The following is a 193,415-nucleotide window of genomic DNA, read 5'->3' as shown; positions in this document are numbered from 1 at the left end:
CATCGCCTGATTCGCCAGGCACGCTACCTGCACATCCAGCAACGCCATATCGATGTGCTGACCAGCCCCTCCCTGATCACGATGCGCCAGGGCAGCGAGAATCGCAGAAGTCGAATACAGCCCGGTCAGAATATCCGTCAGCGCTACGCCGACCTTAACCGGTCCCGCGCCATCTTCCCCTTCGGGACGGCCTGTAAGGCTCATTAGCCCACCAAGCCCCTGGATCATGAAGTCGTAACCTGCGCGCTTGGCGTAGGGCCCCGTCTGACCGAACCCGGTAATAGAGCAATAGATGAGCCTGGGGTTTTCCACCTGCAGTGATTCGTAATCCAGACCGTAGGCCTTTAACCCGCCAACCTTGAAGTTCTCGATAACGATATCGGACTTCGCCGCCAGCTCCCGAACCAGCTTCTGACCTTCAGGCCGAGTGAAGTCTATGGTGACGGACTGTTTGTTACGGTTGGCGGAGAGGTAGTACGCAGCTTCAGACGTGCTTTCTCCGCGCGGATCCTTCAGAAAAGGCGGGCCCCATGCGCGCGTGTCGTCGCCATTGCCCGGGCGCTCGATCTTGATCACCTCCGCACCCAGGTCGGCCAGGATCTGACCTGCCCACGGGCCGGCAAGCACCCTAGACAAGTCCAGCACACGCAAATGCGATAACGCGCCCATTGCAGGCTCCTTAATAGAAGGCCTGGATGCCGGTCTGCGCGCGCCCCAGGATGAGCGCATGAACGTCGTGCGTACCTTCGTAGGTATTGACCACTTCGAGGTTGACCAGATGCCTGGCGATACCGAACTCATCAGAAATGCCGTTACCACCCAGCATGTCACGCGCCATACGCGCGATGTCCAGCGACTTGCCGCAGGAGTTGCGCTTCATGATGGAGGTGATTTCGACCGCTGCGGTGCCCTCGTCTTTCATGCGGCCAAGACGCAGGCAGCCTTGGAGCGCCAGGGTGATCTCGGTCTGCATGTCGGCGAGCTTTTTCTGGATCAGTTGATTGGCAGCGAGGGGACGGCCGAACTGTTGGCGGTCCAGCGTGTATTGACGGGCGGTGTGCCAGCAAAACTCGGCAGCCCCCAAGGCGCCCCACGAGATTCCGTAGCGGGCGGAGTTCAGGCACGTGAAAGGCCCTTTGAGGCCACGGACGTCCGGGAAGATGTTCTCTTCCGGCACAAACACGTTGTCCATCACGATCTCGCCGGTGATTGAAGCGCGAAGGCCGACCTTGCCGTGAATCGCTGGAGCAGTGAGGCCCTGCCAGCCCTTCTCCAACACGAAGCCGCGGATATCGCCTGCGTCGTCTTTGCCCCAGACGACGAAGACGTCGGCGATCGGGCTGTTGGTGATCCACATTTTGCTGCCGGTCAAGCGGTAGCCGCCTTCGACGCTCCGCGCACGGGTGATCATCGCGCCCGGATCCGAGCCATGATTGGGTTCGGTAAGGCCGAAGCAACCAATCCATTCACCGGACGCGAGTTTTGGCAGGTACTTCTGTTTTTGCGCTTCAGTGCCAAATTCGTTGATAGGCACCATAACCAGGGAAGATTGCACGCTCATCATCGAGCGGTAACCGGAATCCACGCGCTCGACTTCGCGAGCGATCAAGCCGTAACACACATAGTTAAGGCCACTGCCACCGTACTGCTCCGGGATCGTGGCGCCGAGGAGACCTATCTCACCCATCTCGCGGAAGATGGCCGGATCCGTCTTTTCATGGCGGAAGGCTTCAAGCACCCGCGGCGCCAGCTTGTCCCTGGCGAACTGCTCGGCGCTGTCGCGGACCATGCGCTCTTCTTCGGTGAGCTGCTGATCCAGCAATAGGGGGTCGATCCAACTGAAACTTGCCTTGCCGCTCATGATTCTCTCCTCACCGAATGCGCTTCCGGACCTGCCGGAAAAGTAATGAAACGAGCCTAGGCCTGAACCCTCACCGGAGCAAACGACGATTTCGCATCATCTTGTGCTAATTTCTCACTCCGAAACACGCAAGGGAGCAGTCGGCCCACCCTTTAAAGTGAGGCAAAGGTACATGCGTCGTAAAATCCCAAGCACCGCTGCGCTGGTGAGCTTCGAGGCGGCCGCGCGGCACGAGAGCTTCACCAAGGCGGCCGAGGAGCTTTCACTGACCCAAAGCGCCATCTGCCGACAGATCGCGAGCCTGGAAGAGTTCTTGAATGTCGGCCTTTTCCGACGTTCACGACGGGGTGTGAAGCTGACAGAGGCGGGCCTTTCCTACAGCCGGCGCATTGCAACGCAACTTGACGCCGTTGAACGCGACACGCTGTTAGTGATGGGTCATCAGGGCGTCAATGTGATTGAACTGGCGGTGGTGCCTACATTCGGCACGCAATGGCTACTGCCGCGCCTGAAGGATTTTCAGAAAAAACACCCTGACGTCACCATCAACCTGACCAACCGCACGCGGCCCTTTTTGTTCGCAGATACCGAATTCGACGCAGCGATCTACTTTGGCGATGCCGATTGGTCCGGTACCGAATCCCACAGACTGATGGGCGAAAACCCGATGCCAGTCTGCAGTCCTGCGCTGCTTGGAGCACGGCACAGCATCAGCGCTCAAGACCTGGCCGAGATGCCGCTGCTCCAACAGACCACTCGGCCCTACGCATGGCGGCAGTGGTTCAATTCGCTGGACATGTCCGTGGCCCGTGACATGACAGGTCCGCGTTACGAGCTATTCTCCATGCTCGCGCAGGCAGCCATGCACGACATGGGTGTGGCGCTGATCCCGCCATTTCTTATTCAGCATGAACTGGCCGAAAAGCGCCTGGTGATTGCCAACCCTCACCAGCTCTCAAGCACAAAGGCGTATTACCTGATGATTCCGGAGCGCAAAACGGAATCAGCGTCACTTAAAGCGTTTCGCGACTGGCTGATTCACGAAGCCGGGACCTACTCGCTGCCCTGAACTCCCACCCGCAGCGCGAAGAGTCTCATGTAGTGCCGCTCTCAAGAAACCTACATATATCTTCATTTGTCGCATTTAGGACACACCCTTCTTTAGTGACCAATACATCCCAATAGTCATACAAATAGCGCTCTCCAGCCTGATTCGAGGTTATTTTCAATCCTGATCGTCAGAGCGTCTTCAAGCACTGAATATCGAGATAATCTCATATAGATCAATGTCATAACCGATTTGGTGCGTCAATCGGTCACAGGGTGACTTGTAGTACATTTTTCGTTCAGTTACAGAAACCCTTGAAGGCCTCTGGCATCCCCTGCAAAATGCCGCGCCCGGCTGTTTTAACGGGCGTAGTGATCTCAATCCCAGCCCTCGGGCCGTAGCGCGCTGGCCTAATTAAAGACAATAAGATCACGCAGGAGATTTGACGTGCACATTGGAGTCCCCCTCGAAACCCAGCTTGGTGAAACCCGGGTCGCCGCCACTCCCGAAACCATCAAAAAGCTCATCGCCCAAGGCCACACCGTGACGGTGCAAAAAGGCGCGGGCATTGCGGCGAGTGTGACCGACAGTGCTTATGAAACCGCAGGCGCATTGATCGGGAGCGCCGTCGATGTATTTGGCGCCGAGCTCATCCTCAAGGTTTCTGCCCCCAACGACGCTGAGCTCCTGCTGGTCAAAAACGGTGCAGTGGTTGTCGGGATGCTCAACCCTTTCAATAACGACACGATCACCAAGCTGGCTGAGCGCGGGATCACCGCCTTTGCCCTCGAAGCGGCACCACGTACCTCTCGGGCGCAAAGCCTCGACGTGCTGTCTTCCCAGGCCAACATCGCCGGCTATAAGGCTGTGCTGTTGGCGGCGCATCACTACCCGCGCTTCATGCCCATGCTGATGACCGCGGCCGGTACGGTGAAAGCAGCGCGCGTGCTGATTCTCGGAGCGGGCGTTGCGGGGCTGCAGGCCATCGCCACTGCCAAACGTCTGGGTGCGGTCATCGAGGCTTCGGACGTACGTCCGGCCGTCAAGGAACAGATCGAGTCGCTAGGGGCCAAGTTCGTTGACGTGCCGTACGAGACTGACGAGGAGCGCGAGGCCGCTGTGGGCGTCGGCGGTTACGCCCGCCCGATGCCAGCCAGTTGGATGCAGCGTCAGGCGGTGGCCGTTCATGAGCGCGCCAGCCAGGCGGACATCGTGATTACCACGGCGCTGATCCCCGGCCGCAAAGCGCCGGTGCTGTTGAGCGCTGAAACAGTCGCGCAGATGAAGCCCGGTTCGGTAGTGATCGATCTGGCCGCTGCGCAAGGCGGTAACTGTCCTTTGACCGTCGCAGACCAGGTGGTGATCGAGCATGGCGTGACCATCGTCGGCCACACGAACCTGCCCGCCATGGTGGCGGCCGATGCGTCTGCTCTTTATGCCCGCAACCTGCTGGACTTCATGAAGCTGCTCTTCAACCAGGAAGGACAGTTCCAGATCAACCTCGAAGACGACATCGTTGCCGCGTGCCTTATGTGCCGCGATGGCCAAGTTATCCGCAAGAACGGCTGAGGATAAAAATAATGGAAGAGTTCATCTCGCCCGGTATCTACAACCTGATCATTTTCGTGCTGGCCATTTACGTCGGCTACCACGTGGTCTGGAACGTGACGCCTGCGCTGCACACGCCTCTGATGGCAGTCACGAATGCCATCTCGGCCATCGTCATCGTCGGCGCCATGCTTGCCGCCGCGCTGACAGTGACGCCACTGGGCAAAACCATGGGCACCCTCGCCGTCGCGCTGGCGGCCGTTAACGTCTTCGGCGGATTTCTGGTCACCCGGCGCATGCTTGAGATGTTTAAGAAGAAAGCGCCCAAGGCAAAAGACGAGGTAGCCAAGTAATGAGCATGAACCTCGTCACCTTGCTGTACCTCGTCTCGGCGATCTGCTTCATCCAGGCGCTGAAGGGCTTGTCTCACCCGACCACATCGCGTCGAGGCAACCTGTTCGGCATGCTCGGCATGGGCCTGGCGGTTCTGACCACAATCGGCCTGGTGTTCAAACTGGCTGCGTTGTCCACGGACGGTGCCACCGCAGGCATTGGCTATATCCTCATCGGTTTGCTCGTCGGCGGCACTGCCGGCTCGATCATGGCCAAGCGCGTCGAAATGACCAAGATGCCGGAGCTGGTCGCCTTCATGCACAGCATGATTGGCCTGGCAGCCGTGTTCATCGCCATCGCTGCAGTGGTCGAGCCACAGTCGCTGGGCATTGTTCACCACTTGGGCGATCCAATTCCTGCGGGCAACCGGCTGGAGTTGTTCCTTGGCGCGGCGATCGGGGCGATCACGTTCTCCGGTTCGGTCATCGCCTTCGGCAAGTTGTCTGGCAAGTACAAGTTCCGCTTGTTCCAGGGCGCACCGGTGCAGTTTGCCGGTCAGCACAAACTCAATCTGATTCTGGGTCTGGCGACGCTACTGTTCGGCATCACGTTCATGCTGACGGGTAGCCTGTTCGCGTTCAGCCTCATGCTGATCCTGGCGTTCGTGATTGGCGTGCTGCTGATTATCCCGATTGGTGGCGCAGACATGCCTGTCGTCGTGTCGATGCTTAACAGTTACTCAGGCTGGGCAGCGGCGGGTATTGGCTTCTCGCTGAACAACTCGATGCTGATCATCGCCGGCTCCCTGGTCGGCTCTTCCGGCGCGATTCTGTCGTACATCATGTGCAAGGCGATGAACCGCTCGTTCTTCAACGTGATCGGTGGCGGCTTCGGTGGTGCAGTGGATGCCGGTGCTGCGAGCGGCACCAAGGAAGCCCGGCCGGTCAAATCGGGATCGGCTGACGACGCGACCTTTCTGCTGACCAACGCCGACACCGTGATCATCGTGCCGGGCTATGGCTTGGCGGTCGCTCGAGCACAGCACGCGCTTAAAGAGCTGACCGAAAAGCTGACCCACGCAGGCGTCACGGTGAAGTACGCGATCCACCCGGTGGCTGGCCGGATGCCCGGGCACATGAACGTACTGCTGGCGGAGGCCGAAGTGCCTTACGACCAAGTGTTCGAGATGGAGGACATCAACTCCGAGTTCGGTCAGGCGGACGTCGTTCTTGTGCTTGGCGCCAATGATGTGGTCAATCCGGCGGCCAAGAACGATCCAAAGTCGCCGATTGCCGGCATGCCGATCCTCGAGGCGTACAAGGCCAAGACCATCATCGTTAACAAGCGCTCCATGGCCAGCGGCTATGCGGGCCTGGATAACGAGCTGTTCTATCTGGACAAAACCATGATGGTCTTTGGTGACGCCAAAAAGGTCATCGAGGACATGGTCAAAGCGATCGAATAGCGGCTGCAACTCGCGACAAAACAACCCTCGGCGCAGGTCATGGCCGAGGGTTTTTTACAGCCTGGGTAAAAGTGTTTCTCGCGTAGAGGCGCTAATTAGAGCCTTTATTGCGACCTTGGTAGCGGGACGAACAAACTTCAAATCTCTAGACTTCGCTCACGCACCTTTGTCATGAGATTAAACAACATGCACCGTGAACGAATCCGTCTGCCCTCGCTGATGAACAAGATAATGAGCGCGGCCGACGCTGCTTCCTTGATCAAGGACGGCATGACCGTCGGCATGAGCGGCTTCACCCGCGCCGGCGAAGCCAAGGCCGTGCCCCAGGCGCTGGCTGAACGTGCCAAGACAGTTCCGCTGAAGATCAGCCTGATGACGGGCGCCAGCCTGGGCAACGATCTGGACAAGCAACTGACCGAAGCGGGCGTGCTCTCCCGGCGCATGCCGTTTCAGGTCGACAGCACCCTGCGCAAGGCCATCAACGACGGCACCGTGATGTTCATAGATCAGCATCTGTCGGACACCGTCGAGCAGCTGCGCAATCGCCAGATCAAGGCCGTGGATATCGCCGTGATTGAATGCGTGGCGATCACCGAAGAAGGGCATCTGGTGCTCAGCACGTCCGTTGGCAACTCGGCGAGCTTCGCCATTCTTGCTGAACACGTGATCATCGAGATCAACCTCGCCCAGCCCCTGGAGCTGGAAGGGCTGCACGACATCTATATACCGACCTACCGGCCGACGCGCCTGCCGATCCCGGTGCTCAAGACGGATACCCGAATCGGCAGCCAGGCCGTAAAGATCGATCCGGCCAAGATCGTCGGCATCGTGATCAGCAATCAACCTGACTCGCCATCGACGGTATTGCCTGCAGACACCGACACTCAGGCCATCGCGGGCCACCTGGTCGAGTTCTTCAAGAACGAAGTGCGGCTGAACCGCCTGACCAATCAACTGATGCCGCTGCAGGCAGGAGTGGGCACAATTGCCAATGCCGTCATGACAGGGCTGATCGATTCACCCTTTCACGGCATGACGATGTATTCGGAAGTGCTGCAGGATTCGACGTTCGATCTGTTCGAGGCGGGCAAGCTGGATTTCGCGTCGGGCTGCTCCATGACGCTGTCAGAGCGCAAGCACGCCGCAGTCTATGACAACCTCGAGCAGTACAGATCAAGACTGTTATTGCGCCCTCAGGAAATCTCGAACCATCCGGAGGTCGTTCGCCGCCTGGGCATCATTGGTATCAACACCGCCCTGGAGTTCGACCTGTACGGAAACGTCAATTCCACTCACGTGGGAGGTACGCGGATGATGAACGGGATAGGCGGGTCGGGAGACTTCGCTCGGAATGCCCACCTCGCCATTTTCGTGACCAAGTCCATTGCCAAAGCCGGGGCCATTTCAAGTGTGGTGCCGATGGTCAGCCATGTGGACCACACCGAACACGACGTGGACATCCTGGTGACAGAGATCGGACTGGCAGACCTGCGAGGCCTGGCGCCCCGCGAACGCGCCCGGGTCATCATCGACAACTGCGTGCACCCGGCCTATCGCGAGGCGCTGAATGACTACTTCCGCCGCGCCTGCGCAATCGGCGGTCACACCCCACATGTTCTGCGAGATGCACTCAGTTGGCACCTTAACCTGGAAGAAACGGGCCGCATGTTGGCGATCTGAAAATACAGTTTGTGCGTGGCGGCGACCTTTCGTCGTCACAGTTCACAGGCTGAACGTAAATTCTGCAAAAACTGTACTTCTGTACTGGTGATTTGGCTTAGGTAAAACCCTAAATTACGCTGCCAACCATCCAAAAAGCACACTTCTGGTGCAGACCCGTACAGTTGCTCCACTTCCGAACAAAACAGTGGTGTTTAACAGTTAACTGGAGCAGCACAATACAAATGAACTGTGTCTAGAGAGAGACGGGCAATGAGAGGAATATTGTCACCAATCAAGTCACTCTCTAATCCCGCCACAAGCGGAAGGAAGAAGCATCATGGAACGCACCGTCAGTTCCGAACTGTTCTACGAAGACACCGCTAAAACCGCACAAGCCTCGTTGCCGCTGCGCATGTTCGCCAACCTGATGCTCTGGCAGCGTCGTCTGTCCAGCCGCCATCAACTGGCTCGTCTGGATGCACGTTTGCTGGCTGACGCCGGTATCAGCGAATCCCAGCGTTACGAAGAGCTGAGCAAGCCGTTCTGGCGCTAATGTAGCGTCTGCTGGTCCCAGGCCACGTGCCTCTCACCAGCAACCCGAATTGTTCAAACAAAACCCGTCAGCAGTTTACTGCTGACGGGTTTTGTCGTTTCCAGCGAATGAAAGTCCGAAAAAGCTAAACCGGTACAGTTTTAGATTTATCTTTTTTTAACAATACAGCCCAACGAATTCGGGCACCCGCATCGGGTATTGGATTGCCGGTGCAGGACTGGCGTGATGCCGGGATGGTTCACGCGACACCTTATAGGCTAATCTTTCGCCACCTTGACCATGCACTCGCGAGACAGCTAGCGCTGAGCTTTCCGATTTATGCGTCTGTGGTTTTCGAATCCCGTTATTTTGGAGTGCCTGTATGCCTCGCGTTCGCCTGTTGAGTGCCGCTTTCCTGATCGTTGCTGCCACCGGGGCCCAGGCTTCTAGCTTCGTTGTTACAACTGACACCATCGTCCGTGCGCTGGATGCTTCGTCCAATGCCACGTCGAAAATCTCCTCCTCCTTCCATGACGACAAGATCGTCCTGGCCGCCCGCGATGACGCAGCAAGCTTCGTTGCCAGCGAAGGCGAGATCCGTGGCGTGAAGCTCCAGGGCGCCTTGCAACACATCCGCGAAGTCGCACCGGGCCTGCAAGCGTCGGACGCGCAACTCGCGCAAGCGATTCTTGCCATCTGATTCAGTATCGCGACAGGTTTTTCCGGCGCAGGCCCGGGCCTTTTCACTAGCTCTGGCCCGGGTGTTGCGCTAGCCTTGCGACTCGTATCGCAGAACCTGAACAGCCCTGAATAGCCATGCAGTCGTTGTCTCGCCTCGTGCTTGCCGTCACCGCCACCTTGAGTATTTCCACTCAGGTTATGGCGTTCGACGTGACCACACAAAGCCTGGTCAAAACCGGATACGCCACCAGTCAGGTGACGACCGGTCCTTTCGATAGCAAGTTGATAATTGCCGCCCAGGATGACGCTGCAGTGTTTGTTGCCAGTGACGGCCAACTGCGAGGAGCACGGCTGGAATCGGCGCTGGCATACCTTCGTCAAACCCGTCCAAAACTTCATGCAAGCGACCTTGAACTGGCGCAGGCAATCCTCGTCCAATAGTCACTTTTTTGTAACTTCCGTATTTTGGAGACGTTCCATGCGTACCCCGTTGATCGCTGCCGCCCTCGGCCTGCTCTTGCTGACTGACATGGCACAGGCACAAACCCTGAAGGCCACCAGTAACATCGTCGTTCGCGCCCTCGGCCGCAGCATCGATTTCACCTCCGACACCACCTCATCCGTGCGCAACTGGAAACTGGTGCTCGAAGCGCGCGACGATGCCGCCAGCTATGTCGCCACCAACGGCGATATCCACGGCGCACTGCTCGACGCAGCCTTCATCACACTGCGCGATCGCCTGCCTGAAGCGCGTAACGCCAGTGATCAGGACCTCGCCGAGGCCATCCTCGCACTGTGAAACGCCTCGCTGTCTGGCTGCTGACATCGGCGCTCTCGCTGATTTGCACGAGCGCCTTCGCCGACCTCAGCCTGTCGCTGCATACCGACGGGCTCAGTCCTGCGCAACAAAAGGCCAGCCAGACATTGCTCGACGAAGCCATGGCGCACCTGCCGCCATTGTTCGTCAGCAAGCTTGATCGCCAGATTGAAGTGCATTGGACTGACGACATGCCGTCCAATGCCTACGGTCGTGCAGACGGTCCTTACCGGCTGGACCTGAATCAGCACCTGCTCGCGGGCCTGACCGACGGCACCGCCGCAACGACCCGAACCAACCGTCCTCACGGCACCGTACGCGAGGAAATGCTCGCCACGGTTCTGCATGAACTGACCCACATTTATGATCACGCGCAGCTCTGGTCCCCTGAAGACCGCAAGCTGATCGTTGCATGTGCCCGGCAGGGCAAAAGCGTGGGCAAGGTTGGCCTGCGTGACAGCTGCCGGGGGCAGACCGACCGACGCTTTACCCTGAGTGATGATCCGCGCCTCCTGGATCTCGCCGGCTGGCCGCAATACGTCGGCCGCCGCGGTGACAGGGAAGAGCGCAACGGCCAGGTCGCGCGCAGTCCGGACATCTACGAAATCAGCAGCCCGCTGGAATTCGTTGCGGTGAACATGGAGTACTTTCTCCTCGACCCGGCCTACGCCTGCCGCCGTCCGGCGCTGTACGACTATTACAAGGCTCGGTTCGACTGGGCGCCCGCGACGAAGGATCAGTGCCCGACGTCCTATCCTTATCTCAACGCCGGTAACGACTTTGCCCGAGAGCCGCTGGGCAAGCTCGACCCCGAACGCGTGTACGAAGTCGATTACCTGCTGGCCGAGGCTAACCAGAATCTGGCGAGCCGTTGGGGTCACAGCATGCTGCGTCTGGTCATCTGCAAGCCCGGTCGCCCACGTGGCCCCGACTGCCGGCTGGACCTGGATCAGCACCTGGTGCTGTCCTATCGCGCCTTCGTCAACGACCTGCAGCTGTCCAGTTGGAGCGGCTTGACCGGCAAGTATCCGTCGCGCCTGTTTGTCCTGCCGCTGGGTCAGGTGATCGATGAGTACACCAAGACCGAATTGCGCGGCCTGGCCTCGGTCCCGCTGAAACTGTCCCGTGAGGAGATCAACGGTCTGGTTCAGCACTCTGCCGAGATGCACTGGGCATACGACGGGGATTACTGGTTCCTGTCCAATAACTGCGCGGTGGAAAACCTGAAGCTGCTGCGCAGTGGCACTAACGATCCACGGCTTGTCGGGCTGGACAGCATCATGCCCAACGGGCTGCTGGAAGTCCTGAAGGGTAGGGGGCTGGCGGACACCAGCGTGCTGGACGATCCGAAGAAAGCGCTGCGCATGGGCTACCGCTTCGACTCGTACCGCGACCGTTATCAGGCGATGTTCGATGTGCTGCGCAAGACCACCAGCGTCAAGCAAACCACGGTGGAAGACTGGCTGGCATTGACCCCGCAGGAGCGGCGCCCGTATTTCGCTCAGGCCGATCTACGCACCAGCGCGGCAATGCTGCTGCTGGAACAGGCCGGGCTGCGTCGTCAGTTATTGCTGGCGCAGGATGAGGTCAAGCAGCGCTACCTCAGCGCCGTGGAGCAGAAGGATAACGGCGTCTCCAGAGCGACCGGCACGCTGCAGGACATTCTGGCTAACAGCGGATTCCTGAGTCGCCCGGCAGAATTGCTGGGCAGCGGCGGGTACGGTCTGCCGCAGGAAGGCGAGTGGCAGCGGCTGGAAAACGAGAGCAGTCAGCGGCAGAAACAGCTGCAGCGGCTCAGCGGCGATCTGGATAAAGAGGTGAGGGCGCTGCTCGATCCCGACCGCGCCGCCGAAATCGCCTCGACCGAAGACAATCTCAAGCAGGTCGGCGAACACCTGCGTGCGCTGCACAAAGCAGCCGGCGGTCTGGAGCTGCCTTGATCGTCGCGCAGCTACACGGCCCGCAATGATTCAGGCAGTTTCCCCGGGCTCACCCGGCAGATGCTCGTCGAGGTGCAGCCAAGGCAGGCGGCTGTCGGTCCAGATGTGTCGATCGGCAGGCGTCAGCTCCGGGTGATCAAGGGTGGCGATGGTCACGTCCATCGTCTCAGGGGTGTTGCGGCTGAACAGCGCGACCTGCGCCCCGCAGTTATTGCAGAAATACCGTACGCACGTCGGCCCTGAATCATAGGCGGTCGGGCTTCCCGCCAGCCATTTGAACGCATCGACAGGGACGCTGGTCCACGTCACCACGATGCCGCCTGACGTGCGCCGACAAATCGAACAGTGGCAGTGGGCAACGTCATCCACGAGCCCGTCGAGCTGGTAACGCAGATTGCCGCAATGGCATCCGCCCGTATGCAATTCACTCATGAGCATTCTCCCGGTTATGTAGGGGTCTGACCGCATCACGGGGTCGATAACTCAAACTCCCGCTCGTCAAGTTAAGAAGTGCAACGAAAGCTGGCTGAAAGCTTCCCCGTTTAGCATCACCTCACCGCCGGCGAAAGACCGGTCGGCCAGGACGAACGCGCTTGACGTTCTCCGGCCCATCTACAACAACAATTAGGTGATTCCCGATGCTTGCATGTGCCCTGCAGTACCCCCTCCGTAATCCCCGACTCCACGCGCCGCTCGTTTTGAGCTGATCGATTCGTCTCGTCCGTTCCCACGCCGCGTAACGCTGGAGTATTGCTATGTTGACCTTCCTCGGCTTCGCCATGGTCGTCGCCTTCATGTACCTGATCATGAGCAAGCGCCTGTCAGCGCTGATTGCCTTGATCATCGTTCCTATCGTGTTTGCCTTGTTCGGTGGCTTCGCCTCCGAGATAGGCCCGATGATGCTTGCGGGCATCACCAAGCTTGCGCCAACAGGCGTGATGCTGATGTTTGCCATCCTTTATTTCGCACTGATGATCGACTCCGGGCTGTTCGACCCGGCCGTGCGCAAGATCCTCAAGCTGGTGAAAGGCGACCCGGTCAAAGTGTCGGTCGGCACAGCGGTGCTGGCGCTGGTTGTCTCGCTGGACGGTGACGGCGCCACGACATACATGATCTGCGTAGCCGCCATGCTGCCGCTGTACAGCCGCCTGGGCATGAGCCCGCGCATCATGGCCGGCTTGATCATCCTGGCCGGCGGCGTGATGAACATGACCCCATGGGGCGGCCCGACCGCGCGTGCCGCAAGCGCCCTGCATGTCGATCCATCCGACATCTTCGTGCCCATGATTCCGGCAATGCTGGCAGGCGTCGTGGCGATTCTGGTGATCGCCTACTTCTACGGCAAACGTGAACGCGCCCGCCTGGGTGAGCTGCACCTGCCCGGTGACGAAGTCGATAACAGTGACATCAGCGTTTCGCAGTTTCCCGACGCCCGTCGTCCCAAGCTGATCTGGTTCAACGGTGCTCTGACACTGGCGCTGATGGTCGCGTTGATCATGGGCCTGTTGCCGCTGCCAGTGCTGTTCATGATTGCGTTCAGTATCGCCATGATCGTCAACTACCCGTGCCTGCAAGCGCAGAAAGACCGCGTCGCTGCCCACGCCGGCAGCGTGCTGGCAGTGGTCGGACTGATTTTTGCTGCGGGGATCTTTACCGGTATCCTGTCCGGCACCGGAATGGTCGACGCGATGTCGAAGAGCCTGCTGGCCGTAATCCCTGACGCGATGGGCCCTTATCTGGCCGTGATCACTGCGGTGGTCAGCATGCCGTTCACCTTCTTCATGTCCAACGATGCGTTCTACTACGGCGTGCTGCCGGTACTGGCCGAGGCCGCTGCGCATTACGGCATCAGCCCGGTGGAAATGGCACGTGCCTCGATCGTCGGCCAGCCCGTCCACCTGTTGAGTCCGTTGGTGCCGTCGACGTATCTGCTAGTGGCACTGGCGGGCATCGAGTTTGGTGATCACCAGCGCTTCACCCTCAAATGGGCCGTGCTGGTGTGCATGTGCATCCTGATCGCCGCGCTACTGATGGGGATCTTCCCGTTCTTCAGCAGTTTGTAACGCAACTCAACGCTCCCTCTGGTGCAGCCGCGCCAGAGGGAAAACGAACGCTCAAAGGAATACGTAATGGAATGGCTGACCAACCCTGAGATCTGGGTTGCTTTCTTCACGCTGACTGCCCTGGAAATCGTACTGGGCATCGACAACATCATCATGATCTCGATCCTGGTCAGCCGCATGCCCAAGGCGATGCAGCCGCGGACCCGTATCTTCGGCCTGGCGCTGGCAATGGTGACGCGGATTCTGCTGCTGCTGTCGATCACCTGGGTCATGCGCCTCACCGAAGACCTGTTCGTGGTCCTCGGCCAAGGCATTTCCGGACGCGACCTGATTCTGTTCTTTGGTGGTCTGTTTCTGTTGTGGAAGAGCTCGCAAGAGATTTACCACGGCATGGAAGGCGAGGAAGAGACGCTTGACGAGCCGAAAGGCAAGGGCGGCATGTTCCTGTACACCATCCTTCAGATTGCAATCATCGACATCGTATTCTCGCTGGACTCGGTCATCACCGCAGTCGGCATGGTTTCTTACGTACCGGTGATGGTTGCGGCGATCATCGTCGCAGTGCTGATCATGATGCTGTGCGCGGGCGTTATCAGCGACTTCATCGAGAAGCACCCCTCGTTGAAGATGCTGGCGCTGTCGTTCCTGATCGTCGTCGGTACCGTGCTGATTGCCGAGTCGTTCGATGTGCATGTGCCCAAGGGCTACGTTTACTTCGCCATGGCGTTCTCGCTGGCGGTTGAGGCGATCAACATCAAGATGCGCACGTCGATGGCGAAGAAGCGCAAGATGCAGGACCCGGTGAAACTTCACAAGGACGTACCGGGTCAATAACGTCCGCCGCACAGACGTCAAAACAACGGGGCTGTGAATGCCCCGTTTTTTATTGGCAGGGCGCAAAGGGGTGGCTTTCAAACACCTGATTTATGACAGATTTGTTTCAAGAAGTAATTCGCTGTGCCATGCTGGCATTAAGGCCACAGGCCGACTAAAGCTTTAGTTGAGGGCGCTGTTCGATACCCCTCAAGCGCCTACGCTCGCTACACGCTGGACCTTTTAACTTTGCCCGATGGGCAACCTACAGGGGGCTCTCCATATGCTGACCCTGCTCGATTTGCTTTCCGCCGTCGCGCTGTTGATCTGGGGCACACACATCGTTCGAACCGGCATTCTGCGTGTCTATGGTTCGCAGCTGCGCCGGGTCATTGGCCAGAACATGTCCAAGCGCCCGCTGGCATTTGTCGCGGGGATCCTGGTCACCGCAGTGGTGCAAAGCAGTAATGCCACGGCGATGCTGGTGACGTCCTTTGTCGGCCAGGGTTTGATGGGCCTGACGCCAGCGCTGGCCATCATGCTCGGCGCCGACGTCGGTACGGCCGTGATGTCGCGCATCCTGACGTTCGACCTGTCGTGGCTGTCACCACTGCTGATCTTTCTGGGCGTGATCTTCTTTCTGTCGCGCAAACAAACCCGCGTCGGCCAACTGGGCCGTGTCGGCATTGGGCTGGGCTTGATCATTCTCGCCTTGCAGCTGATTGTCACTGCCGCTGCACCCATCACCCAGGCGGCCGGGGTGAAGGTGCTGTTTGCGTCACTGACGGGCGATCTTCTGCTCGACGCATTGGTCGGCGCCATGTTCGCGCTGATCTCCTACTCAAGCCTTGCGGCCGTGCTGCTGACGGCGACCCTGGCGGGCGCGGAGATCATCAGCCTGCCGGTGGCGATCGGTCTGGTGATCGGCGCCAACATCGGCAGCGGCCTGTTGGCGTTCCTCAGCACCAGCATGCAAAACGTGGCCGGTCGACAAGTGGCGCTGGGCAGCCTGCTCTACAAACTGATCGGCCTGTTGCTGATCACCCCGGTGCTGACGCCGCTGGTGGCCTGGATGGATACGCTGAATGTCAGCCCCTCGAGCCTGGTCATCAGCTTTCACGTTATTTACAACTCCCTGCGTTGCCTGATCATGCTGCCGACGGTGGGACCAATGGGGCGCCTGTGCGCGTCGATTCTGCCGCAGCAGGCCGAGATCAACGGCCAGACCAAGCCTCGCCATCTGGACCTGACCGCACTCGCCACGCCGAGCCTGGCGCTGGCCAATGCCGTGCGCGAAACCCTGCGCATGGGCGATCTGATCGACAGCATGCTCAATGCCATGCAAGAGGTGCTGCGTGGCAACCAGACGGCGGTTACTCAGGAGGTGCGCCGGCTCAACGACGATGTCGAGGTGCTCTACAACGCCATCAAGTTGTACCTGGCGCAGATGCCCCGCGACGACCTCAGCGATCAGGACAATCGCCGCTGGGCCGAGATCATCGAACTGGCTATCAATCTGGAGCTGGCCAGCGGTTTGATCGAGCGCATGCTGCGCAAGGTCCAGCAGCAGAAGACGTCACAGCGGCGGTCGTTTTCCGACGTTGGTCTGGAAGAACTTTCCGGGCTGCACGAGCAACTGATGGCGAATCTGCGCCTGGGCCTGTCGGTCTTCCTCAGCGGCGACCCGGAAAGCGCGCGCCAGTTGTTGCGCGAGAAACGTCGTTTTCGGGCACAGGAGCGGCGCCTGGCACACGCCCATGTCAGCAGGCTGCAACGTAAGATCGTCCAGAGTATCGAGACCAGTTCCCTGCACCTCGAGCTGATTTCCGACATGAAACGCTTGAACTCCCTGTTCTGCAGCAGCGCTTACGCGGTCCTTGAAACCACCGACACAGGCGCCTTGTCCAGCGAGGGCAATGCGGATTAATCGTGGTGAACGCAGGGGCGGCTGCGAAGTCTGTTACACATACCGGCCCGCAAGGAAGCCCGTTTTTATGCGTTGCCTGCTGTTCGTTTGTCTGGTTCTGACATCCCTTTCTTCCATGGCCCTCGACCGGTTTCAGGTCGAGGGCTACGTGCTGCCCAACGGTTTGCAGTTGCTGCTCAAGCCTGCGGACAAGGGGCACGTCGCTATCCGGCTGGTCGTGGGTATTGGCTTCGATGACTTTAAATGCGAAGACAAAGAGCTGCCGCACTTGCTTGAGCACCTGCTCTTCAGCGGGATCGACAACAGCGGTGAGGGCGGCCTTGAGCAGCAGATGCAGGCGTTGGGCGGGGAGTGGAACGCGTTCACCAGCAACACCGACACCACCTTCGTCATCGAGGCGCCAGCGCAGAATCAGCGCAAGGTGCTCGACCTGCTGCTCAATCTGCTAACCCACACGCAAATCAATCAAGCCAATCTGGACACCGCCAAGCGCATTGTCACCCGTGAAGACGGCGGCCATTATTCGCATCTGCAACGCTGGCTGGACAAGCGCGATCTGGGCCACAGCGCCGGCAGCCAGCTTGCTGTGGAGCTGGGCCTCAAGTGCGCGGAGCGGCCTGAGGTCGATCACTTGACGCTGGAGCAGATCGAGAACATCCACGACAACTGGTACGCCTCCAACAACATGACGCTGATCATCGTGGGCGACCTCGACAAGTTGCTGCCGGCCTACCTGGAGCGCACCTTCGGCCAACTCAATGCGGTCGATCCGACGGAACATCCGCCGCTCCGCTCGATGACCGAAAAGGCCGACCCTGAACGCACGTTGGTGCGCGGCTCATTGGGCGACGGCGCGAAGCTGCATCTTTTGTTCCCCGAGCCGGACATGGGCGAGCAGCACGATGAAACCTGGGATCTGGTGAAGGCTTACCTGGACTGGGCGCTGTACAGCGAACTGCGTCTGGACAAGGGTTACTCCTACGGGCCATGGGCCGATCGCGAAGCGTTTGGGGACACCGGTTTTCTCAGCCTGAATGCCGATCTGAACCGCGAAGACGTCGATTCGGCCACGGCGGCGGTGCGCTCTATGCTCCAGCGGCTGCGAAAGGAAGGCATGGACCCGGCCACCTTTGCACGACTGCAACAGGCCTCCATCGCCAAGCAGGCCTGGACCGTTCAAGGCAATAGCGCTTTGGCCGACTATTACTGGGGTGCGCTGAATGATTACGACGATGGTCGCTTTCAGGACCCGGCCAAGCGCACCCGTGGCGTGAGCCTGGATCTGGCCAATCAGGCGATGCGTCAATTGCTGGCGCAACCCGGGTATCTTCGCGTTGAGGAACCACTGCTCAGCTACGACGAGCTGTACGCCATCGGATGCCTGCTGACAGTGCTGGTGGCGTCGCTGATTCTCTGGCGGTGGCGGGTTTACAAGAAGCGGCCGTTGTAAGCGAAGCGCTAGGCTCTGTACGATTTCGTCGAAGTGGGCGGAGTCCGATTTTGGTTATTTTCTATACACCTCGACCTATACCTGAGAGCGACGCCCCAAGATGCCCGACATTAACGCAATCATTCATCACTCGCTGGTACAGCGCGTGCTGGAGTTCATCAAGCGCTACCCCGGGCTGATTGCGTTCTTCGGGTTCTGCTCAGGCATCGGCAGCTTCATTCTGGTGGATCGCCAAGCCAAGCTGGCGACCTGGATTGCGGTCATTCTGCTGGTGAGCTGGATCTGGCTGATGGTGGAAAACAGCGCGGTCGCCCTGTTCGCGAAGCTGTTCAAGCGCGAGATCCCGCAGCCGCTGTTGCGCTACGGCACCCAGATGATCCATCAGGAAAGCCTGTTCTTCGTACTGCCGTTCTTTTTCGTGACCACCACGTGGTACAGCGGCCAGCTGGCGTTCACCGGGCTGCTCGGGGCGGCAGGCCTGATTTCGATCATCGACCCGCTGTACTACAAATGGCTGGCGCCGCGCCGCTGGCTGTTCATGGCTCTGCACACGCTGACGCTGTTCGCCGCATTGCTCACGGCGCTGCCGATCATCGTTCACCTGACCACGGCCGAGAGCTACAAGCTGGCGCTGGGCATTGCGATGCTGCTGTCGTTCCCGAGCCTGGCGTCGGGCTATCCGATCAACAACTGGAAACGCGGCGTCGGCGTGGTAGCCATGACACTGGCCATCGGCGGTGCGGGCTGGATGGCGCGATTCTGGGTGCCGCCGGCGACGCTCTGGCTGACCGAGGCTGCAATCAGCACGCGCTTCGACAACCAGAATCGGACCCCCGGCGAGAGCGTTCAGGAGATCGGCGTCAACCAGCTGCGCAGCGCAGGGCTCTACGCCTATACGTCAATAAACGCCCCGCGCGGCCTCAACGAACGGATTTATCACGTGTGGCGCCATAATGGCGAGGAAATAGAGCGTATCGCTCTAGACATTAAGGGCGGTCGTGAGGAAGGCTATCGGGCCTGGACGCACAAGCAGAATTTCCCGCCGGACGTGCTCGGCAAATGGCAGGTGAGGGTGCTCACTGAGGACGGGCAGATGATCGGTGTGCTGCGGTTTGACGTCACTGAGCGCGATCAACCGGCCGTCACTCGCAACAAGATCAAGCCGGCAGGCCTGAAGCCAGGCACCGACGCTGTAGATCCGGATGATTCCGAGGCTAAAAAACCTGCGGACAGTGCACCAGCCGAGAACGCTTCTGCCCCGGCCAAAACCAACTAAGCTCGTCGCCATGACCCCACTGACCACGCAGGCTTCCTCCGCGCCCAAGACTCCAGGGCGCGTCTTGATGGACACTTCGAACAATCCGGTGCAGCTGCGGATTGCCGGAGACTGGACGCTCGCCCATTACCGCGAACTCAAGCGCCAGACCGATGCATTGAGCGCCGGATTCGCTCCAACTGCCCTCGTGGATATGGAAGAGCTCGGCGCGCTCGATACCGCCGGTGCGTCGTTGCTGGTAGAGCTGCTCGGCGTGCAACGTCTGCGTTTGCTGGCCGTGCAAGCGCCCAATCTGCCGGAGTCCAGCCGCGCGCTGATGCAGACCATCCAAAGCGCATTGGCTGACTATTGCCGGCCAGTCCGAGAGCCTGAAGCGGCCGTGGGCATGCAACTGCTGGCGCGAATTGGCTCGGCGGTGGACGTGATCTGGAAGGACACGTTGCAGTTACTGGGCTTTATCGGGCTCATCCTCCAGACGTTTGCGTCCACGCTGTTGCGGCCCAAACGCTGGCGCACCACTTCCGTCATCGCCCACATCGAGCAAATCGGCCTGGACGCCGCGCCCATCGTGGCGCTGCTGACGTTCATGGTGGGCGCCGTGGTGGCCTTTCTCGGCGCCACGGTCCTAAAGGCCTTTGGCGCGACGATTTTCACCGTTGACCTGATCGGCTTCTCGTTCCTGCGGGAATTCGCCGTGCTGTTGACCGCCATTCTGTTGGCCGGTCGCACGGCCAGCGCTTTCACCGCGCAGATCGGCTCAATGAAAGCCAACGAGGAACTGGATGCGCTGCAAACCCTGGGGCTGAGTCCTACAGAGCTGCTGGTATTGCCCCGCGTGATCGCGTTGCTCATCTCACTGCCCATGCTGACCTTTCTCGCAATGATCTGCGGCATTGTCGGTGGCGGCGTGGTCTGCGCTGTGTCGCTGGGCATCTCGCCGGCAATGTTTCTGTCGTTGATGCAGGCCGACATTGGGGTGCAGCATTTTCTCGTCGGCATCGCCAAGGCGCCGATCTTTGCATTCTTCATCGCCGCCATTGGCTGCCTGGAAGGCTTCAAGGTCGAGGGCAGCGCTGAGTCCGTTGGGGCTCACACGACGTCGAGCGTGGTGCAGTCCATTTTCGTGGTCATCGTACTGGACGCACTGGTGGCGATGTTTTGCATGGAGATAGGCTGGTGACCCGCCGTTGCGTACAACCCGTTGAAAAGGTGATCGAGGTTCGCGGCCTGAGCAATCGCTTCGGCCCGCAAGTGGTGCACGAGAACCTCGATCTGGACCTGTATCGCGGGGAGATCCTCGGCGTGGTCGGCGGCTCCGGCGCAGGCAAGTCGGTCTTGCTGCGCAGCATTGTCGGGCTGCAAAGACCTGCCTCGGGCAGTGTCCGCGTATTGGGTCAGGACTTGCTGAATCTGCCCGACAAAGCACGCTCTCAGGTTGAACGACGTTTCGGTGTCCTGTTTCAGAAAGGCGCGCTGTTCTCGTCGCTGACCATTACGGAGAACGTCGCGTTGCCGCTGATTGAACACGCCGGACTGAGCCGCGAGGAGGCCGAGCATCTGGCCGGGATCAAAATGGCGTTGGCCGGACTGCCGCTGTCGGCGGCGCACAAATACCCCGCGTCGCTCTCGGGCGGCATGATCAAGCGCGCGGCGCTGGCAAGGGCGCTGGCGCTGGACCCGGACATTCTGTTTCTGGACGAACCCACCGCCGGGCTCGATCCGATTGGCGCCGGCGCGTTTGATCAGTTGATCCTGACCCTGCGCGACGCCTTGGGGTTGAGCGTGTTCATGGTCACCCACGACCTCGACACGCTTTATACAATCACCGACCGCGTCGCCGTGCTGGCGCAGAAGCGCGTGTTGGTCGCGGACAGCATCGACAAGGTGTCCGCGACCAAGGACGCCTGGATTCACGAATACTTTCATGGCCCGCGCGGCCGCTCGGCCTATTCGGCGGCCACCCACCCACACGAGGTCTCATGATGGAAACCCGCGCCCACCACGTTCTGATCGGCCTGTTCACGGTCATCGTGGTCGCCGCCGCGCTGCTGTTCGGCTTGTGGCTGGCAAAATCCAGCGTCGACACGGCGTTCAAGGATTACCAGGTTGTCTTCAACGAGGCGGTCACCGGTTTGTCTCGGGGCAGCCCGGTGCAGTACAGCGGCATCAAAGTCGGTGACGTGGTGCAACTGCGCCTTGACCCTCAAGACCCGCGCCGCGTGCTGGCGCAGATTCGCGTTGCGGGTGAAACCCCGATCAAGCGCGACACCTTCGCAAAACTGGCATTGGCCGGCATTACCGGTACATCGCTCATTCAGCTCAGTGGCGGCACACCGCAAAGCGAGGCGCTGAAGGGCGAGGCCGGCAACCTGCCGGTGATCATCGCCTCACCGTCGCCCATCTCGCGGCTGCTGAACGACAGCGACGACTTGCTCAGCGGCACCAATGCACTGCTGCACAATGCCAACGCGATGTTTTCTTCGAACAACGTGGACACGCTGTCGCGCACGCTGCAACATCTGGAGCAAACCACCGGTGCGATCTCCGATCAGCGCGACGACATTCGTCAGGCGTTGAAGCAGATGACGCTGCTGAGCAAGCAGGCCGGCGCGACCCTGGAGCAAACGTCGATGCTGATGCGCAATGCCAACCAGCTGCTGACCAGCGATGGCAGGCAAACCATCGCCAGCGCGCAGCAGGCGATGAAGTCCCTTGAACAGAGCAGCCAGACCATCAACACGCTGCTCAAGAACAATCAGAATTCGGTAAACGACGGGCTGCAAGGGCTGGGCGAACTGGGCCCGGCGATTCGCGAGCTGCGTGAAACCCTCAGCTCATTGAAAACCATCTCGCGCAGCCTGAATGCCAACCCGAGCGGCTACCTGCTGGGCAGCGAGAAGAATAAGGAGTTCGAGCCATGAGGCTTGTCGGTCAGTCCATCACTCGACTGTTGTTGACGGCAACCCTGTTGTCCCTCGGCGCCTGTTCGATCCTCCCGGAGCAGGCGCCGTCTGACGTCTACCGCTTGCCGACGGCATCACCCGCCGGCAAAGGGACGTCGCCCGTGTCGTGGTCGTTGCGGGTGGTGCGGCCCAAATCCAGCGAGACACTGGACAGCCCGCGCATCGCCGTCATCCCCCAGGGCAATCTCATCAGCAGCTACAAAGGCGCGCGCTGGAGTGATCCAGCGCCGGTCCTGCTGCGCAACAGCTTGACCGATGCGTTCTACCGCGATGGACGAATCCAGTCGATCAGCACCGACGACAGTAATCTGCAGGCCGATTTTGAGTTGGGCGGGGAGCTGCTGGCGTTTCAGAGCGAGTATCGCGGGGCTGCCATTGACGTGGTGATTCGCCTTGATGCGCGGCTGGCCGACGATCGCCAGCGGATAGTCGCTAGCCGGCGCTTTGAAGTGCATCAGCCGGTGGCCGACAAGCAGGTGCCGGCGGTGGTCTCGGCGTTTGGTCAGGCCAGCGATGCACTGGCCGCCCAAGTGTTGCAATGGACCGTCGAGCAGGGCGAGAAGCGTTACACCGCCGAGCCGAAGAACCAATAGCAGACGGAGATCGCTGCGACGACTCCGGCAAATTCCGCCAGCAGCGCGCAACCCACGGCGTGTCGCGCTCGCTGAATACCCACGGCGCCGAAATACACCGCCAGTACATAGAACGTGGTTTCGGTGCTGCCTTGAATCGTCGCCGCGACGAGGGCCGGAAAGCTGTCGACGCCTTGGGTTTTCATGGTCTCGATCAGCATCGCCCGCGCCGCACTGCCTGAGAACGGCTTGACCAGTGCGGTCGGCAGCGCATCGACGAAGCGGGCGTCCAGGCCCAGCCACTGAATGCCGTGTCGAATACCTTCAAGGATCAGATCCAGCGCGCCCGATGCGCGCAGCACGCCGACGGCGCAGAGCATCGCAACCAGATACGGCAGCAGATTCTTGGCGACGTCAAAGCCTTCTTTCGCGCCCTCAACGAACGTCTCGTACACCTTCACTTTGCGCAGCGCGCCGATCACCAGGAACAGCATGATGATGCCGAACAGCGTCACATTGCCCAGCACCGAAGACAGGCTCGACAGCGCAGCGGCGGACAGCCCGGCCAGTAACGCCATGAACCCGCCCAGCAGCAGCGCGCCCGGAATCAGGTAAGCGAGCACCACCGGGTCCCACAACTTGAGGCGCTGCATGAACGCCACTGACAGCAGACCGACCAGCGTCGAGGCGCTGGTGGCGAGCAGGATCGGCAAGAACACCATGGTGGGGTCGGCGGCGCCTTGCTGGGCGCGGTACATGAAGATGGTCACAGGCAGCAGCGTCAGCGAGGAAGCGTTGAGCACCAGAAAGAGGATCTGCGCGTTGCTGGCGACGGTCTTACTGGGATTGAGCTCTTGTAGCGAGCGCATGGCCTTGAGGCCGATGGGTGTGGCGGCGTTGTCCAGGCCGAGCGCGTTGGCGGCAAAGTTGAGGGTGATCAGGCCCAGTGCCGGGTGGCCGCGCGGCACTTCGGGCATCAGGCGATGAAACAGCGGCGCCAGGACTTTGCCCAGCCAGTCAACGATTCCGGCCTTCTCGGCGATGTTAAGAAAGCCCAACCAGAGGGTCAGGGTGCCGAACAACAGCACCATGACTTCCACCGACAGCTTGGCCATGGCGAAGATGCTCTCGACCATGGCGGCAAAAACGCCGGAATTGCCCCCGACCAGCCACTGCGCCAGCGCAGAAATCGCCGCGACCACAAAAAACCCAAGCCATAGGCCGTTCAGCATACAAATCCCCTCGCAAGATGCGGCGATGATAACGGCGGGGGCAGAAACAACAAACCCTGGCCGGGGCCAGGGTTTGATGATTCACGCCAGACAGTGATTACTCGACCGTCGATTGGCCCGCCGGCAGAGGGTCCTTGCCACGCCAGTGCGGCAGGGAATTCCAGTAGCGCTCGCCCTTGGCATCGTCGTACATGCCTTCCCAGCGCGAGATCACCAACACAGCGAGTGCGTTGCCGATCACGTTCAGCGCCGTGCGCGCCATGTCCATGATGCGGTCGACGCCGGCGATGAACGCCAGGCCTTCAAGCGGGATGCCCACGCTGCCCAGAGTTGCCAGGAGCACGACAAACGACACGCCCGGCACACCGGCAATGCCTTTAGAGGTCACCATCAGGGTCAGGACCAGCATCAACTGCTGGCCGATCGACAGATCAATGCCGTACAGCTGCGCAATGAACAGCGCCGCGATGCTTTGATACAGCGTCGAACCATCGAGGTTGAACGAGTAACCGGTCGGCACCACGAAGCTGCTGATGGCCTTCGGCGCGCCGTACGCTTCCATCTTCTCGATCACGCGCGGCAGCACGGTTTCGGAACTGGCGGTGGAGTAGGCCAGCACCAGTTCGTCCTTGAAGATGCGCATCAGCTTGAGCACCGAGAAGCCGAACAGGCGCGCAATCAGGCCCAGCACCACGAAGGCAAAGAAGGCGATGGCGACGTACACCAGAATCACCAGCTTGGCCAACGGCAGCAGCGAGGCGAATCCGAAGTTGGCAACGGTCACGGCGATCAGTGCGAACACGCCAATCGGCGCGTAGTTCATGATCATGTGGGTGACCTTGAACATGGTCTCCGAAACGCCCTGGAATACCTTCACCAGCGGATCACGCACTTCCGCGTTCAGGCTCGACAGGCCCAGTCCGAAAAACACCGAGAAGAAGATAATCGGCAGCATGTCGCCACGAGCAACCGCCGCGAAGATATTCGACGGGATGAGGTTTAGGATCGTGGCGACAAAGGCATGATCATGCTGCACTTCAGCGGTGGTCTTCTGGTACTGCGAGATGTCCACCGTGCCCAGCGTGCTCATATCGATGCCGGTGCCGGGATGGAAGACGTTGGCCAGCAGCAGGCCCACGACGATGGCAATCGTCGTGACGATTTCAAAATAGAGGATAGTCTTCAGGCCGATACGGCCGAGCTTCTTGGCGTCGCCAACGCCGGCGATGCCCACGACCAGGGAAGAGATCACAATCGGGATAACGATCATTTTGATCAGGCGGATAAAGATGTCGCCCGCTGGCTGCAGGATATTGCTGATCCACCAGGCTTTCTCGGTGCTGAAATGGTTCAGGACGGCGCCGATGGCGATACCCAGGACCAGGCCGATGAGGATCTGCCAGGCGAGGCTCAGTTTTGCCTTCTTCATGTCATTACCTTGTTGTCATTGCCGAGGCATCCCCCAACCACACGTTCATCATTGCGCTTGCCAGCAAGCGCGACGCCGCGCTCGCCGTCAGGACTGTCTCGTAAGTGGCCGCAGGCGAGCATCCGAGCTCTGAGCAGGCGAAAAAGGCGCAACTATTCCCACGGTGACTGCCACCGTCTAATGCCGTAAATGACTACCCCATGCCGAATCGGCATGATGCAAATCAATCACTTACGCATGGATGCGCTAAAAGAGGGCGGATTTACTCGACGTGGGAATGCTGAGAAGTGGCTAAAACGTCGCCTGTAGCGGATTTGTGCGACGCGGGGTGGCAATGTGACGGATTGGTCACAGACGGCCGACAAGCCATTGAAGCGGGGGATTTTTGGCGATATACGGTCGTAGGACGTGTGGAAGGCGCTATTTAGGACTCATGAGGACCAAAGAGCCTGAAGGGAATAGAGGATATTTGCGCTTCACAAGTCCACTGTCGGATAACGGCTAAACCGTATCGAACGATGGACTTGCGTTGCGGCTTGCCTGACCCGGCCCACGTGTGGGAGTACTCCTTGTACACCTAGGCCGCTTCGATCACTCCCTTGATCGCAACGCCCCGGCCCCTTGGTCATACGCGCACCGTCTTCGGGCTGCGCGCCTATCAGGCAGATCTGTCAGGGACAGGTCTGCCATCATTCAGATCAGTACCAGTTCGGATCTTTCTTGAGCTGCTCTTTCAGAAGGCCTTGCATGCCTTCATCTGGTTTGCCCAAAAACCGGTAATCCGCATGACGCGTCGGTGATTTGTCTGCGGGAAGTCCCGATGGCACTTCGACCAACAGGGCGTACGCATGGGACTTGTTCAGACTAAACGCCACAATGAGGCGCTTATTGCGGCAAGTGTCCTGGGTTTCGCAGAGCGGCCCTACCAGGTACTTGTCGCCGTCTTCGGTGACGGCATTCATCTGCTCAGCGGCACCAGAAAGATTGATCACCCAATCGGGCAGTCGCTCTTCCTTCTTTACCACGCTTGACCACGTCTCACGGTATTCGGGGTCAGAGCTCAACAGCTCGTTCGCCCGAGACTGACCGTCGTTGGCCGCCATGGCTGTAACGCTGGCGCTCGCAAGGAGCGCCAATGTCAGTGCATGGAAATGCTTGAAGCCCATATTCAGCCTCGGCCGCGACGGCCAAAGAAGAACGACACCACGAACATGACCAGGAAGACCACGAACAGGATCTTGGCGATGCCGGTAGCAGTACCTGCGATACCACCAAAACCAAGGACGGCTGCAACGATAGCGATGATCAGAAATGTGATTGCCCAGCTCAACATGGTGACTCTCCTTACTGTTTATTGATTTTTTGCTACGTCGAGGCGTCGGGATGACCCTCGGGGTAGATCGCGTCTTTGACCCAAAGGATCAGAAAACCCAGCTTTGCTGACGCGGCGCTTCAACATCAGTAGCGGCCGCATCATCAACTTGCATGCTCAGGGCGACGTCCGAGGCTTTCAGCGCAGCTGCCTTGGCAAACGGTGCGGTGTGGGCATGGGAGTAGTGAACCTGAGTCACTTCCTGATTCTGATTCCAGTGATTGAATTGCTGAACCGCAATGAGCGTGATCATCAGCGCCAGACTGGCAAACAAAACCTGCTGCACATGCAGAGGTGAGATACGCAGTTTGTTGGCGAGATGTTGAGCGTTCATTCAGCGGACTCCTGGCAATCTTGTCGGCCGTCTGTTCGGGCCTTTGTTACCAAGGATATTGCACGCTGTGTGCCAGCTTTTTGAGAACGAATTAATCCTTTTAAATCAATAGGTTGCGTGTCCTGCTCGGAAGCGTCGTACGCGCAAGCTGCACGATTGAACATTTGCCATCGTGCGGAATGCACGAATGGCCTGACACCACCGCTGCGGCCGAATTCATTCCGGGTGCGAATTCAGTTCTGACACCCTTGTTCCGACCGCCGCGTAACGCTCTAGCCTGCGCTGCGCGCTGTAACGCGCAAGGTGTCGGCATCGACGCCTTTGACCCCCCGAATATTGCGCGCGATCTCGACCGCTAATTCTTTCTCGGCATAGTTGGCCACCACACCGTCCAGCGTCACCACACCGTCTTTGGTCTGGACCTTGATGTTCAAACCGTCGAGCGTACGGCTATATATAAGGCTGGATTTCACCTTACTGGTGATCCACACATCACTGAATTCCTCGCGGACGGCATCGGCCTGGAGTTCGTTCTGCTCTTTGATTGCCTGTGTGTCTCGCGCACTAACGCTGATGAGGTTGTTCACCTCCGTCACGCCGTCCGTGTTGGTGGCCAGGCTTCCGGCCAACTGCTTGGCATCCGCGTCTTTCGCCTGGCCCTTGAGGGTGACAACACCCTGAGCAGCGTTGACATCGATGTTCAACGCCTCAGTCACGCTGTTCCACAGCAACTTGGACTTGATGGTTGCCGTCAGCGTAGCGTCGTCAAAACGCTGGGCCATGGCGGCTTTGGTGCTCGGATCGGCGGCGACCTGCGGATCGATCTCAAGCTGGTTATCGACCTTGTTGATCCCCTGAATGTCGCCGGCTATCTGCGCCGCCAGATCCTTGTCGACCTGGTTCTCGACCTTGCCCTTGAGGATCGCAGTGCCTTGCTCCACGTCCACGCTGATCTTGAACGGGCTCAAATGCCGGTTCAGGGCAAAGGCGGTCCAGATCGAACCCTCCTGGCGCGCTTCGGCCAGCTGGGTCTGCAGATCGGCGGCTGCGGCGTGGGCGATGACGGGCGTCAGTCCGAGCAGGCTGGCAGTGGTGATGGCCAGGGCGATCTTCTTCAACGGGGGCATGGGAATCTCCAGACAATTGCAAAAAGGTACCTCTGGACAGACTGGTCTTTTGCCCAGATGTTCGGCGCGTCCTGATTTTGCCTGCATGGGGGTTCGAGCCGGCGGTTAATGGGCGTGACCTGCCATGGATCAGCGCTTGACGGCTTTTTTCAGAAGATCGCTACCATGCAGCGTAAAGAATCAATCAGAATGAACCATGCAACTTGCCCGATTTTTCCGGGACTAACACAGACTATTCATAAAGGAGCGTAGGAAAAATGGAAGCAGCCGCTGAGAATCAGGGCCGTATTCTGCTCGTGGATGATGAATCCGCCATCCTTCGCACCTTCCGTTATTGCCTGGAAGATGAGGGCTACAACGTAGCCACCGCCAACAGTGCGGCGCAGGCAGAGGCGCTGTTACAGCGTCAGGTATTCGACGTGTGTTTCCTCGACCTGCGTCTGGGTGAGGACAACGGGCTGGATGTTCTGGCGCAAATGCGCGTGCAGGCGCCCTGGATGCGCGTGGTGATTGTCACCGCGCATTCGGCCGTCGACACTGCCGTGGACGCGATCCAGGCCGGCGCTGCCGATTACCTGGTCAAGCCCTGCAGCCCGGATCAACTGCGCCTCGCCACCGCCAAGCAGCTCGAAGTCCGCCAGTTGTCCGCGCGACTCGAAGCCCTGGAAGGCGAAGTTCGCAAACCAAAGGACGGCCTCGATTCCCACAGCCCGTCGATGATGGCGATCCTCGAAACCGCCCGGCAGGTCGCCAACACCGACGCCAACATCCTTATCCTCGGTGAATCCGGTACGGGTAAGGGTGAATTGGCGCGGGCGATTCATGGCTGGAGCAAGCGCGCCAAGAAGGCCTGCGTGACCATCAACTGTCCGTCGCTCACTGCCGAGTTGATGGAAAGCGAACTGTTCGGCCATAGCCGTGGCGCCTTCACCGGTGCCAGCGAAAGCACGCTCGGTCGGGTGAATCAGGCAGACGGCGGTACCTTGTTCCTCGATGAAATCGGCGACTTCCCGCTCACGCTTCAGCCAAAACTGCTGCGCTTCATTCAGGACAAGGAATACGAGCGCGTCGGTGACCCGGTCACCCGTCGCGCCGACGTGCGCATTCTGGCGGCGACTAATCTGAACCTCGAAGACATGGTCCGCGAAGGGCGTTTTCGCGAGGACCTGCTGTATCGCCTGAACGTGATCACCCTGAACCTGCCCCCTCTGCGCGAGCGAAGCGAAGACATCCTTACGCTGGCGGACCGCTTCCTTGCACGCTTCGTCAAGGAATACAGCCGCCCGGCGCGGGGCTTCAGCGAACAGGCGCGCAGTGCGCTGCTCAACTACCGGTGGCCCGGCAACATTCGCGAGCTGCGAAATGTGATTGAGCGGGCGAGCATTATCTGCCCGCAGGAAAAAGTCGAAATCACGCATCTGGGCATGGCCGAACAACCGGTCAACAATGCCCCGCGCGTGGGCGCAGCGTTGAGCCTGGATGAGCTGGAGAAAGCTCACATCGGCGCGGTGCTGGCCACCAGCGATACGCTGGATCAGGCCGCACGCACGTTGGGCATCGACGCCTCGACGCTGTACCGAAAACGCAAGCAGTACAACCTGTGACAGGGCGCCGATGATGTTTGCGATGAAGTTGCGCACCCGACTTTTCCTGAGTATTTCCGCCCTCATCACCGTTGCCCTGCTGGGCTTGGTGCTGGGGCTCGTCAGCGTCATGCAGATGGCCAAATCTCAGGAATCGTCGATTCGGCACAACTTCATCACCCTCGATATCGGTTTGAAGCTGCGACAGAACCTGGGCGACCAATTGGTCATGATGCTTAAGGACAGCCCCGATCAGGCGTCGATCAAGCGCAATCAGGAACAGTTCCAGAATCTGCTCGATCAGGGCATCGAACATGATCAGCAAACCGGCGTTCCCAGCGGCTTCGAAACGGCCCGGGTGAACTACGCCCGCTTCGTCAAAACCATCGAACAATCCAGCGAGCGTGGTGACGCGATCCGCGACAATGAGGCCGTGACCGATGCGTTCAACACGTTGCGCGATGGCCTGCTCGACGCCCACCGCCAAGCGCTGGTGAACATCAGCCAGGCAGAAAGCGCCTCAAGGTCGCGAGCGCTGTGGGTTTCGGCGCTGCTGGGGCTGGTGGGACTGGCGGTGCTGGTTATCGGCTTCGTCACCGCCCACGGCATTGCCCGGCGTTTCGGCGGCCCCATCGAGCAGTTGGCCAAGGCGGCGGACCGGATTGCCCAGGGGGATTTCGACGTCACGCTGCCCACGTCCTCATCGGACGAAATGAATCTGCTGACCCACCGTTTCGGCATGATGGCCGATGCGCTGCGCCAGCATCAGAAAACCAATGTCGATGAGCTGCTCGCCGGCCAGCAGCGTTTGCAGGCGGTGCTGGACAGCATCGACGACGGCTTGCTGATGATTGATCGCCAAGGGCGACTTGAACACCTGAACCCGGTCGCGCAACGGCAGTTGGGCTGGGAAGAAAGTCGGCTGGGCCAGGGTCTCGGCGACGCATTGCAACGCCCGGAACTCGACGAACAGCTGTATCTGGTATTGCGTGGCGGCACGCTGGAGCGGGCGCCCGATGATCTTTCCATCGAGATCGACGGCGAAGTCCGTCTGCTCACCTACAGCCTCACGCCGGTCAGCCATACCAAGGGGCACATCGTTGGCGCCGTTATGGTGCTGCACGACGTCACTGAGCAGCGGGCGTTCGAACGCGTGCGCAGCGAGTTCGTGCTGCGCGCTTCCCACGAGCTGCGAACCCCCGTCACCGGCATGCACATGGCCTTCGGCCTGCTTCAGGAGCGTGTGCATTTCCCGCCGGACTCGCGTGAGAAAGACCTGCTCGACACCGTCAACGAAGAAATGCAGCGTCTGATGCAGTTGATCAACGACCTGCTCAACTTCTCGCGCTATCAGAACGGCCTGCAAAAGCTGACGCTGGAGCCCTGTGATATCGGCGAATTGCTCGAAGGGGCGCGTCAGCGCTTTGCCGACACCGCCCACGATCAGGACATCATGGTGCTGCTGGAAACCCAGGAGCCACTGCCACGGGTACAGGCGGACAAGGCGCAGCTGGACCGAGTGCTCGACAACCTGCTCGATAACGCCCTGCGCCATACCCCGAAATCAGGTGTGATCCGCTTGCAGGCGCGGCGTCATGGCGAGCGCTTGATCATCAGCGTGGAAGACAACGGCGAGGGCATTGCTTACGGCCAGCAGGCGCGGATCTTCGAGCCGTTCGTGCAAGTTGGACGCAAGAAAGGCGGCGCAGGCCTGGGGCTGGCCTTGTGCAAGGAGATCGTTCAACTGCACGGCGGGCGAATGGGCGTCTATTCACGACCGGGGCAGAGCACACAGTTTTATATGGCACTGCCACTGTAGAAAGGTCTCGCTGCGCTACGCCACATCATCCGCACGCCGCCCGCCGCTGCGTCTGCCGCCGGTCACCAGCTCACTGAACTTGGTCGCGCTCAGGGGCCGGGCGAAGAGCCAGCCCTGGCCGTAAATCACCCCTTCGCTTTTCAGCAGCGTTGCCTGCGATTCAAACTCGATGCCTTCAGCGATCACCCGCAACTGCAGCGCATGGGCCATGCGAATGATGTGCGGCGCCACACCACTGCTCGCCGCATCGTGACCGAGGGCGTCAATAAAGGCCTTGTCGATTTTCAGACAGTCCACGGGCAACGTCTGCAGGTAAGCCAGGCTGCAATAACCGGTGCCAAAGTCATCGATCAACACCTGATGCCCCCGATCGCGCAGCGCTTGAAGATGATTGCGCGCGACCACGACATCGACCAGGCCGCGCTCGGTGACCTCGAATGCAATCTGCCGAGGCGCCACTCGGTGCAACGCCAGCAGCTTTGCCGTCACTCGACCAATGCGCGGGGCCATGACATCGCAAGCGGCCAGATTGACCGACACGTACAGGTGCGGATTGGCGCGCAACAAATGCCCCAGTTGCTCAAGCAGCTGCTGAAGCACGAAGTCGGTGATCTGTCGGATCTGCCCGGTGTTCTCCGCGAGCGGGATAAAGAGGTCAGGGCTGGTCAGCGTGCCGTCCGGTCGTCGCCAGCGCACCAGGGCCTCAGCGCCCACGCACAGCCGCGTGTTGAGGTCAAAAATCGGCTGATACAAAACCTTCAACTCGCCCCGCCGTAGCGCCCCGTGCAGCTCGCCGCCCAGCGACTGACGCTGACGGACCAGTTGCAGCACAAGAATGCCAATGAACAACGAAATCAACAGGCTGGCCGGGACCAGCAGCCACCACGCCCCGGTGACCTTCTGTTGCAAGGCACTGCGCGGCGTAATCAGGACCAGTTGATATTCCGGGCTCTGGGTCGGCATCCGGTAGACGAGTTTGTCCTGGGTGGTCATCAGCGTTTCGGTTGAGGTCGGCGACCAGTCGGGGGTGGGCGGCCATGTCTGAGGCGGGCCTAGCACCGGAACTGCTTTGGACCCGCGATCGAGCACCACCACCAGACTGCCGCCCGCCGGCAGGTCGACGACATCCGTCAGGTGACCGCGGGAGGTAGAAACACGAAACTCCCCGCGCCCGAGCATCAGTGAAGCCAGGTTATCGTCGGGCTGGGTGGAGGTGTTGAGCCAGTAATCGTAGGTGGGGCCGCGAATGTCCGGCGGCCTGGGCTTGCCGATCAGGCTTTGACGCGTCCAGCTGGAGCAGAACTGGCTTTCGCTGACGTACGCCACTTCGTAGATAAAGCGGTAGCGCGAGTTCACCTGACGCAGTTGCTCGATCATCTCGGGGCTGCAGCCGCGGGACGGCTGCGCTTCAAGCTGATCGAGCCCGGCCCTCAACTGGCCGAACAATTGCTCCAGCCGCACCAGAAAGCGCTCGCCCTGTGCATTCATTTGCGCACGTTCTTCCTGCCGGGCCTGATGCATCGCCAGCCCGAAGCTGCCCGCCAGCAAGACCGCCGCGCTTAACAGCGCGGCCAGTAATGCCAGAAGCCAGGGACGGTAAAGGAAAGAGCGCAGTCGCGGCGTCGCCGTGAACATCGACAGTCATCCAGAGGGTGGGATTTGCATAACCACTGAGGTATAGCAACAAGCGCAGAAATAGCCCGGAAATACCGACAACCAGGGGAATTTAGTGCCTGAAGTTAAGTACTTGCAGCATAGCCGCACTTTGTAGATCCGGTTCACCGTCAAATTTTTGTGGTCGGTAATGCATCTGGAAGGCCGCCAGGGTGTGACGTGTTGCGATGTCCAGCTCTCCGGTCTGCGGCGTCGGGTAACCCAGCAGCGCCAATTGCTGCTGGAACCACACGATATTCGGCACGACGCCCATCAGCTGAGTCTGACGCTGTGCGACCTGCTGCTCATCCGGCCAGATTCCCAACCCTTCCTGGGCGAGCCGCTTCCACGGGAACAACGGCCCCGGATCGAGCTTGCGCAGGGGTGCAATGTCACTGTGGCCAATGACATGGCGCGGTTCGATGTGATTGCGTTTGACGATGTCTTTAAGCAGCACGATCAGCGCTTGAATCTGCGCCTCGCTGTAGGGATACCAGAGCCGGCCGGTAGGCGTGTCGCGGTAGCCCGGATTGACTATCTCGATGCCAATGCTGCTTGAGTTGAGCCAGGTGCGCCCGTCCCATTCGCTTTCACCGGCATGCCACGCGCGCTGGGATTCGTCGACCAACTTGTAGGTGGTGGCTGGACCGTCGCCGATCAGGTAATGCGCGCTGACCTCACCGTGGGTCAGCAATGCCAACGAACGCTCAAGGGAGGCAGAAGTGTAATGAACCACCACAAACTGCACGCGGCTGTCGAAATTGACGGAAGGGTGGCTGGTGTCGATTTTCGGACCGCTGCTGCAAGCGGTCAGCAGCAACAGCAGAATTAGGGCGTAAATAGACTTCATGGCGGCACGACGTGTGGGCAAATAATGCAACAGTGTAACGTAACGTCGGCAGCGCATTCAAAAATGCATCGTGCCCCCATAGCTAACCAGACGAACCGTTCAGCCCTGCTCGATCCGGTTGCGCCCCTCATGCTTGGCGCGGTATAGCGCCTCATCCGCACGTTTGAGTACAACATCGCTGCGCTCACCCGGAGTGAACAACGTGATGCCCATGGACACCGTGACCGTCACCCGCTCGCCCTTGAAGTGAAACGGGCACTGTTCGATGCCCTCGCGCAGACGCTCCAACAGCGCCAACCCTTCATCCATCGGCGTGGTTGGCAGGAGGATCACGAATTCTTCCCCGCCAAAACGCGCAATGAAGTCCGAAGCCCGCAACCGCTTTCTCAACTGACCGGCGATGATCTTCAAGACCTTGTCGCCTGCCAGATGGCCGTAACCGTCGTTGATGCGCTTGAAGTGGTCCAGGTCGAGAATGCCGAGCAGCAGGCTTGAGCGTTTCCTCTGCAACTGGTCGATCTCATGCTCCAGTCGTTCGTTCCACGCCGCGCGGTTCGGCAAGCCTGTCAGCGTGTCGATAAGCGCCTTCTGCCGTTGCTCTTCCAGGTGAACCCGGAAACCCAGCGCTTCCTGCTCCATCGTGGCCACGCGGCTGGAGAGTGCTTGCAGGCGGGTGGCGACTTCCTGCTCGCGCTGATCGCGTTGCTGCTGATGATGATCCATGGTGCCAATCAGGCCTTCGAGGCGGCTCTCCAGCACGTGCTTCAAGCTGTCCAGATCGGCCGCTTGCTGAACGCTGGTTTGCAGGTCATCGACGTGCTCGCGCAATTGATGGTCCAGCTGCCGCGACGCCGATTGCTGATCGGCATGGTCTTCGCTGGCAGCCAGCAAGCCGCTCTGAAACGACTCCAGGCGCTCGTTGAGCTGTTTGAGGTAGGCCTCGAATTCATGCTGGCCGCTGTCGGTGATGGCGAGCATCAGCACAGCAAGATCGTCGAGGATCGGCAGCAATTCGTACCAGTTAAGCCCATGTTCAAGCCGGGCACGCATGGCTTCGGCTTGTGGACGATGGTGTTCTGGCAGCGTCAGTTCGTCGAGCAGGCCCAGCAGCGTTTCTTCGATGTGGGCAGCGACGGAGCTGTAACTCGGCTCGGGCGAGGAGGGCAGCGCGTAGGGGCCGTCTTCTTCGGCGGCGGCGGCGGCGGTATCGTCTGGCTCTTCGTCTTCAGCGACGATTTCGCTATCGTCGGCAACAACGCTGGCCTCGACGGGGTCTTCGGGCTCTTCCGGATCCGGGGAGGGCTCTTCAGCTACCCGCTCGGCTGCTTCGTCGTATGGGGCCTCATCGGCGGAGGGCTGCGGGAGGTCAGCGGTTTGGGGCGATGCCTCGGGCTCTTCGTCAGTCGTGGCAGCCCGATCGGGCTCGGGCTCGGGTGTGACCGGCTCGACTGCCACTTCCGGGTGAGGCTCCGGGATGGAGGGCTCCGGCTCTTTGGTAACTGGCTGAGTAACCGTGATGACAGCGCTGCGCAGCTCAGCCTCAAGTGCCGTATTTTCTGGAGCAGCTTGCGACACCACGACCGATGACTGCGACGCATCGTCAGAGGCTGGCGGCGTGGATCTGACGGGTTCGGGGGCCGCGCGTGGAAACTCAGCCGGCTCCTCACCCTCGCCGCCAACCTCACGGTGACTGCCGAACAATCGCTGCAGAAAACCCGGACGGGACGCCTCATCCGGGTGTTCGATCTGTGACAGCGCTTGTCCCTGGAGACCGCTCAACTCACTCAATATCAGCGGCAGCTCACGGGCTTGGGTGATGCGATCTTCCAGACTTTTGGCAAATCGCTTGAGCGGCTTGCTGACGTCCTTCGGCAACGGCAACGCCTGCAACTGCGCGACCAATGACGTCAACGCCGTGCCCATTTGCTCGACGCGCTGCTCGCGACGCTGTTCGGAGTCCAGCACCGCCTTTTCGAGGCGCGGAATCAAGGCGGCCAGGCCTGCGTCCATGTCGTCCTTGCGAACGATCTCGCGCATTTCCTTCATGCACTCATCTACGGCCTTGTCGGCACCTTCGGCCGCCAGGCTGCTGCGCACAAGGCCTCGACGCAGCAAGTCGAGCCGCGCATTCCAGCGCCGCTCCAGTTTGTCTTGCTGCTCGATGCCCTTGAGGTACTTTTCTTTCCAGCGCTGCGCTTCGTCGGTCATTCCACAGGTCCGCGAGGAGATGTGCTTGTTATCGGCAGCGAGTCACCGATTAATGAGGCCGGCAAGCGAATCTCCACCGCGACGGGCAGATGATCGGAAATGGGCTGCGCCAGCACCTGCACTTTTTCAAGGGTCAGGGTCGGGCTCAGAAGAATGTGGTCCAGGCAGCGCTGCGGCCGCCAGCTCGGAAACGTCGCCTCGATCTGCGGCGCAAGCAGGCCAAGATCGCGCAGTGGCGAGTTTTGCAGCAGGTCGTTGGCGTGGGTGTTCATGTCGCCCATCAGTATCTGATGGCGATAGCCGCCAATCAGTTCGCGAATGTACGCGAGCTGCCGCGTGCGGGTCCGCGCGCCCAGTGCCAGGTGCATGACCACCACGACCAGCGCATCGGGACCTTCGCCGAAACGAACGAGAATGGCGCCACGCCCGGCAGGGCCTGGCAGCGGATGGTCTTCGATGTCCCACGGGCGCAGGCGGCTCAGCACGCCGTTGCTGTGCTGAGCGAGCCGCCCGAGGTTGCGATTGAGTTGCTGGTGCCAGTACGGAAACGAACCGAGCTGGGCGAGGTGTTCGACCTGATTGATGTAGCCCGAACGCATGCTGCCGCCATCGGCCTCCTGCAACGCGACCAGATCGTAGTCACGCAGCAGATCGCCGATCTTCTGCAGGTTACCGGCTCGACCGTTATGGGGCAGCAGATGCTGCCAACCCCGGGTCAGGTAGTGCCGGTAGCGTTCGGTGCTGTTGCCGACCTGGATATTGAAACTGAGCAGGCGAAGCCGACCGTCAGCCGGCAAGCCTGTTTCGTGAAGATGATGCTCGTTGACCTTCGGCATGTGCCGGGCAACGACCCGTTCAGTAGTTCCCCAGCGCGCCATGGTCAGCCCTTACTTGGCGGTCAGCGTCGCGCGTTCTTTGGCGATCAGCTGATCGGCCACTTGCAGCGCCTGCTCGGGACCACCGGCGGTGCCGAGATCAAAGCGGTACTTGCCGTTGACGATCATGGTCGGAACGCCCGTGATTTCGTACTTCTTGGCCAGTTCCTTGTATTGGGCGATCTTGCCCTTCACGGCGAACGAGTTGAAAGTTTCGAGGAACTTGGTCTTGTCGACGCCCTGGGTGGCAACGAACTCGGCCATGTCGTTCGGGTCGGTCAGACGCTTGCCGCCTTTCTGAATCGCGTCGAAGACAGCGGTGTGGACTTTTTTCTCCACGCCCATGGTGTCGAGGGTAATGAATAGCTGGCCGTGAGCATCCCAAGGGCCGCCAAACATGGCGGGAACGCGGATGAAGTGGACGTCAGCGGGAAGTTTTTCGACCCATGGATTGATGACCGGCTCGAAGGCGTAACAGTGCGGGCAGCCGTACCAGAACATTTCGACGACTTCGATCTTGCCTGGCTCGGAAACAGGGACAGCGCTTTTCAGCTCGACGTATTGCTTGCCGGCTTCGATGGGCTCTGCTGCTTGAGCGGTCAGACCGAACAGGCTGGTAAAAATCAGAGCGGCGCTGAGAATCAGATTACGCATGCTTAACTCCTGGGCATGGAAGGTCACTTCGGTGGCCGCAGTTCGACCGGCCGAGGTGATATGAGTTCGCAAGTGTAACGCCTGCGGCCATAAAAAAGGGCAGCCGTTCGCTACCCTGTTTGGCCCGTCCGGGCAGGTCTGGCGCCCATTTGTTTTACCAACCGTGTCAGTGGAGACCTCGCGCCTAAAGCTCAATGCAGCCCTTGAATGTACGCTGCCAGCGCGTCGATATCGGAATTGCTCAGCTTCGCAGCGATGGTGCGCATGACCAGGGTGTCGCCGTCATTGGTGCGCTCACCTTCGCGGAACGCTGTGAGCTGTTTCTTGATGTAATCGGCGTGCTGCCCGCCCACGTGTGGAAAGCCTGCCGCAGCAAGGCCTGCGCCGTTTGGTGAATGGCAGCCGGTGCAGGCCGGTATGCCCTGATCGAGCTTGCCGCCGCGAAACAATGCTTCGCCACCGGCGACCAGATTAGGATCAGCAGCGCCCACGCTGCCTTTCTGACCGGCGTAGTAGGCGGCGATGTCGGCCAGGTCCTGATCCGTGAGCGGGTTGAGCAGACCGGTCATCTCCATCACGACCCGCTTCCCGTCTTTGATGTCGTGCATTTGCTTGAGCAGATAGCGCTCACCCTGGCCGGCGAGCTTCGGGAATATGGGCACCAGGCTGTTGCCGTCAGGCCCATGGCAAGCGCCGCAGACCGCTGTTTTCGCTTGGCCGGCGACCGGATCGCCCACTGGCGATTCAGCGGCCTGCACGACGCCGTTCAGGCTCAGGATCAATAGCAGGCTCGAAAAAAATGCGTTCATGGGCTGATCCGATGCGGCTGAAAGTGCCGTCTTCAGAACTCACTGTCCTGAGGGGGAGCGGCCTGTTTGGTACGTATGAGGCTACGCGCCACGTGGGTTTCGCCTAGGCAATACCCTTGCGGGGGTCGGACAAGGCACACATGAAATCTGCGGCATTATATACTCGCGCCCATTGAACGGAAAAAGACACCTCGTTGCCGCGCACGCCGCAACGCCCTCACCGGATATCCCATGCAACTCAAAAACCCAATTCTCGGCCTGTGCCAACAAGCCAAGTTCATGCTCAGCGCTGCCAAAGTCGACCAATGCCCGGACGACGAAGGCTTTGAAGTCGCGTTCGCCGGCCGCTCCAACGCTGGCAAATCGAGCGCGCTGAATACGCTGACTCACGCCAGCCTGGCGCGTACGTCGAAAACCCCCGGCCGTACCCAGCTACTGAACTTCTTCAGCCTGGATGACGACCGCCGTCTGGTCGACTTGCCCGGCTACGGTTACGCGAAGGTGCCTATTCCGCTCAAGCTGCACTGGCAACGCCACCTCGAGGCCTATCTGGGCGGCCGTGAAAGTCTGAAGGGGTTGATCCTGATGATGGACATCCGCCACCCGATGACTGACTTCGACCTACTGATGCTCGACTGGGCCATCGCCAGCGGCATGCCGATGCACATTCTGCTGACCAAAGCCGACAAGCTGACCTTCGGCGCGGCGAAAAACACGCTGCTCAAGGTCCAGTCGGAAATACATCGCGGTTGGGGTGACGCCATCACCATCCAGCTGTTCTCGGCACCCAAGCGCATGGGCCTGGAAGAGGCTTACACCGTGCTGGCGGACTGGATGGAACTGGAAGACAAGGCACCGGCGGCCTGAATCGCAGGCAAAAAAAACCCCGGACTTCATGTGGGGAGGGGAAGTTCGGGGTCCAAGTCCAGACCTCTCGGAAGGGGTCCGGATATCTGCCAACACTTAACACAACATAGGAGCATGAATGGCTACGTCAGCCATTCGCAAAATCAGACCGGGGTTTGTCCGCCGAAGTTCAAAAACGGCGGAAATTTAATGGATGGCGCGGTTCCGACTCCGAGCAGAATCGAAACAACAAGGCAGTATCAATGCGCCTCGTCCCAGTTATTCCCCACACCCACTTCGACCAACAGCGGAACATCCAGATCGGCCGCGCCGCTCATGTGCACGCGGATGTCCTTGCTGATCTGCTCGACCAGATCCTCACGCACTTCCAGCACCAGTTCATCGTGAACCTGCAAGATGACGCGAGCATCCAGACCTGACGCGTCCAGCCAGCCGTTCACCGCCACCATCGCCCGCTTGATGATGTCAGCCGCCGTGCCTTGCATCGGTGCGTTGATCGCCATGCGTTCGGCGCCTTTGCGCAACGCCTGATTCTTCGCGTTGATGTCCGGCAGGTACAGGCGACGACCGAAAATGGTCTCGACGTACCCTTGTTCCGCCGCCTGAGCACGGGTGCGCTCCATGTAATCGAGCACGCCCGGATAGCGCGCGAAATAGCGGTCCACATACGCCTGGGATTGCTTGCGATCAACACCAATCTGCTTGGCCAGCCCGAACGCGCTCATGCCGTAGATCAAACCGAAGTTGATCGCCTTGGCGCTGCGGCGCATGTCGTTGGTCACGTCCGGCAGTTCGACACCGAACACCTCGCCCGCCGTTGCACGGTGGACGTCCAGGTCGTTGCGGAAGGCGTGCAACAAGCCTTCGTCCTTGGCCAGATGCGCCATGATCCGCAGTTCGATTTGCGAGTAGTCCGCCGCCAGCAGCTTGTAGCCTTTGGGAGCGACAAACGCCTGACGAATGCGACGACCCTCGGCGGTCCGGATGGGAATGTTCTGCAGGTTCGGGTCACTGGAGGACAGACGCCCAGTCACCGCCACCGCCTGATGGTAGGAAGTGTGGATTCGCCCGGTGCGCGGGTTGATCTGCTCCGGCAGGCGATCGGTGTACGTGCTTTTCAGCTTGCTCATCGAGCGGTACTGCATCAGCACCTTCGGCAGCGGATATTCCTGCTCGGCCAGTTCGGCGAGCACCGCTTCTGCCGTGGACGGCTGGCCGGTGGCGGTCTTGCTGATGATCGGCATGCCGAGCTTTTCGTAGAGAATCACCCCGAGCTGCTTGGGCGAGCCGAGATTGAATTCTTCACCGGCGATAGCGAACGCTTCGCGCTCAAGCTCGGTCATTTTGTTGCCCAGCTCGACACTCTGATTGCCCAGCAGTTTGGCATCGACCAGTGCGCCTTGACGCTCGATGCGGGCCAATACGGGCATGAGCGGCATTTCGATGTCGTTCAGCACCGGCGCCAGACTCGGCGTCTTGGCCAGTCTGTCCTGCAACACCTCGTGCAAGCGCAGCGTCAAGTCGGCCTCTTCAGCCGCATAGGTGCCGGCCTGCTCCAGCGCGATCTGGTCGAAACTCAGCTGTTTTGCGCCTTTGCCCGCGATGTCCTGGAAATTGACCGGTGTGTGATCCAGGTACTTGGCAACAAGGCTGTCACGGTCATGACGCGTCGCGGTGGAGTCGAGCACGTAGGATTCGAGCATCGTGTCAAACTTGACGCCCTGCACGTCGATGCCCTGGCTCTGGTCACCAGCAATGGCGCAGTTGGCCAGCAGGTTGATCGCAAACTTGGCGTGCTGGCCGACCTTGATTTTGCTCGCGTCCTCCAGCATGGGCTTGAGCGCTTTCAATACCGCGTCGCGATCCAGTTGCTGCTGCACGCCCATATAGGAATGGGTCAGCGGGATGTAACAGGCTTCGTGAGTCTTGATCGCAAAGGACAGACCCACAATCTGCGCGCGCTGGGCGTCGGTGCCATTGCTCTGCACCACGAAGGCGAACAACTGCGCGGCGTTGAGCTTCTTCAGCCAGTCGTCGAATTGGGTTTGCTCAAGAATGAGTTCGTACGTGGCCTCGATGATCGGCGCTGGCTCGGCAGCAGGGACAACTTCCGCGCCTTCCTGGCGGGCGTCACGCTGCAAATCGGTAATCCAGCTCTTGAATTCCAGCTCGGTGTACAGCGCCATCAGCGCTTCACGATCAGGCTCACCGCAGTGCAGGGCGTCGAGCTCGATGTCCAGCGGCACGTCGATCTTGATGGTCGCCAGCTCGTAGGACAGGAAGGCCATTTCCTTGTGCTCTTCGAGCTTGGCCGGCAGGGATTTAGCGCCCCGAAGCGGCAGCGCTGCCAGTTTGTCGAGGTTTGCGTAAAGCTCTTTCAGGCCACCGTTGATGCCCACCAGCAGGCCCGCGGCGGTTTTCTCGCCAACGCCGGGCACGCCGGGGATGTTGTCGACTTTGTCGCCCATCAGCGCTAGGTAATCGATGATGTGTTCCGGGCCGACGCCAAACTTTTCTTTCACGCCGGCGACGTCCAGCACACTGCCGGTCATGGTATTGACCAGCGTGATGTGGCCATCGACCAACTGCGCCATGTCCTTGTCACCGGTGGAGATGACCACCGGACGATCAGCGGCCGCGCTGCTGCGTGCCAATGTGCCGATCACGTCATCAGCCTCCACGCCTTCGACGCACAACAGCGGGTAGCCGAGGCCTCGCACGCAGTTGTGCAGGAAGTCGATCTGCACGCGCATGTCGTCCGGCATGCTTGGGCGGTTGGCTTTGTATTCGCCGTACAGCGCGTCGCGGAACGTTCCGCCCTTGGCGTCGAAAACCACGGCAAACGGGCTTTCGGGATATTGCCTGCGCAGGCTTTTGAGCATGTTCAGCACGCCCTTGACCGCACCGGTGGGCAGGCCTTTGGAGGTCATGAGCGGCGGCAGCGCATGGAACGCGCGGTAGAGATAAGAAGAACCGTCCACCAGGACGAGGGGCGCAAGACTCATGTGCAAGATCAACCTTTTCGGCGGGGTCGGCGCTAGAATGCGCGGACCGTTGACGACAAAGGCACAAGGTTATCATGCGCGCGCTGAATCGCCTGTTACTGCTCGGCGGGTTGCTTGCCTGTCCGTGGCTGGCGGTCGCAGCGGATGACGAAGCGCCCTCGGCGGAGCCTGATGTGACGATTCGTCAGGACAGCGACGGCTTCATCAAGGAGTACCGCGCGAACGGATTCGTCTACGCGGTGAAGATCACGCCCAAACACGGCAAGCCTTATTATCTGGTGCGCGCCGACGGCACAAGTGGTCAATTCATACGTTCGGATCAACCGGACATGCTGATACCTCAATGGGTACTATTCAGCTGGTAACGCCCTACATTCACTCTTTTGCTGGCAGTCTTCTATGTCCGTTTTTACTCCCCTGGCTCGGCCCGAGCTGGAAGCTTTTCTCGCCCCGTACGGGCTTGGCGCCCTGCGTGATTTTCAGGGCATTGCCGCTGGAAGTGAAAACACCAATTTCTTCATCAGCCTGGAGCAGGGTGAATTCGTGCTGACTCTGGTCGAGCGCGGTCCGGTTCAGGAAATGCCGTTCTTTATCGAGCTGCTGGATGTTCTCCACGACGCCAACCTGCCCGTGCCCTACGCGCTGCGCACCACTGACGGTCTGGCCTTGCGCGAGCTGAAAGGCAAACCGGCGCTGCTTCAACCGCGTCTGTCCGGCAAGCATCCGGCCCAGCCCAACACCCAGCATTGCGTGCAGATTGGCGAGTTCATGGCGCACATGCACATGGCCACTCGCAGCCAGACCATCGAACGCAAAACCGACCGTGGTCTGGACTGGATGCTGGAGGAGGGCGGTAATTTCATCTCTCACCTGGACGACGCGCAGGGCGCGCTGCTGACCAAAGCTGTCGAGGAAATCCAGCATCGCAAGGCGGCCATCATGGCGCTGCCGCGGGCCAATCTGCACGCCGATCTGTTTCGCGATAACACGCTGTTTGAAGGCACCCACCTGACGGGGGTGATCGACTTCTACAACGCCTGTTCCGGCCCGATGCTGTACGACGTGGCAATTGCCGTGAATGACTGGTGCTCGTTTGAGAACGGCACCATTGATGCGCCGCGAGCCCGGGCGTTTCTGGGTGCCTACGCCGCGCTTAGGCCGTTTACCGCCGCCGAAGCCGAGCTGTGGTCGACAATGCTGCGTGTCGGTTGCGTGCGCTTCTGGCTGTCACGCCTGATCGCCGCCGAAAGCTTCGCCGGGCAGGACGTGTTGATCCATGACCCGGACGAATTCCGTAAACGCCTGGAACAGCGTCAGGAGACGCATATTCCGTTGCCGTTTGCGTTGTAGACCTCATAAAAGCTTCGTGAGCAAGCTCACTCCCACAGGGACCGTGTTTCAACTGTAGGAGTGAGCTTGCTCGCGAAGGCGTTGGCGCAGGAGTTAAAGACTCTCCAGACACCCCGCCAGATCATCCGCCAGTTTGCTTAGCAATTGCTCGTAACCTTGGGCTGTGGCAGGTGTGTAGCCACCCAATCCGTCCAGTTCAGCCAGTTTGACCGGCAAACCGGCACTGAGCGTGTCGGCCAGACGCGGGCGGAGGGGTGGCTCGCTGAACACGCAGGTCTTGCCGAACTCCGTCAGTCGTGCGCGCATGGCGGCAACGTGCTGGGCACCGGGCTGAACCTCGCTGCTGACGGCAAATACGCCCGCATGCTTGAGCCCGTAAGCCTCTTCGAAATAATCAAACGCCTCGTGGAACACGAAATACTGCTTGCCTGAAATGCCGGCGACCCGCTGTTTGATTTGAGCGTCCAGCGCGTCAAGGCGCGCGTCGAAGGCCTTCACATTGCTCTCATAGCGCGCCGCATTGGCCGGATCGGCCTGACTCAAGTCAGCGGCCATCTTTGCCGCAATCACCCTCGCATTGACTGACGACAGCCACAAATGCGCATCGACGCTGCCCGGCCGGTGATCGTGATCATGCTCATCTTCGTCATCATCGTGGTGCTCGGTGCTGGCGGTGAAATGGCGCAGGTGCATGCCCGGCAACGACTCGACCGGCACCGACGCTTTGCTGCGCCCGGACAGCACGCGAGGCAGGAAGGTCTCCATGTCCGGGCCAATCCAGTAGAGCAAATCGGCTTGCTGCACGCGCCGTACGTCGGACGGGCGCAGCGCATAGTTATGAGGGGATGCGCCTGGCGGAAGCAGGACTTCCGGCACCGCGATTCCGTCCTGCACAGCCGCGGCGATCAGCTGCAGCGGCTTGATGCTGGTGAGTACGCGGACGCTGGCTTCGGCGGCAGTGATGGTTGAAAAACCGCTGATAAATACGACAAAAAGTAAAAAAAGTCGGGACACGATAACCACTCATGGGGGCAGGAACGGGTAACATAATAACGTCTCTCTCAAAGGCCGTCGCCGCTCATGTCTAAAACACCCCTGGCCAGTCGCCCCCACGATCACTCCCACTGCGTGCACAGTGCACTCACTGAAGCCGACACGCTGTGCGCGGGCAAAGGCTTGCGGCTGACGGCCCTGCGTCGTCGCGTGCTGGAGCTGGTCTGGCAGAGCCACAAGCCGCTGGGCGCCTACGACATCCTCGCCGTGCTCAGCGAAGAAGACGGCCGTCGCGCCGCACCGCCTACGGTGTACCGCGCGCTGGACTTCCTGCTGGAAAACGGCCTGGTGCACCGCATCGCGTCGCTGAACGCCTTCGCCGGCTGCAACCACCCGACCCACGCGCATCAGGGCCAGTTCCTGATCTGCCGCGAGTGCCACGCTGCCATCGAGTTGCAGCACGGCAGCATCAGCTCGGCCATCGTCGACGCGGCCAACGAGGTGGGTTTTGATGTCGAAGGCCAGACCGTCGAAGTCGTCGGTGTGTGTGCCGGGTGCAAGGCCGCCTGATGAGCGATGCACTGATCCGCCTGAAGGACGTCAGCGTGACGCGCGCAGGCCAGAGCGTGCTGGAAAACATCCAGCTGAGCGTCAGTTCGGGCGAGATCGTCACCCTGATCGGCCCCAACGGCGCGGGCAAGACCACCTTGGTGCGCGCCGTTCTGGGGCTGCTCACGGCTGATTCGGGCGAAATCTGGCGCAAGCCGAAACTGCGCGTAGGTTACATGCCGCAGAAGCTGCACATCGACGCCACGCTGCCGCTGTCGGTCTTGCGTTTCCTGCGCCTGGTCCCCGGCGTTGATCGCGATACCGCGCGGGCGGCGCTGATCGAGGTCGGCGCTGAGAAGGTCATCGACAGCCCGCTGCAAGGGATTTCCGGTGGCGAGATGCAGCGCGTGCTGCTGGCGCGAGCGCTGTTGCGCAAGCCGGAGCTGCTGGTGCTCGACGAGCCGGTGCAAGGCGTTGATGTCGCCGGGCAGGCCGAGCTGTACGCGCTGATCACTCAGCTGCGCAACCGGCATCAATGTGGCGTGCTGATGGTTTCCCATGACCTGCATCTGGTCATGAGCACCACCGATCAAGTGGTCTGTCTCAATCGCCACGTGTGCTGCTCCGGCCACCCCGAGCAGGTCAGTAACGATCCCGCGTTCGTCGAGCTGTTCGGCCTGAACGCGCCGAGCCTGGCGATCTATCACCATCGTCACGATCACGCGCACGATCTGCATGGCGAAGTCTGCCAACCCGTGCCCATCCACGATCACGTCCATACCCACAATCACGACCACGGGGACAGCTGCAAGCATGGCTGATTTTCTTCTTTACGCCTTGCTCGCAGGCCTCGCGTTAGCGGTAGTCGCAGGCCCTCTGGGGTCTTTCGTGGTGTGGCGGCGCATGGCTTATTTTGGCGATACGCTGTCACATGCCGCGTTGCTCGGCGTGGCGCTGGGCTTTTTGCTGGACATCAGCCCGACGATCGCCGTGACCGTGGGCTGCCTGCTGCTGGCGGTCTTGCTGGTGACTCTGCAGCAGCGCCAACCGCTGGCCTCTGACACGTTGCTGGGCATTCTGGCGCCAAGTACCTTGTCCCTCGGGCTGGTGGTGTTGAGCTTCATGCGCGATGTGCGCATCGACCTGATGGGCTATCTGTTCGGCGACCTGCTGGCCATCAGCCCGAACGATCTGGCCTGGATTCTCGCGGGCAGTGCGTTGGTGCTGGTGCTGATCTGTGCGCTGTGGCGGCCGCTGCTGGCGATCACTGTTCATGAAGAGCTCGCGACGGTCGAAGGTCTGCCGGTGGCAACGCTGCGCATGACGTTGATGCTGCTGATTGCCGTGGTCATCGCGGTGGCCATGAAAATCGTCGGCGTGTTGCTGATTACCTCGCTGCTGATCATTCCCGCCGCTGCGGCACAACGTCACGCCCGTTCGCCGGAGCAAATGGCCCTGGGGGCGAGCATCATTGGCGTCATTGCGGTGTGCGCGGGTCTGGCGCTGTCCTGGTTCAAGGACACCCCGGCAGGCCCGTCTATCGTGGTCTCGGCGGCGGCGCTGTTTCTGCTCAGCTTCCTTTTGCCCAAGCGGTAGAACCTTGGCTGGCGGGTTGAGTCATACTCCGCAATAATCCAATGGCGGCAATGTGCAATGACTCCTTGCGCGCCCACCGATAGTGATCAGTTATTTTCGGTGCAAGTCAGTTGTGTGTAGACTTGCTCGTTTTTTGCGCAAATAGAGAATCGCAGGAATGAAGCCGTTCGCATCCCGTTATCTGCTGCTTGCTGCATTTTCCGTCCTGTTGAGCGCTTGCCAAAGCAAGCCCATCGAGCAACCCGCGCCTGTTGCGCCGCCCGATGCGTATCAGCAGCTGGAACAGAACATCGCCAGCAGCGAGCTGGCGACCGCCGAGGATCAATTGGCCGCGCTGCAAAGCAAATCCCCGGACGATCCCCGACTCGAGCAATACCAGCGTCAGCTGGCTGAGGCGTACCTGAGTCGCAGCCAGATCGTCCTGCAAAAGGGCGACATGAACGCCGCGGCCACCGCGCTCAGCCGCGCCCGCGCCTTGATGCCTAAAGCCCCGGCGCTGACCAGTGGCGTAAACGGTGCCATCGCCCACGCTCGTAAAGCGGAGCTGGAGAAGGCGGAAGCGGATCTGCGCGCTGCTGAAGCCAAACGCAAGGCCAAGGTGATCGACCCGAGTGCCGAGAGCACGACCATTGAATTGAAGCTCAGCGACATGAAGCAGCTGCGCCGTCAGTTGAGTGACATCGCTGAAGACGTCACAGCCTTCAATTGCGACGTCACTGTGCAGGTGCCGCGCACGGACGACTACCCTTGGCTGGCGACATTGCTGACCAAGCGCGTGACGAAGATCAACCCGGATTTCGAGTTGCAGCTGCAGCGTGAAATCGAGCGCACTGAGCCTGCGAAGATCGTGTTGAAACCCGCTCAGCCCTGATCGGTTTTTGATCAAAAGAAAAGGCGTTGCCCTCGCGGGTAACGCCTTTTTTGCGCTTGCTTGCCTCCCTTCCCACGGGAAAGTCGCGGGATCGACTGCGCAAGAAGTTGCGCAGTCGATTGTGAGTTCCAGGGTGCTTTCTGCGCTGTAAGCCACGTCTTCTGTGGCCTGCAGACGAGTGCGCAAGAAGTTGCGCAGGGGTGCGCAACTTCTTGCGCACTTTCTCTTTGTTATTAGGGTTGGCGTTCGCTAAAACCCGTCATTTTTCTTCTTAAACTATTGATTTTTCTCGGCTAATTCATAACTGGCACAAGCCTTGATATCTCCGTAGCCCCCGGATTGGCATTCACGCCTTTTCCGATGGTTTTTTGAGCACGGAGAGCATCCTTGGCAACCCCCTTAAATCTTCCCGTTGGTGGCGATAAACGCGAACCTCAGGTCGCGATTGTTCCGCTTGATCAAATTCAGGTTGAAGACGTTGGTCTTGGTGCGGCGAATGTTGATGCCTGGCTGCAGGAGATCAGCGGCGGGGTTGTCACGCTTGAGCGGATCAAAGCCGTAGCCGGCGGGCTGCCGGTGGTGGGCAATATCATGGCGCTGGTCGATGCGCTGAATGACATCGTTCGGCTTTCTACAAGCTCGGAGCGAGACCCGCTGGACTGGGTCAGTTTGGGCATCAACCTGATTGGGATGGTGCCGATTCCGCCGGGCATGGCGGCGGCGCGGATGAGCCTCCGGCCAATGCTGTTTCTGGTGCGTCAGGAGATGCGGCAGGCCGGCAAGATGGTGCTGGGCGATGCACTGATCGAGATTCTGATCGGGCACCTTAATGCCACCATCGTCGGGACCCTTGATGACTTTGTGACTCAGGCGCACGGGAAGCTTCCCGGGATTCTTGAGGATGCGGGGAGCCTGGGTGAAGGCGTACTGCATCAGATCGCTGCTGGCTTGGAGAGCTTGGTAGACCCAAAACTGAACGCCAAGGCCGATTTGCTTGAGGCGGGGCAGTTGGCTCATGCCGCAGGCGATCTTTGGGCCTACGACCCTCAGGCCGCGATTGGCAATATCTTCGTCGCGGCTGCAGATATTTGTGTTGCTGCGGGTAAGGGTGCGGTGAATGGTGCTGCTGAATACCTCGTGCCTGAAGCGGTTAAAAAAGAGGTGGGCAGGCAGGCCAAGTTATTGCGTGATCTGGCTCCTCAGCTTCGCACGCAGATCACAGGGTTGGGTAATCCCGAAGCTCAGCATTCTATCGCGGCGTTGCTGGTTACTTTGGAGGGTGCGGTCGTCAGCTGGCGGTCGCGCAATGGCCATGGGCAGGCTTTCAACATCAAGCCCGGGGTGGTTAATAAGGCCAAGCGCCAGGCGGGTGAAGGCAAGCTGGAGACTGTTCAGTTCGAGAAGCCTGCAAAGGGCCGGGCGAACAAGCGGAAGAACTGCAAGTGTGCGTGTCCTTGTGAATGTGCCTGCGGGTCGACGGCGAGGAGCATCAGCTTTGCGACGGGCTCGGAGTCGGTCAGCCATACCGATTTCAGTCTGCCGGGGCCGTTTCCGATTGAGTGGACGCGCACTTACTGTTCCAGTCTGGATGCGTTCGATGAGGATGTCATTGGTGCGCGGTGGATCACGCCGTTTACTACACGCTTTGATCTCGTCGGCGACGGTCTGGTCTTCCATGACGCCGATGGCCGCAGCCATGAATTCCCTCTGCCCAAGGTCAAGCTGTTCCATTTCAATGCCATCGAAAATCTGACCGTTATTCGACTCAGCAAGGATCGGCTGTTGCTGATGCGAGGGCTTGAGCATAGGGAAACCTATGTTCGGCGGGGACAGCGCTTTGTTCTGATCAACAAGGTTTTGCCCAATGCAGCCGGGGTCATGCTCCATTATGAGCATCGCCATGATGGGCAGTTGGTGCTCTCTGAGTTGGTCACTTATCGGGAAAAGGACGCCAGTAAAGTCCACTTGCGCTTGGGCACTTTGATTGATGATCAGGGCCGTCTGACCGGCCTGTGGGAAGTTCGTGATGGCGACGTCAAACGCCAACTGTGCGCGTATCAGTACGATTATGCTGGCGATCTTGTTCTGGCTCAGGACGAAAACGGCGCTGCCTGGCACTACCAGTATCAAAACCACCTAATTACTCGCTACACCGACCGTACCCATCGTGGGCTGAACCTGCAGTGGCAGGGATCCGGCCCCGACGCGAAAGCCATCCGAGAATGGGCTGACGACGGCAGTTTTGATACCCGGCTGGCGTGGGATGAAAACATCCGTCTCACCTACGTCACCGATGCGCTCGGTCACCAAATCCGGCATTACTACGACAGCCTCGGCTACACCTATCGCATCTGTCATGCCGATGGGCGTTCCGAGTGGTTCTTCCGCGATGCGGCGAAGAACATCATTCGCCACGTACACACCGACGGCAGTACCGACCGGTATCGTTACGACAAGCTCAGCAATCTCACCGAGCACACTCGCGCTGATCACAGCGTGATGAATTACGCGTACGACGACAAAAGCCACCTGATCAAGATCAGCGATGGCGAGGGCGGGTTGTGGAAACGGAACTACGACCTTCGCGGAAATCTGATCGAGGTGATCGACCCGCTAGAGAACGTTACCGAATACGCCTACAACGGCTTCGGTCTTCCTACAGCGGTCAAGGACGCCAACGGCAATACGAAGGAGCTGGCCTACAACGACGCCGGACAACTCGTTAAGTACACCGACTGCTCGGGCAAGGTCAGCATCTGGGAATACGACGAGCGCGGCCAGATGATCCGCTTTACCGATCCGGCCGGGCCCAGCACGACCTACGAGTACAAGTTAGGCCAGTTAGTGCTGATCAAGCACCCGGACAAGACCGAAGAACGCTTCAGCCGCGATGCAGAAGGACGACTGCTAGCTCACTCCGATGGTTTGGAGCGCTGCACCACTTGGCGCTACACCGCTGCAGGCTTCATCGCCGAACGCGTCGACGCCGCCGAGCAAACCCTGCGTTATCGATGGGACAAACTCGGCCGCCTCGTCGCGCTGGAAAACGAAAACGAACGCAGCGCGCATTTTCACTACGACCCGGTTGGGCGCCTGCTGGAAGAGCGCGGCTTCGACAATCGCTCGACCCGCTATCAGTACGATCCCGAGACGGGGCGCCTTGCCCAAACCCTCAACGGCCAACGCACGATCGCATTGACCTTCGACCCGATGGGCCGCCTGACCGAACGCCGCGCCACCCTCGGCGAACAGTCCCAGAGCGAAACCTTTGCCTACGACGGCAATGGCCATCTGGTCATGGCGACCAACGCCGTCAGCAAGCTGCAATGGTTTCACGACCCGGCCGGCAATCTGCTGCGCGAGCACCAGCATTACTCGAATCTGGACAAGCCACTGGTTGCCGTTTGGCAGCACGAGTACGACGCGCTGAATAACCGCGTCGCCACTGTTCGCCCGGATGGACACCGCGTCAGTTGGCTCACCTACGGCAGCGGTCATCTGCTCGGCCTGAAGCTCGATGAGCATGAACTGCTCAGCTATGAACGCGATGATCTGCACCGCGAAATCAGCCGGCATCAAGGCAATAACCTGCTACAAACCCAGCAATGGGACCCGGCGGGGCGCCTCCAAGAACAACTACTGGGCCGAGCAGACGACAAAACCACCCTGATCAAACGCTCCTACACCTACGATGCTGCTGGCCAGCTCACCGACATCAACGACAGCCGTCGTGGGGTCCTAGCTTATAAATACGACCCGGTCAGCCGCCTCCTTAGCGCCACCAGCCGCCAGGGCTTGGAAACCTTCGCCTTCGACCCGGCCAGCAACCTGCTCGACGACACCGCCGCGCCCGTCCGCCGCCCGTTAGATCGGGAGCCTGTCCGCCACAAACTGATCGACAACCTGCTGCGCGACTACGCCGGCAACCACTACGAATACGACGAACGCGGCAACCAGACCGAACGCTGGACCAACGGCCTGCGCAGCGAACTGCACTGGGATCTATTCGATCGCTTGGTTCACTTCCGCGATCCGCGCCTGACCGTCGACTTCGGCTACGACCCCCTCGGACGCCGCCTCTACAAATTCTCGAAAGCGCACTACAGGCCACGTCCCGAAGCCGGCACAGGCTGGAACGAAAACGAACACGCCCGCAAAGAGCGCGAGCTCGGCTGCGGCTTCACCCTCTACGGCTGGGACGGAGACAACCTCGCCTGGGAAAGCAGCCCCCCGCCATACGCCGGAGCCCTCGGCCGCACCGTCCACTACATCCACGAACCCGGCGCCTTCGTCCCGGTGGCCCAAGCCATCCGCCACGAAACGATCCGCTTGGTAAGCCAACCGACCTATCAGGGCCGCTACAACTTCAAAGAAGATCCGCTCTGGACCTACAAGCCAGTCGCGCTGCCGATTGACGCACTCGCCTGGTACCAGTGCGACCACCTCGGCACGCCCCAGGAAATCACCGACCAAAACGGCAACACCGCCTGGACCGCCCAATACAAAGCGTGGGGCGAGGCGCAAGAACAGCGCTCAGAGTTCGCCCAACAAGTCGGCCTGACCAACCCGATCCGATTCCAGGGGCAGTACCACGACCACGAAACCGGCCTGCACTACAACCGGCATCGGTACTATGATTCGAGGGTCGGGCGATTCATCAGCAGGGATCCGATTGGCTACAGTGGTGGGCTAAACCTCTATCAATACGTACCGAATCCGACGGATTGGATCGACCCGCTGGGACTTGCCCGTCTAAAGGGGATTACACCAAATAACAGAGGCACTCGCTCCACCGGTGACGACGGGCCAATCCCAATACCGGAGGTTGGTTACAGCAAGCGAGCCGGTGGCGCTGGCGCAGAGCACCCCGTTGTGAGGGACCTCTACGCTTCGGTTCCGTCCGACAAACGTACTGAGTTGTTTCATGGGGACTGCGGAGAAGCTGACCTACTTAGCAAGATCGCGCGCAATCACGACGCGCAGAGCGTTCCCCAGTTACAGCAACTAGTTGAAGGTGCCACCTTTACGACCGTACGCAACGATGGCAAACCGATGCCTTTTTGTCCTTCCTGTTCCCAAGTGATGGGAGCTCTCGGTATCAAAGACGGAGTTTTACAATGATAAGTGATCAACTTGCCCAAGAGATTGATATTCTTGAAGAAGCACTGGTTTTACAGGGAGTGTCGATAGATGGTTTGAGGCGTCATTACGCTAAGTTTTTACTCCAGCTGATAAGTGATGGCAGCTTTAGCGACATTCCTGAGGGAATAATGGAGAAAGTTGTTTCTTGTCTTAATGTGGCGGCGGCGCACGAAAGAATAAATAAAGAAGATTGCATGATGAAAACGCTGATCTCTGAATTGTGGGAGATCGAAGAGCTAAGAACGGAGAGCGACGCAGCTAGTTCCAAGCTGGCAAGATGCGTGATTATGTGCTTTGGAACAGAGGAAGGCTGGCTAGAGATGGACTCCGGCGAACCTACACCTTTAGACTATTACCTGTTTAGCTTGATAAGGTGCCGTCCGCAGATTTCGCAGCGATATATGATTTTCTTTAGAAAGCTCTTAAATTCGAGGGTTGAACTGGGCGAGCCCCATCAGCTTTGATGCAACCAATACGGGCATAGGCGAGCAGCCAGACGTGACGCCCCCCCTTTAACTCTAGAGCATCCACTAACAGCCTGGTAACGAAGTTAAAGGGGGCGGACCCCTTCAGCTATGGTAAGCCATTGCCATTTTGCGACTTCTGTTTACATGTTATGAACCGGCTTGGGATAAGGGACGGGATTTCAGATGATTGAACATCTAGTTTAAGGGGACAGTTTAAGGGGACGGACCCCTTTAGCTCTGTTTTTGACGAGCGAACGCCAAATCTTGTTCCTCATCTAAAAAAGCGGTCGCTTGTCGAAAAATAGATCGACGCGACCCAGCAATAATAAAACTGATGCATGAACTTTGGGTTTTGCACGACCAGCAATGTGGACCAAACGCCGCCCTTTCAAATCTTGCTAGGTGTGTAATCGTCTGCTATGGAACTCAAGAGGAATGGGAAGAAGGAGACTCAACTGAGCCAACAGCGGTATATCTCTACTTGGTCTACTTGAAGAAAGTCATTCCCGGAATCCCCCCGCTTCTAATTGAGTTCTTTACCAAGGATTAGGCTTTAAATAGCGGCCTCTTTCTTCTCTGTGATTTCCTAAAAGGGCTGGCCTCGGGTTTTTTGCTGATTCGAGGTGGACAGCCTCCCTAGGTACTAGAGCTCGGTTCTGTTTAATCAAAGTCTGAGGATGGGAAAAAGAAAGCGGCTCATACAGCCAGTATCGCTCAACCGCCTTGAGTAATTTTGGAAATAAATTATGGATCTCGAACATTTTAAAAAATATAGTATCAACTCAATAGTTCGACCTGCCGGGGACTCTAATGCGCTTAAGCATCAGCTTACGTTCTTTGTCAGCGTTTTAGACGCATTGGATATTCATTTTTCAAATCCCGAAAACGATCCGACGCAGTTAGTTAGGGACTACATCGAAGACAAGATCCCTGTTGAGACACTTGCTGCTAAAGCCTCAATTTGGTGGTCAATAATTGGGGATTCAGCAGCGGTGCGTGAATTCCGAGACCGCAATATATTAATGGCAAGACTTGCTATCTGTCTTCTCTACTGGGATGAGACCAAACGCTCGGACCTAGGAGATAACCTGTCATGGTTTCTCGAGCTGCTACACGCTTTGAACGTCGACAGGAACCTACCAACTGAAATGATGATAAAGTATTTTGAATATCGATAAAAATAGCCAGTAAGTTAAAGGCGCGGACCATTATGGTTTGCTGCGCTTATGCCCTGAAGTCTCAGAAGAGTTCTTTGCCTTTTTTCAACGTGCTAATTGCAGCGCAGTGGGAGGAGGCTCGTTGTGATTGGTCACGCACTGACAGCGCCTAACGAAGATCAACCCCGATTTCGAGTTGCAGATGCAGCGTGAAATCGAGCGGACCGAGCCTGCGAAGATTGTGTTGAAACCCGCTCAGCTCTGATCGATTTTTGATCAAAAGAAAAGGCGTTGCCCTCGCGGGCAACGCCTTTTTTGTTACGGCTAGCCCCGCAAATTACGCAGGAATCGCCTTCGCTTTAGGCTCACGAGCCCAGACGCGGTGCTGCTGGATCGCATCGAAGAATGCCTTGAAGGAGGCTTTGTCCGAAACGGCCAGCAAGCCGGCATCGGCTTCCAAGCGCAGCAGGTCGATCAATTTCTGTGCATCACCTGCATAAGCAATGGCTTTGAGGTGCTTGTACGCCTCAAGCACATAGTGCAGTGCCACGCCGTCGCCGCTCAGTGCCTTGATGGAGGCATCGCCGCCCGGGATGAACACGGCATCGAACGCGACCGATGGCAAACCTTCCATCGAAGCATCAACTGCCAGGGACGCACCGCTCGCGGTTTTGACCGGCGCGGAGGTAGGACCCAGCACCTTGGCGTGTGCGCCTTCGGCTTCCAGCGCCGCTTTCATCGCCGCGACGGCTTTGTCGTCGACGCCATTGGCAACCAGGATGGCCACTTTGCGCGAAGCAATGTCGGCAGGCAGCAGGTTCGCCTGGCTCAGCAGCGGCGACTTGTCGACAGTCAACTTGCCGTTGCTTTGGGCCTGGACAGTCGGGGCGGTCGGCGCGGGCAAGCCAAGGTTTTCAGCCACACGTTTGGCCAGTGTGAGGTCGATATTCGCGAGAATCTCATTCACCTGACGTGCGCGGATGTGCTCACGCTCAACCTTGCCCAGCTCGAAGCTGTAGGCCGCGATAATGTGCTCTTTCTCGTGCTCGCTCATGCTGTTGAAGAACAGCGTGGCTTGGGAGAAGTGATCGCCAAACGACGGGCTGCGTTCACGCACTTTGTGCGCTTCGATGCGTTCTGGATACGTCTCGAAGCCGCCATCCTCCGGACCTGCAGGGGTTTCTTTCGGCCAGCCGCCGTCGATCGAGTTTGGCTCGTAGGAAGCACGACCCTTGTCGATGGTGGTGCGGTGTTGAGCATCACGCTGGTTGTTGTGGTTCGGCGAGACCGGACGGTTGATCGGGATCTCGTGGAAGTTCGGCCCGCCCAGTCGGCTGATCTGCGTGTCGGTGTAGGAAAACAGTCGACCTTGCAGCAGCGGATCGTTGGAGAAGTCGATACCCGGCACGACGTGGCCTGGGCAGAACGCAACCTGCTCGGTCTCGGCGAAGTAGTTGTCCGGATTGCGGTTGAGCACCATTTTGCCCAGCGGCGTTACCGGCACCAGCTCTTCCGGGATGATTTTGGTCGGGTCCAGAATGTCGAAGTCGAACTTGTGCTCGTCTTCTTCTGCGATGATCTGAACGCCCAGTTCCCATTCCGGGTAGTCGCCCATCTCGATGGACTCCCACAGGTCGCGGCGATGGAAGTCAGTGTCCTTGCCCGCAAGCTTCTGCGCTTCGTCCCACACCAGAGAGCAAGTACCGTACTTGGGCTTCCAGTGGAATTTGACGAACGTGGATTTACCCTCGGTGTTGATCATGCGGAACGTGTGAATGCCGAAGCCTTGCATCGACCGCAGGCTTTTCGGGATCGCACGGTCGGACATGGTCCACAGCACCATGTGCGCGGATTCCGGCACCAGTGAAACGAAGTCCCAGAAGGTGTCGTGTGCCGAGCCGCCCGTAGGGATTTCGTTATGAGGCTCTGGCTTCACCGCGTGTACGAAATCGGGAAACTTGATGGCGTCCTGGATGAAGAACACCGGCATGTTGTTGCCGACCAGGTCGTAGTTGCCTTCGCCGGTATAGAACTTGACCGCGAAACCGCGTACGTCACGGACGGTATCGCCGGAGCCACGTGGGCCCTGGACCGTGGAAAAGCGTGTAAAGACCGGGGTTTTCTTGCCCGGGTCGCGCAGGAATTCGGCTTTTGACAGCGCCGAATGGTTCTCGTAGGTCTGGAAGTAACCATGAGCCGCGGTACCGCGCGCATGGACGATGCGCTCCGGGATGCGTTCATGGTCAAAGTGGGTGATCTTCTCGCGCATGATGAAGTCTTCGAGCAGCGAGGGGCCGCGCGATCCGACTTTCAGCGTGTTCTGATTGTCGGAGATCTTCACGCCCTGATTGGTGCGCAAAGCCTCGCCGGTAGCGTCGGAGCGGAACGTTTCAAGGCTTTCAACCTTGGCGTTGGTATTGCCACGGTCCAGCGTGTCAGTGCCAGCCAGTTCACTGTTGGCTTTGGGGCTAACAGGTGGATTGGTGTTCTTACTCATCAGACAAAACTCCTCGGTTCAGACGGCTCCTTTTTCGGCATTCCATGGTGTGGAGGCAGCAGGAGCTCGTAGGCGGAAATGCCTGACACGAAGTCAGGCATTATTCAGGCGCTAAGTAAGTGACTGACGATGAAAACAGCCGTTCCGTTTGTTTTTCCGATTCTTCGATTTCCATCGCCGGACTGACAGCCGGCCATCCATATGACCGTTCGGCAGGTCCAGTGCGAAATAAATGCTAAGAATGCTGGGCCCAACCTGGATTCGACAGGCTAAAATGCGCGCCCGGTTTACCCAGCCGAAGCCGAAATGGCATCGCTCAGCAGCGTGATGAAGGCATGAGCCCCACGCTGATCTTTCAACGCGCCCCACAAGGTTCGCTCCGTGATCGAGTTCCAAAACGTCCACAAAACCTATCGGGTTGCCGACCGGGAAATTCCCGCGCTGCACCCCACCAGCCTGCGCATCGAAAACGGCCAGGTGTTTGGTCTGATCGGCCATTCCGGCGCCGGCAAAAGCACCATGCTGCGCCTGATCAACCGCCTTGAGGCACCGAGCGGCGGCAAGATTCTGGTCGATGACGTTGATGTCACCGCACTGGACGCCGATGGTCTGCGCGGCTTCCGCCGTCAGGTCGGCATGATTTTCCAGCACTTCAATCTGCTGTCGTCAAAGACGGTGGCCGACAACGTCGCCATGCCGCTGACGCTGGCCGGGGACATGTCCCGCGCGCAGATTGATCAGCGCGTGGCCGAGCTGCTCGCCCGCGTGGGTCTTTCCGACCACGCCAGGAAATACCCGGCGCAATTGTCAGGCGGTCAGAAGCAACGCGTCGGCATCGCCCGCGCGCTGGCGACCAAGCCAAAGATTCTGCTGTGCGACGAGGCCACCAGCGCCCTTGACCCGCAAACCACGGCGTCGGTGTTGCAGCTGCTGGCCGAGATCAATCGCGAACTAAACCTGACCATCGTGTTGATCACCCACGAAATGGACGTGATCCGTCGCGTCTGCGATCAGGTGGCGGTCATGGATGCGGGCATCATCGTCGAGCAGGGCGCTGTGGCCGATGTGTTTCTGCACCCCAAGCACCCGACCACTCGCCGTTTTGTGCAGGAAGACGAGGAGGTCGACGAAAACCAGCTGAACCTCGATTTCGCCCATGTTCAGGGTCGCATCGTGCGCCTGACGTTTCAGGGCGAAGCGACCTACGCGCCATTGCTGGGCACGGTCGCGCGGGAAACCGGTGTGGACTACAGCATTCTGGCCGGCCGTATCGACCGCATCAAAGACACGCCTTACGGGCAACTGACGCTGGCCATCACCGGTGGTGACATGGATGCCGCGTTTGCCCGCTTCACCGCAGCCGACGTTCACATGGAGGTCCTGCGCTGATGGACACCTTTCTCAACCTGTTTTCCAACGTCGACTGGTACGAAATCTGGCTGGCGACAGGCGACACCCTGATCATGCTCGGCGTGTCGCTTGCCTTCACCGTCCTGCTGGGCTTGCCGCTTGGCGTGCTGATGTTCCTGACCTCTCCGCGTCAGTTGCTTGAGAACAAGCCGCTCTACACCACCGTCGGCCTGATCGTGAACATGCTGCGAGCGCTGCCGTTCATCATCCTGCTGATCGTGATGATGCCGCTGACGGAAATCATCACCGGCACCTCGCTGGGCATTCTCGGCACGCTGCCGCCGTTGATCGCAGGCGCCACGCCGTTCTTTGCACGCCTGGTGGAAACCGCGCTGCGGGAAGTGGATCGCGGGATCATCGAGGCCACTCAGGCCATGGGCGCGACGACCCGGCAGGTCGTGATCAAGGCGCTGTTGCCTGAAGCACGCCCGGGCATTCTCGCCGCAATCACCGTCACCGCGATTGCACTGGTGTCGTTCACGGCCATGGCCGGTGCGGTCGGCGCCGGCGGCCTGGGCGATCTGGCGATTCGCTACGGTTATCAACGCTTTCAGAACGATGTGATGTTTGTAACGGTCGTATTGCTGCTGGTGCTGGTGCAGATCCTGCAAACCGTTGGCGACAGACTGGTCGCGCACTTTTCACACCGTTAACCGAATTCGCCGGTCACTGACCGGCAGATGCACGCCACTGCGCGTGCATTTCAGGAGTAGTAGAAATGAAGAAGTTGTTGGCTGTATTTGCGGCGGTGGCGGCCCTGTCTGCCCATGCTGATGAGACCTTGACCGTTGCGGCTTCCGCCGTGCCCCACGCCGAGATTCTCGAGTTCGTGAAGCCGATGCTGGCGAAGGAAGGTGTAACGCTGAACGTGAAGGTGTTCAACGATTACATTCAGCCCAACGTGCAGGTGGACCAGAACCGCATGGACGCCAACTTCTTCCAGCACCAGCCGTATCTCGATGAGTTCAACAAGGGCAAGGGCACGCATCTGGTGAGCGTGGCCAAGGTTCACATTGAGCCGTTTGGCGCGTACTCGGACAAGCTCAAAAGTCTGGCCGAGCTGCCGGATGGCGCTAACGTGGCCATCCCGAATGACGCCACCAACGAGGGCCGCGCGCTGTTGCTGCTGGTCAAGGCCGGCCTGATCACCCTGAAGGATCCGACCAGCATCACCGCCAAGCCAAGCGACGTTCAGCAGAACCCGAAGAACCTGAAATTCCGCGAGCTGGAAGCCGCGACTCTGCCACGCGTACTGACGCAGGTGGATCTGGCGCTGATCAACACCAACTACGCCCTGACGGCCAAGCTTGATCCCACCAAGGATGCGCTGATCATCGAAGGATCGGAGTCGCCTTACGCGAACATCCTGGTGACCCGCGAAGACAACAAGGATGCCCCGGCCATCCAGAAACTGGTCGCCGCGCTGCACAGCCCGGAAACCAAGGCGTTCATCGTTGAGAAATACAAAGGCGCCGTGGTTCCGGCGTTCTGATCAAGGTATTAGGCGGGTGACGTCGTGGGAGCCGGCTTGCTGGCGAATGCGTTGTTTCAGAGATTAGGATCGCAGCTGGCAAACCGCGTTCGCCAGTTCAAGCCGGCTCACAGATATTGCGCACGCTCGGATTGATCATCCGCTACCACCCCCGTGTAGGAGCGCGCTTGCCCGCGAAATGGTCGGTACAGCCGATATATCTCTAGCGTCCGTGCCTCAGCCATCGCGGGCAAGCGCGCTCCTACAGAGGCCGTCGTTAGGCATCAAGCGCTCCTGCAATTATCACGGCGCGACGCCGAGATCATTTGTCTTCACTTCCTCTCAACCAGCCCCGGCAACTGCGCCACCAGCTTCTGGCTGTTCAGCGGCGCGCGGATGAAGCCGCGCTGCGTGCCGTCGGGACCGAGGAGGGCGAGGTTACCGCTGTGGTCGACCGTGTAGTTCGGCTTGCTGGTGTCCGCCGGGATGTACGGGATGCTCACGGCATTCGCCAACTTCTGCAGCGTATCGACTGGCGCCGCCAGACCGACGAACTGCTTGTCGAAATAACCCAGGTATTGCTTGAGCTGTTGCGGGGTGTCGCGATCGGGGTCGACGCTGACCAGCACGATGCGCAGTTTTTCGACGACGTCCTTAGGCAACTCGCTTTTAATCTGACGTAGCTGGGCGAGGGTGGTCGGGCAGATGTCCGGGCAGAAGGTGTAGCCGAAGAATAGCACCGTCCATTTGCCCTTCAATTGGCTCAATGAAACGGATTGGCCGTCCTGATCGGTGAGCGAGAGATCCGGCACGTTGCGGCTCTGCGGGAGAAGGATAATCCCTGCGTCGATAAGGGCTGTCTGGTCGCCTTGATCCGGTCCGGACAGCACACGGTAAACGGTCAGGCCAAGCACCAGCGCCACGATGGCCATAAAGATGAAAACGGTTTTCTGGGTTCGGGTCATGAGTTCAGCCCATAAGTGGTCCACGAGCGCGCGATTATGCACATAACCATGAAGCTGTTATGACAATTACGTCTTAGCGTCATTTGTGGGCAAGCTAAGGTATGGACTTCCCTATAATGACCGCTTGGTTTCACTGCCTATGGAGCATCCATGAACACCGCCGCATTGCGCGAGCAGATCACCCGAGCTCAGGAACACGAAAACCAATCCGGGCAGCTATCGCGCCAGTTGGAGTCGCAACTTCCTCATCTGCACCCTTCCATTCACCTGCCTGACGTAGACGCGCGAGGCGTGCTGACGCGATTCGTCGTTGCCTACATCGGTCAGGTGCCGGACCTGCTGGACGCCGCCCACGACGTCGCGTTGCAGGCGGGCATTGAAAGCCAGATCAGGCCGGTCCTCAGAATCGCCGAGCAATTCTTCAGCGCGCCGCCCGCCATCATGGCGGGCCACGAAGGGCTCGACGGGCTGTTGGATGAGGCGTATCTGGCCCACCGTCTGGTAGAAGAAGTGAATGATCTGTACATCAAGCATTTCGGCCAACCGCTGATACCGATGAACACCACCGTGGCCAGTGTCATCGCCCACCAACTGATCGGCGAATCGTTCGCCAACCAGCTGGATGAAGTGGTGCATCACGCTATCGACGAAATGCTCAACGACGAAAGCTTCTCCCTGGAGTCGGTGGAAGCCTACCGCGATCGCCTCGCCAGCCCGGACACCGATGCGGCCTGGAAACGCTGGCCCAGCCTGTCACGTCAGCTGGGCGTGGGTCTGGAGCTGGAATGCGGGAAAGACTGATCCCGCACGCCCCCTCACGCGGACCTTAATGCAGCGCTGCGCCTCCGATCGACGTGCGGATCCTTCCCTCCACGCGACGCTTGAGCAGCCGTTGCTCCAACAGTAAACGCGAGCCCTGTGCGGCATTGGCCCGACCCCATTCCTCCAGCAACTCCAGGCAGGAATGGTCGATATACCTCAGATTGCCCAACGGCACATGCAGCGTGGTGCCGGGCGGCACGGTTTCCAGTGTCTGCGTCAGGGCCGGCACTTTGAGGAACGTAGCCGAACCATTGAGGCGCAGCTCCATTTCACCCTCGGCCGGCAGGTCGACCAGATTGATCTTCAACCGCGATGCATTCAGCGCCAGCTTCACCAGGGTCAGGCCAAAGCCGATCAACACACCCGTCAGCAGGTCCGTCAGGACAATCGCGCTGGCGGTCGCGCCATAGATGAACATCGGCATGCGGCCGTAGCGTCCCAGCCCCTTGAGCGCCTGAATGTTCACCAGCTTCACGCCGGTGTAGACCAGCACGCCGGCGAGGCTCGCCACAGGAATGCTCTGCAGCACGCTCGACAGCAACAGCACGAACGCCAGCAGCCACAGCCCGTGGAACATCGCCGACAGTCGCGTCTTTGCACCCGCCTGCACGTTGGCCGAACTGCGCACGATCACGCCGGTCATCGGCAACGCGCCAACCAGACCGCACAACATGTTGCCTACGCCCTGGGCGCTGAGCTCTTTGTCGAAGTCCGAACGCGGGCCGTCGTGCATCCGATCCACCGCCGCTGCCGACAACAGGGTTTCGGCGCTGGCAATGAAGGCCACGGCAATCGCCGCGATCAGGATGGCAGGATCCGCCAGGTTCAGCAGGTCTGCGGGGCGCAGCCAGTCGATGGCCTCAGCAAGGTTGGCCGGAACCTCGACGCGCTTGACCTGCAAGCTCATCACCAGGCTCACCACCGTTGCGATGCCGACGCCGAGCAATGCGCCCGGCACAAACCGCAGCGCATGGGGCCGACGCTTTTCCCACAGCCACATCACGGCGATGGTGCCCAGCCCGAGAAGACCGGCCTGCATGGCGCTGCCCATCCCCATCGCACTGACAACGGTCTGCGGGAACGCCACCAGATTATCCAGCCCGGAAGGCTTGGGCCCGCTGTCGAACATGACGTGGACCTGGGAAAGCACGATCAGCACACCAATGCCCGCGAGCATGCCGTACACCACCGCCGGCGCCGTGACGCGAAACCAGCAACCGAGCTTCAAGCGACCGGCCAGCAATTGCAGCGCCCCGGCGAGCAGCAAAATCGGCCCGAGCATGGCCATGCCATGTTCACGGACCAGCTCGAACACCAGCACCGCCAGACCTGCCGCCGGGCCGCTGACCTGTAGCGGCGAACCGGCCAGCCAGCCCACCACCAGACCGCCAATGATGCCGGTGATCAAACCTTTGGACGGCGGCATGCCGGAAGCGATGGCAATGCCCATGCACAGCGGCAGGGCCACCAGAAAAACCACCACGGAAGCCAGCAGCTCCCGTGGTAACAACGCTTTCAGATCAGTAGTAGCCATGACGACTCTCCGGAATTCAGACGTGACAACGCCCGGCGGCACGCGCTATGCGCGGCCGCTACGAGCTTGTATGAGGGTGGAAGCGTCAGGGCCGACGCCGCTGCGCTCAGGCGCAGCGGGTCAGCCGGCGATCAATATCGCCCGCGGGGGATCGACGCCATGGGCACCGGATGGTCGCCATCCAGCGGCAGGAAGCAATCCTGCTCGGCATCGTAAGCGCGGATTTCGCTGGTTTCGATGTCGTAGACCCAGCCATGGATGAACAACTGACCACTGGCCAGCTTGGACGCCACGGAAGGGTGCGTGCGCAGATGTTGCAGCTGTGCGATGACGTTTTCTTCAGTGAGCACGTGCATGGTTTCGTGCTCACTGCTGCAGCTGCAGTTGTCCTGCACAACGGTCTTGGCGACCTCGGCGTGACGCAGCCAGGCTTTGACCGTCGGCATTTTTTCGAGGGTGTCGGGGTTGAGAACGGCGCGCATGGCCCCGCAATCAGAGTGGCCACACACGATGATGTGCTGCACGCCCAAGGCCAGGACGGCGTATTCAATAGCGGTCGAAACGCCGCCATTCATAGGGCCATAAGGCGGGACGACGTTACCCACGTTACGGGTGACGAACAGGTCGCCTGGCGAGCTTTGGGTGATGAGTTCCGGGACGATGCGCGAGTCGGCGCAGGTGATGAACATGGCCCGGGGATGTTGGGCGGTGGCGAGTTTCTTGAACAGTTCTTCCTGCTGAGGGAAGACGTCATGGCGGAATTGCTTGAAGCCATCAACGATCTGCTTCAGCGCCATTTCGGCAGTTTCCACCTGGGGCGTTACGCCTGTCGTCGCAGCCTGAGGCTGCTTATCCTGGTCACTCATGTTTCATCCTCTCTGACGGATTTAAGTGGATTTTCCGGCGAATCCTGTGGATGACCCACTTTTTTCTGGTCTTCTTGCGTAACTTTTCTTACAAGACCAATCGGTCACTTCCGACTCACCTTAACGGCGCAAACTTAATTGAAACTGAATGCGTGGCTCTAGATCGCGGGTCTTGCGTTAGAAAATCTAAACCGCAAGCTCGCGCCGAAAGCTGTAGGAGCGCGCTTGCCCGCGAACGCTTGCTGTCTGTTGCCATTTTTTATACTGAAAGACCGCAATCGCGGGCAAGCGCGCTCCTACAAGGACAACGCGTCTCACGCCGCAAGATCAGCAATCTCGCGCTGTAAGACGCCACCCGAGTCACAACAGCGACATCTGACCGCCATGCGGGCAAAACGCGCTGCAGTCCAGCTGAAAACTCTCCCGCCGGTTCAAGCCGTGCTTCTTGATGGCGAGGCTGTAACGCTGCGCCAGCAGTTCTGCAAATACTCCCTCGCCGCGCATTCGCGAGCCAAAGCGGCTGTCGTACACCTCACCGCCGCGGCTCTGCCTTACCAGGCTCATCACATGCTCGGCCCTCTGCGGATAATGCGCCTGGAGCCACTCTTCGAACAACGGGGCAACCTCCAGCGGCAGACGGAGCATCACATAGCTCGCACTCAATGCGCCGGCTGCCTTGGCCTCGGCCATCAGCTTCTCCAGCTCCATGTCATTGATCATCGGAATCATCGGCGCCAGCAAAACGCCCACCGGCACACCGGCATCGCGCAAGACCCGGATTGCCCGTAGCCTGGCCTTGGGCGCGGCAGCCCGGGGTTCAAGGATGCGCTTGAGCTCATCGTCCAGCGTCGTGAGGCTGATGAACACCGACACCAGCCGCAACTTCGCCAGCTCGGCCAGCAGATCCAGATCCCGGAGAATCAGCGAGCCCTTGGTGATGATCGTCACCGGATGGCGATAGCGCAGCAGCACTTGCAGCGTCGCCCGGCTCAATTTGTATTCGCGCTCGATGGGCTGATAGGGATCAGTGTTCGCGCCCAGGGTGATCGGCGCGACGCTGTAGCCTGGCTTGGACAACTGCTGCTCCAACAGGGCAGCAGCATTGGTTTTGGCGATCAGTCTGGTTTCGAAGTCCAGCCCGGGCGACATGTCCCAATAAGCGTGGCTTGGTCTGGCGTAGCAATAAATACAGCCGTGCTCGCATCCGCGGTACGGATTGATCGAGCGGTCGAAAGGAATATCCGGCGACGAGTTGCGCGCGATGATGCTCTTGGCGGTTTCCAGCGTGACCGTGGTGCCCTGGGTCAGCGGCACTTCCTGGTACCAGCCGTCGTCCTCGGCCACGGATCGGTTGGGCGCAAAGCGGTTATGCGGATTGGTCGCGGTGCCGCGCCCACGCGGGGGCAACTGAATGGGCATGACGGCTCCTTGGTAACTGGTTATGCATACAGTATCGCGAAACGCACATGCCCTTTACGTCAAAACCCGGAAAAACATCCCGCCGCCGATCAACGGCTTTCACTAACTTTTGACACGCGCCTCACAGCGCCTTGACCCTGCACAGCGAAAACTTGCCCCATCGATAAACAGCTGATTTCCACGGTACGTTTTCCATGCGCCTTCGCCCGCTCGCTGCCCAACTCCTCCTGCTGCTGGCCGTTTCATCTGCCTCTCTCGCTCAGGCCGAGAATGTTTCACCGGTGCAATCGTCACGCCCGGCGCAGTGGGCGCAACTCATCGACCCCCACTACAACCTCTACCAGATCACGCCGACGCTTTACCGCAGTCGCCAGCCGGACGCTGCAGCGCAGCCGCTTCTGCAGCAGCTTGGCGTGCACACAGTGATCAACTTCCTCAAGGAAAGTGATAGCAAATGGCTGTCCGACACCTCCGTGGCGCAGGTGCAGATTCCGCTGCAGGTGGTGCACATCGACGACGCCGATGTGATTGAAAGCCTTCGGGCTATCCAGACCGCCCAGCAAAACGGGCCGGTGCTGATCCACTGCAAGCACGGCCTGGACCGGACCGGCCTGGTGGCAGCGATGTACCGCATCGTTGCCCAGGGCTGGAGCAAACAGGCAGCGCTGGATGAGATGGAACATGGCGGGTATGGCGACGAAGACAGCCTCAAGCGCGGGATTGCCTACATCAACACTGTCGATTTGGCGGCGCTGAAGTCAGCAATGGACAGCGGTGCGTGCAGCACTAGCGTGTTTGCCCTTTGTGCGATCAAAGGCTTGTCGCGCAAAGCAGGCATGATCAATTAGCGCTATGCATGAGCACCGTTGGCAACCCACGGTATCTAACAGCGCTCATCAACTTTGCATCTTGCAATACAACTGAACAGCGTGAGGTTTGCAATCACGCAAAACATAACTATTACTCAGCACATGCCAATAACGGCATGGAGCCATCCAACGTTTACCAGAAACACCCTATCGAAAAGGATTTCGACAATGACATTCAATTACCCGGCGTGTGCGCTGGCGACGCTCTTTAGCCTCGGCACGCTCAACGCCTACGCGACGACGCTCGATTCGCGAGATAAACCCTTCAATGAATACAGTTGGGTCACCTCCCACAATTCCTATGAAAAGATCAATCAAAACCTGAAGGAAATGCCGGCCCAGCTCAATGATGGCGTCCGGGGTTTCATGCTTGATCTTTATGTCGAAGCTTCAAACCCTCGCCCTGAAGAACGTATCAAAGTGTGCCATAAGCAAATAGCCTGCTATGGATCGTTATCCACTCACTTGAAAAAAGAATTTCTGCCTTTCCTGCAAAGCAATCCCCGTGAGGTTGTGACGCTGTTCCTTGAAACCTACGTCAAGCGGGAACACCTTCAGGAGGTATTCAATACCTTGCCAGAGCTGGCGAGTGTTTCATTCGACCCGGCAAACTTCGCTGCGGATCGGTGGCCGACGCTCAACCAGATGGCAGCACGAAATAACCGCCTGATCCTGTTCACAGACAAACGCGAGGTCGCAGGCGACTACTGGGTCCAGGGCAGAAAGATCACGGTTATGTTTGATCAGGATTGGATTGTGCAGAACAAGTGGGACACTCTGGGGAACATTGCCAGCAGCATTGAAAGCACACACGACTGGTCTTGCCCCACGCGCTGGGGCAGTTTACCCCTCAACACTGAGAAGGTTGCCGGCTCGACGGGCAAGCAATGGAAACGGCTGTTCCTGATGAACCAGTTTCACCCGGGCACTTCCACTGTCTTCGACTCAGCCAGCTACGACAACAACCTGACTTACCTCAAGCGCCGCGAAGACAACTGTGCTGTTACACCCAACTACGTTGGCATCAACAACTACAAGAGCGGCGAAACCCAGCGATATACGGCTGCGCTCAACAATGGCGGGATCTTCCTGCATGAAGGCCGAAATGCGACCCGGTCTCAAGACATTGTCTGCGTGATTCCTGCGCGTCCCGGGGTGGTTAATCGCAAGGACAACGGCTGTGAAAATGATGAGGCGAGGTCGATGTCTTTATCGGGTGTTGCCAGCGGAACTCGTCTTCAGTTGTTCGACAGTGGCAGCGGCAGTACTCAGGACGATCACATCACCATCGATGTGAAACGCAACATTGGAATTCGCGAGCGTGTGGTCATCCCGAGTTTCGAGTCCGACGCGAGCAACAGCGATTACCAGGCCGTTTATAACCACAACAACGGGCTTGATGGCAAGACGTCGCGCATTGTCATCAGCCGGACACCCACCGACTTTTCCGATGCATCGGTGGCGTTCTACGAGGGCACCCATGCCAGTCAGAACCTGGATTGCGTGATTCCTTTCAGCTCCAGTTACAACATGAAGATGAAGAGCAACAGCTTTGGCTGCTCCAACGATGAAATCCAGTCTGCCAGAATCATCAAGGCCAAAGCGGGCACGTCTTTCACGCTCACGGGCCATCCCCAAGGTGATTTCAACGAGGGGCGGACGACTGTGGAGGTTCTGCGCGACATTACCCTTCCCGTCGTCATCCCGAGCTTCAACAGCAGCTATTCAAACAGCGACGTTAAAGTGACGAATTACACCAAGGCCATCGGTGGCAAAATCTCTTTCGGTTATATCGGCGGCGCACGGTAATCCACAAACGCTATAAAAAAGGGATACCCACGACGGGTATCCCTTTTTTTATCCAAGATCACGTCAACTCGGATCAACCGGTTTCTTCAGCTTCGGATTCGGGAAAAACTGCACGCCCTGGACCTTGGGATCAGCCGGCTTCACCACAGGCTTGTTCACCCGTGTGCCGAGTTCTTTGGGGATCGATTGCCCCTGCGCATTGAGGGTGTCGGAATAACCGCAGTGCACGCATTCACGGTGCGGCACGTCGTCTTCGTTCCACATCATCAACTTATCAGGCTCGCTGCACGCCGGGCAGACGGCCCCGGCGATGAAGCGTTTCTTGGTAATCACCTGCGGTGTTTCGGTCATGCTGCCGCTTCCTCACTCAACCCCGAATGGCGCAAGAGTGCGTCAATCGACGGCTCGCGTCCGCGGAAGTCGACGAACAGCACCATCGGTGCCTGGGACCCGCCGCGCGCCAGAATGGCCTCACGGAACGCCCGGCCCGTCTGCTCGTTGAACACACCTTCTTCCTCGAACTTCGAGAACGCATCGGCGGACAGCACTTCGGCCCACTTGTAGCTGTAGTAGCCCGCCGCATAACCGCCGGCAAAGATGTGGGCGAAGCTGTTCGGGAAGCGGTTGTACGCCGGCGGACGCATCACCGACACCTCGTCACGCACGCCTTCGAGCACTTGCAGCGTGGTGCGGCCGTCCCCATGGGTGGCGTGCAGTTCAAAGTCGAACAGCGAAAATTCCAGCTGGCGGACCATCATCAGGCCGGACTGGAAGTTCTTCGCCGCCAGCATTTTCTCCAGGAGGTCCTGAGGCAGCGGCTCACCGGTTTCGTAATGGCCGGAAATCAGGGCCAGGCCTTCGGGCTCCCAGCACCAGTTTTCCATGAACTGACTTGGCAGCTCGACCGCATCCCAAGCCACGCCATTGATGCCTGACGCGCCCGCGTGTTCGACGCGGGTCAGCAGGTGGTGCAGGCCGTGGCCGAATTCATGGAACAGAGTGGTGACTTCATCGTGGGTGAGCAGCGCGGGCTTGCCGCTGACCGCCGGGGTGAAGTTACAGACCAGGTTGGCGACCGGGCTTTGCAATGTGCCTTCAGCGGTGCGACGACGATCGCGGGCGCCGTCCATCCAGGCGCCGCCACGCTTGTTGGCGCGAGCGTAGAGATCAAAGAAGAAGCGGCCGACGTGCTGGCCGTTTTCCTTGATTTCGAACAGGCGAACGTCCGGGTGCCAAGTATCGAAGCCCTTCTGCTCGGCGATTTCGATGCCGTACAGTTTTTGTACGATCGCGAACAGGCCGGTCAGCACTTTGTCGACCGGGAAGTAGGCGCGCAGGGCTTCCTGGGAAACGCTGTAGCGTTGTTCGCGCAGCTTCTCGCCATAGAAACCGCTGTCCCAGCTTTGCAGGTCCGGGCAGCCTTGTTCGGCGGCATAGGCTTTCAACTGCTGCAGATCCTGAACGGCAAACGGCTTGCTGCGCTTGGCCAGATCACGGAGGAAGCTGAGAACGTGATCGCTGGACTCGGCCATTTTGGTAGCCAGGCTCAGCTCGGAGAAGCTGGCGAAACCCAGCAGTTTGGCCAGTTCCTGACGCAGATCGAGAATCTGTTCCATGATCGGGCCGTTGTCGTTCTTGCCAGCGTTCGGACCCTGGTCAGACGCGCGGGTGCAATACGCCGCGTAGACCTCTTCACGCAGCGCGCGGTCTTCGGCATAGGTCATCACGGCGTAGTAGCTCGGGAACTCGAGCGTAATCAGGTAGCCTTCCAGGTCTTTCGCCTGGGCAGCGGCCGCCATCTGCGCCTTGGCCGAATCGGTCAGGCCGGCGAGGGCGGCCTCATCTGTGACGTGCTTGCTCCAGGCTTGGGTCGCGTCAAGCAACTGGTTGGAGAACTGACTGCCCAGTTCGGACAGCTTGCTCTGCACTTCGGCGTAGCGTTTTTGCTGGTCCGGCGGCAGGTCGATGCCCGACAAACGGAAGTCGCGCAGCGATTGCTCAAGAATGGTCTTCTGTGCGACGTCGAAATTCACTGCTTCCGAGCTATTGGCCAGGGCTTCGAAGGCCTGGAACAGCTCACGGTTCTGGCCCATCTCGGTCGAGTAGGCGCTCAGTGCTGGCAGGCAAGACTCATAGGCTTCGCGCAGTTCCGCGCTATTGCATACGGCGTTCAGGTGACTGACCGGGCTCCAGGCGGCGCCCAGGCGATCATTGAGTTCGTCCATCGCCAGCACCAGGCCAGCCCATGTAGGCTGCGAACCTTGTTTGGTGAGTATGTCGGCAATCGCGAAGCGGTTGTCGGCGAGAATCTGTTCGATGGCAGGTTTTACATGCTCGGCGCGAATCGCCGAGAAAGGTGGCAGGTCGTAGGATTGCAACAGAGGGTTGTTCGCGCTCACGGTTTGGCACCTTGGCTAAAAGAAACACCCACGCATCTTAATTAGAATCGGCGCCGACCGCAGCTATCGGCGCCAGAGAAGGAGCCTATCGTGGCCATTCGCACGTTCCAGAACCACACCCCAACCCTTGGCGAGCGGGCGTTTGTCGATCATTCGGCGGTTGTGATCGGCGATGTCGAAATCGGCGCCGACAGTTCGGTCTGGCCGCTGACGGTCATTCGGGGCGACATGCACCGCATCCGCATCGGCGCGCGGACCAGCGTGCAGGACGGCAGTGTGCTGCACATCACCCACGCCGGGCCGTTCAACCCCGACGGTTTTCCGCTGTTGATCGGCGATGAGGTCACTATCGGCCACAAGGTCATGCTGCACGGCTGCGCCGTCGGCAATCGCATTCTGATCGGCATGGGCACCACGATCATGGACGGCGCGGTGGTGGAGGACGAGGTGATCATCGGCGCGGGCAGTCTGGTCCCGCCCGGCAAGCGCCTGGAGAGCGGGTTTCTCTACGTCGGGCGTCCGGTGAAGCAGATGCGCCCGCTGACCGAAAAAGAGATCGCCTTCTTCCCCTACAGCGCGACCAATTACGTGAAGCTGAAAGACCAGCACCTGGCCGAAGGCTTCGACAAACCCTGCTGAGAGCACACATGCATTACCAGAATATCCTGTTCGACCTGGACGGCACCCTGACCGACCCGCGCGAAGGCATCACCCGTTCCATCCAGTTTGCCTTGAGCAAGCTGGGCATCGACGAACCCGACATCACCCGGCTCGAGCACTTCATCGGGCCGCCGCTGCTGCAGCAATTCATGCGCGCCTACGACTTCGACGAAGCGAAGGCCTGGGAAGCGGTGGGCTTTTACCGGGAGCGCTTCAAGGTCACGGGCCTTTACGAGAATCTGGTGTTCGACGGGATTTTCGAACTGCTGGACATGCTCTCGGATCAGGGCCGCACGCTGTTCATCGCGACCTCTAAACCCTGGGTGTTCGCCCATGAAATCGCCCGGCATTTCGACTTCGCGCGCCATTTCAAACTGATCTATGGCAGCGAGCTGGACGGCACCCGCACTGACAAGGTCGAGCTGATCCGGCACTTGCTGCATGAAGAGCAACTCGATCCGAAACAGACGCTGATGATTGGCGACCGCAAACACGACCTGATCGGCGGCAAGCGCAACGGGTTGGACGTGGCGGCGGTGGGGTACGGATTCGGCAGCCGCGAGGAGTTGCAGGCCGAGGCGCCGACGTATCATTTTGATTCAGTGAGCGCGCTGCAGCGGGCGTTTCTCAAAAGCTGAGAGCACTCAATCTGTAGGAACGATCACAACAGTGCCGACATCAGGTGGATTTTTGGGCCAGCCGCTCCAGCACCGCCTTGCGTTCGTCCTTAGGCAATCCGCCCAGCTTTTCCACCGCCGAATAGAACGCGGGCCAATCGCCGTTCACCTGCCTGAACAGCGCTTCAAACGCCGGCACCCACTGATCGTACAAACCAATGGGCAGCAGGCGTGCGTTGTTCATCGGTGAATACACCCAGCCGTCGAAACGCTTGTCGCCGCCCCACTGGCTGTCGCGCAACTGCCGATACTCGCTGCGAAAACGTTCGAACTCAGCCGCCTTGCGTTCGCGCATGACCTGCGGACTCAGCGGCTCGGCGTACAACGCCTTTAGCCGCTCGCGGGTGTCGAGGGCCAGCTGGGTAAGTTGATCGCGTCGCCGCGCTTCCGAAGACCCACCTTCGGCAGGCAGACCACGCGCCGTGCGCCACTGACGTGTGCCTTCCTGCTCCACAAAGCTGGCGTAGGACTCGTTGAACTCGCTGTCGTCCTTCACGTAAAACCGCTGGTGCGCCAGCTCGTGGAAGATCAGCGTGGCCAGTCGCTCATCGCCCCAGTTCATCATCGAGCTGATGATCGGGTCATCGAACCAGCCGAGCGTCGAATACGCCTCCACGCCGCTGACATACACGTCCTTGCCCGCAAGCTTCTGCACAGCCGCGTCCCCGCGGGCGGCGCCCTGGGTGTAATAGCCGCGGTAGGCCACGCACCCGGCGATGGGGAAGCAATGGGTGACAGGATCCAGGGAAAATTCGCCCGTCGCGAAGACGTTCCAGACGACAAACGGGCGATGGATGTCGGCATAAAGGCGGTAGCTGCGGTTATCCGGCAAATGCAGATGCTCGGTCGCAAACGCACGGGCCTGTTGCGATTTGAGCAGATGATCCCGCAGCTTGGGGTCGCGATTCGGGTCGGCGATGACGTCGGCGACCGGCTCGCGCGCACGCAACAGGGCCAATTGGCCGCTGGCCAGTTGCGAGTAATAGGAAAGGCTGGAACAGCCGCTGAGGAGTAAAGTCGCCAGCATCGGCAGGCTACGTTGCAGCCAGGCCTTTTTCGATCGAATCATGCAGCAGCCTTAGCGTCGATATTCATGAAGTCCACACATCAGCGTTATGCCGGACAGCCCGTCTCTGACGCAACCCCCATCGCCATTTGCCCACCTGCGGAGTTCGTCATGCGCTTGCTTCTGACCATCGTTGCCCTGAGTCTTCTGGGCGGTTGCGCGGGGCCGCTGCCTGCGGTTGATCCCCAACAGGCATGGGTTGACCTGCATACCTTCACCGGCAAAACCCTGATGGCCGACAAGCTCGACGGCGTGCGCACCTACGACGGTCGCTTCTTCCAGGTGACGCCCGGCAAACACACCCTCGAAGTGCGTTATGACTACGACTACGCGCCCGGCGCGATGGGTTTATCGATGGACATCTACAACGAGCGAACCTGCTACGTGACGATCAACTACGACCGCTTCGAGGCCGGCCACCGCTATCGTCTGGATGTGCGCAATATCACCAACAGCATCGACGCACAGTTGCGGGACGAGCAACGCAACGTGCTCGCGGAGGAGGGGGATATCTTCTGTATCCCGTGAGGCTTCTGTATCCCGTGACGCATGATCGCAACGTCAGCGCGCGCGAGCTCGCTCACCCAAGGCTCATTGAAAACTTCAGCTCACGCCCGGACTAGCGGCCGTTATTCTGGTAGATGATTTTTTTTGTGTCGTTTTCGCAAGTACCGACGACCATGCTCTGATCGGTGACATCTTTATTGGCCACGATCTCCAACGTATATGAGCTGACGCTCTGAGACTGAATCTTCGTTTCGATTTCAGCTTTAAGCTCTTCACATGGCTTGGGCGCAGCGAAGGCACTGGTGGTCAGCGCCCCGAGAATCAGGATTGCGGCGATACGTTTCATGTTCGACTCCTTCGACACCGTGCGATACGCATCGGCCTTGCATGTGACCGTGGGGGCGCACGCCGGTTCTCACGCGTCCATAACGAAGATGGCCCGCAATTGCGGGCCATCAAGCGCAGCAGTGACGCTAAATCAGCTCAGCAGTGTGGCATCGAGCGTGATCTTGGCGTTCAGCAGCTTCGAAACCGGGCAGCCTTCTTTGGCCATACCGGTCAGTTTCTCGAATTGCTCTTGGGTCGCGCCCGGCACTTTGGCCTTGAGGATGAGGTGCACAGCGCTGATTTCAAAGCCACCTTCGACCTGATCAAGGGTCACTTCAGCGTGGGTATCGATGCTCTCAGCGGTCAGATTTTCCCCACCGAGGATCATCGACAGCGCCATGGAGAAGCAGCCGGCATGTGCCGCGCCGATCAGTTCTTCCGGGTTGGTGCCCTTGCCGCCTTCAAAACGGGCCTTGAAGCCGTACGGCGCTTCGCGCAGCACGCCAGTTTCAGTAGAGATGCTGCCGATACCCGACTTCAGGTCACCTTCCCAGTGGGCGGATGCTTTCTTGACGATGCTCATGGTGTCTCCTCATGAAAAAGTGCGATTTCGCTCGCACGCGGACCAAAGTTCTGAGGAGTGTAGGCGGGACTTAGTTCAACGCTTATGCCGCATGTGCTTTTTGCGGACGGGCGCAACGTTAAATCCGACCAAATTAGTAGGAAATTTCGCATTGCCCATTGCAACTCAGAAATCCGGCCTTATCCTATGGCTTAACGCAAATATTTAGTCTTAATGCCGGTTTGCTCGCGTGATGTCCCCGACGGATGCGCCGATTCAAGCCTCAAGAGGATCAACAACGGCCTATGAAACGATTAGCTGATGTGAAGATTTCCACCCTCGATCTGGTGCCCGTCCGCGAAGACAAAGGCCCGGCGGAATCACTGCGTAATGCGCTGGATCTGGCGCAACACGTCGAGAAATGGGGCTACAACCGTTTCTGGGTGGCCGAGCACCACAACATGGACGGCATCGCCAGTTCGGCGACCTCTGTTCTGTTGGCGTATCTGGCCGGTGGTACATCGACCATCAGGGTCGGGTCGGGCGGAATCATGCTGCCCAACCACGCACCGTTGGTGATCGCCGAGCAGTTCGGCACGCTTGAAAGCTTGTTCCCGGGCCGTATCGATCTGGGCCTCGGCCGCGCGCCGGGTTCCGATCAGATGACCGCTCGCGCCCTGCGTCGCGAACGCTCCGGCAGCTCCGATGACTTCCCGGATGACGTGACTGAACTGGTCAACTACCTCGGGCCGCGTCAGCCTCATCAGCGAGTTCTCGCTGTGCCCGGCACCAATACCAATGTGCCAATCTGGCTGCTGGGTTCGAGCCTGTTCAGTGCCCAGCTGGCCGGTGAGCGGGGCCTGCCGTATGCATTCGCATCGCACTTTGCGCCGCGTTTCATGCACGAAGCGATTCGCGTCTACCGCAGCCACTTCAAGCCTTCCGAGGTCCTTGACAAGCCCTACGTGATGCTCGGCGTCCCGCTGGCCGCCGCAGAGACCGACGAGCAAGCCGAGTACCTGGTGACGTCGGTGTATCAACGTATCTTGAGCCTGATGCGTGGGCAGAGCCTGATGCAGAAGCCGCCCGTCGAGAGCATGAATGGATTGTGGCTGCCCCATGAGCGTGACGCTGTGATGGATTTCCTGGGACTGGCGGTCGTCGGTGGACCGGAGAAGATTCGCGCGAAGCTGGACGTGCTGCTTGAGCAGACCGACGCGGATGAGCTGATCTTCACCTGCGACATGTACGAACACGCCGATCGCCTGCGCTCTTACGAGATCCTGGCGCAAGCCGCGAGGGGCTGATTCGGGTTACGCGCAGAAACTAGCCCGCCACAAACAAAAAAACCGACGCCAGATGCGTCGGTTTTTTTGTATCAGCGGGCCGGAATCAGCCGCGCTTGTAAACGATTTCCATGCTGCCGCCTTCGCAGGTGCCGACGACTTTGCCGTCTGCCGAGCTGCCTTTTTCAACAGCTTCCAGCGTGTAGGAGGAAACGCCCTTGGCTTTAATTTTCGCGTCGATGTCGGCTTTCACGTCATCGCACGATTTGCCAGCGGCCATGGTAGTGCCCGCAATGCTCAACAAGCCTATCGCCAACAGAACTTTTTTCATCGGTACATCCCCTCGTCAGGCGCAATTTTAGGATCAACGAGGCCGCTCCAGTCGGGCGGCCTGACTACATGAACCTGCGTCATGAACCTTGGTGGGAGTCACGACTGCGCGGTATGTATAGCGAAGGTTGTGGCACTCGGCCACTCCAAAAGTTCAGCGACTCAGCTGTTGTCGATGCGGAAACCAACCTTGATGGTCACCTGGAAGTGGCCGACTTTACCGTCTTCGATGTGGCCGCGAGTTTCCAGCACTTCGAACCATTCCATCAGTTTCACGGACTTGGCAGCCTGGGCAATCGCGTTCTGAATTGCGTCGTCGGTGCCCACGGTCGATGACCCGACCAGCTCCAGCATTTTGTAGGTGTGATGATCAGACATGGCAGTTCTCCTGAAAGGTGTTGCGCGGTGGCAGCGCCGCATTGATTGTGTTCACTATCTCTGTGCCGAAATGCGGCCTAAAAGTTCAGAAGAAACGGTACTTCGCATCACGCACTGCACTTTCTCGAAACCCTGTAGTCGGAAACAACACACGCCACTCATCACAGCAGGAGAGTCAAACCATGGCATTCACGTCATCCCGTAAAGCGTCGTTGCAAAGCATGGAAGCCGAGATCGAGAGTCTGCTCAAGTCGCTGGAAGGCTTGAAGTCCGACGCTTCCGACGAGTCGCGCAAGACCCTGAAAAACCTTAAAGCCAACGCTGAAAGCGCGCTGAGCCACTCGCGCAGCCTGTTGAGCGATGTCTACGAAGACGTCAAAGTCAAAACCCGCGAAACCAGCGTTGCGACCCGTGATTACGCCCAAGAGCACCCTTGGACCACCGCAGGCGTCGCTGTTGGCGCAATCGGCCTGCTGGCCGCTTATCTGCTGTGCAAGCGCGGCTGATCAAGCCCGCCCCGATCGCTCGAGTTCCTGCTTGAGCCATCGAGCCAGGTGCTGAGCGCGTCCATCTGCGGCGCGCTTTGGCACCCACAACGCGAGCTGCGCCGGGGTTTCACTGAAGCCCCATGGCGCAGCCAGGCGTCCGGCTTTCAAGTCGTCAGCCACCAACGGCTCCGGCGCGATTGCCACGCCCAGGCCTGCGACGGCCGCCTCCAGTAAATAGTACAAATGCTCGAAATCCTGTCCGTAGCTCAGTGCCTCGGGTTCGATGCCGTTTTGCGTTGCCCATGCTGGCCAGGCTTGCAGGCGAGATGTGGTCTGCAGCAAGGGCTCGCCCAGCAGGGCCTGGACGGGGGCGTGCCGCAGCGCCTCGAACCGCGCGAATCGAGGACTCATCACCGGACCTATACGCTCGCTGGCAAGCTCGAAGACCTGCATGTCCGAGGGCCAGGGCGGTTCGGCGAATATCAGCAGCGCGTCCAGCCCGGGCCGTCGCGGATCAAGGTCTCCTTCTCCCGCAGATAAGTGAAGCCGCAGGTCGGGAAGGTCCGCGTTCAACCGCCCCAGCCGCGGAATGAACCAGCGTGCCAGCAAGCTTCCGGAACAACCCAGTACGAACGGCGCATCTGCGCTGCCTTGGCTAAGCTCGGAACAGACGGTGCGCAGACGATCAAACGCTTCAGCGCTCGCATCGCGCAGACGAATCCCTGCATCTGTGAGTTTCAGGCCACGTCCGTCCTTGATGAAGAGGCCAACGCCCAAGTGCTCTTCAAGCACTTTCAGCTGACGGCTGACGGCACCATGGGTAACGTGCAACTGCGTGGCCGCCAGGCTGACACTGTTAAGTCGGGCAGTGGCTTCAAATGCACGCAATGCGTTGAGGGGCGGAAGGTATCGGCTCATGAGATAGGTGAGTTTTCCTGACAGGTTGCGCCGATCTTATCGGTTTTCATCGTCGCTGGCGCTGGTTAGAGTGTGCTCACTGCCTGACGGCTCATCCTATTCGCATCCCCGGAGGTCCACATGACCCAGACACAGACTCAGAGTGATTACAGCAGCGGCCCGGACGACCGTGGCATGTTCGGCGGGTTCGGCGGCCGTTATGTCGCTGAAACGCTGATGCCGCTGATTCTTGATCTGAACCGCGAGTATGAAATCGCCAAGACAGACCCTTCATTCCTGAACGATATCGCCTACTTCCAGCGCGATTACGTGGGCCGTCCAAACCCGCTTTATTTCGCTGAGCGCCTGACCGAGTACTGTGGCGGCGCGAAGATTTACCTAAAACGCGAAGAGCTCAACCATACGGGCGCGCATAAGATCAACAACTGCATCGGCCAGATCCTGCTGGCGCGGCGCATGGGCAAAAAGCGCATCATCGCCGAGACCGGTGCCGGCATGCACGGCGTTGCAACGGCCACGGTCGCCGCGCGCTTCGGGCTGGAATGCGTCATCTACATGGGCACCACTGACATCGAACGTCAGCAGGCCAACGTATTTCGCATGAAGCTGCTGGGCGCCACGATCATTCCAGTGGTCTCCGGCACCGGCACGCTGAAAGACGCCATGAATGAGGCGCTGCGTGACTGGGTCACCAATGTCGAAAGCACCTTCTATCTGATCGGCACCGTCGCCGGCCCGCATCCTTACCCGGCGATGGTCCGCGATTTCCAGGCCGTCATCGGCAAGGAAACACGTGTACAGATGCAAGAGCACGAAGGGCGTCTGCCGGACAGTCTGGTGGCGTGCGTTGGCGGTGGCTCCAATGCCATGGGCCTGTTTTACCCGTTTCTGGATGACAAGAGCGTGCGCATCATCGGTGTGGAAGCTGCGGGTCACGGCATCGAAACCGGCAAGCATGCCGCCAGCCTGAATGGCGGCGTTCCGGGCGTGCTGCATGGCAACCGTACCTTCCTGCTGCAGGACGACGATGGCCAGATCACCGACGCCCACTCGATTTCAGCCGGCCTCGATTATCCAGGCATTGGTCCTGAGCACGCCTGGTTGCACGACGTTGGCCGGGTCGAATACACCTCGGTCACTGATGATGAAGCGCTGGCTGCCTTCCACAGATGCTGCCGCCTTGAAGGCATCATCCCGGCGCTGGAAACCGCTCACGCCCTGGCTGAAGTCTTCAAACGCGCTCCAAACCTGCCGAAGGATCACCTGATGGTGGTCAACCTGTCCGGTCGTGGCGACAAGGACATGCAAACCGTGATGCACCACCTGGATATGTCCCAGCAGGAGAAACACTGATGAGCCGCCTGCAAACACGTTTCGCCGAACTGAAAGAACAAAATCGCGCCGCCCTGGTGACCTTCGTCACCGCAGGCGACCCGGGCTATGACATCTCACTGGCTATTCTCAAGGGATTGCCGAAGGCGGGTGCCGATGTGATCGAACTGGGCATGCCGTTCACTGACCCGATGGCCGACGGCCCGGTGATTCAGCTGGCCAACATTCGCGCACTCAACGCCAAGCAAAACCTCGCGAAAACGCTGCAGATGGTTCGTGAGTTCCGCGAAGAAGACAGCACAACGCCGCTGGTGCTGATGGGTTACTACAACCCGATCCACAATTACGGGATTGAGCGCTTCATCTCTGAAGCTCATGCCTCGGGCGTTGACGGCCTGATTGTTGTGGACCTGCCGCCGGAGCATAACGCCGAGCTGTGCGACCCAGCGCAGGAAGCCGGCCTGGACTTCATTCGCCTGACCACGCCGACCACCGATGACGTTCGTTTGCCTACGGTGCTTAACGGCAGCTCCGGGTTCGTTTACTACGTATCCGTAGCAGGCGTGACGGGTGCAGGCTCGGCAACGATTGATCACGTCAAGAATGCAGTGCAACGCCTTCGCCGCCATACCGATCTGCCGATCAGTGTCGGCTTCGGGATTCGCACGGCTGAACAAGCAGCAGCCATCGCCCGCGTGGCCGATGGTGTCGTCGTCGGCTCGGCATTGATTGATCAGATCGCCAGCGCGTCTTCGCCAGAACACGCGGTCAGCGGTGTGCTGGGATTGTGTGCGCAGTTATCGGAAGGCGTGCGTAAAGCTCGCGTAGCCGAAGGTAAAGTTTCTGATACAGAGGAATCTCAGTCCCTGGCAGCACACTAAGCCGTACAGCGAAGGGGTTCAGGACCACGTCCTGAACCCCTTTTTGCTGCCCGAATTTGCTCAGGAGCGCGCTACATGAAAGTCTCGAATCGTTTGATCGCCGGGTTGGGCGTGTTGATGCTCAGCGCCAGCGCGCTGGTTCAGGCTGCACCGCCGGATCAACGCGGCGGCGATGACAACGGCCCGGGCCAGCATCAGGACAACGGCCAGCAAGGCGGTCCGCAGGGCGATCGCGGCAATGGCAACGGGAATAACAACGGCAACGACCATCGCAACGAACCGCGCGCCGACAACCGTGGCAATAATCAACGTGGCGGGCGTCCTCCTGCCGACTTCGGCGACGTGCGCCGGACCATTACTGAACACCGGGAAGTCATCGGTCGCGGTCAGCCGCTGCCCCCTGGCGTCCACATCGTCAAAGGCCACCCGCTGCCACGCGGTTATGGCCGTCGACTGGACCAACGCTCGCTGCAATACCTGCCGCAATACGATGGCTACGAATGGCGCCGCCTGGGCCCGGACGTTGTGCTGATCGCAATCGGCAGCGGGATTGTTTATGAAATCCTGGATGGCGTGCTGAACTAAGGGATTTCAAAAATGGCGTCCATCCAAGCGTTGTGAGACGGACGCCACATTTGTAGGAGCGCGCTTGCCCGAGAAATGCAGTCGCCCTGACAGATAAGTGTCTGCTGGCAAACCGCATTCGCGGGCAAGCGCGCTCCTACAAGTTCCCAATGCCAACTGCTAAACCGCAATCGACGGCAGCGCCTTGCCCGTCAACAAATCCCCGCTCAACGCCTGCTCACTTCTTAACCAGTCCACGAATCGCTGCACGATCTGCACGCGCCGTTTGCGTTGCGGCAGGACGATGTAATAGCCGTATCCGGAGACGGCGCTGGCTTCGATAGGGCGGCACAACAAACCCTGCTCCAGCAAATCATCCACCAGATGTCGCCAGCCGATGGCCACACCCTGGCCGCCAATCGCCGCCTGAATCATCAATGTGTAGTTGTCGAACCTCAACTGCCCCGGCGCGGGTGCCTGAGGGATATTCAGGGCGCGGAACACACCGCCCCAGTCAAACCAGTTGTTGCCGCCTTCGCCGCGAAGGTGCAGCAGCGCGAAGTCTTTCAACGCTTCGGTGGGCAAGGGCAGGTCGCGCCCCTTCAGCAATTGTGGGCTGCAGACCGGGAACACTTCCTCGCTGAATAACCAGTGGCTTTCTCCCTGCTTGAATCGCCCGTCACCGAACAACACGGCCACATCGATATCCGCACGCAGCATGCTGTGACTACGCTCGCTGGTGACCAGGCTGACGTCGACGTCGGGGTTTTCCTTGTGGAAACGGTGCAGGCGCGGCATCAGCCAATAGGCGGCGAAGGCGAAGTCGGTCGCCACTTGCAGCACCTCATGTTGATGATGCTCGGTGATTGCGCTCAGGCCGGCGTCCATCGACTCCAGCCCGGTCTGTACGTGATTGAAGAGAATCAACCCGGCGTCCGTCAGTTCGATGCCGCGATAGATGCGATCAAACAGCCGAGTCGCCAGTTGCTCTTCCAGTCGCTTGATTTGCTGGCTGATGGCCGGTTGAGTGGTGCCGAGCTCAATGGCCGCTGCGGTAAAACTGCGCAAACGTGCTGCGGCCTCAAAACCGCGCAGCAAATCCAGCGAAATGGCACCAAGGGCTTCAAACATAAGCTGCACTTATCCTAGGCATTGCCCGTCATGGACTTTACCGCGAATGGCATGGGCACCATCCTCGGTCGGAGCACTTTCGCATAAATAATGACTATGGGATGCCGCGAATACATGAAGCGCAAAAACATTCTTTTCATCATGGCCGATCAGATGGCCGCGCCCATGTTGCCGATGTACGCCACTTCTCCCATCAAGATGCCTAACTTGAGTCGCCTCGCCGCCGAAGGCGTGGTGTTCGACGCCGCTTATTGCAACAGCCCGCTGTGTGCACCGTCGCGCTTCACCCTGGTCAGCGGTCAGTTGCCGAGCAAGATCGGCGCTTATGACAACGCTGCTGATTTCCCCGCCGATGTGCCGACTTACGCCCACTACCTGCGTCGTCTTGGCTATCGCACGGCACTGGCCGGCAAGATGCATTTCTGCGGCCCCGATCAATTGCACGGCTACGAAGAGCGCCTGACCAGCGACATCTACCCGGCCGACTACGGCTGGGCCGTGAACTGGGACGAACCGGACGTGCGCCCGACCTGGTACCACAACATGGCCTCGGTGCTGCAAGCCGGACCGTGCGTGCGCACCAACCAGCTCGATTTCGACGAAGAAGTGGTGTTCAAGGCTCAGCAGTATCTGTTCGATCATGTGCGCGAAGACGGCGATCAGCCGTTTTGCCTGACGGTGTCGATGACCCATCCCCACGATCCTTACACCATTCCCAAGTCTTACTGGAATCTGTACAGCGAAGACGAAATCCCGATGCCCGACGCGCCGCTGGCCCAGGCCGAACTGGACCCGCATTCCCAGCGCCTGCTGAAGGTCTATGACCTGTGGGACAAGCCGCTGCCGGAGCAAAAGATTCGCGATGCGCGCCGCGCCTATTTCGGCGCCTGCAGCTACATTGATGACAACGTCGGCAAGCTGCTGAAAACCCTAGAGGAAACCGGCCTGGCTGACGACACGATCATTGTGTTCTCCGGCGACCATGGCGACATGCTGGGTGAGCGCGGGCTCTGGTACAAAATGCACTGGTTCGAGATGTCGGCGCGGGTGCCGCTGCTGGTCTACGCTCCGGGGCAGTTCAAGGCCGGGCGCGTGCAGGCCGCGGTGTCCACCGCTGACTTGTTGCCGACTTTTGTGGCGTTGGCGGACGGTCAGCTGGATGCCGGTTTGCCGCTCGATGGCCGTTCACTGTTGCCGCATCTGCAAGGTGAGGGCGGTCACGACGAGGTGTTTGGCGAATACATGGCCGAGGGCACCAACAGTCCGCTGATGATGATTCGTCGCGGCGCGTACAAATTCATTTATTCGGAACGCGACCCCTGTCTGCTGTATGACGTGCGCAACGATCCGAAGGAGCAGGAAGAGCTGAGTCAGTCAGAGGCTCATAGCGACCTGTTCGCTGCCTTCCTGGCCGAAGCAAAGGCCAAGTGGGACATTCCGGCGATACACCACCAGGTGCTCGCCAGCCAGCGCCGTCGGCGTTTCGTCGCCGAGTCGCTGGCCATTGGCAAGCTGAAGAGTTGGGATCACCAGCCGCTGGTCGACGCCAGTCAGCAGTACATGCGCAACCATATCGATCTCGACGACCTGGAGCGCAAGGCCCGTTATCCGCAACCTTGAACCCTGCCAACACCTAGAAAACCAAAAAAGGGGCACACCATGAATAAGCTGTTCACCACACTGGCGGTTGGGGTCTTGAGCTTGAGCAGCGTCGTGGCCTATGCCGCCGACGCTAGCTGCAGCACCGTGCGGATGGCCGATCCGGGCTGGAGCGATATCGCCGCGACCAACGCCACCGCAGGTTTCTTGCTTGATGGCATGGGCTACAAAACCAAGATCGACACCCTGGCGGTGCCGATCGCCTACGGCGGCCTCAAGGACGGTCAACTCGACGTTTTCCTGGGCAACTGGATGCCGGCGCAACAGGGCTTCTACGACAAATTCATCGCCACCGGTGACGTGACGCAATACGCGAAGAATCTGGAAGGCACCGAGTTCACCCTCGCGGTTCCGGATTATGTCTATGACGCGGGCGTTCACGACTTCGCCGACCTGAACAAATTCGCCGACAAGTTCCACAAGAAGATCTACGGCATCGGCTCGGGCGCTCCGGCCAACGCGTCGATTCAGGAGATCATCAAAAAGAACGAGTTCGATCTGGGCGACTGGAAGCTGGTTGAATCCAGCGAACAGGCGATGCTGGCTGAAGTGCAGCGCAACGTGAAGAAGAAGGAATTCGTGGTGTTCCTCGGCTGGACGCCGCACCCGATGAACGTGCAGATCAAAGGCATGCACTACCTCAAAGGCGGCGAGAAGTACTTCGGTGATACCGGCAGCGTCTACACCGTGACCCGCAAAGGTTACGCCGACGCCTGCCCGAACGTCGCCAAGCTGCTTTCCAACCTGGCGTTCACCCAGGACATGGAAAACTCGATCATGCAAACCGTGGTGGATAAGAAAGCCAGCAACACCGAGGCGGTGAAAGCGTGGTTGAAGGCTAACCCAGCGGTGCTGGACAAATGGCTAGACGGCGTGAAAACCGTTGATGACAAGGATGCGCTGCCAGCGGTGAAAGCCAAGTTGTAAGGCCTTGCAATTGTAGGAGCGCGCTTGCCCCGAAATGCAGTGAGTCATTGCCAGGTGCATCGACTGACACAATGTCTTCGCGGGCAAGCGCGCTCCTACGGTACATCGCCGGCCATAGAAGCCGGTCAGCCGTGCGCTATGAGCCGCCGCAATTCTGCCAGCACCGGTGCTGATTCCGGGCGCACACCGCGCCATAGGTAGAACGCCTCGGCGGCCTGCTCGACCAACATCCCCAGACCATCCACTGCTTGCCCGGCGCTGTGTTCCGAGGCCCAGCGGCAGAACGCGGTCGGTTCTTTGGCGTACATCATGTCGTAGCAGAAGGTCACGCCCGGCTGAATGAGGCTGGGCGCAATCGGTGGCACCTCGCCCGATAGACTGGCCGACGTGGCATTGATGATGATGTCCACCGGTTCCTCCAGCCAGTCATAGCCTGCGGGCAGCACTGGGCCGATGTCGGCAAACTCCTGGGCCAGTCGCTCGGCCTTTTCCACCGTGCGATTGGCAACCACCAGCACATAGGGATCTTCCGCCAACAAGGGCTCAAGCGCGCCACGTACCGCACCCCCAGCCCCTAGCACGAGGATGCGTTTGTCCTTTAGGGTGACCCCGTGATTCACCTTCAAGTCCCGAACCAGACCTGCCCCGTCAGTGTTATCGCCCAGCAGAGTGCCGTCCGCCTGGAGAGCCAGGGTATTCACCGCGCCGGCACGACGGCCGCGCTCGGTCAGCTGATCGGCCAGCCGGTACGCGTCTTCCTTGAACGGCACGGTGACATTGGCGCCACGGCCTGTCTGGAAAAACGCCTTGGCGAAGGTGGTGAAACCGTCCACCGGCGCCAGCGAGGTCTGGTAGTCCAGCGCCTGACCGGTTTGCTCGGCGAACAGGCGGTGGATCAGCGGGGATTTGCTGTGGGCGATGGGGTTGCCGAAAACAACGTACTGGTCGGTCATCACTGTGCCGCCTCAGCCAGCCAGTCGCGATCCTGAAGAAAATACTCCGTCAGGCGTGCTTCCTCGCTGCCCGGCTCGGCTTTCCAGTCATAGCCCCAGCGCACTTGCGGCGGCAGCGACATCAGGATCGATTCAGTGCGGCCACCCGATTGCAGCCCGAACAAGGTGCCGCGGTCGTACACCAGATTGAATTCCACGTAACGACCACGACGGAACTCCTGAAATTCCCGCTGCTGCGGCGTGTAGGGCGTGTCTTTACGACGTTGGACGATGGGCAAGTAGGCGTCGACGAACGCGTCGCCGATGGCGCGGATGAAGGCGAAGCAGGTGTCGAAATCCCAATCATTAAGGTCATCGAAAAACAGTCCGCCCACGCCGCGCGGCTCATTGCGGTGCTTGATATGGAAGTAGCGATCGCACCACGCCTTGTACCGAGGATAGACGTCGGCGCCGAACGGCGCGCAGGCCTGCTCGGCGACGCGGTGCCAATGAACGCAGTCTTCTTCGACGCCATAGTAAGGGGTCAGGTCGAAGCCGCCGCCGAACCACCACACCGGTTCTTCGCCTTCTTTTTCTGCGATGAAGAACCGCACATTGGCGTGGGCAGTCGGCACATGGGGATTGTGCGGGTGCATCACCAGCGACACGCCGAGGGCTTCGAAACCACGCCCGGCAAGCTCTGGCCGGTGGGCGCTGGCTGATGGGGGGAGGCCGGCGCCGAAGACGTGGGAAAAATTGACCCCGCCCTTTTCGAGGATGTGGCCGTTCTCGATCACGCGGGTTCGTCCGCCACCGCCCGCAGGACGTTCCCAAGCGTCTTCGGCGAAACGGGCGCTGCCATCTTCGGTTTCCAGCGCGGCGCAAATGCGGTCCTGAAGATCGAGCAAGTAGGCTTTGACGGCATCGGTGCGAAAGGACATGGCGGTACCTGAATAAACTGAAACGTGCGTCGGGGGCGGGATTCGACCGGTCTTGGCGTTGACAGCACGCCAGGCTGAGCAAATCCCGTCGGCGAAATTCGGCGAGTAGCATATCACCGGCTTGGCGGCTGCCGCAGTTGACGCAGCGCCAACGAAGGAGTCCGATAGAGCCCTTTCGCATCGACAGTCATACCCTGCAAGTCCGATCCATGACGGAGAAAGCAAATGGCAAAACGTATCCAGTTCAAGGCTTATGGCGGTCCCGAAGTGCTCGAGTACGTGGACTTCGAACCCCCGGCGCCAGGCCCGAACGACGTGCTCGTGCGCAACAAGGCAATTGGCGTCAACTTCATCGAGACCTACTTTCGCAGCGGCCTGTACCCGGCGCCTTCGTTCCCGTCGGGTCTAGGTAACGAAGGCGCGGGCCTGGTTGAAGCAGTCGGCAGCGAAGTCACCCACGTCAAAGTCGGCGACCGGGTGGTGTACGGCACAGGCCCGCTGGGTGCGTACGGCGACGTTCACCTAACGCCGGCCGCTAACATTGCCAAACTGCCTGACGGCATCAGCTTCGAGCAGGGCGCCGCCGTCATGCTCAAGGGCCTGACCGTGCAGTACCTGTTTCGCCAGACCTACGAGATCCGTCCTGAAGAAACCATCCTGTTCCATGCCGCTGCCGGCGGCGTCGGATCGATCGCCTGCCAGTGGGCCAACGCCTTGGGCGTCAAGCTCATCGGCACGGTCAGCTCGGCGGAGAAGGCTGCGCACGCCAGGGCGCTTGGCGCGTGGGAAGTCATCGATTACAGCAGGGAAGACGTCGTTCAGCGTGTACTGGAATTGACCAACGGCAAGAAGGTCCCGGTGGTCTACGACGGCGTGGGCAAAGACACGTGGGAAACGTCCCTGAGTTGCCTGGAATTGCGCGGCCTGCTGGTCAGCTTCGGCAACGCGTCAGGCGCAGTGACCGGCGTGAACCTGGGGGTTCTCGCTCAGAAAGGCTCGCTCTACGTCACACGTCCGACATTGGGCTCTTACGCGAATACCCCGCAAGCGTTGCAGGCGATGGCTGACGAAGTGTTCGAAATGGTTGCCAGCGGCAAGGTGAAGGTCGACGACATCCAGAAGTTTGCCCTCAAGGATGCCGCGAAAGCGCATACCGAACTGTCCGGCCGCAGAACGGTCGGGTCGATCATTCTGGTGCCTTGATCCCGCATTTGACGTTGTAGGAGCGCGCTTGCCCGCGAATGCGTTGTGTCAGTCGCTCAACGCGTAACAGACATATCTCATTCGCGGGCAAGCGCGCTTCTACACGTTCCGCCGCCTAGGCAACTCGCGGTCAGACAAGGGGCCATCCAAAAGCAGGCTGCAGAATACCTAGCCGGCCCTTAACACCTCAGCCGTCACCAGATCCCGGATCACACTCGGGTTGCGGCGCCCGCCAAGACTGCCACCCAGAACCATGTCCAGCTGCTCATGGAAATACTGCTCGACACGCAACCGCGAACGGGCAGCGGGGCGGCCAGTCGGGTTTGCGGAAGTCGATACCAGCGGGCCGGTCAAGGCGCACAACTCGCGAACAATGGGGTGATCGCTGACCCGAAGGGCTACGGTGTCATGCTTTCCGGTGATCCAGTCCGGCAACAGGCCTTGATGGGGCACCAGCCAGGTATTTGGTCCCGGCCAGGTGCTGGCCATGCGATCGATCCACAGCTCAGGGAAGTCCTCGAAGAGAAAATCGAATTGACGGATGTTGTCTGCGATCAGGATCAAGCCCTTATCAACAGGCCGCGCCTTGATTGCCAGCAGGCGATACACCGCCTCCGCATCCCAAGGGTCACAGCCCAACCCCCACACCGCTTCGGTTGGATAGGCAATCACCGCCCCGGCCCGAATTTCTCGTGCCGCTTGCTGCACTCGCCAACTGCTGACCATCGTCCGTTCTCCCAAATTACGCTGGCGGGCAGTTTAACCTCAGCGCGCCCGGGCAAACCATCGCCCGGCTTCACAGGCCACGCTGCTGTCGAGTTCAAGCTCGGTCAGCGCCGCCAGGACTTTGGGCAAAGGCCAACCGCTATTATGGGCCAGCGCCTCACCGGTTTGAGGCGCTGCATGCAACAGCGCCAGGAGCGGGTGCAGCGGCGTCGACGGCTTATCAACGACGTCAGGACTCGGCGCGATGTTTTTCCAGCCCTGCAGCGCTTCAAGAATATGGTCGATGGTTTCCACCAGCACCGCGCCTTCACGGATCAACTGGTGACAGCCTCTGGCGCCCGGATGATGGATCGAGCCCGGAATCGCATACACCTCACGGCCCTGCTCGGCGGCAAGACGTGCCGTGATCAGCGATCCGCTGGCAACGCTGGCCTCGACCACCAGCACCCCGAGTGACAAACCGCTGATGATTCGATTGCGTCGGGGAAAGTTGCTGGCGTGGGGTCCTGCGTCCAGTGGCAGCTCGGAAATCACTGCGCCGCCATCGGCCACCATGCGCGCCGCAAGCTGACGATGCCGCTGTGGATAAAGTTTTTCGATGCCGGTGCCAAGCACGCCGATTGTCCCGCCTTTTACGTCCAGCGCGCCCTGATGAGCGGCGCCGTCGATACCCAGCGCCAACCCGCTGGTGATGACAAAACCGGCACCTGCCAGGCTCCGCGCGAACGCCGCAGCGGTGTCGAGTCCAGGCTTGGACGCACGTCGACTGCCCACCATTCCCAACTGCGGACGATCAAGCAAAGCGCGGTTTCCGGCGATGAAAAGCAGGGGCGGCGGATCAGGAATTTCTGCCAATAACGCGGGGTAGTCAGGGTCGTCCCACATCAGTAAATGCTGGCCGGGACGCTCTAACCAAGCCAGTGCAGCACTCGCGCCGTCGCGCACTTCTGCACTGCGGCGAGCCTCGGCACTGGCCGCCGGCAGTCGTAAAGATCGCCACGCGGAAGCAGGCGCACTCAACGCAGCTGAGGCGCTGCCGAACGCATCGATGAGGGTGTGGAAACGTTTTGGGCCGACTTCCGGCAGCCGGTGTATACGCAGGCGGGCTTCCAGCTCGGCCGGTGACTGATCGGCCTTTTCGAACAACGGCATGAGATCTTCCTTGATCCATGGCCCACCCTAATCGGTGAGCCAACCTGTGGATAAGTCTGTTAACAACAATTTGATAAGTGAAGCATGCCGGTGGAGAAAAGTGATTTGGAGCTGATACATAGCATTACGGATTGCGTACTTTGTCCTGCACCGCCAGAGATCGGGTTGCGTGCAGCACCATGCCGTAGCTCAGTCGCTCGTACGTACGGAAGACCATCAACAGCCCTGAACGCTCGTCGGGAATTTTGACTTGATCACCATTGACCCGGTCGCGCACCGTCTCACCGGTCTTGTAGATCGCCAATACGTTGCCTTCGGCCAAGCCATCAAGCCGGCCACGGTCGATGGTCACCACGTCGAACTCGCCGATCTGTGTCACGCCCCGCGGTACGTCGATGATGGTGCCGTAGATCGGTTGTTGGGGTTCACTGGGCACAAAGGTGGAATTGATTCCGCGCTCCTCGCTGACGAAGAGCCGATCGCCAAGGCGCACCTCCTGGGTCGAGCGCTGCAGTTGCAGCGTCGCGACGTCACCTTCACTGGAAACGATTTCGCCGCTGCCGATGTCGTCGGCATTGATGCCCAGCACCACGCCGCTCACTGGATCGACGTAGGTCTTGCCCTTGCGATAGATGCCGTACGACACATGGCTCGTTTCGAACTGTCCGCGCGCATAGATGCGATCACCCGCGCCACTGAGCACCCGCTCGCCGGGGCCGGCCACGACATGGGGCGCGACTTCGAACTGGCTGGCGTTATCGATGATTCGGTTGTTCAGCAGAAACGCATTGATTGCGCCCAGCGGAATAGTCGGAATGGCCTCGGCAATCGGCGTACTGCGCACACGCGGGGACAGTTTGATAGTGCCCCGGGACTCGCCGCGGTTGACCACGATTCGCGGCTGACCATCGACGTAAATCAGGTTGAGGGTATCGCCGGGGTAGATCAGATCAGGGTCGTGAACCTGGGGATTGGCGCGCCAGAGCTCTGGCCACTTCCAGGGCTGGTTAAGAAATTTCCCGGAAATGTCCCAAAGTGTGTCACCGGCGACGACGGTGTAACTCTGTGGATGGCCATCCCTGAGCTGTACTTGCGCCTGGACAAGGCCGGTCGCGGCCAACAGCAGCAGGGCGAGTAGTGATTTCCTCATGCGGTGAATCCCTTTATCATGTTGGCTTCGCGTGAAACGCTGAGTCTTGCGAGACTTCCGTTTTTACTAGGGCTGCAGCTTGTGACGTCCCAAGCCTAGCAGCCGATTTTGACTTTACCCTACAGTGCATCCCTTACGTATATGGCCATTTTAAACATCCTCGAATTTCCCGATTCGCGCCTGCGCACCATCGCCAAGCCGGTGGCTGAAGTGGACGACGGCATTCGCCAGTTGGTCGACGACATGTTTGAAACCATGTACGAAGCACCTGGCATCGGTCTGGCCGCGTCGCAGGTTAACGTACACAAGCGCGTGGTGGTGATGGATCTCTCCGAAGATCGCAGCGAGCCGCGGGTGTTCATCAACCCCGAGATCGAGCCGCTGACCGACGAGATGGACCAGTACCAGGAAGGCTGCCTTTCCGTTCCGGGTTTCTACGAGAACGTGGATCGCCCGCAACGGGTCAAGGTCAAGGCGCTGGACCGTGACGGCAAGCCCTATGAATTCATCGCCGAGGGCCTGCTCGCCGTGTGCATCCAGCACGAATGCGACCACCTGAACGGCAAGCTCTTCGTTGATTATCTGTCCAATCTCAAGCGCGACCGGATCAAGAAGAAGCTGGAAAAACTCCACAAGCAAAACGCCTGATCCAGCCATCCTCCTTTCTACTCCAGGAGCACGATTGCCCGCGACTGCGACCTGTCCTCTGATGCATTCGTCGGCTGACACCACGCTATCTGCGGGCACTCGCGCTTCTATCGTCATACCTCACAGAGAAGCCCATGACTGAGCCACTGCGCATCGTGTTCGCCGGCACCCCGGAATTTGCCGCCGAGCATTTGAAAGCCCTGCTCGACAGTCCACACGACGTCATTGCGGTGTACACCCAGCCAGATCGCCCGGCCGGTCGTGGTCAGAAGCTGATGCCGAGCCCGGTCAAGCAGCTTGCCCTCCAGCACAACATTCCTGTCATGCAGCCGCCTACATTGCGCGCACCCGAAGCCCAGGCCGAGCTGGCCGCGTTGCGGCCGGACCTGCTGGTGGTGGTCGCCTATGGCCTGATCCTGCCGCAGACCGTGTTGGATGTTCCGCGTCTCGGCTGCATCAACAGCCATGCCTCGTTGCTGCCACGCTGGCGCGGTGCTGCGCCGATTCAGCGCGCGGTGCAGGCGGGCGATGCCGAAACCGGGGTGACGGTCATGCGCATGGAAGCGGGCCTGGACACCGGCCCGATGCTGCTCAAGGTGACGACCCCTATCACGGCCGACGACACCGGCGGTAAGCTGCACGATCGTCTTGCCGAGCTCGGCCCGACTGCTGTGATTCAAGCCATCGCCGGGCTGGCTGATGGCACGCTGGTTGGCGAAGTACAAGACGACAGTCTCGCCACCTATGCGCACAAACTGAACAAAGATGAAGCACGCATTGACTGGACCCGCCCGGCGGTTGAGCTGGAGCGACTGGTACGCGCCTTCAACCCATGGCCGATTTGCCACACCACGCTCAACGGCGAAGCGCTGAAAGTGCTGGCCGCGCAGATCGCCGACGGGGAGGGCACGCCCGGCAGCATCATCGACGCGAGCAAAGAAGGCCTCCTGGTCGCGTGCGGGGACGGCGCACTGCGTCTGACCCGTCTGCAACTCCCGGGCGGCAAACCTCTGGGCTTCGCTGACCTGTTCAACAGCCGCCGCGAAAAATTCGCCGTCGGTACCGTTCTTGGTCAAGCGGTGGAGGCGCAATGAACCCGCGTCTGGCCGCAGCCAAGGCGCTGGCTGCCGTACTGAGTGGCAAGGCATCGCTGAACAGCTCCTTGCCCACGCAACTGGACAAGGTTGAAGACCGCGACCGCGGCCTGACTCAGGACCTGGCATTTGGCACTGCGCGCTGGGAACCAAGGCTGTCCGCGCTGGCGGCCAAGCTGCTGCAGAAGCCTTTCAAAACCGCTGATAACGACGTGCAGGCTTTATTGCTGGTGGGTCTGTATCAACTGTTCTATTCACGCATCCCCGCCCATGCCGCTATTGGCGAGACCGTAGGCTGCGCCGATAAGCTGAAAAAGCCGTGGGCAAAAGCGTTGCTCAATGCCGTGCTGCGTCGAGCCCAACGGGAAGGCAAGGCATTGCTGACGGAGCTGGAACACGATCCGGTGGTGCGCACTGCTCATCCACGCTGGCTGCAAAAAGCGCTGAAAGCCGCGTGGCCTGAGCATTGGGAAGCGATTTGTGCGGCGAACAACGCCCACCCGCCGATGATTTTGCGGGTCAACCGCCGGCACAAAACCCGCGAGCAGTACCTTCAGCTGTTGCTGGACGCAGGCATCGCCGCGACGCCTTGCACGTTCAGCCAGGACGGCATCGTTCTCACGGAACCGGGCGATGTTCGTTCGCTGCCGGGGTTCGCCGATGGCTGGATCAGCGTTCAGGATGAGGCAGCGCAACTGGCCGCCGACTTGCTGGAGTTGGCGCCGGGTCAGCGTGTGCTGGACGCCTGTTGCGCGCCGGGCGGCAAGACCTGCCATCTGCTGGAAGTAGAGCCGGGCCTGGCGGGCGTGGTTGCGGTGGATCTCGAAGCCAAGCGAATGGTGCGCGTCAAAGAGAACCTCGATCGCCTGGGCCTGAGTGCCGAACTCATCGCCGCTGACGCCCGCGCCACCGATCTATGGTGGGACGGCAAACCGTTCCAGCGCATTCTGCTCGACGCGCCTTGCTCGGCGACTGGCGTGATTCGTCGCCACCCCGACATCAAGCTGACACGTCAGGCAGATGACATTCCCGCCCTCGCCGCGCTGCAAGGGGAATTGCTCGACGCGCTGTGGCCGACGCTGCAGGTCGGCGGGATGTTGCTGTACGCCACATGCTCGACGCTGCAGACTGAAAACACCGAAGTCATCGCGGCATTCCTGGCGCGTACGTCGGGTGCTCGGGAGCTGGACATTGCCGGTCAGCAAGGCAACCCGCCTCCCGGTCTGAAGCAGCCCCATGGCCGTCAGTTGCTGGCGCAGGAAGGCGGGCATGACGGGTTTTACTACGCCAAACTGATCAAGATTGCTGCGGCGGTCTGATGCCTGTCTCCGGTGGGAGCCGGCTTGCTGGCGAATGGGGCAGATCAGTCATCTCGCTACGGGCTGATCTGGCGGGGTCGCCAGCAAGCCGGCTTCTAAGGTCCGTAAACGCCGCAGGCACTCAGCACACGCAGCTGACCCGATCATCATTTCAAGGAGAGACTGATTGAAGATCATCATTCTCGGCGCAGGGCAGGTCGGCGGCACGCTGGCCGAGCACCTGGCCAGCGAAGCGAACGACATCACCGTCGTGGACACCGACCAGGATCGTCTGCGGGCGTTGGGTGATCGCCTCGATATCCGTACCGTCCATGGTCGCGGCTCATTTCCGACCGTGCTGCGTCAGGCCGGCGCCGACGACGCCGACATGCTGGTGGCCGTAACCAGCAGCGACGAGACCAACATGGTCGCCTGCCAAGTCGCTTACACGCTGTTTCAGACCCCGACCAAGATTGCCCGTGTTCGCGAGTCGGCGTACCTGACCCGCTCAGGCCTGTTCGCCAACGGCGCCATTCCCGTGGACGTGCTGATCAGCCCTGAGCAAGTGGTCACCCATTACATCAAACGTCTCATCGAATACCCCAGCGCCCTGCAAGTCATCGACTTCGCCGGGGGCAAGGTCCAGATGGTGGCGGTCAAGGCTTACTACGGCGGGCCTCTGGTGGGGCAGCAACTGCGCCAGTTGCGTACGCACATGCCGAATGTGGACACCCGCGTTGCGGCCATTTTCCGTCGCGACCGTCCGATCATTCCTCAGGGCGATACGGTCATCGAGGCGGACGACGAGGTCTTTTTCATCGCTGCCAAGGCGGATATTCGCGCCGTCATGGGCGAGATGCGTCGCCTGGATGAAAGCTACAAGCGCATCGTGATTGCTGGCGGCGGGCAAATCGGCGAGCGGCTGGCGGAAGCCATCGAGAACCGCTATCAGGTCAAGATCATCGAGATGAACCCCGCCCGATGCCGTCATCTCTCTGACACGCTCAACAACACGTTGATCCTGCAAGGCAGCTCTTCGGATCGCGACCTGCTCGTGGAAGAGAACATCGACAACGCCGACCTCTTTCTGGCGCTGACCAACGACGATGAGGCGAACATCATGTCGTCGTTGCTGGCCAAACGTCTCGGCGCGAAGAAGGTGATGACGATCATCAACAACCCGGCGTATGTCGATCTGGTGCAAGGGGGAGAGATTGATGTCGCCGTCAGCCCTCAGCTCGCCACCATCGGTACGTTGCTGGCCCACGTGCGGCGCGGCGATATCGTCAGCGTGCATTCATTGCGTCGAGGGGCGGCGGAAGCCATCGAGATCGTCGCCCATGGCGATGCCAAATCCAGCAAGGTAATTGGCAAAGCCATCATGGACATCAACTTGCCGCCCGGCACGACCATCGGCGCCATTACCCGCGCCGACCAAGTGATCATCGCCCACGACAACACGGTAATCGAATCGGGCGATCACGTGGTCATGTTCCTTGTGGATAAAAAGTACATCCGCGACGTGGAACGGTTGTTTCAGGTGGGATTGAGCTTTTTCTGACTCTGGGCAGACGCCTTTAACGTAGGAGCGCGCTTGCCCGCGAAAAATGGTAGGCCTGACATAGCGGTGTCGGATGTACCTATTTTTCGCGGGCAAGCGCGCTCCTACAGGTGATCGCTGGCCTGCTGGGCTCAGCGTTTGATCAATACCAGCGCTTCTCGCCTTCGGGGCGTTTCTTGAAGCGCTTCATGGTCCACATGTATTGGCTTGGATAGGCCCGCACGTACTTTTCAACCACCTTGCTCATGGCCGCTGCCGACGTTGCGGTGTCGGTGCTGTACATGTCGTCCGGCGCGGCTTCGAGTACGACTTTGTAGCCAGAGCCATCCTCCAGACGCATCGCGTGAAGAAACACACCTACGGCTTTGCCGCCCGCCAGCATGTTCGGCACGAACTTGCTGGTCAGCGCCATCGTCCCGCAAAAAGGAACGAATATCCCTGCCGACTCAGCAGGTTCCGGGTCCGCCGGAATGCCGACCGAGCCACCTTTGCGCACTTCCTTGATGACGCTGAGAATGCCTTCCTTGGTGGACGCGGCCACGCGATTACCCAACTGCACGCGCTGCTTGCGCAGCAGATCGTCCACGGCCTTGAGCTTGGGCGGCCGGTAGAAAATGATCGGTTTGCACTGGCTGCAATAAAAGTGGTTAAGCACTTCCCAGTTGCCCAGATGGCTGGTGATACCGACCACGCCCTTGCCCGATGCCAGGGCGTCTTTCAGCACCTGAAGCCCTTCGACTTCGCGAACCAGATTGATCGACTTCTGCGCCGGCCAGATCCACGCGCAGGCGCTTTCGGTCAGGGTCTTGCCGATGTCCATCAGGCTGCGGCCGACCAGTGCTTCGAGTTCTTCAGGGCTCAGTTCGGGGAAACACTTGGACAGGTTGATGCGCGCGACGTCGCGGGACCGGTTAGGCAACTTCCACATCAGCCAACCAATGCAGGTGCCGACCCATTGCACTGCGCGCCACGGCAACAGGGCGAACAGGCGCAATGCCCCCACCATCAAGGCGCCTTTAAACTTATCCACAGATCACTCCCGAATACATGAGGCGGCCATTGTAACCATTCATGCGAGCCGTTCACTCACATCACCCACCAGCTCGGCGTATCGATCGCAGTCAACCGTATGGTCCATCACCATTCCGGTTGCCTGCATGTAGGCGTAACAGATGGTCGGGCCGACGAAGGTGAAGCCGGCTTTCTTCAGCGCTTTGCTCATCGCTTCGGCCTCTGGCGTAATGGCCGGGACTTCGCTGCGGTCGTTGAAGTGATTGACCTTCGGCTCGCCACCGACGAAGGACCAGACAAACGCAACCGGATCCTCCAGCCGCAACCAGGCCAGGGCGTTCTTGCGCGCAGCATTGAGTTTGAGGCGGTTACGCACAATGCCGGGCTCCAGCATCAGCGCTTCGATTTCAGCATCGGTCATCGCGGCGATACGCTGGACGTCGAAGCCAAACATGACTTCGCGGTAGCGCTCACGCTTTTTCAGGATGGTGATCCACGACAGTCCGGCCTGGAACCCTTCGAGCAACAGGAACTCGAACAGCATCTGCGCATCGCGCAACGGCACACCCCACTCTTGATCGTGGTAGTCCATATAAAGCGGATCTTCGTTGCACCAAAAGCAGCGTGGCATAGGGCTCCCAAGGGTGGAGGCGCGGCCGAATCGGGTATACTCCCGCTCTTTAAATCGCAGCCCCCCAGTACAGGTGAATTTCGTGAGCCAGCCTACGCCAGCCGTGCGTACCTTCCAAGACTTGATCCTCGCCCTCCAGCAATACTGGGCTGAGCAAGGTTGTGTGGTACTTCAGCCCTACGATATGGAAGTGGGCGCCGGCACTTTCCACACCGCTACGTTTCTGCGCGCCATCGGCCCGGAAACCTGGAACGCCGCCTACGTACAACCGAGCCGTCGTCCTACCGATGGCCGTTATGGCGAGAACCCGAATCGCCTGCAGCACTACTATCAATTCCAAGTCGTCCTCAAGCCCAACCCGGACAATTTCCAGGAGCTGTACCTTGGCTCGCTGAAGCACGTGGGTCTTGACCCGCTCGTGCACGACGTCCGCTTTGTCGAAGACAACTGGGAATCACCCACCCTCGGCGCCTGGGGCCTGGGTTGGGAGATCTGGCTGAACGGCATGGAAGTGTCGCAATTCACCTATTTCCAACAAGTCGGCGGTATCGAGTGCTACCCGGTCACGGGCGAAATCACCTACGGCCTCGAGCGTCTGGCGATGTACCTGCAAGGCGTCGAGTCGGTCTACGACCTGGTCTGGACTGACGGCCCGTTCGGCAAAGTCACCTACGGCGATGTGTTCCATCAGAACGAAGTGGAGCAATCGACCTACAACTTTGAGCACGCCAACGTCGACAAGCTGTTCGAGCTGTTCGATTTCTATGAAAGCGAAGCCGTGCGCCTGATCGAGGTCGAGCTGCCATTGCCGAGCTACGAAATGGTCCTCAAGGCCTCTCACACCTTTAACTTGCTGGATGCCCGCCGCGCGATTTCCGTGACGGCGCGTCAGCAGTACATTCTGCGCGTCCGCACCCTGGCTCGCTCCGTGGCCCAGGCGTACCTGATGGCCCGGGCCAAGCTCGGCTTCCCGATGGCCGCGCCCGATATTCGCGATGAAGTGTTGGCCAAGCTGGAGGCTGCGCAATGAGTGCTCAAGATTTTCTGGTTGAACTGGGCACTGAAGAACTGCCACCCAAAGCATTGAATACCCTGGCCGATGCGTTCATGGCCGGTATCGAAAAAGGCCTGCAAGCTGCCGGTCTGACTTACAGCGCCAAGCAGGTCTATGCCGCGCCACGCCGTCTGGCTGTGCTGATTACTCAGCTCGCCAACGAGCAGCCGGATCGCAGCGTCAACCTGGATGGTCCGCCACGTCAGGCGGCGTTCGATGCCGAGGGCAATCCGACCCAGGCTGCCTTGGGCTTTGCCAAGAAGTGCGGCGTGGACCTGAGCGAAATCGATCAGAGCGGCCCGAAGTTGCGCTACAGCCAGAGCATCCCTGGCAAGCCAACGTTGAGTCTGCTGCCGACCATCGTCGAAGACTCGCTGAACGACCTGCCGATCCCGAAGCGCATGCGCTGGGGTGCTCGCAAGGAAGAGTTCGTACGTCCAACTCAATGGCTGGTCATGCTGTTTGGCGATCAAGTCGTCGACTGCACCATTCTTGCCCAGACGTCTGGCCGTGAATCCCGTGGTCATCGCTTCCATCATCCGGACAACGTGCGCATTTCGGCGCCGGCCAATTACGCCAGCGACTTGCGCGCGGCCCACGTGCTCGCGGATTTCAACGAGCGTCGTCAGTTGATCAGCAAGCGCGTCGAAGAGCTCGCTACGCAACACGAAGGCACCGCCATCGTGCCGCCGGCATTGCTTGACGAAGTGACTGCGCTGGTCGAGTGGCCAGTGCCGCTGGTGTGCTCGTTCGAGGAACGTTTCCTTGAAGTGCCGCAGGAAGCCCTCATCACCACGATGCAGGACAACCAGAAGTACTTCTGCTTGCTGGATGCCGAAGGCAAGCTGCTGCCGCGTTTCATTACTGTCGCGAACATCGACAGCAAGGACCCCTCCCAGATCGTCCACGGTAACGAGAAAGTGGTTCGCCCGCGTCTGACCGACGCCGAGTTCTTCTTCAAGCAGGACAAGAAGCAAAAGCTGGAGACGTTCAACCAACGCCTGCAGAACGTGGTGTTCCAGGCGCAACTGGGCACGGTGTTTGACAAGGCTGAGCGCGTTTCCAAGCTGGCTGCGTTCATCGCGCCACGCATTGGCGGCGATGCTCAACGCGCTGCACGTGCAGGCCTGCTGTCCAAGTGCGACCTGGCGACCGAGATGGTCGGCGAGTTCCCCGAGATGCAGGGCGTTGCAGGCTACTACTACGCCCTGGCCGACGGCGAACCCGAAGACGTCGCACTGGCGTTGAATGAGCAGTACATGCCGCGCGGCGCTGGGGCTGAATTGCCAGGCACGTTGACCGGCGCCGCAGTCGCCATCGCCGACAAGCTAGACACACTCGTGGGCATCTTCGGCATCGGCATGCTGCCGACCGGTAGCAAAGACCCGTACGCATTGCGCCGCGCCGCGCTCGGCATCCTGCGCATCCTGATCGAGAAGAAGCTGGATCTGGACCTGGTCAAAACCGTGCAGTTTGCCGTCGCTCAGTTCGGTGTGAAGATCAAGCCTGCCGGTCTGCCGGAGCAAGTGCTCGAATTCATCTTTGATCGTCTGCGCGCGCGTTATGAAGACGAAGGCGTCGACGTTTCTGTCTACCTGTCGGTGCGCGCGTTGCAGCCCGCTTCGGCACTGGACTTCGATCAACGTGTTCAGGCGGTTCAAGCATTCCGCAAACTGCCTGAAGCTGCTGCATTGGCTGCCGTGAACAAACGGGTTTCCAATCTGCTGAGCAAGGCGGATGGCAACATGGCCCAGACCGTCGAGCCGAAGTACTTCGATAACGCCAACGAGTTCTCGCTGTACTCGGCCATTCAGCAGGCAGATCAGGCGGTAGCGCCGATGTCCGCCAGCCGTCAGTACAACGAAGCGCTGACGCGTCTTGCGGCGCTTCGCGAGCCTGTGGATGCGTTTTTCGAGGCAGTGATGGTCAACGCGGAAGACGTCAGCGTGCGTGCTAACCGTTACGCCTTGCTCGCCCGCCTGCGCAATCTGTTCCTCGGCGTTGCCGACATCTCCTTGTTGAGCTGACGGCGGAGCATATGCCAGTGAAGTTGCTGATTCTCGATCGGGACGGGGTGATCAACCAGGACTCCGACGCGTACATCAAGTCGGTGGACGAATGGGTTCCAATTCCCGGCTCCATCGAGGCCATTGCGCAACTGAGTAAAGCCGGCTGGACGGTGGCAGTCGCCACTAACCAGTCCGGCATCGCTCGCGGTTACTACGATCTCGCGACCCTTGATGCCATGCACGCACGCTTGCGTGAACTCGTGGCGGAGGAGGGTGGAGAGGTCGGACTGGTCGTTTATTGCCCCCACGGCCCGGACGCCGGCTGCGATTGCCGCAAGCCAAAGCCAGGCATGCTGATGACCATTGCTCGCCATTACACCGCCGATTTACGCGGCGTGTGGTTTGTGGGCGACAGCAAGGGTGACCTGGAGGCGGCGGTGGCCGTCGATTCACAACCTGTTCTGGTCATGACCGGCAAAGGTCAGAAGACGCGAAGCGGTGCATTACCCGCAGGCACGTTGGTTTTTGACGATCTGGCGGCGGTTGCCGCAGAACTTATCCACAACAGCGCTCCGTTGAACGGCTAAGAGCTATTCAACGGCTCGCTTAATTTCGGGCAATTGTCCCCGTAACGGTAAAAGCAGCTATGTCGATTGTGCAGGCCATCAGGATTTTCTTCTTTTACCTGCTGCTGGGCACTACCGCCCTGCTGTGGTGTTCGCTGAGTTTCTTCATTGCACCTTTCCTGCCGTTCCGCCTACGTTATCGCTTCATCAATGTTTACTGGTGCCGCTGCGCGTTATGGCTGACCCGCGTGTTCCTCAACATCAAGGTCAACATCACAGGCCAGGAAAACATCCCCGAGACTCCGTGCGTGATCGTCTCCAATCACCAGAGCACGTGGGAAACGTTTTTTCTCTCGGCCCATTTTCAGCCTTTGAGCCAAGTGCTCAAGCGGGAATTGCTTTACGTGCCGTTCTTCGGCTGGGCCATGGCGATGCTGCGTCCGATCGCCATCGATCGCAACAATCCCAAAGCGGCGCTGAAGGTCGTGGCGAAGAAGGGTAATGAGTTGCTCAAAGATCGCGTCTGGGTGCTGATCTTCCCTGAAGGCACGCGCGTACCCTACGGGCAGATTGGAAAGTTCTCGCGCAGCGGTTCAGCACTGGCGGTTAACGCGGATTTGCCCGTCCTACCCATTTCCCACAATGCCGGCCGCTATTGGCCGAAAGAGGGCTGGGGTAAAAAGTCGGGCACGATCGAAGTGGTCATTGGCAAACCGATGTACGCAGAGGGCACCGGCCCTCGCGCAATCGCTGCGCTGAACGACCGGGTTTCGGCCTGGAACGAGCAAACTCAGCGCGACTTGGGATCGCCGGCAATGCCTGCGCCGGCTCCCGAGAAATCACCGGCGTGAATTGTGGATAACCTGTGCACGAATAAATTTAAATTCGAAAAAATAGCGGCTAACTCGTTAATTTAAATGCTTATTTCTTCCGACGCTTACGGCGTCTAAAACGTGCATAAGTTTTTTGCCATCGCCTGCCGATGACCTGAAAAGACCGGTCTTGAGCCTCTGCAGCCAAGACCGAGGTATGGATCAAGCCGTCCTGGCCGGCGCGGATATTCACCGATTGCACAGCGCCCCCATACTGACCAATACAATCCCTCCGCACGCTGCTGCGACAAATCCCATGGCGGGGGAAACGCTGTCGATCGCGAATCCCACAATGGGCGCGGACAGCGTCTGGCCTATTCGGTAAGCCGAATCGTGCAGCCCCATCACTTCACCTCTCACGCTGGAAGGCGCCAGCTTGGCAACCGCTTCCGAACCTGCAGCCAGCGTCGGCGTGCACAGCAGATTGGTGGGCAACAGCGCGAGCATCAACCACCACCAGACGTCATCAAAGAACACCACGGGCAGCAACAGCAGGCTCATTGCCAAGGCGAGTTTCATCTGCGACCACGACCTGTGGACAACACCGTGGACATACCCGCCCACGATAGACGCAATGGACATGGCGGCGATGACATATCCAGTGAAGGCGAGTTGATCACTGGCGCGCAGCACGGCAATCAGTGCCAACTCGGTGCCGTACAGCACGAACAGGGCACCGGCGCTGACAAACATGACGGCCAGCAGACGGCCGCTCATCCAGGTGCGGAGTTTGGGTCGCACCCGATCCGGATTCGCTGCGACCTCGTCCAGATTGCGCGTCGGCCAGTTCAACACATAGAGCACGACATAGGAGAGCGCACGCCAGAGCCCGATGCCCGCCAGAGTGGCAGTCGCCGAATAAGTGGTTATCAACAGGATGCCGGTTGCGGGCCCAATGACGAATGAGAGCTCCATGAGCATCATGTTGAGCGAGTACGCAGGCCGGCGCTGATCCTCCGGCACCAGACTGGCGACGAACTGTCTGGCGAGTGAACCCGTCGGCACCGTAAAGAGGCCGGCCACAAAAGCCAGAAGGACATAGAGCCAGTAGCTCACCATCGGCAGAAGGATCCAGGCGATGGTTGACAGTGTCCCGCACACGGCCACCACAGGGCGTAGGCCGTGACGGTCAATCATTCGGCCGAGGAGGGGAGAGCCAACGGCAAAACCCAAGGCGGTCGCTGTCCCCACCACGCCCGCATCAAAATAACTGCCGCCCATTTCGTTGAGTACGTGCAGGCTCAGCGTGAGCCCCATGATGGTCAGTGGTAGACCTGCAACAAACATGAACGACGTAGCAGGCAACACCCTGGGGATGGCCAGCACTCTCTGGTATTTGCGAATCGACATATGACTGAGGCTCCTTGGTCTTAGATCTGTCCTGATGCAACGTTGCAATCGGCGGGTGTCAAAGCGCTCTCTCAAGGTCATCGGCCAATCCAGGCGCAACGAAACACTCACGCCTATCAAAAACTATCGTTCGGGTTTCAGGGCCAAATTATTGGCTGACAAAGCACGCAGGTTATCCGCAGTCCGATTAGAGATGCCAATTAGACGCGTAGCACACCCAGCGTATCGTTCAACCTCAAAACCATTTTCAACCCTCTCGATATTGCGCGTCCTCGACGGCGTGAGCGTCACAGCGGTGAATGGACCGAACCGATATGACCCTGATCCCTTGCGGAGGCAGTATGAATACGTTGGGTGACCTGGCGTCCAGACGAAACAACAACTTCAACCTGATCAGAATGATTGGCGCCACCGCAGTACTGATCTCCCACAGTTATCCTCTTGCACTCGGCCTTGACGCGGTCGAGCCACTGTCTAACTGGATCGGCCTGTCCCTTGGTGAACTGGCGGTGATCACGTTCTTCTGCGTCTCTGGCTTTTTTGTCTCCCTTAGCCGTGATCGCGCAGGTAGCACGCTGGATTTTTTCACCGCTCGGTTTTTGCGAATCTACCCTGGACTGACCCTAGTGCTGCTGCTCAGCGTATTGCTGATCGGACCCTTGTTTACGACACTGAGTGCGTCGGAATATTTCCGCTCAGGTGAAACATACTGTTATTTAACCCACAATTTGACGCTGTTCAGCATGAGGTTCCACCTGCCTGGCGTGTTCGAGAGCAACCCTTGGCCAGGCATCAACGGATCGCTATGGACGCTCTTTTTTGAGGTGGCCCTCTACGTCCTGGTCAGCGCGCTTGGCGCATCCGCTTTCTACAGTAAAGGGCGTCAATTTGCCGGCTTTCTAGTGTTTTACGCGACGCTGTACGTCGCCTTCAAAGCCTTGATGTTGAACAGCGCTCTGTTCAATGACTTTTACGGCGTCGAGTCTTTCTTCACGTGGAGCTTGCCGTTTGTGCTGGGCATGTCCTTCTACCGATATCGTGAGCACATCCAGCATCGATTTATCGGCTTCCTGCCTTTCGCCGCGTTAGCCGCCTGCACATGGCGCACCCCCTATTTCTTCGAGTGCTTCGTGCTGGCCTGGACGTATCTGATTTTCTACCTTGGGTTTGCAACCCACCCCGCGATCGACCGTTACAACCAGCTGGGTGATTACTCGTACGGCGTTTATATCTATGCCTTCCCGATTCAGGAAATCCTCGCCAACCTGTTCAAAGGCATCGGCCCTGTCAGCATGATGCTGCTCGCCTTCCCACTAGTGCTACTGGCAGCAACCTTCTCTTGGCATGTCATCGAGAAGCCAGCCATGGCCTGGCGCCGTGGACTTGCCGGGTTTTTACGCAGTCGCCTGAACATCAAAGACCGTCGGACCAGCACCGGGAGAGGTGCCGCATGACGACCTGCGCACCCGAGGACCTAAACGCGTCCGGCATGGATTCAACAGGGAGTTTGCTATGAAGAGATTTCAAGTGCTGGACGGCTTCCGAGGCATCTGCGCACTAAGCGTTGCGGTCTATCACATCCACATTCCACAGAGCTTCGGTGAATGGGCGTTCTTCAGGAATGCCCATTATCTGGTGAGCTTTTTCTTTGTCCTGAGCGGCTTTGTCATGGTCCATACCTACGGACAGCGTTTGGCAACGACGGATCAGTTCAAGCAGTTCTTCATCACACGCACCTTCCGGCTGTATCCGCTGCACATCTTTGTGCTTCTGCTCGCCATCGCATTGGAGGTGATGAAGCTTGGGGCTGAGCATGCCGGCATCGCGTTCAATCAGCCCAGCTTCACCGGACAGCGCGCGCCCCAGGAAATCATCCCCAACCTGATGCTGTTGCAATCCTGGTGGCCGGGATTCAATCCCCAATCGTTCAACTTTCCAGCGTGGAGCATCAGTGTCGAGTACTACATCTACATGATCTTCGCGGGGATTCTCTTGTGTACACCGCGCATTGCCACTCCAATATTTTTGATGATTTCGTCGATGGCTACGGCGTGCTTGTCCTTGGGATTTGGCTATCTGATGGAGCCCGCATTGCAGGGCTTGTCCTGCTTCTTTGCCGGGGTGATCACCTATCACCTCTATCAGGTTATCCACAACAAGAGCATTGCGCACTGGCTGCACACAGTCCTGGAAGTCGTCGGGATTTGCCTAACCGTGGGTTTGCTGGTGAGTAACATCGATCACAAGCAGATCATTCTGATGTTGGGCTTCTGCGCGCTCATGTTGATTTTCTCCTTTGAAGGAGGGGTTATCTCCACTTTGCTGAAGGCTCGCCCGTTCGAGAAGCTGGGCACGCTGTCCTACTCGATCTACATGACCCATGCGATGGTTCTATTCGCCTTCACCCTCGCCATGCTTCTTGTAGGGAAAGTCACCGGCTACACCATCGTCACTTATGCTGCTGCGGCACCAGGCCCGATGCTTTCCTTTCATAACGGAGTGGCTGACAACTTCCTGCTGGTCGGTCTGTTGATCATCATTGTGGGTATATCTGTGGCCAGCCATCGACTCATTGAACAGCGCGGTATCGAATGGGGTAAACGTCTGAGCAGGAGAGGGCGGGCCACATCGCCGATCAGTCCGATTAAAACAGTGAGCTGAATCCCTAAACGAAAACAGCCCCAATCGATTCGCATCGTTGGGGCTGTTTTGTTAGCGGGTGAACCTTAGAAATCCAGGTTTGATACCGCCAGTGCGTTGGCTTCAATGAAGTCGCGGCGCGGTTCTACTGCATCACCCATCAAGGTGTTGAAGATCTGATCAGCGCCGATGGCGTCTTCGATCGTAACCTTGAGCATGCGTCGCACGCTCGGGTCCATTGTGGTTTCCCACAACTGATCCGGGTTCATCTCACCGAGACCTTTGTAGCGCTGAATCGTGTGACGCTTAGTGCTCTCTGCCATCAACCAGGCCAGTGCTTCCTTGAACTCGTTGACCGCTTTCTTGCGTTCGCCACGTTGAACGTAAGCGCCTTCTTCGAGCAGCGTGCTGATCTGAGCACCCAGCGCAGTGACTGTTTTATAGTCATTGCTGCCGAAGAAATCGCGGTTGAACGTCACGTAGTTGGACAGACCATGTGAGATCAGCTCGACCTCTGGCAGCCACACGTTACGCTCGCGGTCTTCACGCAAGCTGGCCTTGTAGACCAGGCCGGACTTCTCACCCACGCGCAGGCGTTCATCAAACTTCGCCAGCCACTCTTGCATGGCCGCATGATCCGATAGCTGTTCCATAGGCACAGCGGGCAGATAGACGAAGTGCTCGGTCAGCTCTTGCGGGTATAGACGGGACAGACGTTTCAGGGTCTTCATGACCATGCGGAAGTCGTGAACCAGTTTCTCCAGCGCTGCGCCGGAAATGCCAGGCGCCGATTCGTTCAGGTGCAGGCTCGCATCTTCAAGGGCCGACTGGGTCATGTACTCTTCCATGGCCTCGTCGTCTTTGATGTACTGCTCTTGCTTGCCTTTCTTCACCTTATACAACGGCGGCTGGGCAATGTAGATGTAGCCAAGCTCGACCAGCTCTGGCAACTGACGGAAGAAGAAGGTCAGCAACAAGGTACGGATGTGCGAACCGTCGACGTCAGCATCGGTCATGATGATGATGTTGTGATAGCGCAGCTTTTCGATGTTGTACTCGTCACGGCCAATCCCGCAGCCCAGCGCCGTGATCAACGTGCCCACTTCCTGGGACGAGATCATCTTGTCGAAGCGCGCCTTCTCCACGTTCAGGATCTTGCCCTTGAGTGGCAGGATGGCCTGAGTCTTACGGTTGCGTCCCTGCTTGGCGGAACCGCCAGCAGAGTCACCTTCCACAAGGTACAGTTCGGATAGGGCTGGGTCCTTCTCCTGGCAGTCAGCCAGTTTGCCCGGCAGGCCTGCGATATCAAGTGCACCTTTGCGACGAGTCATCTCACGTGCTTTACGCGCAGCTTCACGAGCACGCGCTGCATCAATCATCTTGCCGACAACCGCTTTCGCTTCGTTCGGATGCTCGAGCAGGAAGTCGGAGAAGTGTTTGCCCATTTCCTGCTCAACTGCGGTCTTCACTTCTGAAGACACCAGTTTGTCTTTCGTCTGCGAGCTGAACTTCGGATCAGGGACCTTGACGGAGATGATCGCTGTAAGGCCTTCACGCGCATCGTCGCCGGTGGTGGCAACCTTGTGCTTCTTCGCCAGACCTTCCTGCTCAATGTAGTTGTTCAGGTTACGCGTCAGCGCAGAACGGAAGCCGACGAGGTGGGTACCACCGTCGCGCTGCGGAATGTTGTTAGTGAAGCACAACAGGTTCTCGTTGAAGCTGTCATTCCACTGCAGAGCGATTTCAACGCCGATGCCATCTTCACGCTGAATGTTGAAGTGGAAGACCTGATTCACAGGCGTCTTGTTGGTGTTCAGGTATTCAACGAATGCCCGCAGACCGCCCTCATACTTGAACAGTTCTTCCTTGCCGCTGCGCTCGTCTTTAAGAACGATGCCCACGCCGGAGTTGAGGAAAGACAGTTCTCGAATCCGCTTGGCGAGGATGTCCCAGCTGAAGTGAATGTTCTTGAAGGTTTCAGCGGAAGGCTTGAAGTGAATCTCGGTGCCTGTGGTGTCGCTTTCGCCAACGATTTGCATCGGCTCTTGTGGAACACCGTGGACGTACGTCTGTTCCCAGACTTTTCCGCTGCGGCGCACAGTGAGGTTCAGAACCTCGGACAGCGCGTTGACCACTGAAACGCCTACACCGTGCAGACCGCCAGAAACCTTGTAAGAGTTGTCGTCAAACTTACCGCCGGCGTGCAGCACGGTCATGATGACTTCGGCTGCGGAAACGCCTTCTTCTTTATGCACATCAACCGGAATGCCACGACCATTGTCGCGAACAGTGATCGATTCATCCGGGTGAATGATGATGCTGATGTCATCACAGTGACCAGCCAACGCCTCGTCGATCGAGTTGTCCACAACCTCAAACACCATGTGGTGAAGGCCGCTGCCGTCGTCTGTGTCGCCGATATACATACCAGGACGCTTGCGTACGGCATCGAGCCCTTTCAGCACTTTGATGCTGGTCGAGTCGTACGTTTGGTTTTCGCTCATGCCTTCACTCCCGGTGGTCGTGGGTCTGGGTGATATTGCCGTGTTCCACGTGGAACAAAGCAACTGGCGTTTCCGTCCGCCAGCCTTCCCTCAACAATTCATGATCTACACAGGTGATAAATACCTGGCAGCGTAATTCTTCCAGCAGGCGACAAAGCGCACCGCGATGATTCTCATCGAGCTCCGATGGCAGATCGTCGACGAGGTAAATACATTGGCCACGACGGGCCGTGCTGACTAAGTGTCCCTGGGCAATGCGGAGGGCGCAGACCACGAGTTTCTGCTGCCCACGGGACAGGATATCCGCCGCGTTGTGTCCGCCAAGCCGCAGGCGTAAATCTGCACGTTGCGGTCCCGCTTGCGTGTGACCTATCTGCTGATCGCGGTAAAGCGAAGATGCCAGCACGTCACTCAGGTTTTTTTCCTTGTCCCATCCTCGATAGTAACTAAGCGTCAGCCCATCGATCTGAACAAGTTCACTCAAGGTTTGCTCGAACACCGGCTTCAGCGCCTTGATATAAGCTCGCCGAAACTCGTCAATTTCATCGCTCGCCAGGCACAGTTCACGGTCCCATGCGGCCTGCGAAGCGGCGTCAAGTGTACCATGGCGAAGCCACGAGTTCCGCTGCCTGAGGGCCTTCTGAAGCCGCTGCCAGGTCGACATAAAACGAGGTTCCACGTGGAACACTCCCCAATCTAGAAACTGACGTCGGATCTTGGGAGCGCCTTCAAGGAGCCGAAAGCTGTCTGGGTTTATCAGCTGCAGCGGCAACGTCTCGGCGAGTTGTGCGGCACTCTTGGCATTCTGTCCATCGATACGAATCTGAAATTCTCCCTGACGGTCACGGGAAACGCCAAGACTGCTATGGCCACCTTCGGCAAGTTCTACCTGGCCAAAGACCGTGCACGCAGGTTGCTCGTACTGAATGACCGGCTGCAGCCGGGCGCTGCGGAAAGAGCGCGCCAAGCCAAGGAGATAGATGGCCTCAAGGACACTGGTCTTCCCACTGCCGTTGGCGCCATAGAGGATGTTAATGCGGGGAGAAGGAGAGAAGGTCACCGGGTGCAGATTGCGCACCCCGGTGACCGAGACGCGGCTAAGAGACATTGATCAACTGCTGTTACAGGCGCATCGGCATGACGACATAGGCCGAGTCGTCATTACCGGATTCTTGCACCAACGCACTGCTGTTGGAGTCTGAGAGAATCAGACGAACTTGCTCCGTGGTCATGACACCCAGCACGTCGAGCAGATAGCTCACGTTGAATCCGATCTCGAGCGAGCTGCCGTTGTAGTCAACGCTGATTTCTTCTTCGGCTTCCTCTTGCTCCGGGTTATTCGCTTGAATCTTCAACTGGCCGTTGGCCAACTGAAGGCGAATACCTCGATACTTCTCGTTGGAAAGGATCGCCGTGCGGCTGAACGCTTCCCGCAGGGCCTGACGATCACCCACTACCAACTTGTCGCCACCCTTGGGCAGCACTCGCTCATAGTCCGGGAATTTGCCATCGACCAGCTTGGAGGTGAAAGTGAACTCACCCGTGGTTGCACGAATGTGATGCTGACCCAGGACGATGCTGACCAGACCATCTTGCTCGGTCAGTAGCCGGGCCAGCTCCAGGATGCCCTTACGCGGCACGATCACCTGGTGACGGTCGGCCTGCTCGATCTCTGCAGACATGGAGCACATCGCAAGACGATGCCCATCAGTCGCAACCGCGCGCAGAATGCCTGACTGAACCTCAATCAACATGCCGTTGAGGTAGTAGCGAACGTCCTGCTGTGCCATGGCAAAGCTGGTGCGCTCGATCAAGCGGCGCAGCTTGCTTTGAACAAGGCTGAACGTAAGTGAACCCGGGCCTTCTTCGACAGTAGGGAAGTCGTTGGCAGGCAGGGTGGAAAGCGTGAAACGGCTGCGACCCGCTTTGACGATCAGCTTTTGCTCGTCGAGTTTGATGTCGATGAGCGCGTCATTCGGAATGCTTTTGCAGATGTCCATCAGCTTGCGCGCTGGAACGGTGATTTCCCCCGGCTCCGCGGGCTCTTCCAGCTGCACACGGCCGACCAGCTCAACTTCCAGGTCAGTACCTGTCAAAGACAACTGCTGGCCTTGAACGACCAGTAGCACGTTCGACAGAACCGGCAAGGTCTGACGGCGTTCAACGACGCCCGCGACCAGTTGCAGAGGTTTCAACAGGGCTTCGCGTTGAATGGTGAAATGCATGGTCTAGTCCCTTGCCTTGATAAGCTGCGTCGGTATCACGTTGTCAAAGTCCGCAGCAGGTTCTTGTAGTCCTCGCGGATGTCCGCATCGGATTCTTTAAGCTCATTGATCTTCCGGCACGCGTGCAAGACCGTTGTGTGGTCGCGGCCGCCAAACACATCGCCGATTTCAGGAAGGCTGTGATTGGTGAGTTCCTTGGAAAGTGCCATCGCCACTTGCCGCGGTCGTGCGACGGACCTGGAACGCCGTTTGGACAGCAGGTCGGAGATCTTTATCTTGTAGTACTCAGCGACAGTCCGCTGAATGTTATCCACACTCACCAGCTTGTCCTGCAACGCGAGCAAATCTTTCAACGACTCGCGGATCAGCTCGATCGTGATATCCCTACCCATAAAGTGTGAGTGAGCGATGACGCGCTTCAACGCACCCTCAAGCTCTCGCACGTTGGAACGGATACGCTGCGCAATAAAAAACGCGGCGTCGTGAGGGAGATCGACTTTCGCCTGATCCGCCTTCTTCATCAAAATTGCCACCCGGGTTTCCAGCTCCGGAGGCTCGACCGCAACCGTCAGGCCCCAACCGAAGCGCGACTTCAGGCGCTCTTCCAGACCTTCAATTTCTTTAGGGTAGCGGTCGCTCGTGAGAATAACCTGCTGCCCCCCTTCGAGCAGGGCGTTGAAGGTGTGGAAAAACTCTTCCTGGGAACGCTCTTTGCGGGCAAAGAATTGAATGTCATCGATCAGCAGTGCATCAACGGAGCGATAGAAGCGCTTGAACTCGTTGATTGCGTTGAGCTGTAGCGCCTTCACCATGTCCGCCACAAACCGCTCGGAGTGTAAATACACGACCTTGGCGTTCGGGTTCTTCTTGAGCAAGTGGTTACCCACAGCATGCATCAAGTGAGTTTTACCCAGACCCACACCGCCATAAAGGAAGAGCGGGTTGTAGCCATGCTTGGGATTGTCCGCTACCTGCCAGGCGGCCGCCCGCGCCAGTTGGTTGGATTTACCTTCGACAAAGTTTTCGAACGTGAAGGTCCTGTTCAGATAGCTGGTGTGCTTCAGCGCGCCCTCAACCTGAACATTACGCTGCTCGGCTCGCGCAGGGGCTTGCTGGGAACTGGCGCCAGCCATTGGATCGAAGCTCGCCCGGGAAGGCTCGTCCTCGACATTCAAAGAGGTCTGAATCATTGGAGCAGGCGTTGCGACGGACTGCGGTACTCGTGCTGCGACCGGTGCGTCGCTGGTGGCTGCCATTTCGGCGGCTTGAGATGCGGCGGCTGCGGCAGCAAGTGGTGCATTCGGGGCGGCACGTGGGGCCGAGCTGCGCTTGCTGCCTATTAATAAAGACAGCGACGGGGCAATTCCCTGACCGTGCTCGCCCAGCAGCTCGAGCAATCGACCCAGGTACTTCTCATTGACCCAGTCCAGCACAAACCGGTTGGGCGCATACACGCGCAATTCGTCGCCTTCGGCTTCAACCTGTAACGGACGGATCCAGGTGTTGAATTGCTGGGCAGGCAGCTCATCGCGCAAAAGCTCAACGCATTGCTGCCAAAGTTCCACTGACACAAATATCCCCTAGATTCTGAAGCCGGCGCGGCAAAAACAAGCGGCCATTGTAACCACCCGAAGCCGACTTATCCACATGAAGGTAGGGCGCCAGCGCATCAAACCGAGACTACAGCGCTGAAAAAGACGACAGCCGGTGGATAGTTAAGGTCTGTGGATAACCACGCTTCAGCCCTTTGCATAACCCCGGGCTGAAACCTGTGGATAAGGTGCCTGTGGATAAATAGCCGTTCTATGCACAGGTTGTAGTCAGCTGCCGCACAGCCCGCGCACCCCTTGTGGACAGACTTTCATTCCTCTGTACATTAAGAGATACGTGGCCTGTAGAGATTTATCCACAGAAATCCTCTCCTTAAGCTTTTATAAGCTTTACAAAGAAGCTTTAAATACCTTCCTTCTTTATTTCTATATCTACGTTCCAAGAATGCACCGGCTGACTGATCGCTGTCGATGAACTGCACTCAGGAACTAAATGCAAGAAAGGTTGGTTGGAAATTGACCTGCGAGCCCGCTTTCTCTAGAATCCCCGGTCTCTTAAAACGGGGGCCATTCCGGCCCGTTGTGGACGAACCAGGTAACACGCCATGAAACGTACTTTCCAACCCAGCACTATCAAGCGCGCTCGCACCCACGGTTTCCGTGCTCGTATGGCCACCAAAAACGGTCGCGCAGTTCTGTCGCGTCGTCGCGCCAAAGGCCGTAAGCGTCTGGCAGTTTGATTAATCGGCACAGGTGGTGAGTCAGGACTTCAGTCGGGAAAAGCGTTTGCTGACACCCCGGCATTTCAAGGCAGTCTTTGACTCCCCCACCGGCAAGGTTCCGGGGAAAAATCTCCTGCTCCTTGTGCGCAACAACGACCTTGATCATCCCCGTCTCGGGCTGGTGATCGGGAAGAAGAGCGTGAAGCTCTCCGTCCAGCGCAACCGCTTGAAACGCCTGATGCGTGAGTCGTTTCGCCTTCACCAGGACAACCTGGTCGGATGGGATATTGTCGTCGTCGCACGCAAAGGCTTGGGTGACATTGAAAACCCCGAATTGATTCAGCATTTCGGCAAGCTCTGGAAACGTCTGGCGCGCAGCCGGCCCGATCCCGAACTTAAAACCGAAACTGCGGGGGTATACAGTCCTGATGCGTAAACTGGCGCTCGTTCCGATCCAGTTTTACCGCTATGCCATCAGTCCTCTGATGGCCAGTCACTGTCGTTTCTACCCCAGTTGCTCCTGCTACGCGTACGAGGCCATTGAAAATTATGGTCTGGTGCGCGGTGGCTGGCTGACCTTACGTCGCTTAGGTCGGTGTCATCCGTGGAATCCCGGTGGTTATGACCCGGTTCCACCTGCTCCCACCTCCCGTTCCTCTTCGATGGCCGAGTAATCATGGATATTAAACGCACGATCCTGATCGTCGCCCTGGCAATCGTGACCTATGTCGGTGTCCTGAAATGGAACCAGGACTACGGTCAGGCTGCCTTGCCGACTCAGAATGTTGCTGCCAACACAAATACATCCGCTATTCCTGATGCTCCGCAAGGTTCAGCGACTGCCAATGCAGACGTGCCTAGCGCTACCGGCGAAGTGGCTGCGCCGGCGGAAATCCCGGTGGCTACCAGCAAAAATCTGATCCAGGTGAAGACAGACGTCCTCAATCTGGAAATTGATCCGGTAGGCGGCGATGTGGTGCAGCTTCGGTTGCCACTGTATCCACGCCGTCAGGATCACCCCGAGATTCCTTTCCAGCTGTTCGATAACGGCGGCGAGCGGATTTTCCTTGCGCAGAGCGGTCTGACTGGCGCAAACGGGCCTGATGCCCGAGCCACTGGTCGTCCGGTTTACTCGGCAACGCAAAAGAGTTACCAACTGGCTGATGGCCAGAACGATCTGGTCGTCGATCTGAAATTCACCGATGGCGGCGTTAACTACATCAAGCGCTTCACGTTCAAGCGCGGCCTGTATGACCTGACCGTTTCCTACGTGATCGACAACCAGAGCGCGCAGCCGTGGAACGGTAACCTGTTCGCCCAGCTGAAACGCGATGCGAGCGCTGATCCATCCTCGACTACCGCTACTGGCACCGCCACCTATCTGGGTGCTGCCATGTGGACACCTTCGGAACCCTACAAAAAGGTTTCCATGAAGGACATCGACAAAGGATCGGTGAAGGACACCGTTCAGGGCGGCTGGGTCGCCTGGTTGCAGCATTACTTCGTGACCGCCTGGATCCCTAACAAAGCTGACAGCAACACTGTCACCACCCGTAAAGACAGTGCTGGCAATTACATCATCGGTTTTACTGGCCCGGCATTGACGGTCGCACCTGGCGCGAAAGCCGAGACGACTACAACGCTTTACGCCGGTCCGAAAAGTCAGGCAGTCCTGAAGGAGTTATCCCCAGGTCTGGAATTGACAGTGGATTACGGGATTCTGTGGTTCATTGCCCAGCCTATTTTCTGGCTGCTGCAACATATCCACAGCATCGTGGGTAACTGGGGCTGGTCGATCATTTTCCTGACCATGCTGATCAAAGGGCTTTTCTTCCCTCTGTCGGCCGCCAGTTATAAATCCATGGCACGCATGCGTGCAGTCGCTCCGCGCCTCGCCGCGTTGAAAGAGCAGCATGGCGACGATCGTCAGAAGCTGTCTCAGTCGATGATGGAGCTGTACAAGAAAGAGAAGATCAACCCGTTGGGTGGATGCTTGCCGATTCTGGTACAGATGCCGGTTTTCCTGTCGCTGTATTGGGTACTGCTTGAAAGCGTCGAAATGCGTCAGGCACCATGGCTGCTGTGGATAACTGACCTGTCGATCAAGGATCCGTTCTTTATTCTGCCGATCATCATGGGCGCTACCATGTTCATCCAGCAGCGTTTGAACCCGACACCTCCGGATCCGATGCAGGCCAAGGTCATGAAGCTGATGCCAATCATCTTCACGTTCTTCTTCCTGTGGTTCCCGGCTGGTCTGGTGCTGTACTGGGTGGTGAACAACACCTTGTCCATCACTCAACAGTGGTACATCACCCGCAGCATCGAAGCGAAAGCCAAGAAAGCTGAAGCCTGATCTACCCTGTTAACAAGTTATTCAAAACGCCCCCTCGTGGGGCGTTTTGCTATCCGTCAGTTGCCCTGGAGTCGGCCCATGAACGTTCTTTTTGAAACCATTGCGGCTATTGCAACGGCTCCCGGACGAGGAGGTGTTGGCATCGTCCGTATCTCCGGCCCTCAAGCTGGCAAGTGCGCCGAGGCGATTCTCGGCAAACTGCCTCAACCTCGTTATGCACATTACGGCGCTTTTAAAGAAGAGAACGGTGCAGTAATCGACGAAGGCATCGGTCTCTACTTTTCCGGCCCTCATTCGTTCACGGGGGAAGATGTGCTAGAGCTTCAAGGGCATGGTGGGCCTGTGGTTCTGGACATGTTGCTGCAACGTTGCGTGCAGTTGGGATGCCGGCTGGCACGGCCGGGTGAATTCAGCGAACGCGCGTTTCTCAACGACAAGCTGGATCTCGCTCAAGCGGAGGCAATTGCGGACCTCATTGAGGCGAGTTCTGCCCAGGCCGCGCGCAACGCCTTGAAGTCGCTGCAGGGCGCATTTTCCCAGCGAGTGCATGAGCTCACGGATAAACTGATCAGCCTGCGCATTTATGTGGAAGCGGCAATCGACTTTCCGGAGGAGGAAATCGACTTTCTCGCGGATGGCCACGTCCTGACCATGCTGGATAACGTTCGCGCCCAGTTATCCACAGTGCTTCACGAAGCCAATCAGGGCGCCTTGCTCAGGGACGGCATGAATGTAGTGATTGCAGGCAGGCCCAACGCCGGCAAATCCAGCCTCTTGAACGCACTCGCGGGCAAAGACGCAGCGATCGTGACCGAGATTGCCGGTACAACCCGGGATGTCCTGCGCGAACATATCCACATTGATGGCATGCCTCTCCACGTAGTGGACACCGCAGGTCTGCGCGACACCGACGATCAGGTAGAAAAAATAGGCGTTCAACGCGCGCTTCAGGCGATAGGCCAGGCCGACCGGATTTTGCTGGTGGTGGATGCAACAGCGCCCGAGGCGGGTGATCCCTTCGCATTATGGCCAGAGTTCCTCGATCAACGACCTGATCCGGCCCATGTCACGCTGATTCGTAACAAGGTGGACTTGAGTGATGAGCCGGTGGAGCTGTTGACCAGCGTCGATGGCCACGTGACCATCAGCCTCAGCGCCAAGACCGGCGGTGAGGGCGTAGAGCTTCTGCGCGAGCATTTGAAGGCGTGTATGGGGTATCAGCAAACAGCTGAAGGAAGCTTCAGCGCACGACGTCGCCATCTTGAGGCGTTGCACAAGGCAAGCGCTTCTCTCGAGCACGGACGCTCGCAGCTGACTTTAGCCGGCGCCGGAGAGCTGCTTGCCGAAGACCTGCGCCAAGCGCAGCAGTCCTTGGGCGAAATCACTGGCGCATTCAGCTCGGACGATTTGTTGGGCCGAATTTTCTCCAGCTTTTGCATCGGCAAATAACCTCGTTTCTATCCCCAGGCAGATCAATCTCTGCGGATCTGCCCCATCTCGATTCACTCTTCTGACTTTTCTTGACTCCCGATCAATGCTCGGCGGGATAACTGCGCCTCGCATTTGACCGTTCAGCGCCTGATTTCTCGAATAAGCTCTGTGCATAACCACGACTAAGCTCGGTTGATAAACAGGCGTCTGACCTGAGGATAATTCCGCCTGTGGACAAGTTCCACTTTAATCCACAGGCTTAGACAGGTTATCCAAGGGCCTCTCGGCCACATAGGCACAGGCTTTTGATTCTCTGTACACTACGTCCTGTAAGGGCATCAGGGTTTTATCCACAGAAATGTGGGTCAGTAAATATAAACATAAAAACAAAGATCTTATAAATTTCTTCTCTTTTAATTTCTATAACCGGTATTCATCCACAGCTGGTTAGATTTTGCGCAACGGGTTTCTTAAGGGGGGTAAGTCCCTATACTTGCCGCCATTCCTATTCCCCCCAATCAACAGGCACGAGGTGCGTGGTGGATTTCCCTTCCCGTTTTCAAGTGATCGTCATCGGCGGCGGTCACGCCGGTACCGAGGCAGCACTGGCGTCCGCACGTATGGGTGCTACCACCCTGCTGCTTACGCACAACGTGGAAACCCTCGGCCAAATGAGTTGCAACCCGGCCATTGGTGGCATCGGTAAAAGTCATCTGGTCAAAGAGATCGATGCACTTGGTGGTGCGATGGCAACGGCCACTGACAAAAGTGGTATCCAGTTTCGTGTGCTTAACAGCCGCAAGGGCCCGGCTGTAAGGGCGACGCGTGCCCAGGCGGACCGCGTGCTGTACAAGGCAGCGGTCAGAGAAATCATCGAAAACCAGCCTAACCTGTGGATATTCCAGCAGGCATGCGACGACCTGATCGTCGAGCAGGACCAGGTGCGCGGCGTAGTGACGCAAATGGGCCTGCGTTTTCTGGCCGACTCCGTGGTTCTCACCACAGGTACCTTTCTGGGCGGACTTATCCACATCGGTCTGCAGAACTATTCCGGCGGCCGCGCCGGTGATCCGCCGTCCATTGCGCTTGCGCGCAGGCTTCGGGAGCTGCCGCTGAGAGTGGGTCGCCTGAAAACGGGCACACCTCCGCGCATCGATGGCCGATCTGTGGATTTCTCGGTGATGACCGAACAGCCAGGTGATACGCCGATCCCCGTGATGTCGTTCATGGGCTCCAAGGCTCAGCACCCGAGCCAGGTCAGCTGCTGGATTACCCACACCAACGCTCGAACCCACGAAATCATCGCTGCGAATCTGGATCGGTCGCCGATGTATTCTGCTGCCGGGGAGATCGAAGGGGTCGGCCCGCGGTATTGCCCGTCGATCGAAGACAAGATCCATCGTTTTGCCGACAAGGAAAGCCATCAGGTGTTTATCGAACCGGAAGGTTTGACGACCCATGAGCTTTATCCAAACGGTATATCGACCTCCCTGCCGTTCGACGTACAACTGCAGATCGTTCGGTCTATTCGCGGGATGGAAAATGCTCACATCGTGCGGCCTGGCTATGCCATCGAGTACGACTACTTCGATCCGCGCGACCTGAAGTACAGCCTGGAAACCAAGGTCATCGGTGGGTTGTTTTTTGCAGGGCAGATCAACGGCACGACCGGTTACGAAGAGGCCGGCGCCCAGGGTTTGCTCGCCGGAGCAAACGCAGCCCTTAGGGCTCAAGGCAAGGACAGCTGGTGTCCGCGTCGCGATGAGGCTTACATCGGCGTGCTGGTGGATGACCTGATTACACTGGGCACCCAAGAGCCGTACCGGATGTTCACCTCCCGCGCCGAGTACCGTCTGATTTTGCGCGAAGACAACGCGGACTTGCGTTTGACCGAACAGGGTCGGGCGCTCGGGTTGGTCGACGACGCCCGCTGGGCGGCGTTCTGTGCCAAGCGTGAAGGCATCGAGCTGGAAGAACAGCGCCTGAAGTCCACCTGGATTCGTCCGGGTACCGAGCAGGGCGATGCGGTCTCGGCGCACTTCGGCACCCCGTTGACCCACGAATATAATTTGCTGAACCTGCTGAGCCGTCCGGAAGTGGACTACGCCAGTCTGGTTGCGCTGACCGGTAACGGCTCGCCTGACCCGCAGGTCGCTGAGCAAGTCGAAATCAAGACCAAATACGCCGGTTACATCGACCGTCAGCAAGATGAAATCGCTCGTCTGCGTGCCAGCGAAAATACACGACTCCCTTCTGACATCGACTACACCGGGATTCCTGGTCTGTCGAAAGAAATCCAGAGCAAGCTGGGGATAACTCGTCCGGAAACGCTAGGCCAGGCTTCGCGGATTCCCGGCGTCACACCAGCGGCGATTTCTCTGTTGATGATTCATTTGAAAAAACGCGGCGCGGGCCGTCAGTTGGAGCAAAGCGCTTGAGTTCGATGGTTACCCCGCAGCATGCAGAAGAACTGACCCTTGGCGCGCGCGAGCTCGGCGTCGAGTTGAGCGAGAGCCAACACAGCCAGTTGCTGGCGTATCTGGCCTTGCTGATCAAGTGGAACAAGGCCTACAACCTGACTGCTGTTCGTGACCCGGATGAGATGGTGTCTCGGCATCTGCTGGACAGCTTGAGCGTGGTGCGTTTCATCGAAGGTGAGCGTCAGCTGGATGTCGGCAGCGGCGGCGGGATGCCTGGCATCCCGCTGGCCATCCTGTTTCCGGACATGAACGTCACGGTGCTCGACAGCAACGGCAAGAAGACCCGGTTTCTGACGCAGGTCAAACTCGAGCTAGCGCTCGCCAACCTGCAAGTTATCCACAGCCGTGCTGAAGCATTCCAGCCCGTGCTGCCGTTCAACGGCATCATCTCCCGCGCCTTCAGCAGTCTGGAAGACTTTACCCAGTGGACTCGGCACATGGGCGACGGTGAAACGCGCTGGTTGGCAATGAAGGGTCTGCATCCAGTGGATGAACTGGTAGCATTGCCCGCAGATTTTCATCTGGAAAGCGCGCAAGCCTTGGCCGTACCCGGTTGCCAAGGTCAACGGCATCTGCTGATACTGCGCCGCACGGCATGACAGGGAACACACGCAAGAATGGCTAAGGTATTCGCGATAGCGAACCAAAAAGGGGGTGTGGGTAAAACCACAACCTGCATCAACCTCGCTGCTTCGCTGGTGGCTACCAAGCGTCGGGTGCTGTTGATCGATCTCGATCCGCAAGGCAATGCCACCATGGGCAGTGGTGTGGATAAGCACGCGCTTGAGCATTCGGTCTACGATTTGCTGATTGGCGAGTGCGACCTGACTCAGGCCATGCACTATTCCGAACACGGCGGATATCAGTTACTCCCGGCAAACCGCGATCTGACGGCTGCCGAGGTGGTTCTGCTGGAAATGCAGATGAAGGAATCGCGTCTGCGTTCAGCGCTGGCGCCCATCCGCGAAAATTACGATTACATTCTCATCGACTGCCCTCCATCGCTCTCGATGCTGACGCTCAACGCGCTGGTCGCGGCCGATGGCGTCATCATCCCCATGCAGTGCGAGTACTTTGCGCTCGAAGGTCTGAGTGACCTTGTGGATAACATCAAGCGCATCGGTGAGTTGCTCAATCCCCAACTCAAGATCGAGGGTTTGCTGCGGACCATGTACGACCCGCGGCTCAGCTTGATCAACGATGTTTCGGCTCAGCTCAAAGAGCACTTCGGCGAGCAGCTGTACGACACCGTTATTCCGCGCAATATTCGTCTGGCCGAGGCGCCTAGCTTCGGTATGCCGGCATTGGCGTACGACAAGACTTCTCGCGGCGCGCTGGCTTACCTGGCGCTTGCGGGCGAGATGGTCCGTCGCCAACGTCGCGGCAGTCGCACCGCGGCTCAGCCCACTTAAGGAAACTCCATGGCCGTCAAGAAACGTGGACTCGGACGTGGGCTGGATGCACTGCTGAGCAGCCCCACCGTCACCGCACTGGAAGAACAGGCGGTTAAGGCCAGTGAGCGCGAGCTTCAGCACATTCCGCTGGACCTTATCCAACGGGGCAAATATCAGCCGCGTCGTGATATGGATCCCCAGGCACTGGAAGAACTGGCGAACTCGATCAAGGCGCAAGGGGTGATGCAGCCGATCGTGGTCCGGCCGATTGCCGATAACCGCTTCGAGATCATTGCCGGTGAACGCCGCTGGCGCGCGAGCCAGCAGGCAGGGGTCGACACGATTCCTGCAATGGTCCGTGATGTGCCGGATGAAGCGGCCATCGCCATGGCGTTGATCGAGAACATCCAGCGCGAAGACCTGAATCCGATCGAGGAAGCGATTGCCCTGCAGCGTCTGCAGCAGGAATTTCAGCTGACCCAGCAACAAGTGGCCGAAGCGGTGGGCAAGTCGCGCGTCAGCGTCGCCAATTTGCTGCGACTGATCGCATTGCCGGAAGTGATCAAGACCATGCTCTCCCATGGTGATCTGGAGATGGGCCACGCCCGTGCGCTGCTGGGATTGCCAGAAGATCAGCAGGTTGAAGGGGCGCGACATGTTGTCGCACGCGGTTTGACCGTGCGTCAGACTGAAGCACTGGTTCGCCAGTGGCTGAGCGGCAAACAGGAGGCTGCGGAGCCTGTGAAGGCCGACCCTGATATCACACGTCTGGAGCAGCGCCTGGCCGAGCGGCTGGGCTCCGCGGTGCAAATCCGCCATGGACAGAAGGGCAAAGGTCAGTTGGTCATCCGTTATAATTCGCTGGATGAGCTACAGGGAGTCCTCGCTCACATTCGCTGAAACAAATCATGCGTAGCGCGTAGTCGGAAATCACTACCTGGCAGTTGAATAGGGGCTGAACCGCCCCTATACTCTGCGCGCATTTTGTCGGCACAATTTATGCCAAGTTATTGATTTTGGCGGCCGGCTCACGAGGAGCCCATGTGATGGAGACACGCACGCCAAACCGCTTGCCATTCCATCGCCTGGCTGTTTTCCCGATCTTGCTGGCTCAGTTGATTGTCCTCTTGGGGACTGCGCTGGCGCTTTGGCAGTGGCACGGTGTTGTAGCCGGGTATTCGGGGCTTTGCGGAGGCCTGATAGCCTGGCTGCCGAATGTGTATTTTGCTCATAAGGCATTCCGGTACTCCGGGGCCAGGGCAGCGCAGGCCATCGTCCGGTCGTTCTACGCCGGCGAGGCAGGCAAGTTGATTTTTACGGCAGTGCTATTTGCGCTGACGTTTGCGGGAGTAAAGCCGCTGGCTCCGCTGGCGGTTTTCGGCGTGTTCATACTGACCCAGCTGGTCAGTTGGTTTGCGCCCCTGCTACTGAGAACAAGACTTTCGAGACCTTAGGGCGTTTGAGGCAACCATGGCAGAGCAAACAGCTTCGGGCTATATCCAGCACCACTTGCAGAACTTGACCTTTGGTCATTTGCCTGACGGCAGTTGGGGCTTCGCGCATTCCGCAGCGCAAGCAAAGGAAATGGGCTTTTGGGCTTTCCACGTCGATACTCTCGGCTGGTCGGTCGCACTGGGTCTGATTTTCTTCCTCATCTTCCGCATGGCCGCAAAAAAGGCGACCTCCGGTCAGCCGGGCGCGCTCCAGAACTTCGTTGAAGTCCTTGTCGAGTTCGTCGACGGCAGCGTCCGCGACAGTTTCCATGGCCGTAGCGCCGTGATTGCCCCTCTGGCATTGACTATCTTCGCCTGGGTGTTCCTCATGAACGCCGTCGACTTGATTCCTGTCGACTGGATCCCGCAGCTCGCGATCATGATCACCGGTGATCAGCACATTCCATTCCGCGCCGTATCGACAACCGATCCGAACGCGACGCTGGGTATGGCACTGTCCGTCTTTGCGCTGATCATTTTCTACAGCATCAAGATCAAGGGTATCGGCGGCTTCATCGGCGAATTGACCCTGCACCCGTTCGGCAGCAAGAACATTTTCCTGCAGGCGCTGTTGATTCCGGTGAACTTCCTGCTTGAATTCGTAACTCTGGTGGCCAAGCCGATTTCCCTGGCACTGCGACTGTTCGGCAACATGTACGCGGGTGAACTGGTGTTCATTCTGATCGCGGTCATGTTCGGCAGCGGTCTGCTGTGGCTCAGCGGCCTGGGCGTGGTCCTGCAATGGGCGTGGGCTGTGTTCCACATCCTGATCATCACCCTGCAAGCGTTCATCTTCATGATGCTGACCATCGTCTACCTGTCGATGGCTCACGAAGATAACCATTGAGACCCGCCTGGCGAGTCTGATGATCCCCTCGCTTCGGTGAGGGGGTGCCCGCGAGGGCTTGATGTAAGAAACGATTTTGCTTTACCGCTTTAATCTAAGAAAACCTAACCAATACGACGTAAAAGTCGGGAGGAAAGATGGAAACTGTAGTTGGTCTAACTGCTATCGCTGTTGCACTGCTGATCGGCCTGGGCGCACTGGGTACTGCAATCGGTTTCGGCCTGCTGGGCGGTAAATTCCTGGAAGGCGCTGCGCGTCAACCGGAAATGGTTCCAATGCTACAAGTTAAAATGTTCATCGTGGCTGGTCTGCTCGACGCCGTGACCATGATCGGTGTTGGTATCGCTCTGTTCTTCACTTTTGCGAACCCCTTCGTTGGTCAACTCGCTGGCTGATCACTCGAATTTTCGAGTTGATTGGTGTGATGGACAACGAACGAGCGAGGTGTTGGCGTGAACATTAATGCAACCCTGATTGGCCAGTCCGTTGCGTTCTTCATTTTTGTGCTGTTCTGCATGAAGTTCGTGTGGCCTCCGGTCATCGCGGCTTTGCACGAACGTCAGAAGAAGATTGCGGATGGACTGGACGCTGCTACACGAGCAGCTCGCGACCTGGAGCTGGCCCAAGATAAAGTGGGTCAGCAACTGCGCGAAGCTAAGGCTCAGGCAGCTGAGATCATTGAGCAAGCCAAGAAACGCGGTACCCAGATTGTCGACGAAGCCCGTGAACAGGCTCGCGTTGAAGCTGACCGCATCAAGGCTCAGGCTCAGGCCGAGATCGAACAGGAACTGAACGGCGTCAAAGACGCGCTGCGCGCCCAATTGGGCAGCCTGGCAGTCAACGGCGCAGAGAAGATCCTGGGTGCCACAATCGATCAAAACGCGCACGCGGAGCTGGTAAACAAACTGGCTGCTGAAATTTAAGCGAGGGCGATCATGGCAGAACTGACCACGTTGGCCCGACCTTACGCTAAGGCAGCCTTCGAGCATGCACAGGCGCACCAGCAACTGGCCAATTGGTCAGCCATGCTCGGCCTGGCTGCTGCAGTGTCGCAAGACGACACGATGCAGCGCATGCTCAAGGCCCCGCGACTGACGAGCGCAGACAAGGCCGCCACTTTTATTGAAGTGTGCGGCGACAAGTTCGATGCCAAGGCACAGAATTTCATCCAGGTCGTTGCAGAAAACGACCGCCTCCCGCTTTTGCCGGAGATCTCCGAGCTGTTCGACCTGTACAAGGCCGAGCAGGAAAAGTCGGTAGATGTGGATGTGACCAGTGCTTTTGCATTGAACCAAGAACAGCAAGACAAACTCGCCAAGGTTCTCAGTGCACGGCTCGGCCGGGAAGTGCGCCTGCACGCTGCGGAGGATGCCACCCTGATCGGTGGTGTCGTTATCCGCGCTGGCGACCTGGTTATCGATGGCTCAGTTCGCGGCAAACTCGCGCAACTAGCCGAAGCATTGAAATCTTGAGTTTGAAGGGGCAGCAGAGCAATGCAGCAACTCAATCCTTCCGAAATAAGTGAAATCATCAAGGGTCGCATCGACAAGCTCGATGTGTCCTCCCAAGCCCGTAACGAAGGCACTGTCGTCAGCGTATCTGACGGTATTGTGCGGATTCACGGTCTCGCCGACGTAATGTACGGCGAAATGATCGAGTTTCCGGGCGGCGTCTTCGGTATGGCTCTCAACCTGGAGCAAGACTCCGTAGGTGCCGTTGTACTGGGCTCCTACCAGTCTCTGGCTGAAGGCATGAGCGCCAAGTGCACTGGCCGCATCCTCGAGGTTCCGGTTGGTAAGGAACTGCTGGGTCGCGTTGTCGACGCACTGGGTAACCCTGTCGATGGCAAAGGTCCGCTGAACAACACCGAGACCGACGCGGTCGAGAAAGTTGCTCCAGGCGTGATCTGGCGTAAGTCGGTAGACCAGCCTGTACAGACTGGCTACAAGGCTGTCGATGCGATGATCCCTGTCGGCCGTGGCCAGCGCGAGCTGATCATCGGCGACCGTCAGATCGGTAAAACCGCTCTGGCGATCGACGCGATCATCAATCAGAAAGACAGCGGAATCTTCTGCGTCTACGTAGCAATCGGTCAGAAGCAATCGACCATCGCCAACGTGGTTCGCAAACTGGAAGAGAACGGCGCTCTGGCCAACACGATCATCGTGGCTGCCAGTGCTTCCGAATCCCCAGCGCTGCAATTCCTGGCTCCGTACTCCGGTTGCACCATGGGCGAATACTTCCGCGACCGCGGTGAAGATGCGCTGATCGTTTATGACGATCTGTCCAAGCAGGCTGTGGCTTATCGCCAGATCTCCCTGCTGCTGCGTCGTCCACCAGGCCGTGAAGCTTACCCAGGCGACGTGTTCTATCTCCACTCCCGTCTGCTGGAGCGTGCATCCCGCGTTTCGGAAGAGTACGTAGAGAAGTTCACCAAAGGCGCAGTGACCGGCAAAACCGGCTCCCTGACCGCATTGCCGATCATCGAAACCCAGGCTGGCGACGTTTCCGCGTTCGTTCCGACCAACGTGATTTCCATCACCGACGGTCAGATCTTCCTGGAATCGGCCATGTTCAACTCCGGCATCCGTCCGGCAGTGAACGCCGGTGTTTCGGTATCCCGTGTGGGTGGTGCCGCTCAGACCAAGATCATCAAGAAGCTCTCCGGTGGCATCCGTACCGCTCTGGCTCAGTACCGTGAACTGGCAGCATTTGCCCAGTTCGCCTCTGACCTGGACGAAGCGACCCGTAAGCAACTTGAGCATGGTCAGCGCGTTACCGAGCTGATGAAGCAGAAGCAATATGCGCCAATGTCGATCGCCGACATGTCGCTGTCGCTGTATGCCGCTGAGCGTGGGTTCCTGACTGACGTCGAAATCGCCAAGGTTGGCAGCTTTGAACAAGCGCTGATTGCTTACTTCAACCGAGATCACGCCGATTTGATGGCGAAGATCAACGTGAAGGGTGACTTCAATGACGAAATCGATTCTGGCCTGAAAGCCGGTATCGAGAAGTTCAAGGCCACCCAAACCTGGTAAGCCGCAGCGGGAGCCGCGAGGCTCCCGCTTGCTAACCTGATAGGTGTTACATGGCAGGCGCAAAAGAGATTCGCAGCAAGATTGCGAGCATCAAAAGCACGCAAAAGATCACCAGCGCCATGGAAAAAGTGGCGGTCAGTAAAATGCGCAAGGCTCAAATGCGCATGGCTGCTAGCCGTCCTTACGCGGAGCGCATCCGCCAGGTGATTGGTCATCTCGCCAACGCTAACCCGGAATACCGTCATCCCTTCATGATCGAACGCGAAGTAAAGCGCGTCGGTTACGTCGTGGTGAGCAGTGACCGTGGTCTGTGTGGTGGCTTGAATACCAACCTGTTCAAGGCTTTGGTCAAGGACATGGCGAAGAACCGTGAAAACGGCGTAGAGATCGATCTGTGCGTGGTCGGCAGCAAAGGTGCGGCGTTTTTCCGCAACTTCGGCGGTAACGTCGTCGCTGCGATCAGCCACTTGGGCGAAGAGCCGTCGATCAACGATTTGATCGGCAGCGTCAAGGTGATGCTGGATGCCTACCTGGAGGGCCGTATTGATCGCCTGTCCGTGGTATCCAACAAGTTCATCAACACCATGACTCAGCAACCAACGGTCGAGCAGTTGATTCCGTTGGTCGCGACCCAGGATCAAGAACTCAAGCACCACTGGGATTACCTGTACGAACCCGACGCCAAAGAGCTGCTGGACGGCTTGATGGTCCGTTACGTGGAGTCGCAGGTCTACCAGGCGGTGGTCGAGAACAACGCGGCTGAACAAGCTGCGCGGATGATCGCGATGAAGAACGCCACTGACAACGCCGGTGATTTGATCAGCGATTTGCAGTTGATCTACAACAAGGCGCGTCAGGCAGCGATCACCCAAGAGATCTCGGAAATCGTCGGCGGCGCTGCCGCGGTTTAACGGTTCAAATATTCAGAGGATCCAGCTAATGAGTAGCGGACGTATCGTTCAAATCATCGGCGCCGTGATCGACGTGGAATTTCCACGCGACAGCGTACCGAGCATCTACAACGCGCTGAAAGTACAAGGCGCGGAAACTACTCTGGAAGTTCAGCAACAGCTGGGCGACGGCGTAGTTCGTACCATTGCGATGGGTTCCACCGAAGGCTTGAAGCGCGGTCTGGACGTTATCGACAGCGGCGCAGCCATCTCCGTACCGGTCGGTAAAGCGACTCTGGGCCGGATCATGGACGTACTGGGCAACCCGATCGACGAAGCGGGCCCGATCGAAACCGAAGAGCGCTGGGGCATTCACCGTCCTGCGCCTTCGTTCGCTGATCAGGCTGGCGGCAACGACCTCCTGGAAACCGGCATCAAGGTCATCGACCTGGTTTGCCCGTTTGCCAAAGGCGGTAAAGTCGGTCTGTTCGGTGGTGCCGGTGTCGGCAAAACTGTAAACATGATGGAACTGATCCGTAACATCGCCATCGAGCACAGCGGTTATTCCGTGTTCGCCGGTGTGGGCGAGCGTACCCGTGAGGGTAACGACTTCTACCACGAGATGAAGGACTCCAACGTTCTGGACAAAGTAGCGCTGGTCTACGGTCAGATGAACGAGCCGCCGGGTAACCGTCTGCGCGTCGCCCTGACTGGCCTGACCATGGCTGAGAAGTTCCGTGACGAAGGTAACGACGTTCTGTTGTTCGTTGACAACATCTACCGTTACACACTGGCCGGTACTGAAGTATCCGCACTGCTGGGCCGTATGCCTTCTGCAGTAGGTTACCAGCCGACGCTGGCCGAAGAGATGGGCGTGCTGCAAGAGCGCATCACTTCGACCAAGGAAGGCTCGATCACGTCGATCCAGGCGGTATACGTACCGGCGGATGACTTGACTGACCCATCGCCAGCCACAACGTTTGCTCACCTGGACGCCACCGTCGTTCTGTCCCGTGACATCGCTTCCCTGGGTATCTACCCAGCGGTCGATCCACTGGACTCGACTTCGCGCCAGCTGGACCCGAACGTCATCGGTCAGGAGCACTACGACACCGCTCGCGGCGTTCAGTATGTTCTGCAGCGTTACAAAGAGCTGAAAGACATCATTGCGATCCTGGGTATGGACGAGCTGTCGGAAACTGACAAGCAGTTGGTATCCCGCGCTCGTAAGATTCAGCGCTTCCTGTCGCAGCCGTTCTTCGTGGCTGAAGTCTTCACCGGTGCCTCGGGTAAATACGTTTCCCTGAAAGACACCATTGCTGGCTTCAAAGGTATCCTCGCCGGTGACTACGACCATTTGCCTGAACAGGCGTTCTACATGGTCGGCGGCATCGAAGAAGCGATCGAGAAAGCCAAGAAACTGTAATCCAGGCGCCCGGCAACGGGCGCTAATCAGGTTGAGGCAGGCAAATGGCTATGACAGTCCATTGCGATATCGTCAGCGCGGAAGGAGAGATTTTCTCCGGTCTGGTCGAGATGGTGATTGCACACGGTAACCTGGGTGATATCGGTATTGCTCCAGGTCACGCACCGTTGATCACTGATCTGAAGCCAGGTCCGATCCGCCTGATCAAGCAGGGTGGCGAAGCCGAGGTGTTTTACATCTCCGGTGGTTTCCTTGAGGTTCAACCGAACATGGTCAAAGTGCTTGCCGATACCGTGCAACGCGCTGCTGATCTGGACGAAGCCTCAGCTCAGGAAGCCGTCAAGGCTGCCGAGCGTGCTCTTAATGAAAAAGGCGCAGATTTCGATTACGGAGCTGCTGCTGCACGTCTGGCGGAGGCCGCAGCTCAGCTGCGCACCGTTCAGCAAATTCGCAAGAAGTTCGGCGGCTAACCCCGACGGCTCGTTGCGCGATTGAGTAAAAGGGTAGCCTCGGCTACCCTTTTTCTTTTTTCGGCTTTCTCCCCTGAATAATCAGCCCGGCTAATGTGGCCTGCTCGTCTGGAATCCCTTCATGTCTCTCGATATCGTCATTCTCGCTGCAGGCCAGGGCACTCGCATGCGTTCCGCTCTGCCCAAGGTTTTGCATCCCGTGGCCGGTAACTCGATGCTTGGCCATGTTATCCACAGCGCACGCCAGCTTTCGCCCCAAGGCATTCATGTGGTTATCGGCCATGGCGCCGAGCGGGTCCGCGAGCAACTGGCCGGCGATGATCTGAATTTCGTGCTTCAAGACAAACAATTGGGCACAGGCCACGCCGTCGCCCAAGCGTTGCCAGCGCTGACCGCCGAGACGGTGCTCATCCTTTACGGCGATGTTCCGCTTATACAGGTAGAGACCTTGCACCGACTGCTTGCGCTGGTAAGTGATCAGCAGTTGGGCCTGTTGACGGTCACGCTGGAAAACCCGACCGGTTATGGTCGTATCGTTCGTGACACTCAGCACCGCGTCAGCGCCATCGTCGAGCACAAGGATGCAACTGAAGCGCAGAAGGCTATCAAGGAAGGGAACACCGGGATTCTCGCCGTACCGGGCAAGCGACTGGCCGACTGGCTGGGCCGCCTCTCCAACAACAATGCACAGGGTGAGTATTACCTGACTGACGTTATTGAGATGGCTGTCAACGACGGCCTTGTGGTCGCCACTGCTCAGCCTGACGATGCGATGGAAGTGCAGGGCGCGAACGATCGTAAACAACTTGCCGAGCTCGAGCGCCATTACCAGCAGCGTGAAGCCCGCCGACTCATGGCGTTGGGCGTCACGCTGCGCGACCCAGCGCGTTTTGACGTTCGTGGCGACGTCACCGTTGGCCGCGACGTCATGATCGACGTAAACGTCATTCTTGAGGGGCGAGTCGTCATCGAAGACGACGTCTCGATCGGGCCGAACTGCGTGATCAAGGACAGCACCTTGCGCAAGGGCGCGATCATCAAGGCAAACAGTCACCTTGAAGGTGCGATCGTTGGCGAGGGCGCGGATGCTGGACCTTTCGCTCGTCTGCGCCCGGGCAGTGTTCTCGACGCCCGCGCTCATGTGGGTAACTTCGTCGAATTGAAGAACGCTCATCTGGGCGAGGGCGCCAAGGCAGGTCATCTGACCTACCTGGGTGACGCGGTCATTGGCGCGCGCACCAACATTGGCGCAGGCACCATTACCTGCAACTACGATAGCGCGAACAAGCACAAGACGGTGATGGGCGAAGACGTGTTCATTGGCTCGAACAACTCGCTGGTTGCCCCTGTGCATATCGCGTCGGGCGCTAGCACTGGTGCGGGCTCTACCATCAATCAGGATGTGCCCGCCGAACAACTGGCGGTCGCCCGAGCGCGCCAGCGCAACATCGAAGGCTGGAAGCGTCCGGTGAAAATCAAGAAAGACTAAGTTATCCACAGGTCACATCGGCTGCTTGCCAGACAGGCAGCTGATGCCGTGTCTCGAAGCAGCAATCCCTCGAAAAATCGTTTAACCATCCTCCCTGATATCCATCTCCCCCTTGACGTATATCTTTCGATGAGCTTTCATTGCGTTCGTTAACTTTCGAAACGAAACTTAAGATCAATATGTCGAAACGTAATACGCCTCAGCGACGCCATAACATTCTCGCTTTGCTCAATGAGCAGGGTGAAGTGAGCGTGGATGAGTTGGCCAAGCGCTTCGAAACCTCCGAGGTGACGGTCCGCAAGGATCTGGCGGCGCTTGAAAGCAACGGGTTGCTGCTTCGTCGTTACGGCGGCGCCGTTCCCATGCCTCAGGAATTGATTGGCGACCCCGGTCAGCCCGTTTCCAGTTTCAAGCAAGCCATCGCCCGCGCTGCCGTCGCTCGTATCCGGGAACACGCACGCATCATCATCGACAGTGGCAGTACCACCGCGGCGATGATTCCGCAGCTGGGTCTGCAGCCGGGCCTTGTGGTGATGACCAATTCCCTGCATGTCGCCAACGCGCTGGGTGAACTGGAACACGAACCGGTGTTGCTTATGACCGGCGGCACGTGGGACCCGCATTCAGAGTCGTTTCAGGGCCAAGTGGCTGAACAAGTGCTGCGTTCCTACGATTTCGATCAGCTGTTCATCGGCGCCGACGGGATTGATCTGACCCGAGGCACCACAACTTTCAACGAACTTCTCGGCCTCAGCCGGGTGATGGCCGAAGTCGCCAGGGAAGTGATCGTGATGGTCGAGGCCGATAAGGTAGGTCGCAAGATTCCCAATCTGGAGCTGCCGTGGAGCAGCGTCCATACCCTCATTACCGATGACCGCCTGCCTCAAGAGGCGCGCGAACAAATTCAGGCCCGCGGCGTAACCTTGATTTGCGCTGCTGTTTCCTAGGAGAAGACCATGTGTGGAATTGTCGGCGCTGTTGCTGAACGGAATGTTACTGCCATCCTGCTAGAGGGCCTCAAGCGCCTTGAATACCGGGGCTACGACAGCGCTGGCGTGGCGTTATTCAACAACGCCGGCGTGCTTGAGCGTCGTCGTCGGGTCGGCAAGGTCAACGAACTGGAGCGCGCACTCGCCGGCGAACCGGTCACAGGCCGCCTCGGTATTGCCCACACCCGTTGGGCAACACACGGTGCGCCGTTGGAGCGCAACGCTCACCCACATTTCTCCAACGAGCAACTGGCGGTGGTACACAACGGCATCATCGAAAACCATGAGCCACTTCGCGAGCGTTTGAAGGGCCTGGGTTATGTGTTTACGTCTGACACGGACACCGAAGTCATCGTCCACCTGTTGCACCATAAACTGCAGGACACGCCCGATCTGGCCGCTGCTCTGAAGGCTACCGTCAAGGAACTGCACGGCGCTTATGGCCTTGCGGTCATTAGCGCAAAACAACCAGATCGCCTGATTGCTGCTCGCAGTGGCAGCCCACTGGTTGTGGGTCTGGGCCTTGGGGAAAACTTCCTCGCCTCCGATCAACTGGCGTTGCGTCAGGTTACTGACCGCTTCATGTACCTGGAAGAGGGCGACATCGCCGAGATCCGCCGCGACAGCGTGCAGATCTGGGATGCCTCCGGCCTGCCCGTCGAGCGGGAGACCGTTCAGTACCACGAGGGCGCAGAAGCGGCGGACAAAGGCGAGTACCGCCACTTCATGCTCAAGGAAATCCACGAGCAGCCAAAAGTCGTGCAGCGCACCCTCGAAGGGCGCCTCGGTCAGCAGCAGGTTCTGGTGCAGGCATTCGGACCGCAAGCAGCGGAGCTGTTCGCCAAAGTGCGCAACGTGCAGATCGTGGCCTGCGGCACCAGCTATCACGCCGGCATGGTCGCGCGGTACTGGCTCGAAGGCCTGGCTGGCATTCCCTGCCAGGTCGAGGTCGCCAGCGAATTCCGCTACCGCAAAGTCGTGGTCCAGCCGGACACGCTGTTCGTTTCGATCTCCCAGTCCGGCGAGACCGCCGATACCCTGGCCGCGCTGCGTAACGCCAAGGAACTGGGTTTCCTTGCCAGCCTGGCGATCTGCAACGTGGGTATCAGTTCGCTGGTGCGTGAATCCGATCTGACCCTGCTCACTCAAGCCGGCCCGGAAATCGGTGTCGCGTCGACCAAGGCGTTCACCACGCAGTTGGTCGCGCTGATGCTGCTGACGCTGTCACTGGGTCAGGTCAAAGGCACGCTGGAAGCCGGCGTGGAAGCAGAACTGGTTGAAGAACTGCGCCGCCTGCCGACCCGCCTGGGTGAAGCATTGGCGATGGACACGACGGTGGAGAAAATCGCCGAACTGTTCGCCGAGAAGAATCACACTCTGTTCCTGGGCCGTGGCGCGCAATTCCCGGTGGCGATGGAAGGGGCGTTGAAGCTCAAGGAGATCTCCTACATCCACGCCGAAGCCTATCCGGCCGGCGAACTGAAACACGGCCCGTTGGCACTGGTGGACAGCGACATGCCCGTCGTCACCGTGGCACCTAACAACGAGCTGCTGGAGAAGCTGAAATCCAACCTGCAGGAAGTGCGCGCACGGGGCGGCGAACTGATCGTCTTCGCTGACGAACAGGCCGGGCTGGTCAACGGAGAGGGCACCCATGTGGTTTCCATGCCCCACATCCTCGACGCCCTGACGCCAATTCTGTACACCATTCCGCTGCAACTGCTTTCGTATTACGTGGCAGTGCTGAAGGGTACGGATGTGGATCAGCCGCGTAATTTGGCGAAGTCTGTCACGGTGGAATAAGTTATCCACAGTGTACTGCGGTGGTTTGGGAATAAGAGCAGTCGCAGGTTGTTTATGTGTAGGCAATGGAGGGCCTACACGCTGGACCCAATGCCTGATCTGCACCAGGCCTAAAGCTGCTGGCCATGCTTCTCAAGGTTTCGCTCGCCGCGTCGATAGCTTCTCAAGTCAATGCGAGCGCCCCCCATGTTCAATACCCGGTTAAAAGATAAAATCCAGCAATTGGAAAAACGGCTGGGGGCCCTTGAGCAGGTCAAGGCAACTCTGGATCTCGAAACCGTGTCGGTCACGTTGGATGCGGGAGGCGTCATCCTGGAGGTGAATGCTCTGTTTGAAACAGAGCTGGGATTCACCCAGGCTGAATTGTCCGGTCGTGCCCTGCGTGAATTCAGTCCTTCTGAACTGAGCGGTGACGTACATCAGCGTCGGGCTCTTGATGCCGTTGCCCAGGGCAAGCATTACAGCGGCACGTTGCGCCTGTGCAGCCGTGAAGGTCGACACGTCTGGCTACGGGCAATGGTCATACCCTTCGCAGGTGACAGCGGGCGGGTCGAACGAATCGTTTTGTATTCAAGCGTGCTGACTAGGACCATCGAAGCCTCCAGAGAGAATGAAGCGCTGGTGGGCGCTCTGATGCGCTCCACTGCCGTTATCGAGTTCTCTCTGGATGGGTTAGTGCTGACAGCCAATAAGAATTTTCTGGACGCTATGGGGTATACGCTTCCCCAAATCCTGGGCAAGCACCACCGAATCTTTTGCGTGCCATCCGACGCTCAGTCAGCAGAATATGATCAGTTCTGGCAGACCCTTAGACAGGCATCCTATGTCGCGGGAAGGTTTTGCCGAGTGGATAAATCTGGCAACGAGGTATGGCTGGAGGCGTCCTACAATCCAATCGTGGATGCCAATGGCAAGCTGTACAAGATTGCCAAAATAGCCACCGTCATTACCGACCAAGTCACCCGCGAGCGCGCCGTATCCGAGGCAGCCGGCATGGCCCACGGCACTTCGGTTCGAACCAATGCCAGCGCACAGCAAGGTCGCGAAGTCATCCAGAACACCGTCACGACCCTGAATACGCTTTCGGCTCTGATGGAAGATGCTGCCCATGGCATTGAAGCACTGGATGCCCAGAGCCAGGAAATCGGCAGCATTGTCAAAACCATCGGCAGCATCGCGGACCAGACCAATCTGTTGGCCTTGAACGCAGCAATCGAAGCGGCACGTGCCGGGGAGCAGGGCCGGGGATTTGCTGTAGTCGCTGACGAGGTCAGAAATCTGGCCCTTCGAACCACTAAAGCGACGGCAGAAATCTTCGAGGTCGTGAAAAACAATCAGGTACTGGCCTCCAGCGCGGTAACCATGATCGGAAAAAGCAGGCAGCAGGCCGGGGCAGCGCTGGATCTGGCCAGTGAGGCGGACGAGGTGATCAAGGACATTCAGCAAGGTGCCAAAAGTGTTGTGGTCGCCGTTGAGCAGTTCTCAGGTCAAGCCGGACAATAGTGATTGTTGCAATGCTTCACGTCTGCACTTCTCAGTCACCCCAAGCTAGAGCGCGATCCAGGTGATCCTTATGCTCGACGCTCTCAAGCAATCCATAAACGATCTGCATAAGGTTGACCGGCCCAGACTGGAAGATGAGTGCGACGCGCTACTCACTCGGATCGAGCAGGCACGAACAGAAGGGACTGTGACTGGCGAGCAGGCCACACAGCTGTTCTATGATGTCCGTAACGAACGTTCACGGTGCTTTCGTAGCGCAAGCCAGCGGCGCATGGGCAATCCCGTAGCTGACCTCCCATCGCGCGACCCAGTGGGCATGAGCCGCATGATTATTTGAAAGATGTTTTCAAAGGCTTGTCCGAACTGAATCAAGCCACCTGGCTCGCGCTTTCAATCTCCCGCATATGCCCCTTCGCCGTCTTGCCCGCCTGCTGCACAGCCCACTTCATAAACTCCGCAATCGCCCATTCTTCCCTGCGTTCTTTCGCGCAATAGACGAAATAGTCGAACTTGAGCTCTGCCGTGGCATTGGTGACTTGCACCAGCCTTTTGCTTTGCAAGGCCTCGGACGCGAAGACGCTGTTGACCAGTGCGATGCCCTGACCGGCGCAGGCCGCACTTATCAACAGGGACTCGTCGCCATAACTGGAACCCTGAATCATCTTGCGGTGGCTCATGCCGAACGCGTTCATCCACACCTTCCAGTAATTGCGCTCGGTGTCTTGTAGCAGTGGGAACGTCAGGCAATCCTGGGGGCTCTCGATATTGCGCTGGGTGCTGAGCAGATGCGGGCTGCACACGGGAATCAGATAGGACGACCACAAATGGGTGGCGTGGTTTTCGCAACTGGCTGCCATCTCGCGCTGAATGCAGATATCCACATGGCCGTGCTTGAGCTCCGAAAGCCCGTTGCAGATCTGAATCGAGATTTCGACGTTGGGGCAGCGCTCCTTGAAGCCGCCCAGTGCCGGGATCAGCCAGGAGCTGGCAATCGTGGAGGTCGTGCTGATTACCAGGCGCGTCGGGCGCGGCGGCTTGAGTGCAGCGCCTGACCAGGCTTTTTCGATGACGTCGAAGGTGCCGGCGAGTTCGTCAAACAGGCTGCGTCCGGAAGGGGTGAGTTGAATGCCCTTGGCGTCTCGCTCGAACAGGCGTCTGCCGATCTGGTCTTCCAGCCCTTTGATCTGCTGACTGATAGCGGCCGGTGACACACACAGCTGATCCGCTGCACGTTTCATGCTCCCGGCCTTGCACACCTCAACGAACGTGCGGAGGGCTATCAACGGGATCGCTCTGCTCATCCTGCATACCTCGCCGTGAGATTGCTGCCAGTTCGCCAAATGAGGGAAAAGCGTCTTGGAGTTGCCAACGGATGAATCCCAAAAGCGTGTTTATCACCCGGCATCGTTTATCTCAGGCGCAGCCGGCCTATGCCGGGTGCTAACCCGGCGCATCAAATACGTTGTGGATAACTTTTATCAAGTGGTTGCGGTGCGTTCCTGGGTAACAGGCGCCGGTTTCGGTTTGCTTTGGCTCAATACGAACCAGACCGCCAGGCAGATGAGGCTGCCGCCGTAAAGGTGTCCGGCGGAAACCTTCTCACCGAGGAACATCACACCCCACAGGACGCCGAATGGTGGAATGAGGAAGGTCACCGTCAGCGAACGGACCGGGCCGATATCCGCGATCAGGCGGAAGTACAGAATGTAAGCGCACGCCGTGCACACGAAACCAACGGCTGCCAGGGACAGCCACACGGTCGAGTCGCCCCAGGTGGCCGGCGGCTTGACGGTCGCGGAGACGACGAAGAAGGGCAGCAGAAACAGCGTCGCGCCGATCTGGCTGCCGAAAGCGACGAGCTTGGCATCCAGGCCGCCCCGGTCGCCGATCCACTGACGGGTCAGGAATCCTGCGGCGCCATAGCAACTGGTCGCGACCAGGCAAGCGAGTGCACCCATGACAACCGACGTGGTGAAGGTCACCGGGCCTGTAGTGGTCAACAACGTTATCCCCAGCAAACCGAGAAACACGCCGACGGCTTTTTTGGGTGTCAGTGAATCATTGAAAAATATCGAGCCTATCAACACGCCCATCAACGGTGTGGTCGCATTCAAGATGGCGGAATAACCCGCGGGTAATAACAGGGCCGCCATGCTGTACATCAAAAAGGGAATGCCGGAATTGATAATCCCGAGGATCAAGGTGGATTTGAATTTGCCGTTGAACTCATGCCGGGTTTTTAGAATGGCCAGAATAACCATTAAGCCAATGGCGCCGAGCAACACGCGAAAGAAGGCGGTCGGCAATGCGCCTAATACCGGGGCAGCAACGCGCATGAAGAGAAAACTGGCTCCCCAGATGGCGGCCAGAACAGTCAGTCGAACATAGTCGGACACTTTCATTGCGCTTCCTTTCTTGAGCCGTCTCACTGGTCCGTCGACCGAGAAGTTGTTGATTGACGCTCGTCGATTCGGGGTGTGATGATTTGAGCAGTGTCTGGAGTGGTGCTCAAGCGAGCTTTTCTTAAGCACATTAGATTTTCTTAACTGAGGTCAGGCATGAAATTCCCGCCCCTCCACGCGCTGTTGTGCTTTGAAGCGACGGGGCGCCACGCCAGCATGAAAGGCGCGGCCGGCGAGCTTTTCGTAACCCCTGCGGCCATCAGCCAACAAATCGCCAAGCTCGAAAAAGCCGTTGGCGTCACGCTGTTCATCCGCAATACCAAGCGCCTGGAGTTGACCGCCGAGGGCAAAATTTACCTGCGGGCCATTCGTCCCGCCCTCGGGCAAATCTCCGACGCCACCCAGCGTCTGATGAGCGACAACGGCCCCAATACGATCACGGTCAGCTGCACCAGCGGCTTTGCGATGCAATGGCTACTGCCAAGGCTGCCTGATTTTCAGGCGATCTGCCCTGGCATCGAGGTGCTGATCAGCACCACCAATCGGCTTGTTGATTTGCTCGGCGATGGCGTCGACTTTGCCGTCCGCCATGGCCTGGGGCGTTACCCCGGTCTGGAAGTGGAGATGCTGATCAACGACCGACTGCAGCCAGTCTGCAGCCCTTCATTGCTGCCGGATTCCCGGTATCTGTCCTCGCCCATTGACCTGAAAAGCTACAACCTTTTGCATGACGAACACCGCGAAGACTGGGCGTTGTGGCTTCGTGCAGTGGGTATCGAAGACGGCGAGGCCGCCGTGCACAAAGGTTCGGTGTTCGTTGATTCCAACGGGGTGATCGAGGCTGCGCTTGCGGGCATGGGCATTGCGCTGGTGCGCCGTTCGCTGATTCGAGAAGAGCTGGCGTCCGGCCGACTGGTCGTGCCGTTTCGAGCGACCATAGACACGCCGATCGCCTATTACCTGGTTTATGACGAGACGGCGATTCTCCCCAAATCCAGCAAACAGTTTCGCGACTGGCTGGTGTCCCAGGCCATCGCCAGTCAGCGTGAATTCACCACGCGATAGTTCGCGATCATCCACCCTCGATTCTGCGTTGTGGCCACTGACGTTTTCCCGGCCAAAGCCGGTCCTACAGTGAGTACGCGGTGTGTCAGTAGGACTGGCTTCAGCCGGGAAGAGGCCAGTGCCTACACCCTCAATTTCTGCGGGGTCATGAAGTGTTGGTTAGTTATCAAAGCAGTTAAGCCCTGCTTCAGTGTCCACGGGTGATACACCCACGCTGATAAAACCAGTCAAATTACTGATTATTCAAACAATTAAGCCGGAACCCGTTAAGTCCAACTTAACCACTGCTTGCGGATTTCTAGTTTGCCGCGCCTCGCACTTTTCTTCAGTTTATCCCTTAACTGGCATGCGCCCGTCAGCTCAGTCTGGCGCCGATAAAACAGCGAGCAGGATGCTCTGGCTGAAGGAAAACCTCATGACTGATTTCGATATTTTTCGTCCCATGGCGTGGGACAAGCTGGTTCATGAATATGACCTGGATGGCGCAAGGTTACTGCCATGGAACGGCTATCCGACGCCCATCGGCGGTGGCTGGTGCGTCGTGCGGCCCCACACCAAATCCTTGTCGCACACGCAGATAGACCAGGAATTCTTTATCGGCATCAAAGGCACCGCACAGTTGATCGTCGGGGATCAGACGTACCCGTTCAACATGGGTGACATCGCCGCCATTCCCAAACACACCGATCACTATGTGTTCAATGACACTGACGAAGACTTCCACTTCTACGTCGTGTGGTGGGATCGCGATTCCGCCAACCGCTTCCTCGATGAAGACGCCCGGCAGGCAATGGCCGCCAATGAGTTTGCCCTGCAGAGGGCGACGGTTCATGACGTGTCCGATCAGAGGGCGTCGTGATGGGCAAGCTACTGGTTACGATCACGCCGCCCACGCCTAATGGTGATTTGCACATCGGTCATATGGCGGGGCCTTTTCTCGCAGCGGACATCTACACCCGCGCTCAGCGTCAACGCGGCCACGATTGCACCCTCGTCTCATACTCCGATGACTACCAGTCCTACATGCTGCGTCGAGGTATCGAGCTGGACCGCGCGCCTCAAGCGCTGGCGCTGGAGAACACCGACAAGATCAACGACACGTTGAAGAAGATGGGCATCCAGGTGGATTTCTGGATGCGCCCGTACGGCAATAGCTACTTCAAGAACGCCGTTGAGGAGATGTACGAGTACGCAGTGAAGGCGGGGGCCATTTACAAGAAGGTCAGCCAGGAACCGTATTGCGAACACTGTGATAAGTGGGGCTACGAAGCTTTCGGGCGGGGTAACTGCGATCACTGTGGCTCGGACTCGGATGCCAGCCAGTGCGAAGAGTGCGCGCATACCCCCAACGCCTCGAAGATGAGCAACTTCCGCTGCAAGTTATGCGCAGCGCCCATGATCTGGCGGCCAATGGAGCGTGAATTTCTGGCCCTGTCTAACTTCCGCAACCACCTCAAAACCACGTTTGAACATGCGCCGCTGCGGCCTTTCATTCGCCGTTTTCTGGAGGAGGAATTCGAAATCGGTCCGGTGGATTGGGGCATCACCCGACCCCACGACGGCGGGCTGGACCTCAAGCCGGATGGCAGCCGGCGCATACACACTTGGGTCATGGGGCTGTCCGGTTACCTGGCGGCTTTTCGCGAATACCTCAACGAACATAAGCTTGCGCCGTGGGAGTACGACGAATACTGCCGCTCCGGCAAAGGCCGGCTGGTGCACTTCCTGGGTTACGACTGCGCCTTCAGCCACATGATGGTTTACCCCTCGCTGCTGCAGACCATGCACGGCTATCGCATGCGCCAGACCTTCTACACCAACCAGTTTCTGACCTTGAACGGCAAGAACCTTTCCACCAGCCGCAACTATGCGATCTGGGCGAGGGACCTTGTGGCAGACGCCTGCACCGACAGCGCGCGCTTCTATCTGGCGCTGATCGCGCCGGAACAGGACACCGATGATTTCGATGTCGAGAAGTTCTCCGCCTGGCGGGAGCAAACCTTCAACGAGGTGCTGGTGAAGCTGGCTGCGCAGGCCGAACGCGAACGCGTGGACGGCGACAGCCTGAAAGTCAGTGCGGTGGACGCGGCCGCGCTCAAGATTCTGGTAGCGCGCTGGTTTGAAGCCACGTCGGTGGACCACTTCAGCATGAAGGGGCTCGCGGTGCTGCTGTCGGACATCATCAACGCCGCCCGTGATCGTCAGATGCTCGGCAAGCGGATTCTGCCGTACATGGCGCTGATCGGTGCCATCGGCGCGCCGGTGTTTCCGGACCTGGCGAAACAGATCCTGCGCTATTGCCGCTTCACTGAAAACGAAGTCCTGCAGCAACTGGTGTATGTCAGTGCGGTCGAGTACGAAATCTGACCGAGAGGCGCGCGACGATGAAAACTTCATTTGATGTGATTGTGATCGGAGCCGGCATCATGGGCGCTTCGATCGCAGCGGCGCTGGTTGAAAGCGGCCTCGATGTGGCGCTGATGGAGAAGGGCATCGCTGGCGCCCAGGGCGCTACGCGGGACACGGGCGGCATCGTTCGCGGCCTGGAGCTGGACGCCGCGCTGCGTCACTTGACTCGCCGCGGATCACTTTACGGCAATCCTGGCATCGTCCACGCCCTCTACGAGAGCGCACTTAACCGCAGTGGCGTCGCTTACATCGCCAGCGCCGAAGTATGCGGGCAATACCTGGAAGCAGTGGACAGCCAAGGCTCAGCGAGCATTGAGCTGCACGCTTCTGTCGACGCACTGGATAACGGGCGTTTCTCGCCTTTTTGTGCCGGAGAATGCCTACTCATCGAACGCAGTAGCGGGACGGTTGACGCCCGTGTCGCAGTTTTGAATCTGTGCCGCTACGTCAGCGAAAAAGCGACGTACCTCGATCACCTGGCTGTCGACCGTTGCGTCGAACTGGACGGCTATGTTCAGGTTCATGCCGGGAAGCTGTGCCTGGAAGCGACGTGGGTCGTGGATGCGTGTGGCGCCAGCGGCCCGTTGCCCCGTCCGCACAACGCCGTGCACGCGCGGACGATTCCGTTCACGCGCTTCGGCTGCGACCAGGCCCCGAGCATGCCGATCATTGCTCACCATCTGAATACCTATCTGCTGCCGCTGGGACGCAATCTCGTGCAAGTGGGCGGCCAACGACGTCAGCGCGCAGAGCATGCGGATCAGCTGAACATGGCGCCGCTGGACAACGAGCAAGACGTCATGGAACGCGTTACTCGTCTCGGCTATGACCGGCACCACAGTTTGCCGGTGGTTACTCAGGTTGGCTGGGACGCGTACACCGAAGACGGCCGTCCACTGATCGGCCGTGCCAGCGCCAAGAGCCACGTGTTTCTCGCCACCGGGTTTTGCGGCATCGGCTTCAAAATGGCACCGAATGTTGCCGAGTTGCTGGCGTTCGAACTGGGCGGACTGATGTCCGGCGTGTCGATGGATGCGGCTTACAAATCAGTCATGGAAGCGTTCCACCCTTCGCGGTTCGCCGAGGTGGCGTTGTCATGATGCGCCTGGGTATCTGCGCGGCGCTCGACGTCGGCACCACACTGCATGCGCGCGGTTTCTTGCGCAGCGTCTATCTGTCCAGCCACCTGTTTCCCCACGTGCGCCGCGCCTGCCATTTTTACTTTGATGACGGCGCGAGCGCGGAGGGCGGCCGTGCGGCGGCAAGGCATTTCATCGACGCGAAGGTGGATGCAGTGATTGGTCACTTCGCTTCGGACTCTGCCGCCGCAGCGGTGGAAAGTTATGCACAGGCCCGGATTCCGCTGATTCTGCCCGCGTCTACCTGCGCAGCGTTGACCCGCGGTGGTGACACCACGTTCCGGATCTGTGCGTCTGACCGACTCCTGGCCACACGCCTGATCGAATTTGCCGAATCTGAAGGCCTGCACCGGCTCACTGTGTTCACTGATCCCAGTCTGCACGGGCGCCAACAGATGCAAGAACTGCACTCAGCTGCACAGTTATCCACAGTCGCCTGGGTGGACGATGTGAATAACGCCGACGCCGTGGTGTTTTGCGGACGTTTGAAAGCCAGCCGCCAGTTCCTTGTGGATAACCGCGCTGCTGGCTGTGAATTGCCGATCTTCTTCACCGACGACGCCGCGTCTCCTGCGCTGGTGGAAGGGATGGCGCAAACCGGCACGGTGTACGTCATCAGCTTTCCCATTGCGGGGGATCTGGCCGACGCGCAGTCATTTGATGCGGTTTATCAACAGATCTACGCCGAACAGGCACCGGTTTATGCCATTGAGACGCTTGCGGCATTTGCTCTGGTTGACCGGGCAGCCGCTGATCAGCGTGGACTGCTTGACGCGCTTCGCTTTGATCAATTTGCCACCCCTGCCGGTCCTGTCAGTTTCCGCGACGGGGAGAACGATCACGCCCGGGTTTCGCTGTGGGTTTACACCGACGAGCACGCCCATGAACGACGTCTGCTGTGTTGAAGCGGCCTGACCAAACGCTTGCCACGTCTTTAGAAACTTTCAGGAAGAATAACCATGACTCAGTATGAAATCGAAGGTGTGCGTGAAACGCTGGACGTCGTCTCGGTCGGCTTCGGCCCGGCCGGTATCGCACTGGCCTGTGCGCTGGAGGATGAGGCGGAAGACAACGGCCGCAAGCCTTTCCAGCGCGTTCGCTTCTTCGAAAAAGGGCGTGATTCAACCTGGCATGGCGCGTTTCTCTTGGCGGGCACCGACATCAACCACCATGTCTTTCGAGACCTGGTGACCCCGCGCAATCCACGCAGCCGCTTCTCGTTCGCCATGTACCTGAAGGAAAAGGGTCGGCTGTACAAGTTCGGCCTGCTCGGGCGTCCGGCCAGCCGGGTCGAATGGTCCGACTACATCGCGTGGGTCGCCGCACAACTCAAGGATTACGTTGCCTACGACGAAGGCGTCCTCGAAGTATTGCCGGTGGCGGAAAAGGGCATTTTGAAGGGTGTTGATGTCGTGACTGCAAAGGGCACTTATCGCACCAAACGGCTGGTGCTTTCCCACGGCAGCCTGCCCCGGATACCGGACGCGTTCAGCCCGCATCTCGGCGGCCGTGTTTTCCACACCTCCCAATACCTGAAAAACATCCACCTCGGTGGCGGTCCTATCGCGCAGCGCTGGCTGGTGTTGGGCTCGGGTCAGAGCGCGGGCGAGGCGGTGACGCACCTGCTCGGCGCCGCGCCCACCACGCAGGTGTATTCGGTGCACCGCGGCGTGGGTTTCAAGGTGGGGCAGCTGGGTCAGTTTCCCAACATGGCCTTCCTGCCAGAGCACATCGACTACTTCCACGACCTTGAGCCGGGCCGACGCAGCCGGGTGTTCGAAGAGATCCGGTCGACCAATTACGCAGGCATCGACGTCGACGAGAGTCAGGCGCTGTACTCCTTCCTGTACGAAGGCGAGGTGACCGGGCACCGACGTCTGAACCTGCATGCCTGGTCCGAAGTGAATTCGGTGGAAAAGGTGGGCGATGCCTATTCGGTGGTACTGCGTGACAGCAATACCGGCATTGAAACCGTGCTTTACGTCGACGGTGTTGTCTTGGGCACAGGCTACGAGCAGCTTGCAGTGCCGCCACTGCTGACCCTGCTGCAACCCTGGCTGGTCCGCGACGAGGACGGCACGCTTGCGGTCGACCGGCATTACCGGGTCGCCCTGCAGCACAGCGAGGGCGTGCAGATTCTGGCGAATGGCACCTCGGAAAAGACCCACGGCATCAGCGACGCCCAGTCGTTTTCCATGGTCGCCTTACGGGCGCAGCACCTGACCGATGCGTTGCTGGCGACCCAGCCCCGGCAGCGTGCGCCGGCGGTGGCGATGCCGAACTACGCGAAGTCCGCACGCGTCGAGGCACGGCCATGAATTTCATCTCCCACATCGTTGGCGATTCGAATTTCGTCAGGCTAAAAGGTCTGGGTTTTGAAAACCTGCATCTGAAGCTTGAGTCCTGCAACCCTGCGGGTTCGATCAAGATGAAGACAGCCATCGGCCTGATCGATTCCTACGCCGAGCGCCGACTTATCCACAAGGACACCGTGCTGATCGAGTCCTCGTCCGGGAACCTTGGTGTGGCGCTGGCGATGATCTGCGCCGAGCGTGGCTACAAATTCTGCTGCGTCGTCGACCCCAACACCAACCTGCACAACATCAAGATGATGGAAGCCTTTGGCGCGCAGATCGTCATCGTCACTGAGCGCGACGACAACGACGGCTATCTGGGCACGCGCATTCGGTACATCCGCGATGCCGTGGCCCGTGATCCCCGTCATCTTTGGCTCAACCAGTACAGCAACCCGGCCAACGCCCGCACCCATGAACACACCACGGCGCGCTCGATTCATATCGCCTTTCCGGCGCTGGACTATCTGGTGGTTGGCGCCGGCACCACCGGCACCTTGATGGGCTGCGTGCAGTATTTCCGCAAGCATTCGCCGCGCACCAAGATCATCGCGGTAGACAGCGCGGGTTCGGTGACTTTCGGCCAGGCGCCCGGCCCGCGATTCATTCCAGGACTCGGCTCCAGCCTGATGCCGCCCATATTCCGCGCCCACCACTTGCACAAGCAGCAAGTGGTGGATGAGCGGGCCACCGTGGCCATGTGTCGCTGGCTCGCGAAATCCAATGGCGTGCTGGCCGGCGGGTCCACCGGGACCGTAGTGGCCGGGCTGGCCGCGCCCTCGCTGGGGATTCCTAAAGACGCCGTTGTCGTGGCGATCTCGCCGGACGCCGGCGAGCGTTACCTGGAAACCATCTACAACGATGAATGGGTCATGCAGAAGTTCGGGCGTGCGGAGCTGACTGCGCTCAGTTCGCAGCCGATCAATCGGTATCTGAAGCAGTACGTTCATACGTTCGAGGGAGAAGCGCTGAATGTCTGACTTTCACGTGATCCCCGGCGCTGTCATCAAAGACATCCTCGACAGTCATGCTCATGACATGGTCCGGCGCATCGAGCAGGTGTATCTCCAGCACCATGACCGCCAGACGCTCAACCCGGACAGCTACTTTCTGCGTTTTCCTCAACAACCTGCTAACCGGATCATCGCGCTGCCGGCGGCGCTGGAGGGAGAGGACGCCGTGGCCGGGATCAAGTGGATTTCCAGCTTTCCCGGCAATGTCGCGCAGCAGAGGCCGAGGGCGTCAGCGGTGGTGATCCTCAACGACCGCGAGACCGGCTATCCCTACGCGTGCCTGGAAGGCGCACAGATCAGCGCGGTGCGAACGGCCGCTTCGGCGGTGTCAGGCGCTTACTGGCTCAACGGTCAGTCGCGTAAGGCTGCGTCGGTAGGGTTTATCGGCGCAGGGGTGATTGCCCGCAACATCGCACGAATGCTCAGGGTGGAAGGGTGGGACATCGGCCACGCCGTTGTGCACGATTTCGACGCGGCGTCTGCGGACGCTCTGACGGGCTTTATCGAAAATGCCGACTTATGCACAGCCCGGACGGGTTCGCTGGAGCAAGCGCTGGCGGCAGATCTGGTGATCTTCGCCACCACGGCCGGTGAGCCGTACGTCAAACCACCCATGGCGTTTCGCGCCGGCCAGGTCGTGCTGAACATCTCGTTGCGGGACATCGCGCCGCAGTTGCTGCTGGAGGCCAACAACCTCTGCGACGACATCGAGCACTGCATGAAGGCCAATACGTCGCCGCATCTGGCGGAGCAATTAACCGGCGGCCGCGCGTTCATGAACGGCACGCTGGCCGGCCTTATCCGTGGCGAGGTCGAGCTTGACCCCGGGAAGCCGTCGATCTTCTCGCCGTTCGGCCTGGGCGTACTCGACCTGGCCCTGAGCAAATTCATCGTCGACACCGCGCTGACAGAATCCCGTGGCGTCGCCATTGACTCGTTCTTCGGAGAAACCCTGAGATGGAACTGAGCGCAGCGCTGGGCGAAAAGTTATCCCCAGGGTCGGATAAGCCCGCCATCAGGATCGGCATTGTCGGCTGCGGCTCACGCGGGCTGACGGTGCTTGAGCGGATCTGTGCGCTGGCGGTCAACACGGCCCGGCGCATCGAACTAAACGTATTTGACCCCAAGCCTCCGGGGCCAGGCTTGCATGCCGTCGACCAGCCTGAGTACCTGATGCTCAACACCGTCGCTTCGCAGATTTCGATGTTTCCGGACACGGCCGCCCTCGACGGACACGTGGGACGGCAAGGGCCAAGCTTTTACGAATGGTGCCTGCGTTTTAAATCGGCGGAACGCAACGTCCAGCCCAATGAATACCTGCCGCGCAGCTGGCTGGGGGAGTACCTGGCGTGGACCTATGGGGAGGTGATTGAAGGTCGGCCCGCAAACGTGCATGTCATTCATCATCCTCATGCTGTGGATAACATTGAGCACACCGACATGGGCCAGTTTGTTTTGTCCACAGGTGAGTTGGATTGTCCGGTGGACTGGCTGGCAATCACGATTGGGCATGCGCAACCGTCGCAGGGTTGGAATGGTAAACAACCCGGGTCAACCTCGGCTTCCTTACAACCTGCTTCAGTTGCTTCAGTGTTATCCACAGAAGCGGTTGGTATTGAAGGGCTGGGCCTGAGCGCGATGGATGTTGTCGCCAGTCTAACGGTCGGGCGCGCAGGCCATTTTCGCAAACTGGCGGGCGGTTTGCGCTATGAGCCTGGCGGACGCGAGCCAGCTATCTACATGTTCTCGCGTAGCGGTCTGCCGTACCGCACCCGGCCGGACATCGTGCCCCATCGTGCGTCGAATGCGGCACTGATTTTCACCCTGTCGGCCGTAGCAAGCCTGCGAGCGGAAAACCTTGGCGGTCTGGATTTCGAGCAGCAGGTCCTTCCGCTAATAAAAGCTGAAATGCTCGCGGAATACTTCGGGATGATTGCGTCCCAAAAAGGCGAGTCAACAGCACGGATCAAAGCGCAGATTGCGCGCGCTTTTTATTCAGACCGCCTTGAGACCGTGACGGCGGAAATGGCCGCGCATTTCCAGGCGCTGCCGTTGGATGAGGCTGTGTATAACCCGCGCGTTTCGACCTTGGACGCTGCGGATTATCCTCAGGCCATGCGCGCATTTATCGAGCGCGACACCGCGCAGAGCTTACTGGGCCTCGATTCGAGTCCGATTAAGGCTGCGATCGAAGTATGGAGAAGCTGCCGGGAACAACTGCGCCGGGTTGTGGATAACCGGGGGCTGACCACGTATTCAGGTCGCGTCTTCTTCGGAGAATACGCGCCCCACGTCAACCGAATGGTTGCAGGGCCGCAAAAGGAGCGTCATCAGGAACTGCTGGCCTTGGCCGACGCGGGAATTGTCCACTGGGTTCACCATACACAAGTTATCCACAGTACCGAGGGTGCGCCGACCGAAGTAGCTCTCGCGCGGGAGCTGGCGGTGCCATTACAAAGGGTGATCAAGGCTCACTTTAGCAATGCGCGTGAAATAGCGTCGCTACCAAAAATCATCCGCACCCTTAAGCGCAGTGGAGTTATCCACAGTCTGACCGAGAACGGTGAGGGGGTACTCGTGACCAGCGAAGGCAAAGCACAGCCCAATCTGTGGATAACCGGTCCTCTTGTCGAGGGCTCCACTTATTACAACCACTACGTCCCGTCCTCAGGCAGCTACGCTCGAGCTTTCGTCGACGCCGACCGAATCGCCCGCGAGATGTTGGGGTTGAATGTGGAAGTCAGGGCAATGGTTTGAGCGCTTTCGTCTCAGTGGCAACGGCTTCAACCGCGTAGGTCACTTCCCCACCTGCGTCCCCGGCAAATACTGGCGTCGAATGCGTTCCAGCTCGCCCGACGTGTTCAGGCTGTCGATCGCGCTGTTGATCCGCGGCAACCACGAGGCGTATTGCGGCTGGAGCTTGAACACCAGCGGCGCTTCGCTGAGTCGTGCGCCCTGGACGAACTGGCCGGGATCCAGGTCATGGGCTGAAGTCACTTCATCAAAGATGTCGTCGACCATGGCGATGGCATCCACGCGCCTGCTCTGGAGCAGCTTGATCAGCGCTTCGTCTTGCGAGGTTTCCAGCCGGCTCAGACGGCGCTCCTCGATCGCCGGGTCCAGTGCCCAATAGTTGTAGCCCCGAACCATGCCGATCGTGAGGTGCTCCAGTTGCGCGATAGTCTGGCCCCGGGCAGGGTGGTCGGCCAGAAAGTACAGGTGCTCTTTGACCGTGGAATAGGGTTTGGAGAACACGTATCGACGCTGTTCTTCGGAGCTGTTCCAGATCAGCGCGTCAGCAAAGTTGATATCGATCTCGCCCTTGCGCAGCATCGCCTGCAGGCGGTTGACCGGGTAGATAACGAAGTTAACGTCAAGGTTTGCCAGTTTCATCACGCGTCGCGCGATGTCGACGGAGAACCCTTCCAGGTGACCGTCCTTGTCTTCGTAGGCATAGGGCTTCGACTGAGCTCCGCCTGCGACGTACGGCTCCCCGACAACTGGCAGCATGAACAGCCCGAGCAAGCAGCCAACGATGAATCTTCCTCGAAGCCCCATACGTTCCCCCGGCAGCCTATCTGCCCTAGGCCGTAAGGTAGCAGTAACACATGTCCAGTAAATGTCGTATTGCCACTAGCTGCATTTGCTGCGCATAAAAAAAACCGCGCTGACAGGGTCAGGCGGGTTGGCGCAGGTGCGGTCGTCAGGCGTCGCGGCTCAGACGTCAGGGCTTAGGCGAATGATTTTCGGAAACTCCGTCAGCGTCAGCCGGGCCGAGCAGCGCTGGGCGTCGCACACCCACTGCTGCGAGGAGTCAGTCATGCCTTTGTCGGGCGCTTGCGTATCGAGGATGCGCACCGGTTTGTTTTTCATGGCCGCCGCATTGATGCTGACTTCGTGTTCGCGACCGCTGACCCACGCCACCAGAATCCGCTCGCGGCCATTGCTGAATGCCAGTTGATAGACGCCGTCGGACTGCAGGCTGTTTGCGGGCTCGTAGGTGAAATCAGGCAGGTATGGGCTGATGGCCTTGAGCACAGAATAAGCCGGTTTTGCGTGCAGATCCGCATCAAGCAGGCCGAAGTTATGCTCCTGCTCGGTGCGGTTGGTGCCATCGTTGATCAGGTCATACCACCACATGCCTTTGACGTTCGGCAGGGTGCGGATGAGAAAGTACGCGCGCGCCAGGTACGCCGACTGGCGCTCGGCGCTGACGCCGCAATTGCCATTGTGGCTCGGCCAGCTCATCTCGGTCAGGTACAGAGGCACCGGCCTGCCGACCTTGGCGCTGATTCGACGGTCCAGATCACGCATCCAGCCGATCCAGCTTTCCGGCGTGTTGCGGTAGCTGCCTTCGCAGTGCACGTAGGGGTGCAGGGAGATGCCATCGGCGTAATTCATCACCCCTGCAGCCAAGATGCGGTCGACGAAGCCACTCTTGATGCCCATGCTCGTGACGGCGCCGGCAAGTACGAGCGCCTGGGGATTGTTTTTGCGAATGATCGGTGCCGCGTCACGGACCAGCGTGGCGTAGTCATTGCTCAGGCGCGCATCGGCCGGGCCGTCCAGGTCCCACTCGTTCCAGACCTCATAGAACCTGACGGGATTGCCCAACTGGCGAGTGATGTAGTCCACGTATTTCAGATACGGAATCTTGACCTCAGGCTTGCGCGGCTTGGCGCCGCCCTGATACGAGCTGCCGTAACCGAGAATGACCATCGGGGTGAGATTCAGTCCCTTGGCAGTGCTCAGCCATGCGCGCCACGGCGCAATGATCTGCATCTGGCCCCGCACAGGTTCGGCCGTCGACCAGAAGGCGTCATCGCGAATGGACGTGACGCCAGCCTCGCTCGCCATCTGAAGGCTGCGCAGCGGTTGCCCTGTGTTATTCATCGAGTGGGTGGCAACGCCAATGATAAAAGGCTCGGCCCCGGCGACATTCGCAGCGCACAGGGCGGCCATCAGTGCCAGGCCGCTCAGGCCGATGCTTCGAATGCTCATAGGATTGCCTCGCTCAACTCAGGCCCGGCAGGCCGGTCCACGTGGGCAACTCATGGGGCTTTGGGGCCCGCACTCTACCTCGCGATTTCATGACCAGAGCATGCCCGATGGCCATGCCCAGGAACATGTTGGCGAGGGTGACCTCCAGGGTATCGGTCGTCCAGCTGACAATGCAGATGCAAAAACTTGTCACCAGCAACGCCTGGCCATAACGGCTGACACTGTCGACCAGGATGAAAAACAACGGGATGTGCAAGGCGTAGAGAAACAGCCCGACCAGACCAAACGTCGCCCACAGGTAAACCACAGTGCTGTCGGAAACCATGAAAATGCTGGCGCCGGGAACAGGGAAGGCGGCCACGGCACTGCCCACCAGCCCGAAGCCCACTCCGGTCAGCGTTCGTTCCTCGTCCATTAGCGTGCGAATGATGTTGGGCCAGGTGTTGATCAGCCGGTCGTAGATGGATGCGAGCGAACTGCTGGCCGAGATTTTGTTGGCATCGAAGTCGGTCATCATCGCCACGAAGGGCAGCGACATACCCAGTACGACCGCGACAACGATGGCCGCCCGTGCCGTCCAGCGAAACCGCATGATCAGTAGCAGACCGGCACCGCCAATGAAGGCCAGCACTGGCGCCTTGCTGGTGGTCAATATCACCCCGGCCAGGCCGATCACGCAGATCAGCAACCCGAGCAGTTTCGAGCGCAAGGTCGCCATCAGGTAAAGGCTGAGAACCGAGATGATCATGGCCAAAGCACTGGACATTCGCGCGAATCCGGCCGGGCGGTCCATGTCTTCTGAGGTCCATGCGGTGTTGGCGCTCAGCTCAGTGCCGCCGACGGTGTAGCTGTAGCCCTTCCACGGCACACTGATATACCGGTCGAGAGCGATGCCGACCAGCGATGCCAGCAGACAGAAGGCAATCGCCCACATGAACAGGCGCTTGTGGCGAACAATCTGGTCACCGCATGCGATCCCGAACAGCAGCGGGCTGATCCCGTACAGCGCAAACGCGAAATTCCCGAGCTGCGCGCCATTGAGCGCTGCCCATCCCGCCGAAAGGAACAGCACCAGCAGGCTCAGCCAGACGCCCGGCCCGGCTTTGAAGCTGCGCAGCTCCAATGCGAAGAACAGCAGGCACGCGACCTTCGGGGCGTAGAGCAATACGGAAATCCCTACCTGATCCAGATAGAAACGCAGAGCCCCGTTAAAGGTCTCGACGACCATCAGGCTGATCGCAACCAGCGCGATCGCCGTGGATTTATCGAAGGAAAGCAAAGAAGGTTTTTCAACGTAAACGGGGGAAGTCGACATCATGTGCAGCCCCTCGGGAGCATTTGTACGGGTGATAAGCGTCAGCGTGCGGAGCAGACTGCCGGGCGGGAAAACCTACCGTCCAGCCGAACCGGCAATGGCCGTCGATGGCATGCAATCGCGATGATTGGGGTGGTCACAGCGGGGGAGGAGAAGGGCGTTTCGGTCCCCTCGCGGGCGGTGCGACAGGGGTATATCAGCCGCAGATCGGGGGGCTGTCAATCAATTAGTCAAAATTACGGACATATTAAATCATGGCTGAAAATCGTAAATCGTAAGTCATTGATTTTGATAGCGGATAGAAAATTGACGCTATTAAAAAGGGATAAATTCCGGTTCGATTGGCGAGTTTCTATGGCGCGTTTTCGTTACAAATACGGCGCATCCACCGCTGAATATTCAGCGGCGGATACGCCATTTCCTGAGCAAGCTTGAATCCCCGCAACGCCGTTAGCTGATCAAATTCAGGTGTAGCGGCGTTTGTCCGGTGCGGGCGGGAAATACTGATACAGCCAAGTCTCACTCAGCGTGCGATCACCGGTTTTGATGAACATGCGCATTTCCACCGGCTCCACGGAGTCGCTGGTCGGGTACCAATCGAACGTCACGCGGAAACCCTTGATGTCCGGCAGCACCAGCACATTGAAATCCTGGATTTTGCCGTGGGACACGGTGACCACCGGCTCGATGCCCGAGCCTTCCGGCAATCGGTCCAACCCGCCACCGTTGAAGTCTACGGCAAAACGCCGCGCCCAGACTTCCGGGTAGTGCTCGCCCGGTGCCCAGCCTTCGATGAAACCACCCATGCCTGAACGCGTGGCGTGCACTTGAGCCAGTGGCGTGCTGACCGGAGGCAGCGGGCTCCAGTAGAGTTTGTAGCCGTAGTTCATCGACATGCCGGCTTTGACCGGCACTTTCGGGTTCCAGAACGCAACGATGTTATCCAGGGTTTCGCCCGTGGTCGGCAGTTCCAGCAGATCAATCGAGCCCTCGCCCCATGCCGTCGTCGGCTCGACCCACAGGCTCGGCCTGCGGTGGTACCAGTCCACGGTGTCCTGATAGGTCTTGAAGTCGTGGTCGGTCTGGACCAGGCCGAAACCTTTGGGGTCTGTGTCAGCGAAGGCGTTGAACTGGATCTTGGCCGGATTGTTGAGCGGGCGGCAGATCCATTCGCCATTGCCGCGCCACATGGCCAGCCGGTCGGAGTCGTGGATCTCCGGGTGAAGGGTGTCGCACATCCGGCGTTCGTGGGTGCCGCAGCTGAACATGCTGGTCATGGTCGCAATGCCCAACTGCTCGATGTCGGCCCGCGCATTGATGTGCGCGTCGATGTCCATCACCACGCGGTCAGCCTGGCAATCAATGTCGAAGCGGTACGCGCCGGTCGCACTAGGGGAGTCCAGCAGTGCGTACACGACGAAACGTGTGGCGTCCTTGGTTGGCTTCTCGAACCAGAATTGCGTGAAGTCGGGGAATTCCTCAGGGCTGTGGGCATAGGTGTCGATCGCCAGACCCCGGGCGGAGAGGCCGTATTGCTTGTTGCTGTCGATGGCGCGGAAGTAACTGGCGCCCAGGAACGACAGGATGTCGTTGATGGCAATCTCGGGTGCTTTGAACAGCTTGAATCCGGCAAAGCCCAGGTCGCCCTTGAGCTGACTCTGGTCGATGCGACTGGCTTCGTAGTTGAACAGCTCAGGGCGGAAATGCACTTCACGCGCCTGCTGGGTCGCCGGGTCGACGCTGTACATGCGCACCGGCGTCTTGAACCCTGCGCCGACGTGGAAGAAATGCACGTCCAGTTGGCCTTTCACGTCATTCCACAGTGAATGGCCGGCGTCGTACTTGATCGCGTTGAACTGCTGAGGCGTCATATTCGCCAAGGTTGGCGGCAGGTTCTGCTTGGTACTGACGTAAGGCTTGCCGGCCATCTGTCTGGCGCTGTCCTGCAAGGACTTGAAGTCAAAGTGTTCGATGTCGCCATCGGCGGCCGCAGCCAGCGCGCGTGCCGCATAAAGACCTGAGGCAGGCAGCGCGCTATAGGCTGCCAGCGCCATGGACGCTTTCAAGAGATTCCTGCGATTCATAGGGTGAAGCCTCTGAAGATGCTGTGCCTTCCTGCACAAAAAAGTGCGCCTTCCCAATCCTTGTCGAACGCAAATTACCAACAAACAGATAACAATCTCGGCATCTTGTTCGCGCAAAGGGGAAAAAAACGTTTCAGGACACGTTTGATCTGGCTTCAACGTCTTGCTTGTCCGCGTGAGCCTGTAGCTGTCTGCAGCCTGTCTGACACCGTATCCAGAGCTGGGCAAACGAATAATCAGACGAAAATTTCACGACTTCTGTTATATCGTAACGCCCTGTTTCAGCGTGGCTTGAAGCAGTGCCACGCAACGTTAGGGGCGGGCGGGAAGGTTGATGATTACAGCGTTAAACGGGCTTTGGAGTTGCAATGCGGGTTGATCTGGATGATGAGTGCGTTGCACCGGCGAGCCTGCCGCGGTTTCAGCGGGCGGTTGTGCAGTCGCGGCGTCTTTCACGGCTGACGTACCTGACAGGAGCGATGGGCGTTATCGGCCTGGTGGTGTCGCTTTTCGTCGACCTTTTTTCTCCCGACTCGCTGTGGACGGCGGTGCTGACCAACAGTGCCGCGAGCCTGCTCGTGCTGGCGGCGGCATTGCAGTCGGCACACATGGTCAGCCAGTGGCGCGCCGGCGTCATCGCACCGTCCTCTGCCGCTGCCTCTGACGATGAGGCGCTGCTTCATGGCGAAGAGCAGGGTTGGTACGACCGGGTGCTTGGACGCATCAGCGGCGCCGGCACCTCAATGGTCGGCCAGGTTGGGTTACCCGTATTCTGGCTGGCGGGCTGGGCGTTGCTGTCGCTGATCAGCATTGGCCTGATCTGGAACCTTGCGCTGTCGGGCAGCAATGTCGGCCTGGCCGGCAACGTGGTTGGCGGCCTGCTCCTGTTGGTCGGGTTTGCGCTGCTGGTGCTGGAGCGGCAATTCAGCAATGAGTCCGAGGCCAGTTGGCCTGAAGCCGAGCAGTTGGCGCAGATCACCCGGGTCGCCATCGGCACGCTGCTGGTCACGGCGTTCTGCCTGTTTTTCTCCTCCGCTGATCGCGTATGGCCCGCCCGGCTCGCGGTGTTGATCGGCCTCTTGCCGGGGCTGGTCGCCGTTGAGTTACTCATCCGCGCGCTCCTGTCCGTCTTCAGCCCGCGCAACGAACGCCTTGAACCGCGCCTGATTGCCAGCAGCTTCGCAGCCGGCCTATTGCGCTGGCCGCCGCGCCCCTTGCAGGCGCTGCAAAACGAGCTGCACAACCGCTTCGGCATCGACCTGCGGCAGATCTGGGCGTTTACCTACATGCGCCGCGCCTTTCTGCCGGTGCTGGCGGTCATCGTCGGCCTCGGCTGGTTGCTGAGCGGTGTTCACGAAATCCCCATGCAAGGCCGTGGCATTTACGAGCGCTTCGGCAAGCCGGTTGAAGTCCTGGAGCCGGGTCTGCATGCCGGTTTGCCCTGGCCTTTCGGAACGGTGCTGGCGGTGGAAAATGGCGTGGTCCACGAGCTTGCCACCAGCGTCTCTGAGGGCGCGGGTGCCGAGCAGGCCCTTGACCCTGCCGAAGGCCCGCCGCCCGCCATTGCCAACCGGTTGTGGGACGCCACACACATCAACGACAAGTCGCAAGTGATCGCCAGCGGCTCCGGTGATAAGCAGAGCTTCCAGATCGTCAACATGGACGTGCGCTTTGTATACCGCATCGGTTTGACGGACGAGGCCGCACTGGCCGCGACGTACAACAGCGCCGACATCCCCAGCCTGATTCGCAGCACCGCCAGCCGCGTGCTGGTGCACGACTTCGCCTCGCGCACCCTCGACGAACTGCTCGGTGAGCAGCGCAATGATCTGGCGGCTGACATCGGCGACGCCGTACAGCGCGACCTGAAAAAACTCGACAGCGGCGTAGAAATTCTCGCGACCGTGGTCGAATCGATTCATCCACCGGCGGGCGCGGCCAACGCCTATCACGCTGTCCAGGCCGCCCAGATCAGCGCCCAGGCACTGATTGCCCGGGAGCGTGGCGCGGCGGCCGATCAGGCCAATGTGGCGCAATTGCACGCCAGCATGGCCCACGATCAGGCTGCAGCCACCTCGCGCGAAGTCATGGCGACGGCGCAAGGTGCGGACTTGCGTTTCAGCGCCGAACAACAGGGCTACGCCAAAGCGGGCCAGGCCTTTCTGCTGGAGCAGTACTTCAGTCAGCTGACCCAGGGGCTGACCCACGCCAAGTTGCTGGTGCTGGATCATCGGCTCGGCGGCACCAGCGCGCCGACCATCGATCTGCGTTCTTTTACCCTCCCGGTCGACCCCGCAGCGTCGACTCAATCAGCTGACCAGCCCTCGGCTGAATAAGGAGTCTTCCCTTGAGTCTGTTTCATTCCCACGATCATCACGACCATTCCGGTCACGACCACAGTGGTCACGGTCATGGCGGCCATCATCACGGTCATCACCATGGCGAAGCCTCCGTTCCGGCCGTATTTCCGTGGCGTCGTGCCGCGCTGGCGGCGGTGCTGATTGCCTTCGCGGTCGCGGCGGCGAGTCTGGTACAGGTGCGTTCCGGGGAGGCGACGGTTATTACGCGCTTCGGCAATCCTGCCCGGGTGCTGCTCGATCCGGGTCTGAGCTGGCGCTGGCCGGCGCCATTCGAAGCGGCGATTCCCGTCGACCTGCGTTTGCGCACCACCTCAAGTGGCTTGCAGGACGTCGGTACCCGCGACGGCCTGCGCATCATCGTTCAGGCCTACGTGGCCTGGCAGGTGCAGGGCGATCCGGACAACGTGAAGCGCTTCATGCGCGCCGTGCAAAACCAGCCGGACGAAGCCGCGCGACAAATCCGCACCTTTGTCGGCTCGGCACTGGAAACCACCGCCGCCAGTTTTGATCTGTCGAGCCTGATCAACACCGACGCCAATCAGGTGCGCATCGCCGATTTCGAAAACCAGCTGCGTCAACAGATCGACAAGCAACTGCTGACCACCTATGGCGTCCGCGTCCTGCAAGTAGGTGTCGAACGTCTTACGTTGCCGTCGGTGACCCTCAACGCGACAGTCGACCGCATGCGCGCCGAGCGCGAAACCATTGCCACCGAGCGCACCGCCATCGGCAAACGCGAGGCGGCGCAGATCCGCTCTGCCGCCGAACGCGACGCGCGGATTGTCGAGGCCGACGCCACCGTGAAAGCCGCCGACATCGAGGCGCAATCCCGCGTCGAAGCGGCGCAGATTTACGGCCGCGCCTACGCCGGTTCGCCGCAGCTGTACAACTTGCTGCGCTCGCTCGACACCCTCGGTACCGTGGTGGGGCCGAGCACCAAACTGATTCTGCGCACCGATGCCGCGCCGTTCCGTGTGCTTGTAGACGGCCCGCCGACCCTGGATGGCAAGGCTGGAACCCAGCCATGACTGAGCAAGACGCGGCGCACATCGAGCGGCCGGTGGTGAACAGTCCCTGGCTGCAGGCCAGCCGGCTGGCGTTTCTCGGGCTGTATGTCGTCACCCTGCTGGCGGCGCTCGGCTGGGCGGTCTCCAACGTGCGGGAAATCGATCCACAGAACCGGGCGGTGGTGTTTCGCTTTGGCGAGCTGGATCGCGTGCAAAACGCCGGTCTGCTGCTGGCCTGGCCGCAACCGTTCGAGCAGGTGGTGTTGTTGCCTTCCGCTGACCGCGTGATCGAGCGGCATGTCGAAACGCTGTTGCGCTCACCCACTGCGTTGGGCGCCGACAAGATCACCAGCTTCGCGACGCCGATGAGCGACGCGCTGGCAGGCTCGGGTTACCTGCTCACGGGCGACGCCGGTGTCGTACAGCTCGACGTGACGGCGTACTACAAAGTGACAGACCCACGAGCATTCGTGCTGCAAGGCGAGCACGTGCTGCCGGGGCTGGATCGTCTGGTCAACCGCAGCGCCGTCAGCCTAACGGCGGCGCGGGACCTGGACACCATTCTGGTGGCGCGTCCCGAGCTGGTGGGCTCCGACAGCCAGTCTGCCGAGCGGCGCGAACGTCTGCGTGGCGACTTGGTGCAGGGCATCAACACGCGGCTTGGCGAGCTGACCGCCACTGGCGTGGGTCTGGGCGTTGAAGTCGTGCGTGTCGACGTGCAGTCCAGTCTGCCGGCCGCTGCGGTGAATGCATTCAACGCGGTGCTGACTGCGAGTCAGCAAGCCGATCAGGCGGTGGCGAACGCGCGCACCGATGCCGAAAAACTCAATCAGACCGCCAATCAGCAGGCTGACCGCACACTGCAGGTCGCCCATGCCCAGGCGTCCGAACGGCTGGCCAAGGCGCAGACCGACACCGCGGCGGTGACGGGATTGGCGCAGTCGATCCAGAACAAGAGCGATCCCGGATTGCTGCTGCGGATCTACCGCGAGCGGGTGCCTTCCATCCTGAAACAGGCGGGTTCAGTGACCACGGTCGACCCCCGCGACGATTCCCGCCTGATCATTCAGGGAGCTGACAAATGAGTGGCGAAGCCGTGCACGACCATTCCCACGACCACGCTGCGCCAGTCGCGCCCGGCAGCATGCTCACCAGCCGCGAGCAGCGCAGCGCAGCCCGTCAGTTGACGCTGGCCATGCTTGCCCTGGGCTTGCTCGCGCTGGGACTGGTCTGGCGATTCTTCTCGCCCGAGCAGGTCGGCGTCAGCCAGCTGCTGTTGGGCGCCGCCTCGCTGTTGGTGGCCATCCCGGTGGTCAGCGCCGGCTGGCACAGCTTGCGGTACCCGAGTCTGCACGGCATTACCGACCAACTGATCGCACTGGCCATGTTGGGCGCCTGGGCGACGGGCGATCTGATGACCGCCGCGTTGCTGCCCATCATCATGATCTTCGGCCACGTGCTGGAGGAGCGCAGCGTGATTGGCTCCCAGGAAGCCATTCAGTCACTGGGCCGTCTGACCCGCAGCCATGCCCGACTGATCGATAAGGATGGCGCGATCCGTGAGGTCGACAACGGCACGCTGGTGGCGGGTGATCGCGTCGAAGTGCGCGCCGGTGACCGCGTACCGGCTGACGGCTTGGTGATTTCCGGGCAGGCGAGCCTCGATACCGCGCCCATTACCGGCGAGTCCGTCCCGCTCGAAGCGCGCGCTGGTATGGAAGTGTTTGGTGGCGCTATCAACCTCGACGGGCTGCTGCGCATCGAGGTGACGCGCATTGGCAACGAGTCGACCCTGGGCAAGGTCATCGCGCTGATGCAAAGCGCTGAGCGCTCCAAGCCGCCTATTACTCGCCTGCTGGAAAAGTACGCCGGCAGCTACATGGTTCTGGTGCTGCTCATTGCGGCCGTGACCTGGTTCATCACCAATAACGCGCAGGCCATGCTGGCGGTGTTGGTCGCCGCGTGTCCCTGCGCGTTGGTGCTGTCGGCGCCGGCGACGGCCATCGCCGGGATTGCTGTTGCGGCGCGGCACGGCATTCTGATCCGCAGCTCGGCCTTTCTTGAAGAGCTGGCCGACCTCACTTCGCTCGTCGTCGACAAGACCGGCACGCTGACCTACGGCAGTTTGCGTCTGCAATCGGTCCAGGCCGAGGAGGGCGCGGGCGACGATGTCATCGCGCTGGCGGCAAGCCTGGGTTCGGCGAGCAGTCACCCGGTCAGTCGCGCGCTGGCGACGTTGGTGGACAAGGATCATTTGCTCGCGCTGGACGACATTCGTGAGCGCCAGGGCCTGGGCGTCGTTGCGCAGACCGCCCGGGGTGAAGCCGCGTTGGGGCGGCCTGAGCTGTTCGCGCAGCTGGGCATTGCGACCTCGCCGGTTCCCGATCATGACGGCCTGATTGCCGGGCTCGCGGTAAATGGCCACTTCCTGGCCTGGCTGCTGCTGGCCGACAGCCTCAAGCCCGAGGCACGTCAGGCGCTGAGTGAATTGCGCGAGCTGGGCTTGGGTCGGCAGTTGTTGCTCACGGGCGATCGACAAAGCGTCGCCGACAGCTTGGGTCATGAGGTCGGCATCAGCGACATCCATGCTCAGGCGTTGCCCGAGGACAAGCTCAATCGGGTCATGAGCGAGATCAAAAAGGGCTTCCGTCCGATGGTCGTCGGCGATGGCATCAACGATTCGCTGGCGCTGAAAGCCGGGGTGGTTGGCGTCGCGATGGGGGCGGGTGGGGCGGATATTGCGTTGGCCTCCGCCGACATCGTATTGATCGGCAGCGACCTGCGCCGCTTGGGCACTTGTGTGCGACTGAGCCGACAGTGCCGCCACACCTTGCAGGTGAACGTGATCATCGGACTGGGCTGGACGCTGGCTATCGTCGCCATGGCGGCTTTCGGTGTGCTGGGTGCTGCAGGCGCCATGATCGCTGCGGTCTTGCATAACCTCAGCACGCTGCTGGTGCTTGGCAATGCCGGGCGACTGCTGCGTTTTCACGAGCCCATCGCGAAGTTTCACAAACCCTCCTAAGCCGCATTCCCCGGCGCCTGCACCGAAAGCGCCGGGTTAGAGGGCTCCACTAAGTATTAAAATCCGCTTGAGCTTTGAAGAACTCTGTTACAAATTAACTTCAGTCTTGTTCGGGGTGCTCCATTTGCAGGCGTCACGTTGGCTCGAATTCTGGGGCTCAAGGTCGTACCCGTCGTAGATTCGTCGTCGTTCATACAAGCCGATCGCCTGACGGCTCCTTATCCGGAGTCGGTTATGGACTACCCTTTTCCGTGTAGCTGGATCAGGGGGATTTCATATGCTCGCGCAACTTCCACCGGCGTTACAGAACCTGCATCTACCGCTGCGTCTCAAGCTCTGGGACGGCAACGAGCTTGATTTGGGCAGTGATCCCCGCGTCACGATCGTGGTCAAGGACCCGTCGCTGGCGTCCGATTTCAGCCACCCCAGCCTGGGACTGCTAGGCAGCGCCTTCGTCGAGGGTCGGCTGGAACTGGAAGGCTCGATCAGCGAAGTGATCCGGGTGTGCGATGAGCTGACCAAGGCGCTGCTGGACGAGGACGACGACAATCTCCCTGTGCGCACCGAGCACGACAAGACCACCGACGCCGCGTCGATTTCCTACCACTACGACCTCTCCAATGACTTCTACCGCCTGTGGCTGGACCGGGAGATGGTCTACTCCTGCGCGTATTTCAAGACCGGCAACGAGAGCCTTGAACAGGCGCAACAGAACAAGTTTCACCACCTGTGCCGCAAGCTGCGCCTCAAACCGGGGGAGTACTTGCTCGACGTCGGCTGTGGCTGGGGAGGGCTCTCCCGGTTTGCTGCCAGTGAGTACGGCGTCAAGGTGTTCGGCATCACGTTAAGCCGCGAGCAACTGGCGCTGGCCCGGGAGCGGATGCGCGCAGACGGTCTGCAGGACCGCGTCGAACTGCAGCTGCTCGACTACCGGGATCTGCCCAAGGACGGCCGTTTCGACAAGGTTGTCAGCGTTGGCATGTTCGAGCATGTCGGCCACGCCAATCCCGAGCTGTACTCGAAATGCCTGTTTGATGCGGTGAAGGAGGGCGGTCTGGTGATGAACCACGGCATCACTGCCAAACACACCGATGGGCGACCTGTCGGGCGTGGCGCAGGGGAGTTCATTGATCGCTATGTGTTTCCCAACGGCGAGCTGCCGCACCTGTCGATGATCACTGCTTTCATCAGTGAGGCCGGTCTGGAGGTGGTCGATGTGGAAAGTCTGCGCCTGCACTACGCCAAGACGCTCGAGCACTGGAGCGCCCGTCTGGAGGAGAAGCTCAACGTCGCTGCGGCGATGGTGCCGGAGCAGGCGCTGAGGATCTTTCGGTTGTATTTGGCTGGCTGCGCGTATGCGTTTTCCAAGGGCTGGATCAACCTGCACCAGATCCTGGCAGTCAAGCCGCATGCGGATGGGAGCCATAACTTGCCGCTGACGCGGGATGATCTGTACAGGTGATCGCCTGAAGCCCTTGGGAGTCAGCTCACTCCCACAGCCCATGGACAGGCACTCAGAGGATGGGCGAAATCAATCTGGCGACCCGCATTCCCAGCTGCTGCAGGTTGTGGGTCTCTTTGCTTTCTTCGCTGGAAATTTCGCGTGAGAGAGCGAAGTCGGCGATCAACATGGTTTCGACTTCGCGTGCGAAGTCCTCGTCCACCGTCAGCAGCATGAGTTCGAAGTTGAGCCGGAACGAACGGTTGTCCAGGTTGGCGCTGCCGATCGCCGAGATCGCGTTATCCACCAGCACCACCTTCTGGTGCAGGAAGCCGGGCTTGTAGCGAAAGATACGCACGCCTGCGCGCACGGCTTCAAACGCAAACAGGCTGGAGGCGGCGTACACCGTGTAGTGGTCAGGACGCGACGGCAGCAGCAGGCGCACATCGACGCCGCGCAGTACTGCCAGTCTCAGCGCAGCGGAAACCGCTTCATCGGGAATGAAATACGGAGTGGTGATCCACACCCGTTCGGTGGCCGCGTGAATGGCTTCTACGAAGAACAGCGAGCAGGTTTCCTGCGCATCAGCCGGGCCGCTGGCGAGTAACTGGCACAGCACGCCGTCTTCCGGGTAACTGTCCGGCAGGATCAGCGGCGGGATTTCACGAGTCGCCCAGAACCAGTCCTCGGCGAACGATTCCTGCAGACACGCCACCACAGGTCCGACAACGCTAACGTGGGTATCGCGCCACGGCGCCAGCGGCGGCTTGAGGCCCAAGTATTCATCGCCCACGTTGTGCCCGCCAACGAAGCCTTTGACGCCGTCAACCACCACGATCTTGCGATGGTTACGGAAGTTGATCTGGAAGCGCGTCAGCCAGCCGCCTCGTGTGGCGAAGGCCTTGATCTGCACGCCACCGGCACGCAGTTTGTCGATGTAGCGCGCCGGCAATGCATGGCTGCCGATTCGGTCGTATAGCACATGAATCGCTACGCCTTCAGCGGCTTTTTCCAGCAACAGCCCTTGCAGGCGCCGACCGAGATCATCGTCGTGGATGATGAAAAACTGCACGAACACCACGTGTTTGGCACCTTTTATCGCCTCGAAGATCGCGCCAAACGTTTCATCACCGTTGATCAACAGCTTCACTTCATTGTTCGCCAGGCACGGCATTCGTCCCAGTTTTGGCATCGCGCGCAGGGAGCGATAAGCGTCCGAGCGCCGCGCGGCCACCGCTTCTTCAATCCATGGCTTCCAGTTGAAATCGGCGATCGCCGCGCGCATTTCCGTGTTGGCCTGACGCCGCGCCTTGATGTAGGCATCGAACGTACTCCTCCCGAAAACCAGATACGGAATCAGTGCGACATAGGGAATGAAGATGAGCGGCATCGCCCAAGCGATTGAGCCTTGGGCCGTACGCACAGTGAGTAAGGCGTGGATAGCTGCGACAATGCCCAGCAGGTGAGTGAAACCCAGCAAATAGCCAAAGAAATACGGGCTGTGGTAATCCATGCGCAACCTTGTGCCATAAGCTTATTGGTGTCTAACAGACCACACCGCACCGGGATTGTCGCTATTTTATTGAGCCTGCAACTGGCTGCCCGATCTGCCGTCTAACCGTCATCGTTCAGTGACCTGCAAGCAGGTCGCATCAAGATGCCCAAGAGTCATTAAAGGAAACCCGATTCATGAAAAAGCGCGTACTGGCGTTGATGGTTTGTCTGACTGCGCCCTTCGCCCAGGCACAGGTGTTGCAGCCTGGACTGTGGGAGCTGAGCTCAAGCAACATGCAGGTGGACGGCCAGCAGATGCCGGACTTGCAGGTGATGCTTTCTCAACTGCAGATGATGGCGCCGCAGCAGCGGGCGGCCATGGAACAAATGCTGGAAAAACAAGGCGTTACTCTGGGCGGGAAGGGCGTTCGTATTTGCCTTACTCAGGAGCAGGTCAAAAATGAGCAGATTCCGCTGACAGATCCCAAGTCGGGCTGCACCCAGCAGATCACCGAACGTACCGGCGCTACCTGGAAATTCAAGTTCAGCTGCCCTCGCGCCCAAGGCACTGGCACCGCACAGTTTCTCAGCGATCGTGAGTTCAACACCCACGTCATTGGCTCTTTCAACGCGACAGGCCAGCAGCAGAATGGCAGCATGGACACGCGCGCCGTTTGGCTGGGTCAGCAGTGCGGCACTGTAAAACCGAGGACCTGATTTACCCCGCTTGTTAAGCGCCCTGACTGTGTCAGGGCGTTTTTGTTTGTGCAGAAAGCAGACTGTGTTCCACGTGGAACATCTTGCTGTTTTACATGAGCTTTTCTGTCTTAGGCGTTGAACACGCTCATTAAAAATCCCGCCAATATTATAAAAAGCTTCATCTTCGCCCGATAATCCCGCTGTTATATTGTAACTAATGCACTCTATCTCTGAGCCGGGATGCTCTTCGCCATCGGAACGTGCCATGCACCGACGTCAACTGCTGCTCAACATGCTTTTGGCCAGCGCCGCCTTTGCGCTTCCATTCTCAGTCAACGCGACGCAGATCCGAAACGCCCGTCTGTGGCGTTCCGATAGCAAGCTGCGTCTCGTGTTCGATCTCAGCGGCCCGGTGCAGTACAAGACCTTCACGCTCAGCGCGCCTGAGCGGATCATCATCGACGTCAGCGGCGCCCGGCTTGAGGGCAACTTCAGTCAGCTGGCGCTTGAAAACACGCCGATCAAATCCATTCGTTCCGGCCACTTCGGCCAGAGCGATACCCGCATCGTCCTCGATCTCACATCACCCGTTCAGATCAACAGTTTCCTGCTGGGCCCAGAGGGCGCGCAGGGAAACCGGCTGGTTCTGGATCTGGGGCATGACGTGCTTTCCCGTCCTCCTGTTCAGCTGGCTGCAGCCGCACCGTTGATAAAAGAGCCGCCCGCGCAGTCCACGGGAAGAGACCGTTCCAAGCGCGACATCATGGTGGTCGTCGACGCAGGCCACGGTGGCAAGGACCCTGGCGCTGTTGGCTCGAAGGGTGAGCGGGAGAAGGACGTCGTGCTGTCCATCGCGCAGTTGCTCGCCAAGCGTTTGAAGCGCGAGAAGGGCTTTGATGTGCGCCTGGTTCGCAACGACGATTTCTTCGTTCCGCTGCGCAAGCGCGTCGACTTCGCGCGCAAATACAACGCTGACATGTTCATCTCGGTCCACGCCGACGCGGCGCCTCGGTTGACGGCTTCCGGCGCGTCTGTGTTTGCTTTGTCGGAGAACGGCGCGACATCCGCGACGGCGCGCTTCATGGCCCAGCGTGAAAACGGTGCAGACCTGATCGGTGCGACCAGCCTGTTGAACCTGAAAGACAAGGACCCGATGCTGGCCGGGGTGATTCTCGACATGTCGATGAACGCGACGATCGCTGCCAGCCTGGACTTGGGTCACACCGTACTGGGCAGCCTGGAAGGGATCACGACGCTGCACCAGAAACGCGTGGAGCAGGCCGGTTTTGCGGTGCTGAAGTCGCCGGATGTACCGTCGATTCTGGTCGAGACCGGTTTCATATCCAACAGCCGCGACAGTCAGCGCCTTGTTACTGCGCGCCATCAACAGGCCGTGGCCGATGGTTTGTTTGATGGCATGAAGCGCTACTTCGAACGCAATCCGCCGGCAGGCTCGTACGTGGCCTGGCGGCAAGAGCAAAAGGCGAATGAGGCGTTGGTCTAAGGATCGCGATGCCGAACGGCGGGGGGAGCAGATTGACTCTCCCCGGAAACGGGTCAGCCGTGTAGCTCACCGACAACCCATCACCCGGTCGCAGGTGATCTTGGTCCGGCTCCCGCTCGAACTCGACACCCGACTGATTGTTGTCCAGCCCACTTTCTGGGTATATCCCACCCAAGTCTCGCCGTCTGACGCCAGCCCGGTAAAAAACGTCAGCGAACCGTACCGGCTGTTGGTCTGCGCCCAGCGGCGCTTGCCCGCGCTTTCGAAACCGCGCACGAACATGGTTTCCCCCGCCATTGCGACGCTGTACGTGTTGTTGTCGGCATCGATGCAGGCCAACAGCGTCGCGGTGCGCGTGCACAACGCCTTGTCCAGCCTGGGCGAGGGCGGCAGGGCGAACGCCTGTGTGCTGAGCAACAGCGAACAGCCTGCCAACGACCAAAACAACCGATTCATGAAGCTGCCTCAAAAAAGATTAGCGCCTGCGTATCGTTATACTATAACGTAAAAAGCGAACGCATTCGCACTCTGGTGAAACCTTCATGAACCGCCTTCCCGTTACCGTTCTTTCCGGCTTCCTTGGCGCGGGCAAAAGCACGCTGCTGAACCACATCCTGCGCAATCGCGACAACTTGCGCGTCGCCGTCATCGTCAACGACATGAGCGAGATCAACATCGACGGGAGCGAGGTTCAGCGGGACGTCAGCCTCAATCGGGCGGAAGAAAAGCTGGTGGAGATGAGCAACGGCTGCATCTGCTGCACCCTGCGCGAAGACTTGCTGGAAGAGGTCAGCCGGCTCGCCCATGAGGGTCGTTTCGACTACCTGTTGATCGAGTCCACCGGTATTTCCGAGCCGCTTCCCGTGGCCGAGACCTTTACCTTTCGCGATGAGCAGGGCCGGAGCCTGGCCGATGTCGCCCGACTCGACACCATGGTAACGGTGGTCGATGGCCTGAACTTCCTGCAGGACTTCAACGCCGCAGAAAGCCTGGCCTCCCGCGGCGAGACGCTGGGCGAGGACGACGAGCGCGCGATCACTGATCTGCTGATTGAGCAGGTGGAGTTCGCTGACGTGATCCTGATCAGCAAGATCGACCTGATCAGCTCCACCGATCGCCGAGAGTTGATGGCGATTTTGCGCCGCCTCAATAGCCAGGCGGAGATTCTGCCGATGGTCATGGGCGCCGTGCCGCTGAGTAAGATACTCGACACGGGCCGTTTCGACTTCGAGCGCGCGGCCCAGGCACCGGGCTGGCTCAAGGAATTGCGTGGCGAGCACACGCCGGAGAGCGAAGAATATGGCATCGCGTCCACGGCTTATCGGGCGCGTCGGCCTTTTCACCCCCAACGCTTTTTCGACTTCCTGAATGCGCCGTGGGAAAACGGACGACTGCTGCGCTCGAAGGGCTTTTTCTGGCTCGCCAGCAAACACGAGGACGCGGGCAGTTGGTCCCAGGCAGGCGGCTTGATGCGTCATGGTTTTGCCGGTCGTTGGTGGCGCTTTGTGCCCAAGGCGCAGTGGCCGCAGGACGACGAAAGCACACAAGTGATCATGCGCAGCTGGGAGGCGGAGACCGGCGATTGCCGTCAGGAACTGGTGTTCATCGGGCAGAACATCGACTTCGCTCGGCTGGCTGCGGAGCTGGATGAATGCTTGCTGACGGACGCCGAGATGGCGGCCGGCGTTGCAGACTGGCGCTCAATGCCTGATCCGTTTGGCGACTGGTACGGCGATGCGGCTTGACCCCCCTCAGTCTTACGGCGTTTTCCAGATGCCTTGGCTCTGTTGCTCGCAGAACGGTTTGAGAAACGCTGCGTCGCTGGCCACGCCGTAATAGTGAATGTTCTGCCGATAAGGCATATTGGCCACCTGCGCGTTGCTGCACTGGCCAAATGACCCGGCAGGGCATTGTTCCGAGTAGGTGACGTCGGTTTTCTGATCCTTGAGCTGGGGTTTGCAGAAACCGTTATGGAACAGGTCTGGCGGGATGTTCAGATTCTCCTGACAGACTTTCACGTCCACTCGCTCGCCTTGGCTGTGCACGACGCACGACTCGGCCAAGACCTGCGTCGACGTTATTACCGAAAGCACCCACGCCAGCCGCACCGGCAGCCAGATTGCTCGCATTAATTACCTCCGTCAGCGCTCCTCTCGGGAGAGCGATTAAAAGAATGGCCGACATGCTGCAGAACATCCCCACTCATGTCATCGCTGGCCCGCTAGGTGCCGGCAAGACGAGCCTGATCAGGCATCTTCTTGAGCAGAAACCTGCGCACGAGCGCTGGGCTGTGCTGATCAATGAGTTCGGCCAGATCGGCCTGGATGCTGCGCTGCTGACGACCGGCGATGATGGTATCGCACTTGGCGAAGTGGCTGGCGGTTGCCTGTGCTGCGTCAATGGCGCGCCTTTTCAGATTGGCCTCGGCCGGCTGTTGCGCAAGGCCAGGCCGGATCGCTTGCTCATTGAGCCCTCCGGGCTGGGCCATCCGGTCCAGTTGATCAAGCAATTACACGAGGCGCCCTGGATCGGAGTGCTGGCGATCCAGCCCAGTGTCATGGTGCTCGACGCTCAGGCACTCGCCCACGGCAAGGTGCTGCCTGATACCCAGCGAGAAGCGCTGGCGCAGGCGGGTCTGCTGGTGTTGAACAAGTCTGAAGGACTGGACGCCTCGACGCGTAAGGCGATTGCCGATGCGCTGCCTGATCGCCTGCTGCGCTGGACCGACCACGGCGTATTGTCTCTGGACTCCTTGCCTGGCATTGAGGTCAGCGCTCACGCTGGCTTGGACAATCCGGCCATCCCCCGGTCATTGGCGCAACTCCCCGCAGCGTGGGCGGACCCGATGACGCCTGTCTGCCTGAGCCAGCAGCAGGCCGAAGGCTGGAGCATTGGCTGGCGCTGGCACCCTGAGCGGGTGTTCGATGCGGCAGGGGTGCAAGCCTGGCTGCAACCATTGGGCTGGCGGCGCGCTAAGCTGGTTATCCACAGCGAGAAGGGGTGGATCTCAGGCAATGCGCTGAACGGGAGTTCGCTGGAATGGGCGTCGAGTGAGTGGCGCAGAAACTCGCGCCTTGAGCTGATCTTCGACGGGCCTCAGGACGAGGCCGTTTTGCAGGCAGCGCTGGCGGGCTGTCTGCTCTAAAGCGAGTTATCCACAGAGGATCACTGCTTCCACTTGTTGTGTTCCTGACGCCACTGGCTCAGCTGAATGATCTCGGCGGTGGGCTTTGGGTCTTTGATCTCGAACGGGTAGGGCGCCAGTTCGATCTGCGCCGCATGGGCACCGAACATGGTGATCGTGCCGGGATGGCGATGCTCACCCGTGACCGTGAACTCGAAGTTATAAATCCGCGCCAGGCGCTTTCGGCCTTCGTTGTCGCGCTTGAAGGCGAGTCGCTTCAGCGCCACGTTGCCGTCGAGCAATTCAAGCTCAAGCTTGGCGCAGTGCTGTTTGACGCGGTCGAGCGCCCGCTCACGCAGGCCATGGGCGTGCCACAGCCAGGCACCGGCCGTCGCCAGCAGCATGAGGACGAAAATGTTGCCCAGGGTCAGCATGGAAAAAGAACTCCAACAGAAGGCTTGCAGCTTAACTGCGTCGGGTGACAGACAGCCATAGCCGGAAAGTTTAATTTCGCTTCACTTCGTCCGGCATCGCCACTACTGTGCCTTCCCGGTCTCAGGAACCTGTCATGAAACGTACGCCCCATCTACTCGCCATCCAGTCGCATGTCGTGTTTGGTCACGCCGGCAACAGCGCAGCCGTGTTCCCTATGCAGCGTATCGGCATCAATGTCTGGCCGTTGAATACCGTTCAGTTCTCCAACCACACTCAGTATGGACACTGGGCGGGCGAAGTCCTGGCGCCGCAGCAGATTCCCGCGTTGGTCGAGGGGATTGCCGCGATTGGCGAACTGGGTAATTGCGATGCGGTGCTGTCGGGTTATCTGGGGAGCGCAGCGCAAGGACGGGCGATTCTGAGCGCCGTCACACAGATCAAACGCGCCAATCCGCGCGCGCTGTATTTGTGTGATCCGGTAATGGGGCACCCGGAGAAGGGCTGCATCGTGCCGCAGGATGTCAGCGATTTCCTGCTGGACGAAGCCGCTGCGGTCGCCGACTTTCTGTGTCCGAATCAGCTGGAGCTGGACAGCTTCTCCGGCCGCAAACCTGAATCGTTGCTCGACTGTGTGGCCATGGCGCGGGCGTTGCTGGCCCGAGGCCCCAAGGCGGTGGTGGTCAAGCACTTGGCCTATCCGGGGAAACCTGCGGACGGCTTTGAAATGCTGCTGGTGACCGAACACGAAACCTGGCACCTGCGCCGGCCGCTTCTTGCGTTCCCTCGACAGCCAGTCGGTGTCGGCGACCTGACATCCGGGCTGTTTCTGTCCCGGATTCTGCTGGGTGACGACCTGCGCCGCGCGTTCGAATTCGCGGCGTCAGCGGTGCATGAAGTGCTGCTGGAGACCCAGGCCTGCGGCAGCTATGAGCTGGAACTGGTGCGCGCGCAGGACCGAATCGCCCATCCGCGCGTCAGGTTCGAAGCGGTCCGGCTGTAAGCCGAATCCGGTGCTGGCTTAAACCGGCTCATCCTTTATTTCACGATAGCGCTTCTCCAGTTCCTGACGGATCTGGCGGCGTTGTTGTGCCTGCACGTAACGGCGCTTGTCTTCGCTGTTGGCCGGCGTCAGTGGCGGTACGCTGGCAGGTTTGCGCTGGTCATCCACCGCCACCATGGTGAAGAAGCAGCTGTTGGTGTGACGAACCGAGCGCTCGCGGATGTTTTCGGTCACCACCTTGATGCCCACCTCCATGGACGTATTGCCGGTGTAGTTGACCGACGCCAGGAAGGTGACCAACTCGCCGACATGAATCGGCTCACGGAAAATCACCTGATCCACCGACAGCGTCACGACATAGCGTCCTGCGTAACGGCTCGCGCACGCGTAGGCGACTTCGTCGAGGTACTTCAGCAGCGTCCCGCCGTGCACGTTGCCGGAGAAGTTGGCCATGTCCGGGGTCATCAATACAGTCATCGACAGCTGGGCGTTTCCGGGTTCCATAGCGTGCTCACGGTCTAAAAGGGTCAAAAGGCACCTTGCTCAGGTGCTCGAATGCAGATTGGCTACAAAACCATCGATACCGGGACGCCAACGGCCGCTCCGCCGTCACGCCCCGCACCCATCTGTTTCCATATATTGCACTGGCTTTTCGCGCTTTTGTGCGGTGTTAACCTGCTGAAGCCCTTGGATGGGGTAAATCCTGCGTCTCAGTCGGAATATTCAGACTTCGTTGGCGATTTTTCGTACAGCAATCGTCTCTTTTCGGACGGACACGCGCATTTCACCGATCGCCAGCAGGAGCAGCGCCCATGCATGCCATCAGTTTCATTCAAGACTTGGCGGTGATCATGCTCGTGGCTGGCGTCGTAACGGTGGTGTTTCATCGGCTCAAGCAACCTGTGGTGCTCGGCTATATCGTCGCCGGCTTCATCATCGGCCCGCACACGCCGCCGTTCGGCCTCATTCACGACGAAGACACCATCAAGACCCTTGCCGAGCTCGGCGTGATCTTCCTGATGTTCTGCCTCGGTCTGGAATTCAGCCTGCGCAAACTGTTCAAGGTGGGCGCGACGGCGTTTATTGCCGCGTTTCTCGAAATCATGCTGATGATCTGGATCGGTTACGAAATCGGCCAGTTCTTCGCCTGGAACACCATGGACTCACTGTTCCTCGGTGCCATTCTGGCGATCTCGTCCACCACCATCATCGTCAAAGCCCTCAACGACCTGAAGATGAAAAACCAGCGCTTTGCCCAGCTGATCTTTGGCGTGCTTATCGTTGAAGACATCCTTGGCATTGGCATCATCGCGCTGTTATCGGGCATCGCCGTGAGCGGCACGGTCAGCTCCGGCGAGGTGTTTTCCACGGTGGGCAAGCTCTCGCTGTTCATGATTGTCGCGCTGGTCATCGGCATTCTGGTGGTGCCGCGAGTGCTGGCCTACGTGGCGAAGTTCGAAAGCAACGAGATGCTGCTGATCACGGTGCTGGGCCTGTGCTTCGGGTTTTGCCTGCTGGTGGTCAAACTCGAATACAGCATGGTTCTGGGCGCCTTTCTCATCGGTGCGATCATGGCCGAATCAAGGCAACTGGCGAAGATCGAGCACCTGGTCGAGCCCATTCGTGACATGTTCAGCGCGATCTTTTTCGTCGCGATCGGCTTGATGATCGATCCGAACATTCTGCTCGATTACGCCTGGCCCATCGCGGTGATCACTGTCGCCGTGGTACTGGGCAAGATGATTTCCTGCGGGTTGGGCGCCTTTATCGCCGGCAACGACGGCAAGACCTCACTGCGGGTGGGCATGGGGCTGTCACAGATCGGCGAATTCTCCTTCATCATTGCAGCGCTAGGGATGACGCTGCAGGTCACCAGCGACTTTCTCTATCCGGTCGCGGTGGCAGTCTCCGCAATCACGACGCTATTGACGCCTTACCTCATCCGCGCAGCAGACCCGCTGTCGCACACGCTGGGCGCTATTGTTCCTGCACGCATGGCGCGGGTGTTTGGCCTGTACGGAGAGTGGCTGCGCAGCATTCAGCCGCAGGGGCAGGGCGCGGTGCTGGCGGCGATGATCCGCAAGATCCTGCTGCAAGTCGGGATCAATCTGGCGCTGGTCATCGCCATCTTCTTCACAGGGGCATTCTTTGCGGAGCGGATTGGCGTTTATTTCAGCGACTGGGTCAGCGATGTCGGACAGCAAAAAGCCTGGATCTGGGGCGCTTCATTGCTACTGTCGCTGCCGTTTCTGATCGCGGCTTATCGCAAGCTCAAGGCGCTGTCGATGCTGCTGGCAGAGATGGGCGTGAAGCCGGAGATGGCGGGCAGGCACACAGCACGCGTCCGTCGGGTGATCGCCGAGGTGATCCCGTTGCTGTCATTGATGGTGATTTTTCTGCTCATAGCATTACTGTCATCCAGCATGCTGCCGACGCGTGAATGGCTGATGCTGATTGTCGTCGTGGCGGCCGTGGTGGCTGCCGTGCTGTGGCGCTGGTTCATCCGGGTGCACACGCGCATGCAGATCGCGTTGCTCGAGACCCTGGGCAATCACCCTGAGCCCTGAGTTCTGAATCAGCCTTGAGGTTCGGGCCTAAAGGCTGATTCAGCAGAGCGGTGTGCGTCTCAGCTTTCCAGCCAGACGTCCCGCGCCCAGTGCCAGACGGATTCCCAGTTTTCTTCGATGACGATTTCTTCCTCGCCAGACCACAGCACCACAGTGCCGTCTTCTTCAACGCAGTAGTAATCCTCGCCGTCCTGACAGATCGGGATCAGCTCGCGGGGCACGCCGATGTCCCAGGCGGTCGCTGCCACTTCCGGCAGATACGTATGCGAACCCGGATCAGTAACCGTGACGGGCTCAAGGCTGCCGTAGACCACGTCGCTTACGGTCAGCAAGAACTCCTTGAAGACGAAGGGGATATTGATGAACAGCTGCTCCTCAACCTCGACCAGCTGATCTTCATCAGGCAGCTCAAGCGGGACAGGGACCGGTTCATTGGCTTCACGGAGTTGTTCGATGACTTCTTCCACGACGTGGATCCTCTAACGATTTGCGCGGGTTATACAGTAGCTCAAAGGCATCGCCAAATTAACTTGGCTTCTATAAAAAGCAGAACCCCGGAACATGTCCGGGGTTCATTTGCAGCGGCCCAGCGGTATTAGCCGTTCTGGCGGATACCTGCCACCAGCCAAGGCTGGTTGTCGCCCTGGGCGCGCTCCATGTTCCAGCTCTCGCTGAACACTTCGCCCTGATCAAAGCGCGACGTTTTCGACACACCGTTAAACGTCAGCGTGGCGATGGTCTTGTCGGCGCGATCATCCAGACCCTCAAGTTGCACAGTGAGGTTGTCGATGAACGTGGACTGGAAGCCTTCACCCAGATCCGCGCGTTCTTTTTTCAGGAACTGCAGCATCTGCGGGGTCACGAACTCGGAGATCTTGTCCATCTCGTTCGCGTCCCAGTGCTGTTGCAGCGACTGGAAGTGGCTGCGGGCCGCTTCAATAAAGCGTTCTTCGTTGAACCAGGCCGGCGCATTGATCACCGGACGGGCTGCCGCTGCTGAAGCGGAACCGCCGAAGATAGAATTCTGTGCTGGTTGTGGCTGCTCTGAGGTTTCACGCTGATAAGGAGCACCAGCGGGGGCCATCTGCGGCTGCTGTTTGCGCCGACGCGCCGCGATGAAGCGGAAGATCACGAAGGCGATGATCGCCATGATCAGGATGTCGAAGAACTGCATGCCCTGGAAGCCACCGCCCATGAACATGGAGGCCAGAAGACCACCGGCGGCGAGACCGGCCAATGGGCCCAGCCATTTGGAAGCACCGCCCGCAGCAGGCGCAGGACGGCCGGCGGAATTAGGTGCAGCGGCAGGAGCAGAAGGAGCTGTCTGACGCGCCTGGTGACTTGGCGCCGAGCCCATGCTCTTGCCACCACCGAAACGCGCAGCATTGACATCGAGGCTCATGGTGAGCCCGATCATCATTGCCAAAGCGATGCTAAGAAAACGTTGCATAAGGGAATTCCCGTTTGTGGATTGCACGCGCGCCATGTTGCACAGGACAAATGGGGATGACCAGCGGCCATATGTTTCCGGCTTTTGCGTGAATCTTCACCTGCCTGTCCTACTTGGGTTGTAGGCAGGTGAAGAAAGTTCTGTAGGAAAGATGGGGGGTGGATGTGGGAATGCAAGGGGTGCATCAACGCATCGTCAGTTGTCGATTACACCGGCTCGAGCTTCGCGTACCCCAGCATCAGCCACTTGCTGCCTTCCGAGAAGTTCACCTGAACCCGAGCCTGAGCGCCTGATCCCTCGAAGTTGAGGATCACGCCCTCACCGAACACCGCGTGCTGCACGTGCTGACCCAGGGAGAACTGGCTCTGCGGAATGGCTTCGCCATCGAACAGACGACTCGGGGCCATGGTTTTGGAACCGCCGAACGGACGGGTCACGCTGTTGGACAGCCGCACTTCCTGAATCAGATTTGGCGGGACCTCCCGCACGAAGCGCGAGACCTTGTTGTAGGTTTCGCTTCCGTACAGGCGTCGGGTTTCTGCATACGTCATCACCAGATGCTGCATGGCGCGGGTGATGCCCACGTAAGCCAGACGACGCTCTTCTTCCAGACGGCCCGGCTCTTCCAGGCTCATCTTGTGCGGAAACAGGCCTTCTTCCATGCCCACCAGGAACACGTACGGAAACTCCAGACCCTTGGCACTGTGCAGCGTCATCAACTGAATGCTGTCTTCGTGCTCGTCCGCCTGCGTATCGCCTGCCTCCAGTGAGGCATGGCCAAGGAAGGCCGCCAGCGGCGTCAGGTCTTCCTCTTCGTCGCTGTTCTCGAAGGCGCGCGCGGCGCTGACCAGTTCCTCAAGGTTTTCCACCCGGGCCTGGCCTTTCTCGCCTTTCTCTTCCTTGTGGTACGTGATCAGGCCGGACTGCTCGATGACCGTTTGGGTCATCAGATGCAGCGGCATGTCCGCAGCCTTGGCGGCAAGGTTTTCGATCAGTTCGATGAACGCACCCAGCGCGCCCGCTGCACGACCGGTCAAGCCTTTGTTGGCGACCAGCAGGCGCATGGCTTCCCACATGGAAACATCGGCATGGCGCGCATGCTCGCGAATCGCTTCGACAGTTTTCTCGCCAATGCCGCGCGGAGGGACGTTGATGACCCGCTCCAGCGCCGAATCGTTACCGCGTCCGTCCAGCAGGCGCATATACGCCATGGCGTTCTTGATTTCAGCGCGTTCGAAGAATCGCTGGCCACCGTAGATACGGTACGGGATGCGCTCGCGCAGCAAGGCTTCTTCAAGGACCCGCGACTGGGCGTTTGAGCGGTACAGAATGGCGATGTCGCTGCGCGCCAGGCCAGTCTTGATCGCGCTTTCGATGGTCTCGACCACGTAGCGCGCTTCGTCGTGTTCGTTGAACGCGGCATAAAGGTTGATCAGCTCGCCATCGCCGACGTCCGTCCACAGCTCTTTGCCCAGACGGCCTGTGTTGTTGACGATCAAGCCGTTGGCGGCCTTGAGGATGCTCGCGGTGGAGCGATAGTTTTGCTCCAGGCGAATGGTCTCGGTGTCGGGGAAGTCTTCGGAATACTGATGAATATTCTCGATCTTCGCGCCGCGCCAGCCGTAGATGGACTGGTCGTCGTCGCCGACCACCATCAGGCTGTCGCCACCCTGGGCGAGCAGGCGCAACCAGGCGTATTGAACGGCGTTGGTGTCCTGGAATTCGTCCACCAGCACATGACGGAAGCGACGCTGGTAGTGCGCAAGCAGGCTCGGGTTGTCGCGCCACAGGTCCAGCGCGCGGAGCAACAGCTCGGAGAAGTCGATGACGCCGGCGCGCTGACAGGCCGCTTCATACGCCTCGTAGACCGACTTCATGGTCGTCAGAAACAGGTCGCCCGAGGCCTGAATGTGTTTGGGACGTAGCCCCTCGTCCTTCTGCCCGTTGATGAACCACTGCGCCTGCCGTGCCGGCCAGCGCTGCTCATCCAGATTCAGCTCGCGCATGACGCGCTTGACCAGTCGCTGCTGGTCGTCGCTGTCGAGGATCTGGAAGCTCTGATTCAGACCCGCTTCCTGCCAGTGCGCCCGCAGCAGCCGGTGCGCAAGGCCGTGGAAAGTGCCCACCCACATGCCGGCCGGGTTGATACCCATCAACTGCTCGATGCGATGGCGCATCTCGGCAGCGGCCTTGTTGGTGAACGTCACCGACAGGATCGAGTGCGGCGAGGCGTTCTCAACCTGGATCAACCAGGCGATACGGTGCACCAGCACACGGGTTTTGCCGGAACCAGCGCCGGCCAGGACCAACTGACGACCCACGGAGGCAGCTACGGCCTGGCGTTGGGCATCGTTGAGGGAGTTAAGCAGAAGGGAGAGGTCATCGCGCATCGGGGCATTCTAGGGTGCCGTGAGGGCGTGGGCAAACCCTAACGCTGGCCGGTCGTGATGTTGTCGGTCCCATTTTTGCCGTCGGTAGATTTTAATTGATGACTGTTTGGTCTCGACGGTCGCTTGTGTATCCTCAGCGAACGTTCAAGGCCACCAATTATAAGAAACGCCATGACCTTCAGCTCCGAAGCCCCGGCAGACTCCGTGGCGACACGTCGTGTCATCTGCAAGCAGTTCGCGACCCAGCTTGCCGCCGAGCGCACCCGCCTTCTTTATCAGGGATCGCTGCTGCCGACCCTGTTCATGTTCATCAATGGTTTGCTCTGTGCGTGGCTGCTCTGGAGCCCCGAGCGTTACGCCCTGGTTGGCGTCTGGCTGGGATGGCTGTCAACGATTGTGTGTCTGCGCGTGCTGCAAGTCGCAGCGTTCAGGTCGGCATCACTCGATCGTCGTTCACAGGCGATCTGGAATCGCATGTTTCTGGCTGGCGCCTGCGTCAGCGGGTTCACGCTATCCAGCGCCGCGCTGGTGCTGATGCCGGTGCAGAGCCTGGCGCAGCAGGCCTGGGTGTTCGGCCTGATCGGCGCTGCGACGCTCTCTGCCAGTGTGGCCTATGCGGTAAGCATTCCGGCGTTCCTCACGTTCACGCTGCCGTGCCTTCTGCCGCCCATCCTCTATCTGTTCTGGACCGGCGACCCGCAATGCCATGGTTGGGGCTGGCTCGGACTGATTCTGCTGCTGGCGCTGATCGTGGTGGCCGCGCAGGTCAACCGTTTGATCGAGCGGGGCCTGATCCGGCGGTTTCAGAACGTGGCGCTCATCGAACACCTTCAACAGGCCCAGGCCAAAAGCGATGAACTCAACCGCGAGCTGACGCGCCAGTACGAAGAGCGTACGCGTTATCTGACCCATTACGATGAGCTGACCGGCCTTGCCAATCGGGCGTTGTTCAACGAGCGGCTGCGCGAGGCCAATCAGCGTGCGCGTCACGGCGGGCGCACGCTGGCCATGCTGCATATCAATCTCGATCGCTTCAAATTGCTCAACGACAGCCTGGGTCACGACATCGCTGATCAATTGCTGCGCCTCGTCGCGCGCCGGCTGAATGCCCACGTGGCAGACGCCGATACCGTCGCGCGTTTGTCGGCGGACGAGTTTGCCGTGCTGTTCGACAGCCACGGCAACCTGACCACGATGGCGCGAATCACGACGCGCCTGCTGGCGAAGCTGCGTTCGCCGATATCAGTTTCCGGCCATGAGCTGGTGATCAGCGCCTCGATCGGCATCGCGTTGCTGCCGGGTTCTGCCCGGGACATAGCCGCGCTGGTCAGCCAGGCGAATATGGCCATGCAACACGCCAAACACCTGGGTGGCGACAATTTTCAGTTCTACACCGAAAGCCTTGAGGCGGGTACGCCCGGTCGTTTGCAGCTGGAAATCCAGCTGCGTCGCGCCATTGCAGAAGGGCAACTGGAGGTTTTTTATCAGCCGAAGCTGGAGCTGGAAAGCGGGCGCCTGAATTCCGCGGAGGCCTTGGTGCGCTGGCGTCATCCCGAGCGCGGTCTGATTTCGCCCGGCGAGTTCATCGGCTTGGCGGAGGAGACCGGCCTGATCGCCAACATCGGAGAGTTCGTGCTGCGCAAAGCCTGTCATCAGGCCTGCGAATGGCAGCGAGAGGGCCTCGCGCCGATCAGGGTTTCAGTCAATCTCTCTGTGCACCAGATGCGTCAGGGCAAGCTGGTCAGCCTCGTGCGGCAAGTGCTGGAAGAGACCGGGCTCAAGCCCGAATACCTGGAGCTTGAGCTCACCGAGAGTCAGCTGCTGGAGAGCGTCGAGCACATCATCACCACGTTCCAGCAACTGCGCGCCATCGGGGTGAAATTGGCCATCGACGATTTCGGCACCGGTTATTCATCGTTGAGCTACCTGAAACGTTTTCCGGTGCACTGCGTGAAGATCGACCAGGCCTTTATTCGTGGTTTGAATGACGGGGCGCAAGACGCGGCGATTACCCGGGCAATCATCGCGATGGCCCACAGTCTTGACCTCAGGGTAGTGGCCGAAGGCGTGGAAGATTGCGAGCAACTGGAGTTTCTGAGGTCTCACGGTTGTGACGAGGTGCAAGGCTACTTGATCAGTCGGCCGGTGGAGGCTAGCGTCATGGGCGGCATCCTGCGCAGTCGTCTGGCGCAAGCCTGGAGCCCTGCGCGAAAAGCCCTACACTACAAAGCGACCTGAGCCTCAACACCGATCGGTTTGCCTCGGCAAGATCGTTTAACTGTGCGGTTTGCAGGTCATGTAGTATAACTACAAGAAAGCTACAGCCCGGCCCATCCTTCACTTGAGTCCTGCCCTTTGAATCTGTTGCAGCACATCGCCCAGTCACGCCATCTCTTGCGCAAATCGGAGCTGAAAGTAGCCGATCACGTGCTGCTCGATCCGGCGGCCGTGATGCACAGCTCCATGGCTGATCTGGCCCATGCGGTCGGTATCAGTGAGCCGACCATCGTGCGTTTCTGCCGCGCCATTGGCTGCACCGGTTTTCAGGATCTGAAACTCAAACTGGCGCAAAGCCTCGCCGCCGGCGCGAGCTTCGGGCAGTTCGCCATCCACGAAGACGATTCCGTCGCCGATTACAGCCTGAAGATTTTCGACACCACGCTGCACACGCTGATAGAAGTGCGCGAAAAGCTCGACCCCCATGCCTTGCAGGCAGCGGTGACGGTCATGGCGGCGGCGCATCGTGTCGAGTTCTACGGCTTCGGCGCATCGGGTGCGGTCGCGGCTGACGCCCAGCACAAATTCTTCCGTCTGTTACTGACGGCAGCGTCCTACTCCGATCCGCACATGCAGGCGATGTCGGCTGTAACGCTCAAGCCCACCGACGTTGCGGTGTGTATCTCCCAGTCCGGTCGTTCAAAAGACTTGCTGATCACGGCCAATCTGGTGCGCGAAAGTGGCGCCAACCTGATTACGCTGTGCCCGAGCCAGACACCATTGGCCGAGTTGTCCACGGTCAACCTCGCCATCGACGTGCACGAAGACACCGAGATCTACACGCCGCTGACCTCGCGCATCGCGCACCTGGTGGTCATTGATGTCCTGGCGATGGGCGTCGCCATGGCGCGGGGTCCGAGCCTGGTCAATCACTTGAAAAGCGTGAAGCGCAGCTTGCGTAGCCTGCGGTTGTCGCCGAAGTCGATCAAATCGTCCGAAGATTGAGCTGAACCCGCGCAGGGCTGAAACCTTCACCAACCTGTAACGCTTCCGACGTCTGATCGTCACCGCGCCCCGCCACTCTGTACTCCCGCACACGAATGGGAGACAGGATATGCCTCGGCACTACGATGACTCGCAGCAGCACAGCACCTCCAGCACCAAGACCCGCCGTCAGCAGGAAGACCAGCGCCGCATGGCGTTCCGGCGTGCGATCGAAAGCCATTCCGAAGAACGCCGCCTGAACCAGGAGCTCTCGAACTACCTGGATGGCGCCACGGCTCACTTCTGGCAGAGCGCTAGCCCTTCGGAAGGTGGCCATCAAAGCGTGCGACCAGCTCGCTGATCTGCGTACGCTCCGTGCGAATGAATGACAGGAATGCGTGAGCCACCGGCGACAGACGTTTGTCCCGTGCCTGTACGACGCACCAGCTTCGGTACAGCGGCAATTCAGCCACTGGCAGCTCAATCAGCGTGCCAGTGGCAAGTTCCAGGCTCAGCGCATGGCGCGTCAGCAGTGCGACGCCAAGCCCCGCGACCACGCATTCGCGCTGCGCCTCGGCCGATGAGACCTCCAGCGTGTGCTCGAAGTGAATGCGCTTCTCCTTGAAATACTCCTCGCACGCCTTGCGCGTCCCCGAGCCCTGCTCGCGGACCACCAGCGTTGCCGATTCCAGATCCTTCAGCGTTGGATTGGGCAATAGCGTCAACGGGTGATCCGGCTGTGCCACGGCAACGATCGGGTTATTCAGAAAGGGCAAGAACTCCAGGCCCATGTCCTGCGGGACCATCGACATCACCACCAGGTCATCGCGGTTATCCGAGAGCCGCCGAATCACCTGCGCCCGATTGACGACCGTGAGGTTGAGCATGACTTCCGGGTATTTACGTTTGAAGGCCGCGAACAGGTGGGGCACGAAATACTTGGCACTGGATTCGATCGCCAGTTTGAGCTGCCCCTGCAGCGAGCCCTGCATGTCGGAAAGCTGCATGTCGAGGTTCTCCAGACGACCGAAGATGTCGCGGCTGGCGAGCTGTAGCGCCTCGGCTGCTTCCGTGAGGTAGAGCTTCTTACCCACATATTCGAACAACGGCTGGCCGACCAGCTCTTCGAGCTGACGAATCTGCAGGCTCACCGCTGGCTGCGTCAGCGACATTTCTTCAGCCGCTCGACTGTAAGAGCGCAAATCACAGACCTCATTGAAGATCCGCAACTGACGCAACGTCATGCGCATCAATGACTTACGCATTTATTCACCCTTGGCCGCTTAGCTGATAGTGGCAACTATAAGGTTTTGCTTATGGTTCACCCAATATTTACTCATTTTTGTTAATTGCTGATTCGTCATAGGGTGGCTTCACCTGTGAGCAACATGCAGTAACGGAATGTCGCGCGGTATTGGCCAGCCATCTGGCCCGTCTGCTAATCGGTCGAGGAAATACCAGTGATAAAAAAAATCCTGATCGCCAACCGTGGGGAAATCGCTGTCCGGATCGTGCGCGCCTGCGCCGAAATGGGCATCCGCTCGGTGGCGATCTATTCCGACGCGGACCGTCACGCGCTCCACGTGAAGCGTGCCGACGAAGCGTATGGCATCGGCTCGGAGCCCCTCGAAGGCTATTTGAACCCGCGCAAGCTGGTGAACCTCGCCGTTGAAACCGGCTGCGATGCGTTACACCCCGGCTATGGGTTTCTGTCGGAGAACGCAGAGCTGGCGGATATCTGCGCCGAACGAGGGATCAAGTTCATCGGCCCGTCCGCTGAAGTGATCCGCCGCATGGGCGACAAGACCGAAGCGCGTCGCAGCATGATCAAGGCCGGCGTGCCGGTGACGCCCGGCACCGAAGGCAACGTGGCTGACATCGCCGAAGCACTGGTTGAGGGCGATCGCATCGGTTACCCCGTGATGCTCAAGGCCACGTCGGGCGGCGGCGGTCGCGGCATTCGTCGCTGCAACAGCCGGGAAGAGCTGGAGCAGGCGTTCCCTCGGGTCATTTCCGAAGCCACCAAGGCCTTCGGCAAGGCCGAAGTCTTTCTCGAAAAGTGCATCGTCAACCCAAAGCACATCGAAGCGCAGGTCCTTGGCGACAGCTTTGGCAACGTCGTTCACCTGTTCGAGCGTGATTGCTCGATCCAGCGCCGCAACCAGAAGCTCATCGAAATCGCCCCGAGCCCGCAACTGACGCCGGAGCAGCGCGCCTACATCGGCGACCTCTCCGTGCGCGCCGCCAAGGCCGTGGGCTATGAGAACGCCGGCACCGTGGAGTTTTTGCTCGCCGAGGGCGAGGTGTACTTCATGGAGATGAACACCCGCGTACAGGTCGAGCACACGATCACTGAGGAAATCACCGGGATCGACATCGTCCGCGAGCAGATTCGTATCGCCTCGGGGCTGCCGCTGTCGGTCAAGCAGGAAGACATCATCCATCGCGGTTTCGCGTTGCAGTTCCGCATCAACGCGGAGGACCCGAAAAACAACTTCCTACCGAGCTTTGGCAAGATCACCCGTTATTACGCGCCTGGCGGTCCCGGCGTGCGCACCGATACGGCGATCTACACCGGCTACACCATTCCGCCGTATTACGACTCCATGTGCCTGAAGCTGATCGTCTGGGCGCTGACCTGGGAAGAGGCAATGGACCGCGGTCTGCGTGCGCTGGATGACATGCGTCTGCAGGGGGTAAAGACCACGGCCGCGTATTACCAGGAGATCCTGCGCAACCCGGAATTCCGCAGCGGTCAGTTCAATACCAGCTTCGTAGAGAGCCATCCCGAGCTGACCAACTACTCGATCAAGCGCAAACCCGAAGAGCTGGCCCTGGCCATCGCCGCCGCCATTGCTGCCCATGCGGGCTTATAAAAAAGCCAGCTGCAAGCGCTAAGCCGCAAGCTGCAAGTTGAAGCCGATCCGCTGTGACTTGCCGCTTGTAGCTTGCCGCTTGAAGCTAAAAGGAGATCCGAACATGTCCAAGAAAATCTTCGTCACCGACACCATTTTGCGCGACGCCCACCAGTCTCTGCTGGCGACCCGCATGCGCACCGAGGACATGCTGCCGATCTGCGACAGGCTCGACAAAGTCGGCTATTGGTCGCTGGAAGTGTGGGGCGGTGCGACCTTCGACGCCTGCGTGCGCTTCCTGAAGGAAGATCCGTGGGAGCGCTTGCGCCAATTGCGCGCGGCGCTGCCCAACACGCGTCTGCAGATGCTGCTACGCGGTCAGAACCTGCTGGGGTATCGCCACTACAGCGATGACGTGGTCAGGGCATTCGTCGCCAAGGCGGCGGACAACGGCATCGACGTGTTCCGCATCTTCGATGCCATGAACGACGTGCGCAACCTGCGCGTGGCGGTCGAAGCGGTGAAGGCTTCCGGCAAACATGCCCAGGGCACGATTGCGTACACCACCAGCCCGGTGCACACCATTGGCGCGTTTGTGGCGCAGGCCAAAGAGATGGAAGCGATGGGTTGTGATTCCGTCGCGATCAAGGACATGGCCGGTCTGCTGACCCCTTATGCCACAGGTGAGCTGGTCAAGGCATTGAAGGCCGAGCAATCGCTGCCGGTGTTCATTCACTCCCATGACACCGCGGGCCTGGCCGCGATGTGCCAGCTCAAGGCCATCGAAAACGGTGCCGACCACATCGACACCGCGATCTCCAGCTTCGCCTGGGGCACCAGCCACCCGGGCACCGAGTCGATGGTCGCGGCCCTCAAAGGCAGCGAATTTGACACCGGCCTGGACCTGGAGCTGCTGCAGGAAATCGGCCTGTATTTCTACGCTGTGCGTAAGAAGTATCACCAGTTCGAAAGCGAGTTCACGGCGGTCGATACACGCGTGCAGGTCAACCAAGTGCCGGGCGGCATGATCTCCAACCTCGCCAACCAGCTCAAAGAGCAGGGCGCGTTGAACCGTATGGGCGAAGTGCTGGCCGAGATTCCGCGGGTGCGCAAAGACCTGGGTTATCCGCCATTGGTGACCCCGACTTCACAGATCGTCGGCACCCAGGCGTTTTTCAACGTGCTGGCCGGCGAGCGTTACAAAACCATCACCAATGAAGTGAAGCTTTACCTGACTGGCGGCTACGGCAAGGCGCCAGGGCAGGTGGACGAGACACTGCGCCGTCAGGCCATCGGCAGTGAAGAGCTGATCGACGTGCGTCCGGCCGACCTGCTCAAGCCGGAAATGACCAGACTGCGCGGTGAGATCGGCGCTTTGGCCACCAGCGAAGAAGATGTGCTCACCTATGCCATGTTCCCGGACATCGGCCGCAAGTTTCTCGAAGAACGTGCAGCGGGCACCCTGGCGCCAGAGCCGCTGCTGCCGATTCCCGAGCCTGGCGCGGTGGCGAAATCAGGTGGCGAGGGCGTCCCGACCGAATTCGTCATCGACGTTCACGGCGAAAGCTACCGCGTCGATATCACCGGCGTGGGCGTCAAGGCCGAGGGCAAGCGTCACTTCTATCTTTCCATTGATGGCATGCCGGAAGAAGTGGTGTTCGAGCCACTCAATGAGTTCGTCGGCAGTGGCATCGGCAAGCGTGCGCAGGCCAGCAAACCGGGCCATGTCAGCACTTCCATGCCGGGCAATATCGTCGACGTGCTGGTGAAGGAGGGCGATACCGTCCGCGCCGGCCAGGCGGTCCTGATCACTGAAGCGATGAAGATGGAGACCGAAGTTCAGGCTGCTGTCGCCGGCAAAGTCGTGGCAATTCATGTCGCGAAAGGCGATCGCGTTAACCCGGGCGAGATTTTGGTCGAGATCGAGGGCTGAGACAGTCGCTGCACAGTTAACGGCCTGCCGCGCACAGACGCGGCAGGCTGAACGGTTACCTCTGGGGAGCTCTCGTGGCTCCTCTTTTTTTTGCACCCAATACAGGCGGGGTAAATGGGTCATCAGCGATTCCTATAGTGCTTCTGTAAAACATGCAGGATGTCTTTGAACGACGCTTTACCGGTGCCGACAAGCACCATTTTGTCCTCCTGCAAATAGCTGAACTTGACGTAAAGCACATTGCCTTTGGCCTTCTGCGCAGCGCTCAGGCCGTTAATGGTTTTTTTCAGGCTGGCCAACTGATCGGGAGCCGCAAGAATCCCCGACCAGTCAGGTACCGGAATCAGTCCACCCAGGAAACCAGCGACACTGCTCAGCAACTCATTAGCAGGAAATACCCCTGAGAATCGCTCCTGCGGCTTGTAAGAGCTGATGCCCATGTAGAGATGCGGAAGACTTTTGATCTGCGATTCAATGCCGCGCGGTTGATGGTCGAGCAAGAACTCGGTGACCTGGACGGCCGTGCCGACAATCACCAGGGACTGCACGCCGACGCCTGTTTCGCTGAACAGATAATAATTGTTGGACCCGGCGACTGCCTTTTTGAGCAAGCCACGATCAATGATCACGCTGCCGTATTTGCCATTGTGGAGAATGGGAGCGGGCACGCGCCACGGGTTTTCGGGGGCCGCTTTTGTTTGAGTCAGATTTTGCATGTGAGTCTTCCTTGAATGAGATAGGGCGTCCACTTCCTGTGGACGTCCTTCAGGCTAGCCCGGGATTTTCCAGCCGTGATGATCTCGCGGCTTTTTCAGATAATTCCTACGCACACCTTCGATCAGTTGCGTATCTGCTCCAGCGTCCTGATTTGCTGATCATCCTTAAAGTTATCCACAGCCAGCCATGCTTCGAACGCTTGCTGTGCAGCCGGCCATTCACTGTCGATGATCGAATACCAGGCGGTGTCGCGATTCTGCCCCTTGAACACCGAATGCTGGCGGAATGTGCCCTCAAAGCTGAATCCGAAGCGCTCGGCCGCGCGCTTGGAGCGGGCGTTGTTGGCATTGCATTTCCATTCCAGACGGCGATTGCCCAGCGCAAAGGATTCCCTCGCGAGCAGGTAAACCGCCTCAGTAGCTTTGGGGGTGCGTTGCATCGAGGCGCCGAAGGTCACATGACCAATTTCGATGCGGCCCGCGTTCGGGAAAATGGACATCAAGCCCAGAAAGCCGTGGAGTGTCCCGGTCTGTTGATCAATCACGGTGTAGAACCACGGATCGGTCGAGCCTTCCAGCCCTGCGAGATAGTCATCGAATGCGCCGCGCTCGGGAAACGGACCCACGAACAGGTAATCCCACAATTTGCGGTCAGCGGCCGGACCTTCCAGCGCCTCCCACAGGCCATCGCCATGGGCGGCGGCGTTGAGTTTTTCCAGGCGAATAAAGCGCCCTTGCAGCGTGCGCGTGTCCGGCAGTCTGGCCGGCTGCCAGTGCGTGAGGTCCGACATATCGAGAGTCCTTGGTCTTACAGCGGTTTGCGAAATTGAATAAGGCCCGGGCGCTCAGCGATGCGCTCGTAGAGCTGAATGGCGGTTGCGTTGGTCTCGTGGGTGAGCCAATGGACTTTGTCGGCGCCGTCTTGTTTGGCGGTCGCGTAGACGTACTCAATCAGCTGGCGGCCAACGCCCGTGCCGCGCTGTTCCGGCACCACCAGCAAGTCCTGCAAGTAGCAGGCATTGCTGATGCTCCAGTTGGAGCGGTGATAAATGAAATGCACCATGCCCACCGCCTTGCCGTCCTGCCAGGCGAGGGCGGCGTTGGTCGGCTCGCTGCTGTCCAGAAACCGCTGCCAGGTGCTCTGTGAAACCGCGTCGGCCAGCGTGGTGTTGTAGAAGGTCAGATAAGCGTGCCACAACGGCAACCAGGCGTCGTGATCTTCGGCAGTGACGGGGCGGATGTGGAGGTCAGACACGCGGTGCTCCCGGGCTCATCGACTGAGCGATTTTCTGATCGGAGGGGTCTTGGCTGAGTGCCAGGCCTTTGCTGACGCCGGCGATGTCTTCGGCGCTGCGGTTTTGGTTGAGCTTGCGCTTGCCTTCAAGCCGCTCGATGGGGATCGCGAAGCCGACGATGCCGTTGAGCATCTTCGCAACGTAATCGGCGGGTGCGTCGCTTACAGCCCAGGGCTCGGCACGGCTGGCTTCGTGCTTGTCGGTCAGGCCGGTGACAATCCGCAATAACCGCTCGGGATCAATGAATACATCGGCACGGCCATACGCGTGCACCGCCAGATAATTCCACGTGGGCACCACTTTGCCATGCTCGGCCTTGGCGGCATAAAAAGAAGGGCTGATGTAGGCGTCCGCTCCCTGGAAAATCAACAGCGCTTCGGCACCCGTCTCGAGGGCTTTCCACTGCGGATTGGCCTTGGCCAGATGCCCATACAGCGTGCCTTGCGGACCTTGAGTCGGTTCGAGCAGCAAGGGGATATGACTCGCCTGCAAACCGGTCTCGTCAAAAGTGACCAGTGTCGCCAGGCGCGTGGCCTCTATCTGCCTGTGTAAGCTGGCGAGGTCTTCATCTTTGAAATAGCTGGGCGTGTACATGAGATTTTCCTTGGCGGCTGAGTCAATCCTAGGCAGCCTATTGGTTCGTTGTAAGAGCCATTTATGGTCAATCTCATAGGGCCAATGCCATGCACACTCCCACGCCAGCGCTGACGTTCGATTTCGCCGGCATCGAGTTGAACCGCCGCCATGGTCTTAGCCGCCAGCTGTATCAGACGCTGCGCGAGCGCATCCTCGACGGTCGCGTGTCGGGAGGCACGCGCTTGCCAGCGAGCCGGGATCTGGCGTTGTCCCTCGGCATTTCCCGCAACAGCGTGATGCGCGCTTATGACCAGCTCTACGCTGAGGGCTTTACCGAGAGCCGTGTGGGCGATGGTACCTACGTTGCACTGTTGAGGGAGAAACCGCCGACTGCGAAAAAACTATCCACACACCTGTCCACAGGGTTATCACCAAGCTTATCAACAGGGTTATCCACAAAATCCTCAATAGCAGCGGTAGAACCCTCGAACAATGTTATCCACAGCACGGCGATTCATACGCTGGAGCAGCATCATCTATGGCCCACGAAAAGTGGTCTGCCGAGGGCGTTTCGAACAGGCGTTCCGGCATTCGACCTCTTCCCTTTCGACACGTGGGGCAAGCTGCACGCGGCTTTCTGGCGTAAACCGGGCCTGCAACATCTGGGCTACGGCGACCCTGCCGGCGAATGGCGGCTGCGAGAGTTGATCGCTGCTTATTTAAGGACGTCCCGCGATCTGCGCTGCGCACCTGAGCAAATTGTGATCACCAACGGCGCTCAGCAGGCGATTACCCTTTGTGCACAGCTGCTCCTGGAGCAGGGCGACGTGGTAGCCATCGAAAATCCGGGGTACCGCGCGGCCGGTCATGCCTTCGGGGTCGCTGGCGCAAGGTTGCAGGGCATGGCGGTTGACGCCGAGGGCATGCGCAGTCCGAACCTCAATGACTCAGGCTGTAAGTTGGCGTACGTGACGCCCTCCCATCAGTATCCGCTGGGCGTGACAATGAGTCTGGCGCGGCGGCTGGAACTGCTCGCATGGGCCGAGCGCAATCAAGGCTGGATCGTCGAAGACGACTACGACGGCGAGTACCGCTACAGCGGCGCCCCGCTGGCGCCGTTGGCAGCGTTGGATCGTAGCGGTCGCGTGTTGTATGTCGGGACCTTCGGCAAGGTCGCATTTCCGGCGCTGCGTCTGGGTTATCTGGTGTTGCCGCGCAACCTGGTAGAGCCGTTCAGCCGGCGCAGGGCAGTAGACATGCGTCATTCCGAGGTCGGCACGCAAAGGGTCATGGCCGAGTTCATCGCGGCGGGCCACTTTCAGCGGCACATCCGCCGTATGCGCCGTGCTGCCTTGAGTCGACGCGACGCATTACTGGCCGACTGGCCCCATGAGCTTGCGGGTTGCAGCCCGATGATCAAACCGGTTGCAGGGCTGCATGTCACCGTCGCGGTGAACACGTTAGAGCGTGAGACGGAACTGGTGACCAAAGCAGAAAGCGTTGGCGTCGAGGTCGCGCCGTTGAGTGAGTATTGGCTACCGGAGTCAAAGACGCCGATGGATGATCGGGCCGGGCTGGTCCTGGGCTTTGCGGCGGTGCCCGAGGCCGATATCGCCTCGGCGCTGGCGCGGTTGCGAAGCGTCTGGCGGGTTTGATGGTGGTGAAGCCAATGGCGGCGTTGGCGCGTCACCAAGCAGGCACCGGCGTATACTCGCGCCCATCGCAATCCTTTTCCGAGATACGCCCATGAGTCTTCCCCTCTCTGTGGCGCCGCAGCGCAAGCTCGGCGCCCCGCTGATCGCCTTCCTCTTGTTGGTGGTCGGCGCTCTGTTTCTCCAATCGGCCGTTGGCGGCAGGCAAGTGCTGTTGCTGATCGTTGGCGCCGCGCTGGGCCTTACGCTGTATCACGCCGCTTTCGGCTTCACTTCGGCCTGGCGGGTATTCATCAACGAGCGACGCGGCGCCGGTCTGCGTGCGCAGATGGTGATGCTGGCCGTCGCGGTGGTGCTGTTTTTCCCTGCGCTGGGTGCCGGTACGCTGTTCGGCACGCCGGTCACCGGCCTCGTCGCCCCAGCTGGCGTGTCCGTTGTCTTCGGTGCCTTCATCTTCGGCATCGGCATGCAAATGGGCGGCGGCTGTGCGTCCGGCACGCTGTTCACCGTTGGCGGCGGCAATGCACGGATGCTCGTGACCTTGCTGTTCTTCATCATTGGCTCGCTGATCGCCACCCATCACGTCGATTGGTGGTTCTCGCTGCCGTCGTTCCCCGCCACCTCCATTGTCAAAAGCTTCGGCGTGATCCCTGCGCTGCTCATGAGCCTGGCGCTGTTCGCAGTCATTGCTTTTGTCACCGTCAAACTGGAAAAGCGTCGTCACGGGGAGCTGGAAGCGGCCGTCACCAGTGAGCACGTTGGCTTGCGCCGTTTCCTCCGCGGTCCCTGGCCGCTGGTGTGGGGTGCGGTAGGGTTGGCGCTACTCAACTACGCCACGTTGGCGTTGGCAGGTCGACCTTGGGGAATCACCTCGGCGTTCGCGCTGTGGGGTGCGAAAGTCGCCAGTGGTCTGGGCGTGGATGTGGGCAGTTGGCCGTTCTGGCAGATGCCCGCAAACGCCAAGGCACTGGCTGCGCCGGTGTGGGAAGACATCACCACCGTGATGGACATCGGCATCATGCTGGGTGCGGCAGTGGCGGCGGGCCTTGCAGGACGATTCGCCCCGAGTCTGAAAATCCCGACACGCTCGTTGATCGCTGCAGTGATTGGCGGATTGTTGCTGGGCTACGGCTCGCGCCTGGCGTACGGCTGCAACATCGGCGCGTACTTCAGCGGCATCGCCTCAGGCAGCCTGCACGGCTGGCTCTGGCTGGTCGCTGCCTTTGCGGGCAACGCAGTGGGTGTGCGGATTCGGCCGTTCTTCTTCGAGGGTGAACGTCGTCCCGCTGTTTTGACCGGATGCTGATCGAGTGAGCTGAAGGAAGGAGGGCGCTTGCCCGCGATTTGCGGGCAAACGCTCTTACGCAGCATTTAAACGGCGATCTGCTCTTTAGCCTGCTTGACGATATTCTCCGCCGTGAATCCGTACTTGGCCTGCAGCTTCTCGATGGGAGCCGACGCACCGAAGGTGTTCATCACGATCTTCGCGCCAGTCTGGCCGACATACCGATCCCAGCCCACCGGCCCCGCCTGTTCCACCACCACCCGGGCTTTGACGTCCGGTGGCAGCACGCCGTCGCGGTAGGCCTTGTCCTGATCCTCGAACAATTCCCAGCTCGGCATCGACACCACTCGCGCCGCAACGCCTTCGGCTTTGAGCTTCTCGAACGCCGCGACGGTCATGCCGACCTCGCTGCCGGTGGCGATCAGGATGACGTCCACTTTGCCTTCTACCGCATCGGCCAGCACGTATGCGCCTTTGGTCAGGCCCTCGGCGCTGGCGTACTTCGAGCGATCAAGGGTTGGCAGCGGCTGACGCGACAGTACCAGGCAGGACGGCCTGCTGGTCTGTGCCAGCGCGATTTTCCACGCCTGCGCCGTTTCGTTGGCATCGCCCGGACGAATCGTCAGCAAACCCGGCGTAGCCCGTAGTTGAGTCAGTTGCTCGATGGGCTGGTGCGTGGGGCCGTCCTCGCCGACGCCAATGGAGTCATGGGTAAAGACGAACACCACCGGCAACTCCATGATCGATGCCAGACGAATCGGTGGCTTCATGTAATCGCTGAACACCAGAAACGTCGAGGTGTATGGACGGATGTAGGACAGGGCGAGGCCGTTCGCAATCGAGCCCATGGCATGTTCACGCACACCAAAATGCAGATTTCGGCCGCTGTAATTGCCCGCTTCGAAGCTGCCCGCACCGTCGAACGTCAAGTTGGTTTTGGTCGACGGCGAAAGGTCTGCCGAGCCGCCGATGAGCCACGGGATCTGCTCGGCAAACGCATTCAGCACCTTGCCGCCGGAAGCACGCGAGGCGATGCCTTTGGCGTCCGCTTCAAAATTCATCTGCTTGTCTTGCCAGCCTTCGGGCATTTCACCGGCACGCATGCGCTTGAGCTGGTCGGCGAGCTCGGGCTGATCCTTTTCGAACTGGTTAAGGGTCGTGATCCAAGCGTCGTAATCGCTGCCGCTACGTTCCAGCAGTGCATCACGCAGGTAATGGCGGGCATCTTCCGGTACCAGGAAGCTGCTGTTTTCATCCCAGCCATAGGCCTTTTTCGTCAGCTTGATTTCGTCATCACCCAGCGGTTCGCCGTGGGCGGCAGAGGTGTTGTGTTTGTTGGGTGAGCCGAAGCCAATGATGCTGTCGACCACAATCAGGGTCGGTGCGTCGCTGGTGTGCTGAAAGGTCTGCAGCGCCTTTGCCAGCGCATTGGCGTCATTGGCGTCTTTAACGTGCAGGGTTTTCCAGCCGTAGCCCTCGAAACGCTTCTGCACATCGTCGCTGTAAGCCAGCTCGGTATGGCCTTCGATGCTGATGGTGTTGTTGTCGTAGATCCAGCAGAGGTTCGACAGCTTCAGATGACCGGCAAGTGAGGCCGCTTCTGCGGTTACGCCTTCCATCATGTCGCCATCGCCGCACAACACGTAAACGTTGTAATCGAACAGCGTCGCGCCCGGCTTGTTGAAGTGCTCGCCCAGCCAGCGCTCGCCCATCGCCATGCCGACGCTGTTGGCGCAACCCTGACCCAGCGGACCGGTGGTGGTCTCCACGCCTGTGGTCATGCGGTACTCGGGGTGGCCCGGAGTTTTGGAGTCCATCTGGCGAAACTGCTTGATGTCCTCAAGGCTCACTGCAGGTTTGCCCGACGGTTTGCCGTGCTCGTCGATCTCGATCACACCCGCCAGGTGCAGCAGCGAATAAAGCAGCATCGAAGCGTGGCCGACCGATAGCACGAAACGGTCGCGGTTTGGCCAGTCAGGGTGCTGCGGGTGATAGCGCAGGAAGTCTTTCCACAGCGTGTAGCCGACAGGTGCCAGCGCCATAGGCGTGCCGGGGTGCCCGGAATTGGCTTTTTGCACCGCATCCATGGCCAGAGTGCGAATGGTATTGATGGTCATTTGGTCGCGGTCGGTGTGCGGCGTAAAAGCGCGCGCGGCGCCGGAGCGTTCGGTGGAGGGACTATTGGCAGACGAGCTCATTAACGTTCTCCTCGTGACGGGTAGCTGAAACATCCAGATAGGTGTTGAGCCCCGGAAGGCGCTGATCGTTCCATGAACAATCGGTCAGCCGGCTCGAGGGAGAAGCGATTCAGCTTTCCTTGAGTATTTGGTTACATATAGCCTGTGGGCGTAACGAACGAACTTGCCCAGACGTATTCGAAGCCTTGGGTCGAGCCTTTGCCGACTGATTCAACGTATTGCGCCGGAGGTGGCTTTTGCAGGAATTTATCGTCAAGAAGTACCGGACCACGATCCGGATGTTTACCTACATCGGCTGGTCCTTGTTCTGGCTGCTGATATGGGACGTTGTCGTCACCGTCGATTTCATGCTGTTTCTGGATCGTAAGATCACCCTGCCATCGATGCCCCTGACCCTGTTGGGTTCTGCGCTGGTGGTACTGACCAGTTTCCGCAACACCAGTGCGTATAACCGCTGGTGGGAAGCGCGCACGTTATGGGGCGCGCTGGTGAATAACTCCCGCAGCTTCGCCCGGCAGGTGCTGACGTTCATTGATGACGAGGACGGTCTGAACCCGGTCAAGGCCACACTGCTGCGCCGGCACGTGGCTTACGTCGAATGCCTCTCGGCTCATCTGAAGGGCAGTGATTGTGGCGAGCAGGTCACCGCGATGATTTCCCGCGCAGAGTACGAGCGCCGAACACGCACCAACAACTTCCCCAACGCGATCCTCAATGAGTCTGCCGCGATCATCGCCCAGGAATACAAGGCGGGTCGCCTGGACAGTATCCGTCTGGAGCGCCTCGAAGCGACGCTGGTGGAAATCTCCAACAATCAGGGCGGAATGGAGCGCATCGCCAACACGCCGTTGCCTTACCCGTACGTGACGTTCCCGCGGCTGTTCATCACGCTGTTCTGCATCATCGTGCCGATCGGCCTGGTAGACACGCTGGGATGGTTCACGCCGCTGGCGTCCACCGTAGTCGGCTTCATGCTGCTGGCAATCGAGAAAATCGGCACGGACCTGCAAAGCCCCTTTAAAGTCTCCGAGCACGAGATCCAGATGAAAGCGCTGTGCGAAAACATCTCCGGCAATCTGAATTCGATGCTGCAGGATGCGATGGATAAGCGGCCGGCTGAGGTTGCTTATTCGTAGCAGACCTAAGCTTGTTCCCGGCAATTCGACCTCCGCGAGGTCGAATTGAACGCCTTTTATAGCGGGCGTCGGTGTGAATTGCCTAATCGCTCGCTCATTCCCTTATGTCTCCTTAGGGCACGGTTTATCGCGAACGGAACTGAGCACTGTCATTACTGACAGTTATGCCGTGTGCCCCGAAGTCTTATTGTTATCTCTCGGTATTCGATAGTCATTGAGGGATGAGTGATGAGCAACGAACGGAAGCCAGGGGATCAAGATCCGGATTTTGGAGAGAACGGCGTTATTTCAGTGGGTCTTAATCAAAGCACCGGCGGTCATATCAAGCGTTTAAGCGACGGATATCTGATCATTGGTACCTATGTTGCTGGAGCACCAGCCCGTTCGCTTGCACAGCCCGCCACGAGCGTCATTACTCATGCAACCCCCAAGGGTTTGCATTATCGCGCTGGCGAGAAAGTCGGCGTGGTTACGGTAAGGCTCGATACGAATGGCAAATTGGTTGAGTCCTATGGCACCGGTGGGTATGCGTTTCTGGAACTCTTCGAGCATCGCGTACGCGTGACTGGCTCGTTGGTGGTACCCAATGAAGGTGTTTTACTTACATTGGGCCTGTACGACCTCGCCGGGGGCGAGTCCGATTCTCTTATTGTCATTAAGGTAGGAGATAACGGAGAAATGGATACCAGCTTCGGTATTAACGGTATTCATCGTCCGGCGCTTAAGTACCCTAATAGCATCGCAGGGGGGATGGCCCTTCAAGAAAATGGCAAGATTCTAATCACTGCTGAAACGATTAAAACATACGGCGATTTTGACAGCGCAGTGATGCGAATCCACAAAGATGGTGTTACCGACCTGTCGTTTGGTAAAGACGGATTCGTATATTCAACCGCTAAGGCACAAGAAAGTTATTCAAGGATTCGGCTCGACAGCCAACAACGGATCTACGTTGCTGGCAATCTTGGGGACAAGATGGCGATTTCCCGGTTTTTCGATAACGGCAGTGTCGATGAAAGTTTTGCAGAAGGGGGCAAGTTTACGTATGGCGATGGCAGCGCCGGTGGATTTGTGGCAAACCTTGCGATTCGAGGCGATGGAATATTTGTGGTGGGCGCTTTAGGGGCAATCGGAAAGCAAACCGCAGTGTATACAAAGCTAAGTCTGGATGGTAAGCCGGATCAGAGTTTCAACG

173 protein-coding genes and 2 pseudogenes (2 of these 175 only partly in view) are annotated in these 193,415 nt (G+C 59.3%); 112 read left to right on the top strand and 63 right to left on the bottom strand.

Translation table 11 applies throughout. The features are described from left to right. On the bottom strand, positions 1 to 669 hold the 5' portion of the coding sequence (locus tag OKW98_RS02445; RefSeq protein ID WP_265387833.1) for a CaiB/BaiF CoA transferase family protein. It extends 552 nt beyond the left edge of the window; only the first 669 of its 1,221 coding nucleotides appear in the window; its start codon is at positions 667 to 669; its stop codon lies off the left edge, out of view. Positions 670 to 679: 10 nt separating this feature from the next. Continuing rightward, complete coding sequence (locus tag OKW98_RS02440; protein WP_122534346.1) at positions 680 to 1,861, bottom strand: acyl-CoA dehydrogenase; 1,182 nt, start codon at positions 1,859 to 1,861, stop codon at positions 680 to 682. Positions 1,862 to 2,033: 172 nt separating this feature from the next. Between OKW98_RS02440 and OKW98_RS02435 the strand changes: the two genes are divergently transcribed. The 10 genes from OKW98_RS02435 to OKW98_RS02390 all read left to right on the top strand — a co-directional run bounded on the left by OKW98_RS02435 (position 2,034) and on the right by OKW98_RS02390 (position 11,887). Further along, the gene (locus OKW98_RS02435; RefSeq protein WP_265387832.1) at positions 2,034 to 2,930 is read left to right on the top strand and encodes a LysR family transcriptional regulator; all 897 of its coding nucleotides are present in this window, start codon (positions 2,034 to 2,036) and stop codon (positions 2,928 to 2,930) included. 426 nt (positions 2,931 to 3,356) lie between these two features. Continuing rightward, positions 3,357 to 4,478, top strand: coding sequence for a Re/Si-specific NAD(P)(+) transhydrogenase subunit alpha (locus OKW98_RS02430; RefSeq protein WP_265387831.1), 1,122 nt, complete (start codon positions 3,357 to 3,359; stop codon positions 4,476 to 4,478). A gap of 11 nt (positions 4,479 to 4,489) precedes the next feature. After that, entirely contained in the window at positions 4,490 to 4,810 is a 321-nt protein-coding gene (locus OKW98_RS02425) for an NAD(P) transhydrogenase subunit alpha (RefSeq protein WP_065987890.1), read from the top strand. Next, positions 4,810 to 6,255 carry an NAD(P)(+) transhydrogenase (Re/Si-specific) subunit beta gene (locus OKW98_RS02420; protein ID WP_265387830.1) on the top strand — a complete coding sequence of 482 codons (1,446 nt, stop codon included), beginning with the start codon at positions 4,810 to 4,812 and terminating at the stop codon, positions 6,253 to 6,255. Before OKW98_RS02425 ends, OKW98_RS02420 begins: the two co-directional genes overlap by 1 nt. Positions 6,256 to 6,441: 186 nt before the next feature. Next, the gene (locus OKW98_RS02415; RefSeq protein WP_265387829.1) at positions 6,442 to 7,935 is read left to right on the top strand and encodes an acetyl-CoA hydrolase/transferase family protein; all 1,494 of its coding nucleotides are present in this window, start codon (positions 6,442 to 6,444) and stop codon (positions 7,933 to 7,935) included. 319 nt (positions 7,936 to 8,254) lie between these two features. Then, positions 8,255 to 8,470, top strand: coding sequence for a DUF1127 domain-containing protein (locus OKW98_RS02410; protein WP_093466716.1), 216 nt, complete (start codon positions 8,255 to 8,257; stop codon positions 8,468 to 8,470). Between the two features lie 361 nt (positions 8,471 to 8,831). Next, on the top strand, positions 8,832 to 9,149 hold the full coding sequence (locus OKW98_RS02405) for a DUF2388 domain-containing protein (protein ID WP_265387828.1): 318 nt from the start codon (positions 8,832 to 8,834) through the stop codon (positions 9,147 to 9,149). Positions 9,150 to 9,265: 116 nt separating this feature from the next. Continuing rightward, complete coding sequence (locus tag OKW98_RS02400; RefSeq protein ID WP_265387827.1) at positions 9,266 to 9,571, top strand: DUF2388 domain-containing protein; 306 nt, start codon at positions 9,266 to 9,268, stop codon at positions 9,569 to 9,571. Positions 9,572 to 9,608: 37 nt separating this feature from the next. Beyond that, on the top strand, positions 9,609 to 9,929 hold the full coding sequence (locus OKW98_RS02395) for a DUF2388 domain-containing protein (RefSeq protein ID WP_265387826.1): 321 nt from the start codon (positions 9,609 to 9,611) through the stop codon (positions 9,927 to 9,929). Beyond that, the gene (locus tag OKW98_RS02390; protein WP_265387825.1) at positions 9,926 to 11,887 is read left to right on the top strand and encodes a DUF4105 domain-containing protein; all 1,962 of its coding nucleotides are present in this window, start codon (positions 9,926 to 9,928) and stop codon (positions 11,885 to 11,887) included. Before OKW98_RS02395 ends, OKW98_RS02390 begins: the two co-directional genes overlap by 4 nt. A gap of 30 nt (positions 11,888 to 11,917) precedes the next feature. On the opposite strand, the gene OKW98_RS02385 is transcribed toward OKW98_RS02390, so the two are convergent. Then, positions 11,918 to 12,319: a GFA family protein gene (locus OKW98_RS02385; RefSeq protein WP_265387824.1), complete on the bottom strand. Its 402-nt coding sequence runs from the start codon at positions 12,317 to 12,319 to the stop codon at positions 11,918 to 11,920. A gap of 323 nt (positions 12,320 to 12,642) precedes the next feature. On the opposite strand from OKW98_RS02385, the gene OKW98_RS02380 reads away from it, so the two are divergent. From OKW98_RS02380 to OKW98_RS02340, 9 genes are all read left to right on the top strand, one after another. Beyond that, the gene (locus OKW98_RS02380; protein WP_265387823.1) at positions 12,643 to 13,950 is read left to right on the top strand and encodes a CitMHS family transporter; all 1,308 of its coding nucleotides are present in this window, start codon (positions 12,643 to 12,645) and stop codon (positions 13,948 to 13,950) included. Positions 13,951 to 14,016: 66 nt separating this feature from the next. Then, positions 14,017 to 14,784, top strand: coding sequence for a TerC family protein (locus OKW98_RS02375; RefSeq protein ID WP_265387822.1), 768 nt, complete (start codon positions 14,017 to 14,019; stop codon positions 14,782 to 14,784). A gap of 262 nt (positions 14,785 to 15,046) precedes the next feature. Continuing rightward, on the top strand, positions 15,047 to 16,690 hold the full coding sequence (locus OKW98_RS02370; protein WP_265387821.1) for a Na/Pi cotransporter family protein: 1,644 nt from the start codon (positions 15,047 to 15,049) through the stop codon (positions 16,688 to 16,690). A gap of 67 nt (positions 16,691 to 16,757) precedes the next feature. Then, positions 16,758 to 18,140: a M16 family metallopeptidase gene (locus OKW98_RS02365; protein WP_265387820.1), complete on the top strand. Its 1,383-nt coding sequence runs from the start codon at positions 16,758 to 16,760 to the stop codon at positions 18,138 to 18,140. A gap of 100 nt (positions 18,141 to 18,240) precedes the next feature. Then, a complete protein-coding gene (locus OKW98_RS02360; protein ID WP_265387819.1) occupies positions 18,241 to 19,416 on the top strand; it encodes a DUF5924 family protein in 1,176 nt (391 codons plus the stop codon). 67 nt (positions 19,417 to 19,483) lie between these two features. Further along, the gene (locus OKW98_RS02355) at positions 19,484 to 20,596 is read left to right on the top strand and encodes an MlaE family lipid ABC transporter permease subunit (protein WP_416147907.1); all 1,113 of its coding nucleotides are present in this window, start codon (positions 19,484 to 19,486) and stop codon (positions 20,594 to 20,596) included. Then, on the top strand, positions 20,593 to 21,399 hold the full coding sequence (locus tag OKW98_RS02350) for an ABC transporter ATP-binding protein (RefSeq protein ID WP_265387817.1): 807 nt from the start codon (positions 20,593 to 20,595) through the stop codon (positions 21,397 to 21,399). The genes OKW98_RS02355 and OKW98_RS02350 overlap by 4 nt, the downstream gene beginning before the upstream one ends. Next, positions 21,399 to 22,337 carry an MlaD family protein gene (locus OKW98_RS02345; protein WP_265389630.1) on the top strand — a complete coding sequence of 313 codons (939 nt, stop codon included), beginning with the start codon at positions 21,399 to 21,401 and terminating at the stop codon, positions 22,335 to 22,337. Before OKW98_RS02350 ends, OKW98_RS02345 begins: the two co-directional genes overlap by 1 nt. Further along, a complete protein-coding gene (locus OKW98_RS02340) occupies positions 22,334 to 22,972 on the top strand; it encodes an ABC-type transport auxiliary lipoprotein family protein (protein ID WP_265387816.1) in 639 nt (212 codons plus the stop codon). Before OKW98_RS02345 ends, OKW98_RS02340 begins: the two co-directional genes overlap by 4 nt. On the opposite strand, the gene OKW98_RS02335 is transcribed toward OKW98_RS02340, so the two are convergent. The 6 genes from OKW98_RS02335 to OKW98_RS02310 form a co-directional block, all read right to left on the bottom strand. Next, the gene (locus OKW98_RS02335) at positions 22,945 to 24,183 is read right to left on the bottom strand and encodes a nucleoside recognition domain-containing protein (protein WP_265387815.1); all 1,239 of its coding nucleotides are present in this window, start codon (positions 24,181 to 24,183) and stop codon (positions 22,945 to 22,947) included. The genes OKW98_RS02340 and OKW98_RS02335 overlap by 28 nt on opposite strands. 97 nt (positions 24,184 to 24,280) lie before the next feature. Beyond that, the gene (gene gltP / locus OKW98_RS02330) at positions 24,281 to 25,612 is read right to left on the bottom strand and encodes a glutamate/aspartate:proton symporter GltP (RefSeq protein WP_265387814.1); all 1,332 of its coding nucleotides are present in this window, start codon (positions 25,610 to 25,612) and stop codon (positions 24,281 to 24,283) included. Between the two features lie 698 nt (positions 25,613 to 26,310). Continuing rightward, positions 26,311 to 26,778, bottom strand: a complete 468-nt coding sequence (locus tag OKW98_RS02325; protein WP_416147904.1) for an inhibitor of vertebrate lysozyme family protein — start codon at positions 26,776 to 26,778, stop codon at positions 26,311 to 26,313. Between the two features lie 2 nt (positions 26,779 to 26,780). Next, entirely contained in the window at positions 26,781 to 26,945 is a 165-nt protein-coding gene (locus OKW98_RS02320) for a DUF1328 domain-containing protein (protein ID WP_002555679.1), read from the bottom strand. Between the two features lie 88 nt (positions 26,946 to 27,033). Further along, entirely contained in the window at positions 27,034 to 27,318 is a 285-nt protein-coding gene (locus OKW98_RS02315; protein WP_265387813.1) for a hypothetical protein, read from the bottom strand. 272 nt (positions 27,319 to 27,590) lie between these two features. Beyond that, positions 27,591 to 28,445: a BON domain-containing protein gene (locus tag OKW98_RS02310; RefSeq protein WP_265387812.1), complete on the bottom strand. Its 855-nt coding sequence runs from the start codon at positions 28,443 to 28,445 to the stop codon at positions 27,591 to 27,593. Between the two features lie 257 nt (positions 28,446 to 28,702). Between OKW98_RS02310 and algB the strand changes: the two genes are divergently transcribed. The 3 genes and pseudogenes from algB to OKW98_RS27390 all read left to right on the top strand — a co-directional run bounded on the left by algB (position 28,703) and on the right by OKW98_RS27390 (position 31,847). Further along, complete coding sequence (algB, locus tag OKW98_RS02305; RefSeq protein ID WP_265387811.1) at positions 28,703 to 30,049, top strand: sigma-54-dependent response regulator transcription factor AlgB; 1,347 nt, start codon at positions 28,703 to 28,705, stop codon at positions 30,047 to 30,049. Between the two features lie 10 nt (positions 30,050 to 30,059). After that, positions 30,060 to 31,461, top strand: a pseudogene (locus OKW98_RS02300) (KinB sensor domain-containing domain); the annotation flags it as partial. A gap of 20 nt (positions 31,462 to 31,481) precedes the next feature. After that, positions 31,482 to 31,847, top strand: a complete 366-nt coding sequence (locus tag OKW98_RS27390) for a sensor histidine kinase (protein WP_416148411.1) — start codon at positions 31,482 to 31,484, stop codon at positions 31,845 to 31,847. 15 nt (positions 31,848 to 31,862) lie between these two features. Here the strand turns inward: OKW98_RS27390 and OKW98_RS02295 are convergent, their stop codons facing one another. The 6 genes from OKW98_RS02295 to OKW98_RS02270 all read right to left on the bottom strand — a co-directional run bounded on the left by OKW98_RS02295 (position 31,863) and on the right by OKW98_RS02270 (position 38,896). Next, on the bottom strand, positions 31,863 to 33,482 hold the full coding sequence (locus OKW98_RS02295) for an EAL domain-containing protein (protein WP_265387809.1): 1,620 nt from the start codon (positions 33,480 to 33,482) through the stop codon (positions 31,863 to 31,865). 91 nt (positions 33,483 to 33,573) lie between these two features. Beyond that, positions 33,574 to 34,350, bottom strand: a complete 777-nt coding sequence (locus OKW98_RS02290) for an N-acetylmuramoyl-L-alanine amidase (protein WP_265387808.1) — start codon at positions 34,348 to 34,350, stop codon at positions 33,574 to 33,576. A 99-nt stretch (positions 34,351 to 34,449) separates the two neighbouring features. Then, positions 34,450 to 36,558 carry a diguanylate cyclase gene (locus OKW98_RS02285; protein WP_265387807.1) on the bottom strand — a complete coding sequence of 703 codons (2,109 nt, stop codon included), beginning with the start codon at positions 36,556 to 36,558 and terminating at the stop codon, positions 34,450 to 34,452. After that, the gene (locus tag OKW98_RS02280; RefSeq protein ID WP_265389628.1) at positions 36,555 to 37,394 is read right to left on the bottom strand and encodes an endonuclease/exonuclease/phosphatase family protein; all 840 of its coding nucleotides are present in this window, start codon (positions 37,392 to 37,394) and stop codon (positions 36,555 to 36,557) included. Before OKW98_RS02280 ends, OKW98_RS02285 begins: the two co-directional genes overlap by 4 nt. 51 nt (positions 37,395 to 37,445) lie before the next feature. Continuing rightward, positions 37,446 to 38,087, bottom strand: coding sequence for a thiol:disulfide interchange protein DsbA/DsbL (locus tag OKW98_RS02275; RefSeq protein ID WP_108121293.1), 642 nt, complete (start codon positions 38,085 to 38,087; stop codon positions 37,446 to 37,448). 191 nt (positions 38,088 to 38,278) lie between these two features. Then, entirely contained in the window at positions 38,279 to 38,896 is a 618-nt protein-coding gene (locus tag OKW98_RS02270) for a c-type cytochrome (protein ID WP_265387806.1), read from the bottom strand. A 231-nt stretch (positions 38,897 to 39,127) separates the two neighbouring features. On the opposite strand from OKW98_RS02270, the gene yihA reads away from it, so the two are divergent. Continuing rightward, on the top strand, positions 39,128 to 39,763 hold the full coding sequence (yihA, locus tag OKW98_RS02265) for a ribosome biogenesis GTP-binding protein YihA/YsxC (RefSeq protein WP_065987940.1): 636 nt from the start codon (positions 39,128 to 39,130) through the stop codon (positions 39,761 to 39,763). 239 nt (positions 39,764 to 40,002) lie between these two features. Here the strand turns inward: yihA and polA are convergent, their stop codons facing one another. Then, positions 40,003 to 42,768, bottom strand: coding sequence for a DNA polymerase I (gene polA, locus OKW98_RS02260; protein WP_265387805.1), 2,766 nt, complete (start codon positions 42,766 to 42,768; stop codon positions 40,003 to 40,005). A 74-nt stretch (positions 42,769 to 42,842) separates the two neighbouring features. On the opposite strand from polA, the gene OKW98_RS02255 reads away from it, so the two are divergent. Both OKW98_RS02255 and OKW98_RS02250 read left to right on the top strand, forming a co-directional pair. Next, positions 42,843 to 43,133, top strand: coding sequence for a DUF2782 domain-containing protein (locus OKW98_RS02255; protein ID WP_133774125.1), 291 nt, complete (start codon positions 42,843 to 42,845; stop codon positions 43,131 to 43,133). Between the two features lie 34 nt (positions 43,134 to 43,167). Continuing rightward, the gene (locus OKW98_RS02250; RefSeq protein ID WP_265387804.1) at positions 43,168 to 44,118 is read left to right on the top strand and encodes a homoserine kinase; all 951 of its coding nucleotides are present in this window, start codon (positions 43,168 to 43,170) and stop codon (positions 44,116 to 44,118) included. Positions 44,119 to 44,211: 93 nt separating this feature from the next. Here the strand turns inward: OKW98_RS02250 and znuA are convergent, their stop codons facing one another. After that, positions 44,212 to 45,141: a zinc ABC transporter substrate-binding protein ZnuA gene (znuA, locus tag OKW98_RS02245; protein WP_265387803.1), complete on the bottom strand. Its 930-nt coding sequence runs from the start codon at positions 45,139 to 45,141 to the stop codon at positions 44,212 to 44,214. A 57-nt stretch (positions 45,142 to 45,198) separates the two neighbouring features. Here znuA and OKW98_RS02240 point away from each other — a divergent pair, with 57 nt between their 5' ends. The 7 genes from OKW98_RS02240 (at position 45,199) to OKW98_RS02210 (ending at position 54,914) form a co-directional block, all read left to right on the top strand. Further along, positions 45,199 to 45,681, top strand: a complete 483-nt coding sequence (locus OKW98_RS02240) for a Fur family transcriptional regulator (RefSeq protein WP_265387802.1) — start codon at positions 45,199 to 45,201, stop codon at positions 45,679 to 45,681. Next, entirely contained in the window at positions 45,681 to 46,481 is an 801-nt protein-coding gene (znuC, locus tag OKW98_RS02235) for a zinc ABC transporter ATP-binding protein ZnuC (protein WP_265387801.1), read from the top strand. Before OKW98_RS02240 ends, znuC begins: the two co-directional genes overlap by 1 nt. Further along, entirely contained in the window at positions 46,474 to 47,256 is a 783-nt protein-coding gene (gene znuB, locus OKW98_RS02230) for a zinc ABC transporter permease subunit ZnuB (protein ID WP_172610143.1), read from the top strand. The genes znuC and znuB overlap by 8 nt, the downstream gene beginning before the upstream one ends. A gap of 157 nt (positions 47,257 to 47,413) precedes the next feature. Then, on the top strand, positions 47,414 to 48,127 hold the full coding sequence (locus OKW98_RS02225; protein ID WP_265387800.1) for a PA5502 family lipoprotein: 714 nt from the start codon (positions 47,414 to 47,416) through the stop codon (positions 48,125 to 48,127). A gap of 387 nt (positions 48,128 to 48,514) precedes the next feature. Then, a complete protein-coding gene (locus tag OKW98_RS02220) occupies positions 48,515 to 53,248 on the top strand; it encodes an RHS repeat-associated core domain-containing protein (RefSeq protein ID WP_265387799.1) in 4,734 nt (1,577 codons plus the stop codon). Continuing rightward, positions 53,245 to 53,733, top strand: a complete 489-nt coding sequence (locus tag OKW98_RS02215) for a hypothetical protein (RefSeq protein WP_265387798.1) — start codon at positions 53,245 to 53,247, stop codon at positions 53,731 to 53,733. Before OKW98_RS02220 ends, OKW98_RS02215 begins: the two co-directional genes overlap by 4 nt. Before the next feature lie 749 nt (positions 53,734 to 54,482). Continuing rightward, positions 54,483 to 54,914 (top strand): hypothetical protein, encoded by a 432-nt coding sequence (locus OKW98_RS02210; RefSeq protein ID WP_108121285.1) that lies wholly within the window; start codon positions 54,483 to 54,485, stop codon positions 54,912 to 54,914. 316 nt (positions 54,915 to 55,230) lie between these two features. On the opposite strand, the gene katE is transcribed toward OKW98_RS02210, so the two are convergent. Further along, positions 55,231 to 57,390: a catalase HPII gene (gene katE / locus OKW98_RS02205; protein ID WP_265387797.1), complete on the bottom strand. Its 2,160-nt coding sequence runs from the start codon at positions 57,388 to 57,390 to the stop codon at positions 55,231 to 55,233. A gap of 381 nt (positions 57,391 to 57,771) precedes the next feature. Here katE and OKW98_RS02200 point away from each other — a divergent pair, with 381 nt between their 5' ends. The 3 genes from OKW98_RS02200 to OKW98_RS02190 all read left to right on the top strand — a co-directional run bounded on the left by OKW98_RS02200 (position 57,772) and on the right by OKW98_RS02190 (position 60,292). After that, positions 57,772 to 58,779 carry a methionine ABC transporter ATP-binding protein gene (locus tag OKW98_RS02200; RefSeq protein ID WP_265387796.1) on the top strand — a complete coding sequence of 336 codons (1,008 nt, stop codon included), beginning with the start codon at positions 57,772 to 57,774 and terminating at the stop codon, positions 58,777 to 58,779. After that, complete coding sequence (locus tag OKW98_RS02195) at positions 58,779 to 59,453, top strand: methionine ABC transporter permease (RefSeq protein ID WP_265387795.1); 675 nt, start codon at positions 58,779 to 58,781, stop codon at positions 59,451 to 59,453. The genes OKW98_RS02200 and OKW98_RS02195 overlap by 1 nt, the downstream gene beginning before the upstream one ends. 65 nt (positions 59,454 to 59,518) lie before the next feature. Continuing rightward, entirely contained in the window at positions 59,519 to 60,292 is a 774-nt protein-coding gene (locus OKW98_RS02190) for a MetQ/NlpA family ABC transporter substrate-binding protein (protein ID WP_265387794.1), read from the top strand. Between the two features lie 311 nt (positions 60,293 to 60,603). Here the strand turns inward: OKW98_RS02190 and OKW98_RS02185 are convergent, their stop codons facing one another. Next, entirely contained in the window at positions 60,604 to 61,236 is a 633-nt protein-coding gene (locus OKW98_RS02185; RefSeq protein ID WP_265387793.1) for an SCO family protein, read from the bottom strand. Between the two features lie 150 nt (positions 61,237 to 61,386). On the opposite strand from OKW98_RS02185, the gene OKW98_RS02180 reads away from it, so the two are divergent. Then, positions 61,387 to 62,037 (top strand): hypothetical protein, encoded by a 651-nt coding sequence (locus OKW98_RS02180; RefSeq protein ID WP_265387792.1) that lies wholly within the window; start codon positions 61,387 to 61,389, stop codon positions 62,035 to 62,037. A gap of 25 nt (positions 62,038 to 62,062) precedes the next feature. Here the strand turns inward: OKW98_RS02180 and OKW98_RS02175 are convergent, their stop codons facing one another. The 3 genes from OKW98_RS02175 to OKW98_RS02165 all read right to left on the bottom strand — a co-directional run bounded on the left by OKW98_RS02175 (position 62,063) and on the right by OKW98_RS02165 (position 65,877). Continuing rightward, complete coding sequence (locus tag OKW98_RS02175) at positions 62,063 to 63,592, bottom strand: SulP family inorganic anion transporter (protein WP_265387791.1); 1,530 nt, start codon at positions 63,590 to 63,592, stop codon at positions 62,063 to 62,065. A 131-nt stretch (positions 63,593 to 63,723) separates the two neighbouring features. Next, positions 63,724 to 64,389: a carbonic anhydrase gene (locus tag OKW98_RS02170; protein ID WP_416148409.1), complete on the bottom strand. Its 666-nt coding sequence runs from the start codon at positions 64,387 to 64,389 to the stop codon at positions 63,724 to 63,726. Positions 64,390 to 64,818: 429 nt separating this feature from the next. Continuing rightward, the gene (locus tag OKW98_RS02165; RefSeq protein ID WP_265387789.1) at positions 64,819 to 65,877 is read right to left on the bottom strand and encodes a PA0069 family radical SAM protein; all 1,059 of its coding nucleotides are present in this window, start codon (positions 65,875 to 65,877) and stop codon (positions 64,819 to 64,821) included. 194 nt (positions 65,878 to 66,071) lie between these two features. On the opposite strand from OKW98_RS02165, the gene OKW98_RS02160 reads away from it, so the two are divergent. Both OKW98_RS02160 and OKW98_RS02155 read left to right on the top strand, forming a co-directional pair. Next, the gene (locus OKW98_RS02160) at positions 66,072 to 66,725 is read left to right on the top strand and encodes a dual specificity protein phosphatase family protein (protein WP_265387788.1); all 654 of its coding nucleotides are present in this window, start codon (positions 66,072 to 66,074) and stop codon (positions 66,723 to 66,725) included. Positions 66,726 to 66,914: 189 nt separating this feature from the next. After that, a complete protein-coding gene (locus tag OKW98_RS02155; protein ID WP_265387787.1) occupies positions 66,915 to 68,555 on the top strand; it encodes a hypothetical protein in 1,641 nt (546 codons plus the stop codon). 63 nt (positions 68,556 to 68,618) lie between these two features. On the opposite strand, the gene OKW98_RS02150 is transcribed toward OKW98_RS02155, so the two are convergent. Together OKW98_RS02150 and prlC are read right to left on the bottom strand one after the other, a co-directional pair. Continuing rightward, complete coding sequence (locus tag OKW98_RS02150; protein WP_265387786.1) at positions 68,619 to 68,906, bottom strand: YheV family putative zinc ribbon protein; 288 nt, start codon at positions 68,904 to 68,906, stop codon at positions 68,619 to 68,621. Further along, positions 68,903 to 70,954 (bottom strand): oligopeptidase A, encoded by a 2,052-nt coding sequence (gene prlC, locus OKW98_RS02145; protein WP_265387785.1) that lies wholly within the window; start codon positions 70,952 to 70,954, stop codon positions 68,903 to 68,905. The genes OKW98_RS02150 and prlC overlap by 4 nt, the downstream gene beginning before the upstream one ends. Before the next feature lie 90 nt (positions 70,955 to 71,044). Between prlC and OKW98_RS02140 the strand changes: the two genes are divergently transcribed. Beyond that, positions 71,045 to 71,593 carry a gamma carbonic anhydrase family protein gene (locus OKW98_RS02140; RefSeq protein WP_265387784.1) on the top strand — a complete coding sequence of 183 codons (549 nt, stop codon included), beginning with the start codon at positions 71,045 to 71,047 and terminating at the stop codon, positions 71,591 to 71,593. Between the two features lie 8 nt (positions 71,594 to 71,601). Further along, on the top strand, positions 71,602 to 72,252 hold the full coding sequence (locus OKW98_RS02135; RefSeq protein ID WP_265387783.1) for an HAD family hydrolase: 651 nt from the start codon (positions 71,602 to 71,604) through the stop codon (positions 72,250 to 72,252). A gap of 40 nt (positions 72,253 to 72,292) precedes the next feature. On the opposite strand, the gene OKW98_RS02130 is transcribed toward OKW98_RS02135, so the two are convergent. Further along, positions 72,293 to 73,360 (bottom strand): aminopeptidase, encoded by a 1,068-nt coding sequence (locus OKW98_RS02130; RefSeq protein ID WP_265387782.1) that lies wholly within the window; start codon positions 73,358 to 73,360, stop codon positions 72,293 to 72,295. A gap of 108 nt (positions 73,361 to 73,468) precedes the next feature. Here OKW98_RS02130 and OKW98_RS02125 point away from each other — a divergent pair, with 108 nt between their 5' ends. Continuing rightward, on the top strand, positions 73,469 to 73,885 hold the full coding sequence (locus OKW98_RS02125) for a hypothetical protein (protein ID WP_265387781.1): 417 nt from the start codon (positions 73,469 to 73,471) through the stop codon (positions 73,883 to 73,885). Positions 73,886 to 73,976: 91 nt separating this feature from the next. On the opposite strand, the gene OKW98_RS02120 is transcribed toward OKW98_RS02125, so the two are convergent. Further along, positions 73,977 to 74,210 (bottom strand): DUF1161 domain-containing protein, encoded by a 234-nt coding sequence (locus OKW98_RS02120; protein ID WP_265387780.1) that lies wholly within the window; start codon positions 74,208 to 74,210, stop codon positions 73,977 to 73,979. A 132-nt stretch (positions 74,211 to 74,342) separates the two neighbouring features. Further along, the gene (locus OKW98_RS02115) at positions 74,343 to 74,774 is read right to left on the bottom strand and encodes an OsmC family protein (RefSeq protein WP_237250246.1); all 432 of its coding nucleotides are present in this window, start codon (positions 74,772 to 74,774) and stop codon (positions 74,343 to 74,345) included. 284 nt (positions 74,775 to 75,058) lie between these two features. On the opposite strand from OKW98_RS02115, the gene OKW98_RS02110 reads away from it, so the two are divergent. Beyond that, the gene (locus tag OKW98_RS02110) at positions 75,059 to 76,060 is read left to right on the top strand and encodes an LLM class flavin-dependent oxidoreductase (protein ID WP_108121270.1); all 1,002 of its coding nucleotides are present in this window, start codon (positions 75,059 to 75,061) and stop codon (positions 76,058 to 76,060) included. Positions 76,061 to 76,145: 85 nt separating this feature from the next. Here the strand turns inward: OKW98_RS02110 and OKW98_RS02105 are convergent, their stop codons facing one another. Together OKW98_RS02105 and OKW98_RS02100 are read right to left on the bottom strand one after the other, a co-directional pair. Further along, positions 76,146 to 76,370, bottom strand: a complete 225-nt coding sequence (locus OKW98_RS02105; RefSeq protein WP_122623653.1) for a DUF1161 domain-containing protein — start codon at positions 76,368 to 76,370, stop codon at positions 76,146 to 76,148. 161 nt (positions 76,371 to 76,531) lie between these two features. Further along, positions 76,532 to 76,747, bottom strand: a complete 216-nt coding sequence (locus tag OKW98_RS02100; RefSeq protein WP_074886200.1) for a dodecin — start codon at positions 76,745 to 76,747, stop codon at positions 76,532 to 76,534. 182 nt (positions 76,748 to 76,929) lie between these two features. On the opposite strand from OKW98_RS02100, the gene OKW98_RS02095 reads away from it, so the two are divergent. Then, the gene (locus OKW98_RS02095; RefSeq protein WP_037017008.1) at positions 76,930 to 77,253 is read left to right on the top strand and encodes a DUF883 family protein; all 324 of its coding nucleotides are present in this window, start codon (positions 76,930 to 76,932) and stop codon (positions 77,251 to 77,253) included. On the opposite strand, the gene OKW98_RS02090 is transcribed toward OKW98_RS02095, so the two are convergent. Next, the gene (locus tag OKW98_RS02090) at positions 77,254 to 78,153 is read right to left on the bottom strand and encodes a LysR family transcriptional regulator (protein WP_265387779.1); all 900 of its coding nucleotides are present in this window, start codon (positions 78,151 to 78,153) and stop codon (positions 77,254 to 77,256) included. 120 nt (positions 78,154 to 78,273) lie between these two features. Here OKW98_RS02090 and trpB point away from each other — a divergent pair, with 120 nt between their 5' ends. The 3 genes from trpB (at position 78,274) to OKW98_RS02075 (ending at position 80,951) form a co-directional block, all read left to right on the top strand. Continuing rightward, a complete protein-coding gene (trpB, locus tag OKW98_RS02085; protein ID WP_265387778.1) occupies positions 78,274 to 79,506 on the top strand; it encodes a tryptophan synthase subunit beta in 1,233 nt (410 codons plus the stop codon). Further along, complete coding sequence (trpA, locus tag OKW98_RS02080; protein WP_265387777.1) at positions 79,506 to 80,366, top strand: tryptophan synthase subunit alpha; 861 nt, start codon at positions 79,506 to 79,508, stop codon at positions 80,364 to 80,366. Before trpB ends, trpA begins: the two co-directional genes overlap by 1 nt. 75 nt (positions 80,367 to 80,441) lie before the next feature. Then, the gene (locus OKW98_RS02075; protein ID WP_265387776.1) at positions 80,442 to 80,951 is read left to right on the top strand and encodes an anti-virulence regulator CigR family protein; all 510 of its coding nucleotides are present in this window, start codon (positions 80,442 to 80,444) and stop codon (positions 80,949 to 80,951) included. A 159-nt stretch (positions 80,952 to 81,110) separates the two neighbouring features. Here OKW98_RS02075 and OKW98_RS02070 read toward each other — a convergent pair whose 3' ends face one another. Next, positions 81,111 to 82,061 carry a choline sulfate utilization transcriptional regulator gene (locus OKW98_RS02070; RefSeq protein WP_265387775.1) on the bottom strand — a complete coding sequence of 317 codons (951 nt, stop codon included), beginning with the start codon at positions 82,059 to 82,061 and terminating at the stop codon, positions 81,111 to 81,113. 114 nt (positions 82,062 to 82,175) lie between these two features. Here OKW98_RS02070 and betC point away from each other — a divergent pair, with 114 nt between their 5' ends. Together betC and choX are read left to right on the top strand one after the other, a co-directional pair. Further along, complete coding sequence (betC, locus tag OKW98_RS02065; RefSeq protein WP_265387774.1) at positions 82,176 to 83,681, top strand: choline-sulfatase; 1,506 nt, start codon at positions 82,176 to 82,178, stop codon at positions 83,679 to 83,681. 39 nt (positions 83,682 to 83,720) lie between these two features. Continuing rightward, entirely contained in the window at positions 83,721 to 84,647 is a 927-nt protein-coding gene (gene choX / locus OKW98_RS02060; protein WP_265387773.1) for a choline ABC transporter substrate-binding protein, read from the top strand. Positions 84,648 to 84,772: 125 nt separating this feature from the next. Here choX and aroE read toward each other — a convergent pair whose 3' ends face one another. Both aroE and hemF read right to left on the bottom strand, forming a co-directional pair. Next, positions 84,773 to 85,600: a shikimate dehydrogenase gene (gene aroE, locus OKW98_RS02055; protein ID WP_265387772.1), complete on the bottom strand. Its 828-nt coding sequence runs from the start codon at positions 85,598 to 85,600 to the stop codon at positions 84,773 to 84,775. Beyond that, complete coding sequence (gene hemF / locus OKW98_RS02050; protein ID WP_265387771.1) at positions 85,600 to 86,520, bottom strand: oxygen-dependent coproporphyrinogen oxidase; 921 nt, start codon at positions 86,518 to 86,520, stop codon at positions 85,600 to 85,602. Before hemF ends, aroE begins: the two co-directional genes overlap by 1 nt. Positions 86,521 to 86,745: 225 nt before the next feature. Here hemF and OKW98_RS02045 point away from each other — a divergent pair, with 225 nt between their 5' ends. Further along, a complete protein-coding gene (locus OKW98_RS02045) occupies positions 86,746 to 87,723 on the top strand; it encodes an NADPH:quinone reductase (protein ID WP_265387770.1) in 978 nt (325 codons plus the stop codon). A 168-nt stretch (positions 87,724 to 87,891) separates the two neighbouring features. On the opposite strand, the gene OKW98_RS02040 is transcribed toward OKW98_RS02045, so the two are convergent. From OKW98_RS02040 to OKW98_RS02030, 3 genes are all read right to left on the bottom strand, one after another. After that, positions 87,892 to 88,449, bottom strand: a complete 558-nt coding sequence (locus tag OKW98_RS02040) for an L-threonylcarbamoyladenylate synthase (protein ID WP_265387769.1) — start codon at positions 88,447 to 88,449, stop codon at positions 87,892 to 87,894. A gap of 39 nt (positions 88,450 to 88,488) precedes the next feature. After that, the gene (gene dprA, locus OKW98_RS02035; RefSeq protein WP_265387768.1) at positions 88,489 to 89,601 is read right to left on the bottom strand and encodes a DNA-processing protein DprA; all 1,113 of its coding nucleotides are present in this window, start codon (positions 89,599 to 89,601) and stop codon (positions 88,489 to 88,491) included. 124 nt (positions 89,602 to 89,725) lie between these two features. Continuing rightward, positions 89,726 to 90,751 carry a LysM peptidoglycan-binding domain-containing protein gene (locus tag OKW98_RS02030; RefSeq protein ID WP_265387767.1) on the bottom strand — a complete coding sequence of 342 codons (1,026 nt, stop codon included), beginning with the start codon at positions 90,749 to 90,751 and terminating at the stop codon, positions 89,726 to 89,728. Between the two features lie 141 nt (positions 90,752 to 90,892). Between OKW98_RS02030 and def the strand changes: the two genes are divergently transcribed. The 4 genes from def (at position 90,893) to trkA (ending at position 95,352) form a co-directional block, all read left to right on the top strand. Continuing rightward, positions 90,893 to 91,399, top strand: coding sequence for a peptide deformylase (gene def / locus OKW98_RS02025; RefSeq protein ID WP_265387766.1), 507 nt, complete (start codon positions 90,893 to 90,895; stop codon positions 91,397 to 91,399). A gap of 134 nt (positions 91,400 to 91,533) precedes the next feature. Beyond that, a complete protein-coding gene (gene fmt, locus OKW98_RS02020; RefSeq protein ID WP_265387765.1) occupies positions 91,534 to 92,493 on the top strand; it encodes a methionyl-tRNA formyltransferase in 960 nt (319 codons plus the stop codon). Next, positions 92,490 to 93,812 carry a 16S rRNA (cytosine(967)-C(5))-methyltransferase RsmB gene (gene rsmB, locus OKW98_RS02015; protein WP_265387764.1) on the top strand — a complete coding sequence of 441 codons (1,323 nt, stop codon included), beginning with the start codon at positions 92,490 to 92,492 and terminating at the stop codon, positions 93,810 to 93,812. The genes fmt and rsmB overlap by 4 nt, the downstream gene beginning before the upstream one ends. Positions 93,813 to 93,978: 166 nt before the next feature. After that, positions 93,979 to 95,352, top strand: coding sequence for a Trk system potassium transporter TrkA (gene trkA, locus OKW98_RS02010; protein ID WP_265387763.1), 1,374 nt, complete (start codon positions 93,979 to 93,981; stop codon positions 95,350 to 95,352). Positions 95,353 to 95,494: 142 nt separating this feature from the next. On the opposite strand, the gene OKW98_RS02005 is transcribed toward trkA, so the two are convergent. Together OKW98_RS02005 and OKW98_RS02000 are read right to left on the bottom strand one after the other, a co-directional pair. Beyond that, the gene (locus tag OKW98_RS02005; RefSeq protein WP_122534273.1) at positions 95,495 to 96,382 is read right to left on the bottom strand and encodes a lysophospholipid acyltransferase; all 888 of its coding nucleotides are present in this window, start codon (positions 96,380 to 96,382) and stop codon (positions 95,495 to 95,497) included. Between the two features lie 39 nt (positions 96,383 to 96,421). Next, positions 96,422 to 96,994 (bottom strand): DNA-3-methyladenine glycosylase I, encoded by a 573-nt coding sequence (locus OKW98_RS02000; RefSeq protein ID WP_265387762.1) that lies wholly within the window; start codon positions 96,992 to 96,994, stop codon positions 96,422 to 96,424. 82 nt (positions 96,995 to 97,076) lie between these two features. Between OKW98_RS02000 and glyQ the strand changes: the two genes are divergently transcribed. From glyQ to OKW98_RS01980, 4 genes are read left to right on the top strand one after another with little or no spacing between them, the layout of a single operon-like run. Further along, positions 97,077 to 98,024, top strand: a complete 948-nt coding sequence (glyQ, locus tag OKW98_RS01995; RefSeq protein WP_065988033.1) for a glycine--tRNA ligase subunit alpha — start codon at positions 97,077 to 97,079, stop codon at positions 98,022 to 98,024. Continuing rightward, the gene (gene glyS, locus OKW98_RS01990; protein WP_265387761.1) at positions 98,021 to 100,075 is read left to right on the top strand and encodes a glycine--tRNA ligase subunit beta; all 2,055 of its coding nucleotides are present in this window, start codon (positions 98,021 to 98,023) and stop codon (positions 100,073 to 100,075) included. The genes glyQ and glyS overlap by 4 nt, the downstream gene beginning before the upstream one ends. 11 nt (positions 100,076 to 100,086) lie before the next feature. Further along, complete coding sequence (gene gmhB / locus OKW98_RS01985) at positions 100,087 to 100,644, top strand: D-glycero-beta-D-manno-heptose 1,7-bisphosphate 7-phosphatase (RefSeq protein WP_265387760.1); 558 nt, start codon at positions 100,087 to 100,089, stop codon at positions 100,642 to 100,644. A 59-nt stretch (positions 100,645 to 100,703) separates the two neighbouring features. Then, complete coding sequence (locus tag OKW98_RS01980; RefSeq protein ID WP_265387759.1) at positions 100,704 to 101,474, top strand: lysophospholipid acyltransferase family protein; 771 nt, start codon at positions 100,704 to 100,706, stop codon at positions 101,472 to 101,474. A gap of 210 nt (positions 101,475 to 101,684) precedes the next feature. On the opposite strand, the gene OKW98_RS01975 is transcribed toward OKW98_RS01980, so the two are convergent. Next, positions 101,685 to 102,845 (bottom strand): MFS transporter, encoded by a 1,161-nt coding sequence (locus OKW98_RS01975; RefSeq protein ID WP_265387758.1) that lies wholly within the window; start codon positions 102,843 to 102,845, stop codon positions 101,685 to 101,687. Positions 102,846 to 103,186: 341 nt separating this feature from the next. Here OKW98_RS01975 and OKW98_RS01970 point away from each other — a divergent pair, with 341 nt between their 5' ends. Further along, positions 103,187 to 104,299 carry an acyltransferase family protein gene (locus tag OKW98_RS01970; RefSeq protein ID WP_265387757.1) on the top strand — a complete coding sequence of 371 codons (1,113 nt, stop codon included), beginning with the start codon at positions 103,187 to 103,189 and terminating at the stop codon, positions 104,297 to 104,299. A gap of 58 nt (positions 104,300 to 104,357) precedes the next feature. Further along, a complete protein-coding gene (locus OKW98_RS01965; protein WP_265387756.1) occupies positions 104,358 to 105,506 on the top strand; it encodes an acyltransferase family protein in 1,149 nt (382 codons plus the stop codon). Between the two features lie 65 nt (positions 105,507 to 105,571). Here the strand turns inward: OKW98_RS01965 and gyrB are convergent, their stop codons facing one another. Genes gyrB through dnaA form a run of 4 tightly spaced genes read right to left on the bottom strand, consistent with a single transcriptional unit; the run spans position 105,572 to position 111,785 of the window. Next, positions 105,572 to 107,989, bottom strand: a complete 2,418-nt coding sequence (gene gyrB, locus OKW98_RS01960; RefSeq protein ID WP_265387755.1) for a DNA topoisomerase (ATP-hydrolyzing) subunit B — start codon at positions 107,987 to 107,989, stop codon at positions 105,572 to 105,574. Between the two features lie 4 nt (positions 107,990 to 107,993). After that, positions 107,994 to 109,097 carry a DNA replication/repair protein RecF gene (gene recF / locus OKW98_RS01955; protein ID WP_265387754.1) on the bottom strand — a complete coding sequence of 368 codons (1,104 nt, stop codon included), beginning with the start codon at positions 109,095 to 109,097 and terminating at the stop codon, positions 107,994 to 107,996. 13 nt (positions 109,098 to 109,110) lie between these two features. Then, positions 109,111 to 110,214: a DNA polymerase III subunit beta gene (dnaN, locus tag OKW98_RS01950; protein WP_265387753.1), complete on the bottom strand. Its 1,104-nt coding sequence runs from the start codon at positions 110,212 to 110,214 to the stop codon at positions 109,111 to 109,113. A gap of 35 nt (positions 110,215 to 110,249) precedes the next feature. Then, positions 110,250 to 111,785, bottom strand: a complete 1,536-nt coding sequence (gene dnaA, locus OKW98_RS01945) for a chromosomal replication initiator protein DnaA (protein ID WP_265387752.1) — start codon at positions 111,783 to 111,785, stop codon at positions 110,250 to 110,252. 584 nt (positions 111,786 to 112,369) lie between these two features. Here dnaA and rpmH point away from each other — a divergent pair. From rpmH to OKW98_RS01830, 24 genes and pseudogenes are all read left to right on the top strand, one after another. Further along, positions 112,370 to 112,504: a 50S ribosomal protein L34 gene (gene rpmH, locus OKW98_RS01940; RefSeq protein ID WP_002551315.1), complete on the top strand. Its 135-nt coding sequence runs from the start codon at positions 112,370 to 112,372 to the stop codon at positions 112,502 to 112,504. A gap of 16 nt (positions 112,505 to 112,520) precedes the next feature. Beyond that, positions 112,521 to 112,922, top strand: a complete 402-nt coding sequence (gene rnpA / locus OKW98_RS01935; protein ID WP_265387751.1) for a ribonuclease P protein component — start codon at positions 112,521 to 112,523, stop codon at positions 112,920 to 112,922. Further along, positions 112,915 to 113,160 carry a membrane protein insertion efficiency factor YidD gene (yidD, locus tag OKW98_RS01930; RefSeq protein WP_074886126.1) on the top strand — a complete coding sequence of 82 codons (246 nt, stop codon included), beginning with the start codon at positions 112,915 to 112,917 and terminating at the stop codon, positions 113,158 to 113,160. The genes rnpA and yidD overlap by 8 nt, the downstream gene beginning before the upstream one ends. A gap of 2 nt (positions 113,161 to 113,162) precedes the next feature. Next, positions 113,163 to 114,842, top strand: coding sequence for a membrane protein insertase YidC (gene yidC, locus OKW98_RS01925; protein WP_265387750.1), 1,680 nt, complete (start codon positions 113,163 to 113,165; stop codon positions 114,840 to 114,842). Positions 114,843 to 114,920: 78 nt separating this feature from the next. After that, on the top strand, positions 114,921 to 116,291 hold the full coding sequence (mnmE, locus tag OKW98_RS01920; RefSeq protein ID WP_265387749.1) for a tRNA uridine-5-carboxymethylaminomethyl(34) synthesis GTPase MnmE: 1,371 nt from the start codon (positions 114,921 to 114,923) through the stop codon (positions 116,289 to 116,291). A 521-nt stretch (positions 116,292 to 116,812) separates the two neighbouring features. Beyond that, on the top strand, positions 116,813 to 118,711 hold the full coding sequence (gene mnmG / locus OKW98_RS01915; protein WP_265387748.1) for a tRNA uridine-5-carboxymethylaminomethyl(34) synthesis enzyme MnmG: 1,899 nt from the start codon (positions 116,813 to 116,815) through the stop codon (positions 118,709 to 118,711). A gap of 5 nt (positions 118,712 to 118,716) precedes the next feature. Then, positions 118,717 to 119,352: a 16S rRNA (guanine(527)-N(7))-methyltransferase RsmG gene (gene rsmG / locus OKW98_RS01910; RefSeq protein WP_265389627.1), complete on the top strand. Its 636-nt coding sequence runs from the start codon at positions 118,717 to 118,719 to the stop codon at positions 119,350 to 119,352. A gap of 18 nt (positions 119,353 to 119,370) precedes the next feature. Continuing rightward, positions 119,371 to 120,165: a ParA family protein gene (locus OKW98_RS01905; protein WP_265387747.1), complete on the top strand. Its 795-nt coding sequence runs from the start codon at positions 119,371 to 119,373 to the stop codon at positions 120,163 to 120,165. A gap of 9 nt (positions 120,166 to 120,174) precedes the next feature. After that, positions 120,175 to 121,047, top strand: coding sequence for a ParB/RepB/Spo0J family partition protein (locus OKW98_RS01900; protein WP_265387746.1), 873 nt, complete (start codon positions 120,175 to 120,177; stop codon positions 121,045 to 121,047). Between the two features lie 146 nt (positions 121,048 to 121,193). Next, positions 121,194 to 121,601, top strand: a complete 408-nt coding sequence (locus tag OKW98_RS01895; RefSeq protein ID WP_265387745.1) for a F0F1 ATP synthase subunit I — start codon at positions 121,194 to 121,196, stop codon at positions 121,599 to 121,601. A gap of 16 nt (positions 121,602 to 121,617) precedes the next feature. Beyond that, on the top strand, positions 121,618 to 122,487 hold the full coding sequence (gene atpB, locus OKW98_RS01890) for a F0F1 ATP synthase subunit A (protein WP_265387744.1): 870 nt from the start codon (positions 121,618 to 121,620) through the stop codon (positions 122,485 to 122,487). 137 nt (positions 122,488 to 122,624) lie between these two features. Next, positions 122,625 to 122,882: a F0F1 ATP synthase subunit C gene (gene atpE / locus OKW98_RS01885; RefSeq protein WP_002555987.1), complete on the top strand. Its 258-nt coding sequence runs from the start codon at positions 122,625 to 122,627 to the stop codon at positions 122,880 to 122,882. Between the two features lie 57 nt (positions 122,883 to 122,939). Then, complete coding sequence (locus tag OKW98_RS01880) at positions 122,940 to 123,410, top strand: F0F1 ATP synthase subunit B (RefSeq protein WP_065988056.1); 471 nt, start codon at positions 122,940 to 122,942, stop codon at positions 123,408 to 123,410. A 12-nt stretch (positions 123,411 to 123,422) separates the two neighbouring features. Further along, complete coding sequence (locus tag OKW98_RS01875; protein ID WP_074886101.1) at positions 123,423 to 123,959, top strand: F0F1 ATP synthase subunit delta; 537 nt, start codon at positions 123,423 to 123,425, stop codon at positions 123,957 to 123,959. A 21-nt stretch (positions 123,960 to 123,980) separates the two neighbouring features. Continuing rightward, on the top strand, positions 123,981 to 125,525 hold the full coding sequence (atpA, locus tag OKW98_RS01870; protein ID WP_265387743.1) for a F0F1 ATP synthase subunit alpha: 1,545 nt from the start codon (positions 123,981 to 123,983) through the stop codon (positions 125,523 to 125,525). A gap of 50 nt (positions 125,526 to 125,575) precedes the next feature. After that, a complete protein-coding gene (atpG, locus tag OKW98_RS01865) occupies positions 125,576 to 126,436 on the top strand; it encodes a F0F1 ATP synthase subunit gamma (protein ID WP_037016916.1) in 861 nt (286 codons plus the stop codon). A 28-nt stretch (positions 126,437 to 126,464) separates the two neighbouring features. Then, positions 126,465 to 127,841: a F0F1 ATP synthase subunit beta gene (gene atpD, locus OKW98_RS01860; RefSeq protein WP_065988059.1), complete on the top strand. Its 1,377-nt coding sequence runs from the start codon at positions 126,465 to 126,467 to the stop codon at positions 127,839 to 127,841. A gap of 44 nt (positions 127,842 to 127,885) precedes the next feature. Then, entirely contained in the window at positions 127,886 to 128,311 is a 426-nt protein-coding gene (locus tag OKW98_RS01855) for a F0F1 ATP synthase subunit epsilon (RefSeq protein WP_133774003.1), read from the top strand. Between the two features lie 121 nt (positions 128,312 to 128,432). Then, positions 128,433 to 129,800 (top strand): bifunctional UDP-N-acetylglucosamine diphosphorylase/glucosamine-1-phosphate N-acetyltransferase GlmU, encoded by a 1,368-nt coding sequence (glmU, locus tag OKW98_RS01850; protein ID WP_265387742.1) that lies wholly within the window; start codon positions 128,433 to 128,435, stop codon positions 129,798 to 129,800. A 179-nt stretch (positions 129,801 to 129,979) separates the two neighbouring features. Then, on the top strand, positions 129,980 to 130,747 hold the full coding sequence (locus OKW98_RS01845; protein ID WP_265387741.1) for a DeoR/GlpR family DNA-binding transcription regulator: 768 nt from the start codon (positions 129,980 to 129,982) through the stop codon (positions 130,745 to 130,747). 9 nt (positions 130,748 to 130,756) lie between these two features. Continuing rightward, positions 130,757 to 132,592, top strand: coding sequence for a glutamine--fructose-6-phosphate transaminase (isomerizing) (gene glmS, locus OKW98_RS01840; protein ID WP_265387740.1), 1,836 nt, complete (start codon positions 130,757 to 130,759; stop codon positions 132,590 to 132,592). A gap of 171 nt (positions 132,593 to 132,763) precedes the next feature. After that, positions 132,764 to 133,507, top strand: a pseudogene (locus OKW98_RS27385) (PAS domain-containing protein); the annotation flags it as partial. 78 nt (positions 133,508 to 133,585) lie between these two features. After that, entirely contained in the window at positions 133,586 to 134,095 is a 510-nt protein-coding gene (locus OKW98_RS27380) for a methyl-accepting chemotaxis protein (protein ID WP_416148407.1), read from the top strand. Positions 134,096 to 134,165: 70 nt separating this feature from the next. Next, positions 134,166 to 134,432 (top strand): hypothetical protein, encoded by a 267-nt coding sequence (locus OKW98_RS01830; RefSeq protein WP_265387738.1) that lies wholly within the window; start codon positions 134,166 to 134,168, stop codon positions 134,430 to 134,432. A gap of 31 nt (positions 134,433 to 134,463) precedes the next feature. Here OKW98_RS01830 and OKW98_RS01825 read toward each other — a convergent pair whose 3' ends face one another. Next, positions 134,464 to 135,333 carry a LysR substrate-binding domain-containing protein gene (locus OKW98_RS01825; protein WP_265387737.1) on the bottom strand — a complete coding sequence of 290 codons (870 nt, stop codon included), beginning with the start codon at positions 135,331 to 135,333 and terminating at the stop codon, positions 134,464 to 134,466. A gap of 240 nt (positions 135,334 to 135,573) precedes the next feature. After that, entirely contained in the window at positions 135,574 to 136,497 is a 924-nt protein-coding gene (locus OKW98_RS01820; protein ID WP_265387736.1) for a DMT family transporter, read from the bottom strand. 156 nt (positions 136,498 to 136,653) lie between these two features. Between OKW98_RS01820 and gcvA the strand changes: the two genes are divergently transcribed. From gcvA to OKW98_RS01775, 9 genes are all read left to right on the top strand, one after another. Then, a complete protein-coding gene (gcvA, locus tag OKW98_RS01815; RefSeq protein WP_237250160.1) occupies positions 136,654 to 137,562 on the top strand; it encodes a transcriptional regulator GcvA in 909 nt (302 codons plus the stop codon). Positions 137,563 to 137,977: 415 nt separating this feature from the next. Beyond that, the gene (locus OKW98_RS01810) at positions 137,978 to 138,421 is read left to right on the top strand and encodes a cupin domain-containing protein (RefSeq protein ID WP_265387735.1); all 444 of its coding nucleotides are present in this window, start codon (positions 137,978 to 137,980) and stop codon (positions 138,419 to 138,421) included. Next, complete coding sequence (locus OKW98_RS01805) at positions 138,421 to 139,929, top strand: methionine--tRNA ligase (protein WP_265387734.1); 1,509 nt, start codon at positions 138,421 to 138,423, stop codon at positions 139,927 to 139,929. The genes OKW98_RS01810 and OKW98_RS01805 overlap by 1 nt, the downstream gene beginning before the upstream one ends. A 17-nt stretch (positions 139,930 to 139,946) precedes the next feature. After that, positions 139,947 to 141,071, top strand: a complete 1,125-nt coding sequence (locus OKW98_RS01800; protein WP_265387733.1) for an NAD(P)/FAD-dependent oxidoreductase — start codon at positions 139,947 to 139,949, stop codon at positions 141,069 to 141,071. Then, the gene (locus tag OKW98_RS01795) at positions 141,068 to 142,015 is read left to right on the top strand and encodes an ABC transporter substrate-binding protein (RefSeq protein ID WP_265387732.1); all 948 of its coding nucleotides are present in this window, start codon (positions 141,068 to 141,070) and stop codon (positions 142,013 to 142,015) included. The genes OKW98_RS01800 and OKW98_RS01795 overlap by 4 nt, the downstream gene beginning before the upstream one ends. 54 nt (positions 142,016 to 142,069) lie before the next feature. Next, positions 142,070 to 143,428 carry a SidA/IucD/PvdA family monooxygenase gene (locus OKW98_RS01790; protein WP_265387731.1) on the top strand — a complete coding sequence of 453 codons (1,359 nt, stop codon included), beginning with the start codon at positions 142,070 to 142,072 and terminating at the stop codon, positions 143,426 to 143,428. After that, a complete protein-coding gene (sbnA, locus tag OKW98_RS01785) occupies positions 143,425 to 144,444 on the top strand; it encodes a 2,3-diaminopropionate biosynthesis protein SbnA (protein WP_265387730.1) in 1,020 nt (339 codons plus the stop codon). Before OKW98_RS01790 ends, sbnA begins: the two co-directional genes overlap by 4 nt. After that, on the top strand, positions 144,437 to 145,444 hold the full coding sequence (sbnB, locus tag OKW98_RS01780) for a 2,3-diaminopropionate biosynthesis protein SbnB (RefSeq protein WP_265387729.1): 1,008 nt from the start codon (positions 144,437 to 144,439) through the stop codon (positions 145,442 to 145,444). Before sbnA ends, sbnB begins: the two co-directional genes overlap by 8 nt. Continuing rightward, positions 145,435 to 147,234 carry an FAD/NAD(P)-binding protein gene (locus OKW98_RS01775; protein WP_265387728.1) on the top strand — a complete coding sequence of 600 codons (1,800 nt, stop codon included), beginning with the start codon at positions 145,435 to 145,437 and terminating at the stop codon, positions 147,232 to 147,234. Before sbnB ends, OKW98_RS01775 begins: the two co-directional genes overlap by 10 nt. A gap of 39 nt (positions 147,235 to 147,273) precedes the next feature. Here the strand turns inward: OKW98_RS01775 and OKW98_RS01770 are convergent, their stop codons facing one another. The 4 genes from OKW98_RS01770 to OKW98_RS01755 all read right to left on the bottom strand — a co-directional run bounded on the left by OKW98_RS01770 (position 147,274) and on the right by OKW98_RS01755 (position 152,877). Continuing rightward, on the bottom strand, positions 147,274 to 147,987 hold the full coding sequence (locus tag OKW98_RS01770; RefSeq protein ID WP_265387727.1) for a substrate-binding periplasmic protein: 714 nt from the start codon (positions 147,985 to 147,987) through the stop codon (positions 147,274 to 147,276). A 207-nt stretch (positions 147,988 to 148,194) separates the two neighbouring features. After that, positions 148,195 to 149,478, bottom strand: coding sequence for a hypothetical protein (locus OKW98_RS01765; RefSeq protein WP_265387726.1), 1,284 nt, complete (start codon positions 149,476 to 149,478; stop codon positions 148,195 to 148,197). A gap of 13 nt (positions 149,479 to 149,491) precedes the next feature. After that, positions 149,492 to 150,796 (bottom strand): O-antigen ligase family protein, encoded by a 1,305-nt coding sequence (locus OKW98_RS01760; protein WP_265387725.1) that lies wholly within the window; start codon positions 150,794 to 150,796, stop codon positions 149,492 to 149,494. Positions 150,797 to 151,257: 461 nt separating this feature from the next. Next, positions 151,258 to 152,877, bottom strand: a complete 1,620-nt coding sequence (locus OKW98_RS01755; protein ID WP_265387724.1) for a glucan biosynthesis protein D — start codon at positions 152,875 to 152,877, stop codon at positions 151,258 to 151,260. Positions 152,878 to 153,245: 368 nt separating this feature from the next. On the opposite strand from OKW98_RS01755, the gene hflK reads away from it, so the two are divergent. The 5 genes from hflK to cfaB all read left to right on the top strand — a co-directional run bounded on the left by hflK (position 153,246) and on the right by cfaB (position 160,731). Next, entirely contained in the window at positions 153,246 to 155,213 is a 1,968-nt protein-coding gene (gene hflK / locus OKW98_RS01750; protein ID WP_265387723.1) for a protease modulator HflK, read from the top strand. A gap of 11 nt (positions 155,214 to 155,224) precedes the next feature. After that, the gene (gene hflC / locus OKW98_RS01745; RefSeq protein ID WP_265387722.1) at positions 155,225 to 156,265 is read left to right on the top strand and encodes a protease modulator HflC; all 1,041 of its coding nucleotides are present in this window, start codon (positions 155,225 to 155,227) and stop codon (positions 156,263 to 156,265) included. Then, positions 156,262 to 157,329 carry an SPFH domain-containing protein gene (locus OKW98_RS01740; protein ID WP_265387721.1) on the top strand — a complete coding sequence of 356 codons (1,068 nt, stop codon included), beginning with the start codon at positions 156,262 to 156,264 and terminating at the stop codon, positions 157,327 to 157,329. Before hflC ends, OKW98_RS01740 begins: the two co-directional genes overlap by 4 nt. A gap of 59 nt (positions 157,330 to 157,388) precedes the next feature. Continuing rightward, positions 157,389 to 159,269 (top strand): cation-translocating P-type ATPase, encoded by a 1,881-nt coding sequence (locus tag OKW98_RS01735; protein ID WP_416148405.1) that lies wholly within the window; start codon positions 157,389 to 157,391, stop codon positions 159,267 to 159,269. A gap of 277 nt (positions 159,270 to 159,546) precedes the next feature. Then, a complete protein-coding gene (cfaB, locus tag OKW98_RS01730) occupies positions 159,547 to 160,731 on the top strand; it encodes a C17 cyclopropane fatty acid synthase CfaB (RefSeq protein WP_265387719.1) in 1,185 nt (394 codons plus the stop codon). A 52-nt stretch (positions 160,732 to 160,783) separates the two neighbouring features. Here cfaB and cls read toward each other — a convergent pair whose 3' ends face one another. Next, a complete protein-coding gene (cls, locus tag OKW98_RS01725; RefSeq protein WP_265387718.1) occupies positions 160,784 to 162,223 on the bottom strand; it encodes a cardiolipin synthase in 1,440 nt (479 codons plus the stop codon). 176 nt (positions 162,224 to 162,399) lie between these two features. Between cls and OKW98_RS01720 the strand changes: the two genes are divergently transcribed. Continuing rightward, positions 162,400 to 162,921 (top strand): DUF3617 domain-containing protein, encoded by a 522-nt coding sequence (locus tag OKW98_RS01720; RefSeq protein ID WP_065988113.1) that lies wholly within the window; start codon positions 162,400 to 162,402, stop codon positions 162,919 to 162,921. Between the two features lie 247 nt (positions 162,922 to 163,168). After that, on the top strand, positions 163,169 to 164,407 hold the full coding sequence (locus tag OKW98_RS01715) for an N-acetylmuramoyl-L-alanine amidase (protein ID WP_265387717.1): 1,239 nt from the start codon (positions 163,169 to 163,171) through the stop codon (positions 164,405 to 164,407). A 66-nt stretch (positions 164,408 to 164,473) separates the two neighbouring features. Here OKW98_RS01715 and OKW98_RS01710 read toward each other — a convergent pair whose 3' ends face one another. Then, on the bottom strand, positions 164,474 to 164,863 hold the full coding sequence (locus OKW98_RS01710; protein ID WP_265387716.1) for a glutamine synthetase: 390 nt from the start codon (positions 164,861 to 164,863) through the stop codon (positions 164,474 to 164,476). 86 nt (positions 164,864 to 164,949) lie between these two features. On the opposite strand from OKW98_RS01710, the gene zigA reads away from it, so the two are divergent. After that, positions 164,950 to 166,152, top strand: coding sequence for a zinc metallochaperone GTPase ZigA (gene zigA / locus OKW98_RS01705; RefSeq protein WP_265387715.1), 1,203 nt, complete (start codon positions 164,950 to 164,952; stop codon positions 166,150 to 166,152). A 12-nt stretch (positions 166,153 to 166,164) separates the two neighbouring features. Here zigA and OKW98_RS01700 read toward each other — a convergent pair whose 3' ends face one another. After that, entirely contained in the window at positions 166,165 to 166,536 is a 372-nt protein-coding gene (locus tag OKW98_RS01700) for an NADH:ubiquinone oxidoreductase (protein ID WP_265387714.1), read from the bottom strand. Positions 166,537 to 166,589: 53 nt separating this feature from the next. Between OKW98_RS01700 and OKW98_RS01695 the strand changes: the two genes are divergently transcribed. Next, positions 166,590 to 167,552 carry a CobW family GTP-binding protein gene (locus tag OKW98_RS01695; protein WP_265389626.1) on the top strand — a complete coding sequence of 321 codons (963 nt, stop codon included), beginning with the start codon at positions 166,590 to 166,592 and terminating at the stop codon, positions 167,550 to 167,552. A gap of 20 nt (positions 167,553 to 167,572) precedes the next feature. Here the strand turns inward: OKW98_RS01695 and OKW98_RS01690 are convergent, their stop codons facing one another. Continuing rightward, positions 167,573 to 167,965 carry a DUF3301 domain-containing protein gene (locus OKW98_RS01690; protein WP_265387713.1) on the bottom strand — a complete coding sequence of 131 codons (393 nt, stop codon included), beginning with the start codon at positions 167,963 to 167,965 and terminating at the stop codon, positions 167,573 to 167,575. Positions 167,966 to 168,099: 134 nt separating this feature from the next. Here OKW98_RS01690 and pdxY point away from each other — a divergent pair, with 134 nt between their 5' ends. Beyond that, complete coding sequence (gene pdxY / locus OKW98_RS01685; RefSeq protein ID WP_265387712.1) at positions 168,100 to 168,966, top strand: pyridoxal kinase PdxY; 867 nt, start codon at positions 168,100 to 168,102, stop codon at positions 168,964 to 168,966. Between the two features lie 18 nt (positions 168,967 to 168,984). Here the strand turns inward: pdxY and OKW98_RS01680 are convergent, their stop codons facing one another. After that, the gene (locus tag OKW98_RS01680) at positions 168,985 to 169,470 is read right to left on the bottom strand and encodes an acyl-CoA thioesterase (protein WP_122534219.1); all 486 of its coding nucleotides are present in this window, start codon (positions 169,468 to 169,470) and stop codon (positions 168,985 to 168,987) included. Between the two features lie 308 nt (positions 169,471 to 169,778). On the opposite strand from OKW98_RS01680, the gene OKW98_RS01675 reads away from it, so the two are divergent. Then, positions 169,779 to 171,533, top strand: coding sequence for a cation:proton antiporter (locus OKW98_RS01675; protein ID WP_265387711.1), 1,755 nt, complete (start codon positions 169,779 to 169,781; stop codon positions 171,531 to 171,533). A 59-nt stretch (positions 171,534 to 171,592) separates the two neighbouring features. Here OKW98_RS01675 and OKW98_RS01670 read toward each other — a convergent pair whose 3' ends face one another. The 3 genes from OKW98_RS01670 to uvrD form a co-directional block, all read right to left on the bottom strand. Beyond that, positions 171,593 to 172,000, bottom strand: a complete 408-nt coding sequence (locus tag OKW98_RS01670) for an SMI1/KNR4 family protein (protein ID WP_265387710.1) — start codon at positions 171,998 to 172,000, stop codon at positions 171,593 to 171,595. A gap of 128 nt (positions 172,001 to 172,128) precedes the next feature. Continuing rightward, positions 172,129 to 172,983, bottom strand: a complete 855-nt coding sequence (locus OKW98_RS01665) for a Tim44 domain-containing protein (protein ID WP_265387709.1) — start codon at positions 172,981 to 172,983, stop codon at positions 172,129 to 172,131. A gap of 206 nt (positions 172,984 to 173,189) precedes the next feature. Continuing rightward, complete coding sequence (gene uvrD, locus OKW98_RS01660; RefSeq protein WP_133773942.1) at positions 173,190 to 175,373, bottom strand: DNA helicase II; 2,184 nt, start codon at positions 175,371 to 175,373, stop codon at positions 173,190 to 173,192. A 171-nt stretch (positions 175,374 to 175,544) separates the two neighbouring features. On the opposite strand from uvrD, the gene OKW98_RS01655 reads away from it, so the two are divergent. From OKW98_RS01655 to OKW98_RS01645, 3 genes are all read left to right on the top strand, one after another. Next, positions 175,545 to 177,611, top strand: coding sequence for a putative bifunctional diguanylate cyclase/phosphodiesterase (locus tag OKW98_RS01655; protein WP_265387708.1), 2,067 nt, complete (start codon positions 175,545 to 175,547; stop codon positions 177,609 to 177,611). Positions 177,612 to 177,728: 117 nt separating this feature from the next. Continuing rightward, a complete protein-coding gene (hexR, locus tag OKW98_RS01650; protein ID WP_065988147.1) occupies positions 177,729 to 178,595 on the top strand; it encodes a transcriptional regulator HexR in 867 nt (288 codons plus the stop codon). 109 nt (positions 178,596 to 178,704) lie between these two features. Next, positions 178,705 to 178,935 carry a PA3496 family putative envelope integrity protein gene (locus tag OKW98_RS01645; RefSeq protein ID WP_265387707.1) on the top strand — a complete coding sequence of 77 codons (231 nt, stop codon included), beginning with the start codon at positions 178,705 to 178,707 and terminating at the stop codon, positions 178,933 to 178,935. Here the strand turns inward: OKW98_RS01645 and OKW98_RS01640 are convergent. Further along, on the bottom strand, positions 178,889 to 179,839 hold the full coding sequence (locus OKW98_RS01640; protein ID WP_265387706.1) for a LysR family transcriptional regulator: 951 nt from the start codon (positions 179,837 to 179,839) through the stop codon (positions 178,889 to 178,891). The genes OKW98_RS01645 and OKW98_RS01640 overlap by 47 nt on opposite strands. Before the next feature lie 195 nt (positions 179,840 to 180,034). On the opposite strand from OKW98_RS01640, the gene OKW98_RS01635 reads away from it, so the two are divergent. Together OKW98_RS01635 and oadA are read left to right on the top strand one after the other, a co-directional pair. Next, complete coding sequence (locus OKW98_RS01635) at positions 180,035 to 181,450, top strand: acetyl-CoA carboxylase biotin carboxylase subunit (protein ID WP_265387705.1); 1,416 nt, start codon at positions 180,035 to 180,037, stop codon at positions 181,448 to 181,450. A gap of 103 nt (positions 181,451 to 181,553) precedes the next feature. After that, positions 181,554 to 183,362: a sodium-extruding oxaloacetate decarboxylase subunit alpha gene (oadA, locus tag OKW98_RS01630; RefSeq protein ID WP_265387704.1), complete on the top strand. Its 1,809-nt coding sequence runs from the start codon at positions 181,554 to 181,556 to the stop codon at positions 183,360 to 183,362. A gap of 122 nt (positions 183,363 to 183,484) precedes the next feature. On the opposite strand, the gene OKW98_RS01625 is transcribed toward oadA, so the two are convergent. From OKW98_RS01625 to OKW98_RS01610, 4 genes are all read right to left on the bottom strand, one after another. Continuing rightward, positions 183,485 to 184,078 (bottom strand): hypothetical protein, encoded by a 594-nt coding sequence (locus OKW98_RS01625; protein ID WP_265387703.1) that lies wholly within the window; start codon positions 184,076 to 184,078, stop codon positions 183,485 to 183,487. 122 nt (positions 184,079 to 184,200) lie between these two features. Then, on the bottom strand, positions 184,201 to 184,869 hold the full coding sequence (locus tag OKW98_RS01620) for a GNAT family N-acetyltransferase (protein WP_265387702.1): 669 nt from the start codon (positions 184,867 to 184,869) through the stop codon (positions 184,201 to 184,203). 17 nt (positions 184,870 to 184,886) lie between these two features. After that, positions 184,887 to 185,333 (bottom strand): GNAT family N-acetyltransferase, encoded by a 447-nt coding sequence (locus tag OKW98_RS01615; RefSeq protein ID WP_265387701.1) that lies wholly within the window; start codon positions 185,331 to 185,333, stop codon positions 184,887 to 184,889. Beyond that, positions 185,326 to 185,967 carry an FMN-binding negative transcriptional regulator gene (locus tag OKW98_RS01610; protein WP_265387700.1) on the bottom strand — a complete coding sequence of 214 codons (642 nt, stop codon included), beginning with the start codon at positions 185,965 to 185,967 and terminating at the stop codon, positions 185,326 to 185,328. Before OKW98_RS01610 ends, OKW98_RS01615 begins: the two co-directional genes overlap by 8 nt. Positions 185,968 to 186,056: 89 nt before the next feature. Here OKW98_RS01610 and OKW98_RS01605 point away from each other — a divergent pair, with 89 nt between their 5' ends. Further along, positions 186,057 to 187,604, top strand: a complete 1,548-nt coding sequence (locus OKW98_RS01605; protein ID WP_265387699.1) for a PLP-dependent aminotransferase family protein — start codon at positions 186,057 to 186,059, stop codon at positions 187,602 to 187,604. Positions 187,605 to 187,695: 91 nt separating this feature from the next. Further along, the gene (locus OKW98_RS01600) at positions 187,696 to 188,907 is read left to right on the top strand and encodes a YeeE/YedE family protein (protein ID WP_265387698.1); all 1,212 of its coding nucleotides are present in this window, start codon (positions 187,696 to 187,698) and stop codon (positions 188,905 to 188,907) included. A 65-nt stretch (positions 188,908 to 188,972) separates the two neighbouring features. On the opposite strand, the gene tkt is transcribed toward OKW98_RS01600, so the two are convergent. Further along, positions 188,973 to 191,003, bottom strand: a complete 2,031-nt coding sequence (tkt, locus tag OKW98_RS01595) for a transketolase (protein ID WP_265389625.1) — start codon at positions 191,001 to 191,003, stop codon at positions 188,973 to 188,975. A gap of 359 nt (positions 191,004 to 191,362) precedes the next feature. On the opposite strand from tkt, the gene OKW98_RS01590 reads away from it, so the two are divergent. Both OKW98_RS01590 and OKW98_RS01585 read left to right on the top strand, forming a co-directional pair. Next, positions 191,363 to 192,220 (top strand): bestrophin family protein, encoded by an 858-nt coding sequence (locus OKW98_RS01590; RefSeq protein WP_265389624.1) that lies wholly within the window; start codon positions 191,363 to 191,365, stop codon positions 192,218 to 192,220. 228 nt (positions 192,221 to 192,448) lie between these two features. Beyond that, positions 192,449 to 193,415 carry the 5' portion of a hypothetical protein gene (locus OKW98_RS01585; RefSeq protein WP_265387697.1) on the top strand. Its footprint extends 332 nt past the window's final position, so only the first 967 of its 1,299 coding nucleotides appear in the window; it begins with the start codon at positions 192,449 to 192,451; its stop codon lies off the right edge, out of view.

The organism is Pseudomonas sp. KU26590 (assembly GCF_026153515.1).
Lineage (GTDB): Bacteria > Pseudomonadota > Gammaproteobacteria > Pseudomonadales > Pseudomonadaceae > Aquipseudomonas.
This window is presented reverse-complemented; position numbering and strand designations above follow the sequence as displayed.

What these genes read in the sequence shown, in the direction of transcription:
- OKW98_RS02155 (WP_265387787.1), top strand. Translation starts at nt 66,915, where the DNA reads ATGACATTCAATTACCCGGCGTGTGCGCTGGCGACGCTCTTTAGCCTC.
- OKW98_RS01695 (WP_265389626.1), top strand. Translation starts at nt 166,590, where the DNA reads ATGCTGCAGAACATCCCCACTCATGTCATCGCTGGCCCGCTAGGTGCC.
- OKW98_RS02150 (WP_265387786.1), bottom strand. Translation starts at nt 68,906, where the DNA reads ATGACCGAAACACCGCAGGTGATTACCAAGAAACGCTTCATCGCCGGG.
- rsmG (WP_265389627.1), top strand. Translation starts at nt 118,717, where the DNA reads ATGGTTACCCCGCAGCATGCAGAAGAACTGACCCTTGGCGCGCGCGAG.
- OKW98_RS01800 (WP_265387733.1), top strand. Translation starts at nt 139,947, where the DNA reads ATGAAAACTTCATTTGATGTGATTGTGATCGGAGCCGGCATCATGGGC.
- OKW98_RS01645 (WP_265387707.1), top strand. Translation starts at nt 178,705, where the DNA reads ATGCCTCGGCACTACGATGACTCGCAGCAGCACAGCACCTCCAGCACC.
- OKW98_RS02295 (WP_265387809.1), bottom strand. Translation starts at nt 33,482, where the DNA reads ATGTTCACGGCGACGCCGCGACTGCGCTCTTTCCTTTACCGTCCCTGG.
- recF (WP_265387754.1), bottom strand. Translation starts at nt 109,097, where the DNA reads ATGTCTCTTAGCCGCGTCTCGGTCACCGGGGTGCGCAATCTGCACCCG.
- OKW98_RS01760 (WP_265387725.1), bottom strand. Translation starts at nt 150,796, where the DNA reads ATGATGTCGACTTCCCCCGTTTACGTTGAAAAACCTTCTTTGCTTTCC.
- OKW98_RS02120 (WP_265387780.1), bottom strand. Translation starts at nt 74,210, where the DNA reads ATGAAACGTATCGCCGCAATCCTGATTCTCGGGGCGCTGACCACCAGT.
- uvrD (WP_133773942.1), bottom strand. Translation starts at nt 175,373, where the DNA reads ATGCGCGATGACCTCTCCCTTCTGCTTAACTCCCTCAACGATGCCCAA.
- OKW98_RS01810 (WP_265387735.1), top strand. Translation starts at nt 137,978, where the DNA reads ATGACTGATTTCGATATTTTTCGTCCCATGGCGTGGGACAAGCTGGTT.
- OKW98_RS02100 (WP_074886200.1), bottom strand. Translation starts at nt 76,747, where the DNA reads ATGTCTGATCATCACACCTACAAAATGCTGGAGCTGGTCGGGTCATCG.
- OKW98_RS02090 (WP_265387779.1), bottom strand. Translation starts at nt 78,153, where the DNA reads ATGAGCCGATACCTTCCGCCCCTCAACGCATTGCGTGCATTTGAAGCC.
- algB (WP_265387811.1), top strand. Translation starts at nt 28,703, where the DNA reads ATGGAAGCAGCCGCTGAGAATCAGGGCCGTATTCTGCTCGTGGATGAT.
- OKW98_RS01735 (WP_416148405.1), top strand. Translation starts at nt 157,389, where the DNA reads ATGCTCACCAGCCGCGAGCAGCGCAGCGCAGCCCGTCAGTTGACGCTG.
- OKW98_RS02250 (WP_265387804.1), top strand. Translation starts at nt 43,168, where the DNA reads ATGTCCGTTTTTACTCCCCTGGCTCGGCCCGAGCTGGAAGCTTTTCTC.
- OKW98_RS02420 (WP_265387830.1), top strand. Translation starts at nt 4,810, where the DNA reads ATGAGCATGAACCTCGTCACCTTGCTGTACCTCGTCTCGGCGATCTGC.
- cfaB (WP_265387719.1), top strand. Translation starts at nt 159,547, where the DNA reads ATGCTCGCGCAACTTCCACCGGCGTTACAGAACCTGCATCTACCGCTG.
- OKW98_RS01700 (WP_265387714.1), bottom strand. Translation starts at nt 166,536, where the DNA reads ATGCGAGCAATCTGGCTGCCGGTGCGGCTGGCGTGGGTGCTTTCGGTA.
- atpE (WP_002555987.1), top strand. Translation starts at nt 122,625, where the DNA reads ATGGAAACTGTAGTTGGTCTAACTGCTATCGCTGTTGCACTGCTGATC.
- OKW98_RS02310 (WP_265387812.1), bottom strand. Translation starts at nt 28,445, where the DNA reads ATGCCCCCGTTGAAGAAGATCGCCCTGGCCATCACCACTGCCAGCCTG.
- OKW98_RS01795 (WP_265387732.1), top strand. Translation starts at nt 141,068, where the DNA reads ATGATGCGCCTGGGTATCTGCGCGGCGCTCGACGTCGGCACCACACTG.
- OKW98_RS02095 (WP_037017008.1), top strand. Translation starts at nt 76,930, where the DNA reads ATGGCATTCACGTCATCCCGTAAAGCGTCGTTGCAAAGCATGGAAGCC.
- OKW98_RS02435 (WP_265387832.1), top strand. Translation starts at nt 2,034, where the DNA reads ATGCGTCGTAAAATCCCAAGCACCGCTGCGCTGGTGAGCTTCGAGGCG.
- OKW98_RS01710 (WP_265387716.1), bottom strand. Translation starts at nt 164,863, where the DNA reads ATGAATCGGTTGTTTTGGTCGTTGGCAGGCTGTTCGCTGTTGCTCAGC.
- OKW98_RS01980 (WP_265387759.1), top strand. Translation starts at nt 100,704, where the DNA reads ATGTCGATTGTGCAGGCCATCAGGATTTTCTTCTTTTACCTGCTGCTG.
- sbnB (WP_265387729.1), top strand. Translation starts at nt 144,437, where the DNA reads ATGTCTGACTTTCACGTGATCCCCGGCGCTGTCATCAAAGACATCCTC.
- atpD (WP_065988059.1), top strand. Translation starts at nt 126,465, where the DNA reads ATGAGTAGCGGACGTATCGTTCAAATCATCGGCGCCGTGATCGACGTG.
- OKW98_RS02270 (WP_265387806.1), bottom strand. Translation starts at nt 38,896, where the DNA reads ATGAACGCATTTTTTTCGAGCCTGCTATTGATCCTGAGCCTGAACGGC.
- dnaN (WP_265387753.1), bottom strand. Translation starts at nt 110,214, where the DNA reads ATGCATTTCACCATTCAACGCGAAGCCCTGTTGAAACCTCTGCAACTG.
- rpmH (WP_002551315.1), top strand. Translation starts at nt 112,370, where the DNA reads ATGAAACGTACTTTCCAACCCAGCACTATCAAGCGCGCTCGCACCCAC.
- hemF (WP_265387771.1), bottom strand. Translation starts at nt 86,520, where the DNA reads ATGTCCTTTCGCACCGATGCCGTCAAAGCCTACTTGCTCGATCTTCAG.
- OKW98_RS01620 (WP_265387702.1), bottom strand. Translation starts at nt 184,869, where the DNA reads ATGTCGGACCTCACGCACTGGCAGCCGGCCAGACTGCCGGACACGCGC.
- OKW98_RS02165 (WP_265387789.1), bottom strand. Translation starts at nt 65,877, where the DNA reads ATGCCCATTCAGTTGCCCCCGCGTGGGCGCGGCACCGCGACCAATCCG.
- OKW98_RS02040 (WP_265387769.1), bottom strand. Translation starts at nt 88,449, where the DNA reads ATGGTCAGCAGTTGGCGAGTGCAGCAAGCGGCACGAGAAATTCGGGCC.
- OKW98_RS01975 (WP_265387758.1), bottom strand. Translation starts at nt 102,845, where the DNA reads ATGTCGATTCGCAAATACCAGAGAGTGCTGGCCATCCCCAGGGTGTTG.
- OKW98_RS02425 (WP_065987890.1), top strand. Translation starts at nt 4,490, where the DNA reads ATGGAAGAGTTCATCTCGCCCGGTATCTACAACCTGATCATTTTCGTG.
- OKW98_RS02170 (WP_416148409.1), bottom strand. Translation starts at nt 64,389, where the DNA reads ATGGCGCTGAAGCAGATCGTTGATGGCTTCAAGCAATTCCGCCATGAC.
- OKW98_RS02125 (WP_265387781.1), top strand. Translation starts at nt 73,469, where the DNA reads ATGCGCTTGCTTCTGACCATCGTTGCCCTGAGTCTTCTGGGCGGTTGC.
- choX (WP_265387773.1), top strand. Translation starts at nt 83,721, where the DNA reads ATGAATAAGCTGTTCACCACACTGGCGGTTGGGGTCTTGAGCTTGAGC.
- OKW98_RS02395 (WP_265387826.1), top strand. Translation starts at nt 9,609, where the DNA reads ATGCGTACCCCGTTGATCGCTGCCGCCCTCGGCCTGCTCTTGCTGACT.
- fmt (WP_265387765.1), top strand. Translation starts at nt 91,534, where the DNA reads ATGACTGAGCCACTGCGCATCGTGTTCGCCGGCACCCCGGAATTTGCC.
- OKW98_RS27380 (WP_416148407.1), top strand. Translation starts at nt 133,586, where the DNA reads ATGGCCCACGGCACTTCGGTTCGAACCAATGCCAGCGCACAGCAAGGT.
- OKW98_RS01720 (WP_065988113.1), top strand. Translation starts at nt 162,400, where the DNA reads ATGAAAAAGCGCGTACTGGCGTTGATGGTTTGTCTGACTGCGCCCTTC.
- tkt (WP_265389625.1), bottom strand. Translation starts at nt 191,003, where the DNA reads ATGACCATCAATACCATTCGCACTCTGGCCATGGATGCGGTGCAAAAA.
- OKW98_RS02440 (WP_122534346.1), bottom strand. Translation starts at nt 1,861, where the DNA reads ATGAGCGGCAAGGCAAGTTTCAGTTGGATCGACCCCCTATTGCTGGAT.
- OKW98_RS01740 (WP_265387721.1), top strand. Translation starts at nt 156,262, where the DNA reads ATGACTGAGCAAGACGCGGCGCACATCGAGCGGCCGGTGGTGAACAGT.
- OKW98_RS01680 (WP_122534219.1), bottom strand. Translation starts at nt 169,470, where the DNA reads ATGGAACCCGGAAACGCCCAGCTGTCGATGACTGTATTGATGACCCCG.
- OKW98_RS01665 (WP_265387709.1), bottom strand. Translation starts at nt 172,983, where the DNA reads ATGCAACGTTTTCTTAGCATCGCTTTGGCAATGATGATCGGGCTCACC.
- OKW98_RS01900 (WP_265387746.1), top strand. Translation starts at nt 120,175, where the DNA reads ATGGCCGTCAAGAAACGTGGACTCGGACGTGGGCTGGATGCACTGCTG.
- OKW98_RS02115 (WP_237250246.1), bottom strand. Translation starts at nt 74,774, where the DNA reads ATGAGCATCGTCAAGAAAGCATCCGCCCACTGGGAAGGTGACCTGAAG.
- OKW98_RS02335 (WP_265387815.1), bottom strand. Translation starts at nt 24,183, where the DNA reads ATGCTGAACGGCCTATGGCTTGGGTTTTTTGTGGTCGCGGCGATTTCT.
- OKW98_RS02315 (WP_265387813.1), bottom strand. Translation starts at nt 27,318, where the DNA reads ATGAACGCTCAACATCTCGCCAACAAACTGCGTATCTCACCTCTGCAT.
- gltP (WP_265387814.1), bottom strand. Translation starts at nt 25,612, where the DNA reads ATGAAGAAGGCAAAACTGAGCCTCGCCTGGCAGATCCTCATCGGCCTG.
- OKW98_RS01895 (WP_265387745.1), top strand. Translation starts at nt 121,194, where the DNA reads ATGGAGACACGCACGCCAAACCGCTTGCCATTCCATCGCCTGGCTGTT.
- OKW98_RS02410 (WP_093466716.1), top strand. Translation starts at nt 8,255, where the DNA reads ATGGAACGCACCGTCAGTTCCGAACTGTTCTACGAAGACACCGCTAAA.
- OKW98_RS02130 (WP_265387782.1), bottom strand. Translation starts at nt 73,360, where the DNA reads ATGATTCGATCGAAAAAGGCCTGGCTGCAACGTAGCCTGCCGATGCTG.
- OKW98_RS02275 (WP_108121293.1), bottom strand. Translation starts at nt 38,087, where the DNA reads ATGCGTAATCTGATTCTCAGCGCCGCTCTGATTTTTACCAGCCTGTTC.
- OKW98_RS01605 (WP_265387699.1), top strand. Translation starts at nt 186,057, where the DNA reads ATGCACACTCCCACGCCAGCGCTGACGTTCGATTTCGCCGGCATCGAG.
- mnmE (WP_265387749.1), top strand. Translation starts at nt 114,921, where the DNA reads ATGAACGTTCTTTTTGAAACCATTGCGGCTATTGCAACGGCTCCCGGA.
- gmhB (WP_265387760.1), top strand. Translation starts at nt 100,087, where the DNA reads ATGCCAGTGAAGTTGCTGATTCTCGATCGGGACGGGGTGATCAACCAG.
- sbnA (WP_265387730.1), top strand. Translation starts at nt 143,425, where the DNA reads ATGAATTTCATCTCCCACATCGTTGGCGATTCGAATTTCGTCAGGCTA.
- OKW98_RS02000 (WP_265387762.1), bottom strand. Translation starts at nt 96,994, where the DNA reads ATGCCACGCTGCTTTTGGTGCAACGAAGATCCGCTTTATATGGACTAC.
- OKW98_RS02365 (WP_265387820.1), top strand. Translation starts at nt 16,758, where the DNA reads ATGCGTTGCCTGCTGTTCGTTTGTCTGGTTCTGACATCCCTTTCTTCC.
- OKW98_RS01690 (WP_265387713.1), bottom strand. Translation starts at nt 167,965, where the DNA reads ATGCTGACCCTGGGCAACATTTTCGTCCTCATGCTGCTGGCGACGGCC.
- yidD (WP_074886126.1), top strand. Translation starts at nt 112,915, where the DNA reads ATGCGTAAACTGGCGCTCGTTCCGATCCAGTTTTACCGCTATGCCATC.
- OKW98_RS02380 (WP_265387823.1), top strand. Translation starts at nt 12,643, where the DNA reads ATGTTGACCTTCCTCGGCTTCGCCATGGTCGTCGCCTTCATGTACCTG.
- zigA (WP_265387715.1), top strand. Translation starts at nt 164,950, where the DNA reads ATGAACCGCCTTCCCGTTACCGTTCTTTCCGGCTTCCTTGGCGCGGGC.
- betC (WP_265387774.1), top strand. Translation starts at nt 82,176, where the DNA reads ATGAAGCGCAAAAACATTCTTTTCATCATGGCCGATCAGATGGCCGCG.
- OKW98_RS01590 (WP_265389624.1), top strand. Translation starts at nt 191,363, where the DNA reads ATGTTTACCTACATCGGCTGGTCCTTGTTCTGGCTGCTGATATGGGAC.
- OKW98_RS27390 (WP_416148411.1), top strand. Translation starts at nt 31,482, where the DNA reads ATGGTGCTGCTGGAAACCCAGGAGCCACTGCCACGGGTACAGGCGGAC.
- OKW98_RS02345 (WP_265389630.1), top strand. Translation starts at nt 21,399, where the DNA reads ATGGAAACCCGCGCCCACCACGTTCTGATCGGCCTGTTCACGGTCATC.
- atpA (WP_265387743.1), top strand. Translation starts at nt 123,981, where the DNA reads ATGCAGCAACTCAATCCTTCCGAAATAAGTGAAATCATCAAGGGTCGC.
- OKW98_RS02110 (WP_108121270.1), top strand. Translation starts at nt 75,059, where the DNA reads ATGAAACGATTAGCTGATGTGAAGATTTCCACCCTCGATCTGGTGCCC.
- aroE (WP_265387772.1), bottom strand. Translation starts at nt 85,600, where the DNA reads ATGACCGACCAGTACGTTGTTTTCGGCAACCCCATCGCCCACAGCAAA.
- OKW98_RS02075 (WP_265387776.1), top strand. Translation starts at nt 80,442, where the DNA reads ATGAAAGTCTCGAATCGTTTGATCGCCGGGTTGGGCGTGTTGATGCTC.
- OKW98_RS01820 (WP_265387736.1), bottom strand. Translation starts at nt 136,497, where the DNA reads ATGAAAGTGTCCGACTATGTTCGACTGACTGTTCTGGCCGCCATCTGG.
- OKW98_RS02190 (WP_265387794.1), top strand. Translation starts at nt 59,519, where the DNA reads ATGAAGAAGTTGTTGGCTGTATTTGCGGCGGTGGCGGCCCTGTCTGCC.
- OKW98_RS02400 (WP_265387827.1), top strand. Translation starts at nt 9,266, where the DNA reads ATGCAGTCGTTGTCTCGCCTCGTGCTTGCCGTCACCGCCACCTTGAGT.
- OKW98_RS01765 (WP_265387726.1), bottom strand. Translation starts at nt 149,478, where the DNA reads ATGAGCATTCGAAGCATCGGCCTGAGCGGCCTGGCACTGATGGCCGCC.
- polA (WP_265387805.1), bottom strand. Translation starts at nt 42,768, where the DNA reads ATGAGTCTTGCGCCCCTCGTCCTGGTGGACGGTTCTTCTTATCTCTAC.
- OKW98_RS02240 (WP_265387802.1), top strand. Translation starts at nt 45,199, where the DNA reads ATGTCTAAAACACCCCTGGCCAGTCGCCCCCACGATCACTCCCACTGC.
- OKW98_RS01905 (WP_265387747.1), top strand. Translation starts at nt 119,371, where the DNA reads ATGGCTAAGGTATTCGCGATAGCGAACCAAAAAGGGGGTGTGGGTAAA.
- OKW98_RS02255 (WP_133774125.1), top strand. Translation starts at nt 42,843, where the DNA reads ATGCGCGCGCTGAATCGCCTGTTACTGCTCGGCGGGTTGCTTGCCTGT.
- OKW98_RS02340 (WP_265387816.1), top strand. Translation starts at nt 22,334, where the DNA reads ATGAGGCTTGTCGGTCAGTCCATCACTCGACTGTTGTTGACGGCAACC.
- OKW98_RS01790 (WP_265387731.1), top strand. Translation starts at nt 142,070, where the DNA reads ATGACTCAGTATGAAATCGAAGGTGTGCGTGAAACGCTGGACGTCGTC.
- yidC (WP_265387750.1), top strand. Translation starts at nt 113,163, where the DNA reads ATGGATATTAAACGCACGATCCTGATCGTCGCCCTGGCAATCGTGACC.
- OKW98_RS02105 (WP_122623653.1), bottom strand. Translation starts at nt 76,370, where the DNA reads ATGAAAAAAGTTCTGTTGGCGATAGGCTTGTTGAGCATTGCGGGCACT.
- OKW98_RS02375 (WP_265387822.1), top strand. Translation starts at nt 14,017, where the DNA reads ATGGAATGGCTGACCAACCCTGAGATCTGGGTTGCTTTCTTCACGCTG.
- katE (WP_265387797.1), bottom strand. Translation starts at nt 57,390, where the DNA reads ATGAGTAAGAACACCAATCCACCTGTTAGCCCCAAAGCCAACAGTGAA.
- def (WP_265387766.1), top strand. Translation starts at nt 90,893, where the DNA reads ATGGCCATTTTAAACATCCTCGAATTTCCCGATTCGCGCCTGCGCACC.
- oadA (WP_265387704.1), top strand. Translation starts at nt 181,554, where the DNA reads ATGTCCAAGAAAATCTTCGTCACCGACACCATTTTGCGCGACGCCCAC.
- OKW98_RS02160 (WP_265387788.1), top strand. Translation starts at nt 66,072, where the DNA reads ATGCGCCTTCGCCCGCTCGCTGCCCAACTCCTCCTGCTGCTGGCCGTT.
- OKW98_RS01855 (WP_133774003.1), top strand. Translation starts at nt 127,886, where the DNA reads ATGGCTATGACAGTCCATTGCGATATCGTCAGCGCGGAAGGAGAGATT.
- OKW98_RS01610 (WP_265387700.1), bottom strand. Translation starts at nt 185,967, where the DNA reads ATGTACACGCCCAGCTATTTCAAAGATGAAGACCTCGCCAGCTTACAC.
- OKW98_RS01625 (WP_265387703.1), bottom strand. Translation starts at nt 184,078, where the DNA reads ATGCAAAATCTGACTCAAACAAAAGCGGCCCCCGAAAACCCGTGGCGC.
- OKW98_RS02135 (WP_265387783.1), top strand. Translation starts at nt 71,602, where the DNA reads ATGCATTACCAGAATATCCTGTTCGACCTGGACGGCACCCTGACCGAC.
- OKW98_RS02195 (WP_265387795.1), top strand. Translation starts at nt 58,779, where the DNA reads ATGGACACCTTTCTCAACCTGTTTTCCAACGTCGACTGGTACGAAATC.
- OKW98_RS02280 (WP_265389628.1), bottom strand. Translation starts at nt 37,394, where the DNA reads ATGCCGAAGGTCAACGAGCATCATCTTCACGAAACAGGCTTGCCGGCT.
- OKW98_RS02285 (WP_265387807.1), bottom strand. Translation starts at nt 36,558, where the DNA reads ATGACCGACGAAGCGCAGCGCTGGAAAGAAAAGTACCTCAAGGGCATC.
- yihA (WP_065987940.1), top strand. Translation starts at nt 39,128, where the DNA reads ATGCAACTCAAAAACCCAATTCTCGGCCTGTGCCAACAAGCCAAGTTC.
- OKW98_RS01675 (WP_265387711.1), top strand. Translation starts at nt 169,779, where the DNA reads ATGCATGCCATCAGTTTCATTCAAGACTTGGCGGTGATCATGCTCGTG.
- OKW98_RS01845 (WP_265387741.1), top strand. Translation starts at nt 129,980, where the DNA reads ATGTCGAAACGTAATACGCCTCAGCGACGCCATAACATTCTCGCTTTG.
- glmU (WP_265387742.1), top strand. Translation starts at nt 128,433, where the DNA reads ATGTCTCTCGATATCGTCATTCTCGCTGCAGGCCAGGGCACTCGCATG.
- atpB (WP_265387744.1), top strand. Translation starts at nt 121,618, where the DNA reads ATGGCAGAGCAAACAGCTTCGGGCTATATCCAGCACCACTTGCAGAAC.
- OKW98_RS01965 (WP_265387756.1), top strand. Translation starts at nt 104,358, where the DNA reads ATGAAGAGATTTCAAGTGCTGGACGGCTTCCGAGGCATCTGCGCACTA.
- OKW98_RS02070 (WP_265387775.1), bottom strand. Translation starts at nt 82,061, where the DNA reads ATGTTTGAAGCCCTTGGTGCCATTTCGCTGGATTTGCTGCGCGGTTTT.
- znuC (WP_265387801.1), top strand. Translation starts at nt 45,681, where the DNA reads ATGAGCGATGCACTGATCCGCCTGAAGGACGTCAGCGTGACGCGCGCA.
- OKW98_RS02175 (WP_265387791.1), bottom strand. Translation starts at nt 63,592, where the DNA reads ATGGCTACTACTGATCTGAAAGCGTTGTTACCACGGGAGCTGCTGGCT.
- glmS (WP_265387740.1), top strand. Translation starts at nt 130,757, where the DNA reads ATGTGTGGAATTGTCGGCGCTGTTGCTGAACGGAATGTTACTGCCATC.
- OKW98_RS02405 (WP_265387828.1), top strand. Translation starts at nt 8,832, where the DNA reads ATGCCTCGCGTTCGCCTGTTGAGTGCCGCTTTCCTGATCGTTGCTGCC.
- OKW98_RS01655 (WP_265387708.1), top strand. Translation starts at nt 175,545, where the DNA reads ATGACCTTCAGCTCCGAAGCCCCGGCAGACTCCGTGGCGACACGTCGT.
- OKW98_RS02215 (WP_265387798.1), top strand. Translation starts at nt 53,245, where the DNA reads ATGATAAGTGATCAACTTGCCCAAGAGATTGATATTCTTGAAGAAGCA.
- OKW98_RS01770 (WP_265387727.1), bottom strand. Translation starts at nt 147,987, where the DNA reads ATGCTGCCAGTTGTCGGGGAGCCGTACGTCGCAGGCGGAGCTCAGTCG.
- OKW98_RS02355 (WP_416147907.1), top strand. Translation starts at nt 19,484, where the DNA reads ATGGACACTTCGAACAATCCGGTGCAGCTGCGGATTGCCGGAGACTGG.
- OKW98_RS02030 (WP_265387767.1), bottom strand. Translation starts at nt 90,751, where the DNA reads ATGAGGAAATCACTACTCGCCCTGCTGCTGTTGGCCGCGACCGGCCTT.
- dprA (WP_265387768.1), bottom strand. Translation starts at nt 89,601, where the DNA reads ATGCCGTTGTTCGAAAAGGCCGATCAGTCACCGGCCGAGCTGGAAGCC.
- trpB (WP_265387778.1), top strand. Translation starts at nt 78,274, where the DNA reads ATGACCCAGACACAGACTCAGAGTGATTACAGCAGCGGCCCGGACGAC.
- OKW98_RS01805 (WP_265387734.1), top strand. Translation starts at nt 138,421, where the DNA reads ATGGGCAAGCTACTGGTTACGATCACGCCGCCCACGCCTAATGGTGAT.
- atpG (WP_037016916.1), top strand. Translation starts at nt 125,576, where the DNA reads ATGGCAGGCGCAAAAGAGATTCGCAGCAAGATTGCGAGCATCAAAAGC.
- OKW98_RS02415 (WP_265387829.1), top strand. Translation starts at nt 6,442, where the DNA reads ATGCACCGTGAACGAATCCGTCTGCCCTCGCTGATGAACAAGATAATG.
- OKW98_RS01640 (WP_265387706.1), bottom strand. Translation starts at nt 179,839, where the DNA reads ATGCGTAAGTCATTGATGCGCATGACGTTGCGTCAGTTGCGGATCTTC.
- OKW98_RS02360 (WP_265387819.1), top strand. Translation starts at nt 18,241, where the DNA reads ATGCCCGACATTAACGCAATCATTCATCACTCGCTGGTACAGCGCGTG.
- OKW98_RS02180 (WP_265387792.1), top strand. Translation starts at nt 61,387, where the DNA reads ATGAACACCGCCGCATTGCGCGAGCAGATCACCCGAGCTCAGGAACAC.
- rsmB (WP_265387764.1), top strand. Translation starts at nt 92,490, where the DNA reads ATGAACCCGCGTCTGGCCGCAGCCAAGGCGCTGGCTGCCGTACTGAGT.
- pdxY (WP_265387712.1), top strand. Translation starts at nt 168,100, where the DNA reads ATGAAACGTACGCCCCATCTACTCGCCATCCAGTCGCATGTCGTGTTT.
- OKW98_RS02210 (WP_108121285.1), top strand. Translation starts at nt 54,483, where the DNA reads ATGGATCTCGAACATTTTAAAAAATATAGTATCAACTCAATAGTTCGA.
- OKW98_RS02290 (WP_265387808.1), bottom strand. Translation starts at nt 34,350, where the DNA reads ATGAAGTCTATTTACGCCCTAATTCTGCTGTTGCTGCTGACCGCTTGC.
- OKW98_RS02185 (WP_265387793.1), bottom strand. Translation starts at nt 61,236, where the DNA reads ATGACCCGAACCCAGAAAACCGTTTTCATCTTTATGGCCATCGTGGCG.
- OKW98_RS01825 (WP_265387737.1), bottom strand. Translation starts at nt 135,333, where the DNA reads ATGAAACGTGCAGCGGATCAGCTGTGTGTGTCACCGGCCGCTATCAGT.
- OKW98_RS01755 (WP_265387724.1), bottom strand. Translation starts at nt 152,877, where the DNA reads ATGAATCGCAGGAATCTCTTGAAAGCGTCCATGGCGCTGGCAGCCTAT.
- OKW98_RS02370 (WP_265387821.1), top strand. Translation starts at nt 15,047, where the DNA reads ATGCTGACCCTGCTCGATTTGCTTTCCGCCGTCGCGCTGTTGATCTGG.
- OKW98_RS01775 (WP_265387728.1), top strand. Translation starts at nt 145,435, where the DNA reads ATGGAACTGAGCGCAGCGCTGGGCGAAAAGTTATCCCCAGGGTCGGAT.
- OKW98_RS02045 (WP_265387770.1), top strand. Translation starts at nt 86,746, where the DNA reads ATGGCAAAACGTATCCAGTTCAAGGCTTATGGCGGTCCCGAAGTGCTC.
- OKW98_RS02225 (WP_265387800.1), top strand. Translation starts at nt 47,414, where the DNA reads ATGAAGCCGTTCGCATCCCGTTATCTGCTGCTTGCTGCATTTTCCGTC.
- OKW98_RS01715 (WP_265387717.1), top strand. Translation starts at nt 163,169, where the DNA reads ATGCACCGACGTCAACTGCTGCTCAACATGCTTTTGGCCAGCGCCGCC.
- OKW98_RS02325 (WP_416147904.1), bottom strand. Translation starts at nt 26,778, where the DNA reads ATGGGCTTCAAGCATTTCCATGCACTGACATTGGCGCTCCTTGCGAGC.
- gyrB (WP_265387755.1), bottom strand. Translation starts at nt 107,989, where the DNA reads ATGAGCGAAAACCAAACGTACGACTCGACCAGCATCAAAGTGCTGAAA.
- OKW98_RS01830 (WP_265387738.1), top strand. Translation starts at nt 134,166, where the DNA reads ATGCTCGACGCTCTCAAGCAATCCATAAACGATCTGCATAAGGTTGAC.
- OKW98_RS02385 (WP_265387824.1), bottom strand. Translation starts at nt 12,319, where the DNA reads ATGAGTGAATTGCATACGGGCGGATGCCATTGCGGCAATCTGCGTTAC.
- glyS (WP_265387761.1), top strand. Translation starts at nt 98,021, where the DNA reads ATGAGTGCTCAAGATTTTCTGGTTGAACTGGGCACTGAAGAACTGCCA.
- cls (WP_265387718.1), bottom strand. Translation starts at nt 162,223, where the DNA reads ATGGATTACCACAGCCCGTATTTCTTTGGCTATTTGCTGGGTTTCACT.
- OKW98_RS01875 (WP_074886101.1), top strand. Translation starts at nt 123,423, where the DNA reads ATGGCAGAACTGACCACGTTGGCCCGACCTTACGCTAAGGCAGCCTTC.
- trpA (WP_265387777.1), top strand. Translation starts at nt 79,506, where the DNA reads ATGAGCCGCCTGCAAACACGTTTCGCCGAACTGAAAGAACAAAATCGC.
- znuB (WP_172610143.1), top strand. Translation starts at nt 46,474, where the DNA reads ATGGCTGATTTTCTTCTTTACGCCTTGCTCGCAGGCCTCGCGTTAGCG.
- gcvA (WP_237250160.1), top strand. Translation starts at nt 136,654, where the DNA reads ATGAAATTCCCGCCCCTCCACGCGCTGTTGTGCTTTGAAGCGACGGGG.
- OKW98_RS02320 (WP_002555679.1), bottom strand. Translation starts at nt 26,945, where the DNA reads ATGTTGAGCTGGGCAATCACATTTCTGATCATCGCTATCGTTGCAGCC.
- OKW98_RS01970 (WP_265387757.1), top strand. Translation starts at nt 103,187, where the DNA reads ATGAATACGTTGGGTGACCTGGCGTCCAGACGAAACAACAACTTCAAC.
- OKW98_RS01600 (WP_265387698.1), top strand. Translation starts at nt 187,696, where the DNA reads ATGAGTCTTCCCCTCTCTGTGGCGCCGCAGCGCAAGCTCGGCGCCCCG.
- hflK (WP_265387723.1), top strand. Translation starts at nt 153,246, where the DNA reads ATGCGGGTTGATCTGGATGATGAGTGCGTTGCACCGGCGAGCCTGCCG.